Genomic DNA, 230686 nt, shown 5'->3' with positions numbered 1-230686 from the left:
ACCCTAATTACGTTATTTAAACCCTCCGAATTCGTTATTAAATAATCAATATCCCTTAGATCGCCAAACATATTATCAATACTAATATAATTAATTGTGGCCTCAGTTAATGTCCACTCCGTCGTCCTGTACGTGAAACCTAAACCAAGCCTTCGCCTTGTTATATACGGAAAGTGCGCATAGAGTATTCTCGGAACTTTATTCCTACGTAGTTCACGGTCAATACTTAGTAGGTAATCATCGTTATAAATTACGAGTGTTGGATTTAATGAGTTTAGCAGTTTCTTAAGTCTGGAGAGTAATCTTAGGGCAATAATATAGGGTATCTTAGTACTTCTGCTGTACTTGAATAGGTAATGCGTGTATACGTTGTTGCCAAATGATATATTGTGCACAGATACTAGTTCATGTGGGTCAAGGCCTATTGTAGATACTAAATGCACTTCAAACCCATTCTCAGATAAGCACTTAGCCATTGCAGTAACCACATAAGCACCACCACCGTATGCTATATCTGTCCCTCCATTACAGCCGAGTATTACGATTTTATCCATGATCCTCGTATAAACCCTTTACCCTACTGAAGACTATATTAAAGACTTGGGACAACCTCTTATCCGTTGTGTCTATGTACATCAAATCATCGTAATATTTACTAATCATATTAAATAACGCTCTACTAATTACTCGTATCCTGGCGATCCTCCACGGAGGCTCTATCATATCACGCTTAGCAATATAATAGCGCTTCCTTAATACTGAATAATCAGCATCTAAGTAAATTATTAAGTCAACACCGAACATCGGCCTTAAGAATACATACGTTAATGTACTGACCAACCTAAATGATTTACCAGCGCGCCTACTTAGTAGGAACATGTCTGTTAAGAAATCAATTATGAACCTAGTAAGCACGACGTCACAGCCGAAAAGCTGTACGGCAATTACCTTAACAAAGTAGGCAGTTAGAAAGCCGAGAAGTTCTATGAATATCCATAATCCATGTATCCTACTCATTAGGACGCTATCCACCTTACGCATGAGCTTACCCTCAGGCCTATAGTCATACTCAACTCTACCAACCCTCATTAAGAACCTGGCAAGCACATCAACAAATAGGTTCCTGCTTCTAATTTCACCACCAGGTTTAGGAACAGCAACGCATCTACCATAATACTTAGTAAGGTAATACTTGATTAACCTAGCATTAGAGGATTTACCGGCACCTTCAGGTCCGACTAGATATATTAACTTAGGCATTGTTTAGAACGGCGACTTATTATTAACGTCCTCTTGGGTATTCATTATCTAAATAATGCCTAATCATAATGATTTCGGGTCGCTAAAGTTTCTTTCATAATCATCATGAGCTTCCTCTTAAAGGCGTTTCTTGAGAATTTAAGTACATGAGACCTAGTATTAATCAGGATCTCCCTCCACAATACGTCATTATCCAACACATTGCCAATCATAGAGGCTGCCTCGTCAAGGTCCCTATATGCAAATCCATAAACACCCTGTCTCTCCTCAAGTATGTCTAACCAGGGGCCACGGCTCCTATATACCACGGGTACACAGCCTGCGGCCATACCCTCCACTATGGATATGCCGAACCTCTCATTACGTGCCGTATGGAGATAAACCTTAGCCCTACTCAAAAGTTCCAGTTTTTCCTGGAATGATGCGTTAGGCTTAACGATAACATTACTAAGGCCCTTCTCCTTAATTAGCCTGGTAATTCTCCTCATATAGTTCACGTCAGAAACGGCACCAATTATTACGAACTTGACATCCTTAACCCTACTCGCAATCTCGATAAGATCTTCATACCTCTTTTTTGGTGAAAACCTACCAATTGAGATAACGAGCCTTTCCCTCTTCTCATTATTTGAATACTTCATGTACCTCTCCACATCGATAGGTGGATAAAGAACTATTGAGTCGAGCCCCATCACCTTCTTAATTTCTATCTTTGTAAACCTAGAATTAGTTAGTATGAGTCCCAACATGTTATGCTTAGCGAATGATTTGAGAATAGCATTGCGAGGAAATAGGTATGCCTTGTATATGGAAGGCCACGAATACCACATGTTGAATAATAATGGTGAGTGAATGTACGTAATATCAACAAAAGGTATGGGTTTAACGCCACCATTGGTATTTATCAAAATATCAATTTCCCTACGCATGCTATTAAGTCTTAGCATATCAATGAACTCATCATATGCCTTAAATAATGGCGGATTACGAAACAAAATTTCACCATCAATCTTGACATTAACTCCGCTAATCTTCCTATAATACCCCCAGTTATATTCATCTCCTGCTATGTAAATAACCCTGAACCCTAACTCCTTCAATGCTGAGGCTAATTCTAAGGAGAATATCTCAGCCCCTCCACCGCCGTGTCGGCTAAATATTGACTTATGTATTATCCCAACCCTGATCTCCCTATTATTCATCATAACGCAGCCTTTCCTGCAGCCAACCCATATTGTATAAGTAGGTATTAATCCTCAATATTAATAGTAATGGTTTACGCAGAATTAGACTTAACATTCTATCTGCAGCCACTACCCTTATTAACTCATTAATCTCTTTAGCCCTGAGAAACAACGCCGTAAATAAGGCAAATAATAATGTATATGGTATAGCCAGTAGCAGTGATATTTTCGGAGTAAGGAATAATGTGAATGGGTAAATAATGGCGCCAGATAGTAAGCTCGGTACTAATGCACGTAAATTAGATTTAAGGTCAGGAAGAGCTTTATGTACTTTGTATGTTAATATGAGGGAGAGAATATTGCCAAAGTAAGAGCTAAATATGAATGTATATAGGGACCCCCAAACACCGCCAAATTTCATGATCAAAATCACGGCAGCACCTAGAGAAACCGGGGCGTTGATTACACCAAGTAAGCCTATCAATCTCGTGTCACCAACTGCCCATAGAAACGAAGTATTTTGTCCAAAAACTGCGCCAAGCAACGTAACTGATTGCAGCATAAGCATTAGGTAGGCATATTTATAGGTACTCCCGTAAAGAACAGCGGTAAGTTTATTGGCAAAAACAAGAGCACCAATGGAAAAGAATCCGATTATTAATATCGAGTACATTGACCCCTTTATGAAGGACTTATTAATAGTATCTGGATCCTTAGATGCGGTTATGCCGTAAGTTACGCCACCACTAACTGTATTGGCTATTCTATCAAGGATAGCGGCTATGTTAGATGACACATTAAAATTCCCAAGAAGCTCATTATTCGAGTACCTAATCTGCAACGTAGAAATTACGGGAGATACTATCGAACTAACAACAACGTTCGCAATTAACGGCATCATTTTCACTATCACCTCACGTATGCCACGAGATAATCTCTTAGTATCGCGAATTAACTGAATTATTCTTTGCCGTAACTTATAAATAGCTATTGATGCCAATACCGACGCTTCAAGCAAGTACCCAATTATCAAGCCTATTATAACACTAATAGCGCCAAAGCCAAGTATGACAAGTACTATGGCAATCGATACCCTAACGGTGGTTCTGGTTACAATCATAGCATTAGTGACACGGAATAGTCCCAGCGCGCCCACAAGTGCCTCCATCATTAATGCGAGGGAATACGCAAAGAAGTAAAGTGTGACGAAAAGCATGTAATGTATTATATATGGCCTTTTGAATACATAGGCTATATACCTGGATAATAATAGGAATGCCGTGGTCATTATTATTACGAGTGTCGTTCGTAAAAATGCAGCCGATAAGGCAGTATCCCACTCATTCCTAGAACCATACCTAACAATAATGCCGCTGAGACCGAGATCGACAAGGCCAACTAGTGATTGAGGTAGGGCTACCAGTGCATAGACTAGACCATAATAGTTAGGTCCAAGCAGCCTAGCAAGAACAACACTACCAGCAAATGCTACCAATGTTGATGCAATACTGCCGGTAACTCCATAAAATATGCTTGACGCTGCTCTCTTACCTACAATACCCATATCTCAGGAATTCTCGAACTATTACCATTAAGTATTAAGCATTGTGCTTTGATTAATGGCATAACTATAGGTGAATGTCTTATTGCCATAGCCGTAACCAATCAATACGTTTATGGCCGTAATGTTCGTAGGTAAGGTGGAATTGAATAGAATCACCTCATTATTGAAGTAATTCCCTAATGATGACGATTCACCAATTCTAGTGCCAGGGAATAACGCTATCAATATATCATCAGTAGAATTAACACTATAAGTAGCACCAATGGTTGCGTTGCCGATGACGTCATTATTAACATATATAGTGATGTTATATAATGTAACCGTCGTATTCAAACCATTATGGATAGTCAAGACAATAAAGAAGGTACTTATATTCGATATTTCATAAGTAAAGTAGCTGGGGTACATAAACAATGAGTCATAATCATAACCCAAGGGACTCGTATTAGTATTATTAGAATTATTAAGGGTCGTATTCTGACTATTTGTCAAGGTCCCTTGCAATGAGTTAGTCGTGGACGTTGCGTATACATCATTAACGCATGAACACTGAACGGCCTTGTTTAGAAGTTGTTCATACTTACTCTGAAGTTCCTCGTACTGTTGAAATAATAATGTGTAATTTCTCTTAAGGGACGTGTAATTATTATATAATGAATAATACATCAACGGCCAATTAGGATTCCTAACGGTGTTCCCTAGGATACCAAAAACAAAGGACGCTAAAGCAGCGACCAAGGCCATGGCAACGGCTATGAGAAGTACTGTGGCGATGACATTACTAATACCGGTATGCCTCATAAGCCAACCACCACTGGGGTTCCTATGGCTGTGTTTGTTGTATTTACCTGTATCCACCAACCCGCCGGTAACTTAATGCTTATTGTGTCTATGCCGGTACTGCTGTACTGTCTCTGTATGGCTAGGGTTAGTTGTGATTGGCTTGGCCCTATGTATACCTGCACGTTGGCTGGTGTTGACGTTGCGCTTATCGGTATGTCCAATTCGGTGTCGAATGGGTATGGGTTTTGGACTGGGGTTCCGGGCGTAAGGAGTAGTTTCAATATGCCAGGCGGTATTGGGTATAGGTTGCCGTAGTTGTACTGCCCGCCTGTTGCGTATGCTGTGTTCCCGAATATGTAGTTGTTGGGGCTTGCAACGACTATTGGTAACCAAGCTGTGCCGCAGGCGCTTGACATCCCGCTGAACCCGCACATGCATGGGTCCACCTTACCCTCAAGTGGGTATGCGCACTTGGCGTTCAGTATCGTGTTCCCCGTGATTACGTTGTTCACACTTGCGCTGTGTATCCCCAGGTTTATTCCATAGGGCATGTAGTAACCGCTGCAGCCGAGACCCCCTGGCAGGCTCGTGCTCAGTGGTGGGCCCTCTATGTAGTTGTTGGCTATCAACGTGTCGTGTATCGGGCCCCTGAAGTCGAATATACTGCTACTCATTGGTCCTGCCGGCCCGTACATGTATAGCCTGTTGTTAGCCACTACCCCCGTGCAACCATTCACCGTGTACAAACCACCGCACCTGATGCCGAATGGCGTGTTCTTCAGTGTGTTACCGAATATGAACCAGTCCTCGCCTGTGCCGGGGTATGTGTATATGCCGCCGCAATTCTCGCAGTAGTTGTTGATTATGTACCTGCCAATAATCGCAGGGCTGTTGTAGAGCCTGTTGTTCATTATTAACGCGCCTGGGTTTGCAGTAGCCTCGAACCCGGTGGTTATCCCGTTCTCCGCACCGGTTACCTGCTTAATCACGTTGTTGATGACTAGGTCAGTCTCCACCTGGCTGAAGAGGAGTATGGCGTTCCCAGCGGTCTCTATGTAGTTGCCCTCAATCACGTGACCGCCGTGAAGGCTTATGAAGTCTATCGCCGTGTCGCCAGCCCATAGGAGTTTGTTGTTCCTAATCACGACATTAGTGACGGGTATCCACTGCTCCTGCGGTATGTTGTTGTAGCTGATTATTAGGTGGTCGCCAACGCTGTACCTAAATATGTTGTCCTCAATAAGCACGTTCTGGGTGAAGCGTAGGTTAAACTGGGCGTGGCTTAATTCGAGTATGCTCCCACGCAGTACTATGTTCGTGTTGGGCTTACCGAAATTAAATGTGTTGGTTAAGCCTCCCGAGCACCCCGTTGATGGGCATGATGCCCATGGGTATTGGCCCGTGTTCAGTATCGCATTGCCCTTGTAATGCACGTTCTCAATCAGCAAGCCATCCGTGTTAGCCAGGAACATTCCCTGCCCAGGATTGTTGTTTGTGTCGTAGGCTAGTAACGTGAGGTCTCGAACGGTTATGTTGCTGGCGTTATATAGGTCGAAGAAGTACGGCAGGTACTGAACCCTCTGGAACTGAATGATTGTTTTGTCCATTCCAGAGCCCACGAAGGCTATGTTGCCCAACCCCTCAAGCACCAACCCAACACTGTTACTAATCGCTGTGCTGTATATTGACGTAACATAGTACGTACCCGGAGCAATACAAACAACACCACCGGCACTGCCCTTAGTGTTAATTATGTAGTTGATAGCCTCCTGAATACCGGACGTCAACGTCTGACCACCTGGACACGTAAATGAGGAATACGAAGACTTCGCATAATTTGTGTATGTTGACCAACAACCGAGGCTGTTCACAATAGTACCGCTGGAATCAACAATCACAGTGCCATCAGCAGCAACAACCATAGGCTGAGACTGACCGGTGGGGCTCTTCGGCGGCTGAACATGCACGTCGCACTTAGATGGAATTGTCTGCATATTACCTATTGACCTAGGATCAATAATAATATTACTAGGACTATAAGCCCTAACTATCTCAGGTAATGCACCTAGTAAGGCAGTTACTGATCCTGCCATAAACAGTGACTCAAGCAACTTCCTACGCTCAATATTAACCATGGGCACCACCTTTCAGTTTCACAACTATGAAACATTCAGAAACTGAAATAAAAACCCTCTCAACCAAACAAATTGAAAGAGAAACCAAATAAACCTAATGTGAAACCTCACGATAAATTTCCAACACTCTCTTAACATACGAATCAACAGTAAGTCGCTCAACAAACGACCTACCCCTAACACCCATCTCTAACTAAATCCTCATTACCAAGCAAATACCTAACCTTACTAATAAAATCATCAACATCAAAGGGCCTAGCCAAAAGCCCTGCACCAGAATCCTCAATCAACTCCTTAGGACCACCAACACCAAAGGAGACCACAGGCTTACCCATAGCAAAAGACTCAACAACGGTATATGAGTATAACTCAACCCAATTAATAGGCATTATTACCAAGAACGAATTACTAACTATCTTAACCTTCTCCTCATTACTAACAAAACCATGATAAACAATGTTACCATACTTCCTAGAGGCACTTATTATATAGTCCCTAAGGTATCCATCACCCATAACATGAATAGTAATACCACTAAGTCTCCTGGCAATCTCAGGAATGAGGTGGGCACCCTTATCATGAATTTCTCAAGTCGCCCTCAAAACCCCTACTGGTATTTTTTTCCATGAATTCTATAGAATGCGAGACCGTGTGGTTCATGTATTAGTACTTTACCGTAATCTAATGCGAAGGCGTAGGTTATGAAGTCTGGAGCGTCAATTACATGATGCATTATGTACTTTGAAAGCATGATGGCTAATCGATTACGTACAACTATGGCGCTCATACCACTACCGCACTTAAACCCATACATCTTAACTGCCTTAATTCTATCATTAATACTGACGAGCCTTAAGTACTCATTAACCCTATCAATATCAAGGGGCAAGATATCCCCTAGCTCATTAATTGCAATAAGATTATGGTGGTAGTAATCAAGATCATAATTAAACACTTTGAATAATCGTTCTAGTTTGCGGCTATGGAAAATGTCATCATCGTCAAGGAATGCTATTACTTCGCCTTCTGATTCGTTTATTCCTGTTGCTAGGTACTTGCCTACTGGTTCGTCACCTGCCTCGATTATTTTACTCCTATTGCTCTTGACTGCATGATCGACCTCCGGATCCCTGAAGTTCTTCACAACGATTATTTCATAGAGACTTTTGTCCAGGGTTTGATTAATCACGGACTTTACAGCGTACTTAAGGAACTCACGCCTACTATAGGCCGTAACAACAGAAATGAAGGGTCTACCCATTTAATCTCTAGTGAAATTAACGATGAATAGGCGCTTCCCTGTTTGCCTAACGACCTCGTACTTAAACCCACAGTTAATAAACTTATAGATCAATGGCGTTAATGCACCATGTACCTCAATAACGTATTGTCTAGCAAGCCTTAGAGCCTTGCAGGGCACAGTTAATAGTGAGTATTCACAACCCTCACAATCCATCTTAACAACAAAGTCATTACCAATATCCCTACCAATCCTTAACAACTCCTCGGTCGAATCAACGACCCTAACCTCGACATCACCAGGCAACGCACCCGTACCTATGTAACCGAGCCTCAGCCTTAATGTACCATTATAGAACCACCAACCATAATTAAACACCTTAACCCTATCCTCAACACCATTAGCCCTAATCGTTTTAACAAGGCCCTCATAGAAGCGAGAGATAGGTTCATAGGCATAAACTACTCTAGCGCCCCAATTTAAGAAAGCTAATGCTGTATCACCAAGGTAAGCACCAACGTCAATTACAACCTTATTCTTCACGTCAAGCACTAAATAATCATTTTCAAATTCAAAAGTGAATGTTAACAAAATATCAGGTACCTTCCCGTAGATTACCCCATACTTAGTCTTAACGAAGTAGTCATCGCCATCACGCCCAAAATCGATACCGAGATAGAGTAAACTACTGATCAATTTAAAGGTCTTAACGTTATCAATCGTAATTCCACGATAAGTATAGGGAACACCAAGCAGTCTCCTAACGACCTCCCTAAACACGTAATAAGGACCCATGGTTCTTAACGTGAATAATAATCCACGTGCTTTCCTCCCAAGTAACTCGTAAAACTTACTCATACCTCGCCTTTGCGTTTTTCTCAATCTCTAATAACTTACTCCTTACTTCGCTCGGTTCATAATCACTACTTATAGCTTCGATTGCCAGCTTAAGTCCTATGGCATAGGTTTTTGATAATAATGTTTTTCTAAACTTACTATATAAATCAATGACTCCATAATATAGCTTAAGTTTTCTCATGTTTAGTTTAAAGCCATAATAATAAATGCCGTAGGGAAGTAAATGACTTTCCAACGTTGTCATAAATCTCGATATGGGACTTCTAGGTCTTGACAATGAATCTCTCTTTAAATGGTTAACGATGCCGCCGTTGAATAAAGCACTATGTAATCCTTGCCTAACGTAATGTAAGGCAAGCAAGGTCTCATTATGCAACCCTCTCTTCGTGTATCCTGGTAAAGCAAAGCCGTCAATGTATGATCTAGATTTAAGGCTCATATTTACTCCACGAATCTCAATAGATAATACATAACCCCTATTATTAAACCTATAGTCTCTCCATTTACCTTTACACGCAAGCAATCCCATATCATTAACGATAGTGCTGTAATCATTCAATTCCTTCAGTAATGGTTTATGATAACCAATCAACGATCTAGGTAGATACCAGGATTCATAACAATAATTACGACTCGGTATTACAATACCCTGCGCAATTCCTATTTTTTCGTGGTTTTTGTGGAATTTTATGTGCTCCTCGATCCAGGTTTTTGTTGGTGTTGCGTCGTCGTCTGTTGTTAGTGTTATGTCGTAGTCCTTGGCGACCTCATATATCATGTTTAGGGCTTCTTCGAAGTACCCATCGCTTTGTATTTTGACCTCTATGTCGAGTTTGTCCTTGAACTCATCAACAACGTCCAAAGTCCTATCACCAGGACTCGGCTTATAAACAACTAAAACACGAAAGTCCTTGAAGGATTGATTGACTAAGGCTTCTAGGGTCTGACGAATCGTATAGCCGAACCTTGAGTTACTGTATGTTGGTATGCCTATTAATATCTTCATAGTTTTGTTCTGATTATTTTTGTTGGTATTGGTTTTAGTAGTATTGTGTGCAGTATTATTGAGGTTAGTATTGCGTATATCCTCACTAGTCCTGCCGCGATCCATGTCGTGTACTTGATCGGTACGTACTTCCTTGCCTTTCTATACCTAATTATTAGGTAGTGCGGTGTTAGTGGTTCCATCACCGTCCTTATCATCATCTTTAGTACTGATAGTGCGCCTGTGCTTCTTATTAGGACTATTAGTGATGTTCCTAGCTTCCTGTAGTAGCTCATCATTGTTTTTACGTCATAGTAATGCTCATCAAATACGTAGTGCTGGCTTGGGAAGTAGTAAGTATGGTACCCGGCCCTTAGGAATCTAAATGAGAACTCCCCATCCTCAGACGTGGGTAATGGCTTAAAGCCCACCTTAAGGGCCGCATTCCTCCTCACTATTAACCCACCGCTGTGGAATGTTGGCTCTCTCCAGGGACCGTCACTTGCCGTGTCGCCCAGGAAGTAGGCTAGGTCGTAGTTGTTCAGTGGTCCTTGGTACCTAAATAGTGGTATTAACCTGGCGACTACGGCATCGTACCTACCCCTGCTCAATAGTTTCCTTATTCTCTCATACCAACCCCTTGGCAGGTACATGTCAGCGCCAAGGAACATTACGTATTCGCAGTCTGCCATTTTCAACGCCTCATTCCATGCATGTCCAAGCGGTCCTCTTATTATTGCTACCTTTACGTTTTTACGAGTTCCTGCGTATTCCTGCATTACTTTGTATGTGCGGTCTGTTGAGCCGTTGTCAATCATTATTACCTGGATGTCATTATTGCTTGCCTCGTTACTTATTGATTTCAGCAGTGTTGGTAGTCTCTTCTCCTCGTTTAGTGCTACGACTATTATTGATAGTAGGCAGTCGCTAATCATTTTTCGCCACAATATCGATTAATTGTCTCCTTGTCTCGCTTAGTGGGCCGTTGTTGTTGATTACATGTACATTGTTACCCATTGATAGTCTCATCACGGTTAGTAATGCCTTGCTCCTTAGGTTATCGTGTAGTATATCTGGGTTCACAATCCTATAACCCCTATTGATGCTCCTGCTTAGTCTCGTTTTGGTGTTGGCATGTACATATATTGCTATGGGCGTAAGCATGTTCATTAGGGTTAATGATAATTTGTACAGCGCTTTAATTGCCCTATCCCTGTCTAGTTCGTGGTCTTCCATGTATAGTCTTGCATATTCTATGTGGTCTAGGATTATTGTTGGTAGGTAGTCCTCTATTAATACGTTTATGCCCATTAGGTTCATTATCTTTGATGCCGTGGCTATGACTATTGATTGGAGTAGGTCCATTGCTATGAGTAATTTCAGTATTTTAGCCAGCAATTGCGGCTTAGCCATTTCCAAGTAGGTTAATGGATATATTTCCTTCACTTTTTTATCCTTGGTTATTAAAGTTGCCAATGCTTTGGTTATAGCATATGTCAATAGTGCGTATGGTGATTGGGTAATCGCTATTGACGGTTCTTTGATTAGCTCCTTTATCATGTACTTGATTGTCGTTTTCCCACTGGCTATTGGTCCATCAATTACTATGAATCTTCCTCTCATATGAGTACATTGTCCATGCATACCTAAATACTGGGTCCTTAACGATGTCTGCTATGTCGTTTTTATAGTCATAATTATTATCCATGCATAGGTTGCTGAGTAATTTCTTGGATAATATTGATATTAGTGATACATGGAGTTCCATAAGTAGGTGATTGCTTAGGAGTTTAGATACTTCGTACCTAGGCACTCCTCTTAGGTGAAGTATTAGGAGTAGAAATGACACGGCCAATGTACGCTCCGCCAGTTAGGAAGTCGAGTACGTTTCTCATGATTCTTTGTAGGTAATTCGCTATATTTGCTACGTATCTTAACTCGGATACGGATGTTTGTAACAAAAAGCCTATGTGCGTATGGGAAAGCCTTATTTCCCTATATAATGGTTCATCTAGCGGAATATGTAGTGATAGTGCGCCGTTTTTATTGATCTTGCAAACAAGTCGGTATCCTCAGCCCTATTCAAATCCCTATAATTAGTTTTAATGATCGGGTCCTTATTACCAAACCCTGTGCATTCAATATTTAGCTTCTCGCTAATGATAAAATGGCACTTTATTAGCTTGGTCAAGGCGTTTGTATTATATATCCTGTCCAGGTCTATCATGAATATGTATTTACCACGGGCAAGCCTGACGCATAGTGCTCTTCCTAGTCCTCGGGAGCATTTGTATCTGTAAACCCTGAGTGGTATTTTCCTTGACCACTCCAGTAGTTTTTCGTATGTTCCGTCTGTTGAGTAGTTATCGATTATCACCACTTCGTACGGTACTCCTAACTCGTTGAATACGTTGACGACCGATGATAGGCTTGCATCTAATGTTTTTGCTGTTTGGTATGTTGTTCCGCAGATTGTTATGTATGGTTTTTCATTCATTAGTGATTGATTGGTGTTAATATTGCATAGCCCTGCGTTGTCATTAGTGATAAATCGCCATTATTAAGTACGCATTGTGGTACCTGACTCATATACACACCGAGAAATGTATCGTAATTACATGTTGAGAAGTCTTGGAGTATGTATGCTGATGGTATTTTGCCCTGACTACCAAAGGGTAATCCATCCTGTGCGTAAAACGGTGTGCTTTTCGGTATTACTGGGCTTAATTGTTTAGATTCTAGGGGTATATAGTATGGGTGTACCATAGCCATTACATGGAATATTGATGAGTTCTCAATAGGCGCCCAGTCAGGGGAGTATACTCCTAAGAATACGAATATTGCGAATAATAACGTAAATACTACCGCGATAATTCTCGACTTACTTCTAAGGAATATGCTTATCATTGTTGTGGCACCGATTAGAGCTAATAGATACGCTACGGGTAATAGGTACTGACCTGTGGTTAACCCGGCTGTGTAATCTGCATAACCAAATGCCGTGGCTAATATTGAGGATAGCGAGGACGAGAATCCTATGACAAGCCCTAACCAATTCATAGTATTTAATTTATTCATTCTATTAATACCGTAGATTATGATTAATGCAATCAACACCAGTGAGAGGGCTATGGGAAATGCCCATATGTACGAGAAAACCCTAACCTCCGGGCTTGAGTACCCTGGAGCTACCGTAGGTGATATATTGTATAATGCTGTTGTATTTCCACCAACTATCGTGTTTGTGAATAGTTGAAGGGCATTTATTGTTCTATTTACCTTAATTATTATTAAGAACATAGCTATATCAACTCCTACCCAGTATGCGAATTCCATAATCGTGAGTATAGCCAGTGCCTTACCGATTATTGACCTAATCCTTGCCTTCTCATCACGTGGTATCTTAATCATTGGTATTATCAAGTAAGCTATTAATAATAATTCGGTCATAGCTACGGGACCCACTGGATGCGCGAATATTGCGTCTAACGCAAATAATGCATATAATACTGCTGTGCCCATGATGGAGCCTCCGGTGAGCATAATTGCCAGTGACATAAGTGCGGAGGCCGTATACGGTAATGAACTAACCCTAGCTATCAAGAATGAGAGCGGTGGCACAAATATTAGGAAAGTACTCAGTACGGCGCCTCTTAACCTAAATCTTTCAAAAAACGCTATTAGCGAGAGCACGGTAACTACCGCAAATAATGAATCATAAAGCACCGCAAGAGGATCCACTAAGTTTGTGTAGAGGCCTATGGTCACCAGGTTAATCGCATCTGTGGGTATGAAATAATAAAAGCCTCCTTTAATTGCAGTTACTTGATACTCTGTAAGATTTCCTTGCGTATAAAGAGGTTCGTCTTTGAAGTTATACGGGAATGTAGAACCAAAGAAGTGGTTCTTTACGAATACGGAGACTACAGCCGTTAGTAATATCACGGTGGCTCCGTACAGTAAATATGACTTCCTCTGCCCATTGCTCATTATGTATAGGGCCATCAATACCGTATTGATTGTCGCTAATATGAAGTATCCGAAGAATCTATATATCGAGTCTATAGGCACTGCTGCAGATATCGGTATTATTGTTGATATAGCCAGAATCAATAATTCCAATAACTTATTATATTTACTAATTCTCATTAATCCACCATTCGTTGCTGCAGCGCCTCTTCTAAGCGATAGTATTGCTATTATGGCTAAAACTATGAATACTATGGTCAATAATGCAGTCATGTATACAAGGGCCTTCCCAAAGCTTGTAATGTCCATCTTACTCAATAATTTGTCCGCAAACTCCACAATCCTAACCCCTATATACGTCATTTAGTACTCACCAGTAATGTCTAGGTATAGGGCTTAAAGCAGTACTTACTTGGCGCAATATAGTTTACTTACGTACTCTTTAACAACTTCGCTCCAGGTCGGGATCTTAGCCCTAATGCTTGGTGGCTCACTTAATGCCTTAACTAATGTATTTACTGTCTCGGACAGATTGTCTGGGTTAATAACATATGCACCAAAGGCACTGAATACCCTACCCCACGGCCTGGCAATAACCACAGGAAGACCCAGTGCCAACGCCTCTGCGGTTACTATACTAAAGGCCTCATACTTGGATAAGTTTATGAATACCGTGGAATTAGCCAACTCCCTTAAATAATCAACCCTAGGTAAAAAACCAGTATGCATCAATTCGACACCTAACTCCCTAGCTAATCTCTTAATACCACCTATCGCTGGTCCATCACCAATGACCTTAAACCTAATCTTCACACCCAAAAACTCTTGAGCCTTCGCCACAGCCCTAACCGCTAAATCAACCCTCTTATACTCCTCAACCCTACCTGCATAGGTAACAGTGGGCAGGTCGGGATCCTCCCTCTTAACGTCATACACGTCCTCAGAGACACCATTAGGTATGACAACGGAATCAATACCAAAATCCCTAAGCACGAGTAACCTCTCAAATTGAGATACGGTATGTACCCTATTTATCACCCGAAGGATTCGCCTAAGTACAGGCTTGTATAACATCCACATGGCCTTAGTATCGATCCTACTACCCTCCTCATGATGGTGCGGTGTCAAGACAACTCTATCCATATTATTAAAGAACCTGCTTAGAATAACCGCGGTCGGCGTTATTAGGGATCCCACGTTGTGTATATGGATTACGTCTGGGTCGAACTCCCTAACTAACTTGGTGAATTTAATTATGAAATCATGAGTTGGCGCAAAGTACGAGTCCCTAGGCGCTATGCCCACCGCCCTAATCACCCTCAACCTAGGTAACTCTATGTTTGGTGCATTACCGCCATACCTAAGCCCCAGCACGGTAACCTCATGCCCCATAGACACAAGTCTAAGCGATACATTATACAGCACATGAGACAACCCACCAGCGTACGGTGGGTAGGCGTGGCCGACCAGGAGAATCCTCACGGCCTAACCACCCACGACCTCCCTATAAACCCCTAAGGTCCTCTCGGCAACTCTATCCCAAGTAAATCTCATGGCGAACTCCCTACCATTACGTACGAGTCTCCTCGCCAAGTCCTCATTAGTCAGAACCTCAATTAGAGCCTTAGCCATGGCAACGTAGTCACCAGGATTAACGAGCATCGCCTCAACACCATCCCTAGCCAGCTCAGGGAATCCCCTAATCCTAGTAGAAACCACTGGAGTCTCCGCAATCATGGCCTCAAGCATTGTTATTGGGCCGGCCTCGTAATCCGAGGATATTACGAAGACATCGGCAGCCCTATAATGAAGCTCCAACTGATCCCTACTTAACCAACCCATGAACCTAACCCTACCCAGGATCCCCAATCTCCTCGCTAAATCCTCAAGCATCGGCCTTAATGGTCCATTACCGCCAATCCTAACCTCAACCTTATCCAGGATGCCCCACTCATCAAGCATCTTCATTGCGTATAAGAAGACGTCCAGCCTCTTCCTAGCAACGTGTTGTGATGATGTGAATATTAATGGCTTGTCAATACTAAGCATTTTCTTAGCCTCCTCCTTACTAATGCCAAGATACTTGTTGTTAGGATCAACACCATTCATTATCACCCTAACTCTGTGTGAATCAAGGCCGTATTTGCTCACCAACTCATCCTTAACCTGGGGTGATGGTGCTATGATAACCCTACTAGTGGCAATTGACGAGTACTCCATGAAGTAACCAAGGCCCAGGTAAAAACCAAGCCTCTTCCAATCCCTATTAACCTCATGTGTAAATATTGACTTAACCTCGCCATAACTCGTGTCGTGTATCGTAGTAACCTTACTACGAAACCTTATAAGACCACCAACGTAGGGCTCCTGAACGTGAACAACATCGTAATCACCCCTCCTCAGCAGACTATCGACAATCCGGGTTAGCCTAGCGATATCGTACATTATCGCCAATGCTTCACCAAACTTAATATTGGTCCTCTTAATAATGGCGCTTCTAGGTCCTATGAACATAACGCCATCATTAGATCTGGCTGGGTTTCCGAATGAAATAACATCAACGATAACGCCTAACCTTCTTAGAGCCTGGGTTAAGTGGTACGTGTGTGTTGCGACGCCACCAACGGTGTATGGCGGGTACTCCCTACCAACCATTAAAACTCTCATCCTAATAACTCCCTAGCCAACTTGAACACAGATACTTGCTCCTCCTTTGAAACACCGATAACAATGCCAAGAAGTTCGTTCTTGAACTTGGCCACGTAATCCAGGGCCTCCCTTGGTTTCAACAAACCGCTGGCCAGCACACTAAAGGCTATTAACTTACCTGGGTACCTCCTAACGAACTCCTCATATGCCTCCTTAGACGGCGACATTTGAAAGCCAACCCTATTAAACGGCGCACTAAACACGACATAATCCATTACTGAGTACTCCCCCAATGCCTTGTATACCGTAGGTAGGTTCCTAGTCTCAATACCAGGGATGACACCCCTACCCCTAATGTACTCAAGGGCCTCTGCCAAGACCTCGGCAAGTCCATACGGTACTAGCGTATCGACGATTAACTCATGGAGCATCAAAGTCCACGGTTTAGAACCGTAGGCATTTTTAATACGTCCAAGCTCATAATCAATTAACGCCTTCAATCCATTGAGCAAGTCCATACTCACCGCAGCCTTAAAGCCATGATAGATAGCCCTGATGTTAGACGACTTAGTAACATTATCGACAAACTCCTTAACTAAACCCACAGTACCGACCACAGTCGCTTTCCTAACATACTCATAGGCGTATGGAGCAATGGCTGCGATCAGGAATTTTCTCCTATCAACGTGGTTCCTAATGCCGCTGAGTATCGAGAGTGTCGTATCACTCACTGAGAGCATAAAGCCATCAGCACCAGCATCCCTAGAGCCAATTACTAACTTAATTGCGTATCTAAGATCCTTAACGCCACCCCTAAACCTGGCCTCTGACTGGGCTAGGTGCTTAATCCCGTGGAAGGGGTTATCTCCCACTAGTACGTGCATTATGGACCCTCAGGGCCTCGTCTATGAACTCATCAATCAATACTGCGTCATTAAACGTAGCGCCATCAAACCCTTTACCACGCACTACACTCTTAAGGAACTCCTCAACCTCCCTATAATACTCAGGTGCACCGAGCAAGTACTTAACGGGTTCCTCAAGCTCTGCGGCATAGACCTTCTTAATATTGCCACCGTTTTTGATTACGACTTCATAATCATTAGCAATTACTTCACCATCATCAGTAACTATGTCAATGCCAACCTCAGGAACCCTATAACCCTCCTTACACCATGAAGTACTCACAGTAGTATCGATATCGCTGATCAACACCCTCACCGTAACCTCACCACAGGGCGCATCGTTGGTCTTCTCGATATTGACATTATGAATCTCAGCCTTGGTATACCCAAATAACCAGAATAGCAAATCAATAGCGTGACTGGCTAGATCCCTGAGCACGCCGCCCCTAGGTTCGAGTAAGCCCACGGACCTATTCACACCAAGGAAATCCTCTGAATACGCATATGCCCTGATAGCCTTAATACGGGAAACATCAACACTTTGAACCCACTCCCTTAGGTACCTAAAGGTTGGTATGAACCTCTTCTGGAAACCAACGGCATTAACTATGCCCCTTGACGCGGCATCCTTGAGTAATTCCCTCGATTTAGCCCCAGAATCCGTAAGCGTCTTCTCCACGAACAAGCCCTTAATGTCTAGTTTTAAACTCGACTTAGCTAGTGCGTAGTGCGTTGGTATTGGTGTGGTTATGAATACAGCATCTACATCCGTTAGCTCATCAATACTGGTCACAATGCTTACCCTACCGCGAAATAGCCTTCTTAATGCCTTGATTATCTTCTCATCCTTATCCACGATAGTCACAACCTCGCCAAGTCCAGTAGCGTTTACTAACGCACCATGTAGCACTCCCATCTTCCCAAAGCCTATAATCGCGACCCTAACCTTATCCATAGTTATTAACCAGGTCGCTAATTATTGGTATGAAGCGGGAACTGCTCTGTACAAGCCTATCACTTACGATTTTCATAGACTTCTCGGATAAATCATAAATAGTTCCAGGGTCTAGACTCACTGAGCGTTCAATTTTTTCCGTAAATTCATCAATACTGAGAGGATCAAACAGGAAACTCTCCATGGGTGTTCCAGAGAGTATTTCGGGTATACCACCAACCCTAGATGCAATAACTAAATTATGGGTGAACAAACCCTCAAGAAGCGAGTACGGTAGTGGCTCCTCATATATGGATGGATGGACAGTAAACCAGGTCTCACCTAACTTACTTAATAACTCGTCATGACTAATCCTACCAAGCACTTGTATGATGCCATTGAGCCAACTTGGTAACTTAATACCATTTAATATATAATTAGTTACTAAGACCCTTACCTTAACACCATCCCTTAGGGCTTTAATTAACGAACCTATGAGCAATGTAAAGCCCTTCGTCTTTGATGAACCACCCATGAACATAGCCGTAGGTTCATCACTAAACCTCTTCGAATCCCTGCCTATTGATAACGGTGGGTTATAAATAACAACACCCTTACCTCTAAGTTCTGGCATTGTACTCATCACGTAATCCGCTTGTCTCTTCGACACAAATATTAACAGGTCTGCGTACTTTACGGCAAGCTTATTTACGGTATTTATAATCGATAGATAACCAACAATGACGGACTTGAGCATAGAATGCTCGAGTCTCTCATACGTAATGTCAGTCTTAATACCAGGTTCAATGCCGGGAAACTTTGCGGCTGTGTATGTTATTGGTTGATAATCATGCACATGAATAACAACGGGCTTTTTCGGATCTATAGATTTCGCGAGTAACGCTGCAGGATACATGTTCTTAGATGGTATATAGACTAAGTCATGAGCCCTAATAAGCCTGCTCAATAAATCCTTATATTTAGTTAATATTATCCAATCCTTTAACTTAAAACCACTATTATTTAATCCAGGTAGGAATACGTAATTAACCCTACTGAGTAAATCCCTGCTTGGGTTTCTCGTGCCGGAGATCAGGGTGATCTTGAAGTACTTACTCATCTCCCTTAGATAGTACCAAGTGGCTAGTTCGGCTCCTCCACCCTCAGGCCACGTGTACCTACTAACAACCAAAATCCTCATTTATCAAGGCCCTCTATAGATCAATGGTGTATTCAACCACTGGATCCCAAGATGTATTATGTACTTCACATCATTAACAATCCCTAGATACTCTCTGAACCTCCTCACTAACTCCTTGCCAACCAGATAGGCTACGAAAACAACCTTCCTACTCAGTATGTACGTGAGTAATTCCTGAACTATTTCCTTAATCATGTTTATTAATCTCACGGCCCTAACAACCCCTCCCCTCCTCAGAAACATTATTGTTGCATCAAGCAAGGCCCTCTTCAAAGGCTGCATTCTCCACCAAATACCCATCCTAACGGCCTTACGCTTCACGCTAATTAATGGGGAGGGGTTTGTTAGGACCGTCCAGTTTTTAAGATTTGTATTTAAGAATGACCTTACTAATTCAATTACCCTTTCCTGAATTTGAGATCTCATTATTAACTTATTAATATGGATCATGATGAAACACCTACTTATGTAATGATTCAATGGCCTTCCTAAGCCTGTACTCCATCCTTTTTATGTATAACGATAACATAGCCATTCCTAAAAATTGCAGTCCTATTAGAAATAGCATTATTGCGATAAGTCCCTTAAGATAGTACTTAATACCGTAGAATATGTACCAATAACCGACATAGGCACCCAACAAAAGTCCAGGTATTATTAGTAGGGCGCCCATAAAGAAGAGTAGGAACATTGGGTTATACCTCATGGCAAGTCTAATTATATCCCTAAATATGAATAGACCATCCTTAATACCAAGCTTTTTGTCACCCAGTCTCTTCCTATACTCAATGGGTATCTCAGTAATGGTCTTACCAGTACTTACCATATGGGCCGCAATCTCAGCCTCCACACTAAAGCTTTTCATCTCCATAAGAGCATCTCTTAAAGCATCAACCCTAACCAAGTACATACCACTTAAAACATCATGAAGTGAAGAATCAAAGATTAAATTAAAGAAATTCGTAAGTAACCAATTACCAAACCTATAGATCAAGCTCTGATTACCATTACTCATCATCCTAACACCAATAACCTCATCACTATTAGTCTCCAAAGCCGTCTTTAGCAATTCTGGGATATACATGGCAGGGTATGTATAATCACCATCCATTACCAACATGTATGGCGTATCAACATACTTAAGAGCCGTTCTTATCGCATCAGCCTTTCCCTTACCTTCCTGCCTTATGACCTTAACTCCATATTTCATAGCAATATCTACGGTTCTATCGGTACTACCACCATCAACCACCAATATATAATCCCTGGGTACCTTAATCCCAAGAACCTCCTCCAAAACAGGCCCAATGGCCTTCTCCTCATTAAGTGTAGGTATTACCACGGTGAATGCATGCTCAAGATTACGATTCCTCCTACCTTGCTCTACAACATTCACTTCCATAAAGGCACTATAACACTTTCAAGAAGAGATTTCTTTTTAATCTTTTCTATTCAAAGAGAATTAAAGGCTCTATTATTATGCTAAATATTATTTATTTATTGAATCAAAGTAACTAAATATTTTCTTATCAAGCATTGTAATATATATTATTTTTATTAATATATATTTGTATCATTTTCAATTAATTATGCACGTAATCATGATTAAATATTTCCAAAGTAGATACACAGGTACTCTTTTAAAGAAAGAAAAATTTAAATCAGCTTACCTTAGAATAAGCATGACGTTATGGGGAACTCAGCAAATAGTATTGGTAAACTTGATGATGAGATTCTCATGATTATTCATAATAATCCTTGTATAAGTGTTAGCGATTTAATAAGTAATTTATCAAGGAAGTACAATCTGCCAGATTACTTGATTGCATATAAAGTATGGTTATTATGGAAAAAAGGCCTTATTAATTTAAGTGCATTTAATACACAAAGTTCAGCAGCTCAGTACTTATTTAGCATTGAATCACTTTGGTTTTGGATATCTCTGGCAATTACGTATATTGCCTTTGCATCAATATATGTAAATAATCTAGTAATCAACTTCATTAGGTATTTTGTTGGAGCTATATTTATTACATTTGTACTTGGTTACGCAGTTGTTGAGTTCGTATATCCCAAGGGTGATGAAGTTAGTCCTCTAGAGAGGTTCGTGTTATCATTAGGTCTTAGCATTACTATTATCCCTATTGTTGGTGTTATACTTAGTTATATGCCATTTAAGTATACGGTTTACTCGGTATCTGCAGCATTAACGATTCTGGCGTCAATAATGCTTATATTGGCTCTTGCTAGAAAGGCGTCAATATACATGAATATTGGCAAGTGGTGTGAGTCCAATGGTTAGTTACATAAGTATATCCCTCATTTTAGTGGGATTAGTAATAATTACGATAAGTCTGCTAGCCCTTTATTCATCACCCATATTAATAATTGGGATCTCATTAATACCATTAGGTCTTGTACTTATGTGGGATGAGAGTTCGTCTAACGATCCTACTATTGATCTTTATAACTCTTGGGATAATATTGTGTTGATGTTTGAAGAATTGAACATAATTAGACGCGCGGTGTATTTACCCTCTGGCTATATAGAGTCTGGGCAAAGCATGGCATTGGTACCGTTAACTATCGCTGAGGGCGTTAGATTAACAAAACTACCATTGAAGTTAAGCGTTAGGTTAGGAATTTCTGGAGCAGGTATTTTATTGTTTACACCAGGTACTAAGGTGATTAATATGTGTAGGGATGCTGGTGCAATAAGCATCGGCAATCCGCAGACCTCTTTAACATCATGCCTAATAAATCACTTAGCACTTATCAAGAGGGTAAGCCTGCAGGAGACACATGACGGTTTTAGAATCGACATAGCCGGATCGAGATTAAGGCGCATGTATGAAGGAACGATTGTGGAAAAAATACTTGGGTCACCTATTGCAAGTGTTGTGGCTAGTGTGGTGGCCGAAGCCTTAGGTACACCAGTCTATATCGATAGGGAGGAGGTCATGAGTAATAGACGTAGCATATACATAGTAAGGTTGCCTATAGGTGGTGGCTGATGTCTGTAAGGCTTATGGTCCTAACACAATTATTACTGATTATGGTGGTTTTCTCATTCCTTTATTACGTAGGGGTTACTAACGTAAATTACTACTTCTTTGCATATACAATTATTTACATATTAACAGCGATGATTTTTAACCCAACCAATAGACGTGTGAGAATAATAAACGTGTTAGTAATGGGTATATTGATTACGGTCTCTTTGATATTAATATCAATGTACATATATCCAATACTGATGAAGCCACCAACTCAGTACTACGCGTAGGTGCCCACCCATGAGTGTCAAGAAAATCAATATTACAAGCGCTACCGGCTTCGCAATACTCATAATCATGCTTATGTCACTTGTCTTTGTTTCAATCACAATTGTAAAACATTACCTTAATACGATAAATGTATATAATCCAAATAATGTTAAGGTTCACGTAGGTATATCCCAATTACCTACAATATACATCAACATCCTAAATTATATAGCTCAAAATAATTATACTGAAGCCAATGAATTGATGAATTATCTATCTGCATCTCCGCTTCAAAATCTCGAAATAACTAGTTCGATCAGCAACGAGATATCGGCATTAATAACTCAGATCACATTATTAAATGAATTATATACAACGGGCATACAGGAATTAAGGCAGCAGAATGTTAATGAAAGCATGTTAATGTTCAGTCAGACATTAATAATCACTGCACAGTTAGAGAATACACTTAGCTATATACAGAGGGATATGGGAAATTTAATATACTTTTTAACAGTAACAGGTTATTTAAATAGTAGCGGTGATGTATTAAATCCATTAACCGCCAAGTTCTTGCCATCAAACCCACTAAACCTAAACTTAACATACATATTAATATTAAACAAAACCATTAATAAGATATACCTTAAGGTTAATAATACATATAGTAACGCATTAAATAATATTAAGAATATTCAGAGTCGGATTATAATTCTAAATAAATATAATAAAACAACGATTAGTGCATGGTCAGATACGCGTTACGTGATACCCGGTCTAACAGTAGGAGTTTACGGAGTGCTTAAGAATAGCGAAGGTGTGGGTATTGGAAATGCCACATTAACGATATATTACAATAATAGGGGTAGGTATTACCCAATTGCGAACGTGACGACGAATGCCACGGGATATTTCTCGACATACATAACGATACCGCAATTTTATGGAGATAGATTAATCCTACTGATATCGTATGTTCCACAAAATGATAGTGGTTATGCACCAAGTAATCAATATCTTGTATTTAATGTATTATATGCAAACACGGTTATAACAGTATCGTTGAATAATAATGTTATTTGGGGCGAGCCGTTGAATATAAGTGGTTGGGTTAATGGCCCCAGTAATAGGACAATCGAAATCCTAATTGACGGAAAGGTAATATCAACAACCACAAGTGAGGATGGAACATTTAACCTATCAATAAGCACACTGTTTCTAAAGTCCGGTAGTTATGTTATGACGATATATGCGGAACCTAAAGGTGCGTATGCCCCCGCATATCTCAATGAGACTATTTCAGTGATAGCATTACCAGCAACATTGAGCGTAAGTACTAATAAGTATGTGGTTGCTGGCGTCCCATTTAAAATAGTTGGCATAATACCCATGAATAAGTCCTTAGGAGGTCCCTGGAAATTAATCATAACCATCGGTACGGTAGGGGAGATAATAACCACCACTAATAGTGATTTCGATACAGAAATTACATTACCGCTATTAATACAGACAGGTAATTACGTAATAAATGTAACTCTACTACCAAATCCACCATATAGTGGTTATACAACGTTAATTAATGTATTTGTAATAAATCCAATAGAAGTTGCTGCCATAACATTTGTGATAGCCCTAATACCTGCCATGATTGTCGTTAAGTTGCCTAGAGAGAGTAATGAGCCAAAACGAGAAATTGCCATATTACCTCCTGATATTAAACCAATTGTTGAGTTAATTTACGATGTTAAGAGTAAAATAAGGAGTAAGGTAGCACTTTTAGTATATGAGAATTATATCAACACCCTTAACAAGTTAATAAATAAGTACAATGTTACGGTTGATAGGAGTATGACGTTAAGGGAGATCGTGGAAGAACTTAGCCCATTCTTAAATGAAGCTACCTATAAGACATTATTATCTATTAATGACTTTGTTGAGAAGATACTTTATGGTAATTATACGCCTAGTAGCAATGAGGTGGATAGTGTTAATAGGAGTATGAAGATCGTTGGTGATTCCGTATGAAAGCATCAACAGTATTAACATGGTTTTTCCTAATCCTATTAGCTCTGGCATTATTAGTTTTAATTCCACCGTTAATACCTGAGCCTAACCCATACGATGCATACAATATTTATTGGAATGGATATTCAGCAGCAATTTCCTACTGCAACGCCACAGTAAGTTATGGCAATATTCAGAACGCATCTACAGTAATTTTAATACCGATGATAAAGCCAACGCAATACTTTGTATCCCAATTAATGAATTTTACGAGAAGCGGAGGGACTCTCGTTATTTTAGACAACGGGCAATATTTTGGAAACTATATATTGAGCGTTATGAACGTGAGCGCCAGGTTTTCTGGATATATTGTTATAGACCCCATTTTGGACTACGTGAATGAGCACCTGCCCATAGCCCTCATAAGTAGTAAATTCATTAATGTTATTGGTACCCAATACGTGCTTCTTGATAACTCCTCCTATATATTATTACTGGGTAGTGGTGATTACACGGTAATAGCAAAGACAAGCATATTCAGTGTCTCTGGCAATAATAGTGGTCCCTTTCCTGTGGTGGTATTGATACCGTATGGCAACGGTTCCATAATTCTAATATCGGACCCTGCCGTATTTATGAATTCAATTATTAATAAATATGGTAATTCTAACCTGCTTCGCTGGATATGCGGTAAAGGAAGAACAGTATTTCTAGAGAACTTTATTGCTAAGGTTACTCCATTGTCCGTGCTCATGATTTACGGAGATTACGTATATTCAGCATCGCATATAACTGGGGTTAATTATTTATTAGTAGTAGTTCCACTTATTTTAGTTATGATATGGGCAATTGTAAGAGAGATAAAAGGTGGTGCGCATGAGTAGTTATAAGCCTTCTGACGTATTCCCTGTGATTAAAAGGATCATAGACTTCATAAGGCAAATTATCGTTGGCGATCCACAGCCAATATTCGTCATTACTGCAACACTACTTGCTGAAGGTCATGTATTAATAACAGGTCCCATAGGCTCTGGTAAGACAACGCTAGCCAGAAGTGTCGCTAAAGCCATAGGTGGCACGTTTAGTAGGGTTCAAATGAGCAATGAGACATTACCCTCAGATCTACTAGGCTTTGTTGTCTATACTAGGGAAGGCATTGCTAATATTGTTAAGGGCTCCATATTCGCCAACGTGGTTTTGTTGGACGATATAAATAACGCACCACCTCGAACTCTCTCAGCCCTTTTACAAGCAATGCAGGAGGGCAAGGTATCCCTTGATGGAAATGTACTTGAATTGCCTAAGCCACACCTAATAATAGCAACAATGAATACCACAGAGGCTGAGCTAGGTTTTATGCCTGAATTATCCTTAGTATTTCTCGATAGATTTATGAGTAATGTGCAAACGATGTACGTTGGTAAGTACGAGGAAAAGCAGGTTATAAAGAATTCATACATGATAGAAGACATGCTCACTACAAGTAAGCTTGTATCTCCGGTAAGTCTTAGTGAGCTTTTAATGGCTATGAGTGCTGTGCGTGAGGTTTATGTTGATGATGCCATTACCGATTATTTACTAAACCTGGTATATGAGATTAGGAGGGATAATAGGGTCATGGTACCGATTAGTACACGTGGTGTCATAAGCCTATATAGACTTAGCCAGGCCTATGCATTAATTAATGGAAGAAGCTATGTCGTGCCAGACGATATTAAGGCAATGGCTTACCCAGCACTTAGCCATAGAATCGTAATTAAACCTGAATTTAGAGATGTGATTAGACCTGCCGACGTTATAAGGGACGCCATAAATAGGGTTCCAGTTCCGAGGTAATGCTATGATATTACTAATTGCATTAATAATTATTTTTCTCATGGCTTTCTTCATATCTATTGGTTATTTAAGACCGCCCATAATCGTGATGTTATTAATATCCGTGGTTTATATACTAATAATTGCATTAGCTCTAGTGGTCTTTTATTTAATAAATCCATTATATATTTTATCAATCATATTATCTCTACTACAATATGTAATAACACCACCGCTGGGTATATTGTTAGGTTGGAGTATACGTACTTTCGCACAATCCATCAAGCTAGGATTACATTATATCATGGCCAATATGTATTTAATTCGTAAGTTATTACCAATAACGTATGCGATTTATTTAACTTTCTCATCAATGATTAACCCGTTAGTCTTAATGTTTTCCATGTTAGCATTATCTATTGAGTGGTATTTCTACAATAAGGATAAATTTGGTCTTGCTCTCACAATATTTAATGTATTAATAGTACTTATGTTACCTTTCTCCGCGGCCATAGGGTTCTCGGTAATATTAACGGTAATACTTGATAGTGAGTTGATGAGGTATCGTTATAATCCATGGATAATAACTGCATCATTTGCTGCGAGTTCAGCGTTCGCATATATATTAACTGGATTTTATGAGGCCGTAGTATTATTCATACCATTAGTCTATTTTGTGTTTTCAGCTCTCGCATATTGGTTGCTATACTTAATGATTGATTTAAAGATCGATATTAAGGGGTTCCTACGGACGATAGTTGGTAATGAGCTTAATTACGGCATGATTATTACATCGAAACCGAAGGTAAGTGCGATTATTAATATAGATGCACCACGGGGTTTCAAGGTGGAGCCAAAATCTTCGGATTTTAGAGGTCATGCTGAGATCAAGGTTAATGCAACCTTCGAAAGTAGTGGCGTATATAGGCCTAGATTTCTCATTAGATTTGTTGATCCCAGGGGATTCATTAACGTCATTAGAGAGATTTCACACCCATCAATACTCGTGGTGCCTAGGGCCACGTATTTAGTCGGTACTTATCAGAGAATACTAAGTGGTTTTGCAGGTAAGAGGTTAGGTGATGTTGTCGGTATTAAGGAGTACACGCCAGGAGACCCTATTAAGAAGATTCATTGGGCTAAGTCGATTAAGTTCGATAAGTACGTAATTAAGTTATCAAGTAATTTAACGAGTACGGTAATAGTAATAGCGAACACAACTAATTCGAAGATACTTGATAGGCTTAATGAAGCCTTGTTGGTAGTTACGATTCAGCTACTTAATCATGGCGTTATACCAAAATACTTAGTAATCAATGTATTAACGGGTAAGGTAATTAGGATCGATTGGAACGGCAATTACGCAGACCTCGTTACTAAGCTACTAAGTGCTACCAACAGTTTAGGTGTCAATCTTATTGGTAAGAGTTATGGAACAGAATTATTTGCGGGAATAAGAAGGGTCTATCAGGAGGATTTTGTTAAACTATTATCAAAGTTCCATGTCGAGGTCCCGATAATACTTATCGGAGAGAAGAGATTCTTGAACGATATCTATAACGCATTACTGAGGTTGTACGGCTATGGTGGTGTTAAGTCCATATTAATATAAGGTGTGGTAGATGGTCCATCAAAGGCTATGCTTATTTGGGCCAGACGGTTCTGGAAAGAGTACACTCGCCAGGTTATTGGCTAATTACGTGTCCAGGGATAATAATGTGAGGATTTCCTGGATTAGAGGATCGCACATGGCGGCATCACTACTGGCTAGGTTCCTGGCGCTATTCCCAAGTATGAGGGGTGCCGATAATCCTTATTATGGTATTTCAATACCAAGGAATTTAAGACCACTTTGGTGGTTCCTTGAATTCATATCAGTACTACCCAATTGGTTCTTTAGGTTCATAATGCCCAGTTTTTACGAAACCGTGATTGGAGAGAGGGGTCTCCTGGACTTCCTGGTGTGGGTCTGTGTAACCACCGAGCCTGTTTTCCTCAGGACGCTGTGGGGTAGGGCGACGCTGGCGTTGTCGCTTAGGCATTGCAGGAATGTATTCATAATAGCGGATTTAAAGGTCCTAATTAGGCGTAAGGGCCGTGAACCAACCGCAAGGACACTACCGAGGCAGTGGGTCATATATAATGCATTAGCGAGGTACCTAAACCTAAGTAGGGTGGATACGAGCAGTAGCACCCCTATTCAATCATTAATTAAGCTAATAAATGAATTGAATATGGCTAAGCAAAGGCAAAATTAAATACTTGGCGAATTCCTCTCCCTACCGGACTCAAGGAACCAAATACCAAGCCTATTAGCCTCCTCAATTGCTCCAGGCATGGCCCTTAGGCAGTAGATGACCTTAATGATCTTTCCAGGGAACTTGTCGGGCATTGCCTTAACGGCATTATCTATCTTCTCAACAACTCTCCTAACAGTGCTTGGCCCAGCCCTAATCTTAGCCTCACCAACAATCGTCAACTGCCCATTACTACCATAAATATCAAACTCATACTTAGTATTCAAATGCGTAGGCCTAGTCTCCACGGCAATACCCCTCTCCCTAAGGAAATACTGAACAACATCATTAGCCTCCTCCTCAATTGACAACGTCACATGCTCCAAAGTCCTCCTAATACTCCTTATTTCCCTCCATATTTTGTTGTTTTCTTGCCATAGTCTTTCGATGTTTTGGTTAATCCTATTATTTTCCTCCCAGAGTTTTTCTATGTTCTCGTTGATTCTCCTAACCTCCTCCCATAACTTGCCTATGTCAATCCTCATTGCCTCCTGGCCCTCACGTAGAGCCCTTATTTCCTGCCAAATCTTGTTATTCTCCTCCAATAGTTTGTTTTGGTTTTCCCAAAGTTTTTCCTCGTTCTCGGTAAGCCTCTGGACTGCCTCGAGAACCTTGTTCAAAACCTCCATCATCACTGACTGATTCCTAGCCAAAGCCTCCTGACCATCAACAAGCCTCCCAACAGCATCAACCAACTGCCTAAGAGCCGACTGAATATCCGAGATACCCAAAAGCCCAATAACAGCAAGCCTAAAAACCTCATCCTCCCTCAACAAACGCAAAAACTCATCACGAAGAGACATCTCAATTGAAATTATTGTTCCTTATTTATAAGGGTTTGTGGTTTAAATCATGGCCGTACTATGGGAAGCAGTATTTAATAGCTTATTCTCATGACACGATTAGTGAATTGCGTAATTGATCTCGCGTCCCAAATCCTCCTAATTCCCTGCATTAGTGATGGAGCATACTCCCTGTGGCCTAGAACTCTTGTTAGTAGGTTCATTGCCCAGAAACCCAGTGATAACTTATACGGCAATACTAATGATCCGGTGATCGATGATAGTATTATGGATAAGGCTAATTCCATTGCGTTCCTACATCTTAACTGCTCACATAGCTTCACGGAATCATTACTTAACCAAGTCATTATTGTCACAGCATCATTAAGCGTTAAAATACCCTCCTTATAAATGGCGTGCAGTATCGTTAGTACGACCTCAGCATGCCTATCTATTGTATTTACCTCAATCCCATGATACTCACCACGGGTCCTTAACCTAAGGAATTCCTCACCCCTAGCATAGGTGAGGTCGGCCGCTGATGGATGGATGTATAGGTCAACGTTAATGCCATCCTTAACAAGTGTTATTGTGTAGGGCTCATAAAGCAGCAACCTATAACCAAGCCTAGTCAATTTAGCTGCAGCCAACAGCACCTGATCCCTCCTAACGAGCACATCAACATCAGCAGGCACATACACGACTGGTTTAATTAACTTAATGAAGGCATGCTCAATACCATCCAATGCACCCTCTATCTCAGATACCATGTTAATAATCCTCCTTAGACCATCCTCTTGTTTCCACCGCAACTCACCTCGATAATCAACAACCCTAAGGACATGAAGTAACACCTTATTGAGACCAGCTAACCTAATAATGCCTTGGTCAACCTCGATGCGCTCACCATTAATCAATGCCCTAAGCATCATCCTAAATCTCTCAACGTCATTGAGACCTCTTGTGGTAGTTCTCATTCAATCACCAATCCAATACACTGCAATGACTAAGGTCGGTGCTATGCTTTTAAGTTAAACCAATTAATTTAATGCGTGGAACCTAGGGAATTACTCGAAAGCATTAGGAAGGCCCTGGAACCGCTCAATGAGGTGATAATAAATCATCCAATGATTAGGGATGCGGAGGATGGTCGTTTATCTATGAATACCATTAAGGCATTCGTTATGAATCAATGGTATATAGTTAATTACGATCTTAGATCGCTAGCCATAGCCCTAGGCAGGGCTAGAAGCACTGCAGAGCTTGAATTCATGAAGATGCTCCTTGATGGCGATTACAATGCTCTCCATGAATTAATGAAGTTAATGAGAGAGTTGGGGATTGAGATTAAGGACCCATTAATGCTTGATATAATACCGGAAGCCGTGCAGTACACGCATTACCTGGCCTGGCTATCAAACTACGCCAGCATGCCAGAGTTCGTATTGGCAATAATAGTAAACATGCCAGTGTGGGGACAAAACGTAGTTAGGCTCGGCAATGCACTACGTAGTAAGTACGGTATTAGGGAGAGTGGATTCTTCGAAGCCTTTAGAGGACCATTTACAGAGTTAGAGAATAAGGCCCTTGAGGTGATTAGGGGTATTGATGATCAATCAATTATAAGGGCTAAGAACATGGCATATATAATTCAGAATTATGAGAAGATGTTTTGGGATGCCATCTATAGTGTGCGTTAATCTTCATCAAAGTAAAATATTTATATAATCATTAATTCCTTTATTATTTATATAATTAATCCTGGACAAACAGTATTTGCCTCAAGAAAATATAGAAAAAGATGTTCTATAGCTTAAGCCTTAAAAATTGGATTAAGTATAATAATACGTGGATTCAGACCCAATAAACCTGGTCAATAACGCACGGAAAGACCTTCAAACCGTGATAAACCTAGTGAATACCTATGAACGGACTAGGGATGTGGATGTTCTTAATGATATCGTGAAACTAAGCCTATCAATTTATGATAATGCTATAAAGGCTTTCCTAGCTGTTAAGGGTATTAGAGTTAGGGACTTGGATTACTTAGTTCAGGTTGCTCATGACTTCATACCAAGTGAAATAATTAGTAGCGATTTAAGGGACTTTCTAATTAAATGCTCATCAACTGAATGCAGTGCGGATTCCATTGTTACTAGGGTTAGGGATTTGGATCGACTTGTTGATTATGTTCATACCGCATCAACACATAGAGCAGTACATAATGGCCTTTAGCCCTTAATTCCATACTTACTAATCAATTCCTTAATTAAAGCCTCCAAATCCTCCCTCTTAACCATCTTACCCTCAATCTCATCAAGCCTCCTCTCAACATCACCAATCCTAGCCCTCAATGCATCTGCATCGCCATAACTCCCCGGTGGTATCACAAGCGCTGCAAGTATTCTTAGCAACATTGTTGGTATTACCAGGGGTAGTGATGCCGTTAGTGTCATAAACCTAATGAGTGTTTCTGGCCTATTCATCAAGGCCCTTATTAATGCCTCTGGATTCGTCATTAGTAAGTCATTTAATGCCTCAATAAGGACTTCAGGGTTCTCCCTGAACCTCCTAACGTCTTCACTACTCATACATAATACCAGTAATTTATGCATTAATAAATGCTGTGGTTATCAACCACTCAACTGCTGATAATCATTATGCCCAGTCACCAACTCAGCCGTGGCAGGGCTAATGGGTAGTACATAAACATTAACTGCATACTCACCAGTGGACACACCAAAGGTGTAGGTTATTGGGTATGGAGCCCACGATGTGCCATTCCAATAAAGTAACGATAGGTATGCATCCAATTCCCTAAACTTAACACCACCTCCATTGCCTGGACCACCAATCACTAACTCAGTATCCATGGGCCAACCATACGGACCCTCAGCAGGGCTTGTCATTATGTATGCCGTGGCGTTCAGTATTGGTATTAATTCATGCGCAAACCAATTAACCCTGGGACTAAAGGTTTCATTACCCAGCCGTAGTAATGCATAGCCGAAGTTAATAACGACTCCATAGCCCGTGGAGTTGACGGCAATTACTAATACACCAGACATTGGTGTCTCAAAGCACCCGAGAACGCACTTACCCTGCTCATAGATGAAGTTCCTAGATGAACCAATGTAATTAACAACATCCATCTCACCCTGAAACCAATACTGATCATCTATAATAACTAGGGCATCCTGAACCCAATGAATCTCCTCACCATCACCGTACTCAATGATAACATAGGCATTCAACTGAAGTGAGAAGCCAGGTGCAGCTGCTCCAGTGGAGTTCTCAATATTGGCACTGGTTATGTTGAAGAAACCAAGGACCGCATCAGTCGTGATGTTGCCATAACCTGGCCCGTAATACGCGGCAACCCCCATGGCCGTATAATTAAGAACCCTATAAATAACCCCTGTATTACCACAAACAAGCAAACTGTAGTTTCCAGGACCTGGATTAACAACGTAAATACCAGGCACAGAACTAAACCAGGTATAATTACTGGGAGCCCTAGGCCCACCACCCCATCCACGTAATTGATAACCACTAAGCAGGTAAACATACGACCCATTAACAACCTCTAAAAACAGGGATTCATCATTGGTCAAATTGACATTAATAAGACCCCAGGAACCACACGGACCACTTACCGAACCCGTGATTAATGTCGGCATAACTGTAGCATTACCAATCAAATAATTAATCGCGCCCTTAATACTCGTCATCACCAAGTCATTAAACGCCGGGCTTGTTAACATCACAATCGCAATTAATGCAACTATAAGCACCAGGGCAACATCTCCAAGCTTCATTGCTTAAATAACGGTAAAAACCATTAATAAATTAATCTCACCCATTTAAAACCCAAAACTCTTTATCCGAAGAATACCTTATTATAACCCCCTAAGGAATTACTTGTTACTATGATAAACTTCAAGATAATGGGCAACGACATACAGCACCTCTACGTAGAACTAGGACCTAGTGATAGGATATACGCAGAGGGTGGACACTTGATTTGGAAATCCTCAAGCGTTAATATAAAGGCCACAACAGGCAGTGGCTTCATGGCAGGCCTAAAAAGAGCAATCACGGGGGCAAGCTTCTTTGTACTTGAGCTCGAGGGGCCGGGAGCCATTGATATTGCCGGCTTCGCCCCAGGTAAGATTGTGGAGATTGACCTAGGCGGTAATGGCGTCATGGTTGAGCACAGGGCTTTCCTGGCAATGGAACCAACGGTAAATTATGATGTCAAACTCGTCGGCCTAGGTTTTGGATGGTTAGGAGGTGAGGGCCTTCTGATGGCTAGGCTCCAGGGCAATGGTAGAGTATTCCTACATGCCATTGGTGACGCCCTAATGCTTGAGCTTAGGCCTGGGGAGAGTATCGATGTTGAGGCCGGCCATGTACTGGCCTTTGACGAGGGCATGAGAGTCAGCATTAGGCGTGTTGGTGGCTTGAGGACAATGCTCTTCGGCGAAGAGGGTTTGTGGCTAGCCCATATCGAGGGGCCTGGTAAAGCTTGGTTGAGAACATTAAGTAGGCAACAGATGATAATGGGTCTCATGCCAGAGCTCGCTCGAGTCGCTAGGTCAGCGTAGTTAATGAGGGCGTTGAGCTAGGTTAAAAAATCCATGAGTACCTCAATTACGTGATTTATTTAATATGTACGAGCTTGACGATTTAACGAGGTAATTTATTGATACAGTGACTATGAGTAGCGCAATTTAGCAACATATTAATTTACCAGAATGAATATAGTCAATACTGAGAGAATGCGGGACTTAAATCTATTTCCCTGGCAGGAATTTAACATCGAATTCGCAATACTCTTTGGGTCCAGGGTGGGCGGGAGGGTTGTTAAGGGTGATTGGGATATAGCCGTTTGGTTCAACGATATTAATGGTTACGCGGACCTACTGGTATCACTGGCTAGGTTTCTTGATGTTAGGGAGGAATTGATAGACCTCGTACCACTTAATTATAGGCTGCCCTGCCAATTAATAATCGAGATACTCCGCCACAAGCCAATATATGTAAGGGACACCGAGAAATACCTAGAGATCAGGTTCAGGCTTCAAAACCCATGCATCGACTTCTTCATAAGCATGAAAAAGCTGGGCCTCGGCGAGGCGCCATGGCCATTATAGGCAGGTTATTGAGGATCATCGAGGAACGAGAGGCGCTACTCAATAGGTACTCACCCGACGAACTAAGCGACATTAAGCGTACTACTCCGCCGTATACCTACTCCAGACACAGGCCCAAGCCCTCATCGACCTAGCCCAGAGGGTGGCAACGCTCATGGGAATGGAGGTCAGCGGTTACGTGGATACAGGCAAGAAGTTAAGCATGCTCGGCGTGATTAGCCCCGAGGACTTAAGGCTTTTATAAGTCAGTATTGGCCTTCAGGAATATCGTCGTTCATCAATACGCAGTGGTCGACCTCGAAATAACCAGGAGAATAATCGCGAATAGAGAGTACAGGAGAGTCACGGAGCTCGCCAGGAAGATTGCCAGTAGGGTGAACGACCCATAAAATTATTAAGCAGAAAGCTGACTATAGCACATGGGACTGAGCAACTGGTGGTACTACACAGGCACCATAACCAAGGCAATGACAATAGTGGGCATGGCCGCAATAGTAATACTGGCGCTGGTGATTGCCGGGGCGCACTACAGGCCGCTGCAGTCAATACCAAGGGCGCTGGGCTTGGTTCAGACGCAGACTGTCTACGTGCCCATAAACCACACGGTGTACGTGAACCAGACCATCGTTGTGACGAAATACATAAACCAGACAGTGCCAGTATACATAAACAGGACTGTGACTGTTTACGTGAATAAGACCGTGTACGTGCCCATTGGCAATGCGCCGCTTGGTGATGTCCTAGGCACAGGTACGTGCCACCTCTACAGCTTAATCTTCAGCAACGGCACAATCTGGACCCTAGGCTACTGGCTACCACCAAACCAACTCTGGAGCGTTGTTTTGCGGAATAATACCATTTTTGAGTGGGAGGCATCTTCTGGGACTAAGGCTGGTGAGCAATTAATGACCTCAGTCTCATTCTTCATAATGGTGCTAGGGCAGAGCGGATTACTTGGTGAAATTGGAATTCCCATGCTCACTAACGTCCCCAATATACCGCAAGCCAACTGGATATACATGATCTACCTAGGTGATTGGATTGGCTATGGGCCTGTGGTAAGTAACAGCCTATGGATTATAAACAGCTCAATCATCATGGGCTGGCGAGCCACATCACTCGGCCAACCAACCATACCCCTAGCCAATGAGACAATTGAGGTAATACTAATCCCACCACCGCCACCAGGCCAAGCAGTTCCAAGCCTCAAGTACCTAGTATCGCTTTATAGGTTTAGGAGGGATTCACGTACATTCGAGCCCGTAAACTCGATACTCGAGGGCTGCGTATTCGACACACAACTTATAAAGTATACCCGACCCGAGGGAGCCGCACACCAACAGGCTGAGCATACTTTCAAGGGGCCTCTTAGGCTGAGCATCGAGCTTACGCCGAGCCTCCTCAGGGAATTCATGGAAATTGTTAATGCGGGTGCGAACCCAGCCTTCAACACATCCGTAGATACTATGTATGAACCACCATACGCACTAATTACTGGTGGTAACGGCGTAATCGCGTACTGCGACATGACCGTAAGAATCGAGACCGAGAAGGACAAGCCCGGCTCCATAATTCTTTCGAGCGATGATGTTGGTGATATTGTTCGTAAGGTTGGTTATGTAGGCTACATAACATTGAGTGTCCCGATGCCAATACCCCAGGTTAGTATTAGTGTTAAGAGTCTTGCGGATGCTGTGAATAACTTATTGCTGGCTAAACAAGCCCTTGAGAGGCTTGATTACATACAGGTTATTAAGGTTTGTAGGAATGTGATTTACAACGACATTACGGAGGTCAAGAAACAGCAGAGGGTTATTAGGGGTGAGGTTAGGGAATTGATAATGAGGAGGTTTGGAGGCGATACTGGCAAGTTCTATGAAGATATCCTTGAAAAAGTTGAGAAGATGATTAGGAGTGCTGCCGATTACGTGAGTAGGTTCATACATGAGGAGTTGGACCAAGTGCTCATGAACACATCATCAGCCGACGCTGAGTACGCCTACCGCACAACACTCACGATCGTGAAGTACCTAGCGGATTTGGTGGGGGTTGGTTAACCACGATTAAAATCTTCAATTCTTTTTCCTTTCACAGGCATACGTAATAACGCAACTTTCGCCATTCTAAAACCAAAATCTTTTTATCAATCTCTCTATTTACTCCTGTGTCTCTCTCGGACTCTTTGCCGAAGCTTGCGAGACTTGAGGGGCCCTATCAAAATTATTCATATGTTGTAATGTAATTATTTTTCTTATTTCGTGAAAAGAGCATTTTTAAGTAACAAAACAGCAGAAAATCACTAATGATCTTGAGGAATACGAATAGAAAAGTCCACGTTATATCGTGGATTTGGATTGCGATCTATTTATGGTTTGGTTATTTTTTACTGTTGAGCAACCATTTTATTTCTGTCAATTTTTCCAAAGATATCTGGAACAAGCCTTCTCCCTATACTTTTGGACTTAAAGAATATCTTGCTTCTTTAGTTTACATCTCGTTAATTTGCATTTTATTTATAGTAGTGATGGCCAAAGATCTTCAGAAGCTGAGCATAAGTAAGGCATATGAAGAAGGCATTAGCAAACGAGCTCTCTATGGATTCTCCATCTCGTTTGCGAGTTCTGCTCCTCTTTTCATCTTAATAAAAGGTATCCTGTGGCCTTCGAATCTATTCTATATCTTTGTCTTTTCTGTCATTATTAGTATTTGGATTTATTATAAGCTTGAGGAAATGTTTATTGAACCTGAATTTGAGAGGTGGAGTATTGAGGCTTTAAAATTACTTCATGATGCAGAACTTAGGATAAGCCTTCAGCTGGCTTCTATTATTACGTTAGGCGCTTTTGCAGGCATATTAGTCCTGTGGCTAAACGTTCTTTTGCCTTCAATTCCCATAGAGGCGAGGACTAGTAGTTACTCTCTTCTATTTCAAGCAGTCATAGCTTTTATAATTATCCATCTACTGTTTGGTTTATGGATGGCGTATTTCGTGCCTATACTTAGGCGACTAAGTCGGATTAGATTAATAATAAATAAAAAGTGTGCCGAGACGAATTAATAAAAAGCTATCTATAAATCTGCATCTTAATGACTCCCTTTAATAAGTCCCATCCTTCGTTCATTATATAGCGAAATAAACTCCGCTCCAGCTACACTGCTATTGTAATGAACATTAATAAGTGCTTGCTTCCCTCTCGGCCAGCAATAAGGTTAGGAAGGGTGAGAGTGGTAATATAATTTCCATTTGGAGAATTAAGGATGGGCATGAAGCTGCCTTGAGGGTGGCGTCTAGAGTGAAGAATATTGACGCAAAGATACCTGCTAAGAACGTGGTTGCCCGAGCCAGGGTTTACATGTGTAAATCTAGTGGGCAAGAACCTGGGGTGGTTACGATTTAATGGGGCCAACATAAACGTGGATAAACATAGGTGTAGGTATGAGCAGCATGGTGAGATACCGTTAATGCTACGCTTCAGAAACCCGACAGGTAGTAAACGCAACATCAGTGACGTCTATAATGACGTGATTGTTGAGATAACGGTACTGAGAGTTTTGAGGATTAACAACAATATACACCTCAGAATACCAGTACCACAGAAGGTGAGGGTAAGGGCTGCTACCCTATCTGTAAGTGACTTAGATCTAAACAATGCACCATTTCGGAAAGAGCTCGAAGAGTACTTAAGGAGCATTTCACTTAGGCAAACCGTGGGCGCACTTAGAGGTCCTTAAGGATGAGGTTAACTCAGTGTATTGAGGCTAGCGTTAAGGTTTGGGGATCTATGATCGATGAGTCCACAAAATTTCTACGGCTCACTTCATTAACGCCTAAAAATCGGGTATTTTAGGTTTCCTTTTAATTTCACTAGCATTAATCCTCAAAAATAATGCATAATCTTTTTAATATTTAATCCGATAAGTACAAGGAATGAAGAGTCATATCAATCAAAAATGTTGATAAAGATTTTTAAGTAAAGTGTAAAATCATCACCTTAAAATGCCATTTAATAGTAACTTAATTTTCGTGAAGTTGGACGACCTTAAGCGTGCGTTTCTTGAGGGTGTACATAGTGGTCATGCTGTGGTTTATGAGGTTAGTGAGGGCTTATCGACGGAGGATTTGAAGAAGAGGTTAATCAAAGCTAGTGTAATGTATCATTATAGGTATGGGAGGAATGTCTTTGTGTTTGGCGTTAAGGAAGGCACAAAGGTCGACGACCTCGTACCTGGCAGGAGGCTTGGCGAGCATGAGGTTAAGGAGGTTCTAAAGGGGATTCCCTCCAATAACTTGGTGTCAATGATGTCGGCAATGCTTAATTACCAATTAAGTGTGTTATTAACGAGCAAGGGATTCCAATACTCCTACGAAGAGATGCGTCGTGGTAAATACCTATGCGTAAGTAACTATTATGGTAAATTAATTCGTAACCCCGTGAAGGTGTGCCTTAAGGTCAATGTAATCAGGTCACTCATTGATGAGCAGGATCAGTACCTACCAATAGCGCTTAATTACCGAGTGAAGAAAAGTAGACGTTTATCACCAGAGGTTATGAATGAAATTCACGCAGAATTTATGGAGGCATTTCCAAGCTACCTTAACGATTTAAAGATTATTACTCGAGTCCTCAACGACGATATGGTGAGGAATAGGGAGCTTAAGTTCCTAGAAATTGAATATAAGCCACCGGCTATTATTACCTTCCGTTTTAGGGGAAATAGTACTGGTGAGAATGTTACCGACATCTTGAAGCTTGGTCCCTATTTCCTGCCAGGTGAGGAAGAGAAAATAGATGTAGTGTTTGTTTACGAGAATGCGTTAGCCAGCCAGGCAAAGAAGTTAACTAAAGTTCTAGAAGACACGATTAAGGATGGTTTAGGAATAAAGCTTAATATCGATGATGAGCACAAGTTTTCTCACGACAAACCTCTTGGAGACGTAATTAAGTTGGTAAGGGATAGATTCATAAATAGCGGATCATGTCTTTTGGTCCTTAGTAAGGAGAATAGGTTAGGACCCATCTTTATGTCAATAAAGCCCTTAACTTTAAAGAAAAACTTCTATTTCAAATCACAATTCATAACCAATGAAACAATCTCTAAGCTAGATAGCTATGCGGTTAAAGCTAACATAGTTAACTCAATACTCTTCAGGGTTGAGGGCACGCCATACATGCCCGTCCTCAGGGGCAACATTGACGTTTTAGCGAACAATTTATTCGTCGGCATAGCCCTCTCTAAGCCATTAAGGAAGGGCTATACGAAGGGCGGTATCGCCCTTATAGACCCATACTCCGCCAGGATAATAACGCGAGCAATTGTTCTAAAACGAAAAATGCGTAGCGGGAAGTTTGAGGCTTCCGACATGCACGAAATAGTCTCAAATATCAAGGGAGTCCTTAAGGATTATAAGGAGTTATATAACGTTAATGAGTTGGTGATACATATTTCGAAATTCCTCAGTGATGATGAGTACGGCTTATTTTACGAGTATTTACAGGACCTTAACGTTAACGTAAGGTTGCTATCCATTCGTAAGAGGGACGATATTACCCTAGTTCGTGATGGCAGAATGGATTCATTAACCATGATTAAGCGTGGTAAGTCCCACGTGGAGGTTATGTACTGGCCTCATGAAAGGGCGTACCACCCACTCACGATAAGGATCTATGGGGATAATGTTGATAGGGACGTGATGATGAGGCATTTGAGGTTTATTGAACTTCTTCGACACATGTATTACCCAGCATCCTCAAGGTTCATCGTAGAGCCCGCCACAATAAGTTACTCAAGGAGGGTGGCGCGTTTCGCTCCATGGCTCAGTGACAACACATGATAATGAAAGACATCATAGAATTCTGCGATTTTAAATTGCGTGGATTTATCCATAATCCAAAAATCGATGAGGAGAATCCATACGAATACGCAATGTACCTACTGGCATTAAAAGAACTTGATAGAAATAGGTATGAGGAGTACTCCAGGATCCTGTGTAACAAGCTCGATTTTAGATCTATCAATCTGCAAAACCCTGACTATACTTACAGAATTGGGTCATTAATACTACTCAGGATCTGTAGCACGTACTCGCAAAGTGCCGAGAACCTACTTTATGAATACAGGGATGAAGTGATTAGGTTCGTCGAGAGGTTCAGAGACATAGCAGGTGAGGATCAGGTACAGAGGGTTGTGTTGGCTCTGAGGATTGCTTATGGCAATGATGATTATGTGAATAGGCTTGTCCGTGAAATAATCAGTAAGCAATTCATGGGAAGCAAGGCCGATAGGAGGGATTACGTCAATAGATTTAACACCGCACTACTAACGCTGTACTTAATGGAAAAAAATGATGTAAGGCTCGCTAATGAGGTTGCGTTCACAATATGCAATCCAAACGCAATGAACGAACCCCTCGAGTATTACCTCTGCGCAATCGCGCTAAAACAACTAAACGTGTTCTGGTACGAATTTTGGAGAAAAATAAAGAAGGTATGTAAGAAAGTATTATCTAAAGTATTATCTATTGCTTTAAAGTATCTTATTGAGCTTCTCATTAGGTTTATGAAAATATAAACAGTTGTATTAGTGGTCAATCCTTCATCAATTCAATTACGAACCTCATCACCTTACTCAACGCCACCTCAGTCTCGCCAGTCTCGTCTCCGCATGCGTACCTTATCCTCACTGTCCTTGGCTCGTTACTCGTTATTACGTACGTGACCCTGTACCTTGGCTTGGTTAGGTCACTGCTCAACGCCCTTACTCGCCTTATTGCCTTCACGCCTTTGTCCAGGACCTCGATGTAATAATCTCCCTCGCACTCCATGCTTATGACCGCCGCGTATATTGGCTGCATCAGCCTCGAGTACTCTCGGTGTAGTATCACTGCGGCTATGTGGGTGCAGACCTCGCCTCTCCTCCTCAAGCCCCAGCCCGTCTCGAAGCATGAGCATTGGTACCTCCCATCCCTAAGCCTAACGACGTAGTTAGGGTACCTATCCCCAAGCCTCGGATCACCACGCACGACCCACGCATTCTCGGCTACTTGCCTAACAGAGCCGTTTTCGAAACGCCTCAAGGCCCTCCTTATCCACGAGCTTGATTTGCCAGGGAACTTCTCTTTGAGCTTTTCAACCGCCAACTCCTCGACGTCCCTCACCACCCTCATTCCTAACCACCCTGGCCCTTATGATCTGCACCCACGGGTTGTCCTCAAGGCTGATTGAGGACTCACTACCTAATTCAACGGATTTCTCCCTAATTGAGTCCTTAACCACCTCCGTGTTTGCTCGGCTCAGGCACTGCCTGAGCATTTCCTTGACCTCACTCATGGCGAGGTATGCATTGATTAACTGCCGAATAACCTCACCCACAGAGACACCCCTAGAGTCAGCCAGGGCCCTTAGCAATTCATACACGTCCTCCCTAACACGTACAACCCTAAACCTCATCCAGCAATTACTGGTGTTGACTTAAAAGGAGGACGCGTAGCCACGTGGGCAGGAGCCATGTAACGCGAGGGCTATGAAAGGCACAGCCGAAAACACAAACATGTAGCCACGCGTATACACGAAAGCAGCGAGGCTAAGGCGTGAAACATCAAACAGCAAAACAATAGAATCTTGGTTTGTTTTCCCTAGGGTGACCCCAAGCAATGGTTAAGAGGCTTTTCCTCGAGAAACGAGGAAATTCACTCTTTACTCACCGGAAGCTAACTGGACATTGCTCTGCAACCCCTTAGGATTGCTGGTTCTTGCTCACATACTTATAAGGCGTTTACCGCTAACTAGCGATGCTCACGTTGAGTGAGGGCTTGATTAGGAGGAGGGAGGTCTATGTCTACGGTTTTAGGTCACCGACATCGGTGACTGTTGGGCTTGGCTCCATAGCCCTAGTTACCAAGGGCTTGATCCTAATAGTCTCGGCAATACCGAGGTCATTCAACGCCCAGGAGGAACCAATAAGTCTCAATGATACCTTGATTAGGGGTAGGGTTAGGAGGCATTTTTGTTGGGATGGTAACTTCATATGGCCGCCAGAGAACGTGAATGCCCTAACCACGCTTGTTGACTCGGGCTACGCCTTAGTCATTGAGCGTTTGGATAAGCCACCAAACATAATCAGGATTTACCGTAGGCTCGTTAATCAAGGACTGATCAGGGCTGAGACAATACTCAATATCCAAGCAGCTATATCAACAACGCCAACGCTAGTCGGCATAATTGAGGTGAGGGAGCTCGGTAGGGGGAAGCCGTTCTGGAGGTTTCCAAGGCCGTGCTTGGCTGGTCAGTACGTAAATAATGCCTTAAGCAAGCTGGGCGTTAGGGTTGTTTGAATGAGTATTAAGGATGGGTTGAGGCCATTGGAAGACCCCAATGGCCGTAGGACGTGCATCAATGTCGGTAAAGACTACGGGGATTGGGAGGTGGAATTCGACGTCTGCATTGACCTACCTTAAAAGGGTAACCAGTAATTACTGGTGTGCCAAGGAGGAAAGCTGAATCTAGTGAGGTTGGGGAAAACGAGCTCGGCAGGCTTGTTAATTTTGGCTTCAGTAGGCAGACGATTGATAGGCTGGTTAGTGCCGGCGTCAAGTCCCTCAGGCACATCCTACTATTCAACGCCGAGGAGCTTCAGGAACTCCTCGGCTCGCCTGACACTGATTTGCCTAGGAGGTTGATCAACACGGCTAGGGAGTTGCTCGCTGAATCGCCAATGGCTGTCTCGGCTAGGGAGAGGGTTGAGGCGTTGAGTAGGATGCCGGTTTTGAAGACTGGGGTTGATGGCCTCGACAACGCGGTTGGTGGATTACGCTTTGGGGCGAGCCACGAGTTCGCCGGTGAGTTTGGCACGGGCAAGACGATAATGGCCCTCCAAACGGCCATAGCCTCAATAAGCCAATTCGGCTTCAATGTCGTGTACATAGACACCGAGAAGACAATCGACCATTACCTGGACTCGCAATTACTGAGGAGCATGTGCAATAGGTTCGGGGTTGATTATGAGAAAATGATCAGCGACCACCTATACGTCTACAACCCAGCAACGGTTGACGACCTCGAGGACTTCATAAAACTCAAACTCACAGACCTCGTGATAAACAACAACGCCAAGGTCATTGTTGTGGACTCAATAACGGCACTGTACAGAGCACAGTTCCGTGGTAGGGAGAGGCTCGCCGAGAGGCAGCAGCGATTACACTACGTACTGGACTGGCTTAGGCGATTGACAATAAGGCTTGGCGTGTTGGTCATATACACCAATCAAGTAATGACGAGCCCAACGGGGTACATAGAGGTGAAGATGCCGGTTGGTGGGAATGTACTGGCCCACACAGTGAACGCAAGGTGGCTAATGGTTAGGGCGTCGAAGAGCAAGGGTGAGGGGGTGATGAGGGCACTTGACGTGCCTGGCCTACCGCCGGGCTTCGAGGTAAAGTATGTAATAGGCGACGACGGTCTCCACTAACTATAGACTATTTATTAATCACTATTGATTATTTAGCCCCGTTAATGCCTTATTAAGCGTATTGCGTAGAAAGAGTTAGATGGTTCAGGGATCCGGTGAGGCTTTGCCGAGGATCATTGTCAATGACGAGGGCTACCTAGTGGACATAGCCACTGGTCTTGTGCTCAATGACTCCACGCCCATCGAGGGCACTGAGCTGTGGCCGGTAAGGTCGGACCCGAGGGTGGGTAATACTAGTATGCATAGCAGTGTGAAAGTTTCACCCAACCCTAAAATCACTTGGTTAAGGAAGAGGTTTAGTATGGTTGGTGGGGTAAGGGATGAGGCTAGGGAGAGGGCTAGGGAGGTTGAGGAGTTGGTCAATACCGTCATGGAGGTCCTTGAGAACCACGGCATTAAGGTTCATAGGGATCAGGTGAGGGACTTCGTGATTAAAGCCCTAAAGGCCTGGGACGGGAGACCCACTGACTTAGTTAAGGTATTGGATAGGGTCCTGGACGTAAACAGTAATGAGTATCTCGAGGAGAGGAGGCCGATAATTGAGGCGTTGAGTGAGGTCTTTGGGCGCGACTGGTTGGTGAGGCATTACATAGGGCAGGTAATCAAGGAATGGGGTTTGAATGGTGTGGATGAGGTCATAAGTATTGATGAGGTTATGAGGGCTTATGAGGATGTTAGGCTTATGGCTAAGGCGGTTAGGAAGAATTACTACACTAAGACCCTCATTGAGCTAGCCATAGTGAAGCTGCTCCTCATGAGTGATAGTGAGGACTCAGTAAGGAAATTCCTAAGGAGTGAGGGGAGGGAGGAATTACTGAGCAGGTTCATGGAATTAATGAGTAAGGGTCCATAATCATTTTACTTATTAATCATGGAGATCCTAGAACAGTTACGGAATAGTCACGATGAAACCTGAGTATTCCGTTTCATCGTAGATCGCTACCGTGCCCACGTGGACATTTGTAAAGTCCCGTGAAAAATAATCCAAAGATTATTGAAGCCGTGAACCGCGAAATACTGCAAAATGTTCATGAAACCTACGGCGGAGAAGGTAGCCTTTTAAACCCAGTTGACCACTCCTTTTAAATGGTTAGAGGCGTTGCTACTGCTGAGGTTGTTAATGACTTGGGGCTGAGGGTTGTGAGTAAGGGCATGATCAAGCTCTCCGACTTAGTTAGGCAGTACGTGGTGCTTAAGGACCATCCCTGCCCATGTACGCATGGGAGTGAGGAGAGGGCAACCACAGAGCGCCACTTAATTGACTTAGCTAGGCGTGGAGGCACGTTACTGAGACCAGCCCTAGTCGGTAGGGTCTCCAGCATCCCAATAATACTGGCGCCAACGTGCGTCTTCGAGACCGCCCTAACAATGCTCAGTGAGGGTAGGGGTGACGTGCTCGAGAGGGTTCAGGTCGAGGTGTGGGATCTGGGGGACTTCGGCGATAGGCTCTACCTGGCCCAAGCCATAGCCTCATTACTGTGCATTGTATATGAGGGTAGGAAGTACGTAGATATTAAATCCACATTTGTGAGGAGTTACCTAGTGTATAGGGTGATGGAGGTTGCGAGGCAGGGTAGGGCTGTGGCTGAGGAGTTCATCAAGAGACTTGAGGGGCGTGAGGACTTGATGAAGCTCGCCCTCGAGGTAGCGGAGGTCGTGAGACTTAGCGAGAGGATGATTTACAACTACATCGTCGATGCTGTGAGCGATGAGAAATTCATTAACGAGCTTAAGATGTTGATCACAAACATTAAGGGTCCAGTTGACGTCCTAAGGTCACTCAGTGAGGCTGGGGATGTTGGGATATCGATTAAGCTCGCAATAATACAGATCGCAAAGACCCTGGACCTTGATAAGGGGGATATTGAAGACTTGAGGTTGTTGGGTCGCGATGGACTTTATGAGCTTAAGAGGATCGTTAAGGAGTTGGTTGGGAGGGGTAGAGCTGGTGATGCCACGTCACTCATAATGAGACTTAGAAAGCTCATTAATGGGGGTGACGTCCACGGTGCCATGCTCGAGTTAGTTAAGTGGCGTGAGGAGGCGCTCGGGTCGAAATCCACGCTGGGCAATAATGGGCTGGTGATTAAGGATTCAATGGTTAGTCCCTCCAATTCTAATGTGGCATTAACGATAAAGTCTGAGGGGTTTGCTAGGGCTATGGATAATAGTGGGAATTCGATGGGTGAGGGTGCGGTGCTCAATATTGATGCTAGCGATAGGTCGTTTAAGCTTAAGTTTGAGGTTGACTGTAACGACAATACCTGCAGGTTGATTAAGGAGCTCCTTAATGCCCTGAAGAGGAATCACAACGACGTGGAGTTAATGAACACCTTACTAGGCATTGTTAAGGCTTACGAGGTTGATAAGTCAACCATAAAGCTCATCAATGAACTACTGAGGGCCACTGCTTCGAGGGATTTAAGGGATATTTGCGAGCTTATGAATGAATTCATAATCAATACCTACAACAAAATACCCAGAGAGGTTAGAGATGCGATTAGGGATAGTGTTAAGACAATCGACTGCAGTCAGTACCCAACTGCGGATGCCATTAGTGAGTTCCTAAACCGCCTTAATAATAGGCGGCATTAAGGCGTTTGATGGGTGTGCAATTACCATCCCCATTCCTCGGTATCGGCCTCTTCAGCGCCCTGGCCACCGCCGTTCTTGTTCATGGCTTCGTTAAGTACCTGCATGGGCCCACGCCTGACGTTAGGAGGGAGGGGCTTGACGAGGTGGTTGACGTGGTGATTGGCTCCATAATGTTTGGCGCACTTTACTCGATGCTCATTGCCTCGAGTATTGTGCCGGCAATAACCCACGCAATAGCCTCCTCGATACCGATAGGCAATGCCACCAGCCTGGCAAACTACCTACCGCAGATCAACAATGCTCAGTCCATGCTCAGGTGGGGCTACTTGACCGCCCTTAGTTACTTCAACAACGTGACCGGGTACTACTCGGCGTTTTGGGGGACGGTCCTCGGCTTGTCCGCCATACCCGTGACATCGCCCTTCGGGCTCTACCTCCAGCAGTCGACGTGGTACCTGCAGACCATGGTAACGTACACAATAATCAACCTCGGCCTCATATATGCGTTGAACCTGATCGCCCACAACGCCTATTGGCTACTGCCCCTGGGCGTTGGCTTGGTAATCGTTAGGCAGACTAGGCCGATAGGCACATTCATAACCGCGCTACTGGTCATAGTGAGTATTGTGGGCCCGCTATTGAGTGCATACACGGTGGCATCACTAACCAAACCACTGAGCCAATTAGGGGCTTTATTGCCCAGAGGTCAGCCGAGCGTTGAGTACCTAGGTGGCGTGCTTCAACTAATCATTAACCAGGGCTATGAACAAGCCCTAGAAATGCAGACCTTCGATGTGGCTGTGGACATAGCCCTAGCAATGGCTCTGGCAGCGAGCTACGGCCTGTACAGGGTGTTTGATGAGACCATTGTTGATGTACTACCCTTATAAAGCAAGTGAGGCGGTGGATTGATGCTGGGCATGCACATAGTGCTTCAGGCCTCTGTAAACGCTACGGAGGTCATAAATGAGGTTATGAACAGCGTTGTTGGCCCAGCCTTCAACATATTACTAACGATTGGCGGCTTAGCATTCCTTGTGGGTATAGGCGCAATTCTCTACAACCTCTATGAGTACGTAATACACCCAACGAGCTTCGGCAGAAGCGGGGCGTTGAGTGAGGTCTTTGGGCACCATAAGCGCCTGATCGGCGGTGCCTTCGGAACCTGGCTCTCGATATACCTAATCTTCCTAATAGCCGCAATGCTCTCCGGCCAAGCGAACCCAGCCCAGGTCGCCTCAACAGCCGCCTGGCAGGTCCTGGAGGCGATGTTCACGAACCTACTCAACTACGCCAAATTGGCAATGCACATAAACGCTTAATGAGGCACCCTTAAAAACAAAGCCTATCAAAATGGTTAATGAATTCCAGGGGCATATCCTCGGTGGCTACAGCCGTGGTTATGGCTTTAACAATAATCGCAGTAATCACGTTCATAGCCATAAGCATGCCGCTGGCCAGGTCAATAATCGACAAAAACCACTGGGCCGGTGAGGTGGGTGTTTACAGGCCGCCATCACCAATAAACTCCTCAATGGGCATAAATGAGCCAACCCTAGACGGTTACTGCCTAGTCTATACAACCAGCAACGGCTATTACAACCTGACCTACTACTCATGCCCATCGACAATGAACACAACAACCACAGGCCAATAAACGCCTTTTAAGTTAGGGGTCAAATCACTTGATGAGCATTGACGAGTTATTCACTGGGGCAATGGGCTTCGCAATAGCCATGGCAATCGCCGCTGCCGTCATTGGCGGACTGCTCTACGGCTACTACCTATACGTCCAAAACCAGGTATTGGCTAATTACCTTTGGCCCGTCGTCGATGTCGTCCCCTATAAGGGCGGCTACTACATGGCTGTGATAAACACGGGGCACGAGCCATTCTTTGTTAAGGCAATATTCTTCAGTGATGGTAGTCACATAAACGTCGAATCCAAGGCCCTCCACCACAACCAGGCATGGTTCTACCAAGCCAGTAAGTTACCCAGTGTGGTGATGGTCTGCTCCGCAATAAAGCCAACAGTATGCATAATAGCTAAGGCGAGTGGTTGGTCTTTGGTTGTTGATGCCCCGCCTGACTCCGGGTGGGTCAACATCACGCTTATCGTTGACTGCTGGGCCAGTGGCTCGGTCAATTGGGTCGGCATCGGTAATAACAAGGGCGTGAGTGGTTCATTAAGCATTGACCTATCGAACAGTGGTTACTGCGCAGTGGGTGGCTGGGGCATGAGTGATGCCAGGGACGTGTTCACATACGGGCCACTACTCATCGAGATCACATACTCCTACTCAGTACCGCAGATGAGTTGTGGCCTTGAGGTAATCCCGAGCGCCCAGCCAATACTCATTTCCAAGGACACAAGTCCATACAGCGGCACCTGGTCCTTCACATACATGCTGATTGCATCGCCAAGCACAGACCTAACAATACACATCAAATGCACATACACACAGGGCTACTGGTGAGGAAAACCACCCTTATAAACCAGCCAATAGGCACTGTTGATGGGTTCGGGGAGTAGGGCCAGGGCTGGTGAGTTCAGTGTGCTTTGGTTGATAGTGACTCTTGTTGGGATAGTCATGGCCCTGGTCATAATGTACCTCGTATACGGCGGCGTAAATAGGTCGCTAAACACAGCCAACGCACCAATGATAACAGCCACCACATTGAGTGGTAACTTGTTCGTGAACATCAAGGATGCCGGCGTTGGGAGCTTAAGTATTGAGAACGTAATACTGTACGCGGGGACTAGCCAGGCAAGCTGCACCTCAGCCACCTACTACCTGGACGGTGAGCAATTGGGCGGTGGGTTGCCAATAACCCTAAAGCCAGGCCAGACACTCACAATAGTCTACAGCAGTTGCAGCCCAGGCGTTGATGAGGTGACGGGTGTGGCTGTCATAACGAGCTCAGGCACATACACAGCCACGGTTTCGTAAAAACCACTAAAACCAATTAATTCTTTAAAATCAAAAACAACGCACACCCTCACCATTGTTTAATGATTTCCTGTTAAGAATAGAATCGTGGTACCCACGTGCTTTTACCGGCCTTCAGCACCGTGCGAACACCCTCCCATGGTGAGCCCCCTTTTAAGCCCATTGATTGGCTCCCTCTGATGGATGTTAGGGACTTGGTCGCCGACTTAGTGTTTATAGTTAGGTCGCCGGTGGATGGGGTTGAGCCTGCCATCAATGAGAGTGCTAGGCTGAGTGGGGCTTGGTTGAAAATAGCCACGGTATTCAGGGCGCTCAATAATGTCTTGGCACTGCCCAGGGGCTATAGGCGTGAGCTTGTTTCCATAGCGAGCTCCTACTTCATTGCCGGTAGTGACCCATCAATCACCTTCCTAGCATTGGTTAACAAGTACGAGGCCCTGCTCAGGAGGTGGCTTGATTGGTCTAGGGAGGCCTTGACCACGGTGATTGTTGTGGCGATAATGATTGGCGTGGCCTCATTCCTAACAATCCTGGGCTCACCGCCGATGATCTCGCTCATAGGCATTGCATTAGTCCCATTCATTCATTACTACCAGGTTGAGCTCGTTAGGTACGACTACGTTAAACCAACCATTGCCGGCTTGATTGGTGGCTCAACGGCGTACCTCATCGGCCACTACCTAATGGGCCTCGTTGGCTCGAGACTTGTCTTCGCAATAATCATGGGCTCATGCACCGCCTTCGCAATTGCCTACATACCGCAGTTCATTGGGTTCGTGAAAAACTACCTAGGGATGCCCCAGAGGGTTTTGAACTCGTTCGGAGAACTACTCACCCTGGGCAACCCACAGCCGCCGAAGCCATTAACCATTATTGAGAAGGAGCTTAGGCCGCTTTGGGATTACGCCTACGGTGCTGGCGACAGAGAATTCGTGGAGAGGGTCATCATCGTTGTTAACTCACTGATCGACTTCGTCAGGGACTCGGTGAGGGTTGGCCTCATTTATGGGCCTTTCACGGCTGTGGGCTACGTATTCATGCTGTTCACGGCATACGTACTGACCGGCATACACGCAATGGCCATAACTGGAGTGCCAATAACACTGAACCCTCAGTTAATCACCCAAGCCCTGATACCAATGGCGGTAGCCACGTCGATACTGGTCGGAGAGTCAATGCACAGTATTGGCTTGGGCATAAGCCTATTGCCAATACTCCTAATGCCACTGATACCACTGATTTGGTGATCAAAATGCACGTCTCAAGGCCCAAGGTACTGAGCCAAGGGCTCGTGAAGAGCTACACGGTGGAGTTCAGCGGGATAAGGACTGACATTGAGGTCCACCTGATACAGGCTAGTCAGTACGGCGTCCATGACTACGTGGCCTACGTGATTGATGATTTGCCAGAGTGGGTAGTAGCAATGCCGCTTGAGAAGATCGTTGATTGGTTCAGCTCGGGCATGAGGCTCGAGAGGGCAGTGGCTAAGGGCCTTAGGGAGGTTGGTGTAAAGCCAGCTAAGGAAAACGTTGATTTGGGTGTTAGGGTGTTCAACAGGTGGTTCAATTACTACGGGGCACTGACTCCGGTGCTCCTAATGGATGATGTGACTGACGTGTACATAAACAAGGCAGGCACTAGGTTCGGGCTTGGTGGAATCTACATGGAGCACTCAATACTCGGTAGGGTCCAGGTTGTCATTGGTTGGGAGCCGTTTGAGGTTAGGAGGGGGAAGAGGGTGATTAAGACCGTGTTCTTCGACTTCAATGGCTTTGTCGACTACGTAATTCGTAGGGTTGCCCAGAGGACCAGGACAGCAATAACGAGTTATAACCCAGTGGCCAGTGTTGTGGATCCGGAGTTCGGTGTTAGGATATCAATAGAGAGCGAGCCAGTGAGCCCTGGCTCAATCTCGATAAGGGTACTGCCGAGGAGGCCATGGACACTGCCTGACCTGATTAGGCGTGGTATGATTGGTGTTGAGGACACGGCAAGGCTTTGGTTGCTTGCTGACCACAGGGTCCCAATACTCATAATTGGTCCCATGGGGTCTGGCAAGACCAGCCTCCAGAATGCCATTGCCTATATGTTGGTTACTAAGTCCATGGCGTTGATCATGGACGTTGCAGAATTATTCTTACCGCACCACCAGGTCGTCAAGCCAATGCTCGAGAGGGTGGCTTATGCGCGTGGTGTTAGGGGTATTGATAAGGCTGAGCTCGTTAGGCAGGCGCTTAGGAGTGGTGTTGATGTCATAGTCCTAAACGAGGCTAGGTCTAGGGATGAGTTCTCCGCATTGGCAGAGGCCGTGACGCTGGGCCACGGAGCATTGACGACATTCCACGCTGAGGACCTTGAGGCTGCGAAGGTTAGGTTGGCTAACCTGGGCCTCGAAGCCGAGGGCCTACTGAGGCTTTCCGTGGTTGTTGAGGTTGGGATGGCGAGGGAGGTTAGGTATAACGCGGGGACTAATGTTTACGAGGTGGTTGTGAGGAGGTTTGTTAGGAAGATCCATAACACGGAACCATACATCAACGCCCTGGTTAGGGACTACGGCCCCGACTACGTGAGTAGGCAGTTGGAATCGAGAATAGCCTTCCTAACCAAGGCTGTCAGTGCCGATTTGAATCACGAGCAGTTGGCCAACCTGCTCTACGTATTCTACAAGCAGCCTGAGGCTGTGCTTAAGGCAATCGACATCACTACGGAGGTGAGTACTGAGGTTGTTGGTAACGAGGTTAGGCCACTCCCACTGCCTGAGGAGGTCCTGAGGCTTGACACGGAGCTTGGACAGCCTTTTAAGGAAAGCCCTGGTGGTGGTTGATGCTTAGGCCTAGGTTTGTTGCGGCTGCATTCTTCAGTGGTTCGAAGGGTGGTACTGGGAAGAGCACGTTGGCGGCTAACCTGGCCATAACCATGTCCCAAGCCCTAAAATCAAACGTGCTACTCATTGATTTGGGCATTGACTCCTCACAGACAGCCAGTAGGACACTGGGCGTTGTGCCGGAGAGGGCTGGCGCACTGGACTTCCTCATTGGCTCAATAAACGACGCTAACCAACTGGTTAGTAGGTCTACCTACTTACCAACGGTCTTCGTTGTTCCGCCAGGTAACATAAGGTCTTACCAACTGGCGATTAGCGTCAACGAGTCCTTCAACAGGTGGGTCTACCTAATCAACTCATTGGTGATGAGTACGGGTTCGCAGTTCATCATTATCGACCTACCAGCCAACGCCCCAACACCAATCCTGATACCGGCGTTGGTCACATCGCAGATAATTAACGTCATCCTCGACCACGCGAATTACTCAGAGTACGTGCTCAGGGAAATAGACGACACGTACATACAGCCAATGATAACGCAGTTGAGGTATAGGAAGATCGTCAATGTTGTCCTTAACAAGGCGTTGCCTGGGTTGGATGGTGTTGAGGCTAGGGTTAGGGGTTTCGCACACAATGGGGATGTGTTCACAGTCCCAATGAGCCCAATAGCCCAATACTTAATAGCAGCAATGAAGCCGGCAATCCTATTCGAACCAAAAGGCTCACTGGCAAGCTTCAAGAGGGCAATCGAGGCAATCACCAACACCCTAACAAGGCAGGTAAAGGCGTTGTTGACGGGTTCGATAGGCACAGCCTAGGCATCTTCAACCCTGCTCGATTCACCTTTTATGAGTAGGTGAAGTAAAAAAGTCCTGTAAATTAATAACTCTTGATGTCCATGCAATCTACCTCACGTAGGTGGTTGGTTGCGACTGTCTCAATTATTGCTGTTGTTCTAGGTCTCGTTTTTGTTCTTCACGTTGTTAATAAGCTCTCGGTGAGGGTGACCAATGTTAACGGTCAGGAAGGCCCAGTAACAGTCAACACACCAGCACCAGCAAGCATAAACATACCAATCTACGTAGTCGGACCAACAACGCTTGTTCAGAAACTCATCAACGCCGGCATAAACCAATCACTAATCAAGCCAGCAACAATCAACCAACTACCAAACCTACCAAACAACAGCATAATCGTTATTGACTGGTCTGTTCTTGGTCCCAGCATTGTGATTAACGGCTCAAGCAGTAAGTCCGAGGTTAACCTAGCAAGCCCTGTGATTGGCTTACTGGGTACATTATTTAAGCATGGTGACTTAATAATCCTCTACGGAAGCAGGAGCGAGTTGGTGACAATGGAATTCGTACTAACCTACTCATGGGCAAGGGAGTTTAATATTACCATTGCCTTTGGTTCGGAGAAGTATTATCCTGTGCCCGCCTTTATCATGCCCATTAGCAGTAATATGACCGCTATAATGGCATTCGTAAAGCCCGGACACGGTAGATACCTCATAATCAGGCCCATATATGTTGATAATATTACCATGGCGGTAGTTACTTGGCATGAATTAGGTAGTGGCCTAGCCATTTTACCTCAATCATATAGTGGCGATGACGTAAGCCTTGAGAATACAAACCCATGCTGGGCTTATTATGAGTATGGAGTACCAAGTGGTTTCATATTCATATGGGGCGGTAGTCTAGTGACTGGTAATAACCCGACTTGGGGTATTCCGGCCTATACGGATAGTCTCGGCGATGAGTTTTATTACGACTCATGCCTACTAATCTATGACCAAGTCTCCACTGCATATTCACCAGCCAGAATAGCGTCAATAGCCTACGGGATGGTTGCATACTCTCTATCCCAGTCTGGTTACGTGTGGGCGTATGTTTATCAGGAGATTGCTGGTTACGACTTATACTCAAGCTATACCGAGTTCGCGTATGGCCTTAATCCATACGTACCCATTGATTACCCAGTCAACTCCTTTTACGCTAACTCAGGAACAAACATAATACAACCCACGCCAACTTCCCCTTCATTCACAATAAGCCTGCCGCCGAGCGTCTCAATAACGTATCCAAACGTGTGCGTCGGTGTTGATAATACGTATGGTACAACGCCATATCCAGGGAATTACGCGTATAACTTCACATGGATCTTCACACCAGGTACTGGGTGTGTTGGTTCAGATACGCCGGCTACGTACATTTACGGCTTTTCTACCGGTTTACCTGGTTATCCGGCCTTCGTGAGTATACCTGGTTATTCAACGCCTTCATCCTCAGCTCAAATAAGCTTCTTCCTACCGTTTTACGCCGAGGTATCGCTCAAGCCCGAGACAATCACTCCATGGCCACCAATACCCCTATGCATATGGGCTGATGCGTACTGGCTCGTTACACTAACGGCTACAAGCACAAACAGTGTAAGTTTAAGTAACGCAAGCTTTAACGTGCCGGGCAGTAGTGGGCAATACATATCAGGCACATCATCAAACACGTGCGGTTCATAACGCACGACGAAGAAATCATGTCTATTAAAAATAAAATGCCCATTGTCATACTCTTGACCCTGAAATAGTCGATTCTAATCACTACAATTCCCCCTTTTAAATCAATCACTAAACTCCATTGATGAGTCAAAACCCAGTGAGTAACTTCCTTAGGAATTTATTGAATAGGGATGGTCAATCAGCTAATCAGGCTGATCCTAAGCCCGTTGTTGATTCTTTGCCGGTGCCTCCGCAAAGCCCTCAGGGCCAGCCTTTGCCTTTTCCAATGCCTGGCCAGGCGATTCTTGAGGGTGTTTTGGCTGAGATTGATAGGTTGTCTAGTATTGAGAGGTCTATAATAGCGGTTAGGCTGTTAGGTAGTGATGAACCTCTGAGGGGCGTGAAGCCCGAGGATTGGGTTAAGCTGATCGAGGAGCGTGTTGGTAAGGCCTATGCCGAGGCGTTTAGGAGGTGGCTTGGGCTAAGGGGCTGTGGTGAATTGAGATGAGGATTTTCGGTAACAAGGGCTTAAACGGCTTGGAGCGTGAGGTGAAGGAACTGGGCAGGCTAAGGCTCAGAGAAATCAAGGCGAGGCCGGTGAAGAGCAATGGTAGGGAATTAATGAAATTCATTAATTCGTGGTCCTCGAGGTGCGTTGATTCGCTTAGGCCCTACTGCCAACGGGTGTTGGCTAGGCTTGTTAACTACTTCACCCCGGAGTCAATCAATGAATTGCTCAGCGAGGTGTTGGCTCGTGGACTGAGTATCGAGGTGGCGTTGATACTGCTCTCCCAATGCGACTTGATCCACTGCAATGAGCTCTCCGTTAGGGAGTACCTAGAGACTGGTAGGGTGGACATTAATGAGTTAATGACCATACTCAATTCGCAGGGTATTAAGGTAAGCCCGGAGGAGCTTAGGGCGGTCATTAACGGCGAGTATAGGGTTAACCAGGCAAGGAGTAGGCTTTCCTGGCTTCCTAGGTTTATTCGCCACGCCTTTTAAGGCGTTGATTCAATCAAAATGATGCCCAGAATTGATTCGAGGATCTACGCCATTGTCCTTGTTGGGATTGTTATAATGGGCATTGCCTACAACCCACTGATCCTACTCCTAATCCCAGCACTGGCCTATAAAGACCTCAGGGAGTGGCTCATAGAGTCACTCCTAAGCCTGGTATACCCAAACCTAGCCCCTAGGCTTGTCCTTGGCGGTGACTACGTGTTTGATGCTAAGAATAACGTAATGCATGTTTTCTATAAAGCCGAGCCCATATTCGATATTAGCCGATTAACCGGTAGCCAGTACGTTGGTTTGTTTGATGAGTTGGTTAGGAGGTTGGGTTTGGGTGTTGATGAGGCGGTAGCCTTCATTAGGCTCGGCGATGATAGGTACGTAAGGCTAAGTAGGGTTGTAAAGGGCGAGGGTGAGCTGGGTGAATTCAATGCGTGGCTCACCGCCAGGGAGAGCCTACTAAGGCAGTACTTCGTGCTTAAGCCCTTAGGCGGTGATGAGTTGAGGAGGCTCGTCGGGTTCCCAACGAGGCCAGGAAAGCCGAGGCTGATCATCGCGGTGGCGATACTCTTCCTAGCCTCATACATATTCTTCTGGCTCTACGGAGTAACGGTCATTGCGGTACTGGCAGCATTGATGGCCAAGGCCCTGGGCAAATACTCAGTAATTAGGGGCGGCCGACTGGGCATTTTGAACAAGAGGCTCGTCACCTCGAATAAAATATTCACAATGCCGAGTGATGAGGACATTAGGGCCATTGCTTCGGCGATGGCCAACTACTTGAGAAACTACGCCCTAATAATCTCAGGAAATCCCGAGTTCAGGGCCGTCACATCGGCAAAGGTGGCTAGGGAGTACGAGAGGTTTGTGGTTCAGGAGAGGGGTAGGGCATTGTCGGCTGTGAGTAGGTGGCGTGTTGTCCTTGATAGGATAACTCAGAATGCCGAGGAGCCCTTGAGGGTCATGATAGCAAGCGACAAGTCAATACCTGACACAAGCATGGTGATGAAGCCATCAAGGAGCCAAACACACCTGTGGTCTTTGCCCACAATCGATGAGCTTAGCCACGACGTTGCAATAGTCCCAGTATTCCACGGTGGTAGGCTAATCAGCGAGGGATCAAGGGCTAGGGTTAGGCTTGGTAGGGATAGGGAGGGCAATGAACTAATCATTGACCTCGATGCCCTGCCCTCCGGCCACATGCTGATTGTTGGGCCTACGGGCATGGGTAAGACGTGGACAATAAGCACAATGCTGTACAGGCTAATGAACTCCGGGATTAAGGCTTTGATCCTAGATCCACACGGCGAGTACCTAAGGATACCGGGCATTGAGCCGATAGACGTGACCAGGAGGTTCATAAACATATTCGAATTGGACGGCTTGACTGATGTTGAAAGAATGCATAGATTAATTACGGAGTTCTCAATACTGGGCATAGACGGTAGGGCGTTGCTACCGGACCTAAAGGTTATCTACTCAAACGGCCTCTACAGGGACTTCTTTAAGTCTATGGAATACCTAAGGACAGCCACTGATGACGACTCGGTGGCGTTGGCACTGGATAGGTTGATGAGCCACCTGAAGGACGCGGAGATAGTTCCAGTGGAGGAATTATTGAACAACAAGGCACTGCTCCTCGGCTCCGTTAGGGCTTCTCCGGACGTGATGGCTTTCTTGATGGGTACGGTTGCTGACCACGTGTACAGCCACGTGATGAGTAAAGGCATTGGTGAGCAGCTCCAGCAGTTGCTTGTCATTGACGAGGCTTATTACTTATTGAACTCGCCACTGGCTGAGTTGATGATTCGTGGGCTTAGGAAGTTTGGGCTGGGCACGGTGTTCATAACACAGACACTCACTGGGATAAGCAGTGACGTGCTCCAGAACATACCACTGATCATTGCCTTGGGCGGCAACGACGCATACGTAGCATCGATAAGCCAGGCATTGCAACTAACGAGTGAGGACATAAAGTGGCTAACCACGGCACTACCACCACACATGGCAGGACAAACAACAAAAGCCCTAGTCATAACAGGACCAATAAAGAGACTAGGAACAATAGAACTAGAACCAAGCATAAAGTCTTTTATAATATAGCTTAATTTTTTAATGTTGTAATTCATTAATTCATTGAATGCCTAAGAACCTGAGTATAATTTACGGGTTGTTATCCTCGATTGTTAGTGAACGTAGAACCGAGATACTAGTCACATTATTTCAGCTTTCATTAGCGTACTTCATAGCTTATTCTCTATATCATTATTATCATTATTACTTTAATATAATTATTATTATAATTTTATTTGCTGCTGCTATTACGTTAGCATGTATGCATTATAGGTTGGTTACTGAGGTTGGGCGAGTTGATTATGAGCTCATTAGTAAGGCCTTTAGTGAGCTGTTGAACATGAATACGGTGGACGTGAAGGAAGTCATACAACGCGTGATCGATGAGATAGTTAAAGAGCTTTTTGGTAATAATTTAATGAAAAAGATCATAAATATTATGATTTTTGCATTAAGTATTTATATACCATACATATTGATTTTATCACTTCCAATACTATTAATAAGTATGTCTTATCCACAACTGTTTAATTACGTAACTGCTGTACTGGCTGTCTTCATAGTGTCGGCAATATTTAGTATTATAATGATTATTAATGAGATGTCTAAAGGCGAGAGATTGGAGATTGAAATAGCGGGTGGTGTGGCTCAATCAATGTTAACAAACATCCTGAATAGGTCTTTAATGTATAGGGGAATTGCTGAGAGAATGAAGATTAGGAAAAAAGCCGTATACATACTCATGATATTCGCAATCCTTCTGACGCCAATGATAATTAGGTCAGGTGAAACGAAGCAAAGGAACCATCCAATGATAGGATTAGTGATTGAGTATGATGAGAATTCAATTAAAAGTGCGAGTAAGAGGGCATGTATTGACTTAATCCATGATTTAGTTAGGAAGTTGGGGCTGGGAACTATTCTATTAATGGAGGGTGAGCGAATCAAGAAGTTACTAAATGCATTAGGATTTAATCATGAGCAGGTAATCAATGCATGTAAATCCAAGCAATGTGAATATGAAGGCGATAATTTCTCAGAATCCCTTGTGCTGGACTGCCTCGGTGTTACCATAGTTAAGTGCTTCATTAACACTATTATAAACAAATCAGATGGACCTATTAAGGTCAGTGATGGTAAGTTTACTATGGCGTACATGGTTAAGCTACATTTAAATAATGTAAGGGTATCCGAACAATTCGAAAAGTACGAACAAAAAATAAGAGACCATGCATATCGCATCAGGGCTTTGGTTTATGAGGTCCCGTGTAGTGGTGAATTTAATATTTACGTGATCATAACAATAAACAGCACGGAATACAACCTAGCATTGGCTAAAGCGTTGGTCTAAGTAGTTGAGATGTTTTAGGTTAAGCCTTAATCAATTTCTAGGTATTCTACGGGCTGAAAACTATATAAAGCAAGAATCATGTCATGTTTAAATGGGCTTTACTGCTAATGACTTATTTAACCCATTTAATAGTGATTATATTGGTAGGATTAGTGGAGTTAAAGCAAGTGTAAACGCCGTACTTGGCCCACCAGTCTCAGGTAAGTGCTTCCTGATTAAGAGCTACATTGGTAATGCTCTCGAGACCATAATAGGTTTTGAGAACCTTAAGCCAGTCAGCGCCTGCGGGGAGTATGAGGTTGTTGAGGGCGTAACGAAAGAAATTAAGGCTAGTGCTGTCGATAGGCTTGTTAATTTCCTGGTCGATGTATTCCCAAGGGTTAAGGCGTTCATGGAGACTAAGCCTATTGATGCCGCTATTAGTGAGCTTAAGGAGCACGGCTTTAGCGATGTCGAGCTTGAACTATTGCGTAAATACTTCAGTAGTATTAATAGAGTTCCTAGACAATTGATACGTCAATTAATAAAGTTGAAGGTAAACCATGGTTTATTAATTCCCTACAGTATTCCCTGGGACGTTGACGAAAAATATAGTCTAAGCGGTGACGTTAGGGAGGTCGTTGGGCTCATTAAGAATTACTTCAGTAGGGGTATCAAGTGGCTTGGTGTTAATTACATACCGCCAGGCCTTGTTAAGGATGTTGTTGACATCCTAAGAGACCCAGGGAGAGGTCGGGGGGAGGCTGAGGAGTACGTTAAGCGGCAGGCCGATGCCTATTACGAGGCCGTTAAGTTGCTCGTTGGCGAGAGGGATTTCGAGCCCGAGGGATTGGTGGCCCGCGGCTTCATAAACTTCATCAATAAATTCGGGGATAACGGCTTGAAGTACTTGGTGAATGCCGTGCTTAGTGGCCTCGCATCGATTGTGCTGTCCTCCGTAGTTGTTGCCGTGGCGTCAACCCTCATATACCAATTGACGAAGGGGCACGAGAGGAGGAGCCCGTCGGAGCTAATCGAGCTGGGGAATATCTGGCAAGCCCTACACCCATCACTGAGGAGGTTAATAGCTTCGAAGGTGGCGATCCAAGTAGGCATGACGCCGAGGGAGGCCGAGGACGCAATAAACCAACTAACCGGGCTCAAGGAGGAACAACTGAGACAACTAATCGAGGATGTACGGGTTAAGTTAGAGGAGTTAGAGAAGAGGGTTGAGGAGTTAGGGAGGGAAGTCGATTTAATTAAGGATCAGGTCAAGGGACCTAGGATTTATGGATTAAATGATGTGGCTGATGGCTTGCTAAACCCAAACGTTAGGTTGGTCGGTGATGACCTCGGCATAGTCTCCGAGGCCTATGGTAGGGCTGAGGTTAATATTGTCAAGGCCGGGAGGTTCGGTGGGTACCTAGGGCAGCTGGTGGGTAGGCTAAAGGAGGGGCATGCAGTACTCATTGGGCCTAGGGGTGTTGGTAAATCAACACTGGAAATATACACTATTTGGGGCTTGCTCAGGGAGGGTGACTACTACGGTGTTATTAGGGTTGAGGAGCTCACTGATCCAAACGCTAGGCTTATCCTCAAGAACTTCCTGAGGAGGTACTCCAGGGACTTCGCTAATGTATTCGGCAGGTTGTTAATACTCTACGACCCATCACCGCCAGAGGTATACACATCCCCTGAGGTTAGAACCGAGATTAGGCGTGCCATTACGAGGACTGTGGAGCAGTTGGCTAAATTAATAAACGTACTAAATGAACTCAATGCATCATTAATCATCGTGTTACCGAGTGATTTATACCGTGAATTGAGTGCGGAATTGAGAGAGGACGCCAAGGCAGTCATAGAGAGATTCAGGATTGACGTTGATTTGAGGGATGAGGAGTTCTTGAAATCAATAATCAGGGAATACTCGAACTGCAACATCGATGAGGGTGAATTAAGTGTGTTGGTGAGCGAGGTCTCGAAATTCAATGAGGGCTACACGCTCATCGCTAGGCTAATCGGTGAGTGGCTTAGGAGGAATGGGTGTAGGGTTGAGGATGTTAGGGGAATGGTTAATAAGGCCCACGGTGATGCCTTGGCATTCATCGTTAACTGGATCAATCATTACCTGGGCATATTCAATGAGAGGGGTGAGCCGATACCGGACAGGATTAAGGCGCTTGCGGAGGTCCTCGCGATTAGGGAGGCGTTTAAGCCTGGATTAAGCCCTGGCCAGTACATAGCCACGCCTTACCTCATTAAGAGGCTGGTCGATTGGTCATATGAAGTAGGATTGAGCGATGAGTTAGCCAACTGGCTGGCTCTCAGGCACGAAGATTTGATTGAGGATATACTGACGAGGATTACGAAGGCAGTGAGGGGTGAGGAGATCGAGGGTACTGAGTATCTGCGTAATGCGTTAAATCTGTGGAGAAGCTATGGCAAGATTAATACTAAGATTAACAGCGATGAGGAGCACGCCATTGATTACATTATCGAGAAGTACGGCAATAATCTGAGGAGCGAATTTTTAAGTATTAATCAAGATTGTTGGGACGTCATGGTCTTAACGCTCAGCGCGGTATTAATTGATTATCAAATCAATTTCATAATCGATGAGTTAAGGAGTGTTGGCTTATCTTTAGAATCATCTTTAAGTACTGAGGATTACAACCGTATATTACAATACGTGAAGCTTTCGAAAAACCTCCTTGATAATCCTAGGCAGGTCATTGAAGGCTGCGATGCCTTAAAACTACTAATAAGTGAGTCCGTGCAATCCGGTGGCGAGATAGGTTTTGAGGTGCCGCTAATGAGCAAGAAGCTACTGCTGATGCGGCATAATAACCCAATCCTTGAGGCATTACTCGAGAATAGGCGTGGAAGTACGACCGAAATACTAAATAAGATGAGTGTGGAAGACGTAGATTTAGCGGGAAAACTTAATGAGTTAGTAAGGCATAGGGATATGTTTAGTTGGGAGGAAATAAAGGAGATTGCGGGTGTAATACGCTTCATTGAGGGCCTTTACGTAATTGGGCTCGGCATGCTGGTTATATATGCTCAGGAGAGCGCGAGAGGTAGGGGGTGGCTTTAATGGCTGATGAGACAATTAAAATAGGCCCTGAGCAATACCGTAGTATTGTACGTGCAATTAGATACGTGATAGAGTACAAGTACTTAAGCAGTGATAACCTGGTGAATATAATCAATGAAATAATTAAGTACGTACTAGATAGGCGTGATTTACTCAAGCTTAATGATGACATGGTTAAAGCATTTCTCGATGCATGGATAGACGTTTTATCTAAGGTGATTATGAATAGAAGTAGGATCAGCTGTGAGTTAATTCATGAATTAATACAGGCAATCGATAGTAATCTCAATGATACTGTGCTGAAGGACTTAGTTAAGGTCCGTGCATACTCTGAGTTGCTTAAATTTAAATCGGCGATTTACCAGTGTATTAATGAGTACATACAAGACATGAAAGACGTAATAAACCGTGTTGAGGAGATTTGTAATAAAAGCATTGACGCTGGCGATGCGAAGATGCCAGTCATAGATTTCATCGTAGTTAACGTTAAGGATATGGACGAATTAAAAAGTATTGTGAGGAGCTACGAGAAAGACCTTGACCGTATACGTGAATTATGGAACAAATTACTTCCTAGGTACTTAGTAGGGCTTGGCATAATTAATGATGTTGAGGGGGTTAGGAGGTATATTAATCGGGTAAATGAAAGTAATGTCGTGGTTAGGTTGATGCTCAAATTCCTACTGCCGCAGGTTGGTGATGACATAAAGTACACCGGAGAAGAAATACTTAACGTGCTAAGAAACAAGTGGTTAAATCCAGAATACGAGCCTGCATTGAAGAAGGTCTTGGGTCTACAGGTTGATTGCAATAAGGATTGTGAATCAATCAAGGTTAGGGTTGAGGAGTGCCGCCTGGCATGTATGGCTGCTGATGGCGATAAGGACGCTTTTAATAAATTAATCAACATAATTAAAGAAGATTATAAAAATAAATTAGATAGGATTAGGGATAAGAGTTTCAAAACATTGTTTGGGAGAGAGTTGGATCTCATAGAATACCTTGAAGAGAACATTGATATTATTAATCCTAAGGCTGCCGTCCAAGCCTTCTTGGCACAGGAAGGACATGTGCTTTTTGTCCTCGCCTTAAACGCCTTAATACGTGGAGATATGAGAGCTGCTGAAGTCATAGCATTGACTGGTGAGTATGTATTGACGGAGGATCCGATCTCCAGGAGCCTTTTTAGTAAGCTCCGTGAGGCTATTACGAAGAGTAATAATGATGGGATTAAACTGGTCATTGCCAAGCTATTTTACCTATATGTCGACTATTATGAACAGACACCACAAAAATAAATAGACCATCTGCAAGCCCACTTTCCAGGTAAGTATAGAGAGCCCTTATTAACCATGGAGCCAAACCGTTAGATGCTTGGTTTGTTGGGTTATGCGTTGCTTATTGAGGGTTTGGTAGCAATAATCTATGGGTTGGTTAGGGGTGGTTTGGATGTTAGGAGGTTTGTCCTCGCGGGTACAGCCCTTGTCCTCGCCTACTTCCTACCGTCAATCCTCGGGATTATCCCACCCGGCTCACCTACCTACTTAATGCTCTATAGGGAGGTCGAGGGTTTAGTTCGTGATTGGTCGGTCGTTTACTACTCAGTCGCCTATGCCGGTCTTGCCTGGGCTTCTGGCATGACTGTTTTGAATGTCATCGCCCTACTCTCGACCTTTGGGCTGGTCACAGTGCCGCTTCAGTACCTTACTGTTGTTGAGTCCGTGGGTTGGTTCATAGACCCAATCGCTGACTTGATCCTCGCCGTTATGCACATTGCCCAGGTAATGACGGCTGTACTGCACACGATTGCCTATTTGGCTTGGTTCAGCTATGCGGTGGCGCCAATGATCATTGCCGTTGCCGTGCCCTTAATGGTCATGGGTAGGACTAGGGCTTCTGGAGTCGCCCTCTTCGTGCTTACTCTCACAATACTCTTCATAACAACGATTGCGGCTAGGGACGCAATGGTGGCAGCAAGGCTCCAATTGATGAATGAGACTGTGGCGTTCATGAGCTGGCTGACCCATAACGCCCCTAACGCCACTGTCAGGGGCTTCTTAGTCCTAAGCAGCCCATACCCATACCTAGCCAGTGGCTTGCTTTACGGGGTGAACTACACGGTAGTGGGTAAGTCAACAATGCCCACTGAGTACCCGGTCACTCAATTCACGGCATTCACGCAGTCAGTAACGCTGATAAACGCCCTTGGGGTTCCAAGGATTAGCAACGTAACATTCCTATGGTTGGGCATTGACCCAACGTACAACTGCCTATTACTCACCTACATAGGTAATGAGAGCGCCTACGAACCATGCGATTCATGGCATTACCTAAACAGTAATTCGACCTATGCAGAGGTCATTGATTTTGGAGGCCCACCATTCAACGTGGTTACAGCCACAATCAACGGCTCAGCAGTCTACACTGGAGCCTGGGAGTGGCTCGATACACCAAACCAGTACTCGGTTAACTACTCCAACAATACAGTAACAATAAACTTCACGATCGATGTACCACCAATGCACTGCATCAATGTGACGTCACCAAAGACCCACATGGTGCATAAAGTCTGCCAACCAGGCACTGCTGAGGCAATGCTCTGGTTCTTCGCGGGTAATGCCATGATCAACGTGCCAACTAATGTTGGTAACTCGACGAGGTGCCAGTACGCAGTAAGCCCGAGCAGCCTGTACAGGGAAGTAAGTATCGAGGTTGAGGAGAATGCGATTAAAGCCTTAATTGACAAGCTCAATGAGGAGATTGCCATTGGTAGGGGCATCACTGGCCTTGGTAGGAGCCTAAGCCTATCATTGCCGAATCCATACCCATGGGGCTATGCTCAGAAGGAAGCAGCAATAACATGCACCAATTGGCTGAACAGGACTGTGCCGGTCAGCGGCTCAATAGTCATTATCGGCAATATTAACAATCCGTGGTTTGCCTACGCACCCATTGGCTTGTCTCCATCAACATCGTGGGTCATAAACTCCATTGTTGTTGGTAGTGGTGGGTTGCTCAGTGGTTGGGCTCAAATCAACGGCTTGCTCATGGACATTGGCTACTTCGTCCCCAGGTGGCTTGCAGAGAGCGTGGCCATATTCGGCCTGCTTGACGCCGGGCTTTGGCTTGTTGGATTCCCAACTATGCTAGGCCCAGCGTGGGCTGTGCTGGGTAACGTGGTCATGGACCTAAGCCTCATTCTCTACCTGCAGGTGGCTGGTGTTAGGAGGGTTCTCGGTAGGCTCATTAGGAGGGCTAGGTCCTCAGTGGGCTCTAGACTTAGGGGATTTAGGGAGGGTGTTGCGTCGGGCATTCACAGGCATGGGAGGCTCGGCAAAATCGCTAAGCCGCTCATGGCCCTGCACCACAGCTACTCAAGGGCGTCCGCCCTGGTTAGGATGGCCTTTAGGTCTAGGCTCAACAACCCAGCCATTGCCAGGCTTAGCCGATACGCGGCACACCCGTACTCATCACTCCTCGAGGACCTCGAGGCACGCTTTAGGAGTGGGGCTGCTGTTCATAGGGAGTCTGGCAGAAGGGGCTTGGCTAGGATGGCCATGGCCGGTGCATACACGGCTTGGTTCCTTAGGGAGTACCCTAGGGTTAGGGGCATGGGCGAGAGGGGTAGGCTTCATGAGGTGGCTGGTCTGAGGTTTAGGGGTGGCGTTGAGCTCGATAGGAGGGCTTACGCGCATTATGGCGGTAACCCCAGGACTGACTTGCCGACCCACCTGTTGACTAAGTCATTGGTTAGGAGGGTGGGGGTTGAGGACGCCGTTCATGGTGTTGAAGCTGTCCTAAACACGCCGTTGGCATTAATTAGTGGTGCTGCCGCCAGCGACAGCGTTAGGGCCTTGGCTAGACAACTGATTGGGAGGTTTGGGGTTGAGAGGACGAGTAGGGCTTCGGCGAAAATTGTTGCCGCATCAATGGCTCCCTACGTTAGGGAACTCCACAGAAGGGCCTTGGTTAGTATGAGGAGGCTCGGTGAGGCTAAAGAAGTCATCAAGGCCTTGGTTGGGGGTGAGCTCCATAGGCTTGTTGAGCTTAGTCAGTTGATGGGTGTTGATTATGAAAAAGCCAAGGAGCTACTCAACAACGCCTTGAGTGCTAGGGTCAATGCTTTGATGCCTAGGTACCTCGGTGATGGGCGTGTTAGGGATTCCGCTAGGGTTGGGATTAAGCACATCACCGATGTGCTTCATGACTTGAGGGGCAGCGTTGTACTGAGCCACGAAGCGTTGAGACCGTTAATCAACGCCTTCATGGATAATGCGAGGGCTGTTGAGGTAATCAACAACTGGTGGGTTAAACACAGCGAGAGGGTGGGCAAGGCAATCAGCTCAGGGGTCAGTAACGAGGATTTGATGCTGATTAATAGGTTGAGCGTTAGGGAGTTGACCAAGGCGTTGGAGCCGTTTGTTAGGGCGAGGTATAGGGAGGCTCTTGAGGCCAGGGCTAGGGAGTTGGCCACTAAGGAGGCCTTGCCCACAGCCGTTGGTGAGTTCTTAAGGGCCGTAAGATACGGTGATTGGGCTAGGGAGCGGTTGAGGGGCGTCAGGGAGTACAGGGCATTCATGAGGGAGTACGGCAGGCTGCTCAGGGGTGGCTTTGAGGCGTTGGGTGAGGGTAGGTTGTTTAGTGAGGTCTTCCCGAGGATAGCCGAGATAGCCAGGGACGACCTACTCGTTGATTCGGCAATTAAGCTCCACCTGGCCACTACGGCTAGGGAGGGCGTTGTCGAGAGGTTGAGCGGTGGCTCTAGGTCCTCGTTAATTAACCTAATTGATTACTCGGACTCAATCCGTAGGCAACCAATGGTTGCCTTACTCGAGCTCCTCAACAGCCTCGGTGTTGACCTCAATAAGGCCATTGATTGGCAGTCCTACAGTGAGTTGTACGGTAGGCTAGGCATCAAGCCTAGCGAGCTAAGGGCTTTGCTTAGGGCTTTGAGGGCTTTGGTCGAGGATGGGGTGGTTAACGAAGGGGAGGTCGAGAGGAGGGCTAGGGACCTGCTGGTGAAGGCCTCGTCGGCCAAGCCCGATGTAGACGTGTTTAGGGAGTTCCATAGGGACCTGTGGAGGGCTGTGCTGAGGTCGGCGAGGGATGCAAGGCCTGGCGATTTCATAGGCGTTAGGTCAATAGATGATGATAGGCTCAGGGAGTTGTTGGTTAGGTACATGCCTCCGGAGTTGACGATCGAGTTACTGAGCCAAATCAGGGGCTACACGGTTGAGGAGGTAGGCGCGGTACTGAGCAACCTGAGGAGCTACTTGGCAAGCCTCATTGAGGAGTTGAGGGATGAGCTTAGGGGGTTAGAGGCTAGGTTGGGCGATGCGATTGGCAATGGCAGGGTTGGTGAGACCGATGGGTTGGGTAGGGAGGTTGGTGGGTTGAGGAGGAGGTTGATGCTTCACGAGAGGTTGTTGAGTGCGGTTAATAATGCGTTGGGTGCCCTAACGAGCAGTGAGCCCATTGACATAAGGACACAACTACTGAGGCGCTCGGCGAGGTCGATTAGGGAGGCCCTTGATGGGTTGGGCGGTGGTTTCGAGGGCTTGGTTGATGGGTACAGGGCCTCTAACCTACTCGATGCCTTGGCTGTTGTGGACTCAATCATCGAGGGCTTGAGGAGTTACGTAGGCAAGCCGAGCCAGCCTAATTAATAATTAATTTGTTATTATTAATGCTTAGGCTTATTATTGGTAGGCTCGACTACCAGGGGATCAACACTGGCATAACCTTTAGGCTTGGTGGTGTTGAGGCACTAAGTGGCGTGCCCAATGCCAGGTTAAACGCCCTGTCTAGGGCATTGATCAATAGGGTGTTTCATGAGTTGGGTATTAACTGTGACACCACCCACTTGGCGATGCTTAGTGAGGTCTTTGAGGACTGCCAATACGCATTGCCAGCATCGGTGGAGTTCACTAATGGGTACAGCATCGATGACCTTAGGAAGGCTTTGTACTCGGCACCAATACCAACAATCGAGCCTGTGAGCACGGTTGTTGGCTTGGCGTTGGCATCATCACTTAGGGTAAACGCCGAGTTCTACAGTGATTTATGGCCTAGGCTCACTGATGCATTGGCCCAGCTGAAGTCCTTAGGCGTTGAAATCGCAATACACACTAGCGTCTTCGACATTAACAGGGTCTTCGTGTTTGACGAGGTCGTTAGGAGGTTGGTCAGGCTCCCGAGGGTTGATGAGCTTAGGGAGACGACGGAATTCAACAGCAGGGTGGAGGTCATTGGCTCGAGTAGGAGGTTTGTTGAGGTCCCAATTAGGGCCTTCGGCATTGCCGAGCCGAGTGAGGTGAAGTTAAGTGATGATGTTGTTGATGCCATTGAGGTCCTCGTTAGGGACCTAGGCGGTGTGGCTACACTGAAGGCATTGAGTGACATTGCTGGTCAGTTGGCTGTCCTGAGGGCGCTGGGCATGGGCTACATAACCTACAACCCGAGTGACATGACTGTTAGGGCTACTGTGAAGGCACTACGCCTTATAAGGCGTTTGGGCGTTAGCAGTGATGCCCTGGGTGAGGAGGGTAGAGGCGGTGGGTCAAGTAACGAATCAGGCTAGCCAGGCAGATCCCTGTAGGCCCTCGATTAGGGACTTGATCAACGAGCCGGCTGGGCACTTGTTCCACTTCATGACCCTAGACGAAACCCACGCCCTCGTCTTTGGGAGCATTGGGACTGGGAAGACTACGCTTGTCAAGAATGCCCTAATGAGCATACCGTGCGACTACACTGTCATTGTCTTCGACGTCGCTGGGTCGTACGAGGGCTTCACAGACTACCACGCACCATACCCACTAAACCCCCTTGATTACTTAAGCGACCTCGATGCTTTGGATGTCATTGAGGAGGTCCTAACAATGAGGTTTCCCAGATTGCCTTATGCAATGACCCCCGCCATGGAGTACATGTTCATGAGGGCATACAATGAATTAGTTGGCCAAGACGGTGAGGCGTCGATTAGCGGAATCATAAGGCACCTTGAGGAGGCGGTTAAGAGCGGTGCCTTGGCTAGGGAGGATGAGGTGAACTCGGCCAGGGGCCTTGTTAGGAGGCTCTCCTACTTCAACCACTGGTTGTTCGGTAAAACGCACCCAATCATTAATCGATTAATCAATGGCGAGTTGAGGGGTAAATCCGTTGGCATTGACCTTAGTTGGTTCTCGCCGATTCAGAGGTGGTTCTATGTACTGTCATTCCTGGCGGTACTGAACTCAATGCAGGTCAGGAACGTTATCCTCGTCGTCGACGAGGCCCACCTATACTTCAGGCTTGGTGAAAGTACATTAACGACTTCGGTGAGGGTTGGTAGGAACTTCGGCAGGTACTTCGTGCTTATCACCCAAAGCCCGTTCGACATACCGAGGGAGTTCATAAGCATGAACAAACTATTCATCGAATTCCCCATTATGTACTACAGCGCCGAGAATGTGGTGTTTAGGGAGCGTGGTTTTAGGGCTTACTTCGGTAGGAACGAGTTCTACGACCAGGGCAAGAGCCCCACCTCAATAATGCCACCACACTGGGGAAGCCCACTCACGGCAGTGATGCACCTACACATAACGAGCAGGCAGATGCTGGAAACAATGCCGGAGAAGACGCCGCATCTAGAGCTGAGGGTCGAGGTTAATCCGGAAATGAGCCCGAGGCAGAACACAACGACACTGAGGAGATGTGCAGAGGCATTTAATGTGCCCTTGAGGGTGGTGTCTGATTATGGGTTTGAGTGCCCGAAGTATAGGCAGCTCCTCGAGGGTGTCTGGGAATGCATTGGGAGGCCCTAACGTTTTATATCGAGCCTAGGGAATTGATATTTGGCGAAGTGGCAATAATTGGCGCGGTGACTGTCGAGATTGGCGACTGCGATGTTGCAGTCAAGGACCTAAAGCTGGTCAGGGCAAGCATTAAGGATTTGGCTAAGGCTGTTGGGCGGGACATTGCACTGCACACCGCGTACCCCTCTGAGTACCTGGACGTGGCCACATACTTCCTGGGCAGGTATGGCATACCGAGGCTCAGCCTTAGGGTTGTTAATGCGGATCCGAGGGAGGTCCCATTTAGGGCGTTTAATGATGAGGGCTTGCTTAGGAACATCGCCTACCTGCACGGTGTCAAGCATGTAGTGCTGAGCAATAACATACACCTAAACTCGAGGAAGACGTCATACACAGTACACAAAATACTCATGGAGTCAGGCTATAACGCCGACAAGAACCTAGCCAAAAGACACAGAGGATCATTACCATGCAGGGTAAGGCTGGCCTAACAGTCAAACCCACCTTTTAACTTAATTCCCAATAGTTATTAGTGAGGGATGAGCCCCTGAGGTACATCGCCCTGGGCTTGCCGGGGCGAATTCCTTGGGGGTGATTCAATTGGCTGGGCCCCTCCGTAGGCTGGGCGTAGTTATGCGCCTAAGTACCTGGGTAAGGCCTTGCCCATACTGCATAGATTCATTGTTGAGGAGCTTCCGAAGTTTAAGATGAATATTAAGAGCGATAATGGTCTCTATAAGTTCACTGTTAATGCGGTCAGGAGGTACTTGGTTAAGTACTTGCCTGAGAGTGAGGTTGATGGGGCGGTGATAGCCCTGGCCACAGGCCGCCTAACCATTGAGTTGGTTAGGCATGGTTTTGAGGTGGTTAGGCGCCATAGGGGGGTCTACATAGTGAGGAGGGTGGTTGGTGATGGGGAGTGATGAGGAGGAGTTCATGAGGGTTAAGGAGTATGTCGATAGGAGACTTGAGGAGTTTAGGGATGAGTTGCTTGATTTCTTGAGCACAACGAAGTCTAGGGACATGGACAAGGTGAGGAGGGAGTTGATCAAGTTCTTGGTGAGGGAGATCGAGGAGTTAAGGAGTGAGTTGCTCAGTGAGGTTAGGGGTGCCAATGACCTGGGCAGGAGGCTTGATGAGTTGGGTAGGGAGGTTGAGGAGATAAGGCAGTTAGTCGATAAACAGGGCCTTAATGATATCGTCAACAGGGTTAAGCATGAGCTTAACCTGGTAGAGGCTAGGCTTAGGTGGTTCGTTGTTGATAAGGTCAATGAGATTGAGCTTAGGCGTAGGAGGAATGGTGTTAGGAGGGCTATTGTGTTTTTGTTCGGCACGGTAGTCGTAGTGGCCATTGGGTTGGTGGTAGCCATTAAGTTGGCTCCATGGCTTATACCGCTCATAATCATCGCCGTTTACGCACTACTCAGGAGGTGGTGAGTGATGGCTCTGAGGGGTGACCAAGCCGAGGTGGCCAATAAGTTGTTGGCGATGCTTGGGGAGAAGAATGTCGCCGGACTCCAGGCACCGACTGGATGGGGCAAGAGCTTCGTGGCTTCATTCTTGATTAAGCAGTTGGGTGGTAGGTGGCTCTGGGCCTCAAGCCTAATAAACGCCTTGGTTGAGGCTGGCAAGGCGCTTGGGGATTTCGGCATTAGGCACTTCCTGAGCACTGGTAGGGAGAGACTTTGCCTGAAAAATTATAGGCACAGCGACTTCGTTATTCGAAAACCATGCGGCTTCTGCCAATTCAATAGGCCTATCCCTCAATCATTGGTTAAGGCATTAATCAACGCTGTTGATTACGGCGTGGTTAGGGAATTCGCCGAGGAGGGAGGCCTCTGCCCGTACAGCACTCAGGAGACTTTGGTTAGGGAGTTACTTAATGAGTATGGTGACTTGGTCGTCGTTTTGATGAACTACGGTAGGATTAGCAAGCATGCCAAGCGGTTTGATGGTTTAATAATTGATGAGGCGCACAACTTAGCAGTACCCAAATTAGTGAGCCTGCCGAGGAGGGGCTTTGAGCTTTTGTTTGAAAAGCTCGGTGTTGAGGGCGTTGATGTTAAGGATGCAGAGCTCGTTAGGTCACTACTCGGTGAGTTGTTGCTTACCATAGCCATTGATAGTGGGCTCAGTGAATTAGTGAGCCTGGACGACTTGGTGGCATTCATTGAATCGCCAATCACCTACTACGACCCCGACAGCGATGCCCTAATTGGAGTCAAGCTAGAGGGCTTGCCGAGCCTCGAAAACAAGAGGGTCCTGCTGATGTCGGCCACATTACCACCTAGTGTTTTGAGCACAATCCCTGTGATTAGGGTGGAGCCCAGCCAAGTAATCAAGGCTAGGGTTGGCGATGCGGTCATGACAACCGAGAACATCGAGAGGCTCAAGAACGAAGTCGCTAAGCGGTTAAGCGACTTATTGAGTGATGGTTTGCCTACCGTAATCTTCACAACGAGCAGTAAGGAGGTGATTATCGAAAACGTGGTCTACGAGGACGAGTTGAGGAGGGAGGACATCTGCAAAAGAAGTATCGTACTGAGGTTTTTTGGCAAATATGCCGAGGGCGTTAGGCTGAACTGCTATAAGCGTGTCGTATTGCTCACCTTGCCACTCTTACCGCCGAACGTCATGAGGCGCTTGGAGGTTAGGGGCTTGAGGTCGGTTGATTTAATCACAATAAAGGCTGTGCAGGCAGTAGGTAGGTTGTTGCCTAGTAATGAGGCAATAGAGGTAATATTATTTGACAAGAGGTTCAGGAGGTACTGTGGTGTTTTAATGAATTATGGCATTCAATGCGTCGGCAACGGCTGACCGCCCCGCCTAGCCGGGCAGTGGCTGGGCGGGGTGGGATGAAGCCGTGATTGATACGCGGGTCAAGCTGCCCCTTGATGACCGCTAGACACACTGAGCAAACCACCCCACCCAGCCGCCCAATACCCTTAATGGTGCTTAATAAGCCTATCGCCTTCGACGTCTCGAAACCAAGCCCGGGCGGACCACCCCCGCCCAGTCATAAGCCAAGGCTGGTGGGGGTTAATAAAGGCATCGCCTTCGATGCCTCGACGCTTCGGCTGCCTTATTAAGCCTGTGCCTAAAGTAATTGGTGGAGGAGTAATGAGCCCCTGAGCAAACCACCCCGGTATAGCCGGGGCGGATGCTCGGTGGGTGATCCAATGCTGGCCCGTGGGTGGGCATAGGGGGTTTGGCGATGAATAGTTGGAGTGAGAGTGTTAGGCTTGCGAATTTGCTGCTCAGGAGGCTCCGTGACTTTGATGGGCGTGGTGTTAAGGCGTTCTTCACGCGTGGTTGTTATCGCCATGACTTGGTTAGTTGGCGATTTGATGGCAAGGCCATTAGGTGCCTCAGGTCTTGGTACATTAGGGCCTTGGTTAGTGTTGCGTCAGTGCTGCACCCATTGGTCAAGGCATACGGCGTTAAGGCTGTGGAGTCCGTGGTTAATGATTTAGATATAACGAGGATCGACGTTAGGGAGAACCTACTAAGTGATGTTGCTGAGCTCGTTTATGAAGCCGTTCTTAGTCAAGCCAACGGAGCAGTAGGTAATGCCAATAGCGACCTTGTTGTTGCAAGGCTAATTAATAATAGCATTGGGGATTTAATGGCCCAGATCAGTAGGGTTGAGGGCTTGATGAGGAAATGCAGGGATGGCGAGGTGAACCTCGAGGGTGAGGAGCTTGATTGTCAAGATCTGTGGTTGTACGAAGCAGAACTAAGACAGGTACTGAGTGAGCTACAGAGGCTAGCCAAGAAATACAACGTAAGTGCCGAGCCAAGCAAAACGCCTTGGTGGCTATTCAAGACCTAATCAATCAAACACCTACGCCCTTCTCCTCCCACCATCCTCCCTCTCCTCCCCCGCTCCTTTCGCGGTCAAAGAGCCGGTGGCTCCCCTCGTAGGGGGGGGGGCTCCCGGCTCGTGAGGGGGGCTGTGGGGACGATAGACCTCGAGCCCCAGGAATCCGATAGCCGAGGGGTGCCGCCTCGCCGGCGGCGATGTGGACGATAGATCCCAAGCCAAGAAACCGGTGAGGCGGCGGGAGAGGGGTTGGTGGGAGGAGGGGCAATAGCAAGATGTCCAGCAAACCCTAGGAAAAACAGACCAATATGCTTCGGTGAATGGGCAAGAAAGAGAACCTTGTTCTAGGAAAAGCCAGAACAAGCTATTAATGAACAAGCCGAGTAATGTGAAAATAAGTCAGTAAACCCTAGGGATTTGCAGAACAAATGTCTGGCAAGTGCCATGGGGTAATTGATGCAGTAGGTATTTAAGCAAGTGAGGAGAGGTGAGGAATAGCCACCCCATGTCTGGTCACCTACTGAGGGGCCCGCGGTGTGGGGTTCCCCGCACCGGGGCGCCAACCAATCCTTTCCCCTTTCGATTGTTTTTTCCTTCGTTTCTCGGTGGTATGGCCCCGGTGTGGGTTTATCCCCACGCCGTGGGCCCTTCGTGGGGTTGGGCCTGGCCACTCCCGGGTGTCCCTGAAAGGGAGTTGGGGGTTACCCCTGGCTGTGATCGAGTAGGGGGCTACCGGGCTCTGGCTGGGACCCAGCTCCACGAAGTCTCTCAGTAGGTGACCAGACATGGGGTGGAAAACTCGAGGTAAAGTCTCCGATGACCCCGCCTCCCCAGGGGTGGGTGAGGTTAAAAACAACCCATCCTCAACAGCCCCCGGCACTGCTGGGGGTGTCGGGGGCTACGCCCAGGCGGAGTGGGGCCCAGCCAAACCAAGGATATGCTGGGGTATGGAGGTAAAGGACTCGCAAAGGTTAAAGTGCGGTGAGGAAGTTAGCGATCCGAGAATAGTTAATGAGGTAGCGAAGCTAATAAGTGAGTTTATTAGGAGAGTTGAGAGATATAGAAGTGTGTTGTTAAGCGACGAGATTACACCATTTAGTTATGCCATCAGTGCCTTGAGTGATTGGTTAAAAGTCGTGGTTGTTGAGGTTGATACTGTCATTATGGAGCTTAAGGCTGTTGAGCACGAGGTAGGCAAAAATATGCTAAAGCTTGCCGAAGAAGCAAGAGAGAAGTGGTTTAAGATATATAGATCTGAACTAGAGGAGTTGATTGAAAAACTAAGAAAGGGTGAAGCAGTAATAATCATAACGGGAGATCCGTTTAACGAGAGTAGGTCCTTTATAGCGCACTTATACACGAGATACTTAGCGATTGAGATAGAGAGGATCGCTAAATCACCAGACAACATAACGATAGAAATATCGTTGAGTGACTTAGGAGGTATTGACGTAGTTATGCCAAAGCTATTCAGCGATAATATATTAGAAGCAATGAGATACGGCTTGTTATTAACGGATGGAAGTATTGTTAAAGGTTACCCAGCGATGAACACTAACCAATTATGGCAAGTTATCGCTTGGATACTTGTGTGGTCTGGAATAGTTCACATATACATAAATGGCATAAATATTAATAATAACATAAGCATAAAGTGGCATTTAAGGGCAATAAGCCATAGAGACAAGATAAAAAATAAGGATGAGGTTGTGAAGTTAGTTCTTAAGCTTAATAATGATGAATTCTTAATATTCTTGCTCTTCGCGTTACTTGGTGATGGTCACTTTGATATTAAGAATAAAATGATTAAGCTTGACATTGGCGTTTCGAAGTATGAGCTATGGGTTGATATTATCAAGAAAATAAAGAGCTATGGCTTTAAGGAATATGACAGCAGAAATAAAAAGACGTACATAATTTGGACTTATAAGGCCATAGAGTTAACCAGGAAAATGCTTAGTAGCTCAACGATTAAAGCAATGATCGAGAGCTTAAGCATTTTACCAGATGCTGAAAAGCTAAGACGCTTAATAGCGTTGACTAATATAAAGATTAAGCCAAGGGGCAGTTTGTCAATTGAGATCGATAATATAAAGATGAGCATTCATGTAAGAGATGAGGGCTATATTGAAATTAGGATACTTCGTAAAAATTATGAGGATGCTAGAGCAATTCAGGAGAGACTTAATAGCGCGGGTTACAAAGCTAAGTTAAGGAAGAACGGCAAAAGTTTTGAAGTATGCATAGATATCGACGAAATTAAAAAACACCCAGAATTAATTGCTAAGGTTTGTGAGACGTTAAGAAGGATACATGAGGAGACGATAAATGAGAATAACGCTGTGAAGGCTTGGAAAGTAGCTAAGGCAATAATGAGATTAAACTGTAGAAACCCCACCTAAACCCACGGGCCAGCAAGTTCTTTTTAAATAATTTAAATATCCCTCGGTCTTGGTCTATCGGTTTCTAGGCTTAGGGGTGTTGGTTCCCTGCTTATCGCCATAGGTCTTGGACTCTACGTCACTATAATAGGCGGCGCAGCCATGATATCCTCGCAACCATTCTATACCGCCATGGTTAGTGATAAGGGTGTATCATTCATAGTTAATCCAAGTAATTTTGAGACGACTTGGTGCCAGAACGTTGGCATTAGCGTTAATGGCTTTGGTAATGTACTTAGTGCCTACAATAGGCTTGCCGTGTATGTTGCCCAGGCAAATACCATAGTCATAATACTCTATGCATTGCTCTTTGCTGTTATTTATGCCATTAGGTCTGCGTTATCGTGATGCCCATGCTTGGTCTGGCTCTCGTTGTTATGGCCATAGCTGGTTCAATAATGATTAGGGCAATTAATTCCATTGCTAGGGGCAGGGAGTTTAAAATCGATGCTGAAGACCTGGCTTGGTACCTAATAGCCCTGGCCCTTGTCACAAACCTCTTTAATTTAATACCCAGTAATCTTTACTCAATTGGTACGGCATTAATTACAGTGGACAAGCTACTGAATGCGTATAATAATCTAGTAAACTCATTGGGCATTGCTGATGCCGTCTTATCCTTATCAATTAACATTGGTTTACCCATAGCTGAGGCGGCCATATACGTAGCCACGGGGTCAGGGTTAGGTTCGATTATGCTTGTTATAGAGGTTATTGAGCACCTGACTAACTTAGTGATTAATTATGTGGTTCATGTGATTTCCATATTAGTGGTTGTTCTATGGTTCATGAAGTATGCCGTGATCATTGGCGAGGTGCTTGGGCGGTTCATTCCTTACATGGCCTTCTTCCTTGTTATACCCAGGGTTAGGAATGCAGTCATAATACCTACTGTCCTCTACCTAGTCCTGGGTATTGCGCTACCCCTCGGCATAAATACCATGCATTCATTACCAATAATTAGCACCATCAGTGAAACACAGATCGCGCCAAGTGAGTTGGGCTTTATCAATATTGAGGTGCTTGATGAGTTGGGTAGGTCAGTACCGACTGCCCTGTGTATTAATGGTTATGGATTCCCATACAGTGAGGTTGTTGGTTTGCCTAATGGTGCTGGTGTGGTTGCCCTGCCAATGTACATAATGAGGAATCAACCAATACCTTACAGGATTAATTGCCTAATAGCCCTATTCATGAAATTCAGTACAAACTACTTCGTTGTTCCAGGTCTTGGGCTTAATAATGATACTGTGGTTATTAGGTTACCAATGATTGCCGTGCTTAATGATGACTCGTTAGTGGCTTTGTTCAACTACACGTGGAGTGGTGTCGGTAATACTATTATTGGCGTAAATAGTGGTTATGCCGTTATTAATGTAACAACGCCGTGCAATGGAAACCTAACAGTAATGGCATATGCCTCGGGGGTAGCACTAAGGCTAATTAATTCTACAGAAAGTAATTGCTCAATAACATACTCAATAATACAGGGTGTGCCAATTAACATGGTTTCGCAGTTCTGGATTAATAACGTCATTACGAACCATGAACTCTTCTGTCAGGACCTTGAACAAGTACTCAACCCATCAATTGTGCATCAGGGAATCACTGCACCACCGCAGGTTATTAATGCAATTCTCGGTATGGTGAATGAATCATGCAATGGCCCAGGTAATTACACAGTTGTAATCAATGAGTTAAGGAGCGATAGGCTTACCGCCTCGCTCAAATGCCATGGCACTTGCGGTAATGTCAGCATTAGCGCCCTAGTGATTGGTGTTAAGCCGTATGAATTTAATTACTATGCATTGTGGAGTGGTTCCTACATTACCTGGTTCAATGATTCCCTAATGATCATAAGGAATGCCTACCTAAACCCGCTTAACCTAGGCATATTGATTAATTTATTCATAGGCATTACCTATTACTCAGCCCTACTCCTCGGTATTATTGGGTTAGTAGCCATAATCCCAAGGATTAGGTATTGGTCCAGGATCATGAGTGTGGTTAGGATCAAGCTTGGCATTAAGTATGAGGACATTATCGCAGTCACGAGCCCATTAATATCAATGGTGGTTAAAAGCCGTAGGGTTAACAATGAAGGTATTACTAGGAGGTACGCACACTTAAGGTGGGTCTACGAAATCGCTAGGCATAGTCATACGAGTCATTTACTCAGGGTTGGGTATTGGGTGGTTAGGGACTTACCAAAGGTATCCGCAGCACCTCATGTCCTATTACCAACGCTCTATGGCGTATCGCTGGCCAGAGATTACCTAGTGAGAAGAGCATTATTGATTGAACGTGAGACCCTAAGAAACGCGTTAAGAGCTGTAGTGAGTGTTGCCTTATCGCCAAACCTAGTCCTTAGACCCTACTCATTGTTGAATCCCATGCTTCGTTATGGAATTAATGAATTAACTAGGTACATGATCATTAAGACTAGTACTGCGTCAAGGGTTTATGGGGCTTTAAAGAGTTATTTACGTCCAAGCATTGCCCTTTACATAGCACTTAGGTCAGTCACTAAGGGTATTGATGAGAGTGTCATTAATGCCGTAAGTGAGGTCTGGCAATCAATGGATAAGCCACTGGATACTCTAAGAACCATCAGCACTAGGTTGGGTATACTCCGGGTTATCGATAGGGATTTAACCACGTTAATAGTTAGTGAAGCATTGAGGGAATTATTGGTTAGGCATGGTTCCCTGGTTGACGCTAGGGTTTTGATTAACAATGCCGTTGTCAAGCTTGAGGATGTGGCTAAGGTTGATGATTATGCTAATGTTGTTATCAGGGTTAATAATGGTGATGTTACTGTGAAGGCTTGGATAGTTAAGGAATTCCTCAGAATTATTAACTCAATAAGGGACTTAGGGCATTAAAATCAGGGCAGGTCAGTCTCCTCACTAATCAGTACTGCAATGAATCATCACTATTGAATTAACTGCATTAAGGACTCAAAAACACTACTATTCATTTAAAATAACAGATTCATTAAAAATCTCTTTTCAGGAATAGTGTGATTAAGCCTATAACCCATAATTACTCCTCATGTTCAATTATGAATACATCAAAGACAATAGATGAAGCCCTAGTAATAATTGGTAGGGCGAGGATGGGTAAAATACCCTGCAACGAAGCCCTTGATAGGCTGTGGGAAGTACTCGTCAACCTAGACTTCGAATTAAAAACAAGAAACCCCATCAGGCACTGCGCACTATATAATTAATCATTGATTAACGCGGCTAATGAACCAGAGAAATATCGCCAATACGGAGTGGCATCACGTAGTAATGACTATAAAACCGTACTTAAGACCCCGCCTTTTAAGGCAGGAATATATAGTCTTCTAATATTGTTTGTGGGATTGAATATTCAAAAAGCTATATGAAACGACGAATTATGCAAATAAAAAGATCGGCATAAAATCCAAACGTACCGTTGAAGTACCAGCATACGTAGTTTCCTAAACCCAATCCCGGGCGAAAAACTAAAAAACTGTGAAGTAGGAGCTTATCTCGGAGGGCCCGTAGCTTAGCCAGGTAGAGCGCCCTGGGGCGTGTTGCCCCGCGTATGGCTCATAACCGGGAGGTCCCGGGTTCGAATCCCGGCGGGCCCACCAGTTATGATTTTTTGTGCTTTGTTTTGAGCCCGTGGGCTTTTGGCGGAGTCTCTACAATTCAGTTTTTCATTACCTTAGCTATTCTCCATGCTCTTTCGATGCTGTCCTCACTCACTGTCTCCTCGTGCAACCTCATAAGTACTTCGCATACCTTAATGATAAGCTCTGGATGTCTCGTATTTTCATCTTGGCTTATGTAGATCACGAATTGGCTATCTCGCTTACTTAAATTAGCGTTGTAGCCTGCGACTCGAAGCGTCTCCTAAATATTCCTGGCATTCTCGAAGTTCTTACGCCTGACCATGAGTTTCACATTGCCGTTTCGCCTCACGTTAATACACATCCTCATGCCATTCACGGCATCAACCGAAGAGTCACCTCTCGGCTTGATCTCTACGTTTATCAGCGTTATTAGGTGCCTTAATTTCCTAGCATCTGATAGTTAATTCAAATAATCAATCAAGGCCCTAATTATCGAATCGCCGAGCCGCCTCTTGTCTATGTCGACAGCCTTTGCAGTCTTTAAATCATGCTCCTTAAGGTCATGCCTCATTATTCTATTGATAATCTCGCTCCGTAGCTCATATTTCTCGCTACCAATGTTGAGCTCAATCACCCTTCTCTCAGCATCAATGTTACCATCGCCTAAAACCGCGTAATAAGTAAGGCCGGTGGAATCAATTAGGCCCATTGGGATACCCATATACGGAAACGCCGAGACAGCCTCCGGGGAGTGGTTGATGGAGCATGCCAAGCACCAACACTAGGCCCACACCCAACATGGGTAAAGCCAAGCGCACCCAACTTAGATTTTAGACGCTAAGTGGGGTTTGTGCATGCAACCTAGGCAATGCCTCATATGTGAAGAAATTAGTGGTTATTGAGAAAGAATTCATTGATTAAGCCCTAGACTTAATATACGTCTTCAGGATCTCAATCAATTTCTCAATCTCCTCAACTGTATTGTAACCATGTGAAGAAAACCTGACGGTGTCAAGTCTAGGTAATGCTTAATTATTTTGTTCTGGCTTAATCCATGATCAATTATGGATTTTCTTAGGTGCCAGGTTTTAGAGGATTTATTACCCACGGGTTTTCCCTTTGGTTACCTCGTCCTCATCCGTGGAGACCTGGGTATGGGTAAGACACTCCTCGTTAAGTTGCTCGCTAAGAGCGTCCTTAGTAATTATCCACTTGTTTATGTTTCCTTTGATGATAATCCAGAGGCCGTGGTTAACGACCTAAAGGACTTCAGTAATAGGCTCTTCGTAATTGATGGATTCTCACTGGGTGATCAACGCAGGATTAAGACCCCTAACGTCATTGATGCAATTACTGAGTTGGATCCTGGACAGTTAATTAGTAAGGTTAGCCAGGCCGTTTATTCAAGGGGCGCCCGTGGCTTAATAATTGACTCAATTAATGACCTACTCATTAATATTGACCCAAGGGGCTTAATTGCAATGCTTAAGCAGTTGAAATCAACATCAAGACTCTACAACATGGTAACGTTCATAGTTGCTCATGTAACCACGGAGGACATCGACAACCTACTCAATAGTATTGAGTATGTCTTTGATGGCGTTATAGAGATGGAATTCGATGAAAACATGGCGAACCTAGGCATACCGGTCAGGAGGATGAGGGTTAAGAGGATGAAGGGTGTCTCACACTCAATGAATTGGTATTACTTCACTACGGCTAAGGGCACGATAGTCCCCGTGGACATTAACGAAATAAAGAACATGCTAAAGAACACCCTTGAAAGCCTTGGGGTTCAATTACAAGGTGGATGATGACACTGCTTTATCAAAATTCATTTTAGACTTATAGGATATTATTTATTTCTTTTGATGTGGATCGTGTAATTTATATTGGATAGAGAGAAAAGCCTATAAATAAGATATAGAGATAAAAACATAGAGAGGCCAAAACAAATTAAGCTGGCTTATGAGGCGTCAATAGCGTCATTTTTCGGAACTTTTCTAGAGTTCTATGACTTCACATTGTTTGGCTACTTGGCTACGGTAATAGGTCCTCTCTTCTTCCCTAGTAAAAGTATACTGTAACATTGCTTTATTATTTTGCGGTATTCGGTACTGGATTTATCATGAGATCAATCGGTGCACTTTTCTTTGGTTGGCTTGGTGATAGGTGGGGTAGGAGAAATACGTTTATGATCCCTATAATACTTATGGCGCTTGCATCTTTGTTTATGGGTTTATTACCCACGTATCAAGAGGTTGGTGTATTAGCACCTGCATTATTAGTAACCTTGAGGTTATTACAGGGCTTTTCATTAGGTGGTGAGTGGGGTGGTGGTATAACAATGGTTGCTGAGCTCGCGCCAAGGGAGAGACGTGGGTTTTTCGTTGGTATTGTTCAGATGGCTCAAAGCGGTTTATTAACGACTGGTTTATTAACACTCTTTTCCAGCACGATGACAAAACAGGCATTTACAACATATGGCTGGAGGATACTATTTATTTTAGGCGTTATAATAGCATTGATCGGCTTCTATATAAGGGTAAGGCTTACAGAAACACCAGCATTTGATGAAGTTAGGAGACAGAAGAGAACACTTAAGGTTCCTATAGCGCCACTGGTGACGAAGGGGCATTATATATTAATGCTCCTTATGGCACTATTCCTGGCAGGTGTGCCGCTATCCTACACGTACATCGTTTATGGAGCAACTTACTTAACACAATATGTGCATTTCCCATACTCACAGGCAACGTTCATCACATTCATAGCGTCCGCCTTTTATCTAATCCTCACATTACCATTTGCCTATCTGACAGACATAGTTGGAAGAAAGCCTATTGTATTTGCAGGATTAATTGGTGAAGCGATTCTGGTAATACCGTTCTACTTCTTCATAGTACGTTATCCAATCTTTTAATCGTACTTGCATTCTACATAATTGAAGAGACGCTCCATGCTGTGTATAATGGTGCCTATGCGCAGATACTTGCCGAGATATTCCCAACAGTATCAAGGTATACAGGAGTCGCCTTTTCATATAACCTTGGGGTCGCAGTACTTGGCGGCTTTACACCATTCATTGTGACGTACCTCATATCCTCATTACACACGCCGCTTGCACCAATATATTGGCTATTACCTCTCATAGTAATACCAATAATACTAACGGCTGTCCTATACAAGGAGACTAAGGGTATTGAATTGGGGGCGTAAGCATGAGTAAAGGTTCGGCCATTGATTTATTACGATCCCTGATAAGTTTTGATACCGTGAATGACCCTGACAACGGTAAATATCCCGACCCTAGTGTCATTGATTTTGTCGAGGGCGTGTTAAATGGGCTTGATATGAGGACGAGAGTGTTGGTCAGTCGTGGTTACAAGAGTATAGTTGGTGTTATTGGTTCTGGTGAACCGCGAGTTTTATTGCTTGCTCACCTAGACGTCGTACCATTCATACGCAGTGAGTGGAAGTATGACCCACTCAAATTAACGGTTGAGGGTGACCTCGCCTATGGGCGTGGGGCCCTTGATGATAAGGGTAATGTAGCCGCCGTGCTTAAGGCATTAGAGGACCTGGTAAATATAGACAGGGGCACGGTTATCGTCGCATTCACAACTGATGAGGAGGTTGGTGGTGAGAATGGGGCTAGGGTCGTGAGGGATTACCTACTGGGTAATGGTCTTAGGCCGAACTACGTGATTAATGCCGATGGACACTCGATGGTTATCATAAATAGGAGGAGGGCCATATTCAATGCCAGGGTCAGGTCTAGGGTTGAGAAGGCGGTGGTTAACGGGCGTAGGGAGCCCATTAGGTTTCAACTCGATTATAAGGTCACGCCTCCGTACCACGCCGCTTACTTCATAAACGGTGTCGATACACCCAGTCATTGCCCTTTCCCAATACGTATGGCTCAACAATGCATACGTAGTCAGCCTTAGGGGCGGCTTTGTTAAGAGTAATGTCACGCCTACCTGGGTTGAGGCTGACGTGGTTAAGCCCTGCAGTGATTGCCCACAGCAGGAGGTTGATGATGGGCTCACTAGACTCGTTAGGGCTCTACTGCCGTTGACAAGGTTTGTGCCTAGGGTTAAGGCTCAGAGCGTGTTCGATGTCACCGCTGTTCCTAATGTGTATAGGCTTGTTGGTGATTGTCATGAGGTCATCATAAATGTTAGGGCTATGACTAACGATGCCAAGGCCATTGAGGAGGCTATGATCGACGTGTTGAGGGAGGATTTCCAGGGAATCGAGGTTAAGGTTGAAAGTGAGGGCGGTGGGGGTTACCTATACACTCCGCGTGACTCAGGACTCGTTAAAACAGCCAGCGAGGTTCTTAGTGAGCTTGGTCTTGAGGCTAGGGTTATGGAGATGGCTGGTGCGAGCGATGCCAGGTATTTCTCACCACTTGGTATTGAGACTATAGACTTCGGTCCAGTGGGTGGTAATGAGCATGGTCCTAATGAATACGTGAGTATAAAGTCCCTGGAGATCACGAGTAGATTCTACCCATTGTTAGTTAGGCGATTGATTTCTTCGTGATTAAAAAGCGGTTATTTTTGACGCTAATTATTCTTAGGACCTGGATTAGTACAATATGAAGAGGACCACTAGGCCATAAATCGCAATTGCCTCTGCCAGGGCAACGAATACTAGGTAGAGCGCGAACAACTCCCTCCTCTCAACCAAGGCACTTACTGATGCAGCACCAGCAATGCCGATGCCGATGCCGGCACCGAGAGCCGCAAGTCCAAAACCAATACCAGCTGCCAAGGCCCTAGCAGCCTCAACCTGCGCTTGATCAGTAGCTTGTGCATGAACGATCAAAGCCACGAGACTAAGCGCTATCATTGCAATTACCAAGACCCTGATAACCCTCCTACTCACCATCAACGAAACAAGACATAAGACATTATTAAAATTTTATTCCAGAAAAACAATCACGAAACCCACAACATAAAACATAAAACAAACAAAAACTGACCAAGAAAACGCCAGAACAGTCGAACCAGGCCCAAGGCGTTGAACCACAGAGTCAACAGGAACCCCATCTTATGTGTTCGAATTCTGACCGGGACATTATTTGACAGCTTAGTTTCTCCATCACCTTAGCTATACTCTGAACTCTCCTTGTATTTCCCTCACCCAATACTTCCTCGTGCATTCCCCTCAGTAATCCGCATACCTTGGCAGCAAGCTCTGGATGCCTCTTGACCTCGCCCATGTTTATGCGAACCACAAAGACCTCACCATACCTCCTCAACCTGGCGTCATAACCTACCCCTCGTAACCTCTCCCAAATTTTCCTCGCACCCTCGTAGTCTCTACGCACAACCCTAAGCTGGATAGTACCACTACTGTACACATTAATACTCATCCAAACACCATCAACCACCTCAACCATTGAACGACCCAAAGACCTAACCTCCATATCAGCCAACCCAATCAACCGCCTAAGCTTCTCAGCATCAGGCAACTCACTTAGGTTCTCTATTATAGACCTAATCACCGAGTCACCCAGCATTTTACGAGCAACGGCAATAGCCTTCGACTCCCAAACCCTATACGCCTTCCTACGCCCACCATCACCCTCCCTAAATCCATAACCCACCAACCTCTCAATGACCTCACCCCACAACCCACGCTTCGACCCACCCATGGTAAGCCTAATCATCCTCTTCCCAACATCTACATCACCATCACACAATACCGCGAGGAGCAGGAAGCCCATGAAATCCTCATCACCAAGCTCTAGGACTCGCTCAGCAACCTCAGCCTTCCTCTTAAACATACCCCTATAATCAACAGCCCTTAGACGCCAAATAATTCCCACGTCATCCTCATTGAGACTTAAACCTATTATGCCTGCATAGACCTTACCTGGAAACACAAGTGTGAAGGTGACAGCTTGCCAAAGTTGACTTGTGCTCATTATCGGATAACCACCCTCATGGATAGACCCATCTGTTAGTAATAAGCCGTATTGCATAGCCCTTAGCTTTTCATCATCAAGAAGCTTCGGCGTTATAATATGAGTACCCTTAAATCCCGTTAGCGACATGCGTATCGTTGCCCCCTTAGCCCCAGCCACCCTCTCTATCTCAATTGCTAAATGTATCGTATATAAATGCACTATAAACGACTTATTGCTATTAAATGGCTCTCCAGTTATGATTATTGAAATCTCATTACCTCTCAACTTCCTAATTAACTCCTCCAGTTCCAGCCTATGTATTTCCAGCCACCTCTCCCTAGCTTGACTCAGTAACTCGATCATTGTCCTACCGACATTATGCTCTGTCAGCTCAAGTTCCATAATTATTTCATCACTCTTAGCAATCACGATTGCCTTAGACGACCAATTACTTACGGCATTGATAGCAAAATCAAATGGCGTAGTCTCACTGCTTAGTAATACGTTTTTATGCTTCTCGATTCGGTTTAAGAACTCATTGATTAGTTTCATCACCTCACTAACTATCTCTGGGTTATTGACGGTCTCACCACATTCTAATCGCTTCTTACCCCTAACCTTCACACCCCAGCAAATCCTCAAACCATTAAGAGCCATGAAACATCCATAGAACTAACCTCAACAGGACTAATAAGTCACTTACGAGAATAATTATAAATCAAAATGTAAGTAAACAATTAAAAGAATAGTACCGTATAAGCACATGAAAAATTAAAATCTTCTTTTCCCTTCCTTATTCTTATACTTAGAATGAGAATATTGTCCATAAATGAGTTGCAGTATCCTCACTTTAAAGTTGAAATTAATAAATAATGCAAGTCCTTCGCTCTTACTAATTGGCACCGTAACTCGCAGGAAAAGACTTTTAAATCAAAAACATGGTAAACAAAACGCCGGGGTGGCCGAGCACGGTGAAGGCGCGGGCCTGCTAAGTCCGTCCCCGCAAGGGGGCCCGGGTTCAAATCCCGGCCCCGGCACCAGATTCTTTTTTCTCTTTGGCATTTCTGTACAGGCCTGCTTCAAGGAATTTCAATGCGAGCTTAGTATCGTACCTGGTCTCTAAAATGCGCTCTCTCCTATACTCCTCAGTATTTAACCACGGTTTACTCAGTTTCAACTGCTGTGAATCCACAACATCTTACTCAATGAGGGGAATTTGTAGCATTCGTCTTGGCTCAATATTTAAATGCCGTGTAATGCTATCATGGGTGTCTTACCAACGTGAAAATCTAAGAATTGCGTGAGAGCCTCTATGTTGGATAAATAATTTACTAAAAGTACAATACTATTTATTTGTAGATAGTAAGGCAGAGGCGCTTTCGGAGGCGTTGGTATTAACGATGGTTAATAGGCCCTGGGGATTTTTCTTCGTATTTAGATCTGGCTTGCGTTATATTTAATAATGTGTGCACCTTATGTGTTGTGTGTCGCTTAACGTCGATATCGAGTTGTACGTGGTTGATTTGAGGTTTAGGTTTGGGGATTTGTTGTATGAGGGTGTTGTGGATGTTCATGTTAATTCCGTGGGCGACTTAATGCTTAATGCTGTTGATCTTAGGATTAGGTCTGTTGAGGTTGGTGGTAGGTCCGTTGATTATTCCTATGATGGGAAGGTGTTGAGGGTTCGGGGACCGGTTAGTGGTGTTGTTAGGGTTTTGTTTGAGGGTAGGGTTAGCGATAGGTTGTTGGGTATTTATAGGGCTCCGTATGGGGGTGGCTACATAATAACTACGCAGTTTGAGCCCACGGGCGCCAGGTACTTCATACCCTGTGTTGATCACCCGGCCGCCAAGGCTAGGTTTAGGTTTAGGGTCTCGGTTGATGGTGATTATGACGTGATATTCAACACGCCACCGGTCAGGGTTTACTGGGATGGCCCCTGGAAGGTATTTGAGTTTGCGGAGACCCCTAGGATGTCCACATACCTGCTTTACCTGGGTATTGGCAGGTTCTTTGAGTCCAGGGATAGGGTCGGTAGTATTGATGTGATCTTCGCCACGCCAATTAAGGATAGGGTTGAGGATGGTAGGTTCGCGCTTGATGTCGCGAAGGGCGTGCTTGAATTCTACAGTAATTACTTCGGCATACCATACCCACTACCCAAGCTTCATCTGATTCATGTCCCGGAATTTGCGGCTGGCGCTATGGAGAACTGGGGCGCAATAACGTTTAGGGAGACCGCACTGCTCGTGGGTAGGGGCAGTACTGAGTTGACTAGGAGGCGTGTGGCTGAGGTTGTGGCGCATGAGATTGCGCATCAGTGGTTTGGCAACTTGGTCACAATGCGTTGGTGGGATGACCTGTGGCTCAATGAGTCCTTCGCCACATTCATGAGCTACAAGGCAATGGACAAGCTCTTCCCTGATTGGGGTGTCTGGTATAGATTCCTTGCCGATGAGACCACGAGCTCTATGCTCAGGGATTCCTTAATGAGTACCCACCCTGTCCATGTACCCATTAGTAGTGAGGAGGAGGCCTTCGAGATATTTGATGACATTAGCTATGGTAAGGGTGCATCGCTACTTAGGATGCTTGAGAATTACGTTGGCGAGGAGGATTTCAGGAGAGGCCTTAGTAACTACCTTAGGAAGTACTCCTACTCAAACGCCACCGAGGATGACCTATGGAGCAGTATTGAGGAGGTAAGCGGCAAGCCCGTTACTAGGATCATGAAGGCCTGGGTCGATAAGCCGGGCCACCCAGTCATAACAATTGAGGATAGTGGTAAGGAGATAACGCTTAGGCAGTCTAGGTTCGTGCTTGGTGGCAATACGGCCGATACCTGGCCAACACCGATTATCTATAGGCTTAATGGCGTTGTCAATACAATACTCATGGAGCGCGACTCATTAATGCTCAGTGCTTCATCGGCATCCCTGTTCCTCAACGTCAACGGTAGCGGTTATTATAGGGTTAAGTACGGTGATTGGTCTAGGGCTTTAAGCAACGCATCTAATCACTTTGAGAGGTGGAGTGTAATAAATGATGCATATGCCCACCTGCTTCAGGGCTCGATCAAGTTGGACGAGTATTTGGGCTTAGTTAGGTCATTAAGTGATATAGTTAATTACCTACTGACGATTACCATAATCTCCCAATTGGGTACGTTATACTCAATAAAGCCATCAGCAGTTAAGGAGGTATTTACTGAGTATATTAGGGTACAGGGTAGTTTGCTTGAGAAGGTTTCTGGTATGGATGATGTTAGGGAGTTGGTGCTTTCTCGCCGTGCATTGATCGACGAGGATTACGCAAGGTCTATAGTGGGTTTGATTAAGGATTACCAGGGCTTAACCCCTGTCATGAGGCAGGCGGTTGTTAATGCGTATGCCGTGGTTGGTGAAAGGCCGTTTGAGACCCTTAGGGGGCTTTACAGGTCATTAACAACAGATGAGGATAGGACCAAGGTCTTAGCTGCAATGTTAAGTATCACTGATAGGGGTGAGTATCAGAAATCCCTTGATTTCCTGGTATCTGGTGAGGTTAAGAGACAGGATCTCCAATTCTTCACGGTTGGCTCTAGGAATCCGTATGTACGTGACTTGAACCTGAGGTGGTTAATGAGTAATTACAAGCGTTTCATAGAGGCCTATGGAGACCCCGGTGTATTGTCTAGGGTACTTACGTACTCGGTACCGCTTATAGGTATTGGTCAGGAGGATGAGGTGGAGAGGTTCTTAATGGGGTTGAACATATCGGGTATTGAAATGGGTGTTAGGGCGAGTCTTGAGCTTATGAGGGTATACTCGCGCCTATTTCGCAGTATTTAAATCGTAAGGTAGCGAATTTAGGTAGTCAAAATACAATCATACTAACCCTATTGTTTTAATAATTGTTTAATCAATTCTTTAAATAATTATCCAGAATACGGTGCTAGATACTAAAGATAACGTTTAAAAGAAAATGATAATAACAATACTTAGTATGCCATTAATTAATCGATTAACGCCGCCGACCGTCACTATGGTTAACCCTAGGAGGGAGGTATTGGCCGGTGTAACCACATTCTTAACAATGGCATACATATTATTCGTAAACCCCACAATAGTTGGTGGTGGCTTTGAGCTCGCCTTAATGCATGCGTTGGGTACGAATACTTTGAGTGCTCAGTACCAGGCGTTGGTCTATACGATTAAGTTAGGTATTGCTGCTGGAACGGCTATTGCGGCTGCCTTTGGCACGTTGTTCATGGCGTTCTTTGCCAGGTTACCATTTGCGATGGCGCCAGGTATGGGTGAGAATTCCTTCATAGCTTTCTCAGTAATTCCTGCCTTCACGACGGTGCTAATTAACATGGGTATTGCCGGTCCCGAGGCCGCTAAGATAGCCCTCATGACAGCAATAACGGCGGTATTCATTGATGGCCTAATATTCCTATTCACGGCATGGTCAGGGATTAGGGAAAGAATCCTTAAATCAATCTCGTCCAACCTAGCCATAGGCATCAGTGTTGGGATTGGCTTGTTCATAACGTTTATAGGGCTTTCACTCGGAGGCTTTGTGCTACCCGGCAGTGGTACGCCTGTTACCTTTAATACGAAGGCCTTTGTGACTCCATCCTCAATACTTGCATTTATAGGGCTTATACTCGCGATATTCCTATACATAAAGAATGTGCCAGGTGCGTTCTTGATAACGATCATCACAATAACGTTGATAAGCCTCGGGCTAGGCCTAGTTAAGCCGCCGACAACCTTGGTACAATTACCCTTGTTCTCCACATCATTAATACCGAACTTCCCCGATAACATCATGTGGTGGTTCAGATTAGTAAGCTTGGCATTCCCGGTCGCTTTTTCGTTATGGATGATCGAGTTCTTCGATGGCATAGGTACTATTGTGGGTTTATCAAATAGGGCAGGCCTTGTGGATAAGAGCGGTAGACCGATCAATATAGAGAGGGCATTGTACACGGACGCCACGGGCACAATTGTTGGTGCGTTGGCCGGAACCACGACCACGGTTATCTACGTTGAGTCTGCCGCTGGGATTGAGAGCGGTGGAAGGACCGGACTCACATCGCTGGTGACCGGTCTGTTATTCCTGGCATTCCTACCCCTAGGGCCAATAGTGGTTATGGTGCCCGACTGCGCAACGGCACCTGTACTGATCTTAGTAGGTTTAATGTTTGTATCATTAATACCCAAGCTCAACTTCAGCGATTTGACCGAGTCAATACCTGCCTTTGTGGCCATGATAAGCATACCGCTCACTTACAGTATAGCCACTGGTATTGGACTTGCCTTTATAACGTACACGCTCACGAAACTCATCACTGGTAGGTTCCGTGAAATCTCAATAACAACGTTAATAATAACGTTAGTGTTCATCCTATATTTCACGGCTATGATTCCCGCACTTCATGCATGATGTCATAGTGATCATGTGTCGTAACTCAAATGAAGCCAAGCAATAGTAGGGGATATCCTTTAAATAAATATGTTAGGTCTATGTTCATTGATGGGGTCACAGGAATTCATAGACTTACTCAAAAGGTTGAGTGAGGCATTCGGGCCATCAGGCTTTGAGGATGAGGTTAGGGATCTGGTCATTAAGGAGTTGGGGCCTTATGTCGATGATTTAATAGTTGATAAGTGGGGTAATGTAATTGGTGTTCGATACGGCAGGAGAAGGGACCTAAAGGCCATGGTTGCCGCCCACATTGATGAAATTGGCCTATTGATTGATAATATCGATAAGAATGGTTTCCTGAGATTTAGGGCCATTGGTGGTTGGAATGAGGTGACCTTAGTTAGTCAGAGGGTTGTTATTAAGACCGTTGATGGTAGGAAGATTAAGGGTGTAATTGGTAGTAGGCCACCTCACGTTACACCACCTGGTAAGGAGAGAGAGGCCCCTGAGCTTAAGGACTTATTCATAGATATTGGGGCATCAAGTGATGAGGAGGTTAGGAAGTTGGGTATTAAGGTTGGTTCGGTGGCTATCCTTGATAGGGACTTTGAGGTTCTTAATGAGAATGTGGTCACTGGTAAGGCGTTTGACGATAGGGTTGGCGTGGCCGTAATGCTTTGGGCCGCTAGACAGCTGAGGGATAGTGAGGCTACTATCTACTTCGTGGCTACGGTGCAGGAGGAAGTTGGTCTCAGGGGCGCCCAAATTGCGGCTGATAGGGTATATCCAGATTTCGCGATTGCTCTGGATACCACGATTGCGGCTGATGTGCCTGGCGTCACTGAGCGTGAGTTCGTGACTAGGATTGGCAAGGGACCGGCCGTTAAGGTTATGGATGGCGGTAGAGGCAGCGTCTTCATTGCTCACCCAACACTAACGAATTTCCTAATATCGGTTGCTGAGGAGCTGAAGATACCATACCAATTAGAGGTGTTGATTGGTGGTACGACTGATGCATTGGGAATTGCCTTTAGGAGGGATGGTATACCGGCAACTACGATATCAATACCCACCAGGTATGTTCATAGTCCTGTGGAGTTATTAAGTATTGATGATGCAATTAATGCGGCTAAACTACTCAGTGAAGCATTATCGAGAGTTGACGAGAAGCTTGCTCAAAAACTTAGGGAGAAGACTATTAAGGTTGCATCGAAGTAAATTAGATTCATTGCTTTAATAATTGGTTAACAATATTTGTTGTATTATTTATCAATTCCTCAACCCTATCCATGCTTAAGGCCTCGCTATAAATCCTCAACTTAGGCTCGGTGCCACTACCCCTGATTAGGATCCAGGAACCATCGCTAAACACGACCTTAACACCATCAATAGTTATGGGCCTTGGGTTCGGCCCCAATGAACTCAATAACTTAAGTAATTCTTCCTTGTTATCATTTACGAACTTCTTTGAATTCCTCATGTCAAGGTCAACCCTCTTGAAGTATGCCCTGCCATACTTACTCCTAACATTGCTCACTAGGCTTGTTAAGCTACCGTATTCCGAGGCCATGACTACTATTAGGGATGCCGTGTATATACCGTCCTTATCAGGTATGTGCCATGAGTAAACAAGTCCACCACTCTCCTCACCACCCATGTCAGCCTCACCACTCAGTATTGCCCTGGCCACGTACTTAACACCCACTGGTACCTCAACGACCTTAAAACCGTACTTGGCGGCTATATTATCGAGTATGTGCGTCGTAGATACAGTCCTAACAATGCCTCTCTTAATCATTGATGCAGAGGCCAGTCTCTCAACGACTATTGGCAGAATGTCGTTGGCACTTAGGTAACCATGAACCCTGTCAACAAGGGCTATTCTGTCAGAATCACCATCATGTGATATACCAACATCATACTTGCCTGCAGTGACCTCCTGAACAAGCTCAGGAATATTTTGAGGCTCTGGGTTTGGATCCCTACCTCCAAAGTTTGAGTCATAGTTATTGTGTATTTCCATAACATCCATACCGAGCCTTCTCAGGACCTCACTTGTGTAACCAATTGAGGTTGCATAGATGGGGTCTATAATGACCTTGAATCTATTCCTTGGCTTAAACATCTTAGTTACACTTTCATAGACGTAATTAATGTACTCAGGGGCTGGGTCTATTGTGGGTATGGGCCTCAACTCGAGAGTTTTAACGGATCTCGTAATATCACTATACTCATCACTATACAATTTCTCTATTTGGTTTGTATCTTCTTCCTGTACTGGTGATCCTTTGCTTGTTATTACCTTAAAGCCATTATATATTGGTGGGTTGTGGCTAGCCGTGATCTGAATAATGAGATCAAAACCAAAGCGAGAACCAAACCAGGCAGCTGTTGGGGTTGGTGTAGGTTTATTAACAATCACGACGTCCAAGCCATGATTCACGGCCACGCTGGCCGCAACATGCGCGAAGTCCCTTGACTTCCTCCTCGCGTCGAAACTAACAAGGACTCTATGTAATCCATATTTACGTGACCAATAGCGAAATGTTGATTCCGCAAGCACTGCAACCAGGAACTCCGTGAACTCCTCATCAATCACGCCTCTAACGCCATCCGTACCGAAGTGAAATGTAAGTTTATTACCCATTGTCTTACCCTACTAAATCGACCTTTTATTATTTTATCCTCTTAATCGCCGTGAGTAACTGCGCCAATTACATTCATCCATTTATTAATTATCCTAGGCATGCTAAAGACCATTGCCCTCTCCCTAGCCCTAATCCTCATATGATTATTATAACCATGCATCCACAGCCTAACCGCCATATTAACAAAATCACTGGGATTACTTACCAACCATCCAGTCTCATTATTAATTACGGTTTCTCCAGGTCCCTGTCTATTATAGGTGAGGACTGGTGTTCCACAAGCCATGGACTCGATGGGAACATACCCAAAGGGCTCATGCATGAATGGGAATACTGTGAACTTGGCATTGGCGTATAGCTTAGCCAACTCCTCATCACTAACCCTACCCCTATAATCAATGTTTTGATGCTTAACGAACCACCGCGGTAACCAAGGTATCTTGGAACCAAAGGCCACCATTTTAATCCCTGCATTTGCCATTGCCTTAAGTACATCGAATTGAGTCTCCTTACCCACATAGGTCAATACATAGTCCTGAGTAGGGCTGGGCACTGGCTTGAAGAGGTCCGTATCCACTGGAGGATTTATCACACCCCAAACCCTCACTCCCCTTGAAACTACGGAATCCATGGAGTACTTAGAATTAGCAATTACATACTTAGAAAGTGAGAGGGCCTTGTGATAGGTGGAATCAGCAATACGGATCAGGGGTAGCGCAAGGTAGTAACCCAATTTATAATGTGTGGGAAAACCCTTACTTAAGTCCCTGAGTAAGTCACTTACATAACCCTGTGCATAAAATATTGTTGATGGAATGGGTAACTCAAAGGATAAGTTAATCAATGCACAATCATTATCGTAATTAATCAACCCCCTTATGCCATTAACCAACCATATCAAAAGATGCCCAGATTGACCAGAAAACACTAACCTAACGCCTAAATCCCTTACTTTAATACCTACGTATTCAAGATACCTACTCAACTCCTCATTCACGTAGGGCGCAATCACATTAACAGTGAAGCCTGTACTAATGAGCGATTTACCAAGTAAATAGGCGACTCTTATGGGTCCCGTGATGCCATCAATACCATCAGTCACCAATGATATGCATGGCATAATTATAAGTTAACCCCATTATCCATGTACATCCTCGCAAGCCTGAGGTAGGCCTGGTAGTTATTCCTTATGTACTCTCTATCGGCATCCGTGGCTTGCCTAACAACCTTAGCAGGCACACCAACCACAATGCTGTTAGGCGGTACCTTAGTGCCCTGCGTAACCACCGCGCCAGCACCAACAATACTCCCACTACCGATTACCGCACCATTAAGCACTATTGCGCCCATGCCAATTATGACCTCATCCTCAACAGTAGCGCCATGGACTATTGCTCTATGCCCAATCGTTACACCACGACCAATCCTAGCTGGAAAACCAACATCTGTGTGTATTACCGCACCATCCTGGACATTCGAGTTATCGCCAATAACTATGCTATCCTCGTCACCCCTGATAACTGCATGGGGCCAAATACCCACGTTATCCCCAATAATCACATCACCAATCACGTATGCTGTACTAGCTATGAAGACGTTTTTACCAATCCTTGGCACCTTATCCCCAACCTTCACGACAGGCATTACCTAGGTATTAGAAGGCATTATTTAAAGCATTAAGGTATGTATCACATAAAGTAATGTCTCTTAAACACTTAAAAGTCATCGATTTCCCTATTCAACATGCCGAGGATTGACGTACTCAACGCCTTGCTTGGGAAAGGTGGATTCCTGGATGATCATCCACACAGAGGCAAGTATGGAGTGTTCGTTAGAAGTCCATATCCACACGCTAGAATATTAAGTATAGATGCATCTAAAGCAATCAATGAGGGGGCGCTGGTACTTACAGGCAGGGATTTCATGGCTAGAACCATAGGCCTAACGGAGAGAGAGGGTGCAGGTCTTGAGACATTACCACTGGCCGTAGATAAAGCCCGTTATCAGGGAGAGCCGGTGGCGCTGGTTATTGCTGATGATGTGTATAGGGCCATGGACCTCGCCGAACTCGTCGACATACAGTATGAACCATTGAAGTCTGTACGTAATATAGACGATGCGCTCAAGAATGATTCATTGGTCTTTGAGGAATTGGGTACTAATATTGTTCAATCACAGGTAATTGAATACGGGCAAATGCCCAACGGACCAAGGGAGATAGAGCTTAGTCTCTATTGGTCAAGGAGTTCGGGAAACCCCATAGAGACCTTCGCAGCCATAACATATCCGGAGGGTAGTGGTGTCACGATAATATCTAACATACAAGGCGGTAGGGCAATAGTTACTGAGATAGAGAGGTCACTTGGAATACCGATTAAGCACATACCAGTTAGGCACGGAGGTAGCTTTGGATCTAAGTTCTCCCTCATTAGATACTTAATAATCCTGGCATACGCAGCCTATAAGTTCAAGACACCGATTAAGTGGATTGAGACTAGGACGGAGCACTTAATGGCATCTAATTCAAGTGGTCCTGAGAGGAGGTTCAGGATTAAGGCTTACTTCGATGGGGATGGTGTGGTTAAGGGGTTGGACATAAGTATTTGGGAAGATGCTGGAGCCAGTAGAGGGAGTGGGCAAGCCTTTAAGCCGCTTGGTATATTGGCTGGACCTTACAAGATTAGGAACCTAAGATATAACGCCACGGTTGTTGCAACGAACAAGAATCCAGCAGGCGCATTCAGAGGCGCTGGTACGCCGCCACATACCTGGGCTCTGGAGAGGGTTATGGATGCCATAGCAGATGAACTTGGAATTGATAAGGCAGAGGTAAGAAGGAGGAACTTAATTGATTCATTCCCATACGAAGCACCCTACGCATACTACGACTCAGGAAATCCAAGGGGACTCCTTGAACTTGCTCTATCCCGTAACGACATATTCTCACTAATGGATGAGAGTACCGGCGTTGGTATCGCAGTATCGACAGATCCCTCAACACCACAAGGCACCGAGGGTATCAAGTTAAGTATTAAGAATGGGAAGATAATAGTGGGACTTGGATTTGGTGGTGAAGGACAGGGTAATGAACATACCGCGGTTAAACTCGTATCTCAACTCCTTGATGTACCAATGGATTGGGTTACCTACGAGTACTTGCCAAGTGATGAAAGTCCAGAAGCCTTTGGACCAGGTGGTAGTCGTATGGCGGTCTTCACAGCAGGCGCTGTGCTTGGTGCGGTTGAGGAGTTGAAAACTAGACTATACAATAAGGCTGCTAATGTACTTGGTGGTAACATTACGTATGAAAAGGGTTACTTCCGTTCAAGCGATGGCAAGAGAATCAGCATCCTTGAGCTCGGTAATGAGGAGGTTACATTCACATATACAGCAGAGGCGAAGATTGGTAGGTTCATTGCCTATCCATTTGCCTGTGATATTGCTGTCGTTAGGTATGAGGATGGTAGGTTTAAGCCAATTAAGCACGTGGTTTACCTAGATCCGGGTAATGTTATTGATGAGGAGCTCGTTAAAGAACAGATAATAGGTGGTACTGCCATAGGTATTTCACTGGCGCTCTATGAGGCGTATAGATATGATGAAGATGGTAATCTATTAACATTAAGCCTTGGTGATTATGGATTACCAACAGTCATGGACATACCGGAAATAGAGGTTCACATAGTTCCATCACCATCACCAATGACGCCAATGGGCGTTAAGGATTATTGGTGAGGTGTGTGTATTATCATGGGGTGTGGTGCACCTAATACTCTACCTTGGGGGTGATTATGCATTGCCTAGGTTTTGTAGAACTTTGTTCGCGCAGTTTCTGTATGTGCTTGCTGGTGAATATTTAGGTTTGATGTGTGGGTTGTTTGGGTGGTGCCTATGGTTTTGTTGGAGTTGTTCGGGCAATTCTTGATTGTGCTCACTGCTGGTGGTGTGCTTTAGTGCTATGCTTCGATTGGTTCAGCGTTGCCGCATATTTGTTTGCCGTAATTATTGACGAGCCCTAGGATCCACCTTCTGCAGGTCTCGACGTCTGCAGTACGTAGTGTATAAAGCGTTGGTTAGTTAATTTGCCATAACCAACGACTGCCACAAACTGAGCATTACATCGATAATTTCCATGGAACAATGACTTGTCAAGACGTGCATGATCACCCTCACGCCACTGCCCATGATTCCGACGTGGTTCAATCAAAACCGGTGAGCGAACCAAAACTTTCGCTGAACTATATTTAACTTTTTCTGGTAAAATGGGAAGGTTTTTAAAGAGTTCATGCATTTGGTTGTTTAATGTCCTCTGCTCAGGTTAATGTCGAGAAGTTAAGGATTTGTTGGGGTGTTAGGCGTGGCAGGAGACTTGTCTGTGGTGAGCCAGTGACTGATGAGACTGTGATCAAGGAGGTTAAGGAGCTAATCAGTGAGTTGAAGGAAAGGGTTGAGAGGCACAAGAGCAAGCTCGAGAATGTCGCATTCATTGATGAGCTTATTGATTTGTTGGAGAGGTGGCTTGGGGAGCATAAGGGCGATAGGGGTAGGAAGGTGAGGGAGGCGAGGAAGGTCGTTAGGAAGATGATTGGGTTGCTCAAGGAACTCAGAAAGAAGTGGGTCGAAATTTATTGGAGGCAGTTTATGGAGCTCATGGATTTGCTCGAGAAAAGCGCAATAGACATAATCGTGACCGGCGAGAATAACGGCAATAAATCACTCATGATACACTTGTACAACAAGGGCGTGGCTATTGAGGTGAATAAGGTCGCTAAGGGCAGGGGCATCACGATAAATCTAACGCTGTCTGAGCTCGAGGGGGATGACGTCATGGTAGCCAACACATTCAGTGATGAGGAAGCTCTCAAGGCTATCCAACACGGCTGGGAGATGACGGATGGATCGGTCGAACATGGACATCCGAGTATGGTCACGAGCCAGCCATGGCAAGCCGTCCTGTGGCCGCTGTGTTACCCAGGCAGAATCCACATGTACATAAGCGGTATAAATATAAATGGGGATGCCGCTTCAATCACGTGGCGTTTAATCGCCAATGACCATGAGACAAAGCCGAAGGAGGAGGTGGCTGAGGAGGTCAGGAAGCTCAGTACCGAGAGACTTAGTATGTTCTTGGCACCTGCTGTTTGGGGTGATGGCTATATTAATGTTGGTGAGAGGTATTTAAAGCTCGTGGTGGGCCTTGCCAAATATGAGCTGTGGCTTGGCATAATCGAGAGATTGGTTAATGAGTTGGGCTTCACGATAAAAGTGAGGGATTACAAGGTCGAGGTTAAGGTTAATTGGAGCAAGGCCGTCAAGCTGGTTAGGGATTGGTTGGCAATACCCGACATCAGGGAGCTCATCGAGCTTGGCGCAAGCCTTGGCGGAGAGAAGCTGAGGCGAATAATTGAGTTGGCGAACATGGAGGTTAAGGAGTCGGGTAATAAATCAATCATGATTCCTGGAACGAACATAAGCATGACTATTATTGTAAGGGGTGATTGCAAGGTCGAGCTTAGGGCAAGGAGGAAGGATGAAATCGAGACTTTGAGGTTGGTTGAGGAATTGAAAAAAGCTGGTTATGAAACATCATTGCGTGTAGCTAGAAGGTACTACGAGGTTGCGATATTGCATTCGAAAATTCGTGATAAGCCAGAACTCAGGGAGCCGGTTTGCCGAAAACTGGGTGAGTGGCTCAATGAGACAAGTAACGAAAGGAGGAAGAAAAAGATAGCCAAGGCCGTACAAAAACTAAAGTGCTTCGACAACGCCTAGCCCCACCCAAACCCACGGGCCAACAAAACCTCCTCCCTTTTTCTCTTTCCTTACTTAAATTACAAAGAAAAACACGAAGGATGGTGGGCCCGCCGGGACTTGAACCCGGGTCCTACGGGTTAAAAGCCCGTAGGTGTGGCCGCGGCTGCGGTGACCAACGCCGTGGAGGACATACTAAGGAGGAGGGGCAGTAAGGTCAAGATTGACAGGGTGCCCATTGATCCAGCATTACTTACATAAAGTATTTAAATCAAGCATTGATTAAGTCATGGTATGTCCTCAACCACGGTATTCGATATCAAGATTAAGTCAATTCCACGAGATCCACGTAACACACTCATAATGGCATGTCCTGAGCCATCGCTGGCTTCCATAGTGGCCATTGAGTATCTCGTGGAGACACTTAAGATGGAGGAGATTGGTTCAATAAAGCCGAGGGTCCACGTACCCATTGTCACAGTAATTGACGGCGCGGCGAAGCTACCCTATAGGCTCTTTTTTGATAGAGAGCACGCAATTGTGGTAATTAGGCAGCATGTGCCAATCCCACCAACGCTCTATAGGCAGTTTATTGATAAGATCCTGGATTGGGCCGAGGATAATGCCGTAGGTAGGGTTGTGTGCCTAACATCAACATCACTCCTTAGTGAACAGGAGACTGATAATATTTACTTTGTAAGTGAGGAGGGACATGTAGACGAATATAGGCAGTTAGGCTTGATACCACTTCGTGAAGCGACAATAACGGGTATTGAGGCTGTGTTCCTAGACTCTGTACTATCCAGGAACATAAACGGTGTCTTATTACTCGCTGAATCAAAGGTATTAACCGCAATCAATAGGTTGATTGAGAGTGGTAAGTTATCGAGTCATAAGGATGTATTGTCAATACTCAATCAAACAATTGGTACGTATGGACCCGATGTAACCGCAGCTCTCAAATTAATAAAAGCCCTGAGTAAGATCATTGGTTTTGAGATACCCACCGATAAATTGGCCGAGCATGCTGATAAGTACGCATTCCTAATAGACAAAAACCTGGAGGAATATATGAAGCCGCCGAAGGAGGAATTACCAGTGTTTTATTAGGACTTTCATATTAAACTTAATAAGTCCTTGGTATTAAAATACACACCTTACGTAACCACCATCAATTAGTATCATCGAACCATTTATATAAGCAGCCTTATCACTGGCTAGGAAAGCCACTAAATAGCCTATTTCCTCGGGCTTTCCATACCTACCCACCGGTATTTCCTTGCTCCATGACTTAATAACATCATCAACACTAATGCTCCTTGCCCTTGCCTCCTCCTGAGCCAATTGATCTATTCTCTCTGTCATTATGTAGCCCTGCATTATGCCATTAGTCGTTATACCATGAGACCCATACTCAATAGCCAGCGACTTAACAAGACCCGCTAGGCTAAGTCTGACTGTGTTTGAAAGAACAAGGTTTGGTATTGGCTGCCTAAGGGTTAGTGACGTTACGTAGATTAGCCTCCCCCAATTCCTATTGACCATGCTATTAATAACACGCTTGGTAAGCCATACGGCGCTGAGGAGTAATAGCTTGGTTGCGTAATCCCAATCATCATCACTCAATTGGGAGAATGTACCTGGCTTGGGTGGTCCCGCGTTAAAAACCAGGATGTCAATATTACCGAAAGCATTCATAGCCTCCCTAACAAGCCTATCCACATCATCCTTAACGGTTAAATCAGCCCTGACCGCCAACACCTCAGTACCACTCTCCTTAATTATGGCATCCCTAGCCCTAGCAAGCTCATCCTCACGTCTAGCACTAATAATGACCCTAGCACCCTCCTGGGCAAGCACCCTGGCTATTCCAAGTCCAATACCGCGGCTTGACGCAGTTATTAGAGCAACCTTATTCCTTAGGCCTAAATCCATATGAGCACTCAATAATTACCCCCCTTTTTAATATGATCCTAGTATCGTTAGTAAATCATGTAATGCCTAAGGTTTATATTTCTGTGGATTCACGTATTAATGCCAATGAGTTCTCTCGAAATTGATTTACAAAATAGGAGTAAGTATGAGGATATAATAAGGTTAATTAATGAATATGGATCATCAGTGAAGGAGACAATATTTGAGAACTTACCTGATGAATTGATTGTTACATATCAAAGAATACGCGAGGTATACATTCAGGAAACAACGAGGAGTAAGGGAAGGGTTGATATTAACTCATTCATTCAGTTATACGCAAATATACCTAGGGTGGAGGAACTCCTTAGGTATTTATTACTCGCCACAGTATTGTTCATGGGATTCCGAAATCTGAGGAACGAATTAATATATAAAATAATGCTCAGGAATTATAGCGAGATAAGTCGCATCATATCAAATCCCAGCTATTCATTAATTAATGATACCAGCATGAAGATTTTAAGTGATTATGAGAACGAGGGCATTAAGGGTGAGGATGTTCAGGAGGTTAGTAATGCCATTCATAGCTTCATTTATGGATTAAGAAAGTTAACGAGGGCCTATGGAACAACTCTATTAAGGTGGATACCCAAGTTTCGAGACATTAATGACTTCGAGAAGGCACTACCCATGTTTTACCCACCTAGGGCTAATGAAAGGAGAAAGAGGGCCATTAGAACATTCATTAGGTGGGTCTCCCATGAAACAAACTTACCGGTTGCCCTTGGCATTATATCCAGGGGCAGCCATAGGCGCTACACAATGATAGCTGACGTGTATAGTACCATGGTAACAATAAGGAGTGGTGCATTCCTAGTCCTAAACAATGAGCATACTATGAAAATATTAAGTAGAATAATTGCCAATAGAAATAATGGGATTACGATAAAGATTGATGAGGTTAAGGGATTAGTCAGGGCAACTGGTAGATTGAGTAATGATCCAATAACCTATGAAAGAGGTGCATTTAGGATAGGTCATGACTATTGCTCACGACTTAAGTGCAACGAATGCCCCTTAAATAAGGTTTGTATGAAGTTTACCTGGGTGAACATAAAATGAGCATAGGCATACCTGAAGACTTGAGAAGGACTGTTGAAGAAATAACAATGAATAAATTAAGTGGCATTAAGGGTAGGATCGAAACAATAAACTTTGTTGACTCAGTAATTGAGGAACTTAAGAAAAGGGGTATTGCCCTAAACGATGATTTAGAGGCCATGATAAGGCCATACGTAGTTGACATACTATGGTCATTAAGAAAGAAAGGAATGATATCAATAGATGAGGATTTACTGCACTTCACGGTAACAAAATAGAGATCTTAACCAATACTAATAAATTAATCGCGAAATAATCAAATAATGCCCCTTGCATGCATCCACACCGTAAACCCGCCCAGGTAATGGCCTGGGCGGGTCATAATTTACTAAGCTCAGCATTGATATTACCATTATCATCTACATTTATAATGGCATAATAACCGTTGAATAATGGGCCTGGATTAACAATGACCGTACTACCTATCCTATCAACACCACGGGATTCATGCACATGACCGCACAATACGGCTAATGGCTTAACCTCCTCAATCAATTTCCGTACTGATTTACTACCAATATGCGCCCCATTCCATGCCATATCAACATTAGTTCCATAAGGCGGATAATGCGATACAAGTATTAATCTAGACCCTAGATCTTTAATTGTCTCGGTGCCTATTGGATAACCAGCCAGGTATATTGACCCAGTGAGTATTACGCGCCCCTCTATTAAGTACCTCTGAATTCTTGTCCTAATATTTATTGGGTCCATATTCCCCGTAACCACATATACGGGCTTGCCGTAATTACTCAATAAATTGAGTATCTCCGAATCCTCAAAATCACCACTAATGACTATTGCATCGGCATTCTCTGCGATATTGCCTATTGAGTCTATATAATGCATATCACCATGAATATCGGATATATGCAATATTTTAATGCCCATTAATATTATTAAAATTACCTAATCCTAAATAAATTTGTCTGCAAAGGTATTACTTAAAAATCATTATTATATAGTAATCATTATGACAACGGAAACAAGTAAAAATATACCTACTTGACGTAAGTTTGTTGCTGGTATATTGTTTGTAATACCATGGGTACTCTACACGTTACTACCAATATATAACACCATACAGCCTGAGCTTGGTGGCGTTCCGTTCTTCTATTGGTTTCAGACATTATGGTTATTAATATCGGCAATACTCTTTGTAATTGGAGTATTACTCCTTTACCCTGGTAAAAGGTGATGAGTATGGCAAGCCCATTAGTTGGTCCTCTGGGCTGGGGTATATTTCTTGGATTCTTTATAGTGTTCATATTCCTCGGTTTCTATGGCGCTAGATGGCGTAGGGGTGATCTTAACCAACTACATGAATGGGCTTTGGCCGGTCGTAGGTTAGGTACATTCCTTGTCTGGTTCCTTGTCGGTGCTGACCTCTATACGGCCTATACATTCGTTGCAGTACCATCCGGCGTATTTGCCAGTGGTGCTCTTTATTTCTATGCCGTTCCATACGTAGCTACGGTATTTGCACTGGCCGCGGTTACAATGCCAGCACTCTGGAGGTGGAGTAGGCTAAGAAATTATGTTACGGCCGCTGACTTTGTTCAGGATAGGTTCAAGAGCAAGTTACTGGCTGGTTTTATTGCCGCCACTGGAGTTGTTGCTGAATTCCCATACATAGCCCTACAAATAGTTGGTATGCAGGCAGTCCTAACGATAATGCTCCTTGGCATTGTTAAGAACGTTAAGATGGTAAGCGATATAGCATTAACAATTTCCTTCATAATATTAGCAGCCTTCGTATACACCAGCGGACTTAGAGGCGCTACCCTAACAGCCGTTTTTAAGGACGTACTCGTGTTCCTAGGTGTCATAGCAATACTCGTGGCTGTCCCCTTCGTAATTCCCGGCGGCTTTGCAGCAGCTTTTAAGGCCGCAACACTTAAGGCATTACCAACTGGAGTATCCACATTGAAGAGCCCATTCTTCATAACATACACAACACTTTGGATGGGTAGTAGCCTTGCCCTATACCTATACCCACACTCTGTCAATGGTGCCTTAAGTGCCGAGAGCGATAAAAAGCTTGCCATGAGCACCGCCCTACTGCCTATATATGGTATCGCACTGGCATTACTTGCAATGTACGGTATATTAGTATACGGTAGTCCAGAGGCCATGAAAATACTAAGTCTATTCCCAGCATCAGCCAGGGGTAGCTTGGTAATACCGACACTGGCAGTAACTGCATTGCCTGAGTGGCTTGCGGCTTTAGCCCTACTTGGTGTTTTCGTTGGTGGTCTCGTACCCGCCGCAATAATGGCAATGGCTCAGGCGAACCTATTGGTTAGGAACATAATTAAGCCGTTACATCCAAGAATAACGCCACCGGGAGAAACAAGGGCTGCTAAATGGGCATCCGTGATCTTCAAGTTCCTAGCCCTGGGCTTTGTTTTCATCGTTCCAGCAACCTACGCAATATGGCTTCAATTATTGGGTGGCATAATAATCACACAGACTTTACCTGCCGTATTCCTAGGCCTAGTTACGGATAAGCTCGATAAATATTCCCTCATGACTGGTTGGGCTGTTGGGCTAGGACTCGGTATTTACATGTTCATAACGCCTCATAAGCCCTCTGCAATGTCCCCATTATACCCAATAGCTGGGCATCTCGTTTTTATAGCCATTATAGCCCTTGCCGTGAACCTACTGATAGTGCTTATTGGCACTGGCATAGCCATGGCAATTAGACGCAGTGCTTAGTGGAAGCCATTAAATGCATAGGGCAAGAAATGTTTATTTACTCAAAACCGCAATCCTTCATCTCGTGGTCTTAGTAAAGGTTATTGAGAAGTCAGACTTATACATGAAGGCGGTAGTGGACGGGATTACTCCACCGCTAATTAATGCATTACGTAGGGTATTCATTTCCGATGTGCCTGTTTTAGCAATTGATGAGGTAATAATATTGGATAACACCTCGGTCCTCTACGACGAGGTACTTGCACATAGGCTCTCCATGATACCAATAAAGACAGACCTAAAGAAGCTGCCTAAGATTGAGGAATGCGAACAGGAGCTTGTTGATCCAAGTCTATGCCAGGTTAGGTTTGAACTTAATGTGGAAGCTAAGGAACCAGTTGTCGTTTATGGTAGAGATTTAAAGTCCGATGATCCGGAGGTCAGGCCTGTTTATGAGGATGTACCCATCGTTAAGTTAGTACCTGGCCAGAAGATAGTTCTTGAGGCCTACGCAAAGCTTGGTAGGGCTAGGAACCATGCCAAGTGGCAGGCCGGTTTAGCAGCCTATTATTACTATCCTAAGGTAAGTGTTGTTGATAAGGCCAATGATAAATGCATGACATGTACCGAGATATGTAATGGCGCCCTTGAGATTAAGGATGATGGCTCGATAATGATTCATGACGTACTCAAGTGTACATTCAATAAGTGGAAGACCTGCGAACAGGTTTGTTCAGCGTTGAAGGTTGATTGGGATGAGAATAAGTACGTGTTTTGGGTTGAGAGCTTCGGAAACATGCCCGTTGAGGATATGGTTAGGGAGGGCTTTAGGATACTCAAGGGTAAATTCCAGGAACTCGTTAGTGAACTGGAACTTGAATTATCAAGAGGCCAGGCATCGAGCGGTGAATTAACGACTGAGGAGACTGAGAAAGCGACCCAAGTACCGGAGGAGTTTGGTGGAGAGGAGAGCTTTACTGAGGAGTGAAGTATTAGTAATTACGGCTGCGAATTATTTAAAAAGGGTTGTATTGGCGTTATCACGCATGTCGCCAAATCCAACGGGGCCTACTAACGTGGAGCTTCGTATGTTGATTAGATTCCTTAGGCGTGCAGCTAATGAGTATAAGGCCGCAATTTGGGACTACGTGGCTGACCTCCTTGAGAAGCCAACTAGGCATAGAGTTGAAGTTAATATTAGTAAGATTAATAGGCTTGCTAATGATGGTGATGTGATTATTGTACCTGGTAAGGTACTTGGTTATGGAACATTGAATAAGAAGATCACAATAGCTGCTTGGTCCTTTTCCAGAGGCGCAGTTAACGTAATTAAGAGGGTTGGTGCTGAGGCGATTACAATACCTGAGCTTGTTAGGAGGAATAATAAGGGTAGCAATGTTAAGATCATTATTTAGGGTGATTGCCATGAGCAATAAAGTAATAATTATTGATAGGAATCCTCCACAGCTAGATGAGATCGTTATCGATGCTACTAATCACGTTGTTGGTAGGCTCGCGTCAGTGGTGGCTAAGTGGGCGCTTGAGGGTAGGAGGATTATCGTTGTCAATGCCGAGAGAGCTGTCGTTACCGGTGACTTCAACATGGTGCTTAATTGGTATAAGACTAGGATAAGTGAGTGGCTAACGCACTATAACCCTGAGAAGGCTGGTCCAAAGATACCTAGGAAGCCTGATAGGATATTGAGAAGGATCATTAGAGGCATGTTACCAAGAAAGGAACTCAGAGGTAAGCAGGCCTATAAGAGAATTAAGGTTTTCATGGGTGTTCCTCCGCAGTATATGAACGTCGATAAGGTCATTATTAAGGGTGCATTGCTATCTATTAGACCTGGCGCTAAGTACGTGACACTTGAGGAACTCTGGAGCCACATAGAGCCTATACAATATGAAGCTTGGAAGAAGGCTAAGGATGCTTGGGAGGCTAGACTTAAAAGGGCTCAAGGTAAGGGTGATAAGGCATGAGTGAACAGGGTAGCGAGTCTTCAGTATTGCCTAGGTCGATACCGAATGCAACAGCACAGGAGGTTGCAGGGACTAGGGTAGTTATTGCTGTTGGTAAGAAGAAGACGGCTATTGCCAAGGCCGTAATTAAACCTGGCATTGGTAGGGTTAGGGTTAATGGCGTACCAATTGAGATTTGGCCCATTGAGATGGCTAGGATGAGGATGATGGAACCATTATTACTCGCTGGTAAGGAATTAATGAGTAAGGTTGATATTGATGTTAACGTTAGGGGTGGCGGCTTCATGGGACAAGCAACAGCCGTTAGGATGGCTATTGCAAGGGGCTTAGCTGAGTATTTCCAGGATTCTAAGCTTCTTGAGCTCTACATGACTTATGACCCATCGATGATTAAGGGAGACCCAAGAAGAACCGAACCCAAGAAACCAGGTCTAAAACACGCCAGAAGCAAGAGGCAAAAAGCGTATAGATGATTCTTCGTAATATATTCCTCAATCTAGCACAAAAATAATTTAAAGGGGCTCATTGCTGCGTTCCTTAATGATTGTACCCATTAGGTGCTGGACTTGTGGAAGACCACTTGGTCATCTTTGGGAGCCATTTAGACAGAGGGTTCTTAAGGGTGAGAATCCTGAGAAGGTCCTTGATGACTTGGGCGTTACGCGTTATTGCTGCAGAAGGACTTTACTTGCTCATATTGAGTTAATCGATAGGGTTCTTGAGTACTCTAGAATTGAAAGTGAGTAACACATAGTATATACTATATATAGCCCTAACATTGTTACTTTTAACACTCTTAGAGGGTGCTAAGATTTAAATATAGGCTTTCTCGACACGTCATTAATGGAGAGACCCCAACAACCAATGAAAACGTTGCAAAAGCTGGTTGGTAAGCATGTAACAATAAGGCTTAAGAACAATAAAGTCTTGAGAGGCGTTCTTGTGAATTATGACGATTGTATGAACTTGATAATTGATGAGGGTGAGGAGCTTGACCAAAAGGGTGAGAATGTGGTTGTTAAATATGGTAGGTTAGTTATTAGGGGGACACAGGTATTGTATATAACGTCGGAGGAGACTATGGGGTGATGGGCATGGCTAGGACAATAACCATAAATACAATAGATAGGAAACCTGTTTCTGAGCTAAATGTTGAGTTGGTTGAGAGGAAGGGCCTTGGTCATCCAGACTATATTGCTGATGCATCATCTGAGGCCGTGAGTAGGGCCTTATCAAGTTATTACCTGGAGAAGTACGGCGTAATCCTTCACCATAATGTTGATAAGGTGCTTATTGTTGGTGGTCAGGCTAGTCCACGGTTTGGTGGTGGCGATGTTATTCAGCCAATATACATACTTGTGGCTGGTAGGGTAACCACGGAGATTAAGACGACCACTGGTGTTGAGAAGGTCCCCGTTGGTACAATAATAATATCAGCAATTAAGGATTGGATAAGGAATAACCTTAGATTTCTTGATCCGGATAAGCACGTAGTCATTGATTATAGAGTTGGTATGGGTTCCACTGATTTAGTAGGTGTTTATGAGCTTGGCGTTAAGGCAACAAGGATTCCATTGGCTAATGATACATCAATTGGCGTTGGCTTTGCGCCATTAACGGATACGGAGAGACTAGTACTTGAGACTGAGAGGTTACTTAATTCCAGGGAGTTTAAGGCTAAGCTTCCTGAGGTTGGCGAGGACGTGAAGGTTATGGGCCTCAGGATTGGAAAGGATATAAAGTTAACAATAGCCTCAGCAATAATATCATCACTCGTTAAGGATAAGGATCATTACTTAAATGTTAAGGATGAAATTAAGAATAAGGTACTTGACCTAGCCGCGAAGATTACGCCGAATTTAACGGTCGATGTAACGATTAATGCCGCTGATAAACCTGAACATGGAATATTCTATTTAACAGTCACTGGTACCTCGGCGGAGCATGGTGATGATGGAGCCACGGGACGCGGTAATAGAGCTAATGGCTTAATAACACCCATGAGACCAATGACTATGGAGGCTACAGCAGGTAAGAACCCAGTTAGTCACATTGGTAAGCTCTATAACGTACTTGCTAATAAGATTGCTGAGAGAATCCATGGTGAGGTTAAGGGATTGAGAGAAGTCTATGTTTACCTACTAAGCCAGATCGGTAAGCCGATAAACGAACCGTTAGTGGCTAATGTGGAGGTTATTCCAGAACCCGGTATTACATTAAGTGGTGAAATTAGGAATGAGGCTGAGGGAATAGTTAATGAGGAGCTAGATAATATAACGACATTAACGGAGCTAGTGGTTAAGAGCAAGGTATCACTATTCTAATGCACCACTCCTTAAACGTCTATAATCATTAATCATTCTTCTTAAGCGATCCTCATCAAGAGCACTAAGGAATTCCTTACCAAGATTTTCTATTGCATTATTTACCACAGCCCTGTCTATGAACATAACATCACTTAATGACCCATCATAAACCATACCAAGCGGTATTACCCTTAGTCCCCTCTTCCATACGGGCCTTAATACATTTTTATCATTAATGTCAGTCAATACTATGGAATTCACACCAATATTTATCAACTTGTCAATACCCACATTCATTAACTCGCCTATACTCATAACCAGGATGGAATTATGTATTTGAACAATAGAATTAAGATCAAGTCCCTCGGAATACCTTATTAATACGTACTTATTACCTCTAAGATACTCTAGGAAATTGCTCATTAAGTTCCTTATATTATTCTCAAGATCCTTAATTCTAAGCTTATACTTCTCAATATCACCCTCAAGCATGTCAATTCTAGCATATAAAGACCTAACAACTTGGTCCTTCCTAACCTCAATATCATAATTATTAATTAATTCCTCAACCCTCTCCCTAGTTTCATTATATAATTTATTCAGTCTCTCAATCTCGGCATTTAGAACCTTTATAACATTCTCGTACTCATCACGCAACTTATCACATTCACATTCGCATTTCTCAGGACTAACCAACTTAACTTCCTGTTGAGGTTGAACCTCAATCCTTCCGCTAACCTCATCAATTGCCTGCTTTATTGACATACCCTTTATCACAAGCGCCTTTGCATCATCAATAGCCCTCACATACGCCCTCTTAACCTCCTCCTCAACTCTATCAAGCTTCGGCTTTAGTTGAATGAATGATTTATAGGCGGCCGCAAGTGCATCCCTCATGTGTGGATCCTTAACTGTAACTCCCTGCTCACGGGAAATCTTAATGGCAATCTCACTCTTCTCAGCAATGCTTAAGTCCCTGTCTGGGTTATAAAGTACCGCACCGACCATTGCAGCAAGTTTCTTAGCGTAATCAGAGGGCTTGGCGGTGTCCACTGCAATTAGGATGGGTATGCCGTATTGGTAAACAATCTTGAGCACATGTCTCCTGCTTAGGTTCTTACCACTATGTAATGCCAATACATTACCATTCAAATCAAGCACAGCCACACCAGTGACTATGCCTGGATCAATACCAACAATCAACTTCCTATCCTTAACTGCACTGATACTCTCCGCACTCTCCTGTTCCGTTAACTCAACAAACTTTATTGAGTCAGTAGGTACGGACTCAATTATTATCTTAATGTCCATACTCTTACGAGGCCTAACTACGGACCTAACAGCACCCCTATCAGCATACACGATGAATACTACGGATCTCAATCCCTCACTTTCAGGCATTATGAACATGTCATAATCAAGGCCACTACCCTCAAGTTTCTCCTTAATCTCCTTGGCCAGGTACCTAATCCTATGGGCAATATTTCTCTCAAACCTATTCCTACTCATGCCACCTGGTGTTGTTGATACCACAGCCTTAACGACTATCTTAGTCTCAGGTTCATAAACCTTAACAATGGACCCAACACCCATTGTACAAAGTCTCGCCAGGTATTCGGCCGTGGTATCTGGATCAAGTTTCGTGATATTTAACCCAAAGTACTTGTTTACAAGGGATTCCATGGTCTCATCAACATCAGGCCTAACCTTAGTTACTTGGATTAAGTAAACATTGAATGGAAGCCTACCAAGTTTTTTGATGACGGAGGGGCTTAATTCCATTAATTCACCAATATTATCAATGGCTATGGCCTTAGGCCTTACCTTCTTAACAATCTTTATTAAGTCTTGAGGTTCAATAACGCCCCTTTCAATTATTTCACCATTATTGAGTATTGCATATGAGAACTTCCTACCGTTAATGTCAATCCCAATTACAGGGCCTGAACTCAATTCCTCAATAAACATAGTAATTATTTATCAAATTCAGTAATTACCACGCCTTAAATTTGTTTACTCACATTATCCCTAGGTGTCTTCAAATTCCTCCTCCTTCTCGGAACCCATGAGTTCACTCAATCCCTCATTACCAAGCAACTCCTCAAGCGCCTTCTCAAGACTCTCCTCCTTAACCTCCACATTACCAACAACGTAATTATAAACCTCATTAGAATCAATGCCAAGTTTGAACTTCTTCATGAAATACCTAGTTATGTTTATTATGTCCCTACGTAACATATCCAAAGCACCAAGTGCATTCCTTGGAACCCACTGGGGCCAATCAATGATATAAGGATCACCACTATCTAAGTCAATCATTATATTGAATTCGCTTAAGTCTCCATGCACAATACCCACATCAGCAAATAACCTCTTAATATTCTCAATAATACTCCAATACAAATCCTCGGAATCCTCAACATCACCAACCTCAGACAATTGTACACCATTTATATACGACATGACCACAGTATGCCTATTAACCGTTATTGGCCTAGGTACATTAAGCCCAGCATTATAGGCAAGAACCAATGCCTTATACTCAGTATGCGCCGAAAGTCTCGATTCGTAGAGCCAGGTTATGTGCCTCCTATTACCAATCCAAGACCTAAACCTCCTAATCTGCCTAAAGCTCGTCCTACCAAGCCTATGGAACTTAAGCACAACCTTACCATCACCAACGGCATCACCAGCATATACATCGGACTCCTTACCGACACCTATCGGCGTCGGGCTAACCCTCTCGAGAATCCCCCTCTTAGCCAGGGTATGTAGTGCAAGCGAGTCATAACCCATAAAGGTCAACCTATAACCAGTGTAATTACCCCTGTACCTAATCACCATGCCAAGGGCATTAAGCTTCTTAAGGGACCTATCAATCAGCTCCTCAGACTTCTTACTCCAATCAACAATAACCTCAAGAGGAACAAATTCAAACCTCCTATGACCAATCTCAATAACCCTAAGTACCCTTAAATCGAAGGAATCCAATTGATCATACGCATCAACAAGGCTCTTAATACTCAATTAATCACCACATTATTGACTTATTAATATGCCTAATTTAAATCAAACTACCATATGAATTTAGGGAAAAAGCATATTAAATAGTATTGAAATGAATCCACGTGTTTGGTAGTGCACCAAAGCAATTAACACTTAGACAGAGCCTACTTGCCGCCATCAGTACAATGCTTGTTTGGGGCCTTGAGTACTACGACATTATACTCTTCGCATCACTAGCACCAATACTGGAGATGTACTTCTTCCCATCAAAAATCGCCATAATAGGCGCAATAGAGACTTGGGGTGCCTTCGCCACAACATACTTCGTCAGGCCCATTGGCGCAATAATATTTGGTTGGATTGGCGATGTACATGGCAGAAGACTAGCCACTATACTAGACGCAGCACTTGTTGGGTTAGCAACACTCTTCATAGGATTACTACCAACATACGGTACCGCCGGAGTATTAGCGCCAATCCTATTGTACTTAATGAGAATTCTTCAGGGTATTGGACTTGGTGGTGAGGCTGGTGGCGGCGCCACATGGGCACTTGAATTAACTCCTAGGAACATTAGGCCTTACATTAATGGTGTCATGTACTCAGGGCTTTCCTGGGCTGTGTTCCTAACATCATTCGTAACACTAAGCGTAAAGTCAGCAATGCCCCAAACCTTTAGTATCTATGGCTGGAGAATACTCTTCATAACAGGCGCAGTACCAGCCTTAATAGCCCTAATAATTAGACTTTGGGGCTCGGAATCACTTGAATGGATTGAACAGGTTAAGTCTAGGGGTGTTGTTAAGGTACCATTAGGTGTTGTTTTATCTCGCTACTGGGTGCCATTTATAGCATTAATACTGATTAACCTTGGATTAACTATTTATTACTACGGTGGATCAGGTTATTGGGCCTACGTAATGCCGAAATTAATTGCACCAAAGCTCCAATTATCTGCCAATAAGGCCTATACCTGGGCCTTGGTACTTGGTATGTATGGTGGTATAGGGGCAGTGATTGGCGAATTACTCAGTGGATTCTTAATAAGGGTGTTAGGCATCAGGGGATCCTTCATTACGCCATCAGCACTTCTATTAGTGTCGAGTCCATTCATTGCTTATTTAGCATTTACATTGAACCCCTTATCAACATACACGAGCCTATTAATGGGTATCCTATTTGGCCTAACCGCTGCGCCTCAGACGCTTTACTTCACGTCAATATTCCCGACGGAGGTTAGGTGGAGTGCCGTAGCCTTTGGATGGAACTTAAATGCATCAATCGGCCCATTAACCACAATTGCCGTAATACTACTCCTAGAACTAGCGCCAAGTAATCCCATAGCACTTGCCATATATGGCTCAATAATAATGGTTATTGGCGCATTACTAGTGGTTTTAGGATCCCTAATAAGAACTAGGGAGTATTAGTACTACCATTCTTAATGTTTCGTAAGTAGTGCTCAAAGGCTACAAGGGCTAGGTACTGCTCATTAGTTATTGTTAATTCATCATTATACCTACTAACAATTTCAATGGCATCATCGGCGCTTAAACCCCTCCTATACATCAAGTAGGCTGCTATTACAGTTGGTGACCGGCCAATGCCTGCATGACAATGAACAAGGACTGGCTTACCACTCATTATACTCTTATCAATCCAGGTAACGATATTGTAAAGAACATCCTCAGGTGGTGAATAGCCATCTCTTGTTGGTACGTGTAAGTAATCCATGTTAAACTTCCTCAAGGCATTTATATATTCATGAAAATCCCAACCCTCCATAGCGAACTCCCACTCCTCAACAAGTATCACCACGGCCCTAATCCTCATCCTATGCCACATGGCCACTGTATCCTCATCAAGGGGCATTGATGAGCCTGCCAACGCACCTTCAATAACCCAATACGGGAATTTCACCATCGCTTCTCTAATCATCATACATGGCCCTGTCATTTTTAATACTTATCCTTAAGGAATAATCAATTTTACTTAGATGTATGAATGCAATTTATATGAATATATTTAACTGAATATTATTAAATTACCGATAACAACGCACTTATATACTACTCATTAATTGATTACTTTATGACGGTTTTCAGAATACTGAGAGTCGACTTATCAAGGGAGCATTTCACTGAGGAGGTGATAAAGGAGGATCTTCTAAAGAGGTTCCTTGGTGGTAGGGGGTTAGCAGCATACATGGCTCTTAAGGAGATACCAAGGGGTATTGATCCATTAAGTCCAAGCAATAAGTTATTCATATTCTCAGGGCCGTTGAGTGGCATAGCCACAATATCCTCAAGCAGGGTAAATGTAACCACTAGATCACCATTAAATGGCGTTTATACTCACGCAAATGCAGGTGGTAACTTCTCATATTGGCTTAGGAAATCTGGTTATGATGGCTTAATAATTGAGGGTAAGTCGGATGAACCGGTATACCTGGTTATTAAGGATGGTGAACCAAAGCTAAGACCAGCAAAGCACATTTGGGGTAAGTGGACTGGGGCATCTACTAAGATAATACTTGAGGAGAACGGATTTCCACCTGATGAGACAAAGGCAGGTGTTGCAGTGGTTGGACCAGCAGGTGAGAACCTGGTTAAGTTTGCGGGTATTAGGATGAGTGATTATGAGAGGTTCGCGGGCAGGGGCGGCGTTGGCGCTGTGATGGGTAGTAAGCTACTCAAGGGCATATTGGTTTGGGGAACTAGGGACCTAAATAAGGAACTTGTTGATAGGGCTAAGTTCATGAAGGTTAACACGGACATTGTAAAGAGAATAGCGACACATGATACGACAAAGGTCCTTCATAAGTACGGTACAAACGTGTTAATGAACATTGTACAGTCAATAGGTGCACTACCTCACTATAACTTTAGTGGTACTGGGAAGCTTAAGGATGTAACACCAGTTAGTGAGGAGTACATAAAGGATCATTACCCAACGGAGACCCACGGTTGCTACAATTGCCCAATAGCCTGCACACAAATGCCGACAGTTAAGTCGGGACCATTCAAATTTACAGTTACTGAGAAATACGTCAAGCAGGAGTACGAAAATACTTGGGCCCTTGGACCAAATGTTGGCTTGACGGATCCCGAGGCAAATATGAAGTTCCAGAAGCTCGCTAATGAACTCGGTCTCGATACAATAAGCCTAGGCAATACACTATCCATGGCTGTGGAACTAGCCAAAAATGGTAAGTTGAACCTAGATGTTGACTGGGGCGATGCAGGTGCTCTTGAATACCTAATATACAAGATTGCGTATAGGGATGGCATCGGTGACGACTTAGCTGAAGGCGATTATAGACTTGCTGTTAAGTACGGAATGCCACAGCTCTTTGTTGGTTCGAGGGGTCAGGGATTGCCTGCCTATGACCCAAGGGCACTCAAGGGCTTTGCCATAGCCTATTACACAGCTAATAGGGGTGGTGATCACTTGGAGGCATACACACCAACATGGGAGATATTCGGAGTTCCTGAAAAAGTTGATCCATTCTGTGAGACCCAGGAATGTATTGAGAAGCAAGCCAGAATAGTTAAGTGGAACCAGGATATATTTGCCGTTGTCGACTCCACGGTCTTCTGCAAATTCGAGAACCTAATGCCCAATATAGATACCGAGAAGGACTTCGCAGACTTATACAATGCAGCCTTCGGCTGGGATCTAACACCGCAGGATGTGCTCACTATCGGCGAGAGGATATTCAATGTTGAGAGACTACATTGGGTTAGAGAGGGTAAGTGGATTAAGGATGAGTTACCGCCTAGAATGAGGGAACCAATACCAGATGGGCCTGCCAAGGGACACTCAGCAGCTAAGATGTTTGATGAGGGTATAAAGGTGTACTATAAGTTGAGGGGTTGGGTCGATGGCAAGCCTATGAGAGATACGCTGAAGAAATTAGGGCTTGAGGAGTTTGAATACCTCTTATAAGCTTTAATTTAAAATAATCATTGCTGTTTACTTAATTCATTCCTAATCCTCACAGCCTCCCTAAGCACTAAATCCTTTATTTCCTCACCGTCAGCCTTGCCATCAGCCAGAACCTCAATGATCGCTTGATACAGGTTAGTGCTTTGCCAGGTCTCACCAACCTTAATCTTAATACTCTTAATCCTACCATCCTTAAGCGACTCCTTAATTCTCTCTTCAAAGATCCATGGATCAATGCTCGATGGCATGTCAATTCTAGCCCTAATACGCTTAAATGGCGCTAAATTCCTGTGTATTATTAAGGCGTCAAGCATTACGTAATTAGGAATCGTATACTCCCAACCAGCATCACTAACTACCTCAGTGAACATTAGGGTTATGTTCCTAATGATGCCGGTGAAACCATTTGGTAATCCCTCATGTGGGTACATAACCCTTATTATACCATACCTCCAATTAACAATAGTAACCCTATCACCAGGCTTATACCTACCAGTCATTATGATGACAATACCCGCAATGACATTTGATAGGGTCTGCTGCGCCGCGAGACCAACAATAATACCAACCGCAGTGCCTGAGAAAGCCGCTACGGAGAGCCCAAATCTCTCAAAGGTTACTGCCAACGCTATCAGTATTGCAACGATTAGTATGGTATCAAGCACGAACTTAAGTACTGTACCCTTAACACTATCATACTTGCTAATATAATCACTAATCCTCCTCCCTGTGTCCCAAACAAGAACGACACCAATTGTTACAATGATTATAGACCTAACAACACTATCATAGGTCAAAAGAACACTCTTCCAACTAATGGGTATTATGTAAAAAACAATGTTTATGTATAGAACATAAATCAAAACACCAATTATGGCAAGAAGAATCCACTCAAGTAACAACCTAACAACAAGCCTACCAACACTAACAACATTACTACCCATACGTAATGACAAAATAAGGCAATAAATAATAAAGGTTTTCCACAACAAAGGTCAGGGAAGAAAAGCATAAAAACACGAATAAGGATTAACTCGAGGGCCCGTAGCTCAGCCAGGTTGGAGCGCCCGGCTGATATGATATAATAAAATAACGCAGATACCGGGAGGTCCCGGGTTCGAATCCCGGCGGGCCCACCAATTCGTTTTCTATTAATCCCTGGCCGTAATTAAAATAAGTTAAATCATTATTAATAACTTAAGGAATTAACGATATATGGTTTCATCAGAGACGTACGTGCTTTACAAGAGTCACTGCATAAATTATACCTGTTAAAAGAAGTGGCATTTTTAAACTCGAAGCTTTGCCATAAGCAAGCATGTGGACTTCATTCGAAGGATCATTGACCGTAAGTTTCATTAATGGTGAGAAATGCACATCTAAGTTTTTTGAAGGTTCTCTCAAGCTATGTAACTCTGAGCTTTTTCTTAATATATTGAGGTATGATTATGGAAGCATAGTTGAATTATCCGTAAAATCCAAAGGAGTTGATTTAAGTGAGTACCCGGTCTCAATAAGCCTTAATCCTGGTGGACAGCCCCAGGGTCTACTGGCTTTGACTCTCTTAAACCTTGCAGGTCCATTCATGGACAGAGCCTTTAATTACTATAGCTATGTCGCCCAGGGTAAGGCGCCTAGGTCTGAACCACCGCCTGAAAGACCTGAGTACCCAGGTAAGGTTAACTATGTTGGTAAGTGGGAGCACGATCCGGTCAGTTGTTGGGCATATCCGACGTTTCCAGGAGGCCTTAATGAAATACCACCATACACAGTATTTCTATTAGCTAAACTAGGTGATTCATATGAGGCTTATCTAGCATTGTCCTCGGGTCAATTAACGGGATTCATAGGGCCTGGGCTTAGGTTAATAATATTCACTGGTAGACCAAGCCAGGGTATTAAGGGCTGGCCCTTGGTAATAGGCGTCAGTAAGGATCCTTATGAGGCTATTGACAATGCTGTTAAGCTAGCCTCAATTGTGGCTCCCATTAAGCATAGGAAAAGTAAGGCTAAGCCAAAGTTCATGAATGGATTAGGATGGTGTAGCTGGAATGCCTTGTTAACTGATGACTTAAACCATGAAAGTGTCATAAGGATCATTAAAGGACTTATGGATAAGGGAGTGCCTATTAGGTGGATTATAATTGATGATGGATGGCAGGAATTAAGGAATGGATCCCTCAACAACGTTAAACCGGACCCCTCTAAATTCCCCAGGGGTTTTAAGGCCCTTGTAAATGAGTTGAAGGCTCTGGGTATTGAGGATGCTGGGTTGTGGTTCACAATAAACATGTACTGGAGGGGTGTTACTGAGGACTTCCTAAACTCGCTCGGCGTGGAGGGTTATAAGACAGGCGCGGGTTATGTACCCATGCCTAACCTTGATAGTGCGTTTAGGCTTTATGATACTTGGTTCAGGATACTTAAAAGTGAGGGATTTAGTTTTGCTAAGGTTGATAACCAGTGGATTGTTCATAGGCTTTACTGGGGTTTTGCGAATGATGCCGAGGCGTCCAGAGCAGTTGAACTAGCCCTTCAATTGGCTGCTGCCTCAAATGGAATTGACATACTGAACTGCATGGATATGTCCCCTGGAAACTACAGTAATTATGCCTTAAGCAACGTCATGAGAGCTTCACAGGACTACATCCCAATGTGGCGTGCAGATGCTAAGTTGCACACGTTATGGAACGCCTACAATAGCCTACTCTATAACCACTTTGCATACCCAGACTACGATATGTGGATGAGCTATGATCCATCAGCCAGGTTGATGGCTGTAACGAGGATATTCAGTGGAGGTCCGGTCTACATTACTGACCGTGAGCCTGAAAAGACAAACGTTGAATTAATTAAATGGATCACACTCAGTAATGGTGAGGTTGTTAGGGTTAATGAACCTGCACTACCCACTAGGGACATTTTATTTAGGGATCCATATAATGAAGCCGTACTACTTAAACTCGCGTCAGCAGTTAATGGATACCCAGTAATAGCCTTCATGAATATCAACAGAGGTGGTTTAAGGATTAGCGAGGAGTTTAGGCTGAGCAATATGCCCATGGAATTAAGCAGTAAGTACGTATATTATAAAGTTATCAGTGGTGAGTGGGGTATTATTGAGGCTAATGGCTCAGTCAAAGTTGAACTGAACGAACTTGAAGTAGAGATAGTAGTACTGGCACCATTAATTAACGGTAATGCCGTAATAGGTATAATGGAGAAGGCATTACCACCGTACCCATTGGAATTCATTAAGATTGATAGTAAAATTATGGTAAGAACCAAGGATGCAGGTACACTACTATACGTTAGGGATAATACACTAGGTAAAGTTAACGTTAAGGTTGGTAGCATTATTGAGACTTCACAATAAACGCATCAAGTTACTATCACAATCCAACGAATTAAGTACATTGTAATAGACACAACTAACACAAATTGGTGGGCCCGCCGGGACTTGAACATTCCCCGCGGTTAACCGCGACCGGGACCTCCCGCTCGTAAGGCGGACATCCTAACCAGGCTAGACTACGGGCCCAGCTAAGTGTTGGCTTCATGAAGAATTTAAGTTTTTTGTTCATTGCTTATGTCAGAACGTTAGTCCTACTTACTTGCGTATTGTGTCTCCTCATCGTATATGTATACTTGCCCTCTCAATGCAGAGCTACCGCCACTGTGAAGGTTAGGCTGAGTTTATGCAAAAGGGTAGGTGTAATGAGGCCAGGAACTTGAACGTCGTCGCTAATGTGCCTGCTGTAAACATTCTAATCCTGAAGAACTCAAGCCTAAACATGTCTGACCAGGGTGACCAAGTTATAACCCATCAAAACCTATAGTAGGTATTGGAAGGCGCTTGGGCTTAGTGGATTTATCCTGTTTTCATTGAATATAGCTGGTAGTGAGAATATGACGATTGTGTTGATCATGAACGATAGCAGTGTGCTAATGGTAGTATTCGATAGGACAAACCATTTATACTACATCAAGTCATGCTTATGACTTAGAAAATATAAATCACTTACTCCATGCATTTTGGATAATTACAATCCGAAATTAGTATTTAAACTGGAGGTAATATTGAGCATTGTATGGTCAACGTTAAGGTTGGACTAGCGGGTCTTGGTGTGATGGGGTGGAGAATAGCAAAGAATCTCAGGGATGCGGGGTTATTGATTGGGGTATATAACAGGTCCTTCGACAAAGCCCTAAGGTTTAGTAGGGAGTTTGGTGTTGAGGCCTTTAAGGTGCCAAGCGAGCTTGCCAGGGTCTCCGATGTGGTAATCACCATGCTAAGTGATGATGATGCTGTTAGAAATGTTATCGCGGGTAGTGACGGTGTATTAAATGACTTAAGGCCTGGTTCCCTAGTTATAGATATGTCCACGATATCGCCAAGCGTTTCAATAGAACTAGCCAATATTGTTAAGTCTAGGGGTAGTGACATGGTTGATGCGCCGGTGATTGGTACTTCCGTGGCCGTTGAGAGGAAGGAAATAGTGGTGCTTGTTGGCGGTTCTGAAGAGGCATTTAACAGAGCTAAGGATGTCTTGCAATACACTGCTAAGACCATAATCCACGTTGGACCAAACGGCTTCGGACTCTACGCTAAGCTCATAAACAATGCATTGCTCGGTTCCTACGTTGTTGCACTGGCCGAGGTTGTTCAGTTAGGTAAGGCCTTTGGGTTGAGTGACTCCGTCATTCTAGACGTATTGACTAAGTTATCGAGTGCGAGGTCACCGACCTCTGAGTTGAAGGTTCCTAAGATGCTCAGTGGTGATTATTCGGTTCAGTTTGCCCTTAAGCATATGCGTAAGGACCTGGATATCGTTAATAAGGAGGCCTCGGTACGTGGTGTTCCAATACCAATGGCTTCCCTTGCACTTCAGTTTTATAGGATGGCCGAGAGGCTGGGTCTTTCTGAGGAGGATTTCGCAGTCGTTCTGAAGGTATTGACTAAGCAGTAATAGCTTAAAAATCGTTATCGTAATCATCCACTAATGATAATACCATTATTAATATTAATAATCATTGGCACATTAATCACTACTGCCTCGGCACTATCATCATTACTATCCCTCTACTTCGAAATTAGGTTCTGGAGAGATAGGAAGAATACCAATAGACTGATCAATGATAGTAATTATCCCTGGATCACCGTGATAATGCCCGTGAGAGGTCTGGACCAGAATCTTAGGAACAATATCGCCAGTGTCTTAAGCCAGGACTATCCAGGTCGTAGAAACTACATCTTTGTACTCGATAGTGAGGATGATCCAGCATACGGCATTATTAAGGACTTAGTTAAGGAGTTTAATGTTAAGATCTCAGTGTTAATTAATAGGGGTCGCAGTAAGGGTGAGGCGTTGGCCTTTGCCCTAGATCACGTGGCTAGTGATGTTGTGGTCTTCGTTGATAGTGACGTACTTGTTCATAGGCATTGGCTTAGGGACCTAGTTTCATCATTGATTAATGGCTCGGGCGCCGCCACAACGTATAGATTTTACATACCACTTAGGAGACTTAGCCTCGGATCATTATTAAGGGCTAGTTTTAACATGATTGGCATTACGGCAATGCAGAACCCAGTGGCTAGGTTTACCTGGGGTGGCTCTACAGCGGTTTGGAGGAGAATTCTCGATAAGTGGGGTGTTCGTGATTACCTGCCTTACTATCTGAGTGATGATTATGTAATTACGCACTTCGTACATAGGGAGGGCTTGGCCATAGACTTTGTTCCTGAATCCCTCGTCTTATCTCTCGAGGATATAGACATTAGGGAGGCCTTTACCTGGTCCGTTAGGCAATTGTGGTATGTCAGGGTTTATGGGTTTAGGGGGTTCTTGTTATATGCAGTTTCCTACACATTATATGCTATCACACTACCCATTGTCATATCTCTCTCCATCATTAATACGTGGTTTCTCGCCCTTGGGCTTCTACCCTTTATTCTTGGCGTGATCAAGGATTATGTAAGGATAAGTAGTATTAGGGCGCTTGATCAATTCTATGGCATTAATATAACTAGGAGATATTCAATACTGTTGGCGTTAACCTCAATATTGAATGTATACTTCTCCTGGCTTGCAATAATTAAGACTATGTTCACTAAATCGATTAATTGGAGAGGCCGTGTATTCACGGTGATTGATGCAGTAAGGCTGATGAGAGAGAAACCCCTTGGGTGATCTTTGTGGTTAATGTCCGTGAATCCTTTTGGTCCATGGTTAGGAATCCACAGTTATTGATTAATTATTTGAGGGATCTTGGCATTGATATTAATGAACTTTGCAGGGAGAAACCTATTAGGGTGTTTAACTGCCCGCCAGGTGAGGGTGATGACTTTAGGACTAGGTTTTTTGTGGTTTCGTACATATACCTGAAGGTGCTAAATCAGGAGTTAAGGGAGTTAGGGGATTTAAATATTATTGTTGAGGGCATTAATGAATTAATGAGTGATATCCTTACGGATATGAGGCTATATAATGCACCGTCTGAGTTAATGAACGCGGTGGTATTCCTTATACGTGATGTATTACGTTTATATAGTAGGCACTAATTATTGCTTGCTCTCGGTTACCGCATCCTCAAGTCTTTTCAGTAATTCCTCTAGATCATTTATTTCATCGGCATATAACCTAGTCATTACAATATCCCACCTACTCCTTAATTGGCTTAGTAATTCCTTGGCATCCCTTATTCTCTGCTTAGCCTCATCATAGACCTCGTTATTAATCAATGCCTTAGCCTCACTAAGTAGCTCGCTAAGCCTTAATAGGTCCTCGGGCATGTGAACTGTTGCAAAGGAATAATACTCATTTAGCTGATCCTTATTACTAACTAAATACCTCAGTACCTTTATCGTACCTACCCTCAATAATGATGAACTTAACTCAGTTCGCCCAATATCTATCCCATGGAGCATTAGGTATGTGGCCACGTACATGGGCACCTTAACCCTGGTCCTATTACTAATTGGTATGTGCTCCACGTAATTGGCTATTATGGGACTTATGACCTTTGATATATCCTTTATATGATCATAAACGTACTCTGTTATTATCTTATTAACAGCCTGAACATCATCCATTGTAGCCAATGGTTCCATCCTATCAAGATCCATTCTCAACTCCCAACCCTTTACTATTAACGGCTCAGTATCATCAGGACTAACCCACTCCGTGAACACCCTCAGTGGAAATCTATCATAGAGCGCTTGCAATTCCTCCTCATCCGGAATTCTATTGCTTGCTCCAAAGACGGTCCAGGTCTTTACGGGCACTACCTTCTCACCATCATAGACAACTCTCTCATTAAGTATTGATAATAATGTATTTAATATTGCGCTCGATGCATTAAATATCTCATCAAGCAATGCAAACTCACTCTCGACTATTGAATTTGCATATATCCTCTCTACCTTACCATCCAGAAGCTTGGCTATGTTTATTGGCCCGAGAATCTCCTCGAGATCCGTGAATCTCGTCAACTGCCTATAAAACCACTTGGCATTTAGCAACTTAGATAATGCATACACCAGTGTAGTCTTTGCAGTACCTGGTGGACCAACAAGTAGGTAATTTTCCCTTGATAATGTTGCCATTAATGCGCCGAGAACTTCGTTTTCATATTTAAAGAACATATTATTCAATTTCATATAAACGCTCCTAATCCTATCAAAGTAATTCTCACTCACGGCATAAAGTACTAAATACCAGAATTTAAACGTTGCCATAGAATTCCTATCCCTAATACCTAAGAGAATGCATTTAATTATGAGTCTCTTAACCTAATGATGACAAATTTTATGTAAAATTATAAAGCAAACCTAATGGCTGCTCTATCAATGGACTCAAAGATCGTTGGATGCTGATGAGCAAGTAGGGCTATATCCTTAACCCTAGCATTAACAGCAATAGCTAAAGCAATCTCATTAATTAATAATGAGGCTGCCTCGCCATAAATAACACCACCAATAATTCTCTGGCTCTCCCTCTCAATAATCAACTTGACCCAACCCTCCCTAACACCCATTATTTGCGCATACGCATCATCCTCAAGTGGGTATGAAACGGTTACGTAATTAATACCCCTGGCCTTGGCAGTCTCTTCATTTAAACCCACCATTGCAGCCTCAGGTTCTGTGAATATTGTCATTGGTATTGAGTTGAAGTTAATCTCATAAATGGGCTTGCCGTGGAGTATGTTCCATGCAGCGACTACGGATTCCTTAACAGCAGAGTGATAAAGCATGTACTTACCCAAGACATCGCCTGCGGCGTATATGTTTGGCGCCTTAGTCCTCATTGATGACTCAACCTCAACACGCCCCTTCTCAACAATGCCAAGCCTATCCAAGCCCTCGACATACGGTTTCCTACCAACTGCCATTATAACCTCAGAACCAGTAACATAACCCTTACTACCATCCGGTCTCTCGAATTCAACAATCTTCTGACCACTTTCCTTCTTAATACCAACGACCTTAGAGTTAGTGAATATTTCAACTCCCTTAGATCTAAGCTTTTCCTCAATTCTTGATACAATCTCATTATCCCAACCAGCCAGTATTCTAGGTAGCATCTCAACTATTGTGGCCTTAATCCCCATAGAACCAAGGACTGAGGCAACCTCAACTCCTATATAACCACCACCAATAATCAAGACATCACTAGGAATCTTTCTATAATTTGTCTTATAGCCGAATAATTCCTGGCTACCAATCGTTAAATCAGCACCAGGTACTGGTATTTTTATTGGTATTGATCCTGTAGCTATTAATAGCTGCCTTGCCTCAACATCCTTAGTCCAGGAACCATCAATAGCCTTAACCCTAACCCTATTAGCATCAATGACTTCCGCAATGCCCTTCACAAAATCCACATTCTCATGCTCCTTAATCTCCCTAATATGCTGTAGATACCTAATGTACTGAACATGATCCTTATGATCAATAGCATTCTCCCAAAGAACCCTAACAGCATTTATATCCTTATTACCAACACTATTTAGTATGCCCCTTATCTTCTCCATTAGGTAAATCGTCATATAAACAGACTTAGATGGTATACAACCCTCATAAAGACAATTACCGCCTAAATTACCCTTATCATCAACCATCAAAACCTTAAGGCCACCCTTGCTCAATTCAAAGGCACCGTGATAACCACCTCCTCCACCACCTATCACAATAACATCGTACTTACCTAGCCTTGGTTGATCCTCAAACTCCTGATCGGTGGGTGGAAATACTGGGTATTTCCCAAGCACGAATATGACAAAAAAGTTCTGGATTTATTTGTTTTATAGTCAAAAATATGACTTCCTTTTGATAAGTCTTCATCCATGAAACTCATTAAACGCCTCCAAGCTCCCTCAAAGCCACAACAAGATCCTCAGTAAGAATCCCACTATAAGAACCATAGAGGTACAGACCAAGCGCCACTAACGCCGCTATAACGGTGTCCCATGGGAATGGTATTATTGGCGTCTGGAAGACACTGAACGAACCTAGGAATGATAATATAAACGCTGAAAATATAGTTGCCACAACCCACCAACCAGCCCTCACATGCTTCATTGCGATTTCACGATCCTTAGACGTTGATATAACGTACAGCGTTAATCCGACCGTAGCACCAATCATTATTATTACGTAAGTTACGAAATCAATTATATGAGTAGGCTCCAACTTTAGCATTGTGATCGGTGATGAAGCAGGCCAACCAGTTGGTGCAGCAAATGGCACATATATTAAGTAGTAAGTTGATATAACCAACACTACCCAGTATATCAACCCTGAAATTATTGCCGCAATTCTACTCGCTCCATATCTATTAACTGTTGTATACATATAGAATAGTGGCAACCCAGAGAGTATAAGGGCTGTTGCAAACCATAAGTAGTAGAAAGTAGACCAATAAACAATTAGGAAGGCAGCTATCGTGGCTATTGCGCCAATAATCGAGGCTATGGGTAACTTAATTGGCCTATTGGCATTTGGTGCTGTCCTTCTAAGGGTCATTAATGATGGACCGCTTATTATGTATGTGAATACTGTTGTCGTTGTTATGAAAGATGATATTGCAAACCAGCTCGGGAACGGTAACAGGAATAATAATCCAAGTACTAAGGCCGTTATCATAGGCCATAGTGGAACCTTATACCTATTAAGTTTCAGGAATGCTTGTGGTAGGTGACCATCAGCGGCCATGCCGTAAATTGTCCTCGCCGTCGTACCTATGTAAATCCAGCCAGTGCCTGATGGCGAAATTATGGCATCAATGAGAAGTATCACTGCAAAACCCGCGAGTATTGCTATACCACTCGTGGCCATTATCTCATAGAATGGACCACTACTGAGTACTGAGGAGGATAGGGCTTGCCAATTACCTGGACTAACCTTAGCCGCACTCCAATTGACTGCACCAACGAACGATAACTGGAGCATTACGTATATGAGCATTACAATTACATAACCAAGTATCGTACCCCAAACAACATCAGTTGCCTTCCTAGCCTCACCACTATAGTCAATGCCTTGCCTAAAACCTAGGTAGGCATAGGCTATTCCCGTGGTTGGTATTGCCAGAAAAACAGCAGACCAGCCATATGGTATGAACCCACCAGCTAAGCCCGTATAATTAACCGTATGCATTGCCAATGCCATCAATAGAATGAAGGTCAGTGATGGTATTATTAGCTTCCACCAACCAACAGCCGTATTCGTCTTACCCATAACATGAACACCATACCAATTAAGCAGGAAGAAGAACACTACTAAAACGGCAGCCACCAGGGTGCCTAGTGGGGTTAATAAGCCATTAGACATTAGCTGCGGTAAATAGCTTGACATGTAGGTCACAGCAGCTATAGCCTCAGATGGCGCAACAGTTGTTGCGCTTAAGAAGTAGGCCCAACCCATTATGAATGAGGCAAAGCCACCATGTGTATATTGTGGGTACCTAACAATACCACCACTCTTAGGTAACATACCACCGATTTCAGTGTAGGCAAGGGCTATGAAAACCATTAAGAAACCGGCTATTAACCAGGATAGTATGGCTGCAGGCCCTGCCGTGGCCGCTGCACCAAGCGAACCAAATAACCAACCACTACCGATCATTGCACCGATAACTAAAAACGCGATATCCCATTGACTTAAGGCTCTCCTTAACTGCTTATCACTTTGAACAGCTATCTTTTCACCAACCTCAGGCCCAGCCTCAGGTGGATTCGCCATAGAATTACCTCTATCAAGATCTTTTAAAGTATTTTCTCCGTTATAGAATATACAAAAATCATGAAGATCATGAATATTTTTCTATGTATTAATATATAGATAATGGTTATTAGAAATAGAAAAATTAAAAAAGCAAGGAATTATATTAATTAAATCTACTGAAAAATATACTGGTATATAATGCGCCAAATAAACGACAAAAGATATAAATTATCCCAATAATATAACATTTAAATTTAAATATTGTCTATTCTATATTAATTTAAAAGTATATTGAACTTAATTACAAAAATTAAATAAAATAGTCAAATTATCATTACCATTTAATTTATGAAAAATGAATCAAGGAATATACTAGGTTTTTATGAGCTATTTATGCCTATTTATTCTATTGGCAGTCCCTTCTCCCTTACCTGCCTTAGATCCTTTGTTTCGTAGGCTAGGTTTATGGCTATAAAGTATACTATTAGGCTTAGTATTGCGGCTACTACGTAGTCCCATGGATATGGTATTAACGGCGTTGATAATGGACCTAGCGAGCCTATGTATGATACTATTCCCAATAACACATTGTATATTGGCACCCAGAAGGCAGCCCTAATATCTGGGTGCTTAGATCTGAACCATAGGTATAGTAAGCTTATTACTTGAACCAGGGTTATTAATGTCCAGTAAGCCACGAATGAACCAATCATGCCTAGGCTCGCGAACCAATTCAGGTACCAACCAGCAATTAATAGTGATGAGACTGTCCAGTAAACCACCGCGAACACCACTGATGCGGCACGCGTAAGTTTGATCTCCGACCTATACGGACCGAGAAGCAATAGTGGGAATCCAAGCACAACGCCTGCTATTATCGCGTTAACGTAGGACCAACCAGACCAGTAAATAAGCAGTGATGCAACAATGAAACTAAGTGGGTAGAATATGTACCAGGCAGGTGGGTTAAACGGTCTCCTTAGGTCAGGGGCTATCTTCCTAAGGGCGTGATTGGTTATACCAACCTGCAAATAACCATAAACGGTCATTACCGTTGAATAGGACATTATCGCGTACCATGTTGGAAATGGTGCCATGAATGCAATACCTATTACTGTAGCGACCGTGAGAGCTACCCAGGGTGTTTGGAACTTCCTGTGTATTCGTGAGAAGAACTCTGGTATGTAACCAACCCTGGACATACCGTATACATTCCTACCGCTAGTTCCGACATAAACGGCTAATGTTCCTGCTGGGGATACAGCAGCATCAATAAGGAGCAATACAGCAAGACCCATTAGTATTGGTATGCCGGTTGCCATAGCCTCACTGGCGAACGGATGAGCCTGCCAACTACTCGATGCAAGTGCCTGCCAATCACCGATCTTCACACCAGCTGCTTGCCAATTGACGGCTCCAATAAACGCAACCTCAAGTAATATGTAAAGTATTATAGCAGCTATTAACGCGAGTATTGATCCTAACGGCACATCCCTCTGCGGATTCTTACCCTCACCAGCATACTCAAGGCCCTGCCTAAAACCTTCATACGCCCAGACAATGCCTGTGGTAATCATGCCAGCAAAAACAGCTGAGTAGCCGTATGGTGCGAAACCACCTGGTAACTTACCAATTACATAGTTTGGGTGGAAGTATAGGGCGATTAATAGTATTATTGTTAGGCCAGGTATGAGTATTTTCCAGGCCGTTACCACCCTATTAAACCAGCCAAAAATATTAACACCAATTAATTGAATTGCAAAGAAAAGGAGTATTAATGCCGCAGCAACGACTAGACCAAGTGGTGTTAATACGCCTAGTGTTGAATTCCAGAATTGTGGTACGTAGTAACTGGCGTACTCAATGATTGCTACGGCCTCAACACTGACTGTAGTAATGGCGCCCAGCGTGTATGCCCAGGCCAGTAGGTAATTACTAATTGTTCCATGACTGTAATGATTATACCTAGCCAGGGAGCCACTGAATGGAAAGAGACCACCGAGTTCTGCAAAGGGGAATATCATGAATATAAAGAATATACCTGCTATTACCCAAGATAGGAGTGATGCTGGACCCATGGCGCCGGAGGCGCCAAGTGCAGCGAATAACCAACCACTACCAACCATACCTGTGAACGATAACATGAAGTAGTCAGTCATGGTTAAGGCCCTCCTAAGCCTAACCTGGGATTGTGACGAACCCATTATATCCCTATTTACACGTGAAAATAAAAGCTTTATCCCTTTAATGAAAATAAAAATATCATTATACTCACTAAGCATAAATAAATTAAAGTTTAGGAAATAATAACTGCAAAAGAGTAAGGCGACATTATTCTCACAGTCATAAGATTGAACGCAAACTGGTGCCCCGGCCGGGATTTGAACCCGGGTCACGGGCTTTCTTCGCCTAAGCTCGAGAGGCCCGCATACTTGACCGGGCTATACTACCGGGGCTCGTAATCATTAGAAACACGTCGATTTTTAAGCCTTTTGTTATGGCTGTACATTTTCACTTATTGATTTTAGTTCCTGCCTAATTTGACGCATTTGTCTCCTTATTTTTCTTAGTTTTTTCACTGCCTTTGTTATTTCGGTCTTTGTGTATCCTCTTAGTTTTAATTCCTTAATCAACTCAAGCGACCTCAATTCCTGGTTCTTCAATTCTACGTACTTAAGGATTAATCGTCTTCTTTCTAAATCCCTCATCTTCCTATGGTCTATTTGAGGCCCTGTCTCTATGCCTATTAGTCTCCTCTCCATCTCCCTAAGTATATCCTCCTCACCCATTAAATCATTAAGCACTTTCTCATAATTTATTCCTCCCATGTACTTCCCATACTTACGTATTAACTCATCGATCATAATCCATCAACCTCCTAATTACTCCCTGGCCAATGTATTCCTCCTTAACCTCCTTAATATTATCATTAACCTCCTCAAAATCATTAAATATAACATCCTCATTGTCCTCTACAGTCTCTTCATTATTCTCATAAATCAGGTATTTCTTTGGACTTACATACTTATTTAGAGGAATCCCACTCAATCTTACTATCTCCATAAGTGCATCTTTGCTTAATAATCCATTGGTGTAGAGCCTAATTGCTTCTCGGACTATTTTGTATGATCTATCCTGAAGTTTTATTGATAATTCTCTTAACTTAATTGGCCAGTTTAATTGATAATCAAGGGTTTCCTGAGTTAATTCCCTAACTCTTCTCCTGGCCACGGAATTAGTAATACTATGTTATTAATTAGGTTATTAGTTAAGTTAATGATGTAGTGCTGATTAATAGTTTTAAAGCAGTCCCTTCTCACGTAGGAACTCCCTGAATAGGTCTGTCTTTGTTAACATTGCCCAATCCTCCTTTGGCGTGCTCATGTATTTCTGGAACTCAAGCCAAAAGGCCATGTGCATTGGGTCATATCTACTCTTCAACTTAACATGCTTCAATAACGAACTTGAATTTGCATATTCCTTACCGCATACGGGGCAAATGACCATTGTCTTGAACCCTGGAAAGCCTCCTTATTAATTTAGTGGTTAGCCTAATTATTAATGATTCAAGCGGTTAATGAAAATATTTATTAATAATTAATGAGATATACCTTAATTAGTTTTAATATTTTTATTTATTATTAAATATTATTTAAATTTAAAATAATTAGAAAATCTTAATTACCAGGGAAAGAAGGAGCGCCACTATTACTAATCCAAGTAGTGATGTCCAGCTCATCTTTACGGCTTGATCGGGTCTATACCTGCCGTATACGGATCTCGTGAATACCATTATCATCATTACAATGTATGTTTTTATACCAAACCATATTGCATATGATAAGGCTCCAAGAGGCGGTATGTATGGTCCCGCCCAACCATCTAGGAACAATATGACCATTAGTAGGTTTAGTACATATAGTTTTTCATAGCTCATTGTCATCACCAAGCCATACACAATACCACTATACTCTGTGTATGGACCCAGTACTATCTCGGTATCGGCTTCAGGTATTTCGAAGGGGAATCTTGATGTTGCCATGAGTGTGGCTATTAGGAAGGCAAGGAAAGCCAGTGGGTTTGCTATTATGCCTGGCAAGTGTGTTACTTGCCAATTAACAATCTTGAATGGATCTGCCGTTCCATATACTAGAAGAATTGCCACCACTGATAGTATTAGGACCACCTCATAACCAGTGTACAGTAATGCCTCCCTTACGGTGCCTATGTACGTGAACCTATCATTACTAGCCCAACCAATTAGTATTATCCCTATATTGAATAGTGTTATTAGGGCTATGGCTATTAGCACATCATAGCCTGTGTATATGCCGTAAATTCCATTAACGACTCCATTAGATTGAATAGGTCCAATTGGTATAAAAAACACAGGTAATGTGGATAGCATGAATACAATTGCTGGCGCATGGATAAAGTAATTCTTGTCTGCATGCATTGGTACCACAAATTCCTGGAACATATACCTGAATAAGTCAGCGAAGGGCTGGAGAAAACCACCTATGGGCCTTGAAACCTCGAGCGGCCCAATCCTCCATTGAACCTTGGCCGTTAACTTTCTCTCGAACCATATTATATAAATTATAGCTATCAGAACCGAGACTAATCCAGGTGCGAAGAGTAGGTCGAATATTGGTCTCCAGAGTATTAGGTGTACTATGATGTTTATTATGGGTACGTGGTTTAGGAAATTAATTATTGGCCATAGGAATGGTATATTAACCTCAGGCCTTGTCAGTATGTATTGGATTATTGAATAAAGTAACTGAATTGCAGATGAAATTATACCTGATACCCAACTGATTGCCCAGCCAATTATTGATAATATTAACTTCATGCAAGTAACCCAGCATGGTTAAGGACCTCAATTATTTTAAGTTTAACCCGGTCAATGATCCTAACCAAAGAATGAATCCAGGGTTGATTCCCTCCTTTTACCCATAGCCTTCCTAAGCCTCTCTATCGCATTCCTAACCCTCTCCTCATTGAAGTCATGTTCATGCACTAAGAACTCAATTATTCCTCTCTCGTCCGATTGCCTAAATTCTATGGCATAGTTTGGGTTATATGGTGGATTTAGAAAATAGTCACGTATCTTTAGTGGATCCATTGGGAATTGCGCATTCTTTAGTGGTCCCTGAAGTAACTTCTCAAGACTCCCAAACTCCTGAATTAGCTTAAGGGCTCTTTGTGGTCCGATACCAGGCACACCATCTGGATTTAGGTCTGTACCCAGTAGAACAGCTAAATCTATTAGTTGTATTCTATCCTTAAGCTTCAATGCCCTAAGTATCTCATTCAATTCAATTATTTCAGGCCTGATCTCCACATACTCATCCTTATTTGGTAACTTCCTACGCCCAGTTATGGCAAGGTTCCTAACTAGCCTGGGTGCTCCAAATAGTAATGAATCATAATCCTGACTACCAGCGGCCCATGCCTTACCTTCCTTAGCTATAACCGCTGCCTGGGCCTCACCATCAGCCATAGCCTGAACCACGGGTATTCCCATTAATACCAGGAGTTTCTTCGCGTCTTCAACCATATCATCAGTAAGAAATAAGGCCCTTTGTGCGTATTTTCTTGCCTCCTCTCTCTTACCTTCCTCAAGCAATTTAACCCACTTATCCATAGCCTCTTCTCTAACTCTTCTCCTTCTTACAATTTCAAGAGTCTTCTCCTCGGGTGGTTTTCCATCAAATACATATACAGGCCAGATTCTATTCTCAAGGAAGTTTATTGTTCGGTATAGGAGACCACTTAGGTGACTTGTAATTCTTCCCTTAGTATCCATGAGGGGTGTACCATCGGGTTGCCTAATTGATGCGAGGAATTGATAGAGAGCATTATAGGCATCCATCGCAATAATTCTATTTGATAATTGCATGAAATCTACAGCCTTTCTAATACTATCAGGTATCAACTTACCAAGTTCAGTAACGCCCATTTAGGTAACCCAAGTTAAATGGTGAAAGACCCCTTTATCTCTTTTCCCTAGTTTTTACTAATCCTTAACTACCCTTATATGGTATGTCACACCATCCTTCCTAACAATCTTCTGAGTAATTATTAACCTACTGAGCTCAAGCTTCATGAGTGCCATTAAAACCTCCTTCTCCGTAATATCAGGATACCAAGCTCTTAAGGCTTGTATTAAGTCATTAAACCATATGTCATTCTTCTCCCTTATTAAATCCATAATCAATGCCTCGATAGGTACTGGCCTTCTCATAATTACTAAGTCACGGTAATTACTAAAACATAGTTTTAATTTTTATTCTATACGTAAAGTGTCGGAGCCCTTTGTCTCTCACGTGACAATGTCTGTTTCATTCTCTCGTACCAAGCCTCATAGAACTTAATCATTTCAGGTGTTATTGATGGTTTAATCTTCTTCATTGCATCAATGAAATGCTTCATAGAGACTTCCCCAGCACCATTAATCTCCCTCATGGCTAATAAACCGGCTTCCCTAGTGAGTATTTCAATATCCGCACCCGTATACCCCTCTGTCATTTTAGCCAATTCCTCTAGGTCTACGTCCCTTGCCAACGGCATATTCTTGGTATGTATCTTAAGTATTTCGAACCTAGCCCTTAAGTCAGGTGGTGGTACATAGATTATCCTATCAAATCGTCCTGGCCTTAGCAGCGCTGGGTCAACAATGTCAGGTCTATTTGTTGCTGCTATTACAACCACGTTATCAAGCCTCGACACACCATCCATTTCAGCCAGTAATTGAGCCACGATTCTGTCCATTGCAGGTGAATCCTCTGCATAACCTCTTGCTGGTGCTATTGCGTCTATTTCGTCGAAGAATATTACGCATGGTGCTGCCATTCTTGCTTTCTTGAATATTTCCCTGATTGCCCTCTCACTCTCCCCAAACCACTTACTCAGTATTTCTGGACCCCTAACAGCAATAAAATTCGCATTCGACTCCGTAGCCACAGCCTTAGCCAACAAAGTCTTACCAGTACCAGGAGGACCAAACAACAAAATACCCTTAGGCGGCCTAATTCCCATCTTCCTAAACCTCTCAGGGTACTTCAATGGCCATTCAATGGCCTCCTTAAGCTCCTGCTTAACCTCCTCAAGGCCACCAATGTCACTCCACCTAACCTTTGGAATCTCAATGTGGATCTCCCTAAGCGCGCTAGGCACTATCTCCCTCATTGCCTCAAGGAAATCATTCATCGATACCTTAATCTTCTCAAGATCCTTCCTAATCTCCTCATCCTCCTTATTAACATCTAAAATACCCGATTGAAGAGCCTTTCTTAAAGCCCTCATTGCAGCCTCCCTAGCCAATGCAGCAATATCAGCGCCTGTATATCCATAGGTTACTTCAGCAAGCTTCCTTAAATCAACATCCTTAGCAAGGGGCATATTCCTTGTATGCACCTGGAGTATTTCGTACCTACCCTCGGTATCTGGCGGATTAATCCAAATTTCCCTGTCGAATCTTCCTGGTCTTCTTAGTGCTGGGTCTACGGCCTCTGGCCTATTGGTTGCTCCTATTACGATTACCTGGCCTCTCTCCTGCAAACCATCCATTAGAGTCAATAATTGCGCCACTATTCTTTTCTCGACCTCGCCCGTGACCTCCTCTCTCTTTGGTGCTATGGCATCAATCTCATCAATAAAGATAATAGCAGGAGCATTCTTCTTAGCCTCCTCAAAAATCTCCCTCAACTTAGCCTCAGACTCACCATAATATTTCGAAACAATCTCAGGACCATTAATGGCTATGAAATATGCATTAGTCTCAGTGGCAACAGCCTTTGCTAGTAAGGTTTTGCCAGTACCAGGAGGTCCTATGAGAAGAACGCCCTTAGGAGGCTCAATGCCAAGGTACTCAAATATTTCAGGGTGTTTAAGTGGTAACTCCACAAGCTCTCTAATCTTCTCCTTGGCCTCCTTTAAATCGCCAATATCCTCCCAAGTAATCCTTGGTATATTTATATTCTCAACAGGTTTTTCGTAAATCATTAGGTTAGTGTCCTCATCAATAAGGACAGGGGCATCATTGGGTTTAGCCTGCACTACCTGGAATGTTAGTGGTTGACCAAGAACCTGGATCTGCACAAGATCTCCCTCCATCAGTACATAGTCCCTAAGCTTCTGCTTAGTATATTGAACGAAGTTCTGATCAACACTAATCGTCATGTTAACGGGCGCTAACTTAACAATGCTGGCCTTCTTTGCATCAACCTTCTTAACCCTGACCTTCTGGTCAATCTCCACATTGGTGTTCTTTCTAATAATGGCATTCATCCTAATGATACCCTTACCCTCATCCTCGGGAAGTCCGTACCAAACCTTGGCCGCAGTCCTCCTCTTACCCTCAATGAGTAATATCATTCCTGGCTCAATACCGTAATTCCTCATAACCTCAGGGTCAACCCTAACAATGGGCCTCTGGGCATCCCTTTGCTTCGCCTCCTTAACTACCAATTCAATCCATTCATCAGCATGACCACCCTCTATCATATTCTCACCACTTTATTTCTCCGTAGAATTAAAAAACTTATTGCGTTATTAATTTTCGCTTATCATTTATTTTTAGGCAAAATTAGAAACCAAGTCTCGTGAAATACTCAAGTTCGATGCTTCCAATTCCTTCTATCCCACTTAATATGTTCTCAACCTCATCACTTGAGTGCTCTTCTGACTCCTCGGGCATCCTTATGTAGACCCTAATAGCCTTTATCCCAAAGCCTATGTCCTCCTCATCAACCTTATCAACCCTATACTTAGGTTCAAGGGCTTTCTTTATTTCATTTTTCAACTCCTCGTAATTAACATCTGATTTACTTGGAGTAACCCTATAGATCAGGTATACCTCTGCCATAGTAATGACGCGGTAGAATTAAGTATTTATTAACCCTTCTAAGGACGGAACATGAAAATGAAAAAAGGACTTGTAATTGTATTAACGGCCTCCCTAGCCTTCTTCTCGGTTGTACTCGTTAGATTCTCCATACCATCATTGCTACCGTACATGGTTGGAAGAAATGGTATCAATACGGTAATGGGAGGCCTATTAATCTCATTCCTCTGGATAGGCTATACCATTTTTCAAATAATTGGTGGGTTAATGGTCGATAGGTATGGGTATAATGTGGTACTCTATGTATTAATACTTATTGCTGTACTAAATGCCCTTTACCCAATTATCATTACTCAATATTACTTGTTATTACTTGTTCAGTTTGTAATGGGATCGTTATTAGCAATAACTTATGTGGCCCTAATAAGCATAGTACTGTCGAATTATGGTAGGGGTGGACTTGGGGCTGGGATTTATCAAAGCATGTTCTTTTTAGCATCATCAATATCAATAATACTGTCACCATTATTATTCTCGATAAATAAGTATATACCTTTCATTGCGTTTTCAACGCTTGTTGCCTTATCAATAATACCATTAGTTAAGGTCCCAGGAAATAGGAGAATTAATAGCACTATCACTATAGGTCCTGAGAACATGGGTATCCTTGGCATGGGTTTTATTAGATTATCCTCAGGCTTCTCCTATCTAGGTTTCCTAAGTTGGTCAACTTACTACGTTGTGCATGTACTCAATGTTAGCCCATCATTAAGCGGACTCTATGCATTCCTAGCCTCAATAATGGGTTCAGCCGGGGCCATAATCGGTGGGTACTTAGGTGATAGGGCTGGTTATACATGGCCAAGTATTTTATCCTCATTGTCATTGGCGATCATTGTTTCCATAATACCTAGATCATCAGTTATATACCTATTAATGCTATTAATGCTCCTTCTAGGCTTCTTCTATGGTTTTTACGCAGCGCCATCGATTGCCATCTCGAAATTCACAACAAATATCGGCGCAACAAGTGGATTCCTTAATTTCATGAGCCAATTAGGCGGATCAGTATCGCCTTATGTAATAGGCTTTTTACTTCAATATTATAACTTTACGGAGACATTATTGGCCATAGGCATTATATCAATGGTACTAGTGGTTATTGGGGCGATATTACTGTTTAATGATCGTAACTTACTTAATAAGATATACAGGCAATGAATCATTCAATACCTCATAATTTCCTTCAGGTTTTCCGAACCTAATCTCCCTAATTTTATGCATAACCTTTAACTCAAACTCCAGCGACTTGAGTACTTCCGGTGCATATACTATCCCGTTTATAGATTCATTCAAGCTTAAACCAGCCTTATTCTTATATGTCCATATTGCCCTGTTGAACTCCATGAACGGCTCAAGCATTTTTAGGTATTCCTCATTATCAAACCTTGGATCCGGATCGTCAATTAATTGCCTATGTATTGATCCGCCATATAGACTTCTCCATATTTGATCAGTCACGAAAGGCATTATGGGCGCCAATAATTTAAGCACAGTCTTTAATACCCTATATAGTGTATACCAAGCACCCCTCTGTTGCTTCTCCGTGAATAACCCATCCCTATTATAGGCCCTCGACTTAACAGCCTCAAGGTAATGATCAGCAAAGACATGCCACATAAAGTCATACAATATATTCGCCGGTACATAAACATCAAACTCACTATACGCATTTAAGGAGGTCTTAATAACATCATTCAATTTAGCCAGTATCATCAAATCTAACGATGTTAATTCATAGTCATCATTAACCTCTGGAAATGATGACACGAACCTCGCAATGTTCCAAAGCTTGATCGCGAAATCGTGACCAGTCCTAATCAATTGCTCACTATACCTATAATCACTACCCAACTTAGCTGATGCCGCGGCCCAGAACCTAGTTGCATCTGCACCGTATTTTTCCACGGGTGGTATTGGGTCTATTATATTACCCTTGGACTTATGCATTGCCTCACCTCTCTCATCAAGTCCCATGCCGCTTATCCTAACGTACTTAAAGGGCGGTTTGCCGTAGAGTAGGTATGCCCTAACCACCGAGTAGTAAAGCCAGGTCCTAATTATGTCGTAGCCCTGAGGCCTAAGTATACTGTGCGGATAAACCTTCTCAAAGGCTCTGATTTCAGGCTTTGTATAGCCCGTTGCATATATCCAGGATATTGACGAATCAAACCATGTGTCCAGCACCCTATCCTCGCCAACTAACTTACCACTTGGACATTGCTCCTTAACCTCCGGTGGTGGTTCATCCCTCCACGGTCTATAGTACTTACCTGGCTTGGGAACAATAGGCTTTGCATTCCCCTCTTCGTCTATGCAGTACCAAATTGGTATTTCAGTGCCATAATACCTACGCCTTGATATTGGCCAATCGAATTCTAATGACTTTATCCAGTCAATGAGTGTTTGTGCGTATTCTGGTGGTTTAATCACCATTTCATTCTTCACGAGCTTAATTAATTCATCCTTAAACGGAAGTTGCTTCAGGAAGTACTCCTTAGTCACTATTATCTCTATCGGTGTCTTACACCTCCAGCAAATAGGCACTGTATGCCTAAGCGGCTCCCTCTTGACCAATAAACCCACTGCTTGTAAATCCTTAATTATTATCTCCCTTGCATCCCTAACATTCAATCCCTTATACTTACCAGCCAACTCATTCAATGTACCATCAGGATTAACCACAATCTTCATGGGCAATTTCAACTCATTAACAACCATCAAATCCCTGGTATCGCCAAACGTACTTATCATCTCAAGACCAGTACCAAAGTCAGGTTTTACAGATGGGTGTGACACTATGGGAACCTCTTGATTTAACGGTGGAACTATCGCATGAAGGCCCTCCAATCTCTTATACCTATCATCACTTGGGTTGAAGGCCACAGCTACCGTGGCAGGCAATAACTCAGGCCTCGTGGTGGCTATTATTATGTCCTCACTAGTTTCCCTTACTCTAAACTTTACGTAATTTAGATACGTATCTTCATCCTTATACTCAACCTCAGCCTCGGCTAATGCTGTCCTACACCTTGGACACCAAAGAGTTGGTCTACTCGTCTCGTAAATCAAACCCTTATTCCACAGGTTAATGAATGTCTCCTGAGTAACCCTCCTATACTCCTCACTATCCGTTCCGTTTCTCCAGTAGTTAAATGATCCACCCCAACGTCTAAATATCGTTACGAACTCACCCTCATACTCATCAAGGAACCTCTTACATAATTCAAGAAACCTCTCCCTTGGAACCTCGTACATATTTATGCCATAAGTCCTCTCCACCTGAACCTCTACAGGTAACCCATTCCTGTCAGCGTAGAATGGGAATATTACGTTGTAACCCCTCATCCTGAAGAACCTGGCTATCATGTCTATTTGGGCGTAATGAGCTATACCACCAATGTGGGGCCTTCCTGATGGGTATGGCGGTGGCGTATCGATTACTAAGGTTGGTTTCTTCTCATCGATCTTAATGTTAAACAACCCCTCCTCCTCCCACTCCTTAATTAAGTCTATTTCCTTTGAAATATCCCATCTCTTCTCCTGAAGTCTTGGTTTGAACTCCATACCAATAAAGGTCCCAATACACAGCATAAGAGCACCTTTAAAAGATAACTCATTCATGTTGCGCAATAATACGTGAATACCTGTTGAAATTCCTCCACGAATTACATAAGCAAATAAGTTTTTAAGCCATGGTTTTTGGGGGTTGCTTGTGGAGGCATTGTATAGAGACTTTGCAATGGCATTTGAAGGCAAGGATAAAGTACTTGGTGAATTCCTGGTTAAGTTTACGGCAGATAAACCAGGCATACTTGCAGCATTGTCCAACGTCTTTGCAGATCACGGTATAAACATACTAAATATATCCGTAAATAGGACCCAACTACTTCTCCATTTTGTTCTTGATCTCACGAATATGGATACCTCACTAAATGACTTAGAGAAGGAATTGAAAAAGTTCTCCTTCGTTGAGTGGGTCAGGTATAGAATTGTTGAAAAAGAGGCATTCATGGTACCATCAATGATACTACCAACATTTAGGGATAACCAGGTCCTGGCAATTGAACTTGATAAGATCAAGAACTTATTACCAAGCCCTGAATTTAGGAGAATCATTAGGGATTTAGGGATTTACGATGCATCACTCCTACGTAATAGTAACCTAGGTGAACTTATCAAGATAGGGCAATTCAGGGGATTAGGCAAGATAACACTTACAGAAAGAGATGGGGTAATTACCATAAGATCCTGTTCCGAGCTGAGTGGTAAGCACGTAATTGAGGAATTAATGGTTGAATATTACACCGGCTTTTTATCACAAATCCTAAAGAGCAATGTTGAAGCCACAAATAGAAGCTATGAAGATGACTGCGTATCCATAAGTTTCAAAGTTTTAAAATGAGCTAAGTACTTCTCCATCAAACCAGCTTTCCTCATTAATTCACAAACCCTGCACACGTCACCAGACGTTGGCTGACCGCAATACTTGCATTTCCTCAATGGTGTTCTTACCGCCTTATCACTCATGAGTTTAGCCAATGAGTCACCGAATGCCACTAAGGAATACTTGATGTTTGGGTTATCCCTTTCCCAGCGGGCTAGCGTGAACTTAAGTTCATACCTAGGATTACTATACACGAATGGACACTCCAACTCCATTAATGGTATACCATGGTAATGCGCATATATTGCAATTTCCTCCTCCCTAACGAAACGGAGTGGTTTAATCCTGGGTATGAAGCCCTCTCTATCTATCTCCGGCTTAGGTCCAAACCAAGCGAATCTATCTAGGTCATTACTAAGTACATTAAGTAATACGGTTTGTGCCTCATCATCTAGATTATGTCCAGTCGCGATTTTTGTTAGGCCTAATTTGTGACCAATGATATTCATTGCCCTACGCCTTAGTACGCCGTCTATCGTGCACATATGCACATTAATGCCCTTAGACCACAGTCCATGGGCAACATCAGTAGCCGTTACACCAAACAACTCCTTAAATGTATAGACCTTATATGGTATATCATATTCCTCACTTAATTTCTGTACATAATCACTCCTAGCCATTCTATAAAAGCAACTATATGGGTGACCCTCATTAATACTGAATGCCATTAGCTCAACATTCTTCGGTAATTTACCCTGCTTCCTAAACTTACCCAGCAGATACATAAGTGTTAGGCTATCCTTACCACCACTTATTGCAATACCAATCTTGTCGCCCTCATTTATTAATCGATACCTCCTAATTGTCTTGATCACAGTATCCTCAATGGATCTAAACAGGCAATTAAAGCATAATTTCTCACCACTAGATACTCTATAATAATTCGCTGGTCTCCTGCCGCATCTCGTACACATTGGCACATCCATAACTCTATTGACATCGTTTTAACAAACACACTCTTAAATTACTATGCTACTCCTCAGAATAACCGCCCCATCTCCTATAAAGCTCATTCTCAATACCCAATAGATCGAGAACCCTACCAACTATGAAATTCACCATATCATCAATGGTCCTCGGCTTATTATAGAATGCTGGAGCTGCGGGCATTACTATGGCACCTGCTAGAGTAACTAATTCCATGTTCTTAATATGCACTAGATTAAGTGGCGTCTCCCTAATGACTAATATTAACTTCCTCCTCTCCTTTAGCGTTACATCGGCTGCCCTTGAGATTAGATTGTCGGTTATTCCATGAGCTATGGATGCCAAGGTCTTCATTGAGCACGGTATAATCACCATGCCATCATGCTTAAAGGAACCACTGGCTATTGGCGCGCCTAACTCATCCTCACCATAAACCCTATCAGCAAGTCTTGATAAGGACTCCCCATCAAGACCGACCTCATGCTTTATGATGTTAATTGCGGTATTGCTCATGACAAGGTGAATCTCAGTATTGGTTGAGTATTTCCTGACGGTCTCTAGAAACCTTACGCCATAAATCACACCACTTGCCCCAGTTATACCGACGACGATCTTTCTCATCATAGTTAATTATAAGGCGCTAATAAATAACATTATTGCTTAGTTCGATTAATTATATATGTTATATATATTTATATAAAATTATTTTAAAAGAAGTATTTGATCGTCACATTTTAATATTTCTAATGATTTTACTGGAACCATGGTTATCATTACCTACCTGGTAATAATATCAGGTCTTCAACGTTCTGCGTCTTACTCCTTGAATTCTCCCTATACAGCAGGTCCCTTATTGCAATTCTGATTGCCTCACTCCTGCTTGGGAATACGCCTTGCTTTACGAATTCATCCAACTCCTCAAGCATTTGCTTCGGTATGTGCACGCTTATCAGTACCATTTTTTCCTTTGCTTTGGTCTTTGGCATAGAGAACTAGATAATTACAGGATTTATTAAGATTCTCTACCGTGAATTCTGTAAATATTTACAATCGAGGATATTAACATTATTTACAAAGTACTAATTTTACGCTCCTACGTCCTTTATGGACTCAAAAATCGAGCGCCTATAATACCTCTTAGATATATCTGGTGGTACATTCGTGAGTTCATCCTCAGGTAATACACTAATAACATCCCAAGCAATATCAAGAGTCTGCTCAAAGGTCCTCCTCTCATAATAACCCTGGTTAATGAACCTACGCTCAAACTGCTCAGCAAACCTGAGATACCTCCTCTCACGCCAACTTAGGTTAGTCTCACCAACTAGTAACGCTAGGTTCCTAACATCTAATGACCTCGAGTAGGCGGCAATTAATTGATTGGCCACATACTTATGGTCATCCCTCGTCTTACCCTCACCAACCGCATCCTTCATAAGCCTTGATAAACTCATAATAACATCAAATGGCGGGTAAATACCCTTACCCCACAGGGTCCTACTGAGCACTAGCTGTCCCTCGGTTATGTAACCCGTCAGGTCAGGTATTGGGTGCGTTATATCGTCGTGAGGCATCGTCAGTATTGGGAACTGCGTAATACTGCCCTTCTTACCCTTAGCCCTACCTGTTCTCTCGTAAATAGTTGCGAAGTCCGTGTACATGTAGCCTGGATAACCACGTCTGCCAGGTAATTCGCCCTTCGATGATGATAATTCCCTAAGGGCCTCCGCATAATTCGTCATATCTGTCAATATTACTAGCACGTGATAATCCCTATACCACGCCAGGTACTCAGCAATTGTTAATGCGGTTCTTGGTGTTAGTATTCTCTCGGCAATTGGATCACTTGCTAGATTAAGGACCATGACAAGTCTCCTCAACGCACCAGTCCTCCTGAACTCATTCAAGAAGAATAAAGCCTCCTCAGACTTAAGGCCCATTGCGGCGAAGATTATTGCGAACTCCTCCTCATGTCCCCTAACTGTTGCCTGCCTAGCTACCTGGGCAGCTAGCATGTTATGCGGTAATCCCGTGCCACTGAATATAGGTAGCTTTTGACCCCTAACCATTGTGTTTAAACCATCAATAACACTGACGCCAGTTTCTATTGGTTCCTCAGGATATTCCCTTGCATATGGATTTAGCGGTTCACCATTTATGTCTAGGTACTCTTCGGCTGGAGGCAGTGGTAATCCATCCCTTGGTTGTCCCTTACCATCAAGAACCCTACCTAATAAGTCCTCAGTGACAGGCATCCTGAGAGTTCTTCCATAAAACTTCACAGTACTGCCCTTGGCAGGCAAACCGAGTGTACCCGTAAGTACCTGAGCCACTGCATAATCACTACCAACCTCAACGACTTGAACCATCCTAGGCTCTCCATCAGGGCCTATGACCTCGCCAATCTCGTTATAGGCAACTCCCCTGGTCTTCTCAATAACAATTAATGGCCCCTTAACCTCCCTAACCGTGCTATAAGATACAATGCCAGGTACAGACTCTATGATCTTGCTCATCGATTTACAGAGTTTTATAGTGCTTATTAATTTTTATTCTACACGAGCGCACGGACTAAATCAATTTAAGGGTTTCCGCACTATTATGGAGAGCATCAGTGCCAACCCTCAAGGAGGTTATTAAGCCGTTAATCCCTAGGGAGCTTTGGGATAAGGTACCAAGGAGCTTTGACATAATTGGTTCTAGGTCAGGTGCAGTAGCTATCATAGAAATACCACCAGAGCTTGAGAATTATAAGTTCGTGATCGGTGAGACCATAATTAAATTGAATAAGCATGTTAAGGCCGTACTTAGGAGAGTTGGAGCAAGGGAGAGCGAGTTTAGGTTGTATAGGTATGAGGTTTTGGTTCCTGGGCCCACTGAAGTCATTCATAAGGAGAGTAATTACCTAATTAAGGTAGATCCCACGAAGGCTTATTTCTCACCTAGGGATCAAGGCGATAGGGAGGATATCGCTAGGCAGATAATGCCTGGTGAAGTTATTCTATATCCATTTGCTGGTGTTGGGCCATACGCCGTTACTATACTAAAGAGACAATCCCTTGTTAAATTAGTGATTGCGATTGAACTTAATGAGTATGCGTATTACTATATGCTTGATAATATTAAATTAAATAAACTTGAGGGTAAGGTACTGCCCTTGCTTGGAGATGCTGCGAAATTAATGGAGTCATTCTGTGGTGTTGATAGGGTCATACTTACATTGCCATTGGGTGCTCATAAATTCCTGAGGCAGTCATTAACGTGCGTTAGGAACGGTGGTATTGTACATTTCTATCACTTAGGTACTGAGGAGAACCCTTACGGTGATGCGGAGAATCTTGTCAGGAACTATTGCAATGAGTTAGGCTATGAATGCCAGGTCATTAATAGGAGGGTTGTTAGGGATTATGCTCCATATGTGTATAAGGTTAGGCTAGATATTAAAGTTGGTAAGTTTTAGACCTGTGTGATAGGTTTATAAAACTACACGTGTAAATCCATATAATGGAGCAGGGTGAACGCAAAAGAAGACTTTTATTAATGATTGGACCACTCGAGGCTGAGGTTATTGGCATACTTAATGAGCTTAAGGAGGCTACGGCAATGACAATTTGGGAGGAGTTAACTAAGAGGGGTAGAAAAACTGCCTACACAACCGTACTAACGGTATTAAGTAGATTATACACCAGGGGTTTTATTAATAAGCATGAGAAGGTGATTAATAATATTAGGCAATTTGTTTATGAGCTTTCGATACCTTATGACGTAAAAAGCGAGATTATTAAGGAGCATATTGGCTTGATAATTAAGATGTTTGGTAAGGATGCCATTCAGATAATTAGGGACTATTTAAATGAAGTTAGCGGAAAATAAGAGGTTAAAATTAATTTAAGGTCACATGAATCTTGGTACCTCTCCTTGCTCTCCCTGCTGACCCCTCTGTGGCGCAATTCCCCTTTGTTCAATATAGAGCCTCAGTATGTCGGGTATCTCATTCTCATTCTCCATCTTCCTAAGTATATCCACGTATCTACTTGTATGATCTATATCGAGCCTCACAAATTCAATGGCTATATCCCTAAGTCTCTCCTCTAATTCCTTTAGCATGTCTATGGGCATTATTGAGGTTATCATTGGATTATTCAGCCAAGACTCAAAGTCCTTAAGGGTCCTCTCTATGTAATAAAGCATTGCCTGTGAGGAAAGCAGTAGTGATAATCTATCTTGGCTAACTATGTAGTCACCATACTTCTGTAACTCATCCATGAATTTTCTCTGGTCCTTAACCCAATTCTCAAGCCTAGTTATTAGTCCCGCTATATGAGCCCTAATTGCTTGCCTTTTTAGATCCTCGGAACTCATATTCCTTCCTGAGTAAAAACGTAACCCACTCTATTAAACCTTTTGTATTTATTAAGTATTAAAGAATACCAAGTAATATCCCTAGAATAACCATGGTTAGTATGGGTAGTATTATCAAGACCGCAAAATGCTTCTTCCAATCCACCACACCCCTCTCTGCGGCCTTCACCATATCATTAAACGAATCACCAACCAACCTAACACCCTCAACAATAACCGGGTAATACCTAACATGAACCTGCCTTAAGCCATTCAGACACTGCTTAACACTTCTTCTTACATTTCTCATTATTAAATCATGACTGATTGAATCACCAACGACCTTATAACCCCTACTTCTCGTGAACCTAGCAATGCCCGTATATTGATGATTATCTGTTGTTAAGACCTCAACTATATCAAAGTAATTCTTAAACTCATTAATTATTGCATCAGCTAACTCCCTCCTTAAATTATTACCATCAAATATTACCAATAATATCTTATTACCATTTATTTCCAACCCCCATGTTATTAACCCATTATCACCAATCTCAAACTGTATTGGCCCAAACGCATACTTAGGCATATGAGCAAAACACGACTTAATCTCAAGTCTCTGCTCCTCCAACTCCCCAATCTTACTCAACAATGAGACCAATTCATTAATGTCATCCTCATCCCACGTATTATTATCCGAATAATAATTCTGCGCATCAACAAGTATTATATTATCCCAATCAAGCTTTACCTTCCTTTTCAACTCATCATAAACCCTAAGAGGTATATCATCACTAGACTTAACAAGGCGACTAACAATCACAATAGACTTACCGCATAACGGTACATGCGTTATTCTGAAATTACTACTTTGTATTTGGAACGGTATCTTGCCAATACATTCATTATTGACATACTGATCATTCAAGTATTCCTTAACCTTCATGGCAACTGCCCTAACAACCCTACGTACGTCAATTCTCGTTGCTGGATCCAATTCATGACTACCAATACCATGCAGATAAATTACTGAATTCACGTAACGACCTAACTCACTAACAGTGTCACTTATTAAATAACCACCACCAACCTTCGCTATAGGCCCTGCATGCAATTCAGGTATAGTAACTGCATAAATACCTTCATCATTCCTCACCATGAATAAATGCACCTTAGCATCCTTAACAACAGACCGCTTACTCAATTCCCTCTCAAAGGGCTCAGAGTATTCAAAAAGTGCTGTGTATAGGTATGAACTAAATAATTTAAGAATATCAGTACCACCATACGAAACTTCGAACTTAAAAATCACATAATAAATAAATAGAAATGAGAATACATAAAATATAGAATCTAAAGCAGCGTATTTCACAGGGTTTACCGTACCGATTAGGAAATACGAGATTAATTGAATGATTAATATGCCAGGTAAAGTATAAAGTGGATATAGGATATATTTCTTCATTGACTTGCCATTATGCTCAAGACCCCTCAGTACCATTATCATGGCACTTAACGGTAAAACAAATGATAATGCACCAAAACCAACTATGAATTTATGAATCGCCAATGTAATTAGCAGGTCTACTATTGCCGCGAGCGCCGTACTAAATAGCGATAATGTTGTGCCGAAGCCTCTATAGGAATTAGCGAAAACAATTACCCTCAAGGTTATGAGCACTGAAAGAAACATGACACCATAAATAATGAGTGATTTAAAATACGTAATTAACGATTCATGTACATATATACTCATTAAGTAAGGTAGTATGATTATCAACGCCAATAATGAGTACTTCATTGAATCCCCTCCCCTAAACACTATTGTATAGCCATGCTCAAATGACCTACCCCTTCTCACGCAAGCTCAACCTGCACTTTTAGATTATTTAAAGATCACTTATTATGCCCTGTGCTGCACCAATTCAAGGAGCACACCGTTAAGGCTCTTTGGGTGGATAAATACGACAAGGCCCTCAGCACCCTTACTCGGCTTACCAGTAATTACAAGGCCGGCCTCCTGAACCCTCTTAATAAATTCCTCTAGGTCATTAACCTCAAGGGCTATATGATGAATACCTTCGCCCCTACTCTCTAGGAATTTAGCCACCGTTGAATTAGGATTAAGCGGCTCCAGTAACTCAATCCTTGTATTACCAAGCCACACCATCGCAACCTTAACCCCCTGCTCCTCAACAATTACAGGATCACTAACCCTAAGCCCCAACTTCCTAAACTTCTCAATCGTACCATCAAGATCCTTAACCGCAATAGCCACGTGATCAAGCCTCGGCCTCTCCATACCTAGTAATCTCCTTGCCGCCTCCTGCGGTGTTAACTTACCACTAACGACCTCACTCTCCAGATCCTTCCTCTCAATAAGGCTCTTCTCAAGCAAGTCATACGCGTAAAGCCTCATCTCGAGTAATCTTCTACTAATCAAGGACTCGCTTAATCTACCATTATTAATTAACTCCCTAAATCTATCATCAATTAACCTTAATAAATCATCAACACCATATCCATACAATCCAGATACCTTAACAACAATGGGCTTCCATGAATTACCCTTTATTTCCTTCATCATATCAACCATGGCCATTAAGTCCCTATACGTTGACTCAGATACTTGGTTATCGGACTTTGAAACTACGTAAATATCACCAATCTCCATAAGTCCACTCTTAAGTGCTTGAATTTCATCGCCAGAGAGCGGTGGTACTAATACTAGTATTGTGTCCGCTACATACTTAATATCTGTATCTGATTGCCCGGCACCAACAGTCTCAATGAATATGTAGTCCGCACCTGCGTACTCAAGTACATTAACCGCGGCTATTGTCGCATAGTTAAGTCCTCCACGTATTCCCCTCGTAGCCATACTCCTAATGTATATATTCGGCCTTGAGGTAAGCTCCTGCATCCTAATCCTATTACCCATAAATGAACCACCAGTGAACGGACTAGATGGATCTATAGTCAATATTGCAATTCTCTTTTCCTGAGGTATTTTCCTAGCCATTGTATATATCAACGTGCTTTTACCAGAACCTGGTGGTCCCGTTATGCCAATTACATGGCTCCTATGCTGAATACCTAGTGGTACCTCAATACCCTCCTCAGCCAGTGTTATTAGCTTTGCAATTGCAAGTTTATCCCAATTACGCACCCTAATAAGCAACTCATTAATATCAATGCTCATTAGGAAACACCCACAAGCTTCTTTACAATATCAATTATTTCCTTAAGTGAAGTACCTGGGCCATAAACGCCCGCAATACCCATCTTAAGTAATGCCTCCTTATCCTCAGGTGGTATTATACCACCAACAAGCACTGGAATACTCACACCCTTCTCTTTCATAATCCTCATTAACTCACCCACAAGCTCCAGGTGTGAACCAGACAATATACTAATGCCAATTAACTTAGCATCCTCCTGAATAGCGGTTTCAACAACCTGGCTAGGCGTCTGCCTAATACCCGTATAAACAACCTCAAAGCCTGCCTCCGCCAACGCCCTTGCAATTACCTTGGCGCCCCTATCATGACCATCAAGACCAAGCTTGGCAATGATTATTTTAGGCTTAGGCATATGCATCACTAACCGCGTGTCATACCATAAAAATCTTTCCTCAGTAAATACTCGGAGGTTTGTACTCACCCCAGACATCACGTAATACACTTGATACCTCACCGATGGTTGCCTTGGCCCTAACGGCATTCAGTATGTATGGGAATACGTTCTCATCCTCCCTATCAGCCGCCCTCCTCAACTCATTAAGAGCCCTTTCCCAAGCCTCCCTATCGCGGTTCTCCCTAACCTCCCTAACACGCTTGATACTCCTCTCCCTGGATACTGGGTCCACCTTATGAAACTCAATATGAAGCTTCTCCTCCTCCCTAAACATGTTTACACCAATCACGGCTATCTCGCCCTCCTCGACCATCTTTTGATACCTATATGCAGACTCAGCTATAGCCCTCTGTGGGTAACCAATTTCCACGGCTTTCGTCATACCACCAAGCTTATCTGTATAATCAATTATCTTCATGACCTCCTCCTCAATAGTATCAGTGAGCCACTCGATATAATATGAACCACCCAGGGGATCTATTGAATCAATGACTCCACTTTCATAGGCTATCACTTGTTGAACTCTCAATGCTAGTTTCACAGACTTTTCTGTGGGGAGTGATAATGCCTCATCATAGGCATTAACATGAAGCGATTGAGCACCGCCAAGTACGGCAGCTAATGCCTGTATTGTGGTCCTTATGATGTTGACCTCAGGCTGTTGAGCTGTTAGTGCCGCACCTGATGTCTGTACGTGAAACTTCAATTTCATAGACTCGAGCTTCCTAGCACCGAACCTTTCCTTCATAATCCTCGCATAGAGTCTACGGGCAGCCCTGAACTTTGCAATCTCCTCGAAAAGATTTGTTGTTGCCGCGAAGAAGAAGGATAGCCCTGGCGCGAAATCATCAACACTCATCCTCCACCTGTTTATGACCCAATTGGTATACTCAATGGCGTCAGCTAGTGTGAAGGCTAGTTCCTGGACGGCAGTGGCTCCCGCCTCTCTGAAGTGATAACCACTAATACTTATTGGATGCCACTTGGGCAGGTTCTTAGATGTGTAGGCTATTATGTCCGTTGTATATCTCATTGAGTGCAGTGGCGGGTATATGTATAGGTTCCTTGCTATGAACTCCTTGAGTATGTCATTCTGAATAGTACCATCAAGCACTGCCTTATCAATACCCCTACTCTCTGCAACGGTTATATACATGGATAGTATCTCAGCAGCTGTGGCATTTATTGTGAACGAGGTAGTTATTCTGCTAATATCAATATCATCAAAAAGAATTGACATGGAAACAACCTCAGGAACCGAAACACCGACCTTACCAACCTCAGGATACGCAAGCTCATGGTCAGGATCAAGACCTAGCTGAGTTGGCAAATCAAAGGCAACACTTAACCCGGTCTGTCCCTGTGATATGAGAAACTTATACCTCTTATTCGTATCCTCAGGCGACCCAAAGCCTGAGTACTCCCTAAATGTCCAGAGCCTTGACCTATACATACTTGGGTATATACCTCTAGTGAGCGGATACTCTCCAGGAAAGCCTAGTCTATCGAGATAATCATCCTTAACATCAAGTGGTGTATAAAGAGGCTTTATCTCAACGCCAAATGATGTTATGAACTTCCTCCATTCAGGTACCTTTTTAAGAGTTGGTAATAGAAATTCCCTAACCCACTCATCATACTTTTCCTTAATTTTATCCGTATTCTCCATTAATAATTTACAAATAATTATTTACTAATAAATCTGTTCTTATCTCGTGATGTTGCCTAGTAAATAATTCATAGCATCATCAACAGACCTAAACACATGACCACCCATGCAATACATGGCCTGGGCTATTAATTTATCGGCATGGTTCATAACACTAATTACGTTTACTGATGGTGGGTAGTCATCAAGCATTGATGATGCAATTCTACCACACTCCCTCAACTTAACCCTTATGGTATCGAGAGCCTGAAGCTCGGGTGTTGTTGCTATTATCCAACCAAGTGGTCCCTTGAATCCACGGCATAAATCAGCTATCTTTGCCATTAATAAATCCTCAACACTCCTAACCCTACTTAATCGATCATCACTACCCTGCACTAGGTAGGCATTTAATTGCATTGATAATGCCATTACTATTGAGGCTATCTCACCAATAACATTGCCTCCAAAATCAAGTCTAGTACTATTGGCTATATTTGATAATTCATCTAAACAACCCATGAGCATTATTGGAGCTGAGTCCTTACGCACTCTAACTCTCTTGCCAAACAGTGGTATTACACTATAACCACTATCGCCAGGACACTTAATACTATTATCTACCTCTTTACAGTCTGCAAATAACGGTAAACGACAATTATCACTCATTAATATCAATTACACATTATTCATTATATAAATTTAATTCATCAATTAAGGTTAACCTTAGATCCAAGTTGCGAAATCACAAAATCAAGATCTAAACGCCTTAAGGTATCCTTTCTCGGTATACCTCTCTCATCCCAACCCCTCAACTCGTAATACCAACTGAGCATTCTCTGATAACCATCATAATCAAGCTTAGCACCCTTGAGTGGGCCCCTACTCAATGGTCTCTTGAACCACTTGACAGGTGGTGTGTCATACGCCCTATCCCAATGTCCATACTCCCTAACCCAAAACGCCCTGATTAATGTATAAATCCTATTATTTATAGTACTTAGTATATCCATGTTCATGTCCATCCCCGTGGCAGCCTTAAACAACCTAAAGTACCAATCAAGTTCGAGGCCGACCTCGACCCAGGGGAACCTGCAGGTCACTATTGTTTCGAATAGACCACCCCTTATGTTCTGCATTTCCACAAGCTTCTCGACCTTATCCTTGGTATAGTCAAACCTACCCCTCTGAACCTCCCAGGATATTAGCCAGGCATCCTTATGATGAGCACCAATTGGGCTTGTAGAAAATGCTAATGCCATACCTGGCGCTGCGTGACAGTCATAGGCACTTATTTCAAGACCCTTAACATGCATTGCAAATTCAGTGGCTTCCTGACCCAGCTCCATCGACGCTGCCCTAACACCCTTACCAAGTAACCTACCCAGCTCGGTTCTTTGTAGTGCTATATCCATGGCAACATCAACAGCTCTCTTATAATCACCCCACTCAATTCCCTCCTTAAGAAGCCCCTTCTCTGAAGCCTCCATTGCAAAACCTAGGCTTGAACCGAGGCTTATCGTGTCCATACCCATCATATCCGCGATCCTATTTAGGTGCGCCACCTTAGCTAAATCACCAATACCAAGGTTACTACCGAGCATTGCGATATTCTCATAATCCAACTCAGCAGGTTCGTTTTCAGCGTCCTTAACCACGTGCCCGCAAGCCATGACGCATTGCGGACATGATTTAGTCGTGATCTTATTTTTCTCAACAGAAAAACCACCTATTTTTTCATAATCATCAAATTGACCCTCGGAATAATTATACGTGGGCAACACACTAGCTTCTTGAGCCCACTCTACCGTTGATGTGGTTCCTTGCCTCATCCAGAATGGATAACCTGGTTTAGATTTCGTGGCCACTATGGCATCGACGCCAATCTTCCTAAGCATTGGATCTGCAACCTTAATGTCGCCATGGCCCCTCATAACCACTGCCTTCAAGTTTTTACTACCCATAACAGCGCCTATGCCAGGTCTACCACCACTACGTCCCTTCTGGGCAACGATAGTTGCGAATCTCACGAGCCTCTCACCAGCGGGGCCTATGAGAACCATGCCCACGTCACTACCATGAACCTTCTTTAACCTATCCTCAGTGGTAAATGAGTCAAGGCCCCATAAATCATCTGCGTTATTAAAATCAACCCTGAACTCCTCGCCCTTATTCTCAATGTATAGATACGTGGGTTTCTCAGCCCTACCCTCAATTATTATCATATCAAGGTCCGCCCTCCTCATATGAACTGCTAACCATGAACCAATATTACCATCACCATAACCACCCGTTAATGGGCTTTTAGCAGCCACGAGTAACTTACCACTATTGGGTATTGGTAATGCCGTCAATGGCCCCACGGCAAGTATTAACTTATTAAGTGGACTTAATGGGTCGATTCCTGGCGGCAATTCATCCCATAAAGTCTTTATTGCAAAGCCCCTACCACCAATATAGTTCTGTGCAAGGGATGGATCTAGTGATTGAACAACATACCTCCTTCTGGAAAGATCAATCCTTAATATATGCCCACCCCATCCAAACATAACGGTGGTTCAGTGAAAATGCATTAAATAAATCTTTCTTATTATGTCAAAATAAGATAAATAGGGATAATGAGAAAACAATCAATCATTCATAAATTCATTATGTACATAAATAAGCCTATGCCCATTTATCTCAAGAACCTCCACATCAATATCATACAATTCACTTAGTATCTTACTATTAATTATGTCACCTGGAACACCCATAGCCATTATATCCCCGTTCCTTATCGCTATAACCCAGTCGCTAATTAATGCAAGGTCAATATCATGCCCAGTGGCAATCACAGTAATTCCCTTATCATTAACAATCCTTCTTAATGTTAGGATAACCCTATATTTATTACTGAGATCTAGGTTTGATGTCGGTTCATCCAATAATAATAATGACGCCTTTGAAGCCAAAGCCCTTGCTATTAAAACAAGTCTCTTCTGACCAGTACTTAGTTCATCAAATCTCTTACTGGCAATATTATTTATACCCAGGTACTTAAGAACTGCGACCGCATCATCCTTATTTATCCAACCCTCACCATTTCGAGAACTCGTGACAATATCTAGAACTGTTAACGACATTTGCGAGTAAATCTCGGCAGGTGAGTACGAAACGTACTTCGGCAAATCCCTAATGGGAATCTCATCAATACTCTTACCATCAATGTATGCATAACCACCAAAGATTCTTGCGTACTTTATTATAGCCCTAAGCAGGGTTGTTTTCCCAGAGCCATTGGGCCCAAGTATTGTTGTTAGACTCGGCCTTGGTATGTTTAACGTTATTTCCTTAATAATGGGCTCATTATACCCAATCCTAGCATTAACAAATCTAACTATGTAACTACTCATTACGACCACCCCTGAGCAAAAATAGTAATACAGGAACACCAAAGAGACTTGTTATTGCTGTTATTGGCATTACCGTGCCCGTAATCAATACCTTACTAACAACATTCGCGTAAAGCATTATTGTGGAGCCCGAAATCATCGATAATGGTATAACTCTCGAATTATCGGAGCTTGATATTGACAAACGAGTTAAGTGTGGCGTTACAAGGCCTATGAAACCTATAATGCCGGTGAATGATACCGATACGGCAGTCAACAATCCAGTTAATACAATCAATAAGTTCCTAAATGCCTTAGGGTTGGTACCACTGGCTTGCGCAACCTCATCACTTATCATCAGTAGGTTAACCTCACGCGCACTAACCATTATATACGTAAGTACTGGCAGACTTACGCTAATCATAGTAATATCATCACCCCAATTAATGCCGCTCACTGTGCCAAATAGTAAGTAAACTATTGCGGGTAGTGTTGGGATTATTGTTAGTAAGTACGTGTCAAGTATCATGACTATTGACGAGAACATTATTGAAATGGCAATGCCCGCGAGGATGAGCGATAACCAACCACCTCTGCCAAAGGCCACAACGACAATTGTGGCCAGCATAGCGCCTAGGAATGATAGTAATGGCATTAGTATTATTGATGGTGACCCAACCTTAAATAGGACGTTTATTAATAGGCCGAGTAACGCACCTAATAATGCCCCAGAGGCTGTTCCAGTTATGTAAGGTTCGGCAAGAGGGTTCCTAAAAACCGCCTGCATGACAGCGCCTGCCACGGCTAAGTCAGTCCCAACAACTATGCAAGCAAGTATCTCAGGTAGTCTTATATCCATTATTATGACCCTATATGCCTGTGTTGGATCCAGCAATGCCCCTAGTGGTACAATGACCTCACCAATGAAAATATTTAGAATAATACCGATTGATAATAATGGAATAAATAACCAAAGGAATTTTACAATTGGGTTACTGACCGTGGCAATCACCCATCACTTAACGTAATATTTAAGTTGGGCTTAACGTACTGATCAACCCACTGGGCACTAATGTAATGTGGTATGGCCGTTGAGTTAAGACTGAAGGCGCTTGGATGAAGTATCATGGCGAGAAGCAAGGCTCCATAGACTGATAATGGACCCGGCTCCTCAATGAGACTCTCTGCAAAGTTACCAAGTATGTATATATGATCCTCCTTAACAGCATTTGTACTGTTTATTCCAGGTATTGAGAGTATTGCCTGAAGAGTTGCTGTGTAGTTGCCCATGAAATCATCCACAATTATATAGTCAGGATTGACCGCGAGTAATTGGCTTGGACTTACAGTGGGGTACATGCCGTTGAATGGATCATAACCACCGGCTAAATTAATGTAGTAACCAACAAATGACGAGTTACCTGCAACATAGATTGGGTTATACCATGATATGTAGGCTACGGTAACCCTAGGCTCATTCGAGACCTTACTCTCTACGTAATTAATGACATTATTCATATGACTTATCACCTCCTCACCCCTACCTGGAACCCCAAGCGCCTTGGCCATCAGCATTATGTCATTTTCTATGCCAGTCACATTTGTATTGCTCGTACCGCCTATGAATATCACGTTAATGTTAGCCGCGCTCAATGTACTAATGCTCTGCACCAGCTGTGGCTGGAAACCAGCATCTGCACAGAGTAGTGATGGGTGTGCAGTTATTATTGGTTCTATCGGTGGTGATCCATATATTGAATTAATGGTGGTGGCATTACTTGGTATTGTGACATTTAGGTAATTAAGTAGTTGTTCGGAATAAGCATCGATCAGGATAACCCTACTGCCAAAGCCAAGCACATATATTATTTGTGTACAGTCAGGGCTTATGGTACCTACACTACTTGGCTGTGAGTATATTGTGATGTTACGGCCCAAGTAATCAATCACTGTTATTGGATAGTTAACACCAATACTCGACATACCCTGCCTTAACGTATGGACTTGGGTAGCGTAGTACACGGCTATTATTACTACAGCAATAATTATGGCCACCCCTATGATCAACGCCTTTGAAATACCTCTCGACATACGATGATAGGATAAGCATCCTATTTATAAGCATTTTCTACACCCTAAACATTCGTAACACTTAACGTAGAGTTATTGACCAAGGGCTAATCCATCCCCGCGTATGTCGGTGTAGAGTAGTTTCCTGCCATTATCGAGGAATGCCGCTATACTGGCCACGCCGGTCCTGCCTGGATACCTAATTACTTGGTATGGTTCTGTTAGGCCTGTTATTTCGTAACCTTCCTCGATGATTAGTGACTTTCTATCCCACAGGAACCTAGGCGCGTCGATTGCCTCAACAGGACTTAGGCCGTGATCAACCATGTTCGTTATAAATAAAGTATGCTGTTGTGGCCTGAAATGAGCCCCGGAAGTTCCAAGTGCGTATTTTGGTTCTCCATTCCTAGTAATTATTACTGTACTTAATGTATGAAGTGGCCTCTTTCTGGGCATTAATGCGTTCGGCCCATCCATTGAGAAGTCCGAGGCTCTATCATTGAGTGTGATCCCATACTTGGGCTCAGTAACCAACGAACCAAAATGCTGGTATAGGCTTTGGATGGCACTTACGACGTTACCCTCCCTATCCACAACCACGAAATACGTGGTATCGCCAGAACCACTCAATCGCTTGCCAACTCTTGATTTATACGCGGACATCAGGAATCCTGGATCAAGGAGCTTATTAATTGGTATTTCAACAAACCTTGGATCGCCGACATACGAGTCTCTAAGTTCATAGGCAATCCTGTAAATGCCCAGGTAAGTCTCAATCCTATTACGTGACCACGCATCGACATTAACCCTTAACTCCTCAAGAAGCCTCAATATCATTAATGTGGTTATACCCTGGGTATTGGGTGGTGATTCGTAAATAGTCAATCCCTTATAATCAATACTAAGTGGGTCACGCCACTCAGGCTCATATTCCGTTAAATCACTCATCTCCATAACACCACCGGCGGATTGCACATAATTAACAACAGCTTCACCTATTTCTCCTCGATAGAATGCGTCGGGCCCGTACTCCATTATCAACTCAAATGTTTTAATTAATGGCTCTATCCTTATTATATCCCAGGGCTTAGCGTTTATTGGGTATACGGACTTAAAGTCATTGTTTTTAGCAATGTCATTCCTAAGCAATTCTATGGCTTTAGCGAAGCTTGGGCTTGCTGGGAATCCACTCTTTGCCGTCTCAACCACAGGCCTTACAAGGGATTTCCACTCATCAGTTCCAAATCTCTTCCATAATGCATGGAGCCCCGCCAATAGTCCAGGAATCACTGGTGATAATGGCCCTCTTATTGGTATTGAATTCAACCCTCTTTGTAATAATAACTCCCTACTTAGTCTCCTAGGTGCCCAACCACTGGCGTTTATGAAGTAAACCCTCCCCTCCCTGGCTATATACACCATGGCAAAGAAATCCCCACCTAAACCGCCTAAATGAGGCTGCGTAAGAGCCAGTGCTAGTGATGTTGTTATTGCAGCGTCAATGGCATTACCACCGAGACTAAGCACATCAACACCTAACTTACTTGCTAATGGATGCTCAGAGGCCACACCACCTAACTCAGTTATCCAGGGCGGCTTAATTCCGGGTATTATTGGTAATGACATGCACCTAACCGCACTGCTTCACACTTTTAGAGTATTGCGCAAAAAGTAATTAATGCATTAAAGAAATCATTTAATTGGGCTAAGTAGAGTAAGATCCGTTAGGGATAATTATCATGCTGCTTAATTATTCATCATGGACTTACGCTGGGAAACTTCAGGAAGACTTCACAACAAATCTTAAGGCAATAAATGCAATAGCATTATTATTCAATAAGCAACGTATTAAATTGAAAATCACATTATCAACCCTTGAACTAATACTCAACTTACTAGGCTCAAGTAACCCTAGGTTGATGCCGAATGAAGGTGAACGTATCATAATCATTAAAGATACTGAGAAGTCCCTCCTAAGAGATTATAATATTGATAAGTACATATCCCTAAGCAGCATGAGGTATGGGCGTGATCGTACGTACATCATAACCATAAGAACAAAGTCCTCATTAATGACTAAATTAATGGTGTTATGCAATCGTGACTGTGAATACTATGTTGATGAAAAGGTAAATACTGCAAGGAATAATTCAAGCACTTACTTCCAGTTAGTATTAAAGGCAATTTCCATATTAAGTAATGTATTCAGCATTAAGACTCCAAGGGTAGTACTTACCCATAATCCAACTGTTTATGGTAAGATCATGACTATAAATGGTGATGAAGTAATAGCATTATCAATATGGGATTTACTCAGGATAATCAACGCCATTATTGAGGTGAATCCTACGGTAAATAGCATCAGTAATATCATTGATACTGCGGTTCATGAATTCCTTCATTACCTCCTTGATAAGCAATACCTAGTTGCATTAACATTTATGGAGATGATGAAAAGAATTCCCAGTGTGGTTGATGATGGTATTATTCATGAATTAATAGCATGGACATTAACACCACACGTGAGTAGGTACGTGGCCGAGTGCATTAAGTATGGCGTTACAAATAAGGTGAACACTGGCAATGATTTAGTAATTCAATACCCTATTAAAAGGAGACATTTGTTAACTGCCAGGAGGATAATTAATGAATTATTGGAAAGACTTGATGGTAATTGTGGATGAAGCACTAACATAATGGAAAAGCTAATTAAGTCATAATAGGCCTTCGGTAATATATGGGTAAACGCATTGTTATTGTGGGTGGTGGTGCTGCCGGTGCTTCAGCGGCTGCTAGGGCTAGAAGACTTGATCCTGAGGCAGAGATAGTAATGCTTGATAAGGGTTTATACATAAGTCATGCACCCTGTGGAATACCATACTATATTGGCGGCGTTGTTAAGGAGGCCCAAGACCTAGCCATATATACCCCAGAGGAGTTCGCTAAGGAGAGAAAGATAGTGGTTAAGATTAATGCGGAGGTCTATGACATAGATCTGAAGAGTCAGGTGGTGTATGCCAAGGAGGGTAATGATATCACTAAGTATCAATGGGATACGTTAATAATAGCTACTGGTGCTAAGCCAATAACGCTCCCCGTTGAGGGCCATGACCTGAACGGCATATTAACGCTTAGGCTTCCACATGAGGCTCCTAAATTGAGGGAGGAGGTTGAGAAGGCGAGCACTGTTGCCGTGGTTGGTGGCGGTTATATAGGCCTCGAGGTTACTGAGGCACTTAGGAACCTCGGTAAGAAAATACTTCTGTTTGAAATGATGCCTCATGTATTACCGACAACATTTGACGAGGATATGGCTAAACTAATTCGTGATGAACTCACTAGGAATGGCGTTGAGCTTCACCTTAATGAGAAGGTTGTTGGATTTAAAGGCATTAATGGGCATGTGAGCAAGGTAGTCACCGAGAAGGGTGAGTATAATGTCGATAAGGTGATTATGGGTGTTGGCGTTAGGCCAGACGTGGATCTTGCAGTTAAGGCTGGTGTAAAGCTTGGTGAGACGGGGGCTGTTTGGGTTAATGAGTATATGGAGACCTCTGTACCGAATGTTTACGCCGCAGGCGATGTTGCCGAGACCTGGAGCCTAATCACTGGGAAGAGGATGTACATTGCCCTGGCGCCGCCGGCTAATAAGATGGGGCAGGTGGCTGGTGCGAATGCTGTTAAGGGTAGGTTCCTGAAGTTCCCAGGTGTATTAGGCACGGCAGTGACTAAGGTGTTTAGTCTATATGTTGCTAGGACAGGACTAACCGAGAGGCAGGCTAGGGAGGAGGGATTTAAACCGGTGTCAGCGAGTATTAAGGCTAGAACAACTGCTCATTACTATCCAGGTGGTGTGCAGGTTAGTATTAAAATGACAATGGATGAGTCAAGTGGTAGAGTCCTTGGTGTACAGATTATTGGGCCTGATAAGATAGTTGCTGGTTACATAGATATTGCCGCCGCATTAATAGGTAAGGGAGCGGTAATTGACGACTTTTTCTTTGCTGACCTGTCATACTCACCACCGACAGCTCCCATATGGCACCCACTCATCACAGCTGCCAGGGTATTATCTAAAGGTAAGTACTGATTTAGGTGAAGTTGTGAGATTGTAAAATTTAGATTATCCAGTTTCTTCCCTACGTAAATTCTTAACAGTACTCGTAAGGAACGCTATTTCCGAGGGGGCATCCGCCTGTACTAATTCCGTGTCGTCCCTTGGACACCTAAAGTCATACTCATAAACCTCATCAAGTGTGTAGCTCCTGAAGCATGTTGGGCATATGTAGAGTGTTGTTGTGCTTAAGGTATTTATTCTACGCATGAGCTTAGCTGCAACATCATTAATATGTTGAATGAGGAACTTCCTAATGAAGTCCTTATTAATGAACCACTTATACTCATACCTATACTGATCAGTAGACTCGCGGATAAGGCCGACAAGGCCTGCCTTATGCATAACGTGTAATACCCTCCTAATCTCCGTGGCGCTTATGCCCAGTATTAGGGCGAGGGTTTCATCAGGTATTGCCTCATTCCTCTCTATTAATGTACTTAGTATCTTAACGGCTAATTCACCTACCTCCTCATTATCATACTCAAAGGCCATCTTTCTCCTTGCGTATTCAAGGAATAAGGATGTTTCCAAGTCTTCAACCATTAATGATTCATTAACCTAAAGAGTTTTATTCCTTACTACCTTCACGCTTCTTACTAATAATTAAGGGTTCTAATCTACTCCTTATTGCATTCTTTAAATCATCAATACCAATACCGGCCTTAGCGGATATAATTACGTAATTACTGAACTCGCTTTCCACAAGGTTTAGTTTATCGGTAATATCAATGCCGTTGGTTAAATCAATTTTATTAAGAATAGGTAAAACACTAGTCCTAGATATCCCTAGATCATTAAATATCTTTGCTGAACTTACGAATTTTCTAGAGAATTCCTGGTAATCATCACTGACATCCAGCATGAAGAGTATTAAATCCGCATTAAGTACCTCGGCAATTGTTGCGTAAAATGACTCAATGAGTAATGGTGGTATATCATCAATAAACCCTATAGTGTCCGTCAATATTGCATTAACCCCATTGAAGTTTACAAGCCTTGAATAAGTATCCAGTGTTGCGAAGGGTTTACCATCAACATACTTATTCTCCTTAGTCAGTCGATTAAATAATGTTGTCTTGCCAGCGGATGTATAGCCAGTAAGGGCGACTTGTGGTAATCCATAATCCTTCCTCCTAATCACAAGAGACTCTCTCCTTCTCTTGATGGCATTCAATTCTCTCCTAATATGCGCAATACGCCTCATCATATACCTATAATAGGCCTCAATAGCGTACTCACCACCACCATAAAACCCAATCTGCTCACCCATCTTGGCAAGCCTAATGAACTCCCTAACCCTTGGAATCTCAAGCCTAAGCCTAGTTAATTCTATCTGAAGCTTAGCCTCCTTACTACCAGCCCTCCTTCCAAAAATCTCGAGTATTAGCAGTACCCGATCCATCACCCTAGTCCTTAACCTACGCTCAAGGTTAACGTACTGTATTGGGTTTAACTGATGATACGTGATAACCACGTCGGGCTTAAACGAATCAATAAGCGACTCAACCTCGCTTAACTTACCAATGCCTAGGTAATAACGTGTGTCAGGTCTTCTCCTCTGTATTACCGTATTAATAACTTCATAACCACCAGCTTCACTTAGCAATTGAAATTCCCTAATCCTATTCTCCCCAACATCATCAGCAATAAGCAATAAGGCTCTGGCCCTATTACTACTCACTAAGGCATTTTGGCTTGATTCGTTATTTAAAACTATTGCCACAACGACCATTTTAAGTGGTAAATATACTGGCTACCCCGTAATTAAGGAGACTAAAGATGTGAATCCCTACTGTCTCTCTTTATTTTTCTCACGAAGGGTTACCACATCACCTAAGGTTAAAGACTTGCTAACAGGTTTCTGAGTTTCCATGCCTACATCCTCAGCCTCCTTTAATAGGCTGATACCGAGAACCTTCTCAAGCTTTCTAGCGAGTTCAATATCCGGTATTAATTGGCCATCCTCAATCCTCTTTAAAATACTCTCCTTAACCCCAATGACCTTAGCCAATACGTCCCTACTCATACCAAGGCTTTCCCTAGCCTCCCTAATTAACTCAGCATAGTTATCAATAACCTCGTACTTATCAGCATTAATCCTCGGCTTATTAATTCTATACGTAACACCTCTCCTAGACTCATGCCTAACTATAGTCATTGGTTGTTGCGTTACCTGGACCTGTGACAAGCCCTTAATCACCTTAACGCCCTTAACACCTACGTACTTACGGGCGCACCTCTGGCATAGTGTTAATACGGCGCCATCAATTTCCACAATAACGGGTTCACCCTCTATTGGCGCACCGCAAACGTCACATGTTAAGACCATAACCAATCACCTAATTAATATGGGCAGCACTTCTTTAAAAACATATTGGGAAAAGATTAAATATTTCATGCCTAAATGCTTCACGTGTCGATTAGGATTTACAAGGTTGTAGGACGTATGAGGATTGGTATGCAGTGGCAGAAATTTTCGCTGGAGTTGATAGCTACAAAGCCGAGTGAGGCTGTAGAGATAGCGTATAGCGAGTTAGGGAGTAGGCATAAGTTGAAGAGGAGTATGATTAGGATTGAGGATGTTAAGGAGATAAGTAAGGATGAGATTAAACGTAATGATATTTTACAATTATTATCAATGGAATCATTAATTAAGTGGTGAATTGGTCAATGTCTCAACAACCACAGCGAATAGTAATAACGAGGGAGGATATTGAGAGGTTAATTGAGGAGAGAAATTCCCTAGCAGCGCTACTTGATGTTATTAGACAGAACCTCGCATTAATAACACAATCAATAAATGAATTAAGGAGCGCCAAGGACATGCTGACATTATTAAATAAGGGTGAGGTTCAGGATACATATGCTGGAGTTGGTGGAGGTATTTTCATCAGGGCTTCGCCAGCTCAGGGCGAGAAGGTTCTGGTTAGTGTTGGTGCCAATTTCGTAATTGAGATGGATATTCCATACGCTATTAATTACATTGATGAAAGGATTAAGGAGTTTGAAGACTTAAAGTCAAAACTTGATTCTCAATCAGCCGATATAACCAAGAGGATAACGGATATTGATAACTTCCTACTCTATATCAGCGCAGCTGTTAGGCAGCAACAACCTACGCAATAAGGTGTTACTTAATGTTTGATAAGTTGAAAAATGCCTTTAAATCATTCACAAACACAATAGTGAATTCGATAACAACCACGGAATTAAGTGAAGATAAACTTAGTGAAATTCGTGACGAGCTATTCATGCAGCTTGTTGAGTCTGATGTGGCTGTTGATGTCGCTGATGCAATATGTGATGCAATAATTAATTACTTGAGGGGAATTAAGGTGCCTAGGTTTGGTGATAAGGAATCAATGATTAGGAATGGAATTCTTGATGTAATGAATAAGTTATTTAATGATATACCTGATGTAGATTTCATGGGTGAAGTCACGAGAATCCTTCAAAATAAGAAGCCCGTAGTTCTTCTATTCCTGGGTCCTAACGGTTATGGAAAAACAACGACAATAGCTAAGATAACATATCAATTAATGAGAAGGGGTTATACGGCTGTTTGGGCTGCTGCGGATACCTACAGGGCTGGGGCCATTGAGCAATTAGAGGGGCATGCAACCAAGCTTGGTGTTAGGGTTATAAAGCATAGTTATGGTTCAGACCCAGCCGCGGTTGCCTATGACGCCATAAGTCACGCTAAGGTTAGGAGTATTGATTACGTAATGATTGATACGGCAGGTAGGATGCATACTGACATAAACCTAATGAATGAATTAAGTAAGATACAGAGGGTTAGTAGGCCGGACCTGTCAATATTCATAGCCGACGCACTACTCGGCAATGAAGCCCTAGATATCGCTAAATACTACAGTAAGTACGTGAGGATTGATGGCTTAATAGTCACTAAGGTTGATGCGTATCCAAAGGGTGGTGCCATACTGACCTTCCTATACGAACTCAAGAAGCCCATTTACTTCCTGGGCGTTGGGCAAGGATACGATGATCTAAGGCCGTTTAATAAAATGGAATTCTTTAGGCAATTAATCCTATAATTATGGCTAGAAAAGGCTTTATAATACTGGTTATTCACAATCCATGTAATGAGTCACGAAAGTTGGAGTAAGAAAATAGTGAATTGGTTAAGTACAATAGCCTGGATATTCAAGGTTGCCAAGAAGCCCACCAGGAGCAATTACATGATTATTCTTAAGCTAGGCTCATTAATAGTAGCAATTTTGGGGGTTTACTCATTCCTATTTAGTGTTGCCCAGCAGTATTTAACGAGTAGCGCCAACTTTAGCCTGCCATATCCACTTAATCTAATTATTATACTTACAATAATCATAATACTGGCCGTAATGCTTATACTGGTATTACTAAGTACGAGAGGTCTTGGCCGTAAATAAAGGCATTAATCCCTCCTGGCTTAGGACCCAGGTTTACTAACTAAAGTACTTTAAAATCAAGGAAATCAGGATCTAATGAACGAAAAAGATAATAGGTGATTTATGTTGCTAAGTCATCATAAGTACTCATAAACATCCATAAATCCGCAGAACGGCTAGGCAAGTTTTATAACCTATTGGACTTAGGGGAAGTTAATGAGCAATACAGAACAGATGAGCTGTAGGGCTTATGCCCTTAGGGCTGTGGGTAATCAGGAGTATAATGTGGCCTTCATGCTCAAGGCTAGGGCTGAGCATAAGGGCCTTGATAAGGTTAGGATTTCCGCAATAGTTGTTCTACCTACACTTAAGGGATTTGTTTTTGTTGAGGGTTCCATGCCGTATGAAATACAGGATCTGGCTACGGGAATTAAGCATTATAGGGGTATGGTTAGAGGCGTCATGAGTATTGATGAAATAGTGAGCAGTTTGGCGAAGCCTGTGGAGATTAATGTTGGTGATGTTGTTGAGATAATTGTTGAGCCGTTTAAGGGTTATAGGGGTAAGGTCGTGGACATTGATAGACAGAGAGGTCAGGTTTACCTGGAGTTACTTGACTCATCAAGCACAATGCCTATTATCGTGAATATTAAGGGTGTTAGGAAAGTTGAAAGTAAGTAATAATAGCAAAAACGTTAAATACCTACATTAGGCGGGTCCTACGATATGGCGAAGAAAGTAGTTAAGATAGCTATTGCGCCGGGTAAGGCAGGCGGTCCTGCGGTTCAGCAATTAAGCCAGTATGGAGTTGATGTGGGTAAGGTTACTGAGGAGATTAATAAAAAGACGAAGATACTCGCTAATTATGGCATTAATAATGTGTTTGTTGAAATTGAGGTAGACGAAGATACAAAGAACTTTGAAGTAAAGCCAGAACTTCCATCACTCGCTGATTTAATAATGAAGGCCGTTGGTAAGGATACAGGGAGTCACCAAGCAGTTAAGGAGTTAATTGGCGATATAAGTATTGAGAAACTTGCCGAGATAGCCTACATAAAGTGGGAGGAGCTAAGGAGTAAGAATTTCAAGAACGCCCTTAAACAAGTGATAAGTGCCTGCAGGAGCATTGGTATAACAATTAACGGTAAGGACCCGAAACAAACCTTGAAGGAACTAGAAACTGGTTCCTTTGATAATATAATATCTAAATATGAGGAACTACTTAAACAGGAAGGTAGGTTATAACATAGGACCTGGTTAATAAGGCCATAGTGAACATCCTTAAAATTTGCCCAGTAAGTAGGGAAAAATGCTTTAATAAGGGGTTTCTTTTACAGTACGCGATTATGAGCTTCAACCTTGATGCAATGGTGAAGGCAGTTACGGAGGCCAAGGCCAAGGCGAAGAGGAGAAGGTTTGAGCAGACGTATGAATTAATAATTAGGTTTAAGGACTTTGATGTGAAGAACCAGGCCAATAAATTTAACATAACTGTTACATTACCTCACCCGCTACAGGGTAAGGAGCCTAAGGTCTGCGTGATGGCCACGGGCGCAATGGTACTGGCGGCTAAGGAGGCTAAGGCCGACGCAATACTCACCAGGGAGGATATCGAGAAATTAGCAGGTAATAAGAAGGAAATTAGGAAGCTGGCCGCTTCCTATGATTATTTCATAGCCACCCCAGACCTAATGGTATTAATCGGTAGAGTCATGGGGCAAATACTTGGTCCTAGAAATAAAATGCCAGAGGTTGTTCAACCCAATGCTGATATTAAGGCCGTGATTGATAGATTAAAGAGGAGCATTAGGATTAGGGTTAAGGATCAACCACAGGTCATGTGTAAGGTTGGCACCGAGAATATGGATCCAAAGCAGGTTGCTGAGAATATAGCGACCGTAATTGATGAAGTATTAAAGAAGGTTAGACCCGAACAACTAGGCTCTGTAAGTGTTAAACTAACCATGGGACCGCCGATAACCTTTTCCCCGTTATCAACTAAGTAAATGTAGAGACCATCAATACGCATTAATAAGCATCACATAATCCATAATCTCCATCTGAAGAAAAATTAATTAAGTGCATGTTTTGAACGGTTTCTTGCTGATATGGCTTCACAACCAGTGTTTAAGCGTACATACGTTAGGACAAAGCCCTACCCAGAGAAGAAGGTTAGGATCGTTGATGAATTAAAGGAGTTATTTAGTAAGTACGAGACCGTGCTCATAATTGATATTCATGAAACATCAAATAGGGTTTTACAAGAGTATAGGTTCTGGCTTAGGAGGAGGGGTGCCAGGGTTATTAAGGCGAAGAACACACTAGTATTAATAGCACTTAGGCAGTTAATGAATGATGTAAGTGAGGATATTGAGAAGTTATTTACGGGAGAGAACCTACTTATCTTTACCAATGAGAATCCATTCGAAATAGCTAGGTGGATTTGGGGGACTGGCGTTAGGAGAGAGGCAATGCCTGGCGATATTGCACCCTTCGATTTAGTAGCTCCGGCTGGTAATACTAACATGAGCCCAGGACCAATAATGAGCAAGTTCGGTAAGTTGAAGATACCGATTAAGGTTCAGGATGGTAAGATCTGGATTGTTAAGGATACTGTGATTGTTAAGAAGGGTGATAAGATCAATGAGGATGCTGCCGAGATCCTGAAGAAATTGAGTATAAGACCAGTATTCGAGACCTTGAAGATAAAGGCAGTAATATTGAGAGGTAAGTATGTAATTACTGCTGATGAACTGAAATTAGACGCGAGGACCTATAGATCCATGATTGAGGATGCTGTTAAGGGCGCATTTAACCTGGCAGTTAATACGGCGTATCCAACACCTGAGGTACTTAGGATATCAATTACGAAGGCCTACATGGAGGCCATGAACCTAGCCATTAATGCTAGGTACATAACTCCAGAGACCGCTCGGTACATATTGATTAAGGCGGCATCAGAAGCTCATGCATTGGCCTCGATAATAGCCCCGAAGGCTCCTGAGTTAGGTCTTCAAGTTACTCAGCAACCTCAACAAGTGAAGACCGAGACCGAACAAGCAAGGGCCGAGAAAAAGACTGAGGAGAAGAAAGAAACTATTGAGGAAGAGAAGAAGGAGGGCCCAAGTGAGGAGGACATTGCCGCTGGCTTTTCAAATCTATTTGGTTAATTAAAGGCAATTTTCCTGTACATAGGATCTTTAAATTACATAGTATATATAGTATGATATAACTTATTAAGCTGTAAGGTATGAATAGTGCATGGTGCGGGTAATTGAGGTAATGAATAATGTATATCAAATAGACCTCGAACCTGGTGGAATCAGTAATTTAGTCTCGGTCTATGCAATAAACACGGGCAGGGGTGTAGTAGTGTTTGAGGGAGGGCCGGCAGTATCCAGTAATGATCTAAAGAATGCCCTAAGGAGTTTGCCGGGTAACGTGACCCACGCATTTATTACTCATGTTCATATTGATCATTATGGCGGTACTGGCATATTGACTGAATTGAACCCGAACATTGAGGTTTATGTACATCCTAGAGGCTCAAAGGTCTTACCAAATCCAGACATTATTTGGGTACCAGCTAGGGATGCCATGGGATGGCTTGGTGAATTATATGGTAAGCCCCTTGAAATACCGGGTAAGAACGCGAGGGAGACCAAGGATGGTGATAGGACCACCATTGGTGATATTACGGTAGAGGTAATACATACACCAGGTCATGCTAGTCACCACCAATCCTTCGTGGTTGAACCCTGGAACATACTCATTGTTGGTGATGCAGCCGGTATTTATGTTAAGGACCTTGATTATATAATACCAACCACAATGGAACCACTTAGGTTTGACCTATATGTTGACAGTATCAAGAAGCTGATTGCAAGGAATCCAGCATACATAGCCTACACTCATCACTTATTGGTTCCCAATGCCACTGACTTATTAAATAGACATCTTAGGCAGGTGGATATTTGGGGTAGGACTGCTGAGGAGGCCGTTAGAGAGAGGTTAAGCGTTAATGACCTTGAAAGAATGCTCTTGGAAAGGGACCAGGATCTTAAGAGGGTTTATGATAGATTAAGGAATATGAGAGCTCATTATCACTTATTCGGTATGGCCATTGATGGTTTGTATAAGTATTTCCGCGATATTGAGTCAAAGCGCAAGTAGCAAGTTGAATTTATGACAGAAACAAAATATAAAAAGAATCTTATTTTTATTTATCGTTAAGTTATGGAGGAATTGAGGACTAGGTTGTTTGATAGGATGGGATTCTATAGGAGACAATGTCCATATTGTAAGCATTACTTTTGGACACTTGATAAGAAGCAAGAGACTTGTGGTGATCAACCATGCACGCCATACCTATTCATAGGCAACCCACCTGGTAAGTTCAGGCCCGAGTCCATTAGGGATGTTAGAGAGAAGTTCCTAAACTTCTTTGAGAAGCATGGACATGCTAGGATCAAGAGATACCCAGTGGTTGCACGATGGAGAACTGATGTTTACTTAGTTGGTGCATCAATATATGATTTTCAACCATGGGTTACCGAGGGAATAGTCCCACCACCAGCAAACCCACTAACGCTCTCTCAGCCAAGTATTAGGTTTACGGATATTGATAAGGTCGGTCGTAGCGGTAGGCACCTAACGGGCTTTGAGATGATGGCTCACCACGCCTTTAACTATCCCGATAAGTACGTTTATTGGATTGATGAGACTGTTGAGTACGCCCATGAATTCTTCACTAAGGAGATTGGCCTTAGGGATGATGAGATTACGTATAAGGAGAACATTTGGGAGGGTGGTGGTAATGCAGGTGAGTGCCTTGAAATACTTGTTGGCGGCTTGGAGGTGGCTACACTCGTTTTCATGCATTACAGGACTGTTAATGGTAAGTATGTGGAAATGCCCATGAAGATCGTGGATACTGGATATGGACTCGAGAGAATTTACTGGTTGCTCACAGGTAAACCCACAGTTTATGATGCGGTCTTTGGGTCATTCATTGAACAATTAAGGAGTAAACTAGGCCTTCCTAGACCCAGTAATGAGATGCTAATGCATATGGCCACTTACTTTGGTCAGCTTGATCCTGAGGTTACGAGCATTGAGAAGGCCTATGAATATATATCGGGGAAGGTTGGGATGAATATTAACGAAATTAAGAATATACTTAAGGCCCAGGAAACTCTCTACATACTTAGTGACCATGGTAGGACACTATCATGGATGATGGCTGATGGGGCCATACCAAGCAATTCAGGCGTTGGTTATCTAGGCAGGCTATTACTCAGGAGGATGCTGAGGAGTATGTATGTTTCAGGTATTGAAATGCCGCTTACGGAAATCATGAATATGGAACTTGAGTTCCTTAAGGGGGATTATCCCGAGGTTTATGAGGAGAGACAGACAATACTCGAGTTAGTGGATCTTGAGGAGAAGAAATTCAAGGAATTACTTAGGCAGGCGCCGAGTATTATTGATAGGGTCATTAAGGATAGGGAGAGGAAAACTGGAAAGAGGGAATTAACCGTAGATGACTTAATAACACTTTACGATTCCCAAGGGCTACCACCAGAGATTGTGCGTGAAGTTTCATCATCAAAGCTTGGATTAAGCATTAGTGTGCCTGATGACTTTTACTCAAGGCTTGCAGCTAAGTATCAGAGACAGATTGGCGAGGAGAAGCCTAAGGTGGATGTAAATCCTGTGGAGGTTCAGGACCTACCACAAACCAGGGAGTTATTCTATGAGAACATGAGACTCTTCCAATTCAATGCAAAGGTCTTAAGGGTAATCAGGGGTAAGTACGTGGTTTTTGACCAGACAGCCTTTTATCCAGAGGGTGGTGGGCAGGTAGCTGATCACGGCGTTATTAGGCATAGTAGAGGCGAGGCGAGGGTGATTGATGTTCAGAGGGTTGGACCTGTCATTGTGCATGCTATTGAGGGTGAACCACCAATGGATGGTGAAAACATTGAGGGTATTGTTGATGCTACCCGTAGGCTTGACCTAATGAGGATGCATACTGCAACACACATACTACTTCAGAGTATTAGGCGTGTCCTTGGTAGGCATATTTGGCAGGCAGGCGCGGAGAAGAACGTACCCTTCAGTAGGCTTGATGTCACCCATTATAAGCTACCTACGAGGGATGAAATTAAGAAGATTGAGGAATTGGCAAATCAAATGGTTGTTGCTAACTACCCAGTCATTATTAGGTGGTTAAGCAGAACTGATGCGGAATCCAAATTTGGTGTGTATATATATCAAGGAGGCGCTGTTCCTGGGGCCAGGTTAAGGATTGTCCAGGTCGGTACTGATAATGACCCATACGATGTTGAGGCATGTGGTGGTATGCATGTAGGTAATACTGGCGAGATAGGTATGATTAAGATCGTTAAGGTTGAGAAGATTCAGGAGGGCGTCGTTAGGTTCATATTCACTACAGGTAGGCATGCCGTTAATTATGCCGATTCACTTGAGGATTCAATAAATGAGATCTCTGAGTTAATTGGCAAGAGTAGAGAGGAGGTTGTTAAGGGCGTTAAGGAATTGCTTAATGATATGGGCAGGATGGAGAGTAGGATCAAGGTATTAACTAGAAAGGCCATTAAGGGTGATATTGCGGAGGCAATGGGTAAGGAGATCATAGTTAATGGTATTGGTCTCACATATATGGAGTACGAGAATGAGGATAAGAATTACATCCAGGAATTCGCCAAGGAGTACCTAGGTAGTAGGCCTAATACCGTGTTATTGGTAATTAATAGGGTTAATAATGGTACTGAGTACATGATTTACTTAGGCTCCGAAGCAGCCAAGCACGTGAACGCCAAGGACCTAATAGCAAAGCTTAATCCAGGTGTTAATGGCAGGGGTGGTGGATCGGTAACTTACGGGCAGGGATTCACCCAGGGCAGGCCATCAATAGATACGTTTGTAAGTATTATTAAGTCATTGTTGTAAGGATTATAGGCTCTTTCTAGTAATTTTTCCGATCTCGTCCCTAAAACACCATGTACCCTCACCAATATCCAATAAAACAATACCCAACTTACTAACTAATTTATCGCTTAGTAATGCCTCGTCCGCACGCTCACTAATTACTACATGAGCCATGACGCCACCAACCTCCCTATCATTTTCAAGAATCCATACCTGAACTGCATTAGGCACCAGTATTAACCTGGTTACTGAGCCATCGGCTAATACGTAATTTCTAATCTCTGAACCACTAGGTAACTTTGGTAATAAGTCTAGGTCCTCAGCAATACTCCTAGGGATCAGGATCTCTGGTTCCTGGGTTTCATACCCAGTAGTCACTAATGCCTTAGTTACTGTGGTCTTCCCCATCACCGATGATAACTTAATCCTTACCCTAATAGCCATTCATGATTACTACCTAACCCAATTATTATGCCTTTCTTAAGAAGCACTGCGAAATGTTAGTAAGGTTTTTAATTTAATTCAATCATTGATAAGGGATTATGTCGAGCAGTATAAACGTAAATAGGATGCTATTAATAGCCGTCGTAGTACTTGCAGTGGCGCTTATTGGTGTGTTAGTTTACTTCCTTGCACTTAAAACACCAACAAAAACAAATACGCCACAACCCCCAACAAGCTCATCCTCGACATCAACACAAGCATCTTTAATCACAGCAGCGTTTGAGAGAGGCGTTGAGAATTGGCTTGGACTGGTGTGTATTTATAATAAGTATGGTGAGAACGCCACATTAAATGCGCTGAATAATATGTATTCCATAGCGTATAATTACATATATGAGTATGAACAGAACAGTAACACCACCTACCTATTAGTATACCCTATTGCTCAGTACCAATACCTAGCAAGTAATTACGCTGAATGTGCCGTAAGCGAGAGCGACCAGAACCTAGTTAATACGGTCACTGGCGCATTAAACAATATTAATACTATAGCCATAACACTAAACATACCTAGTAATTTATTGGGTACACCATTATTCATAGTCTTTGATAAGGCAAATAATATAACCTACATATTAGCTGGCGCGTCACCTTATGTATTCTATGCAATTAACTATGCAAATGAGGGTAATATAACAGTAATAACCTATCAAGGTCAGGAGCTTGGTTATGGATTTAAAGCCAACTCAACCCAGGTATCCTTCATAGGTGAATTAGCCTCCTCCGGTTTAAGAATTGGTAATTCAAGTGCTAACATTACGATCATCGAACTACTAGATCCACTGTGCCCGTACTGCGCAATCTTCCAGGCAATGTATGGTAGATCCCTCGAAACAATGATCAATAGTGGCTACGTGTACTACGTGATTCAGTACTTCCCAACACACGTACTTGGTTATGGATGCTCATCACCAACAATAGCATCAATGCTAGGTCCATATTGCGGTTAATAATGCCAAAATTGTTTTAAATGTACCTATTGTATTAAAATATCGTGGGTATAAATCCAAGAGAAGTAAAGAAATTACTTAAGCGATTAGGTATTCAGGACTTGAACCTCGAGGAGGTGAATAATGTTACTAAGGTGGTTATTTATCTCGGTGACGGCTCAACAATAGAGATTAATAGGCCAACGGTGGCCAAAATGAAAATACAGGGAATGTCAATATACCAAATACAGGCCAGTGATTCAGAGACTAGGGTGGTGAAACCACAATCAACGATTCCACAGCCAAGGCAATCACTAATAATGCAACAACCACAACAATCCATAACCACAAAGACTCCACAGCATTATGAACCTGGCGAGGATGACATTAAACTCGTCATGGAGGAGACCGGCTGCACAAGAGAGGAGGCGATCAAGGTGTTAAAGGAGACGAATGGCGACATTGCGGAGGCCATAGTTAGGATACAGAGCAACCAAAGGAGGAGCTCAACATGATTGCACTCCCCTCTAGGGAGTTAGAATTAAAATGCCGTAGAAGACACGAACCTAATGAAAAAACACAGAAAATTGCTTTTCAGGCTAGCTCTAATAGTACTCATACTTATAGTTCTCAGTGAAATAACGCTGATCGCAGTTAACTCACAAAACCTAGCCGGTTATGAAGTACCGATTTTCGCAGATGTAAACTCAACATCGAACTACTTACTCCTGGTACTAATGGCAAGGAATGCATTCATTAAAATCTCAATAGTGATAACGAATCCATCAAACACGTCAATAGCCATATATTTACCCAATGAAACCACGATGATTCTAAATCCTGGCGATTCCGCGGAATTAACGAACCTATTTCCACCAAGTGCTTACTTCGCATATTCATGTGAAGAATACACTACTTTACTAGGCGTTAATGGTACTGTAACTATTGGTTACACATACATAAGCGGTAAAACAAATCCGGTAATCATACGCTATGTATACACCCCGACATATGTGCATGATGTGCAAGATATTATTAAGAGCTTATCATGTGCACGTGGTTATTACATTATTATATCAACGAGCAATGGTAAACCAGCCTCATTCATCATAGATATTAAGTACGTGGTGATGTTAGTATGAGCATTGAGGAGGCCAGGGCTAAGTTAATGGCCTTGAGGGATGCATTGATACGTATTGACGGCATAAATAACGTCCTGAACACATTACCAAGGCTCTTGCTTGAGACTTTATTAATCATAGGCGTTGTATTCGGTATTTACATTCTATTTTCCCTCTGGTACTTGGTCGCAATGCCCGTTAGATTAGCGTTCCTCTCGTCAGTTGGCGGCTTACTATCGATAGCATTACTCATTGCAATACCCGCCAATGCTTATTTAAGTATCGAGAGACTAAGCAAGGTCGCAGACCGTTATGACAATTGGCCTGAGTTGATTAATCGAGGTATCTCTGGTATCCTTGAGATACTATCAACACTTGACTTCACGGATATTGAGTATAGGATAAACAGGGCCAGGGCCGGTTACGTACTATTTATAGTCGTTAAATTACTGGCCTTAGCCTTTCTTCTTCTCTTAATTGCCCTATTCGTCATGTTTTGGATCACGGTATTTCTCGGTTATGCCGAACCACCCATGTGGCTTTCTGCAACCATCGTCATAGTCATTACCATCACCATTACATTAGCCCTCGAGTGGGATAGCTTGGTCAATGATGTTAAGAGACTGTGGTCCCTCGGTGGCTTAATTATTGAGCTTAGGTGGCTTTACCATGAGCTCCAGGGAATTCAGACCTGACCTATACGTATTAGCACGGATCATCGAGGCCCTGGTTAATAATGTACCTATGAAGAGGACTAGGTTAGCCACGGCCTGTGGCTTATCGTATGATAAATTAGAAAGATACCTTAATTGGATGATTGAGAAGAACCTTGTTCTCGTTGATGGTGATGGCTTCGTCAGGCTTACAAGGGATGGTGAGAGGTCGTATGAGGAGTTGGTCCTGTGGATTAAGAGGTATGTTGGTTCATTGAGGATTGGCAAGATTTAGGGGCGTAGTGTTTAAATACCCATGCCTCCCCAGTAATTCGACGTCGCTATGCCGCTTAGGCCTGGACGCTGCTATAGGAGGTTGAAGAGGCCATACACGAGGACTGAGTACATAGCCGGTGCTCCATACGTTCAAATACCTAGGTTTGAGCTTGGTAATACTAAGCCTAAGGAGAGGGCTAGGTTTGATTACGTGGTTGAGTTAGTGACTGAGGAGGCAGGTCAGATAAGGGCTAATGCCCTTGAGGCTGCTAGGCAGATGGCGTATAAGTACTTGTCTAAGTACGTCACTGACCCAAACTTCTACCTTAAGATAAATGTTTACCCATTTAATGTAATTAGGGAGAATAAGATGCTTGCTATGGCTGGTGCAGACCGTCTTCAGCAGGGTATGAGGTTGTCCTTTGGTGTTCCATCTGGAAGGGCTGCGAGAATTCTTAAGCCTGGCATGACGATAATACATGTGGAAATTGAGGGTAAGAACCTTGCGCATGCCAAGGAGGCCCTTAGGAGGGCTGCGTCTAAATTACCGTTACCAACCAGGATAGTTATTTTCCCCAAGCAGCCACGGCAGGTTAAGGCCAGTGCATAGTCATAAGCCTTGAGACACAAGGGTTAAAAGGCGCTAATTATCGGTGGATTTAGAGTAGGTGAATTGCTAATATGAGTAATGGCTTGGATGCTAAGCAGCTGTATAAGAGCCGTATTGAGGCGGCTACGGAAATCTGGAGCAAGATAATGAGGAATGAGGTAAGTACTAGGAACCAGCTTGAGGAGTTGGTGTACATTGTTTATAAGCAAAAGGGTATTGAGCCATTTAGGGGTTTAAGTAAGGTTAGAATTTACGATAAGGAAATAGCGACAATATACATAGTTGGCAAGTATGGCCTTGGCATTATGGATGGCGAATTAGCAAATGCGCTTAAAGGTATCTTTAATGTGGAGATAGTGTGTGATGATATATATAACTTCCTTAAGGGAAGAAGTTTCCAGTTAAGTAATGATAATGAGATTGAACAATTGAAAAAGATGCTTGATAATGAAGTACTAGGTCCCAAGATTGAGGAAAGAGGATTTAGGTTGATGAGGTACATATTTACTGGGACTATAATGAGGTTTTTCCCCGAAGATGACCTCATAGGTACATACAAGGCATTAAGTACAGCATTTCCTGACCTAGCAACTACATTTATTAGGTATATTAAGTTCTATGTGGCGTTTAGGGTTGCTGAGGATATTGCATTGGGTAATATTAAGAAGGTTGAGGAGAAAAAGATAATGAAGTACGCACACTGCTTAAGGCTTAATCTAACTAAATGCGCACCGCATGATAAGTTAATTAGGGAAATAGCACTCAGGGTGTATAGAGTGCCCAGGAAGGTCCTTGATAGATTATTCCCGAATGAGGATCAGAGGTCATTCATACCAAAGGCCCAGTAGGGCTTTCCCTTAAAAATCAAACATATTTTATTCCTTAATAACCTTAAATATTGAACTCCAAATACCGCCCTGTTCAACAACCCTCTCATCCACTATCCTAAACCCATACTTATTAACTAACCTCCTCACCAATGACTTCCTAACCGTAATAAGAACAAAACCTGAACCTGCCTTGAGTAATTCACTTAATGACTTAAACAATGAATTGTAGAAATTCGTTATTCCCTCCAATGGCTCCACACGAATTCCAAATGGCGGATTAAACACTGCATGATCACACACATAACTCCTAATGGCTGGTCTTGTGGAATCCATAACCACAAAATCTACTGATGAATCTACGCCAGCCTCCCTAGCATTCATGACTGCACCATTTACATAGCCATAATCAATATCGACACAGAGAAAACTTACATCTCTCCTCATTAATGCGCCCTCAATCACTATTGTACCACTTCCACAGGTTATGTCACATACTCTTGATGAAGGTTCAGGGGCAAGTATCCTAAGCATGGCGTTAGCCAGTATTGGATTTATTGATGCAGGGTGATTAAACCTCCTATATGACCTGCTTTTAAGTGGTTCACGGGTTATTGATAGGCCGAGCACGCACTTGTCCTGGTCAATAATGAGCCTAAGTACGAGGTCTGCATTATCAAGGTTAAAAAACGGCCTAAGGTACCTAGATGCCAGGAACTCTGAAATTCTCTCGCCAAGTAATGCGGCTGCATCTGGACTTTTGAAGTTATGATCCCCTGACCTATCCGCAAGTATACTAATTGTAGTATTTGGAGTAAGGTAGTTGAGGATATCGCTAAAGTTTAATTGCCAAATACAATCTCTTAAACTCTTTATATCCTTACCAACAAACCCCATGCTAAGGACCATTATAACATGCTCAACGGTACTCAACCTCTTCAACTCATTAATCGTTACATCATTAATATTCGCTATTACCTTACCCGTAACATTCGAACCCCCAAAAACCTCGGCATTAAGTACCCTATTGCCAAAGCGTTCTCTGACTTCGTTAATCACAATATCCTCAATACCAGGCACTGTCGTGAATAATACTATCATTTATAAATAATGATGACCTTGTTAAAAAGCTTTTTGTAATTTACAATAAATGCATTATTGCTGGATTAATCGTTATTACCCTAAGCGTCATTAGCAACTGCACTATGCCTGAGACAATAAGCACAATTAATGCTGGTACTGGTATTGTATATAATAATAACTTTATTGAAACAGCTATATACTTAATTAAATGATACTTTGCATAATATTGAATTCTCGGTTTAATACCCATTAATAATTGATAGATTGTAATAACGGTTATTAATGATAATTCTATTGAAATAATATTACCAGCTATTGGACTTACGCCTGATAATGCGGTAAACGTGAAATAACCAATAATGGAACCAATAATTAAAGATACTATGTACTTAAGCACGGAGTAATTACTTAATCTAAACACTAATAATATATAGTTAATTAATTCATTGATACCTAGTTTACTTGTACCGTAAAACCTATTCCTAAATACATACGGTACCTCAACAACACTAAGTGAATCACCGTACCTAGCATGCATTAACGTCAGTAACTCAAGAATCAATTTATACCCAGATGAACCGCTAAGTCGATTAATCACGTCCTCCAGTTTATTTGCATTTACCGCGAAAAACCCACTCACTGGATCTCTAATGTTGCGGGTCCAGGGCATTAACAACCTAGCCATATACGTGGCTCCCTTACTAATGACCAACCTCTTCAATGACCAACCAACAATACCACCACCCCTAACATACCTACTGGCTATTGCCAAATCCATGCCATCCCTAAGCACGGCATTAACAAGGTTTGGAACCACATCAGGCGGATGCTGCAAGTCAGCATCCATAACAACAATAGACCTAGCACCCTTCTCTAGGCACGCCCTCATACCAGCCTTAATAGCGCCACCCAGACCGAGCCTAATGCCCCTCTCGATTAGTTCAGCCCTATTCGTCACCTTGGCGAATTCCGTTACAACGTCTTGAGTACCATCAGTGCTACCGTCATCCACAACCACCACAAACCAATCATAATCAACTAAGTAATTCCTTAGCATTGGCAGTAGTATCCTCAGGTTATCGACCTCGTTTATTGTCGGCAACACAATGCATGTATCCACGTAATACAAGATAAGGCTAAGGAAATAAGTATTACTTTAACAGAGAAGGACTGACTGAGAGGAATTAACGTTAGGCCTAAATAAAATATTTATTAGTTAGTTTAATAATCGATTCATTCCAACACAATAATAATGCGGGTATTGGCGGCCGTGTTAAGGGAATTCAATAAGCCCTTCAGCATTGAGGAGTACGATATTGGTGAACCTGGACCCAATGATGCCGTGGTAAGGGTAAGAGCTGAGGGTATCTGTGGCCGTGACTTAGTTATTTGGAGAGGTGGTTTCAGGAATTTGAAGCCTCCATTAATCCTTGGGCATGAAATATTTGGCGAGCTTAATGGAAAGGCCGTCGGCATATTTGGAGCCATTACCGACGGTACATGTTCATACTGCAGGGCTGGTAAGGAGAATTTATGCGTAAACCTTCAATTCTTCGGTGAAGGTAGGCCGGGTGGTTATGCAGAGGCTGTAATAGCGCCAAAAAACAATGTATTTGAGTTACCGGATAGCGACTACGTTAAGTACGCCGCAGCAGTATGTCCATTGGCGACAGCAATTCACGCAAGTAAGCTGGGTAATGCCGGCCCAGGCACTAGGGTTCTCGTCACAGGAGCTGGAGGTGGCGTCGGCATACACGCTATTCAATATCTTAAGTATCTTGGTGCGTATGTGATTTCGATAACGTCACCAAGTAAGGCGGATTTTGTGGCTAAGTACTCAGACGAAGTTATCACTGATAGGGAATTTTCAAGGAAAGTTAGGGATGTTGATGCTGTTTTGGAGATTGTGGGTGCAGCTACCATAAACGAGAGCCTCAGGGCACTAAGACGTGAAGGTACGTTGGTGCTGATAGGTAATACTGAGGGTGAGGAGATTAGGTTAATGAGGCCTGCGCTTACGGTAATGAGAGAGCACAGAATAATTGGCTCGGCTGCGTATACGAGGAGGGAGGTTCTTGAGGCCGTTGATCTTCTTCATAGAGATGCAGTTAAGCCCGTTTATAAGGTTTATAGATTTAGAGATGTTAATCAGGCGTATAATGATTTGGTGAATCAGAGGATTTTGGGTAGGGCTGTCTTGGTGTTTTAATGGGTAAAAATTAATTAATGATTAATTCTAGCACTTCCCGTGGTTTTGAGGAGGTCCCAATTATTTGTTCCTGGTAATAATGAGCACATGATTAGGAAGGCAGCCCTTGAGTTGAAGCCTGATTCTGTGATTATTGACCTTGAGGATGCGGTGCCAATTGATGGTAAGGAAGCAGCACGTAAGCTAATAAGGGAATTACTTCCGCAACTTGATTGGGATGGTAAGGAGGTCTGCGTCAGGGTCAATGACCCAAAGACACCCTTCTTCTATGCGGACATAGATACTGTGTATAAGATCGACGTTATTAAGTGCATTGTGATTCCAAAGGCTGAGTTTGACCTGGGCTTTGTTTATAAGGCCACGGGTAGGGAAATAGAGCCGCTCATAGAGACTGCTAGGGGATTGCTTAGGGTTGAGGATATTGTTAGGAGTGAGGGCATTACCGCGGTGTCCTATGGGGCAGCTGACTTCGCGCTCTCGGTTGGTGGTGTATTGAAGGCCTATGAACAAAACCAGGTCCTTAAGACAATCATTGTTTCAGCGGCGAGGGCTTATGGCGTCGATCCAATTGATAAGGTGTTCTTTGATATTAAGGATATTGAGGGCTTTAGGAGAGAGAGCATTGAGGCTAAGTCCATGGGATTCATTGGCAAGCAAGTCATTCATCCAAGCCAGATACCCGTGGCTAACGAGGTCTTCTCACCAAGTGAGGAGGAGATTAATTGGGCTAGGAGGGTTGTTGAGGTCTATGAGAGGGCTGCTAAGGAGGGTCGCGGAGCCATAAGCCTTGAGGGCCAATTAGTTGATTATGTACATTATAAATTGGCTAAGAGGATCCTTGACTTTGTGAATCAGACCGGTTAGCAATTGCCTGCTCAAGCTCTGTGAAGAATCGCTCGATTACTATGATACGGGGATCACTCTCGCTGAGCCTTATTATCCTTATTCTACCAAATCTCTTCTCCTCGGCAATGCCAAGCCTCTTAAGCGCCTCTATATGATACTCAATCACTTTATAATTAACGCCTAATTCTCTTGATAGCTTCGTAATATTTATTTCCTTATATTTAATTAGAGTCTTAAGGATCCTTATCCTAACCCTTGAGGAGAAGACGCTTTCTATAAAATCGTCACTCACGTACCCAACTCACCCTCTATTATTTTTCTTAATTCCTCCTCTAGCGTGACCAAGGGCTCCGATGGTATTGATATTAATGTTGTCCTACCCCTCATACCCTTACTAGACGTCCTAGTCTCAACGAAACCCTTCGTGTTTAAGTCCTTTAAGTACTCCCATAATTGTGTGTGCTTTCTCGGTTCTTCACCATACTGTTCACAAAGTACTTGGTACTCATCCTCAGCCAATCCAAAGGGTATGTATGGAGAATTCGGGTTTTTCGTTAAGCTCTTAACAATGGCTAGTAGGAATATTTTCTCATGAAGTGGTAGCATCCTCAATTCATCACTCCTAATGCCCCTGAGAGTATTCTTTATCGCCTCCCTGACATGTTCAGGTAAAATTCTCTCTGATCCTTTCATTTCAGCAAGCTTGGATGCCCTCCATAGTATATCAATGGCGTATCTAGCATCACCCCTATGATCATCCATAGAGTTCTCATCAATGCCCGCCACATCTGCTATCATCTCAAGTATTTCCTCGTCATATGCACCATCTAACAAAGCCTCCTGAGCCCTTGTTAGGAGTATCTCAAATATCTGGTCCTTGGTATATGGTTCGAACTTAATGACCGCATTACCAAGCGCACTCTGTGAGCTTCTATCGAGTTGATCTCTAAAAGTTAAGTCCTGACTTATGAGGATCAAGCCAAATCTATACCTATCACCTCTACTTACGTATTCCTCACCAAGCCTTATTAACGTACCTAGGGCATGAGGACCACTATTATTAACTAGGTGAAACACATCATCAAGTGCAACAATGGCGTAGGCGTCCTTTTCCTTAATCATGTCCAGGAGCATCTTAAGCAATTCCTCGGTTGAGAATCCCCTCTTTGGTATTGCAATGTTTAATTGAACACCAACATCCTTTAGCACCGAACTTAGTGTTCTATTGAGGAAGCAGGACACATGAACATACCTAACCCTATTGCTTGACTTTATTACGTAATTCCCAAACTTCCTACTTGTCACTGTCTTACCACTACCGGGTCTACCAATCAGCACTACCTTAGGGTACATAGATCCTGGCTCCTCAAGAAAACCGCTGAAGTACGTCTCAAGCTGCTTTAGCTGCTCTTCTCTATGAGGCAGTTTACCTGGTATATACTCCGGTGTTAATGCTGCTTCGTTCCTAAAAATCCTTGGCATTTACTATTTCTTTAGTAGAGAGGTAAAAAATAGTTTTTGGTTACTATATAAGTCTTGACCTAGGGTTCACTAAAACTTTCGTTAAACTCTCACAAAGGACCTAGGTCCAGCATAAACACCAAACCAATTGCCCAAGCCCTCGACAATAACTGCACAGTCAGTATTACCCCTATACATTGCGCGAAATCCTAGGCTTCGCAATAAATTAATTATTGCATTCTCACAATCATTATTACTAATAGGTGAACCACGTAATCTACACCTCACAGTATATCCCTCACAATCACTGCTTATGTATTTACGAACTTCATCCGTTACTTCAGTAATCGTGCTATAACTCCCATCAGTAATTATTGGGACTATGGAGGTTAATATATTCTCAGGTATTGGTGCATTAATTAGAAGACTAGCTATGTACTTAGGATCCCTTGTTGTCTCTATTATTAAAACACCTCTGAATTCCGTAGCCCTAACATTCACGTTTCGATCAAAGAAAAATAAGTAATCCCTAATGTCATGCTTAACATGATATTCAAATGATGACTTAACGGTAATTACTACCTTATTCATATTACCGGCGCACTAATTACTTAATCTCATGATACCTACCCCTATTCCTCCCAGCATTAACTAATGCGCATGTAATACCCACAACCACATCCTCAATAGTCTTAAAGGCTGTGAATGCTGAATTATACGGGTTGAAATAACTATGAACCTCACCACTAGGCCCATGCTTCATGGATATGTAATAATAATGATCACTAATTAACAGGTATTTCCAGGTCTTTTCAAGCCCATGAACCTTCATTAAATTGCCTATGGAAGCAACATGGTTAAGCGCAATTCTTTGAAGTTCATTTCCCTGCCATGCGCTGTCGTCCTTCTCAACATCAGCCCATGATATGGCTGATGGAATATCCAGGAAATCAACAGGTTCCTCATTAACCAATGATGATGGATGTGCAAAATCCACATCAGCCCTGTGTGCCTCCTTAGGAAGCCATGTGAGAAAATCAAAGATACCGCTTTCACGCCAATGATGCTCACCGAACGTTTCAAAATCCAAGCCAACCAGGACAAAATCCCCTGGAGTAGCCCTAATCCATGCCATGTATTTATCAGCGGTTAATGGCCATTGATCCCAAGACCTATTACTGAACCTAAAGCCAATATCATCGGATAACCTATAATGCCGTAATAATAGTCTTATTTTCAGGTTAGGTGCGCCATAGACATACGTTGGACTTCTCCAACCAAGTACCCAATCAACACCCTCAGTAAGCACTACCGCTGCACCAGCCCTTTCCATTAATGCACCCCAATCATTCCTATAAAGGAATTCCGTATTCTCAAAGGTAATTGGCACTTGACCGAATAATGACCTGGTTATTTCCACGTGATCCCTCAACTCCTCAAGGAACAAATCCCCACTAATAAATGATGCTAATGAATGATGATAAGGCTCAGCAACCAATTCAATGGTACCCTTCTTCACCAATTCCCTCAGCAGGTCAATAATATCGGGTCTCCACATGAGCAATTGATCAATTAATGCACCGGATATCGATATGGCTGCCTTAAATCCTTCATTACTCAAATCCCTAATTAATTCCAGGGTTGGTACATAGGACTTATCAGCAACCCTATTCAATATTTCCCTATTTACCTCGTCATTGAATATCAGCGAATTTATGATTGACTCATTAACCTCATAATGTCTCAAATCACATAGTTTATTAAGTACGCCATGCCTTAATCTCCTCGGCTGATGCATTTCCAGGAATAGAATTAATTTCTTAACCATAGACATCACTCCTCAAACCACTGATACATACTAACTATTCTCCTTAGATCCTGCTCAATCCTTGACTTAGCATTGCTTAGGAATTTCAGTAAATCGTCAATGTTACCATTACCTAACTTCCTCCTCTCCTTCACAGTATTTAGGAACCTCGATATTAAGTCAAGGTTTATGAATAAATCCATTATTGACTTACCGTAAATTGAACCCTTGGCCTCACCACACGATATTAGAAATTCCTCAGAAGATTTCACCCTATCACCATTCATGAGTCTCATAACCATCCTTACCAAATTATCGCTATAGCTTAGGCTTATACCCACCCTATTTATACTAAGTTTCGTACCAACACCCATGGTTAATACTTGATACCAACTTGACTCTCTATCCATACTTATATCCTCATCAATATTAATACTAGGGCATTTATCTCCATAATTAATAATGTACTCAGAAACCAGCGGGTTCTGTCTCTCCTTAATACTAATTAACACATTATTAGTAACTAATTCATTGAACACTTTCCTTACTAACTCAATCGATGCGCTCACAACGATGCCACCCACACAGTATTAATAAAGCTTTTACTTAGTGATTGGCCCAACGTCTGACCGTCCCTGCCTAAGGCCCATACCCGCCCACTTCGTTAATTCACCCCTAAGCATTAGTATGAGACCTCTCGCGTGCTTCCTAGACCTATCAATTGCTATATCTAATAATTCCCTTTCATTACTTGTTTCATCTTCATGCACCGTCACGTCAATTATTGGTTTATCATACTCGATCTGAAGCATTATGAGGCCCATGGACGCCACTGCGTAGGTAATCTTATCCGTTAAGCTCGGCCCAATCCAACCAAATACCATGACTGCGTCAATACCCTTATTAATCAATTGTTTGGCGGCCCAGGGAGTATTCTTAAAGCCTGGCACTGTTATTCTTTCTATCACTATAGAAGGCTCGTTGTTTCTAAGCTCCTCAATAGCGTATTTAGCCATATCAACCCTGGCGAATGTCGTATCCACAATACCTACCCTCAACGTCATTAACCTTGGTATCTAAAACCACCTTATAACAATTTATGCATGAAGTTAATTTACTTAGTATCTGTACTTACCTCTTCATGTTCAATCTCAATAAACCTATCAATGTTTATCTTATCTATGGACTCGTCTATTGTACCTATTGTGCATGTTGATGAACTATGTCTGTAAAGAACCCTCTCCCTACTACCAATAATCCTAATAACTAATGTACCCTCCCTACCGCACACTGGGCACTTACCAACTGCAACGCTAACCCATGTCCTTCCGTGAGAACGTGCCCAATCAGCAACTCTCCTCAAGTAATTCCTAATGCTCTCCTTATCCAATGTACTTGGTGGTACTAGTTTTTCCTTATTACGATCTTCCTGATTACTTGTGGATTCCACGATCAATTTATTATAAATATCATCAATAACCCTCAACACCTCACCAGGCAGTACGACCTTATCCCCTAAACTACTAAATGGACAAACATCCCTTAACGGACAAACATTACAACTTATGGTCTTAACACTAACCTCCTTATTCTTTAATGACTTAATGACCACGTTAAGTAGTTCCTTACCCCACTCGGGCTTTATTGTTATTGATAGGCCCTCCTCAATATCACCATTTATATTCTTAGATAGATAATGAAGCTGCACATCAGTGTTTAATAATGCAGCGATTAGTAATGCCTCGACAATGTGGGACTTAGCATTGTCCTTAAGCAACATAAGCTTTGGCAGTATTAACGAGTCACCGCACCTAAGTAACCTCGGCAGTTCCAGCGCAATATCCTCAAGCCTAACCACGTGCTTTTCCGTAGCGCAAACAGACAAAACCCTAGGCAAATACTCAGTATATGCTTCATCCATTATACTAACATCCCTTCTCAGAGATAATAATGAGCACTTTGCAATTGATGTTATAAAATGTGAATCCCTAAGCTGCAACCTATTTAGCAAGTAGTTCGCCAGGTCTATTATTTCATCGAGACTCATTAACCAACCACCTTAACTCCAGCCTTTGAAACCTCATGCTTTACGTAATCAAGGTAATTATCAAGCAACTCCTTACCTGGAAGCAAAACTTCATGTGGGTTCTTTGTCCTCATTATACAAATATCCCTAAACCTACATACCTTACACGAAGTTGTCTTGGCAACTAAGGCCCCAATGTCCCCACCCTCCACAGCCTTCACCCAAAGCTTAAAGGCATAAATCACTGGGTAACCAACCTCGGGTATTACCTCAATAGGAACTATGTTACGTAATACACCATCACTAAGCACTAGATAGAGCACGTAGGTGTTTTTATTACCTGCTGCTGAGTAAAAACCTGCCTGGATTAGGTCGTGGAATAGCCTAGCCTTCGTCACCCTACCCATTATAGTCTTAAACTCAAGGTAATAATTACCACAATCGAGGTCTGGTTTACCTCTCATTGTCCAGGCGTTATGCGTATACATAACCTCAACACCCTCAATACATCTATTACCAAGCCTATTCTTAATCTCGACAATTGCCAGGTTATGAATCATCTTACCCAATAGGTGCATAGTTGCATCACCCCAATCAATACTTGGTGTCTTACCCGTTAAGTAATAACTAGGTATTAAGGCACATTGTGTGAATAAACCCACCGGTACATTGCCTGGGCTTATCTTGACCATGGACTCCTTTATCTCATTAAATATTACCTTGCTCAAGCCGACATCCCTATTAATCGCATCAGTAACCTCCTTTACAATATTCGTTAGGGAATATCCCTCCTTTATCAATTTCGTTACTTCCTCAATTAAATTTTTCAATACTTCAGGTTTTTGACTCATGACAATAATGTGGAAAAGACCCTTTAAATTACTAAGCCTACATTAACATGGGTATTACTGTACGAAATTAATTAGACCATTAAATTAGCCCTACGCACAAAATCCTCATACTGACTAAGCAATTCCCTATTTAATGATGGATGAACCTTACTAAGTGCATACTCGAAATCTCTCCTCGTAATTTTAACCCTATTATCACCACTTAACACCCTATCTAAGGCTCTCATCTTAGCCTCCCTGACCAACGCAGCTAAATCAGCACCACTATAACCCTCAGTAACCTCAGCGACCCAATTAATGACCCCCTCCTCGACCTCAGCATTCTTCATGTGTATCCTTATTATTTCACGCCTAGCGTCCTTATTCGGTGGTGGTATGTAAATTACCTTATCGAATCTACCAGGCCTAAGCAACGCCGGGTCAACAAACCAAGGCCTGTTTGTGGCTGCAATTACAATGACATTATTCAACCCCCTTAATCCATCCATCTCAGTTAGCAACTGCGAAATAACGCCAGACCAGACGCCACCTATTGGTGAATCCCTAGGTGGCGCGACAGAGTCTATCTCATCAATGAATATTATGGCAGGTGTATTATCACGTGCCATATTAAATACGTCCTTAACCACTGCAGCAGCTCTCTCAGGCCCAACCCTAGCCAGCTCGGCTCCATTAAGTTCTATGAAATTTGCCTTAAGCATATTGGCTGTTGCTTTTGCGACGAGAGTCTTACCAACACCAGGAGGACCAAAGAGTAGGATACCGTGTATTGGCTCAATACCCAACCTCTCGAGTATGTCCCTCCTCTGCATTGTGGCAACTATATACTTATTGATGACTTCCTTAACCTCCTCAAGATCGCCAACGTCATCCCAAGTAATCTCTGGAATACCGACTTGGGCCTTACCAAAGGTCCTCAACCTACTGTATTGTAGCCTAAAGGCCTCATATTTCTCGAGTAAGTCGTAGGTTAGGCTAGGCTTATACCTATTAATTATCTCCTCTAGCTTTTCCTGGGTTATGGGTTTACCATCCTTAAGCGACTCGAGAACTGCAGTCCTTACCACATTCATTATATCCGCACCAGTAAACCTATCAGACAACTTGGCGAGTTTTGCATAATCAATAGAACCTTGAATGGGCTTATCCCTTAACATAGTCTCAAGCATCTTAGCCCTAGTCTCCTCATTAGGTGGCGGTACATAGATCACTTTATCGAATCTACCAGGCCTAAGCAACGCCGGATCCAATAGGTCTGGTTGATTTGTTGTTCCAATCACTAGGATATTCTCATTACCTTTAGTTATCCCATCCATCTCACTAAGAAGTATGTTTAGTAGTCTTGGCGTTACATCATCGCTTACATACCTAGTCCTAGCCTTGCCTATGGCGTCAAATTCATCGATTATTATCACCGACGGTGCATAATTCTTGGCTATTTTGAAGAGCTCAGCAAGCCTATTCTCACTCTCGCCATAGTATTTACTAAGTAACTCACCTAGGTTCATTATTATTGTTGTCCAACCCAACTTACCGGCTATTGCCCTCGCGAGCATTGTCTTACCAACACCAGGAGGACCAAAGAGCAGTACTCCATGAATCGGCATTAAACCATACTTCTGAGACAATCTACTATCCCTAAGTGGTGTTATTACTGACGTCTCTATTTCGCTCTTAACATCCTCAAGTCCAACCACATTATCCCACTCACTAGCCAGTGACTTTAGCTCATCCTTATTGAGAATTAGTTGATAGCCACGCTCAAGGGCAATTACTGATTGCTTCTCTTCCTCCTCAAACTTAATCTCAACAAGCCTGAAGTGCATTATTGGTGGTAATAGGGCTGTGCTAATTACTAGGGCAGGTAATAAGCCCTGAATTAAAGTGTTAACATCAATGCCTTGATAAAGCCCAAAGTATGGATTCATGTAGAATAGTAGGTATGCCATTAATGCGTAGGCGGACATCGTACCAATCGTTGGCGCAAAGAGCCTAATCACCTTATTATCATGTGACCTTAATCTGCTTGATATTACGTACGCGATGTATGCCGTTAAAGCCATTATCGGTGGCAATACGTAAGTGCTGGTCCAGGTAAATACCCTATCAATTGCTTGAGCAAGTCCGTAAAGCCCCACATTAATGCTGCCCAAAGCACTTACTATTGCATTAGTGGTAAGTGATGATAGGGGGGATACGTATGTACTCACGGGGCCGAACCAGGGAACTACGGTATTATTAGCATTTAGTAGTAATAGTGTTGGTATGTAGATTATGAGGAATGTTATTAATGATTTTAATGGAGTTACTCTCCTCGTAATACCTATCGTGAGGCTTGGTGAGGTCAGTATTAATGGTACTGAAAGTACGTAGAGTGGGATGGGCATTTTAGGTATTATTGAGAATTCCCATGCAAGTATACCAACACCAACACCAAGCCAATCGAAGACCCTTATCATGACGAGGAGAATTAGGATAAGGAGTAGGGTACCTAACGCCGCATATCTATAGACATAGAGTAGGGCAGGTATTAGGAGCATTATCATTATTGCAAAGCCAAGCTTAACATGCCCTGAGTATGCCAATGCCGTGGTTACAGCTATTATTAGCAAGGCAACTGGTAATGGATAAAATGGAAAATCCATTACGAATGCTATTGATGAGACTGCCAGGTAAAGAATTGCTGTGAAAAGCCTGGACATTAATTGCAACGTCCTATTACTAACCACGTTAATTCAAAATAAAAAGCCCTTTAAAAGGAATCGGCTATTCCAGGATACTACTTCGACTCTGCAGCCTTTGTCTCGGTCTTTGTTTCAGGTTTCTCAGGAATGTTTAGCGTGACCTTGACCGTGCCATCACTATACCTGGTAACCTTAACCTCGACCTTCCTTGGTGGGTCCTCAATGCTCCTAGACCAAATATACTCATTAACACTATTATCTATCTTAACCTTCTCAGGGTCAACCTTCATGTGCCTAGCCACGAACTTCCTAATCAACCTAATGGCATACGGAGACCTCTTGGTCCTTGAAACCTCCCTAGTCCTCCTAAGGTTAATTACGTAAACCCTCTCAACCTCAACCTTGGCGCTCTCGCTCATCACGCACGATTAAACTGTGGTCTTAATAAGCATTATTTTTCCTTTAAACCGCCAATAAGCTCAAGCAAGCCGGCCCTAACGTAATCCTCATTCCCAAAGCCAAGGGCGGCCAATAACTCGTATAGGGACTTAACAATTGAGGAAACAACTAGTGGGGTCTTTGCATCACCCGCTGATTTAACGGCGTAGTGCACGTCCTTAGCAGCCAGGGCTAGTGTAAATGAAGGCGGTAATTTAGGCTTAAGAACCCTATCCATGTACTTCTCACTGACTTCCTTAAACACGGTCTTGGTTAATAATGCCCTTAGTGTATCATCATCAACGCCATAAGTCCTCCCAAGTACTACATACTCTCCAAGTAATGCCATGGTACCTATTAGAAATGAATTATAGGCAAGCTTAAGTGCCATTGCTGCCTCGGCAGTTGGTAATCTAATTATGGAACCTAACTTATCAAAAACCTCCTTAGCCCTTTGGTACGTACTTTCAGGACCACCAATCAAGTATATCGCTGTTCCATTCTCAACATCAGCGGGACCACCCACAACAGGTGCGGCCAGTAATCCTTTTCCCATACTCGTAAACCTAATGTTAAATGCTGTAACAGCACCAATACTGTAGGTCCCTGACAACGCAACTATGTCACCGCCAACACCTCTAACTGCGTTTAGTGCCTCATCATCAGAAACAAAAATGAATGTTAATCCCTTGGCCTGTGAAATATCATCTATTGATCTTGCGGGTAAATCCTTTAACCTGTCCTTAGTTCTATTCCATGCATAAACATTAAACCCCTGCTTAGCCAATCTTCTAACGAGCGCACTACCCATCCTGCCTGTTCCAATTACGGTAACGTCCATATTGAGAGAATAATTGATGCTAGAATTAAAGGATTATGGTTAATAGTAATTAATAACTCATTGGCCGCCTTGTTGGGAACCGACACTAACCTTCATTAGTGAGAATATATCGTCCTCCCTAATAACGCTTATGCCAGTCCTTGATGGGAAAATCTCCAATTGAATAACCTTATCAGGGTTCTCAAGCTTGACTTTATTACTTATTTTCGACGCTATTGAATCAATGATTTCCATCCTATCGAGATCAACACCCCTCTTTCTAACCTCAACCTTATAAGTCTCATTGGTACTTAAGTACCTATTTGCTAATTCAATGGCGGCTTTCGCAATATCCTCCATTTTAGTACTCACTGTCCTCATTATTGGTACTACCTTGAGTACAAAGCGTGGTATGTATCGCCCAGTAGTAACGAGATCTTTCAATTTCCTGGTAAATTCCACAGGATCGCCATCTACATACCCCGTTATTAATCCATCAAATCCCGTGAATGATGTCTGGGCAATCCTCATACCAATTAAATCGCCTATGTACCTAAGTTCATCAGCACATCTACCCTCTAGCCTCCTTCCCGTGGATATTACTAAATTGAAATCCACACGAACCCCTACATATACCTACCTTAACCTTTTATAAACCACACCTATTCCGTAAAATTATCACTGAATTATGGAAGATTGATAGATAATAAGGAATATGTAAATTTACCGGTCATAGTACACACATAAAGTTAGTAGGGTAGGTAATGCTTTTTAATAATGCTTTTAAACCATCATGGACCAAATATGAACAGCCTAGTTATGGAAGAGGAAGAATGGGAAGAAGGAGAAGAGGAGGAGGAATGGGAGGAATTTGAGGAAGAGTGGGAAGAGGAATTATAAGATTAATATTAAACCTTCCTTAAAATAGAAATGGCAATTTCTTTAAGCATTTGTGGTATGAACACGTTACATTAATACTCATTTCATTACTAAATCTCGGCATACCTCAATTGATTAAGCACGTAACTCCTAATCTCCTGATCGCTAGGTACTGGCTCAGCGACCTTACCATTATCAACAAATTTCCTAAGTAATGGTGCGGGCTTGGAACCATCCCGACATACCGCTGGTTCCCAATCCCACGGAATAACTTGATCATCAAACGTATCCCCACACCTATAAACCTGCTTAAAACCAGGTAATTTACCACGCTTTGTAATCGGTACCCAACGCCCACTCTTCTCGTCATAAGCCTCCACAATGTCCATACTAATATCAACACTTGGTGGGAAGGCTATTGATGTACCAACACCAAACATGTCGGCAATGTCCCTAAGCTTAATAATTTCATCCTCATCAACACCACCACTAACTAGTATTTTCACATTCTTATAACCAGCCAGGTCTAGGGTCCACCTAACCTCACGAACAATAGCCTCCATATTACCACGCCTACTACTCGGCGTGTCTAACCTAACACCATACAGCCTATTACCGAGTAGTTTAGCAGCTATCATGGACTCCTCACGCTCATCAAGGAATGTATCCGCAAGCACTATCCTAGGAACATCATTAGGCATTACCTTATCAAACCAGACCCAGGCAAGTGTGTGATCACCAGTTGCATGCCTAAACACTATCATTAATGCATGGGGCATTGTACCACTTGGTTTAATACCCAATAACCTAGCCCCCACTACGCCGGCAACACCATCACAACCACCTATGTAAGATGCCCTATCAACCATTGGTTGTATTGCTGGATGAACAACCCTAGCACCAAAGAATATACATGACTTATCACCAGCTAGCTTCTTAATCCTGGCAGCCTTACTGGCTATAGAACTGTAATGTCTGAGTATCCCTAGGAACGTTGTTTCATAAACAGCGAAATCCACGTAATTACCCTCAATAACCATTATTGGCTCATTGGCCTTAAAGAGCGTACCTTCAGGCATTGCGTAGATGGTTATCGGCAATTCCTTAGTGACCGTGAGGCTCACGACTTCCTTTAAACCAGCAAACACGGCCCACTTATAATTCCTCGGTAAATTAACAACATGAAACTCAGCCCTAACCTTAACCTTATCAAGACCCGCCGCTCTAAGTACATCAATGGTTCTCATAAAGTAAATATCAGTTGCATCACCATTAAGTATCTCCTCATCCTTAGCGATATAGAATAACCTATCCATCGTCTCCCTGAGACTAGTGGAATTATAAATTATTAACTGCAAGAATTGCCGCAGACTACGTGAACCCACTAATATACTTATTAATTAAGGTATTTATAAAGTCATCAATGGACCTAAACAATCCCTCATAAACCTTATGAAAACCAACACCAATTATTAAATCCTCCATAAAATCCTTGAAAATATTAATTACGTTATTCACCAAATCATAGACACAATCATTAATACCCATTACTATTATTGACACTTGATCATTACCAACAGGACTAAGAATCTCTAAACCCCTCCTTAACTGCGTTGTACCAACCATATACGTTAATGCACCCAAGCCCGGGTCCCTAAACCTCGACACACCCTGCAAATTATCCCTAAGGCTTAAGTACGCCGAATAAATCATTTGCCATGGACCCAACACCTTCACCGCGGGCACTATGGTGATCAAAGAATTAACACAATCATTGGTTAACGATTTAACCCTAACAAGAAATTCATCATTAATGGGCTTAGTTAGTATAATCGTTGCAAGCCAAATCCTCAACTCACCAATGTCACTGTTAAGCCTAATCACATAACTCATGGCAATTACCCACCATGAATATATGCCAGTATTAAAACCTCATCGCCATCCTTAACCGGTGTATCAAGACCCTTGAGCAACCTTATGTCAATATCATTAACTGCAATATAAATATCAGGCATCAACTCATTCCTCGAAACATCAAATACCCTCTTAAATAATTTCTCATTTATTGACCTAAGTCCATTAATAACATCCCTTACCGTAATAACACCATTAAGCTCAATAAAATCCTTACCAAGAGCCAACGCACTTAAAACACCCACTAATTTAACCCTGACAACCACAGTAGATTCTCGGGACAGGGTTTTTAAGGGCTCCTTACTAATTGAATTAAAAATGCATTGCATAATTTTGCCAATAAGAGAGATTGGAGTCCTGGAGACGTGTATTTACGGTGATAGGATTCGGGAAGTCAAGGTTAGGATTGGAATTGATGGAATTAAGGAGAGCACTAGAGACCCCATTGCAGAGACTATATCAAGATACATAATGGGGTTAGTAGAACCAAAGGAAATAATTAGGTACCTAGAGCTGGGTCCAGGACTTCTTGGACTTGCACAGGTCGCAATGCTATCAATACCAAGAGGCAAGGTAGCGACATACGCCCAATTAGCTAGGCTGTTAAATACAAGCCCCAGAGCCGTTGGCAAATTAGCCAGCGCTAATAAGCTTCCGGTGATTGTTCCTTGCCATAGAGTCATTAAGAGCGATGGCTCATTAGGTGGTTACTCAATTAGTGATTCAAGCATTAAGCTTAGGTTGCTGGAAATGGAGGGTGTACGAGTAGTTAATGGCAAAGTCGCTAAGCAACATAACGTCAGTGATACTGTACTTACAAAGAACTTTAGGGAGCTTCTGAATTACGTATCGCAGAATATGATTATTTAATAACGAAGAGAGTAACTTCATCACCCTCCACAACACCGTATTTTTGTGCAAAGTTATCCCTATTTATTGAGAGCTCCAAAAATCCCTCACTATTTATTAATGCTAATACCTCACCATCACCGGCATAACCATAACTTCTCAGGAACCTAACCCTAAGGTCCGTATTCCTCCTTGGTATGACAATGCGTAATTCATCACCGTACTTAAGACCAAGAACCCCGAGATCACTCTCCCGAATACCCGTGTAGGCATTTCCGAAATGATCAATATAAATAATCATTGAATTAGCAATATTCCTAGAAACTCTATTTGTAATGCCTGGTAGTCTTGCTGGATCAGTAACTCGAGACCCCAGTAATGTTATGTCCAGACCAAGGCTTAAGTAAGCCGCAACTGGTGCAAATATGTCACGTCCATGAAACGTGCTTGACACAACAGGTCTCATGAAATCCCTATTCTCGATAGCCCTAATATCGATGATACCATCATCCTCAGCAGCCATCATTAAAACACCATTGTCCGGCCCAACAAAGTAGTAATTCCTTGTCTTAATGGCGATAGCCCTCCTCGATGTACCAACGCCCGGATCCACAACAACCACGTGTATCGTTCCCTTTGGGAAGTACTTATATGAAGCCCATAGGGTGAATGCTGCCTTATGCACATTGAATTGCGGTATTGAATGCGTTATATCAATTATTACGGCCTCCGGATTTAAACTAAGTATCACACCTTTCATTGATGGTACGAAATACGAATCATAGCCAAAGTCCGTGAGTAATGTTATTACGGGTCTCATTGAAAACCCTAACTCTCATCTTCAATTTAAGCATTTTACCACAGGAAGTAATCCATTGTTAATTGACTAGGCCCAGGGAGGGGTCTAGCCATGATCCCCAGTTCATTTCTCAGGTATTTAGCGAATTTAGTGGCATTACCATAAACGGTATACACAAGCTTAGCTCCACTACTTAGAACGAAATCTATAAGCCCAGGGAAATCAGAGTGGCTACTTAGCGGAATTGCATCTACACCAATTTGATTAAGCCAAACAACCCTAGAACGCTTAGCATACATACCACTTAATGCCACAACCCTGGCTCTTCCATACCTACTTCTCAAGACTTTAGTGAGCCGAGTGACGTCCCTGGGAATCCCCATGATAATTACGGAACCTTTTGGCGGAGAACCACTAATTACCATACCATACCTTAGATCCAAGGCATTATTAATTACCTTAATACTAGGCTCCACATAGAGTGGGTAATCCTTAAGCAATGCCGTGAGTTCTTGACCACGACCAAGCGGTTGACCCATAAGCAACACAACCCCGTCCTTAACACCATCCTCAACAACTGCCCTTAACTCATTATACACCTCATGCCTACTTGGGAACACGTAGTCTGGATCACCATATGTAGCCTCCATAATTAAGATATCAACATCAAGACCCTTAGCACCATCTAGCAGTATTGATGGCTCCACATTAAAATCCCCAGTAATCCCAACCCTAAGATCACCAAAGTCAAGTACGTAGGATAAACTGCCAATTACATGACCCGCGTTAAACGATTCAATTAAAACATTATTAACGGCAAGCTTAGAGCCTGGACTAATCGTGATGTGCCTTAGATTCTCACCATCGCGAGCCCTAATTATGATCGCAGTCTCATTGCTCATAATGATCGGTGATACATTGCGAAGAGTTCTCGGATTAACGTGATCCCTATGACCATGTGTTATTAATACGGCATTAAAGGATCCGCTGGGCTTCCTTAATGGATCAATTATGAATCTATTATTTTCGTATTCAATAACAATCCCATCGTCATAATACGCCCTAAGCCTATTCATTATTACATAAAGTATAGGAGCCAGTATAATAGGTTGTTGTCAAAGGTAGTTAAAAATAAGAAATTCTTTCTACACCTGAATAATGAGAAAACTATTCAATAATTAGTAATGAATGAAGTATTGTAATTACGAAAAAATAAGAATTTTCCACAGGGATTAAAGTGGGTACTGGCTATGTTCGTGTATTTAATTATATCATTAATTAACTCAGCAAATTACGATCGCTACTTCACAAATATAAATGCAATATCTTTATAACCTAAAGAAGAAGTATTTACATTGTATGGTCGAGGGAATCAAGAAGAAAATACTTGATTATCTCACGAGCAATAAGGGTAAGGAATTCACGGCTGAGGAAATTGCCAGGGCTGTTGGTGAGGAGAGAATAAATGTGATTAAGGCACAACTCACGAGGTTAATAAAGGATGGAAAAGTGGTAAAGACCGATGGAAAATATAAGTCTACATAAACTAGTAGGCGGTAAGGAATAAATCATCAAAATTATGAATATACTTTCCCGACATAAATTAGAGTAGGAAATTAAGATGCTTCCCTACCCAAGGTGTTGTCTCTATTATTCCTGGTACATTATTGTTTATGGATAGGATAATTCCTGAGCCATTAACGCCCTTACTAAGTCCCTAATACTTACCATACCCACCGTTTTACCCTCCTCAACAACTGGCAAATGCCTTATATTATTCTCAATCATCTTCATTGCAGCCGATATTACCGACTCTGACGTATTCGCAGTAATTAATTTCTTACTCATTACCTTCATTAACGGTGTGTCAAGACTAATACCCTCAGCCACAACCCTAACCAGGTCTCTTTCCGTAAATATTCCAGTTGGTTTTCCATCCTCATCAATAATAAGGATACTACCGACATTATGCATATACATTTTGGCAACAGCACAGGTTATTGGGTCAGTGGATTTACAGGATATGACTCCATCCCTAATTAATTCCTTGATCCTCATACTGGGTCTACTAGGTATAACTGGGTATAATGAGTTAATAAGTATTTCTCCGAACACTCTTATTAAGTAGGTACTACTTATTCACAGATTACTCAAGAAAACCTATTATTAGGTTGAGAAGAACGTTACATGTGAAAGTACTTAGGATAGACCTTAATGCGAATTCCCTGAGAACTGAGGAAATACCTGCGCAAGGACCAATAACGCTAGGCATTAAGATACATAATGAGGCTAAGTCCTGGAGCCTAGATCCACTTGACCCTAATGTACCGTTTATAATTGGTATGGGCCCCTTTGTTGGTGGTAAAATGCCTGGCTTCCATAGGTTAATAGCCGTATTCAAGAGCCCAATGACAAGGACTCTCCATGTCGCCGCCCTAGGTGGTGCTGCATACAAATTCATGGGATCTGGCATTGATACAATTGTGATAACCGGCAAGTCAAAGAAACCCATAGTTATTTTCGCATCAAGTGACGGGATTGAATTAAGGAATATAGAACCCGTTTTTGAGTATGGGAATTACCACGGCGCCTATGCATTCACTAAGTACCTACTCGATACCTACAGAGACTTCTTCGTTAAGTATAACGCCAGGGCTGTGGTTGTTGGCCCAGCAGCGTTGGGTACCTACAATGGCGCCCTAGTGTCTATTGACGTTAATCCATTAAAGGGCGAGTTTAGGCCGGGAGCTGAGGACTTCGCTGCCAGGGGTGGACCAGGCACCGCTCTTGTCATGGGTCATAACGTGGTTGGCATTGTGGCTGGCGGTACGTATAAGGCAAGATATACCAAGGTTAATGATATGGACTTCATAAATAAGATAATGATTGAGTCCTTCAAGAAGCCCTTTAGGCAGGTTATGGATGAGAAGACCATTAAGTATAGGTTTGACCCAAGTATAGGCACTGGTGGTACATTCGGCGTTAACTACCCACATTACCGTGAGTTACTGCCTCTCTTCGGTTATAAGTCCATATACCTACCCAGGGAGGTGAGGATTCAACACGTCGAAGCAATACTGAGGCTCTTCTGGAAACCCTTTAATGATGAAGTCTTCGTTAAAAGCAAGAGCTGGTACAACTGCGGTGACTTCGGATGCTCAGTCGTTTGTAAGAAGGTTTGGCGTGGTAAGAAGGTAGATTACGAACCATTCCACGCCATGGGCCCATTCATTGGCAATTACATATTTGAGGAAGCCGTACCGCTCGTGGACCTAATAGACCAATACGGCCTGGATGCAATTGAGATGGGGCATGTGGTTGCGTGGGTTTTTGACGCTATTGAACATGGCCTGTTAAGACCTGACGAGACTGGACTTAGTGATAAGCCCGCATTTGATCCAGTGAGGTTTAATCCCGATGTTGACTCGAGAAAGAACGCGAGACTGGCCGGTGAGGTTATTAAGGGCTTTGTTGAGAAGTCCAGTGAGATACTTAAGTTAATTGCCGAGAATGGTGTTAGAGTCGCTGCGAGGAAACTTGACGAGATATTCCATGACAGGGTCTTGAAAATTGGTAAGTCCTTTAGGGACTTAGTGGTTTATGTCGCCTATGGTAATGAGGGCTATATGACCCCGAATTTCTACTGGGCCCCTGGAATGGTTGCACCAATGTACATGCTAGGTAGATATTGGACTAATTACACACCAACATTCATGGGACCTGAGGATTTTGCAAAGTCATCACTTAATAGGGCAATTGCTGAAGCCTTGATTGATGATTCCGGCCTTTGCAGGTTCCATAGGGGCTGGGCTGAACCAGTGCTTGATAGACTGTATATCGAGATTACCGGCATGCAACCCAATAAGGATATCTATAAGGAACTTGCTGAATACTCAATAAGGGCTAATACAGAGCCTAAGCCCTGGGAGGGCGAGAGGGCTAGGGACGTGGTCTCAACAATGGCTAGGGAGGTTGGTTCTAAGGAATGGAGCTTTGAGGATTATGAGGACTACATTAATTGGTGGAGGAGGTTTAAGGAAACCATCGACTCAGGCCTTGGATTAACCCCACTAATCACTGCTTAATAAGGCCGAGCGAAATCAATGAATTCCTAATGAAATCCTTTGTCTTCTCATCAGGGTCTTCGTAAGGCGGTCTTGTTTTGCCGATATCAATACCAACGAGGGACATTGCATACCTATAACCACCACTCAAGCCACCTGCCTTCAACACACTCCTAACCCTTACTATGAACTCCTGGAGTCTCCTCGCCTCCACGTAGTTACCACTTCTCAACTCATTGACAATCCTAACTATCAACTCAGGAAATGGGTTTATCACCAGCGACACGACGCCCACGCCTCCGGCGAGCATTATGTCGTATATCAAGCCATCACTACCAGCCATAACCCTCAACTCAGGATGCGCAGACAGTATTGTATGCAGGCCGATCATATCATGTGAACTATCCTTAAGGTACTCAATGTTTGGGCATTTATCCAGGATTTTAATAACCATTGATGAGTTCAGGGGATTTCCAACGGCTGGCTCGTTATAGAGCATTACGTCGCCGCCGAACTCCCTGGACAACGCACACACATAGTCCAGGATACCCCTCTCACCAAATTGCTGTGGGTATGGCTGTGGTATCGTCAATACATCAATACCGATTTTACCGACCTCCCTGATAACCTCAACAGCCCTCTTAATACTCATTTCAGAAACCAGGAATGACACAGGGACCCTATCACGCACATAACCAACAACCATTCTCAAGAAACCAAGCCTCTCCTCAGTAGTGAAGGCGAAGGCCTCGGCACCAAACCCACCAACGTAGAAACCCTCAACACCACGCCTAAGCAGGAAATCAAGCATCGCACCAACCCTACCCTCATCAATATCACCGCTCGCATTAAGTGGTATGAAAACCTCAGCCACAGCACCCCTAAACTCCATACGGCCAGGAAACACCACAAACCATTATAAGGATTACCACAAAGCAAAGACTTAAAATCAATGAAAAAACAACAAATTGGCCCCGTAGCTCAGCATGGATAGAGCGGCGGCCTGCGGAGCCGTAGGACCCGGACATACACTCAATTGAGTGTACGGGGTAAGTTCAAATCCCGGCGGGGCCGCCAAATTTCTATTCTTTATTAGTTCTAGTTTATCTTGAGACCTATTGCCAGCAATGTTGTTCCTGCTAGGCCTGTTATGGGTGGTAGTCCTGTGATTAATAGGGTTAGTACTGTTAGTATTTCTAGTGGTATTTCTATCCTTATGGGTATGCTTGATTCAAGGCTGCTAATGATTACGGGGATTGAGGGTACCATCGATACTATTAACAGGAATATTCCCAATAGCATTGGTTCTAGCGCACTTATTGCTAGGAGGACTGCGCCCACCTTGATTATGCGTTTTTCAAGGTCATTGCCCAATCTATACAGTGTTTTTGTGAGTAGGTACGTGGCTGGGAAGGTTGTTATGAAGCTCGAGATTGCTAAGGCCAGCGATAGATCCGCCAGTACTGGGTTGGGTACAGGCCATACGAAGTAGAATCCCTTGGCTACGAATATTGTGATAGATAGGTAGTAAATGACCGTTGACGAGACGGCTAGTAACCAGGTAATTACAAGGAGCGTGATGCCTAACTTACCGTGGCTGTACCTCCTATTGATACTGGCCAGTTTGAAGTAACCTGAGGCTTGGTACCATGATGCGACCAGGCCAATGGCATTAGCCAGCATTAGTATGAATAACGTGTTTGGATGCTCTAATATGTAGAATACGGTTGGCATTAATGAGTATAGGGATAGCCAGGCAATAATGAGTGAAATGGCTACGGAGGTTATTGCATAGCCAACCCTAAGCCTTTTAATATAACCATGAAGTTGACCGGTGCTACCCTGCAATTGATGCATTAAATTATCATGTATTCCCTCCTAATAAGAGTTATTACGAGATTGTATGGCCCTTACCCCTTAGTAATTCCATGACTTCCCAGTTTTTCATGGGCCTCGTGCTTATCACTAATTCCCTGATCTCATCGTTACATGCTAGAAAGGCCCTTATCGTGGCCTCCTGCCCAGTCCTCACCACGTATATTGTTGAGCCGTCCTGCGTTACCCTATTTATCACGGCATCATTATTTAGTATGATTAATTCGTTATCGAGGCACTCAGCCTTTATTATTGCCGCGTACACGGTCTTAGCGAGTTCTTCGTATATTCGGCTTATGATAACCGCACCAATATGAGTACACAATCCCCTGCTCGCGCCCCAGGCGCCCATTTGGCAGTCGCAGGTGTATCTACCGTTTAGGAACCTAACGATGTACTGAGGCAGTCTGTCGCCCATTGATGGTTCGCCCTTCACGACCCACGTATCACCACTTAATACTTTGACATCGTTGTTTAGGAATCTCCTGAGTGACCTCCTTATCCAGGACCTTGACTCGCTTGGGTACCTACTCCTTAATTCCTTGATTGCTGCTTTGATTACTTGCTTGTCTATTCCATGCGCATTACTTATTTTGAGTGATTAACTAATGACCTTATCGGTTAGTTTTTACTAATTCTCCTACTGAGCACTGCCTTAACACTACTTATTGCATTCTCAATACCCGAGGAGTCTATGTCATAACCCTTATTCCTCCATATTTTTAGGACCTTGTTTATTGATTCCTCGGCATAGTTAACCTTATCCATAAGAATCCTCAGTGCAATGCCCCTGGCCCTACCCGCACTCATTAGCATTTTCATCATAATCGCCATTGCGGAATCATACGTAGCCCTTAACGCCTTAATCACGAATTCCCTACTTAGCGGCTTCACGAAGTACGCCATGTCCCTATACTCATAGCGTGATAGGGCGCTTAATAAATCACCAAGTATTGATGCATCAGGTAATAGGTATGTGGAGTTGTCAATCCTTGGGCAAAGCATTAACGTAGCGGTCTCCTTAATCATTGAGTAAATGTGAGTTTCATAACCAGGTATGTCAAATGTCCATAGAACTAGGTCCCTATCGTCACCCGTAACCACGAAGTACTGCAGATCCCTCCTCAACTTAATGACTAACGTCTCATGAACATCCCTAACATCATCAATGCCCTTATACCTACCCTCAAAACTCCTTGAGGACCTACCACGCGTGTAACCAGTGACTATGTACATCAATGTTAAAATAATCTAGAGGTTTATAAATTTTACTCTAATAAAAAATAGAAACATCAGCGAAAGTATTGGTGAAGTATCTATTTATTAGTGATGTGTCAAAGCCTGGACTGGAAGAGTGGAGGTAAGATTAGTCTTACCTCCACTCTGCATATCCAAGCCTCGACCTCTGCATGATGGTCAAGGATTTAAGGCAGTTTTCCCTGGCTATACTATATGACTGTGTTGGATATTGGCTTTGGTAATGCTGTTTGGGTTAGGGCTAGGGTTAGGATTTATGAGAGTAGTAGGAGGGTTAGTGATAGGGAGTATAAGGTGATTAATGCCTATATACCGTTGCCAACAACCATTAGGTACTTCGGCTTCAGGAATGGGGCGCCTGTCAAGATATGGTTGTTCAAGGATAATAGGTACATAGCCTATGAGGGAAACATCAGGAGGATACATAAGTCGCAATATGGGGCCAGCCTACCAACAACAGTAATAGAAAACCTAGGCCTGGACAATAAGGATGAAATCGAGGCACTAATATACCTGGAATTATCCGAGAAAGAGGAAGCCGAGGAGACAGATGAAGGCAAGCAGGCTAGTGAATAATTGAACATATTGGATATGCAGAGTGGAGGTAAGATTAGTCTTACCTCCACTCTGCCTACCCAACCCTCAACCCCTAAATAATTCTGTATTCCACGGCATCCTGGGAATTAATGCCATGTAAACAGCCTCCGTATTTAGTACGATCCTGTCTATAAATCTCCTAGTTAATGTGCCAATTAACCCATACTTCCTGCCTATGTTGGGTTCTCCATAATACCTACTAACAACATCATTTAACTCGACCCCTCGCACTACTTCGTTCATGAATTTCCTGGGCACCATAAATCCAGGGCTAAAGCCAAGGGTTACCTTACCACTTCCATCAATTATTGCCGCAATAGTCACATCAACGCCCTCCTCAAAACCCTTAACCCTAATTATCCCTGCCTCAATACCAACACCAAACTCGGCATTCCTCACGATACCAATCGCATACCGAGCCCTCCTAATCGCCCCATTGATAATTTCATCAAGGCCAATGGGTTCGGGGGATAGGTCGCCAGGTGGTTCGATAGAGACCACGTTGGCTCTAAGGCCAGCGATCCTAAATGCTAACTCAGTACCTCTAACCTTATTTGGGTTCCTTGAACCAAGGGCTACGAGTATCACGGCAAGTAAAATAAATCTAGGGGTTATAAGGGTTCTAACACGTGATGATGCTTAGTCGCCTACCGACAGGTGAAGAGTGACTCCAATGCTGAATCGGAACTTCGTAAAATCTTCATAAAAATTCTCAGTGAATTTAATGCGTCATTGCCTCACTCTATGAATACCGTGGTACCCGTGTACTTACTACCCCTCAATAACTCGAACCTCCTTGCCAACTTAACCGCGGCCTCCACAGCCCTCCTCGCATACTCCTCAGCCCTCTCCAGCGCCTGCATCCTATTGGCCCCAGGACCAATTATCCCCATGCCAACAGGCTTCTTATGCTCTACAGAGAGATCCATCAACTTCCTAGCTGCCTGGTGAGCCACAACCTCATCATGCTTAGTCTCACCCTGAATCACGGCACTTATCGCAGCCACAGCATCAACATCATCCCTCCTAAGCAACTCATCAACTATTATGGGCATGTCGTATGTACCAGGCACCTTGGCGACGTATGTAACCTCAGCACCTAAGAATTTCGCATGCTCGATCGCCTTCTGAAGCATTAAGTACGTGACATCATAATTAAACTCCGCAACCACAATCGCAAGCCTAACCCTATCTGCCATACACCATGATTAGGGATAAGTCTAAATTAAAGCTTAATCCCGACACCTAACCTTATCGCTAATCCTCCTGAGTATTGGGTTAACAATTATATATTGATTGCCGACTTTCATTGCGAAGCCATTATCCACGAGCTTTCTAAGAAGCTTCGTAACCTCACTATCACTTATCGGCCTACCTTCCTTCAACTCTAGATACCTCTTAACCTCTGACCAGGTGGCACCCTGCTTAGAACATTGATTAATTTTCGGTTAATCGGCAGCAATTGACTTAAGGACTTGGCGAATTCGTCTGGGAAGTTTCCCTAATTGTTATACAACTCATGCTCTCAAACCTCCTTGCATCGATTACACCCTGACCATGTCCTTTGCAGCGGCCTTAATAAGCGACGTCTTACCAACACGCATAAAGCCAATTACTAAGGTTATCACTCCGTTTAGCGCCGAAAATCTCAATTGCTTAATCTCAGTTTCCCTATCGTATAACTCACTTGGATCCTCGACCGGTCTGTCAAGAAACTACATAGGTATGTAGTTAAAAGCCTTGCCGCCGCTAATAAGCGTTTTTAAAGTCTCAATGCGCATTATCCTTAGTGATTAATTTCTCGAGGTTGTGGATTTGGAGGTACATCAGGGACAAACTTCCTTGGTATTACGAGGTAGCCATTAATAGGAAGCCCGCTAAATATCTAATAGCCGCGCGAGTACCGGTTAATGAGAAGCTGACTGAGCTAAGTGAGGACGAGTTGTGGAGGGAGTTCGATAGGGCCTTGAACGACTTCCTTGAGCTATGGCGCAGGGTCAAGTACAATGAGGTGGATATCAGGAACATGCCCAAGGCGTCACCGTCATTACTAGACTTAACTGCAGAGATCACTAGGAGGATGATTAGGCATTGCGAGTTCTGTGAGTGGCGTTGTAGGGTTGATAGGGTGGGTGGCAAGAGACTTGGTGTGTGTATGCTGGACTCCACGAGTAGAGTCTCCACATACTTCCACCACCTTGGTGAGGAGTTGCCACTTCGTGGCGTAATGGGTTCTGGAACCATATTCTTCACGTCCTGCAATTTCCGATGCGCCTTTTGCCAAAACGCTGATATAAGTAGGGATAGGTTTAATGGCGTTGTGATGAATCCTAGGCAAATAGCTTCGGCAGCGGTTATTCTCAGGCTCGAGGGTGTTCACAACATTAACTGGGTTGGTGGTGAACCAACACCGCACCTGCACAATATTGTTGAGACAATAAGGTTGATTGCAAACCAGGGCATTAAAGTTCTTGAGGGATTAAGCAATGATGAGTACGATGCCGTGCTCTCGGTAAAGGCGGACTTCATACCCTACAATTTCTCCAGGGATTGGGCATCGTATGATAATGAACTTAACGTGCCAATGCTCTGGAATAGCAACTTCTACATGACCGTGGAAACCACAAAATTGCTCAGGGTTTTAATGGACATTTGGCTCCCCGACTTTAAATACGGAAATAATAAGTGTGCCTTTAGGATATCTAGGATTCCAAGGTATTTTGAGGTTGTCTCGAGAAATCATAAGCTTGTCTATGATTGGGGTGAGGACATGATAATTAGGCACCTTGTGATGCCAGGTCATGTAGAGGATGACTCCAAGCCCGTACTTAAGTGGATAGCTGACAACATGCCTGGGGTCTTGGTTAACATAATGGATCAGTACAGGCCTGAGAACGAGACTGACCCAGATTCACCGAGGTTCAACCCTGAATTTAGGGAATTGGCTAGGAGACCGAGTAGAGAGGAGTTGATGGAGGTTTATAGGTACGCAAGGGATTTAGGCCTTAACTTTGAGTTAATTAGTTTTGAGAAGAGGATTGACATTAAGTACCTGGGTGATGAGGATTCACTAATTGAAAGACTCGACAACCTCTAATGAGGTTTAGTCGTGGACTAGGGAATTAAAGCAGGAGTAATTCAGTCTCCTTAAGCGTTCCCCTGACCAGATCCACCTCAAGCCCGAAAATCTCGAGCGCAGTTACGCCAATTACTATCGTATCCTCAGTCTCACCAAATATTACAGGTACAACTCTTTTCTTGCCCATGATCACTAATCCTGCTTCCCCAACGTCATGCTCAACATAGCCACCAAATGCCTTAAACCTCATCCTATCAATGGGCTTTATACCAAGTGACTCAAGTATGTCTTTACGGATCACCGTAAAGATAGCCTCAGTATCTACAATACCATCAACTTCCACGGTCTTCTCCGGCGCTGCTGGGTTGAATATACTAGCCCTAACCTTCACAAATCCCATTAAGATACTCATAACTGCTAAATTAAATAGTTTTAATTATGGAATAATTACGTAAGCACTTAAGTCGGTGCTTATGGCAATTAGTTTTAATCAACGACGCCTTCCTCAGTAATCCTAAACGTAACTTCCCTCTCAGGGTGATATGGCGAGTCAAATATCTTGGCAATCCTAACATTCTCCTTACCCTTCCTCAACCAAACCCTGTACGTAGCTCCATGGGCAATCACATTACCGCCAGCAGGCTTTAGCGGATTCCCAAAGAATACGTCTGGTTGTGCAACCACTTGATTAGTAACGACTACGGCCACGTTGTATATATCGGCAATCCTAAGCAACTGTGCAATGTGGTGATTAAGCTTCTGCTGTCTCTCGGCCAGGTTCTCCCTACCAGGGTACTCACTCCTGAAGTGGGCAACTAATGAGTCAATGACTATCAAGCCTATGTTCTCCTTCTCGATAATCTTCTTACTCTCCTCAATAATCATCATTTGATGATCACTGTTATAAGCCCTGGCATAGAGTATATTCCTAAGAGCCTCCTGTGGGTCCAAACCTCTGTACTTGGCTATCTGCATGATCCTCTCGGGTCTAAACGTATTCTCAGTATCAACATATAGTGCCTTAGCCTTTAAGCCTCCCCTGTCCTCGGGTAATTGAACAATGATGCTCAACTGATGACAAAGCTGCGTCTTACCACTACCGAACTCACCAACTAACTCCGTAATTGCCTTAGTCTCAATACCACCACCAAGTAATTCATCAAGTGCCTTAACGCCAGTACTAATCCTCCTGATGCCCCTCCTCTTTTCGTAAAGTTCGTAGGCAGTTATGAATGGCGTTAAACCAATGAGTTTCTGGGCAGCAGCAATGATTTGTTTAGCCCTATCCTCACTACCAAGTATATCAGCGAGTTCTTTAACGCTTGCGAAGGCCACGTCCCTAGCCGTGTTATAGCCAGCCTCCCTAAGCTTTTGGGCAGTGACTCTACCAACACCCTCAATTTCCTCAACATCAACAACTGGATAACCACCACTAACTGTCGCAGTCACAACAGTACCTCCCTCACCGCTTTCCTCTTCTGTGTCCTCAACCTCCTCGACAGGTTCCTCCTCCTTCTCTTCCTCAACTTCCTGCTCCTGCACTTTCTTCCTCCCCTTTGGCATATTTCTCAATTAAGAATAAATGGTTATTACTTAAAAAACTAAGCAGCCATTAAATAAGGAGCTCACTGAAGACCAGTCCTAAGCCTAAGCCACACACCTAGGCAGGTCTCACGCCAAAGCCTATCAACGTCATCACTCCCACCCTCAACAACACGCCTAAGAAGACTCAATACATCATTGCCATCAGCGACAGGTTTCACGTAGGCTATGTCATCATCATAACCACAGGTAACCTTAAGCAACCTATCAACAGCTTTCTTACCAATGAGTCTCCTGAGTTCATCCCAGGTATAACTGACGTAACCCAACGACCTATAAAGCCTATCGGCAGGTTCATTACCAAACCAAGTGGTTGCAATGTAAACATCAGAATCAGCACAAATCTCCTCAATGGTGCTCATCAAGACCTTACCGATACCCAAGCCCCTACACTCCTCAATAACGGCTATGTAATAAATAACGCACAATCTAATGAGACCAACATTAATACTGTAATAAACAGCGGCACCAACGCTCGAACCATTAACGACGGCCAACGCCACAAAACCAACGCCATAATCAACAACCGCCCTAGCATACCTATAGGCCGAACCAAAGAAATCCCTCAATATCTGCTCGGCAGAACTCATTAACTCCTTACCGTCTATAAATACCGTAATTGAACCGTCACAATTCATAAAAACACCTCCATAAATTCAGTGTTAATTAATAGGATTGAAATAATACAGTTAACTTACACTCTCCTACCACGCCTACCTCCAGGTGGTCTAATGGTGTCTGTTGGTATTGGTGTCACATCCTCAATACGGCCAATAATCAAGCCAGCCCTAGCCAAGGCCCTAATTGCAGCTGCCGCGCCAGGTCCTGGCGTCTTCGGGCCGTAACCACCAGGCGCCTTAACCTTTATGTGTACTGCATTAATGCCTCTACTCATGGCTATTTGGGCGGCCTTGTACGCAGCCATCATTGCAGCGTATGGGCTGGGCTTATCCCTATCGGCCTTAACCACTTGTCCACCGCTAACCCTTGCCACGGTCTCGGCACCAGTTAAATCAGTAATAATTATTATTGTATTATTATAACTTGAGTAAACATATGCAACGCCCCACCTAAGCTTCCTAGCCCCACTAACCTGTGTTGGCTTTATCTCGGGTAACTGTGTCGGTTGTTGTGCTGGTTGCGACTCTTCCTGAACCTCCTCAGTTGTCTTCTCTGTGTTTTTCTCCGACATTCGGTTGATTGACATTTTTACTCATTTTATAAATTTTCTCGCTATCGATTTAATGAATGCTCTTCATACTCTCAATGATGCCCATCATGTGGCTAGTACCAACCCTAAACCTCATCGGGTCAGGTTCCCTCTCGGCCGCCCTCATTAGCTCAAGAACCTGTTGATAAGTCCTTATACCACCAGCAACCTTAATCCCAATCCTCGGGTTATACTTCCTAGATAACTCAGCCATTAATTTGACGTTCTCGATCTGAGCGCCAGTCTTATTACCGAGTTTCTCCGCATAATCCTTCTCCTCAAATCCAGTGCTCGTCTTAATGAAGTCAGCCTTGGATTGCATTACGATCTTGTACAACTCCAGTTTCTCCTCCCTCGTTGTATAGGCATCCTCGACAATTATTTTAATGATTTTACCCTCCCTATGGGCAGTCTCAACCACGGTGTTGATATCATGCTCAACCTCACTCCATAGTCCAGACTTTACGAGACCTATTGGAGCCACAATGTCAAGCTCATCCGCATACTGAGAGTAGCGTTTAATGGCGTCTACCCTAGCCTCAGTGGTGCCTGCGCCAAATGGGAAGTCGACCACGGCAACAACCTTGAAACTATAGCCCTTACGCGCCATGTACTCTCTGGCGTACTTAAGGAATATTGGGTTTATCGTTATTGAGTATGCACCGTACCTAGCCGTATCTTCAATTAAGGCCTCAATCTCCCTCGTTGACCCATAGGACTTTAAGTACGTATTATCTATCAAACCTACTACGTTTACCTCCATACCCAACTAAAGCACGCATGTGATTATTAATGCTTTATCCCCTAACACTTATTAATGATGAATATACCGAGTAATAAGTATGAGTGAACCAACCATTAAATCGGTTAGGGTTTTGACCGTTATGGGGAATTTCGAGTGGCCTATTGTGAAGGTTGAGCTTAGTAATGGACTTGTTGGTTATGGTGAGTGCCATAGGGGTCCAGGTATTAGGGAGATTTTGAGGAGGATTGAGGAGTTGATCAGGGGTAGGGAGGTTAATGTTGAGTACCTGCTAAGGCTCGTTAGAAAGCACATACCGAACTCCGAGTGGGGTGTCGTTAATAATGCAATTAGTGGATTAGAGATGGCACTTTGGGACCTGAAGGGTAAGTTAACGGGCCTTCCGATCTATGAACTGCTTGGTGGTAAGGTTAGGGATAGGGTCGCTGTTTATGCTGATCTGCACGCTGGTGCAGGTATCATTGAGACAGGTGGTAAGAGGTGGGTTGAGCTGGCCAGTACTGAGGTTGCCTACAACGTTGAGAATTACATAAAGAGGGCCAGGGAAGCAATGAGCATGGGGTTTAGGTACATTAAGTTTGATGTTGATGTGCCGGAGAACATGATGGAGACCGAGTTCGACAGAACCTTTGGCATGAGGATTGTTAAGTTCGTTACATCATTCATAGGTGGTGTTAGGGAGGCCATTAAGTACGATGTTGACATAATGATTGATGGGCACTGGGCATTCAGTGTGCCAACAGCCATAGCCATAGCCAGAGAGTTGGCTAAGTACGACGTCTTTTGGTTCGAGGATCCAGTACCACCGGAAAATATTAATGCCATGAGGGAGGTTAAGCTCAAGTCGCCGGTGCCCATAGCCACTGGAGAGAAGCTGTATAGGTTTTCACAGTTTAGGGAATTAATCGAGAAGGGAGCCACGGATATAATACACCCAGACGTGCAGAGACTCGGTGGTTTACTCGAGATGAGGAAGATAGCCTACCTGGCCGAGGAGTATTACGTGCCAGTCGCGATACATAATATTTCAAGCCCAATAGGAACCATGGCTAATGCCCACGTAGCAGTCACAATAGGGGACTTCATAGCCATTGAGTGGCATGCAATTGATCTGCCTTGGTGGCCTGACATGGTTAAGGAAGGCATGATAATTAGGGACGGCTATGTAACACCACCGAAAAAGCCAGGTCTCGGGGTTGATCTAAACGAGAGAATAGCCACAGAGCATGCCAAGGATCCAAGCGAGGTTAAGGAGTTCCTTTAAAATTAATAAGGTGGGTTACGCCCTAGTCCTTAGGTGATGAGTGAGCCTCGAACATTGAATCGATGAAGAGTTACGAACCGGGCTGATTATTACTGAGTCGGTACCATGGTTAGCTTTGGCTTAATAACCTGCTTCATGTAGTCGATTAGATTGGCCTCCTCAAGCGCCTTAAGAACCTCTTCGTCACTGGCTCCCTTCTTAATGTTTATTTTATACTCGGTTGGTTCGATATGCTTAACATTGACCGCCCTCCTCTTAACACCAGTCAGTGACTTAGGTCCTGTGACTATCACGAAGTTCTCATCCTTAATATCCACAATAACGCACTTCCTACCTGCCTCCCTACCAGCGACCTTCACGCAAACCCTGCCAATATCGAAGACCCTAGGCATCAAGCACGGGTAGTGTAAGGCTTTATAAGCATTTCATGTTTCGTGTGTTGGTCTGAATAAATATATAAATTATATATTGACATTTTTTATAAAGTTTTGAGATACAAATTATTATGGAGCTCCGGGAAATTTCTGAGAAGTATAAACGTTACTCGAATGATCTAATGGAAATACTTAGATTAAGGACAAAACCCGTTGGTATTGCATTGGTTGATAAGGACCCCGATGAGTTAGGCATTAATGCATTCCGACCTATCAAGCACTTCCGTAGAAAACTAACCTTTTGCCAAATGTCAGCTGTGGCCAGGTATTATGGAATGGGCATGGCAGCGACCCTTGAGGATATGGCATGTCCCGGCGAAATAATAATCTTTGGTTTTGCTGAACCACCAAGTTATTTTCTCGATGGTAGTCTTAGTTATGGCCTTTACACGAGGACCAAGGAAGCTGGTAGGGCCCTTGATAGTAGTCTACCAAGACTACCTATGGGTAGGTACAAGGCATTATTAACAATGTCCCTTGATAATGTCATTTATGAACCGAAGGGTGAAATACCAAAATGGTGGATGCCGGATAAGGTCATTGTTATTGAGGCTGAATTACCAAAGACTAGCACTGGAAAGATAGATAAGAAGATACTTAGAGATAGGTTTAGGGATGCATTTACGTCAACAGTGTAGGTCAAATCATGTAATTATTATATCATAATGAGAATCTCCTCTCTTTATTCTTACATTATGCTTAATATTACTAATCGCTTCAAATAATCCCCTAATTATTCCCTTGGTCATTGGCATACCAACATCCTCATCAAAGGCTCTGGCTATTGAAATCGTGGTTGTACCCATCATAAACCGTACATTTATTAAAACAATGATACCAAGCGCCGTGAGGATCCTTAGGGAGAAGTAGAGGGCATCCCGAAAATCCCTTATTGAGTTAAGTACATACCTAATTAGTTCCTTGCCATACTCATAACCAAGGCGCTCAAGTAATTCTGGTTCCCTTTCCATGACATAAAATAATAATGCCTTCATGAAATTCTCCTGAACAAAGCCAAGTATTGTGAATGATAAGCCTATTACATTCACCGTATTAATCCCATTAACATTACTAACGGCATTTATTAACTCATCACTAACCTCTCCATCAATCTCAATAAGAACTGCATAGTTATTTCCCACGATATTCTTAATGTTTAGATTACGGGCCTTAATTAAGCCCGTAACATCATTAAGTAATCCAGGTCTATCTCTTGAAATACTCAGTAATAACCAAACCATAGTAATAAAATTAATTAGAGGACTTAAAGATTACTAATTCATAATCGCAGAATAAAGCAATTAGAGAATTATAATGACCTTTGTTTAATACTCCTAAGCTCCCAAATAACCCTTCTCAATATGGGTTCACCAACCTGCCTAAGCACGTCAATACTCGGTGGATTAAGGCAGTGCTTGAATTCACTGGGTGCATTAATCCCTAAATCACCTAGGCACTTAACCATTCTATACCAATTACTTGATCCGTAAATACCACACTTAAGTGCAGCGAGGAGAAACAATAATTCCTTAAGGGACTTACACACCGTGGCCTCATCATCACTATTAAGAAATAGGAACTCCCTCTCATCAATCATCTCCAGCTCATTCTTGATAGCGGAGTCCACATCAATATCCAGGGAATTACCATAAACTAATCGACCCGTCTTTATTATGTAAACGAAGAATAATGAATTACGAGGTTTTCTAAAGACCTGTAAATCCACGTTATCCCCAATCCTAGGAACTTCCCTAGGTATTTCTTCCATGAATACTGCGATGTCAACGTCACCACCACTACAGTCAAGCGATCCACCATACACATATATTGCGTAGGCATTTCTAAACCTATTAATTACCTCGTTAATTATGTCCTCAGGTATGCAATCCACATTAGCATGCATGGGTTAATACTTAATAAATATGGTACTTAATTAATTACAGAAATGCCATTTAGGGCTAAGTACTATGTTTATTGGGCTGACACAGACGCAGCTGGCATTGCTCACTTCACATCATTTCTAAGGCTCATTGAACGTGCAGAGGAGGACTTCTATAGGGAGAATGGTATCCTTCATTATCATGCAATTGCCCCACGTAGAGAACTCTTCATAACATATACGTCACCATTAAAAAGAGGTGATGTTGCCATTGTTGAGTTATGGCTTGATGAAGCAAGAACCAGGGCAATTAGGTATAGGTTTAGGATAATTAATGAGACGACGGGTAAAAACGCTGCTGAAGGCTACCTAGTATTTACCTGCATTAGTAACGAAGGTGGTGAGTTGAGGGCTGTTTCATGCCCTGAGGAACTCGTTAATGCTTGGAAAAGAACCCTTAGCGTGTCTTAGTACTCAATAAACCTAACATCAGTGGATTCACCATTGAACCTAATGGGACCCCTAACAAGCCTTAGTGTGCCCAGCTCAGGATGATTTACCTCAGTCAGTACGTACTTATTCACGTAATTATCCCTAGCCAGATCAGCCATATCATACACAGGACCAGCAGGTATTCCATTACTTAGGAATAGGCTTACCCAGTCATCCCTATCCCTCGTTAGGAACACTTCCTGTAGTACTTTCTCGAGCTCGTCCTGGTTCTTAACCCTGTCGGGATTTGTCCTAAATCTGGGGTCATCAGCCAGCTCAGGCCTACCAATAACCTCACAGAACCTCCTCCAAATCCTATCATTACCAACCGCAAGTATGAACATCTTACCATCCCTGGCCTTAAATCCTTGGTACGGAGCCACAACACTCATGTACTTCGTACCCAATGGCCTTGGAACATCACCCACAAGGAAATAGTAAAGCAGGTGTATGCCCATTATGTATAGGGCTGAGTCTAGCATTGGTACGGTAATCCTAACACCCTTACCATCCCTATCCCTAACCCTAAGTGCCGATAGTATTGCTATTACCGAGAAGAAGCCCGTCACCATGTCGGTTATTGGAACACCAACCTTAACAAAGGTCCCGTCCTCACAACCAGTAACACTCATTAAACCACTCATGCCCTGAATAACAATGTCGAAGGCCGGGTAATCCTCATACTCACTACCCGGCATGAAACCCTTAATGGATACGTAAATAATTCTAGGATTAAGTATGCTCACAGTGTCATAATCAACACCAAGTCTCTCAGCAACACCAGGTCTATAATTCTCAATAAGTACATCAGCGCCTTTAATCATTTCATAAAGTTTGTTTCTATCACTCTCATTCTTTAAGTCAAGCCTAATCACATGCTTATTCCTATTCATAGCCAGGTAATACGTACTGACTCCCTCCCTGATTACATGACCCCATGTCCTAGTCATATCACCCTCAGGGGACTCAACCTTAGTAACATCAGCGCCTAAATCACCAAGTATTGATGTTGCAAAGGGGCCAGCTGCAGAATGCGTTAAATCAATCACCCTAACGCCCTCAAGTGGAAGTCTACCCATACAAGGAAACCAAACTGCACCACTCCTTTTTAGGATTTAGTAGTTTTGGCTATTTGCCAGTAATGATACGTACACTCCTTACTTTATTCCTTACTTTCTTACTGCTATTGCACCTTATTCCACAAATCGCCATAGATGGCTATTATTCTACCTAGCTTATCTTCACTTAACGTATTCTTAAATTAGAAATAGAACACATTTTCGATTACGAAGCAAATTGCACTAAAGTAGGCGCAATCGCGAAATAACTGATTAAAAGAACGAATGATTAATATCAATTACAAAGATCCCAGGTCAATATTGCAATTAATCAATAATTCATTAAGTAATACTTGATCCATGAAGAGCAAACGTAAACCCCTTAAATAATCCATTGAGTAATGAGTTATTAGGGATGCGTGTTGGCTACAGCTCCCTACATAATCAGTGATAACCCCAATGAAATAATTAAACTGGTTAACAATACCTCTAATTATGATGGTGCATTCGCGATTTTTAAAATTCGTGGAAAGGTTTGTTCATTCATCACAAGCCACGCTAGGCATGAAGGTACTAGGCTTAAGAGGGTTAATGAAGCAACCATGGCAGAATACCTAAACACGCTTGGTGCACTACATGATATACTAACAAGCAAGCATAAGAGTACTAACCTGACCTACTTCATGGCGGCGGCTAATGATGGCTCAATAATAAGCTTTAGACTTGAGAAGGATTCTGAAATAACCATAGCACTCGATGGTGAAAACATGTATCATTACGTGAAGGTTCCAGGAATAAGAAGAGCATTGATTAGTAGATCCTTTGGCGCATTCATAACCACAATGCCCGAAGACCATGAATACCCAGTGAATTCCATGAATGAGGATAATATTATGGAACTTCTCAATTACGTGACTAAATCAAGCAAGACATTAATAGCTATAGTGCCGTTTGATGACCCTGTAAGAGATATCATCAATGATATAACTAAGACAATGAATGGAGAATTAATGATGGTGATGCCCGAGGAAATGACGCATGAATTAGCAACACTCACAACATTAAATGCAGTGATGAAGAGCGGAGAAGCATTACCAAGTTTCTCTCTGGTAATTATGAGCGGTAGTGATGGTGGAGTAATATCAATACTACTTGGTGGTTATGGGTTACTGATCCACGTCGGCATAGACAGTAGGAATATCTATTACGTATATGAATCAGGTTCTGATAAATACGCATTGATGAGCAAGGTGATGAATCTATACATACCATACACTACGAGCACCTAAATGATACAAAGACTGATGAAGAGAAACCAATGATTAAGAACGTAAAGGATTCCTAGCAAGCAATAAAGGTATGACAGCATAGGTTTATTAGGGATGACTTGAGTTAATGAGGTGCACTTATTAGTCTACTTCGATGGTGCTTGTGAACCCAAGAACCCAGGCGGTGTTGGAACCTACGGCTTTGCGGTGTATAATGATAATGATACGATTAGTGAGGGATACGGTATTGCTTGTGAACCAGCACTCAATTGTACCAATAACGTTGCTGAGTATACGGGACTCATAAAGGCCCTTGAGTGTTTGTTGTTGCATGATTATGGTGAATCAAGCATTGTTGTGCATGGTGACTCACAACTCGTAATTAAGCAATTGACTGGAATATACAATGTGCGTACCGAACACCTAAAACCCCTGTTTGAGAAAGCTCATGAGCTACTTAGTCACTTTAGAGTAAGACTCGAGTGGATTCCCAGGGAACTTAACTCCAAGGCTGATGAACTAAGTAAGAGAGCCTATATTGAATACCTTGATGAACATCCAGAATTAATTAATAAATTCAAGCCATACCTCGCCACCGAGAAACAACTAAAGCTCCTTAAGGAACTCGGCATTGAACCCTACAAATACATGAGCAAAATGGAAGCATCAAGACTCATAAGGAAACTGCTCAATAAACGAAAAAGATGAAGAAAAGAAAAGAAGCCACAAAGAAACTAACCCAACCATGCATATAAGGCTTATGTAATTGACCACCGTAGTGATCGTAATCAGTATCGGTTATAAACTAGGAACAATTGATTGCAAACTGGGGCCGGGGCCGGGATTTGAACCCGGGTTCACGGGCTCCACAGGCCCGCATGCTTTCCAGACTGCACCACCCCGGCACTTATGTTCCTGCTGCTCATGCTTTTAAGTTTTTGTTCTTAATGTCCTCGTTTGGGCATTTAATTTCATTATTGCCTTTGTTATTCTTGTTCTATTTTCCTTTATACCGATCAACCACTTAATGATGCATCTCGTCAATTTTATGACTATTCTGATGCTGTTTTCTCGTTTTGCTTTTGTAGAATGGTTTAAATACCTAGCCTTGATCATCGTTTGCGGTATGAATGAGGGTATTCAGGAATATGTGGCATTTGCGAACCTAGTATTTATAGTAATGACGGCGATCTACTCATTGGTCTTTCAATTAATATTACTATTTAGCAACTCCCTAATTGCTATTGGTATGAGTACCACTGCATGGCTTGTGCTTACTTATACCTTAATTACTAGACGTGGTCCTTGGGCATTAATTTATGCTAAAGTGCATAGGGCATTGACGGGAGTTCATGTACTCGGTATTACTAATATCGAGAGATCATTGCTTATGCCCTATGTAATTAATTACGCGGTTTACCTGATTCTCTCAATACCTGCTGAGTACCCGTTATTCAATTTGGTTCTGAGATTAATATCCATAATGCCATTGCCTATAATGATTATTGAATTCGCAGTGTTACCTCGATTAGTGATAAATAACAACGTAAAGACTCCTGATTAATGGAATTAATTCAAGGAATTATTTAAAAATTAAGGCATTAATTATTTACATAATTCTCCATATTTCATTATAGACTTTGTCATTAACTCATTAATTAACTTAATAATGCTACTATCCTCACTAATTAATCTCCTTAATGAGTTGTGGGCATTTATCAGCATCCTAATTCCCTCGCATTCCCTTTTCTCATAAGGTCTCTCCCTAATCAATACCCTATATCTGCCTATTGCCCTCTCACCCTCAGAACGCTTACCGATCTTAAATGCAGCAATGCCAAGACTAAGCCACGTGTATGCATAGTTAGGATCCTTATCCAGGGATTTCATGAATAATTCATAAGCCAACTCATACTTACCTAACTTAAATGCGCACCAACCACCCCAAAGTAAGTTCTGTGGATCATCATGCTCAAGGTAAAGTTGTAGTGCTCTTTCGTATGCATTTAAGGAACCCTCCTTATTCCCTATAGCCTCAAGGCATATGGCTAAGCCATGCCATGCACCGGGAATCTCTGGACAATTCAATAAATACTCCCTATAGAGTACCGTACCGTAGGAGTACTCCATCAAGCATATTGCCGCCTCAGAAGCCTCATAAAGAGCCCTACAATACTCCATACTCACACAGATAAAGACCCATGTCTTGTTATTAAGTATTATTTCTATTACCACAGTGAAATTTTGGCGCATTCCTTAAAACTCATGATTAATTAGGAAAATTATCATTAGCCCCGAGGTCCCAGCACGCCGGTTTCCCGCGGCCTTACGGACCGCAGTACTCCCGTGCGCGGCAGGGCGTTTCACTTCCGGGTTCTGATGAGTCCGGGTGGTGCCACCCTGCCTATGGCCGGGTGACCTCGGTTTGGCCAATATGATGGTTATCTCCTGGGTTTTTAAGCTCTTCTTCTTAATCCCCTGGTTCAAAAATGCAGGGGTGGTATTTTGTTTTGGGGATGGGGGTTGCATGTATGTTCTTATTTTCATCCCTTAACACGTGGTTTGGGAGCGTATTAATTTCTGTGGTGTCGGTTACACGTGGTATGTAAAATAATGTATTAATTAAGGGTTCTTGAGCCATTGATTAATGAAGAGGATTGCCATTGTTGGTGCGAGCTTCGCTGGCGCTGAGGTTGCCAATAAACTTGCAAGGAGACTGAGGTGGGAGTTAGCTAGGGGTGATGCGGAGATTAGGGTCTTTGATAAGGATAATGATTTCCTTGTCCAGGCAATGTACCCACTCATAGTATTTAACTCATTAAGTGAGGAGCATGCTAGATGGAGGAAGAGCGAGTTGCTTGATCCCCGTATTAAGTTTTACCACGGTCCTAAGGGTGAGTTAGTAAGTATTGACCTTAGGAATAGGGAATTGGGATTTGCTGACGGGAGTAAGTATAACTATGATTACCTCGTTATTGCCACGGGGGCTGAGTTTGCGCCGCAGGAGGTACCTGGATTAATGAAGGATTATCACACGTTCTTCACGTTGGATGGCGCCCTGGAATTAAGGGAAATACTTTCAAGGTTTAGTAGGGGTACTATTGTGGAGTTATTCGTGGATTTACCCATAAAATGCCCAATAGTCCCCCTAAAGTTCGGGTTATTGCTTGATTCATACCTTAAGGATAGGAATGTTAGGGGTAATGTCAATATAAAGCTCCTTTATCCAATAGATTACCTGCATGCTCAACCCGAGGTTAATAGGCTTGGTAAGATAATGTGCGAACAAAGAAATATTGAGTATATATTTAGGTTCATGGTTTCTGAGGTAAATGCTGAGGAGAAGGTTGTCATTAGCGATAGTGGTGAGAAGATAAAATATGACTTACTAATAACAATACCACCCCACAGGGGTGCCAAGGTATTCAGGGATTCAGGGCTTGGTGATCCACTCGGTTTTCTACCAGGTGATAAAAGCACATTAAGGTACCGAAAGGGCAAGGAATTGTATGAGGAGGTTTACATAATTGGTGATGCAACTGCATTACCCGTGACCAAGGCAGCGTCGGTAGCTCATTACCAGGCGGATGTTATTGCCGAAAACCTGGTCTCCGACATACTTGGGACTGGGCCAAGGAAGATCTATAGGGGTGAGGATATATGCCCAATGCTCACAGACCTGTATACACATGAGGGCAGGGGCAGGGCGTGGCTGCCCTGGTGGAACTACACTGTTAATGAAATGCCGTTCATCACAACAAGGTTTGGGTGGTGGTTCTTGAGGGCTTTTTACATGACACTACCTGCGGTGGTGAGGGGAGGACTATGAGCATAAAGATACCAAGTAGAGTCCTTGAGGAGAGAATAAAGGATGCTGATAAGGATAAGGCGATAATGGACCTAATGGACCAATTAATCATACTACATGAGTCAGGTGCTTTGGATACACTCGTGGATCTAGCCCTCACCCTGAAGGATGTGAGTAGTGTGATTACTGATGACATGTTCGATAACATGGTAGTAATGATACGCGACCTACTCGAAATAATGAATAATATTGTGGGTAACCCAGTTATTAAGGTAATTGCGGATTCAATCAATGATCCAAAGATTGACAGGGCATTAATGGAATTGGAAGATAATGACGTAGGCCTAGCGAAGGTCATAGGCATGCTCAGGGACCCCGACGTACTGCGGGGCGCGTATATACTACTCACATTGATAAAGGCTATAGGCGCAAGATCTAAGGAATACCTTAAGGACCACTCAAGGTAAAATACCATCAAATTACTATCAGAGACACAGGACTAATAATGAATTGGCGGGCCCGCCGGGATTTGAACCCGGGTCCTACGGCTCCGGAGGCCGCCGCTCTACCGGGCTGAGCTACGGGCCCTATTGCAATTACTTTATTCATTTATTTATAAAGTATTTTTCATGCTATCTATTCAACAATGAGTACTAATTTCTCGATAATTATTAGCGTTAGATGGATGTTTTCGTTTATTTAGGCCTAGCCATAAATGGATGCGTAACGAGTGAAGTAATGCCATGTTATTTTTACCGGTCTGCATGAGTTTCATTCCTAAGTGCCTTGTCTCAGGGCAATTACACCTCTGGGGTCCTTAACCCTTACTGCCAGTGTCTCCCATAGGGTGAAGCCGTGAGTCCCATTTTCGGGGCCTAGGTATACCAATGCTGTATCCGTGCCTATGGCTACATCAATGATTGATTGATGAGTTGATAACAATAGTGCTGTATCATCCTTTAACTGAGGAATAATGACCACATCCTTAACCAGTGACTTAATCCTCGTTAGTTCCATGATACCTGTCTTCTCAACAACAGTTAAAAGCTTTGTATACCTGCCAGGGCTCACGAATAATACGTATGGTTCAGGTATGTAATTACTATACAACGCATTGACTGCATTTGAAACCTCAGTAACTGCAGAACTGGGCGTATCCCATGATGTGATGTTCATGGTCTTAATCTTGGGATTACCCAGAATATCACTAAGTATTGCTAAATCCTCCTCATAACCAAGCCTAATAGCAGCTTGGTCAGCAGTTGCTGAATAAACCCTCTCACCCCTAGCCCTGGCATACTCAATTTGTCTCTGTGATATTGAGAATTTCAGGCTCAATTCCTTAAGTGATACCACGGATCTAGTTGTCATTATTGAAGGTCCAATAACCACTTCATCAAGTGGTACGGCATCAAGCCCAGACCCTGCCTCATACGTAGCTAAATACTTCCTGAACCTCCTCACATTGTTAGCAACCTCCTTAACCTTGTCCTGCAAGTACCTAAGCTCCTCAGGGCTTAAATTTGATGATGAAACTACGTCAAGTGGAGGATCACTAGGATTGTTGGCGGTACCCATTCCCTTTTGTTCATTATTAGGATAATTTACTGGCACCTTAATACCCGTTAATTCACTAACCTCGGTTGAACCTGCCTTCAATTGCTCAACCTGCTCTGGATCATATGACTTAAGCAGTGTGAGAAATTCACTGAAGTGAGTCTTCTCTTCCTTGGCGATATCCTCAAAGACCTTCCTTACCTTCTCATCATCGATCAACCTGGCTAATTGTAGGTATAGGTTTATGGCATCAAGCTCAGCCATTATTGCGAGCCTAAGTGAGTCAGCGATCTCGCCCTGCAAGAATTTCTTATCCCTAACAATATCCACTGGATTCTTGGAAAATACCATGTTTCTTAGAACCCATTTAATTATTTAAGTTATACCTAATCCTTATTGCGTTACCACGGTATCATGAGACTAATTCCATACATTAGACAGTATATTGTGTATAATAGCCCTGTCCTTGCATCAATGTCAGGGGCATTTCCTCTGAACGCCCTTATTAACCTCGGTATTAGAAGAGCTGTGAGTAATGTTATTAGTGATGTGTATGGCAGTACCCCCATGAGCATGAGCATTGCATTAATTATATACGCCGTTACTAATGAGCCTAGGTAGATCCCATAACCATGCCTAGACGTTAGTATGGCTAACGTTCTTATTCCAGACGCCCTATCATACTCCCTATCCCTATAATTGTTGGCATATATTATTGCGAACATTATGAAGAGTGGCGGTAATGATACGAGGAAGACCCTTGGTATTAATAAACCACCGGATGCAGCTACGAAGAAACCACCAACTAGTAATGGGCCCCAGGTCAATGCAACTGATAACTCACCAATCCCCCTGTACTTAAGTGTGAATGGTGGACCCGTGTAGGCGTAGAGCAAAAATACACCAACAAGACCAAGTAGAAGTATCCAGAAGCTCTCCATTACCGTTAGGAAAATACCTATGGCTGCACCAGTTACTATTAATGAGAAGCCCAGGGTCTTTACAATGAATGGTTTCACCGTACCCATCACCAACGGTTGATGCCTATAGATTGCCGTGGGTGAGCTTATCGTATCTACACCATGGATGAAGTCGTAGTAGTCATTAAGCACATTGACACTTGCATGAAGCATTAAAGCCCCTACTACAGCTAATACTGAGTATATTATCCTAGGTCCATAATAAAGCCCTAGGTAATATGCATAGCCAATGCCGATTAGTGAGACGGCTACCGTCATTAATAGACTCCATGCCCTAATTAACCCGAGAAATTCGTATTTATTCATTAGTATTTAAATCAATATTAATTAATTTAAATAGATGCTTCTCTATATCTGTCAAAATAACTCAAGGGTTAGTCATGGAACCAGGGGTAAAAACACCATCATTAACTCCAACCATAACACGTGAGCTATTATTGAAGTTACTAGACCCACCTTATCCGCTAATAAACCATCAATCAACCCAATAGCAAATGCACCGGCCATAAGTGCTGGATTCAAAGTTGATATATGGATAAGTGTGTAGTAAATCATTGATACCAACCAGGGCTCACCACGGAAAACACCACCCAAATCCCTCGATAATTCCTGAAGACCACCCCTCCAATAAACCTCCTCCATAAACCCAATAATAACCAGGGCCATAGCCAGGGCATAGGCATTGGTCATACTCCTAATCATGCCGTAGACCAGTACAACGTAGTTGGCGAGACCCATGTACCTAAGTATTGCGTAACCACCTATGAAAATAATGTAAAGTACCCCAGACATAATAAGGCCAAGTACTACGGCTATTACAATGTTCATTCTAAACCACCGAAGCCTATCCCTGAACCAGGCCAGGGATAGTGAACCAAGTAGTAGTGTTGATAGTACCATGCCATAGACAAAGTACCTACTGAACACGTCGAAGGACAAAGGCCACAACACTAGGGGCAGCGCTATGTAAATCACGGTCTTAGCCCTAGTCCCACTCATGAATCATCACCACCTTACCAACCACGCCCCTACTCTCCATCAACTCATGGAGTGCTGGTGTCTCCTTAACCGTGGCTACCCTACTTATGAATGACCTCACACCCTTACTAACCATGAAGTCAATGATCTCCCTAAGGTAGGACTTAGCCGCATTGTGAATACCGATTAATTGTGCATGCCTAAGGTAGAACCTCCTAATATCAATTTGTACAGCGGGTGATTTACCGAGGATTCCAAACGTAATTACCGTACCACCTGGTCTAATAGCGTCAAGCGCCATGGGTAGGGTATCACCAATGGTGTCTATGGCCGTGTCAACACCATACTCAGTCTTCTCGCTAATAACCTTCATCAATTCATCCTTGTCATAACCAACAACTACATCGGCGCCCAGGGACCTCAACACATTAGGTCTCGACGTCACAGCAATAACCCTAGCACTCAATGCCTTAGCCAGTATGGTTAACGCAGTGCCAATACCGCCAGAACCACTTAGTATTAAGACCCAGTCGCCTGGACCAACATTGGCGGTCCTCAGCGCTTTCCAGGAAACGCCATAGGCCAGTGGTAACACGGCCATCTCATTAATACTAAAGCCCTTGGGCGCCTTAATGAGGGCCCTAACTGGAACTCTAACCAGCTCGCCATAGCCGCCCCAAACGTGGAACCCAGGCATGGTCCATGAAGGGCAGTGATCCTCCATACCCACCTTACAGAACCTGCACGAACCGCAGCCCCACACATTACTAACAAGGACTAAATCACCAATCCTAAACTCACCAAGGTCCGTATTAGGCCCAATAGACTCTATGTAACCAACAATGTCCGCGCCAGGCACATGCGGTAACCTAACTGGAATACCTGGGTATCCTCTACGCACGATAGTGTCAATCCTATTCAATGATGTCGCCAGAACCCTAATAACGACCTCTCCAGGTTCTGGCTTAGGATCTGGGAGTTCCATGACCTTAAGTACGCTGGGATCTCCATGCCTATCAAAGCCAACAGCCCTCATACCTGAGTAGGCCCTGTGATTTAGCCAGAGATTTAAAGTACTGAGCGCGTTTCAAGTTTGTTTAATCGTTTTTCTTTTCTATTCCATGATTTCTATCTCTTCTCAACAATTCTACAAAGAATTAATAATGTAATTACTCATAACTTCTCAACAAGCCTTTTATATTTCGTGCGTAGAAAGAGAATACAGTAATGAATAGTGGTAACCAGGTGGAATTACTGCTAATGGCCACGCTGGCCAACGCGCTTGACCTGGCAACAAGTTACGTAGCCTTCTCCCTACTTGATCTCCAGGAGCTTAATTACTACGCAACCGCGATGCACCTCAGTAACTACCTGGCGGCTGCGTTGGCATTTATGGCTTATGAAATCGTGGTTGCAGTTATATACCTAGTGATGCATAGGTTTCCAGTGCTTAGGTGGTTCATGGCCGTGTTCATAACAATGAAGTTAATGGCGGTGGTCGGTAATATAGCCGCGTCAATGGGCTTTTACGGCATTAACAACACGTTGATTGCCATGAATCAATTAATGATTAATGCCCTTAAATATTAGTTAAGAAACTGAATTAGTGAGAAAGCAAGGATTGAAACTAAACAACGCATTAATAAACACAAAGAAGAAGCAAGTACGTGAATTTATCGCCTTAGTTATGTGTATCCTCTACGTTTCTACGTTTGTAGAAAGAGTTTTTCTAGAATAGAAAGTATTAAACCCCATGTCAGTGAGTATTTATTAAGTAGTTGAAAGAAGGCTATGCCGTATGACAACCAAAATGAATAGAAAGGGTATCTCCAACGTAGTAGCGACAATAATACTCATAGCCGTGGCAATAGCACTAGCAGTGGCAGTGGCTGTGTGGGTCTTCGGACTAGCAGGCTCAGCAAGCAAAACAGCAACACTGCAAGTGCAGGCAGTTGGCCTTACTGGTATCTCTAATGGAACCCCTGTTTTGACCCTCCTGATTAGTAACCCATCAAGCAGCGGCATAGGCATTAATGGCTTCACCCTCGGAAGCCTAAGCTGCGTCTTCCCAACTCCAATACAAATACCAGCTGGTGAACAGGGAGCAATGATAAAAATAACATTATCAGGATCCAAGGGCTACTTCACTAGCGCTTCCGTCAATGGTACATCAGCATCATGCAGCGGCAGTCAGGCTGCACAGGTTGGTGTTCAATACAGCGGATACATAACAACCGTGAGCGGACAGACATACCCATTCACAGTAACAGCAAGCTCATAACGCCATTAACGCCTAAAAATACCGTTAAAATATCTTCATTTTTCCTTTCTTTATTTCTCCCTTCCTAATCATGATTTATTCTTTACCCTTACTTAGTATGTTTCTTGCAATGGTTATTAACTCCTCTATGTATGGTAGTCTTCTCAGTACTTCCTCCTTAGGCTTAGTCTCATGGAATTCCTCGACATGTAGGAACGTCCACTTACCCTTAGTTATCGCCTTATTCGTCTCAGGTATCCTGAGTATTACTGCCATTGCCTTTATCACCTCCTCGGCAGCCTTGTAAAGCTTCTCGCTGGCCTGCTAGTGTCACCCTTCTCTATGTATTGTTCCACCTCATTTAGGCAATTTATCGCCACCTCTATCCTCGTCTCGCCCTCATCCGCTGGGTCTAGCTTTAGCTGGTTTATTAGTGCGTCTATGTTGAGTGGTAAGGTTGATTCCCTAGGCAGTAGGATTGATGAGTTGCGCAAGGATGTTGTTGGCAGGCTTGATTACGTAGCTAACCTGCTTCAGTCCCTCAACTCAAATATCGCGGCTACGTATGAGTTGACGTCTAGGGTCATGGCTAAGCTCATGGAACTCTACACACGCCATCAACCAGCCCACGCTACCCAATAAGTCAATCATCTCGCCAAGGACCCCGTTCCACCATTATTACCCTGCATAACTCAGTCCTGAATATTACTAGACCTGGTATTAGGGCTTCCAATATCGATAAGGCAGCAATAAACCTGCCAAGGAATTGGTACTATCAACCGTCTACTCCATTATAATGACCATGGGCTTTTGCGAAAACCTATGTTCAAATCCCAGCACCGATTATCGCACTCTTCATTTCCTTGATTTTTAAAAAGAGAATTTGTCGGCCCGTGGGTTTGGGCGGGGTTAGGTGTTGTCGAGGCACTTTAGGTTCTGCATTGTTTTGGCTATCCTCCCCTTTCTTTTTATATCCTTCTCGTTCTCAAACCACTCATCCAGCTTTCGGCAAACCGGCTCCCTAAGCCTTGTGTTTTCACGAACATTCGCATGTGTTATTAAGACCAAGTGGGCTTCCTCATTACTGAACATTGTTACCTCATAACCAGCCCTCTTAAGCTCCTCATAAATCCTCAATGCTTCACTTTCGTCTTTTCTCCACACCCTAAGCACAACCCTGCAATCACCCCTTACATTAACATTCATTCTAACGCTTGTTCCAGGCACAATAATTGACAAGTTTCCAGGCTCCCTAACTTCCTTTGACGCTAATTCGATTATTCTTCTGAACTTCTCGCCGTCGGGTAAGCCAGCGCCCAACTCAATGAGCTCCTTGACATCCTGCATTTCTAGCCATTCTCTAGCCTATTTGCTAAAGCGAGGATTATGCATATGAAGGAGCCACTGTCATTGATAGGTGTTGAATTGAGAAATAGAGATGGAGAATTAATAGGCACATCAACCACTACCTATTGGATAACGCGGATAGGTAAAACAATTAATGATATTATTAATGAGCTAAGAGGAGCATTCTAATTTATATCTTAGGAGCTTAATACATTATTAATGGAGATACCTCAGGCAGTTTCCGTAATAATCTCAATGCTTAAGCAGCTTGGATTTAGAGTATTTCTAATAGGTGCAAGGGCATTGGCGTTTTACGGCATCGTTAGGGAGACTGGCGATTGGGATTTAACAATAGATAAGCCATTCAGCGTGGAAATTAGAGACCTAATCACGAATAAATTACGAGACCTAGGATACAACGTACAATGGAGAAAATGGGGATTTTATGTCGATATAAATGATGTCCATATTGATATTAATTATATGCCATTAACGCTTGACAAAGAATTTATAGAAAAAGCCAAATTCTTTGGAGATTTACTAATTCCATCTATTGAGGATTTGATAATTCTTAAATTAATGAGCGGTGAAAGAAAGGACATAGAGGATGTAAAGCATTTACTCAGATTACCTAACCTCGATATCCATTACCTCATTAAGCGATCACGGCAGGCTGGTATTGATAAGGATTTATTAAAGATTGCTAAGAGGATTGGTTTGAGGCTGAATGACGAAGCAATTCACATTTAGTGTCCGTTGTATAGTATTTGATAATGTTGGACTACCTAACGAGGTTGCAAAGGCCCTGGGCGCTCAGAACTGCGCATTCACTGGCTGGACCGCATTAGCAATACATGCAAGTAGTAAATTAATGATTCCCTATCACCCTAAATACCTTGAGATAGCTTGCCCAGACCTAAGCAATGCCGTTAATACTGCTAAAGAGCTGGGTCTCCGTATTTGGTTTGGTAAACGCTGGATTACTCTTGGATGGTCTTACGAAAAAACAAAAATTGCCCTTGGCGAAATTAGGTTATTTAAGGAGGAAATCACCGCAGAACGGCACATCTGCGGTTTAGGTGTCTCATTAATTGAAGATGCGATAAACCATATAATTAAGTTCAGGGAGCACATAAGGGACTTGAAACTCCTTAATGAATACTCAAATGGTAAAATTATCATTAACATAACTTCCATTAATAGATAAGTCTCGTCACATACCCAAACCTTCGCCTAGAAAATGATGGAGAGAACACGAATATAAAGTGCTGGTAGTCCTCAAACGAGTCGAATTTATCCTCGAAGACCAGCAAGAAAAAGGAGAGATTTAAAAACATGGTATTCCCGCAAAAACTCACTACCTCACCGACGTCCTACTACGCAGAAACCAATTCAATAAATACGAAGGGATCAAGTGCATTAACTGAATGCCAAAATTAAGCAATTGCATCAACTTCCTAGTCAATGAGGGCGGCCCCACGTAATAGGTGAATCATTACTATGGGCATCCCCGGGGAGATAATACCGAGGCCCGCGGCATATTCCCAAGAAGGATTAGTTTAGCCGAACCAAGGCTCTTTGCCGAACCAGGGTGTCTCGATCTCGTCAAGTCTCCATCTTTGTCTTGTTACGGCTTCTGTTGGGTCTATTGTTACTCCGCTTCTGTAGGCTAGTAGTCCTGTTAGTGCGATCATTCCTCCGTTGTCCCCCGCGTACTCTGGTGGTACTATGCCGAGTTTTGCGTTGAATTCCTTTGCTATCCAGTCCATGATTTCCCTGAGCCTCCTGCTTCTGGCCACGCCGCCTGCCAGAAGTAGCTCCTTCTTTCCGGTTAGTGCTAGTCCTCTCTCTACTACCTCGCCTAGCATTGAGTAGGCTGTCTCGACAAGGCTCAGGCATATATCGGGTAGCGCAATGCCCTTCTTGACGAGCCTCAGGGCTTCTTCGATTAGTCCTGAGAAGGATACGTCCTGCCCCTTGACCGTGTAGGGTAGGGATACGTACCTACTACCCTTCTCAGCGCATTCCTC

General features: G+C 43.2%; 243 protein-coding genes, 8 tRNA genes and 1 rRNA gene (2 of these 252 only partly in view). 129 read left to right on the top strand and 123 right to left on the bottom strand.

The window, feature by feature from the left end:
• The 22 genes from VMUT_RS05500 to VMUT_RS05400 all read right to left on the bottom strand — a co-directional run.
• Positions 1-554, bottom strand: the start of a protein-coding gene (locus VMUT_RS05500; RefSeq protein ID WP_013604430.1) for a glycosyltransferase. Its footprint begins 604 nt before the window's first position; only the first 554 of its 1158 coding nucleotides appear in the window; its start codon is at positions 552-554; the stop codon falls past the left edge of the window.
• The gene (locus tag VMUT_RS05495; protein ID WP_013604429.1) at positions 547-1260 is read right to left on the bottom strand and encodes a nucleoside/nucleotide kinase family protein; all 714 of its coding nucleotides are present in this window, start codon (positions 1258-1260) and stop codon (positions 547-549) included. The genes VMUT_RS05500 and VMUT_RS05495 overlap by 8 nt, the downstream gene beginning before the upstream one ends.
• Positions 1261-1319: 59 nt before the next feature.
• Positions 1320-2462, bottom strand: coding sequence for a glycosyltransferase (locus tag VMUT_RS05490; protein WP_013604428.1), 1143 nt, complete (start codon positions 2460-2462; stop codon positions 1320-1322).
• Entirely contained in the window at positions 2455-4008 is a 1554-nt protein-coding gene (locus VMUT_RS05485; RefSeq protein ID WP_013604427.1) for an oligosaccharide flippase family protein, read from the bottom strand. The genes VMUT_RS05490 and VMUT_RS05485 overlap by 8 nt, the downstream gene beginning before the upstream one ends.
• A gap of 27 nt (positions 4009-4035) precedes the next feature.
• Entirely contained in the window at positions 4036-4866 is an 831-nt protein-coding gene (locus tag VMUT_RS05480) for a type IV pilin domain-containing protein (protein WP_237699725.1), read from the bottom strand.
• Positions 4806-6932, bottom strand: a complete 2127-nt coding sequence (locus VMUT_RS05475) for a hypothetical protein (RefSeq protein ID WP_148224675.1) — start codon at positions 6930-6932, stop codon at positions 4806-4808. Before VMUT_RS05475 ends, VMUT_RS05480 begins: the two co-directional genes overlap by 61 nt.
• Before the next feature lie 170 nt (positions 6933-7102).
• Positions 7103-7510, bottom strand: coding sequence for a glycosyltransferase (locus VMUT_RS05470; protein ID WP_083805475.1), 408 nt, complete (start codon positions 7508-7510; stop codon positions 7103-7105).
• 23 nt (positions 7511-7533) lie between these two features.
• On the bottom strand, positions 7534-8187 hold the full coding sequence (locus VMUT_RS12240) for a glycosyltransferase family 2 protein (protein WP_013604423.1): 654 nt from the start codon (positions 8185-8187) through the stop codon (positions 7534-7536).
• Complete coding sequence (locus tag VMUT_RS05460) at positions 8188-9024, bottom strand: FkbM family methyltransferase (RefSeq protein WP_013604422.1); 837 nt, start codon at positions 9022-9024, stop codon at positions 8188-8190.
• Positions 9017-10030 (bottom strand): glycosyltransferase family A protein, encoded by a 1014-nt coding sequence (locus VMUT_RS05455; RefSeq protein ID WP_013604421.1) that lies wholly within the window; start codon positions 10028-10030, stop codon positions 9017-9019. Before VMUT_RS05455 ends, VMUT_RS05460 begins: the two co-directional genes overlap by 8 nt.
• Entirely contained in the window at positions 10027-10944 is a 918-nt protein-coding gene (locus VMUT_RS05450; protein WP_013604420.1) for a glycosyltransferase family 2 protein, read from the bottom strand. The genes VMUT_RS05455 and VMUT_RS05450 overlap by 4 nt, the downstream gene beginning before the upstream one ends.
• Positions 10937-11632, bottom strand: a complete 696-nt coding sequence (locus VMUT_RS05445; RefSeq protein ID WP_048056896.1) for a hypothetical protein — start codon at positions 11630-11632, stop codon at positions 10937-10939. The genes VMUT_RS05450 and VMUT_RS05445 overlap by 8 nt, the downstream gene beginning before the upstream one ends.
• Positions 11607-11858, bottom strand: a complete 252-nt coding sequence (locus VMUT_RS12645) for a hypothetical protein (protein WP_148224674.1) — start codon at positions 11856-11858, stop codon at positions 11607-11609. The genes VMUT_RS05445 and VMUT_RS12645 overlap by 26 nt, the downstream gene beginning before the upstream one ends.
• A 162-nt stretch (positions 11859-12020) precedes the next feature.
• Positions 12021-12506 (bottom strand): glycosyltransferase family 2 protein, encoded by a 486-nt coding sequence (locus tag VMUT_RS05440; protein ID WP_013604417.1) that lies wholly within the window; start codon positions 12504-12506, stop codon positions 12021-12023.
• Positions 12506-14341: a hypothetical protein gene (locus VMUT_RS05435; RefSeq protein ID WP_048056895.1), complete on the bottom strand. Its 1836-nt coding sequence runs from the start codon at positions 14339-14341 to the stop codon at positions 12506-12508. Before VMUT_RS05435 ends, VMUT_RS05440 begins: the two co-directional genes overlap by 1 nt.
• 45 nt (positions 14342-14386) lie before the next feature.
• The gene (locus VMUT_RS05430) at positions 14387-15460 is read right to left on the bottom strand and encodes a glycosyltransferase family 4 protein (RefSeq protein ID WP_013604416.1); all 1074 of its coding nucleotides are present in this window, start codon (positions 15458-15460) and stop codon (positions 14387-14389) included.
• Between the two features lie 3 nt (positions 15461-15463).
• Positions 15464-16645, bottom strand: coding sequence for a glycosyltransferase family 4 protein (locus VMUT_RS05425; protein WP_048056894.1), 1182 nt, complete (start codon positions 16643-16645; stop codon positions 15464-15466).
• A complete protein-coding gene (locus VMUT_RS05420) occupies positions 16642-17511 on the bottom strand; it encodes a hypothetical protein (protein ID WP_148224673.1) in 870 nt (289 codons plus the stop codon). The genes VMUT_RS05425 and VMUT_RS05420 overlap by 4 nt, the downstream gene beginning before the upstream one ends.
• Positions 17489-18487 carry a Gfo/Idh/MocA family protein gene (locus VMUT_RS05415; RefSeq protein ID WP_013604413.1) on the bottom strand — a complete coding sequence of 333 codons (999 nt, stop codon included), beginning with the start codon at positions 18485-18487 and terminating at the stop codon, positions 17489-17491. Before VMUT_RS05415 ends, VMUT_RS05420 begins: the two co-directional genes overlap by 23 nt.
• Entirely contained in the window at positions 18480-19667 is a 1188-nt protein-coding gene (locus VMUT_RS05410; RefSeq protein WP_013604412.1) for a glycosyltransferase family 4 protein, read from the bottom strand. The genes VMUT_RS05415 and VMUT_RS05410 overlap by 8 nt, the downstream gene beginning before the upstream one ends.
• A 3-nt stretch (positions 19668-19670) precedes the next feature.
• A complete protein-coding gene (locus tag VMUT_RS05405; RefSeq protein WP_158304789.1) occupies positions 19671-20117 on the bottom strand; it encodes a hypothetical protein in 447 nt (148 codons plus the stop codon).
• Between the two features lie 10 nt (positions 20118-20127).
• Positions 20128-21069: a glycosyltransferase family 2 protein gene (locus VMUT_RS05400; protein WP_013604410.1), complete on the bottom strand. Its 942-nt coding sequence runs from the start codon at positions 21067-21069 to the stop codon at positions 20128-20130.
• Positions 21070-21357: 288 nt separating this feature from the next.
• Here VMUT_RS05400 and VMUT_RS12235 point away from each other — a divergent pair, with 288 nt between their 5' ends.
• The 8 genes from VMUT_RS12235 to VMUT_RS05360 are packed head-to-tail and all read left to right on the top strand — an operon-like array spanning position 21358 to position 29010.
• Complete coding sequence (locus VMUT_RS12235) at positions 21358-21969, top strand: DUF8471 domain-containing protein (protein WP_013604409.1); 612 nt, start codon at positions 21358-21360, stop codon at positions 21967-21969.
• The gene (locus VMUT_RS05390) at positions 21962-22681 is read left to right on the top strand and encodes a hypothetical protein (RefSeq protein ID WP_048056893.1); all 720 of its coding nucleotides are present in this window, start codon (positions 21962-21964) and stop codon (positions 22679-22681) included. Before VMUT_RS12235 ends, VMUT_RS05390 begins: the two co-directional genes overlap by 8 nt.
• Positions 22681-22953, top strand: coding sequence for a hypothetical protein (locus VMUT_RS05385; RefSeq protein WP_048056892.1), 273 nt, complete (start codon positions 22681-22683; stop codon positions 22951-22953). The genes VMUT_RS05390 and VMUT_RS05385 overlap by 1 nt, the downstream gene beginning before the upstream one ends.
• 10 nt (positions 22954-22963) lie before the next feature.
• Complete coding sequence (locus VMUT_RS05380) at positions 22964-24958, top strand: hypothetical protein (protein WP_013604406.1); 1995 nt, start codon at positions 22964-22966, stop codon at positions 24956-24958.
• Positions 24955-25821 (top strand): DUF4350 domain-containing protein, encoded by an 867-nt coding sequence (locus VMUT_RS05375; protein ID WP_013604405.1) that lies wholly within the window; start codon positions 24955-24957, stop codon positions 25819-25821. The genes VMUT_RS05380 and VMUT_RS05375 overlap by 4 nt, the downstream gene beginning before the upstream one ends.
• Positions 25814-26773, top strand: a complete 960-nt coding sequence (locus VMUT_RS05370) for an AAA family ATPase (protein WP_013604404.1) — start codon at positions 25814-25816, stop codon at positions 26771-26773. Before VMUT_RS05375 ends, VMUT_RS05370 begins: the two co-directional genes overlap by 8 nt.
• 4 nt (positions 26774-26777) lie before the next feature.
• Positions 26778-28364 (top strand): DUF58 domain-containing protein, encoded by a 1587-nt coding sequence (locus tag VMUT_RS05365; RefSeq protein ID WP_013604403.1) that lies wholly within the window; start codon positions 26778-26780, stop codon positions 28362-28364.
• Between the two features lie 10 nt (positions 28365-28374).
• Positions 28375-29010, top strand: coding sequence for an ATP-binding protein (locus VMUT_RS05360; protein ID WP_013604402.1), 636 nt, complete (start codon positions 28375-28377; stop codon positions 29008-29010).
• On the opposite strand, the gene VMUT_RS05355 is transcribed toward VMUT_RS05360, so the two are convergent.
• Positions 29007-29852 (bottom strand): DUF8196 domain-containing protein, encoded by an 846-nt coding sequence (locus tag VMUT_RS05355; RefSeq protein ID WP_013604401.1) that lies wholly within the window; start codon positions 29850-29852, stop codon positions 29007-29009. The two genes, VMUT_RS05360 and VMUT_RS05355, sit on opposite strands and share 4 nt — an antisense overlap.
• Positions 29853-29926: 74 nt before the next feature.
• On the bottom strand, positions 29927-30808 hold the full coding sequence (locus tag VMUT_RS05350) for a nucleotidyltransferase family protein (RefSeq protein WP_013604400.1): 882 nt from the start codon (positions 30806-30808) through the stop codon (positions 29927-29929).
• Positions 30809-30883: 75 nt separating this feature from the next.
• On the opposite strand from VMUT_RS05350, the gene VMUT_RS05345 reads away from it, so the two are divergent.
• Together VMUT_RS05345 and VMUT_RS05340 are read left to right on the top strand one after the other, a co-directional pair.
• Positions 30884-31531: a thiaminase II/PqqC family protein gene (locus VMUT_RS05345; RefSeq protein ID WP_013604399.1), complete on the top strand. Its 648-nt coding sequence runs from the start codon at positions 30884-30886 to the stop codon at positions 31529-31531.
• 148 nt (positions 31532-31679) lie between these two features.
• Positions 31680-32066: a hypothetical protein gene (locus VMUT_RS05340; RefSeq protein WP_013604398.1), complete on the top strand. Its 387-nt coding sequence runs from the start codon at positions 31680-31682 to the stop codon at positions 32064-32066.
• Here the strand turns inward: VMUT_RS05340 and VMUT_RS05335 are convergent.
• Together VMUT_RS05335 and VMUT_RS05330 are read right to left on the bottom strand one after the other, a co-directional pair.
• Entirely contained in the window at positions 32063-32422 is a 360-nt protein-coding gene (locus VMUT_RS05335) for a hypothetical protein (protein ID WP_148224672.1), read from the bottom strand. The two genes, VMUT_RS05340 and VMUT_RS05335, sit on opposite strands and share 4 nt — an antisense overlap.
• A gap of 42 nt (positions 32423-32464) precedes the next feature.
• Positions 32465-33649 carry a thermopsin family protease gene (locus VMUT_RS05330; RefSeq protein WP_013604396.1) on the bottom strand — a complete coding sequence of 395 codons (1185 nt, stop codon included), beginning with the start codon at positions 33647-33649 and terminating at the stop codon, positions 32465-32467.
• A 111-nt stretch (positions 33650-33760) separates the two neighbouring features.
• Here VMUT_RS05330 and VMUT_RS05325 point away from each other — a divergent pair, with 111 nt between their 5' ends.
• The 10 genes from VMUT_RS05325 (at position 33761) to VMUT_RS05285 (ending at position 41557) form a co-directional block, all read left to right on the top strand.
• Complete coding sequence (locus tag VMUT_RS05325) at positions 33761-34438, top strand: TIGR00266 family protein (RefSeq protein WP_013604395.1); 678 nt, start codon at positions 33761-33763, stop codon at positions 34436-34438.
• Positions 34439-34588: 150 nt separating this feature from the next.
• Complete coding sequence (locus VMUT_RS05320) at positions 34589-34987, top strand: nucleotidyltransferase domain-containing protein (RefSeq protein WP_013604394.1); 399 nt, start codon at positions 34589-34591, stop codon at positions 34985-34987.
• Entirely contained in the window at positions 34975-35121 is a 147-nt protein-coding gene (locus VMUT_RS12790) for a hypothetical protein (RefSeq protein ID WP_158304788.1), read from the top strand. The genes VMUT_RS05320 and VMUT_RS12790 overlap by 13 nt, the downstream gene beginning before the upstream one ends.
• A gap of 117 nt (positions 35122-35238) precedes the next feature.
• Positions 35239-35376 carry a HepT-like ribonuclease domain-containing protein gene (locus VMUT_RS12455; RefSeq protein ID WP_083805474.1) on the top strand — a complete coding sequence of 46 codons (138 nt, stop codon included), beginning with the start codon at positions 35239-35241 and terminating at the stop codon, positions 35374-35376.
• Positions 35377-35406: 30 nt separating this feature from the next.
• Positions 35407-37044, top strand: coding sequence for a hypothetical protein (locus VMUT_RS05310; RefSeq protein ID WP_013604393.1), 1638 nt, complete (start codon positions 35407-35409; stop codon positions 37042-37044).
• 467 nt (positions 37045-37511) lie between these two features.
• A complete protein-coding gene (locus VMUT_RS05305) occupies positions 37512-38045 on the top strand; it encodes a hypothetical protein (RefSeq protein ID WP_148224671.1) in 534 nt (177 codons plus the stop codon).
• 121 nt (positions 38046-38166) lie between these two features.
• Positions 38167-38385, top strand: coding sequence for a hypothetical protein (locus tag VMUT_RS05300; protein WP_048056890.1), 219 nt, complete (start codon positions 38167-38169; stop codon positions 38383-38385).
• A complete protein-coding gene (locus VMUT_RS05295; protein WP_158304787.1) occupies positions 38354-38719 on the top strand; it encodes a hypothetical protein in 366 nt (121 codons plus the stop codon). Before VMUT_RS05300 ends, VMUT_RS05295 begins: the two co-directional genes overlap by 32 nt.
• 265 nt (positions 38720-38984) lie before the next feature.
• Complete coding sequence (locus VMUT_RS05290; protein ID WP_013604390.1) at positions 38985-40820, top strand: argonaute/piwi family protein; 1836 nt, start codon at positions 38985-38987, stop codon at positions 40818-40820.
• Entirely contained in the window at positions 40817-41557 is a 741-nt protein-coding gene (locus VMUT_RS05285) for a hypothetical protein (RefSeq protein WP_013604389.1), read from the top strand. Before VMUT_RS05290 ends, VMUT_RS05285 begins: the two co-directional genes overlap by 4 nt.
• A 16-nt stretch (positions 41558-41573) precedes the next feature.
• Here VMUT_RS05285 and VMUT_RS05280 read toward each other — a convergent pair whose 3' ends face one another.
• Together VMUT_RS05280 and VMUT_RS05275 are read right to left on the bottom strand one after the other, a co-directional pair.
• Positions 41574-42152 (bottom strand): hypothetical protein, encoded by a 579-nt coding sequence (locus VMUT_RS05280; RefSeq protein WP_048056888.1) that lies wholly within the window; start codon positions 42150-42152, stop codon positions 41574-41576.
• The gene (locus VMUT_RS05275; RefSeq protein WP_013604387.1) at positions 42115-42435 is read right to left on the bottom strand and encodes a ribbon-helix-helix protein, CopG family; all 321 of its coding nucleotides are present in this window, start codon (positions 42433-42435) and stop codon (positions 42115-42117) included. Before VMUT_RS05275 ends, VMUT_RS05280 begins: the two co-directional genes overlap by 38 nt.
• 341 nt (positions 42436-42776) lie before the next feature.
• Between VMUT_RS05275 and VMUT_RS05270 the strand changes: the two genes are divergently transcribed.
• From VMUT_RS05270 to VMUT_RS05110, 33 genes are all read left to right on the top strand, one after another.
• On the top strand, positions 42777-43319 hold the full coding sequence (locus VMUT_RS05270) for a hypothetical protein (RefSeq protein ID WP_013604386.1): 543 nt from the start codon (positions 42777-42779) through the stop codon (positions 43317-43319).
• The gene (locus VMUT_RS13200) at positions 43320-43442 is read left to right on the top strand and encodes a hypothetical protein (RefSeq protein WP_013604385.1); all 123 of its coding nucleotides are present in this window, start codon (positions 43320-43322) and stop codon (positions 43440-43442) included.
• Between the two features lie 23 nt (positions 43443-43465).
• Positions 43466-44452, top strand: coding sequence for an ATPase domain-containing protein (locus tag VMUT_RS05265; protein WP_013604384.1), 987 nt, complete (start codon positions 43466-43468; stop codon positions 44450-44452).
• Between the two features lie 79 nt (positions 44453-44531).
• The gene (locus VMUT_RS05260; protein ID WP_013604383.1) at positions 44532-45305 is read left to right on the top strand and encodes a hypothetical protein; all 774 of its coding nucleotides are present in this window, start codon (positions 44532-44534) and stop codon (positions 45303-45305) included.
• 233 nt (positions 45306-45538) lie between these two features.
• Complete coding sequence (locus tag VMUT_RS05255) at positions 45539-47047, top strand: hypothetical protein (protein WP_013604382.1); 1509 nt, start codon at positions 45539-45541, stop codon at positions 47045-47047.
• Between the two features lie 8 nt (positions 47048-47055).
• A complete protein-coding gene (locus VMUT_RS05250; protein ID WP_013604381.1) occupies positions 47056-47937 on the top strand; it encodes a hypothetical protein in 882 nt (293 codons plus the stop codon).
• Positions 47938-47958: 21 nt separating this feature from the next.
• The gene (locus tag VMUT_RS05245) at positions 47959-48369 is read left to right on the top strand and encodes a hypothetical protein (protein ID WP_013604380.1); all 411 of its coding nucleotides are present in this window, start codon (positions 47959-47961) and stop codon (positions 48367-48369) included.
• Positions 48370-48407: 38 nt separating this feature from the next.
• Positions 48408-48704 (top strand): hypothetical protein, encoded by a 297-nt coding sequence (locus VMUT_RS05240; RefSeq protein WP_013604379.1) that lies wholly within the window; start codon positions 48408-48410, stop codon positions 48702-48704.
• A 31-nt stretch (positions 48705-48735) separates the two neighbouring features.
• On the top strand, positions 48736-49524 hold the full coding sequence (locus VMUT_RS05235; RefSeq protein ID WP_013604378.1) for a hypothetical protein: 789 nt from the start codon (positions 48736-48738) through the stop codon (positions 49522-49524).
• Between the two features lie 39 nt (positions 49525-49563).
• Complete coding sequence (locus tag VMUT_RS05230; RefSeq protein WP_013604377.1) at positions 49564-49998, top strand: hypothetical protein; 435 nt, start codon at positions 49564-49566, stop codon at positions 49996-49998.
• 179 nt (positions 49999-50177) lie between these two features.
• On the top strand, positions 50178-51245 hold the full coding sequence (locus VMUT_RS05225) for a hypothetical protein (RefSeq protein WP_013604376.1): 1068 nt from the start codon (positions 50178-50180) through the stop codon (positions 51243-51245).
• Positions 51246-51250: 5 nt separating this feature from the next.
• Positions 51251-52822, top strand: a complete 1572-nt coding sequence (locus tag VMUT_RS05220; RefSeq protein WP_013604375.1) for a type II/IV secretion system ATPase subunit — start codon at positions 51251-51253, stop codon at positions 52820-52822.
• Positions 52822-53640: a ParA family protein gene (locus tag VMUT_RS05215; RefSeq protein WP_013604374.1), complete on the top strand. Its 819-nt coding sequence runs from the start codon at positions 52822-52824 to the stop codon at positions 53638-53640. Before VMUT_RS05220 ends, VMUT_RS05215 begins: the two co-directional genes overlap by 1 nt.
• 74 nt (positions 53641-53714) lie before the next feature.
• Positions 53715-55343, top strand: a complete 1629-nt coding sequence (locus VMUT_RS05210; protein ID WP_048056887.1) for a hypothetical protein — start codon at positions 53715-53717, stop codon at positions 55341-55343.
• Between the two features lie 121 nt (positions 55344-55464).
• Positions 55465-55830 (top strand): hypothetical protein, encoded by a 366-nt coding sequence (locus VMUT_RS05205; RefSeq protein WP_013604372.1) that lies wholly within the window; start codon positions 55465-55467, stop codon positions 55828-55830.
• The gene (locus tag VMUT_RS05200) at positions 55827-56327 is read left to right on the top strand and encodes a hypothetical protein (RefSeq protein WP_013604371.1); all 501 of its coding nucleotides are present in this window, start codon (positions 55827-55829) and stop codon (positions 56325-56327) included. The genes VMUT_RS05205 and VMUT_RS05200 overlap by 4 nt, the downstream gene beginning before the upstream one ends.
• A gap of 21 nt (positions 56328-56348) precedes the next feature.
• Complete coding sequence (locus VMUT_RS05195) at positions 56349-58439, top strand: helicase HerA domain-containing protein (protein WP_148224818.1); 2091 nt, start codon at positions 56349-56351, stop codon at positions 58437-58439.
• 232 nt (positions 58440-58671) lie between these two features.
• Positions 58672-59760 carry a hypothetical protein gene (locus VMUT_RS05190; RefSeq protein ID WP_013604369.1) on the top strand — a complete coding sequence of 363 codons (1089 nt, stop codon included), beginning with the start codon at positions 58672-58674 and terminating at the stop codon, positions 59758-59760.
• Between the two features lie 91 nt (positions 59761-59851).
• The gene (locus tag VMUT_RS05185) at positions 59852-62836 is read left to right on the top strand and encodes a hypothetical protein (RefSeq protein WP_052298508.1); all 2985 of its coding nucleotides are present in this window, start codon (positions 59852-59854) and stop codon (positions 62834-62836) included.
• Positions 62836-64134, top strand: a complete 1299-nt coding sequence (locus VMUT_RS05180) for a hypothetical protein (RefSeq protein WP_148224670.1) — start codon at positions 62836-62838, stop codon at positions 64132-64134. Before VMUT_RS05185 ends, VMUT_RS05180 begins: the two co-directional genes overlap by 1 nt.
• 72 nt (positions 64135-64206) lie before the next feature.
• A complete protein-coding gene (locus VMUT_RS05175) occupies positions 64207-68502 on the top strand; it encodes a magnesium transporter CorA family protein (RefSeq protein ID WP_013604368.1) in 4296 nt (1431 codons plus the stop codon).
• Positions 68503-68522: 20 nt separating this feature from the next.
• Positions 68523-69416, top strand: coding sequence for a hypothetical protein (locus VMUT_RS05170; RefSeq protein WP_048056884.1), 894 nt, complete (start codon positions 68523-68525; stop codon positions 69414-69416).
• Positions 69364-70638: an ATP-binding protein gene (locus VMUT_RS05165; RefSeq protein WP_048056883.1), complete on the top strand. Its 1275-nt coding sequence runs from the start codon at positions 69364-69366 to the stop codon at positions 70636-70638. The genes VMUT_RS05170 and VMUT_RS05165 overlap by 53 nt, the downstream gene beginning before the upstream one ends.
• Positions 70620-71120, top strand: coding sequence for a hypothetical protein (locus tag VMUT_RS05160; RefSeq protein WP_013604365.1), 501 nt, complete (start codon positions 70620-70622; stop codon positions 71118-71120). The genes VMUT_RS05165 and VMUT_RS05160 overlap by 19 nt, the downstream gene beginning before the upstream one ends.
• Before the next feature lie 168 nt (positions 71121-71288).
• Positions 71289-71552: a hypothetical protein gene (locus tag VMUT_RS05155; RefSeq protein WP_013604364.1), complete on the top strand. Its 264-nt coding sequence runs from the start codon at positions 71289-71291 to the stop codon at positions 71550-71552.
• Positions 71542-72066, top strand: coding sequence for a hypothetical protein (locus tag VMUT_RS05150; RefSeq protein WP_013604363.1), 525 nt, complete (start codon positions 71542-71544; stop codon positions 72064-72066). The genes VMUT_RS05155 and VMUT_RS05150 overlap by 11 nt, the downstream gene beginning before the upstream one ends.
• A 3-nt stretch (positions 72067-72069) precedes the next feature.
• Positions 72070-73446 (top strand): DEAD/DEAH box helicase family protein, encoded by a 1377-nt coding sequence (locus tag VMUT_RS05145; RefSeq protein WP_237699723.1) that lies wholly within the window; start codon positions 72070-72072, stop codon positions 73444-73446.
• Positions 73447-73843: 397 nt separating this feature from the next.
• Entirely contained in the window at positions 73844-74461 is a 618-nt protein-coding gene (locus VMUT_RS05140) for a hypothetical protein (protein WP_148224669.1), read from the top strand.
• Between the two features lie 776 nt (positions 74462-75237).
• Complete coding sequence (locus VMUT_RS05130) at positions 75238-76854, top strand: hypothetical protein (RefSeq protein ID WP_237699722.1); 1617 nt, start codon at positions 75238-75240, stop codon at positions 76852-76854.
• A gap of 141 nt (positions 76855-76995) precedes the next feature.
• Positions 76996-77241 carry a hypothetical protein gene (locus tag VMUT_RS05125; RefSeq protein ID WP_013604359.1) on the top strand — a complete coding sequence of 82 codons (246 nt, stop codon included), beginning with the start codon at positions 76996-76998 and terminating at the stop codon, positions 77239-77241.
• The gene (locus VMUT_RS05120) at positions 77241-79778 is read left to right on the top strand and encodes a hypothetical protein (RefSeq protein ID WP_237699721.1); all 2538 of its coding nucleotides are present in this window, start codon (positions 77241-77243) and stop codon (positions 79776-79778) included. Before VMUT_RS05125 ends, VMUT_RS05120 begins: the two co-directional genes overlap by 1 nt.
• Positions 79779-79957: 179 nt before the next feature.
• Positions 79958-80125, top strand: coding sequence for a hypothetical protein (locus VMUT_RS12785; protein ID WP_158304786.1), 168 nt, complete (start codon positions 79958-79960; stop codon positions 80123-80125).
• 294 nt (positions 80126-80419) lie between these two features.
• Positions 80420-80518: transfer RNA gene (locus VMUT_RS05110), tRNA-Ile, on the top strand.
• Positions 80519-80576: 58 nt separating this feature from the next.
• Here the strand turns inward: VMUT_RS05110 and VMUT_RS12780 are convergent.
• Positions 80577-80723, bottom strand: coding sequence for a hypothetical protein (locus tag VMUT_RS12780; RefSeq protein ID WP_158304785.1), 147 nt, complete (start codon positions 80721-80723; stop codon positions 80577-80579).
• A gap of 237 nt (positions 80724-80960) precedes the next feature.
• A complete protein-coding gene (locus VMUT_RS12230) occupies positions 80961-81221 on the bottom strand; it encodes a hypothetical protein (RefSeq protein WP_148224668.1) in 261 nt (86 codons plus the stop codon).
• 343 nt (positions 81222-81564) lie between these two features.
• On the opposite strand from VMUT_RS12230, the gene VMUT_RS05100 reads away from it, so the two are divergent.
• From VMUT_RS05100 to VMUT_RS12210, 5 genes are all read left to right on the top strand, one after another.
• Positions 81565-82314 carry an RAD55 family ATPase gene (locus tag VMUT_RS05100; protein WP_048056881.1) on the top strand — a complete coding sequence of 250 codons (750 nt, stop codon included), beginning with the start codon at positions 81565-81567 and terminating at the stop codon, positions 82312-82314.
• Positions 82315-82589: 275 nt separating this feature from the next.
• Positions 82590-83423, top strand: coding sequence for an MFS transporter (locus VMUT_RS12225; RefSeq protein WP_258167475.1), 834 nt, complete (start codon positions 82590-82592; stop codon positions 83421-83423).
• A 41-nt stretch (positions 83424-83464) separates the two neighbouring features.
• The gene (locus VMUT_RS12220) at positions 83465-83719 is read left to right on the top strand and encodes a hypothetical protein (RefSeq protein ID WP_052298504.1); all 255 of its coding nucleotides are present in this window, start codon (positions 83465-83467) and stop codon (positions 83717-83719) included.
• Between the two features lie 2 nt (positions 83720-83721).
• Positions 83722-84450 carry a M20/M25/M40 family metallo-hydrolase gene (locus tag VMUT_RS12215; protein ID WP_083805473.1) on the top strand — a complete coding sequence of 243 codons (729 nt, stop codon included), beginning with the start codon at positions 83722-83724 and terminating at the stop codon, positions 84448-84450.
• Entirely contained in the window at positions 84380-85051 is a 672-nt protein-coding gene (locus tag VMUT_RS12210; protein ID WP_083805472.1) for a M20/M25/M40 family metallo-hydrolase, read from the top strand. The genes VMUT_RS12215 and VMUT_RS12210 overlap by 71 nt, the downstream gene beginning before the upstream one ends.
• A gap of 45 nt (positions 85052-85096) precedes the next feature.
• Here VMUT_RS12210 and VMUT_RS05085 read toward each other — a convergent pair whose 3' ends face one another.
• A complete protein-coding gene (locus tag VMUT_RS05085; protein ID WP_013604355.1) occupies positions 85097-85399 on the bottom strand; it encodes an ATP synthase subunit C-like protein in 303 nt (100 codons plus the stop codon).
• 145 nt (positions 85400-85544) lie between these two features.
• Complete coding sequence (locus VMUT_RS05080; protein WP_013604354.1) at positions 85545-87080, bottom strand: hypothetical protein; 1536 nt, start codon at positions 87078-87080, stop codon at positions 85545-85547.
• Positions 87081-87375: 295 nt separating this feature from the next.
• Here VMUT_RS05080 and VMUT_RS05075 point away from each other — a divergent pair.
• Positions 87376-87463, top strand: a tRNA-Ser gene (locus tag VMUT_RS05075).
• Here VMUT_RS05075 and VMUT_RS12775 read toward each other — a convergent pair.
• The gene (locus VMUT_RS12775) at positions 87442-87615 is read right to left on the bottom strand and encodes a hypothetical protein (protein WP_158304784.1); all 174 of its coding nucleotides are present in this window, start codon (positions 87613-87615) and stop codon (positions 87442-87444) included. The genes VMUT_RS05075 and VMUT_RS12775 overlap by 22 nt on opposite strands.
• Positions 87616-87907: 292 nt before the next feature.
• Between VMUT_RS12775 and VMUT_RS05070 the strand changes: the two genes are divergently transcribed.
• The 3 genes from VMUT_RS05070 (at position 87908) to VMUT_RS05060 (ending at position 93053) form a co-directional block, all read left to right on the top strand.
• The gene (locus tag VMUT_RS05070; RefSeq protein WP_013604353.1) at positions 87908-90253 is read left to right on the top strand and encodes a M1 family metallopeptidase; all 2346 of its coding nucleotides are present in this window, start codon (positions 87908-87910) and stop codon (positions 90251-90253) included.
• 154 nt (positions 90254-90407) lie between these two features.
• A complete protein-coding gene (locus VMUT_RS05065) occupies positions 90408-91853 on the top strand; it encodes an NCS2 family permease (protein ID WP_048057197.1) in 1446 nt (481 codons plus the stop codon).
• Between the two features lie 90 nt (positions 91854-91943).
• Entirely contained in the window at positions 91944-93053 is a 1110-nt protein-coding gene (locus tag VMUT_RS05060) for a M42 family metallopeptidase (protein ID WP_013604351.1), read from the top strand.
• A gap of 7 nt (positions 93054-93060) precedes the next feature.
• Here the strand turns inward: VMUT_RS05060 and VMUT_RS05055 are convergent, their stop codons facing one another.
• Genes VMUT_RS05055 through VMUT_RS05045 form a run of 3 tightly spaced genes read right to left on the bottom strand, consistent with a single transcriptional unit; the run spans position 93061 to position 96127 of the window.
• Positions 93061-94482 carry a phosphohexomutase domain-containing protein gene (locus VMUT_RS05055; RefSeq protein ID WP_013604350.1) on the bottom strand — a complete coding sequence of 474 codons (1422 nt, stop codon included), beginning with the start codon at positions 94480-94482 and terminating at the stop codon, positions 93061-93063.
• A gap of 41 nt (positions 94483-94523) precedes the next feature.
• Complete coding sequence (locus VMUT_RS05050; RefSeq protein ID WP_013604349.1) at positions 94524-95603, bottom strand: glycosyltransferase family 4 protein; 1080 nt, start codon at positions 95601-95603, stop codon at positions 94524-94526.
• A gap of 2 nt (positions 95604-95605) precedes the next feature.
• On the bottom strand, positions 95606-96127 hold the full coding sequence (locus tag VMUT_RS05045; protein WP_013604348.1) for a gamma carbonic anhydrase family protein: 522 nt from the start codon (positions 96125-96127) through the stop codon (positions 95606-95608).
• Positions 96128-96226: 99 nt separating this feature from the next.
• On the opposite strand from VMUT_RS05045, the gene VMUT_RS05040 reads away from it, so the two are divergent.
• The 4 genes from VMUT_RS05040 (at position 96227) to VMUT_RS05025 (ending at position 101344) form a co-directional block, all read left to right on the top strand.
• Entirely contained in the window at positions 96227-98218 is a 1992-nt protein-coding gene (locus tag VMUT_RS05040; protein WP_013604347.1) for a xanthine dehydrogenase family protein molybdopterin-binding subunit, read from the top strand.
• Positions 98219-98352: 134 nt separating this feature from the next.
• Positions 98353-98502, top strand: a complete 150-nt coding sequence (locus tag VMUT_RS12770) for a hypothetical protein (RefSeq protein ID WP_158304783.1) — start codon at positions 98353-98355, stop codon at positions 98500-98502.
• Between the two features lie 283 nt (positions 98503-98785).
• The gene (locus VMUT_RS05030) at positions 98786-100255 is read left to right on the top strand and encodes a hypothetical protein (protein ID WP_013604346.1); all 1470 of its coding nucleotides are present in this window, start codon (positions 98786-98788) and stop codon (positions 100253-100255) included.
• A gap of 273 nt (positions 100256-100528) precedes the next feature.
• Entirely contained in the window at positions 100529-101344 is an 816-nt protein-coding gene (locus VMUT_RS05025) for a proteasome assembly chaperone family protein (RefSeq protein ID WP_048056878.1), read from the top strand.
• Between the two features lie 33 nt (positions 101345-101377).
• Here the strand turns inward: VMUT_RS05025 and VMUT_RS05020 are convergent, their stop codons facing one another.
• Entirely contained in the window at positions 101378-102169 is a 792-nt protein-coding gene (locus tag VMUT_RS05020; RefSeq protein WP_013604344.1) for an SDR family oxidoreductase, read from the bottom strand.
• 105 nt (positions 102170-102274) lie between these two features.
• On the opposite strand from VMUT_RS05020, the gene VMUT_RS05015 reads away from it, so the two are divergent.
• Positions 102275-103273 (top strand): hypothetical protein, encoded by a 999-nt coding sequence (locus VMUT_RS05015; RefSeq protein ID WP_148224667.1) that lies wholly within the window; start codon positions 102275-102277, stop codon positions 103271-103273.
• Complete coding sequence (locus VMUT_RS05010) at positions 103270-103530, top strand: hypothetical protein (protein ID WP_013604342.1); 261 nt, start codon at positions 103270-103272, stop codon at positions 103528-103530. Before VMUT_RS05015 ends, VMUT_RS05010 begins: the two co-directional genes overlap by 4 nt.
• A 100-nt stretch (positions 103531-103630) precedes the next feature.
• On the opposite strand, the gene VMUT_RS05005 is transcribed toward VMUT_RS05010, so the two are convergent.
• Entirely contained in the window at positions 103631-104203 is a 573-nt protein-coding gene (locus VMUT_RS05005; protein WP_013604341.1) for a metallophosphoesterase family protein, read from the bottom strand.
• A 139-nt stretch (positions 104204-104342) separates the two neighbouring features.
• Here VMUT_RS05005 and VMUT_RS12450 point away from each other — a divergent pair, with 139 nt between their 5' ends.
• The 9 genes from VMUT_RS12450 (at position 104343) to VMUT_RS04965 (ending at position 110319) form a co-directional block, all read left to right on the top strand.
• Complete coding sequence (locus VMUT_RS12450; protein WP_013604340.1) at positions 104343-104510, top strand: DUF3311 domain-containing protein; 168 nt, start codon at positions 104343-104345, stop codon at positions 104508-104510.
• Positions 104510-106033, top strand: a complete 1524-nt coding sequence (locus VMUT_RS05000) for a sodium:solute symporter family protein (protein WP_148224665.1) — start codon at positions 104510-104512, stop codon at positions 106031-106033. Before VMUT_RS12450 ends, VMUT_RS05000 begins: the two co-directional genes overlap by 1 nt.
• Positions 106034-106097: 64 nt before the next feature.
• Positions 106098-107000, top strand: coding sequence for a DNA-directed RNA polymerase subunit D (locus VMUT_RS04995; protein WP_148224664.1), 903 nt, complete (start codon positions 106098-106100; stop codon positions 106998-107000).
• A gap of 58 nt (positions 107001-107058) precedes the next feature.
• Positions 107059-107427 (top strand): 50S ribosomal protein L18e, encoded by a 369-nt coding sequence (locus VMUT_RS04990; RefSeq protein WP_013604337.1) that lies wholly within the window; start codon positions 107059-107061, stop codon positions 107425-107427.
• A gap of 10 nt (positions 107428-107437) precedes the next feature.
• Positions 107438-107995 carry a 50S ribosomal protein L13 gene (locus tag VMUT_RS04985; RefSeq protein ID WP_048057194.1) on the top strand — a complete coding sequence of 186 codons (558 nt, stop codon included), beginning with the start codon at positions 107438-107440 and terminating at the stop codon, positions 107993-107995.
• Complete coding sequence (locus tag VMUT_RS04980; RefSeq protein WP_013604335.1) at positions 107992-108468, top strand: 30S ribosomal protein S9; 477 nt, start codon at positions 107992-107994, stop codon at positions 108466-108468. The genes VMUT_RS04985 and VMUT_RS04980 overlap by 4 nt, the downstream gene beginning before the upstream one ends.
• 67 nt (positions 108469-108535) lie before the next feature.
• Positions 108536-108742, top strand: coding sequence for a DNA-directed RNA polymerase subunit N (locus VMUT_RS04975; RefSeq protein WP_013604334.1), 207 nt, complete (start codon positions 108536-108538; stop codon positions 108740-108742).
• A gap of 96 nt (positions 108743-108838) precedes the next feature.
• The gene (locus VMUT_RS04970; protein WP_013604333.1) at positions 108839-109084 is read left to right on the top strand and encodes a U6 snRNA-associated Sm-like protein LSm6; all 246 of its coding nucleotides are present in this window, start codon (positions 108839-108841) and stop codon (positions 109082-109084) included.
• A complete protein-coding gene (locus tag VMUT_RS04965; protein ID WP_013604332.1) occupies positions 109084-110319 on the top strand; it encodes a methionine adenosyltransferase in 1236 nt (411 codons plus the stop codon). The genes VMUT_RS04970 and VMUT_RS04965 overlap by 1 nt, the downstream gene beginning before the upstream one ends.
• Here the strand turns inward: VMUT_RS04965 and VMUT_RS04960 are convergent.
• Both VMUT_RS04960 and VMUT_RS04955 read right to left on the bottom strand, forming a co-directional pair.
• A complete protein-coding gene (locus tag VMUT_RS04960) occupies positions 110311-112269 on the bottom strand; it encodes a DUF460 domain-containing protein (protein ID WP_013604331.1) in 1959 nt (652 codons plus the stop codon). The two genes, VMUT_RS04965 and VMUT_RS04960, sit on opposite strands and share 9 nt — an antisense overlap.
• 60 nt (positions 112270-112329) lie before the next feature.
• Complete coding sequence (locus tag VMUT_RS04955) at positions 112330-113328, bottom strand: RIO1 family regulatory kinase/ATPase domain-containing protein (RefSeq protein ID WP_013604330.1); 999 nt, start codon at positions 113326-113328, stop codon at positions 112330-112332.
• A gap of 101 nt (positions 113329-113429) precedes the next feature.
• Between VMUT_RS04955 and VMUT_RS04950 the strand changes: the two genes are divergently transcribed.
• Entirely contained in the window at positions 113430-114737 is a 1308-nt protein-coding gene (locus VMUT_RS04950; protein ID WP_013604329.1) for an MFS transporter, read from the top strand.
• Here the strand turns inward: VMUT_RS04950 and VMUT_RS04945 are convergent.
• Complete coding sequence (locus VMUT_RS04945; protein ID WP_013604328.1) at positions 114724-115248, bottom strand: protein-tyrosine phosphatase family protein; 525 nt, start codon at positions 115246-115248, stop codon at positions 114724-114726. The two genes, VMUT_RS04950 and VMUT_RS04945, sit on opposite strands and share 14 nt — an antisense overlap.
• Positions 115249-115398: 150 nt before the next feature.
• Here VMUT_RS04945 and VMUT_RS04940 point away from each other — a divergent pair, with 150 nt between their 5' ends.
• Positions 115399-117255, top strand: coding sequence for an aldehyde ferredoxin oxidoreductase family protein (locus VMUT_RS04940; protein WP_013604327.1), 1857 nt, complete (start codon positions 115399-115401; stop codon positions 117253-117255).
• 17 nt (positions 117256-117272) lie between these two features.
• On the opposite strand, the gene VMUT_RS04935 is transcribed toward VMUT_RS04940, so the two are convergent.
• The gene (locus VMUT_RS04935) at positions 117273-118199 is read right to left on the bottom strand and encodes a mechanosensitive ion channel family protein (protein WP_013604326.1); all 927 of its coding nucleotides are present in this window, start codon (positions 118197-118199) and stop codon (positions 117273-117275) included.
• 94 nt (positions 118200-118293) lie between these two features.
• On the opposite strand from VMUT_RS04935, the gene VMUT_RS04930 reads away from it, so the two are divergent.
• Positions 118294-118394, top strand: a tRNA-Ile gene (locus VMUT_RS04930).
• A 296-nt stretch (positions 118395-118690) separates the two neighbouring features.
• Positions 118691-120631 (top strand): Sip1-related alpha-galactosidase, encoded by a 1941-nt coding sequence (locus tag VMUT_RS04925; protein WP_013604325.1) that lies wholly within the window; start codon positions 118691-118693, stop codon positions 120629-120631.
• A gap of 66 nt (positions 120632-120697) precedes the next feature.
• Here the strand turns inward: VMUT_RS04925 and VMUT_RS04920 are convergent.
• A tRNA-Val gene (locus VMUT_RS04920) sits at positions 120698-120796 on the bottom strand.
• Between the two features lie 550 nt (positions 120797-121346).
• On the opposite strand from VMUT_RS04920, the gene VMUT_RS04915 reads away from it, so the two are divergent.
• From VMUT_RS04915 to VMUT_RS04905, 3 genes are read left to right on the top strand one after another with little or no spacing between them, the layout of a single operon-like run.
• Positions 121347-122225 carry an NAD(P)-dependent oxidoreductase gene (locus tag VMUT_RS04915; protein WP_013604323.1) on the top strand — a complete coding sequence of 293 codons (879 nt, stop codon included), beginning with the start codon at positions 121347-121349 and terminating at the stop codon, positions 122223-122225.
• A gap of 33 nt (positions 122226-122258) precedes the next feature.
• Positions 122259-123446, top strand: coding sequence for a glycosyltransferase family 2 protein (locus VMUT_RS04910; RefSeq protein WP_013604322.1), 1188 nt, complete (start codon positions 122259-122261; stop codon positions 123444-123446).
• Positions 123447-123451: 5 nt separating this feature from the next.
• Entirely contained in the window at positions 123452-123817 is a 366-nt protein-coding gene (locus tag VMUT_RS04905) for a hypothetical protein (protein ID WP_237699720.1), read from the top strand.
• Here VMUT_RS04905 and VMUT_RS04900 read toward each other — a convergent pair whose 3' ends face one another.
• From VMUT_RS04900 to VMUT_RS04840, 13 genes are all read right to left on the bottom strand, one after another.
• Positions 123818-124993 (bottom strand): AAA family ATPase, encoded by a 1176-nt coding sequence (locus VMUT_RS04900; protein ID WP_013604320.1) that lies wholly within the window; start codon positions 124991-124993, stop codon positions 123818-123820.
• Between the two features lie 80 nt (positions 124994-125073).
• Positions 125074-126528, bottom strand: a complete 1455-nt coding sequence (locus tag VMUT_RS04895) for a dihydrolipoyl dehydrogenase (protein WP_013604319.1) — start codon at positions 126526-126528, stop codon at positions 125074-125076.
• Positions 126529-126613: 85 nt separating this feature from the next.
• Positions 126614-128500 carry an APC family permease gene (locus tag VMUT_RS04890; protein WP_013604318.1) on the bottom strand — a complete coding sequence of 629 codons (1887 nt, stop codon included), beginning with the start codon at positions 128498-128500 and terminating at the stop codon, positions 126614-126616.
• 383 nt (positions 128501-128883) lie between these two features.
• Positions 128884-130686, bottom strand: coding sequence for an APC family permease (locus VMUT_RS04885; RefSeq protein ID WP_193387207.1), 1803 nt, complete (start codon positions 130684-130686; stop codon positions 128884-128886).
• A gap of 159 nt (positions 130687-130845) precedes the next feature.
• Positions 130846-130938 (bottom strand) — tRNA-Glu (locus tag VMUT_RS04880).
• Between the two features lie 39 nt (positions 130939-130977).
• Positions 130978-131346, bottom strand: coding sequence for a guided entry of tail-anchored proteins factor 1 (locus tag VMUT_RS04875; RefSeq protein ID WP_013604316.1), 369 nt, complete (start codon positions 131344-131346; stop codon positions 130978-130980).
• Positions 131336-131713 (bottom strand): hypothetical protein, encoded by a 378-nt coding sequence (locus VMUT_RS04870; RefSeq protein ID WP_013604315.1) that lies wholly within the window; start codon positions 131711-131713, stop codon positions 131336-131338. Before VMUT_RS04870 ends, VMUT_RS04875 begins: the two co-directional genes overlap by 11 nt.
• 69 nt (positions 131714-131782) lie before the next feature.
• Positions 131783-131989: a hypothetical protein gene (locus VMUT_RS04865; protein WP_013604314.1), complete on the bottom strand. Its 207-nt coding sequence runs from the start codon at positions 131987-131989 to the stop codon at positions 131783-131785.
• Positions 131990-132149: 160 nt separating this feature from the next.
• Positions 132150-133337 carry an NADH-quinone oxidoreductase subunit NuoH gene (gene nuoH / locus VMUT_RS04860; protein ID WP_013604313.1) on the bottom strand — a complete coding sequence of 396 codons (1188 nt, stop codon included), beginning with the start codon at positions 133335-133337 and terminating at the stop codon, positions 132150-132152.
• A 60-nt stretch (positions 133338-133397) separates the two neighbouring features.
• Complete coding sequence (gene fen, locus VMUT_RS04855; protein ID WP_013604312.1) at positions 133398-134447, bottom strand: flap endonuclease-1; 1050 nt, start codon at positions 134445-134447, stop codon at positions 133398-133400.
• Between the two features lie 57 nt (positions 134448-134504).
• Positions 134505-134732, bottom strand: a complete 228-nt coding sequence (locus VMUT_RS04850) for a hypothetical protein (RefSeq protein ID WP_013604311.1) — start codon at positions 134730-134732, stop codon at positions 134505-134507.
• A gap of 47 nt (positions 134733-134779) precedes the next feature.
• On the bottom strand, positions 134780-136993 hold the full coding sequence (locus VMUT_RS04845; RefSeq protein WP_013604310.1) for a CDC48 family AAA ATPase: 2214 nt from the start codon (positions 136991-136993) through the stop codon (positions 134780-134782).
• An 82-nt stretch (positions 136994-137075) separates the two neighbouring features.
• The gene (locus tag VMUT_RS04840) at positions 137076-137354 is read right to left on the bottom strand and encodes an elongation factor 1-beta (RefSeq protein WP_013604309.1); all 279 of its coding nucleotides are present in this window, start codon (positions 137352-137354) and stop codon (positions 137076-137078) included.
• A gap of 57 nt (positions 137355-137411) precedes the next feature.
• Between VMUT_RS04840 and VMUT_RS04835 the strand changes: the two genes are divergently transcribed.
• Positions 137412-138554 carry an MFS transporter gene (locus VMUT_RS04835; protein ID WP_048056876.1) on the top strand — a complete coding sequence of 381 codons (1143 nt, stop codon included), beginning with the start codon at positions 137412-137414 and terminating at the stop codon, positions 138552-138554.
• Here VMUT_RS04835 and VMUT_RS04830 read toward each other — a convergent pair.
• Positions 138528-140960, bottom strand: coding sequence for a valine--tRNA ligase (locus VMUT_RS04830; RefSeq protein WP_148224813.1), 2433 nt, complete (start codon positions 140958-140960; stop codon positions 138528-138530). The genes VMUT_RS04835 and VMUT_RS04830 overlap by 27 nt on opposite strands.
• A 148-nt stretch (positions 140961-141108) precedes the next feature.
• Between VMUT_RS04830 and VMUT_RS12205 the strand changes: the two genes are divergently transcribed.
• Positions 141109-141798: an ACT domain-containing protein gene (locus VMUT_RS12205; protein ID WP_148224663.1), complete on the top strand. Its 690-nt coding sequence runs from the start codon at positions 141109-141111 to the stop codon at positions 141796-141798.
• On the opposite strand, the gene VMUT_RS04820 is transcribed toward VMUT_RS12205, so the two are convergent.
• The 4 genes from VMUT_RS04820 to VMUT_RS04805 all read right to left on the bottom strand — a co-directional run bounded on the left by VMUT_RS04820 (position 141753) and on the right by VMUT_RS04805 (position 145286).
• Positions 141753-142769: a TIGR00269 family protein gene (locus VMUT_RS04820; protein ID WP_013604306.1), complete on the bottom strand. Its 1017-nt coding sequence runs from the start codon at positions 142767-142769 to the stop codon at positions 141753-141755. The genes VMUT_RS12205 and VMUT_RS04820 overlap by 46 nt on opposite strands.
• 46 nt (positions 142770-142815) lie before the next feature.
• Positions 142816-143394 carry a UbiX family flavin prenyltransferase gene (locus VMUT_RS04815; RefSeq protein WP_013604305.1) on the bottom strand — a complete coding sequence of 193 codons (579 nt, stop codon included), beginning with the start codon at positions 143392-143394 and terminating at the stop codon, positions 142816-142818.
• Between the two features lie 149 nt (positions 143395-143543).
• Positions 143544-143756, bottom strand: coding sequence for a ribbon-helix-helix domain-containing protein (locus VMUT_RS04810; RefSeq protein WP_048056874.1), 213 nt, complete (start codon positions 143754-143756; stop codon positions 143544-143546).
• A gap of 99 nt (positions 143757-143855) precedes the next feature.
• On the bottom strand, positions 143856-145286 hold the full coding sequence (locus tag VMUT_RS04805) for a V-type ATP synthase subunit B (protein WP_013604303.1): 1431 nt from the start codon (positions 145284-145286) through the stop codon (positions 143856-143858).
• A 98-nt stretch (positions 145287-145384) separates the two neighbouring features.
• Here VMUT_RS04805 and VMUT_RS04800 point away from each other — a divergent pair, with 98 nt between their 5' ends.
• Complete coding sequence (locus VMUT_RS04800) at positions 145385-146230, top strand: class I SAM-dependent methyltransferase (protein WP_013604302.1); 846 nt, start codon at positions 145385-145387, stop codon at positions 146228-146230.
• A 44-nt stretch (positions 146231-146274) separates the two neighbouring features.
• Positions 146275-146643, top strand: a complete 369-nt coding sequence (locus tag VMUT_RS04795) for a BlaI/MecI/CopY family transcriptional regulator (protein ID WP_013604301.1) — start codon at positions 146275-146277, stop codon at positions 146641-146643.
• Positions 146644-146664: 21 nt separating this feature from the next.
• On the opposite strand, the gene VMUT_RS04790 is transcribed toward VMUT_RS04795, so the two are convergent.
• The 11 genes from VMUT_RS04790 to VMUT_RS04740 all read right to left on the bottom strand — a co-directional run bounded on the left by VMUT_RS04790 (position 146665) and on the right by VMUT_RS04740 (position 159465).
• Positions 146665-147132, bottom strand: coding sequence for a DUF2153 family protein (locus VMUT_RS04790; protein WP_013604300.1), 468 nt, complete (start codon positions 147130-147132; stop codon positions 146665-146667).
• Positions 147133-147190: 58 nt separating this feature from the next.
• Positions 147191-148972, bottom strand: coding sequence for a DUF2070 family protein (locus tag VMUT_RS04785; protein ID WP_013604299.1), 1782 nt, complete (start codon positions 148970-148972; stop codon positions 147191-147193).
• A gap of 42 nt (positions 148973-149014) precedes the next feature.
• Positions 149015-150313: a methylmalonyl Co-A mutase-associated GTPase MeaB gene (meaB, locus tag VMUT_RS04780; RefSeq protein ID WP_013604298.1), complete on the bottom strand. Its 1299-nt coding sequence runs from the start codon at positions 150311-150313 to the stop codon at positions 149015-149017.
• The gene (locus VMUT_RS04775) at positions 150313-150705 is read right to left on the bottom strand and encodes a cobalamin B12-binding domain-containing protein (protein WP_013604297.1); all 393 of its coding nucleotides are present in this window, start codon (positions 150703-150705) and stop codon (positions 150313-150315) included. The genes meaB and VMUT_RS04775 overlap by 1 nt, the downstream gene beginning before the upstream one ends.
• A gap of 40 nt (positions 150706-150745) precedes the next feature.
• Positions 150746-152416 (bottom strand): acyl-CoA mutase large subunit family protein, encoded by a 1671-nt coding sequence (locus tag VMUT_RS04770; RefSeq protein ID WP_013604296.1) that lies wholly within the window; start codon positions 152414-152416, stop codon positions 150746-150748.
• 39 nt (positions 152417-152455) lie between these two features.
• Complete coding sequence (locus tag VMUT_RS04765) at positions 152456-153064, bottom strand: hypothetical protein (RefSeq protein WP_013604295.1); 609 nt, start codon at positions 153062-153064, stop codon at positions 152456-152458.
• A gap of 41 nt (positions 153065-153105) precedes the next feature.
• The gene (locus VMUT_RS04760) at positions 153106-154944 is read right to left on the bottom strand and encodes an aldehyde ferredoxin oxidoreductase family protein (RefSeq protein ID WP_013604294.1); all 1839 of its coding nucleotides are present in this window, start codon (positions 154942-154944) and stop codon (positions 153106-153108) included.
• A gap of 81 nt (positions 154945-155025) precedes the next feature.
• On the bottom strand, positions 155026-155790 hold the full coding sequence (locus VMUT_RS04755; protein ID WP_048056873.1) for an ABC transporter ATP-binding protein: 765 nt from the start codon (positions 155788-155790) through the stop codon (positions 155026-155028).
• The gene (locus tag VMUT_RS04750) at positions 155783-156781 is read right to left on the bottom strand and encodes a FecCD family ABC transporter permease (protein WP_013604292.1); all 999 of its coding nucleotides are present in this window, start codon (positions 156779-156781) and stop codon (positions 155783-155785) included. Before VMUT_RS04750 ends, VMUT_RS04755 begins: the two co-directional genes overlap by 8 nt.
• Positions 156778-157860: an ABC transporter substrate-binding protein gene (locus VMUT_RS04745; RefSeq protein ID WP_013604291.1), complete on the bottom strand. Its 1083-nt coding sequence runs from the start codon at positions 157858-157860 to the stop codon at positions 156778-156780. The genes VMUT_RS04750 and VMUT_RS04745 overlap by 4 nt, the downstream gene beginning before the upstream one ends.
• A 72-nt stretch (positions 157861-157932) precedes the next feature.
• The gene (locus VMUT_RS04740) at positions 157933-159465 is read right to left on the bottom strand and encodes a gamma-glutamyltransferase family protein (RefSeq protein WP_013604290.1); all 1533 of its coding nucleotides are present in this window, start codon (positions 159463-159465) and stop codon (positions 157933-157935) included.
• 113 nt (positions 159466-159578) lie between these two features.
• Between VMUT_RS04740 and VMUT_RS04735 the strand changes: the two genes are divergently transcribed.
• Positions 159579-160523 carry a hypothetical protein gene (locus VMUT_RS04735; RefSeq protein ID WP_013604289.1) on the top strand — a complete coding sequence of 315 codons (945 nt, stop codon included), beginning with the start codon at positions 159579-159581 and terminating at the stop codon, positions 160521-160523.
• Positions 160524-160576: 53 nt separating this feature from the next.
• Entirely contained in the window at positions 160577-161929 is a 1353-nt protein-coding gene (locus VMUT_RS04730; RefSeq protein ID WP_013604288.1) for an FAD-dependent oxidoreductase, read from the top strand.
• Positions 161930-161962: 33 nt separating this feature from the next.
• Here VMUT_RS04730 and VMUT_RS04725 read toward each other — a convergent pair whose 3' ends face one another.
• The 3 genes from VMUT_RS04725 to VMUT_RS04715 form a co-directional block, all read right to left on the bottom strand.
• Positions 161963-162499, bottom strand: a complete 537-nt coding sequence (locus tag VMUT_RS04725; protein WP_013604287.1) for a transcription factor TFIIE — start codon at positions 162497-162499, stop codon at positions 161963-161965.
• Between the two features lie 25 nt (positions 162500-162524).
• Positions 162525-163637 (bottom strand): GTPase HflX, encoded by a 1113-nt coding sequence (gene hflX, locus VMUT_RS04720; RefSeq protein WP_048057189.1) that lies wholly within the window; start codon positions 163635-163637, stop codon positions 162525-162527.
• A gap of 108 nt (positions 163638-163745) precedes the next feature.
• The gene (locus tag VMUT_RS04715) at positions 163746-164285 is read right to left on the bottom strand and encodes a multiprotein bridging factor aMBF1 (protein WP_013604285.1); all 540 of its coding nucleotides are present in this window, start codon (positions 164283-164285) and stop codon (positions 163746-163748) included.
• Between the two features lie 75 nt (positions 164286-164360).
• Here VMUT_RS04715 and rpl18a point away from each other — a divergent pair, with 75 nt between their 5' ends.
• The 10 genes from rpl18a to alaS all read left to right on the top strand — a co-directional run bounded on the left by rpl18a (position 164361) and on the right by alaS (position 173319).
• Positions 164361-164618 carry a 50S ribosomal protein L18Ae gene (gene rpl18a / locus VMUT_RS04710; protein ID WP_013604284.1) on the top strand — a complete coding sequence of 86 codons (258 nt, stop codon included), beginning with the start codon at positions 164361-164363 and terminating at the stop codon, positions 164616-164618.
• Positions 164619-164626: 8 nt separating this feature from the next.
• A complete protein-coding gene (gene pfdA / locus VMUT_RS04705) occupies positions 164627-165082 on the top strand; it encodes a prefoldin subunit alpha (RefSeq protein WP_048057188.1) in 456 nt (151 codons plus the stop codon).
• Positions 165083-165093: 11 nt separating this feature from the next.
• On the top strand, positions 165094-166011 hold the full coding sequence (ftsY, locus tag VMUT_RS04700) for a signal recognition particle-docking protein FtsY (RefSeq protein ID WP_013604282.1): 918 nt from the start codon (positions 165094-165096) through the stop codon (positions 166009-166011).
• Positions 166012-166059: 48 nt separating this feature from the next.
• Entirely contained in the window at positions 166060-166365 is a 306-nt protein-coding gene (locus VMUT_RS04695; RefSeq protein WP_048056871.1) for a hypothetical protein, read from the top strand.
• Between the two features lie 195 nt (positions 166366-166560).
• Positions 166561-167025 (top strand): transcription elongation factor Spt5, encoded by a 465-nt coding sequence (locus VMUT_RS04690; protein ID WP_052298500.1) that lies wholly within the window; start codon positions 166561-166563, stop codon positions 167023-167025.
• A 45-nt stretch (positions 167026-167070) separates the two neighbouring features.
• A complete protein-coding gene (locus tag VMUT_RS04685; protein WP_013604279.1) occupies positions 167071-167589 on the top strand; it encodes a 50S ribosomal protein L11 in 519 nt (172 codons plus the stop codon).
• 101 nt (positions 167590-167690) lie between these two features.
• Positions 167691-168350 (top strand): 50S ribosomal protein L1, encoded by a 660-nt coding sequence (locus VMUT_RS04680; protein ID WP_013604278.1) that lies wholly within the window; start codon positions 167691-167693, stop codon positions 168348-168350.
• 102 nt (positions 168351-168452) lie between these two features.
• Positions 168453-169514, top strand: a complete 1062-nt coding sequence (locus VMUT_RS04675) for a 50S ribosomal protein L10 (protein ID WP_013604277.1) — start codon at positions 168453-168455, stop codon at positions 169512-169514.
• Positions 169515-169605: 91 nt separating this feature from the next.
• On the top strand, positions 169606-170517 hold the full coding sequence (locus tag VMUT_RS04670; protein WP_013604276.1) for an MBL fold metallo-hydrolase: 912 nt from the start codon (positions 169606-169608) through the stop codon (positions 170515-170517).
• Between the two features lie 63 nt (positions 170518-170580).
• Positions 170581-173319 carry an alanine--tRNA ligase gene (gene alaS / locus VMUT_RS04665; protein WP_013604275.1) on the top strand — a complete coding sequence of 913 codons (2739 nt, stop codon included), beginning with the start codon at positions 170581-170583 and terminating at the stop codon, positions 173317-173319.
• A 3-nt stretch (positions 173320-173322) separates the two neighbouring features.
• Here the strand turns inward: alaS and VMUT_RS04660 are convergent, their stop codons facing one another.
• Positions 173323-173742 carry a pepsin/retropepsin-like aspartic protease family protein gene (locus tag VMUT_RS04660; protein ID WP_013604274.1) on the bottom strand — a complete coding sequence of 140 codons (420 nt, stop codon included), beginning with the start codon at positions 173740-173742 and terminating at the stop codon, positions 173323-173325.
• A gap of 98 nt (positions 173743-173840) precedes the next feature.
• On the opposite strand from VMUT_RS04660, the gene VMUT_RS04655 reads away from it, so the two are divergent.
• The 7 genes from VMUT_RS04655 (at position 173841) to VMUT_RS04625 (ending at position 178239) form a co-directional block, all read left to right on the top strand.
• Positions 173841-174752, top strand: a complete 912-nt coding sequence (locus VMUT_RS04655; protein ID WP_148224662.1) for a thioredoxin domain-containing protein — start codon at positions 173841-173843, stop codon at positions 174750-174752.
• A gap of 44 nt (positions 174753-174796) precedes the next feature.
• Complete coding sequence (locus tag VMUT_RS04650) at positions 174797-175246, top strand: nascent polypeptide-associated complex protein (protein WP_013604272.1); 450 nt, start codon at positions 174797-174799, stop codon at positions 175244-175246.
• Between the two features lie 54 nt (positions 175247-175300).
• Positions 175301-175873, top strand: coding sequence for a hypothetical protein (locus VMUT_RS04645; protein WP_048056870.1), 573 nt, complete (start codon positions 175301-175303; stop codon positions 175871-175873).
• Entirely contained in the window at positions 175870-176547 is a 678-nt protein-coding gene (locus VMUT_RS04640; protein WP_013604270.1) for a hypothetical protein, read from the top strand. The genes VMUT_RS04645 and VMUT_RS04640 overlap by 4 nt, the downstream gene beginning before the upstream one ends.
• On the top strand, positions 176522-176800 hold the full coding sequence (locus VMUT_RS04635; RefSeq protein WP_048056869.1) for a winged helix-turn-helix domain-containing protein: 279 nt from the start codon (positions 176522-176524) through the stop codon (positions 176798-176800). The genes VMUT_RS04640 and VMUT_RS04635 overlap by 26 nt, the downstream gene beginning before the upstream one ends.
• Positions 176801-176848: 48 nt before the next feature.
• Complete coding sequence (locus VMUT_RS04630; protein ID WP_013604268.1) at positions 176849-177391, top strand: 50S ribosomal protein L16; 543 nt, start codon at positions 176849-176851, stop codon at positions 177389-177391.
• A gap of 71 nt (positions 177392-177462) precedes the next feature.
• Entirely contained in the window at positions 177463-178239 is a 777-nt protein-coding gene (locus VMUT_RS04625) for a DUF2192 domain-containing protein (protein WP_013604267.1), read from the top strand.
• 27 nt (positions 178240-178266) lie between these two features.
• Here VMUT_RS04625 and VMUT_RS04620 read toward each other — a convergent pair whose 3' ends face one another.
• Both VMUT_RS04620 and VMUT_RS04615 read right to left on the bottom strand, forming a co-directional pair.
• Positions 178267-179319 carry a methyltransferase gene (locus VMUT_RS04620; protein ID WP_013604266.1) on the bottom strand — a complete coding sequence of 351 codons (1053 nt, stop codon included), beginning with the start codon at positions 179317-179319 and terminating at the stop codon, positions 178267-178269.
• A gap of 40 nt (positions 179320-179359) precedes the next feature.
• Positions 179360-180421, bottom strand: coding sequence for a polyprenol monophosphomannose synthase (locus tag VMUT_RS04615; RefSeq protein WP_158304782.1), 1062 nt, complete (start codon positions 180419-180421; stop codon positions 179360-179362).
• Between the two features lie 132 nt (positions 180422-180553).
• Between VMUT_RS04615 and VMUT_RS04610 the strand changes: the two genes are divergently transcribed.
• Positions 180554-181510, top strand: coding sequence for an alcohol dehydrogenase catalytic domain-containing protein (locus VMUT_RS04610; protein ID WP_013604264.1), 957 nt, complete (start codon positions 180554-180556; stop codon positions 181508-181510).
• 39 nt (positions 181511-181549) lie between these two features.
• The gene (locus VMUT_RS04605) at positions 181550-182374 is read left to right on the top strand and encodes an HpcH/HpaI aldolase/citrate lyase family protein (RefSeq protein ID WP_013604263.1); all 825 of its coding nucleotides are present in this window, start codon (positions 181550-181552) and stop codon (positions 182372-182374) included.
• On the opposite strand, the gene VMUT_RS04600 is transcribed toward VMUT_RS04605, so the two are convergent.
• The 15 genes from VMUT_RS04600 to VMUT_RS04530 form a co-directional block, all read right to left on the bottom strand.
• Positions 182337-182648 (bottom strand): ArsR/SmtB family transcription factor, encoded by a 312-nt coding sequence (locus tag VMUT_RS04600; RefSeq protein ID WP_048056868.1) that lies wholly within the window; start codon positions 182646-182648, stop codon positions 182337-182339. The two genes, VMUT_RS04605 and VMUT_RS04600, sit on opposite strands and share 38 nt — an antisense overlap.
• On the bottom strand, positions 182645-183838 hold the full coding sequence (locus VMUT_RS04595) for an ORC1-type DNA replication protein (protein ID WP_013604262.1): 1194 nt from the start codon (positions 183836-183838) through the stop codon (positions 182645-182647). The genes VMUT_RS04600 and VMUT_RS04595 overlap by 4 nt, the downstream gene beginning before the upstream one ends.
• 81 nt (positions 183839-183919) lie before the next feature.
• Positions 183920-184408: a hypothetical protein gene (locus VMUT_RS04590; protein WP_013604261.1), complete on the bottom strand. Its 489-nt coding sequence runs from the start codon at positions 184406-184408 to the stop codon at positions 183920-183922.
• Between the two features lie 16 nt (positions 184409-184424).
• The gene (locus tag VMUT_RS04585; protein ID WP_237699718.1) at positions 184425-185651 is read right to left on the bottom strand and encodes a glycoside hydrolase family 57 protein; all 1227 of its coding nucleotides are present in this window, start codon (positions 185649-185651) and stop codon (positions 184425-184427) included.
• A complete protein-coding gene (locus tag VMUT_RS04580) occupies positions 185651-186193 on the bottom strand; it encodes a hypothetical protein (RefSeq protein WP_148224659.1) in 543 nt (180 codons plus the stop codon). The genes VMUT_RS04585 and VMUT_RS04580 overlap by 1 nt, the downstream gene beginning before the upstream one ends.
• A 33-nt stretch (positions 186194-186226) precedes the next feature.
• The gene (gene ribC / locus VMUT_RS04575; RefSeq protein ID WP_013604258.1) at positions 186227-186688 is read right to left on the bottom strand and encodes a riboflavin synthase; all 462 of its coding nucleotides are present in this window, start codon (positions 186686-186688) and stop codon (positions 186227-186229) included.
• 50 nt (positions 186689-186738) lie between these two features.
• On the bottom strand, positions 186739-187671 hold the full coding sequence (locus tag VMUT_RS04570; protein ID WP_013604257.1) for a hypothetical protein: 933 nt from the start codon (positions 187669-187671) through the stop codon (positions 186739-186741).
• On the bottom strand, positions 187671-188501 hold the full coding sequence (locus VMUT_RS04565; RefSeq protein ID WP_013604256.1) for a PD-(D/E)XK nuclease family protein: 831 nt from the start codon (positions 188499-188501) through the stop codon (positions 187671-187673). The genes VMUT_RS04570 and VMUT_RS04565 overlap by 1 nt, the downstream gene beginning before the upstream one ends.
• A 71-nt stretch (positions 188502-188572) precedes the next feature.
• Complete coding sequence (locus tag VMUT_RS04560; protein ID WP_013604255.1) at positions 188573-191230, bottom strand: AAA family ATPase; 2658 nt, start codon at positions 191228-191230, stop codon at positions 188573-188575.
• Between the two features lie 50 nt (positions 191231-191280).
• Positions 191281-191604, bottom strand: coding sequence for a 50S ribosomal protein L31e (locus VMUT_RS04555; RefSeq protein WP_048056867.1), 324 nt, complete (start codon positions 191602-191604; stop codon positions 191281-191283).
• Positions 191605-191636: 32 nt separating this feature from the next.
• A complete protein-coding gene (locus tag VMUT_RS04550; RefSeq protein ID WP_013604253.1) occupies positions 191637-192464 on the bottom strand; it encodes an NAD(P)-dependent oxidoreductase in 828 nt (275 codons plus the stop codon).
• 57 nt (positions 192465-192521) lie between these two features.
• Positions 192522-193061 carry a THUMP domain-containing protein gene (locus VMUT_RS04545; protein WP_013604252.1) on the bottom strand — a complete coding sequence of 180 codons (540 nt, stop codon included), beginning with the start codon at positions 193059-193061 and terminating at the stop codon, positions 192522-192524.
• 371 nt (positions 193062-193432) lie between these two features.
• The gene (locus VMUT_RS04540) at positions 193433-194638 is read right to left on the bottom strand and encodes a nicotinate phosphoribosyltransferase (protein ID WP_048056866.1); all 1206 of its coding nucleotides are present in this window, start codon (positions 194636-194638) and stop codon (positions 193433-193435) included.
• Positions 194639-194693: 55 nt separating this feature from the next.
• Entirely contained in the window at positions 194694-195215 is a 522-nt protein-coding gene (locus VMUT_RS04535; protein ID WP_013604250.1) for a hypothetical protein, read from the bottom strand.
• Positions 195216-195220: 5 nt separating this feature from the next.
• Positions 195221-195502, bottom strand: coding sequence for a MoaD/ThiS family protein (locus VMUT_RS04530; RefSeq protein ID WP_013604249.1), 282 nt, complete (start codon positions 195500-195502; stop codon positions 195221-195223).
• Positions 195503-195554: 52 nt separating this feature from the next.
• On the opposite strand from VMUT_RS04530, the gene VMUT_RS12200 reads away from it, so the two are divergent.
• Complete coding sequence (locus VMUT_RS12200) at positions 195555-196106, top strand: methylated-DNA--[protein]-cysteine S-methyltransferase (RefSeq protein ID WP_052298499.1); 552 nt, start codon at positions 195555-195557, stop codon at positions 196104-196106.
• Here the strand turns inward: VMUT_RS12200 and VMUT_RS04520 are convergent.
• Entirely contained in the window at positions 196099-196905 is an 807-nt protein-coding gene (locus VMUT_RS04520) for an SAM hydrolase/SAM-dependent halogenase family protein (protein WP_013604247.1), read from the bottom strand. The two genes, VMUT_RS12200 and VMUT_RS04520, sit on opposite strands and share 8 nt — an antisense overlap.
• Before the next feature lie 35 nt (positions 196906-196940).
• Complete coding sequence (locus VMUT_RS04515; RefSeq protein ID WP_013604246.1) at positions 196941-197960, bottom strand: MBL fold metallo-hydrolase; 1020 nt, start codon at positions 197958-197960, stop codon at positions 196941-196943.
• Between the two features lie 283 nt (positions 197961-198243).
• Here VMUT_RS04515 and VMUT_RS04510 point away from each other — a divergent pair, with 283 nt between their 5' ends.
• Entirely contained in the window at positions 198244-198429 is a 186-nt protein-coding gene (locus tag VMUT_RS04510; RefSeq protein ID WP_013604245.1) for a hypothetical protein, read from the top strand.
• A 126-nt stretch (positions 198430-198555) separates the two neighbouring features.
• On the opposite strand, the gene VMUT_RS04505 is transcribed toward VMUT_RS04510, so the two are convergent.
• Positions 198556-198942, bottom strand: a complete 387-nt coding sequence (locus VMUT_RS04505; protein WP_048057184.1) for a CBS domain-containing protein — start codon at positions 198940-198942, stop codon at positions 198556-198558.
• Between the two features lie 131 nt (positions 198943-199073).
• On the opposite strand from VMUT_RS04505, the gene VMUT_RS04500 reads away from it, so the two are divergent.
• On the top strand, positions 199074-200969 hold the full coding sequence (locus VMUT_RS04500; RefSeq protein ID WP_013604243.1) for an aldehyde ferredoxin oxidoreductase N-terminal domain-containing protein: 1896 nt from the start codon (positions 199074-199076) through the stop codon (positions 200967-200969).
• Here VMUT_RS04500 and VMUT_RS04495 read toward each other — a convergent pair.
• Complete coding sequence (locus tag VMUT_RS04495; protein ID WP_013604242.1) at positions 200959-201840, bottom strand: dihydrodipicolinate synthase family protein; 882 nt, start codon at positions 201838-201840, stop codon at positions 200959-200961. The two genes, VMUT_RS04500 and VMUT_RS04495, sit on opposite strands and share 11 nt — an antisense overlap.
• A 78-nt stretch (positions 201841-201918) precedes the next feature.
• On the opposite strand from VMUT_RS04495, the gene VMUT_RS12640 reads away from it, so the two are divergent.
• Positions 201919-202025, top strand: a tRNA-Arg gene (locus VMUT_RS12640).
• 21 nt (positions 202026-202046) lie between these two features.
• On the opposite strand, the gene VMUT_RS04490 is transcribed toward VMUT_RS12640, so the two are convergent.
• The 3 genes from VMUT_RS04490 to VMUT_RS04480 all read right to left on the bottom strand — a co-directional run bounded on the left by VMUT_RS04490 (position 202047) and on the right by VMUT_RS04480 (position 204059).
• The gene (locus VMUT_RS04490) at positions 202047-202805 is read right to left on the bottom strand and encodes a hypothetical protein (RefSeq protein ID WP_013604241.1); all 759 of its coding nucleotides are present in this window, start codon (positions 202803-202805) and stop codon (positions 202047-202049) included.
• 34 nt (positions 202806-202839) lie between these two features.
• Complete coding sequence (locus VMUT_RS04485) at positions 202840-203259, bottom strand: hypothetical protein (RefSeq protein ID WP_013604240.1); 420 nt, start codon at positions 203257-203259, stop codon at positions 202840-202842.
• 185 nt (positions 203260-203444) lie between these two features.
• A complete protein-coding gene (locus VMUT_RS04480) occupies positions 203445-204059 on the bottom strand; it encodes a hypothetical protein (RefSeq protein WP_013604239.1) in 615 nt (204 codons plus the stop codon).
• Between the two features lie 216 nt (positions 204060-204275).
• Here VMUT_RS04480 and VMUT_RS04475 point away from each other — a divergent pair, with 216 nt between their 5' ends.
• Positions 204276-204656 carry a hypothetical protein gene (locus VMUT_RS04475; protein WP_013604238.1) on the top strand — a complete coding sequence of 127 codons (381 nt, stop codon included), beginning with the start codon at positions 204276-204278 and terminating at the stop codon, positions 204654-204656.
• 66 nt (positions 204657-204722) lie between these two features.
• Here the strand turns inward: VMUT_RS04475 and yjjX are convergent, their stop codons facing one another.
• The 3 genes from yjjX to VMUT_RS12765 form a co-directional block, all read right to left on the bottom strand.
• Positions 204723-205265, bottom strand: a complete 543-nt coding sequence (gene yjjX, locus VMUT_RS04470; RefSeq protein WP_013604237.1) for an inosine/xanthosine triphosphatase — start codon at positions 205263-205265, stop codon at positions 204723-204725.
• Positions 205266-205414: 149 nt separating this feature from the next.
• Positions 205415-205876 carry a 6,7-dimethyl-8-ribityllumazine synthase gene (gene ribH / locus VMUT_RS04465; RefSeq protein WP_013604236.1) on the bottom strand — a complete coding sequence of 154 codons (462 nt, stop codon included), beginning with the start codon at positions 205874-205876 and terminating at the stop codon, positions 205415-205417.
• Positions 205877-205909: 33 nt separating this feature from the next.
• Positions 205910-206119 (bottom strand): hypothetical protein, encoded by a 210-nt coding sequence (locus tag VMUT_RS12765; RefSeq protein ID WP_373419225.1) that lies wholly within the window; start codon positions 206117-206119, stop codon positions 205910-205912.
• 347 nt (positions 206120-206466) lie between these two features.
• Between VMUT_RS12765 and VMUT_RS04460 the strand changes: the two genes are divergently transcribed.
• Positions 206467-207774 carry a radical SAM protein gene (locus VMUT_RS04460; protein ID WP_013604234.1) on the top strand — a complete coding sequence of 436 codons (1308 nt, stop codon included), beginning with the start codon at positions 206467-206469 and terminating at the stop codon, positions 207772-207774.
• A 25-nt stretch (positions 207775-207799) separates the two neighbouring features.
• Here the strand turns inward: VMUT_RS04460 and VMUT_RS04455 are convergent, their stop codons facing one another.
• The 5 genes from VMUT_RS04455 to deoC all read right to left on the bottom strand — a co-directional run bounded on the left by VMUT_RS04455 (position 207800) and on the right by deoC (position 211331).
• Entirely contained in the window at positions 207800-208156 is a 357-nt protein-coding gene (locus tag VMUT_RS04455) for an aspartyl protease (RefSeq protein ID WP_013604233.1), read from the bottom strand.
• Positions 208157-208242: 86 nt separating this feature from the next.
• Positions 208243-209319: a DNA repair and recombination protein RadA gene (gene radA / locus VMUT_RS04450; protein ID WP_013604232.1), complete on the bottom strand. Its 1077-nt coding sequence runs from the start codon at positions 209317-209319 to the stop codon at positions 208243-208245.
• Between the two features lie 62 nt (positions 209320-209381).
• Positions 209382-209996, bottom strand: coding sequence for a GNAT family N-acetyltransferase (locus tag VMUT_RS04445; RefSeq protein ID WP_013604231.1), 615 nt, complete (start codon positions 209994-209996; stop codon positions 209382-209384).
• 56 nt (positions 209997-210052) lie between these two features.
• Positions 210053-210550 carry a 30S ribosomal protein S11 gene (locus tag VMUT_RS04440; RefSeq protein ID WP_013604230.1) on the bottom strand — a complete coding sequence of 166 codons (498 nt, stop codon included), beginning with the start codon at positions 210548-210550 and terminating at the stop codon, positions 210053-210055.
• A 49-nt stretch (positions 210551-210599) separates the two neighbouring features.
• The gene (gene deoC, locus VMUT_RS04435) at positions 210600-211331 is read right to left on the bottom strand and encodes a deoxyribose-phosphate aldolase (RefSeq protein ID WP_013604229.1); all 732 of its coding nucleotides are present in this window, start codon (positions 211329-211331) and stop codon (positions 210600-210602) included.
• Positions 211332-211410: 79 nt separating this feature from the next.
• Here deoC and VMUT_RS04430 point away from each other — a divergent pair, with 79 nt between their 5' ends.
• On the top strand, positions 211411-212595 hold the full coding sequence (locus VMUT_RS04430; RefSeq protein ID WP_013604228.1) for a mandelate racemase/muconate lactonizing enzyme family protein: 1185 nt from the start codon (positions 211411-211413) through the stop codon (positions 212593-212595).
• Positions 212596-212684: 89 nt separating this feature from the next.
• Here the strand turns inward: VMUT_RS04430 and VMUT_RS04425 are convergent, their stop codons facing one another.
• Entirely contained in the window at positions 212685-212987 is a 303-nt protein-coding gene (locus tag VMUT_RS04425) for a 50S ribosomal protein L14e (RefSeq protein ID WP_013604227.1), read from the bottom strand.
• A 113-nt stretch (positions 212988-213100) separates the two neighbouring features.
• On the opposite strand from VMUT_RS04425, the gene VMUT_RS04420 reads away from it, so the two are divergent.
• Positions 213101-213667 (top strand): DUF169 domain-containing protein, encoded by a 567-nt coding sequence (locus VMUT_RS04420; protein ID WP_048056864.1) that lies wholly within the window; start codon positions 213101-213103, stop codon positions 213665-213667.
• 6 nt (positions 213668-213673) lie between these two features.
• On the opposite strand, the gene VMUT_RS04415 is transcribed toward VMUT_RS04420, so the two are convergent.
• Entirely contained in the window at positions 213674-214270 is a 597-nt protein-coding gene (locus VMUT_RS04415) for an ACT domain-containing protein (protein ID WP_013604225.1), read from the bottom strand.
• Positions 214271-214338: 68 nt separating this feature from the next.
• Positions 214339-214920 carry a nucleotidyltransferase domain-containing protein gene (locus VMUT_RS04410; protein WP_237699716.1) on the bottom strand — a complete coding sequence of 194 codons (582 nt, stop codon included), beginning with the start codon at positions 214918-214920 and terminating at the stop codon, positions 214339-214341.
• Positions 214921-214974: 54 nt separating this feature from the next.
• Here VMUT_RS04410 and VMUT_RS04405 point away from each other — a divergent pair, with 54 nt between their 5' ends.
• Positions 214975-215379 (top strand): acyl-CoA thioesterase, encoded by a 405-nt coding sequence (locus VMUT_RS04405; RefSeq protein WP_013604223.1) that lies wholly within the window; start codon positions 214975-214977, stop codon positions 215377-215379.
• On the opposite strand, the gene VMUT_RS04400 is transcribed toward VMUT_RS04405, so the two are convergent.
• Positions 215376-216479, bottom strand: coding sequence for a CaiB/BaiF CoA transferase family protein (locus VMUT_RS04400; RefSeq protein ID WP_013604222.1), 1104 nt, complete (start codon positions 216477-216479; stop codon positions 215376-215378). The genes VMUT_RS04405 and VMUT_RS04400 overlap by 4 nt on opposite strands.
• A 401-nt stretch (positions 216480-216880) precedes the next feature.
• Here VMUT_RS04400 and VMUT_RS04395 point away from each other — a divergent pair, with 401 nt between their 5' ends.
• Both VMUT_RS04395 and rnhA read left to right on the top strand, forming a co-directional pair.
• On the top strand, positions 216881-217747 hold the full coding sequence (locus tag VMUT_RS04395) for a hypothetical protein (protein WP_148224657.1): 867 nt from the start codon (positions 216881-216883) through the stop codon (positions 217745-217747).
• Between the two features lie 111 nt (positions 217748-217858).
• Complete coding sequence (gene rnhA / locus VMUT_RS04390; RefSeq protein WP_013604220.1) at positions 217859-218434, top strand: ribonuclease HI; 576 nt, start codon at positions 217859-217861, stop codon at positions 218432-218434.
• Positions 218435-218553: 119 nt separating this feature from the next.
• On the opposite strand, the gene VMUT_RS04385 is transcribed toward rnhA, so the two are convergent.
• Positions 218554-218631 (bottom strand) — tRNA-His (locus VMUT_RS04385).
• 221 nt (positions 218632-218852) lie between these two features.
• Between VMUT_RS04385 and VMUT_RS04380 the strand changes: the two genes are divergently transcribed.
• On the top strand, positions 218853-219290 hold the full coding sequence (locus VMUT_RS04380; protein ID WP_013604219.1) for a hypothetical protein: 438 nt from the start codon (positions 218853-218855) through the stop codon (positions 219288-219290).
• Between the two features lie 41 nt (positions 219291-219331).
• On the opposite strand, the gene VMUT_RS04375 is transcribed toward VMUT_RS04380, so the two are convergent.
• Both VMUT_RS04375 and rrf read right to left on the bottom strand, forming a co-directional pair.
• Positions 219332-219907, bottom strand: coding sequence for a tetratricopeptide repeat protein (locus VMUT_RS04375; RefSeq protein WP_013604218.1), 576 nt, complete (start codon positions 219905-219907; stop codon positions 219332-219334).
• A 116-nt stretch (positions 219908-220023) separates the two neighbouring features.
• Positions 220024-220144 (bottom strand): 5S ribosomal RNA (rrf, locus tag VMUT_RS04370).
• Positions 220145-220373: 229 nt separating this feature from the next.
• Between rrf and VMUT_RS04365 the strand changes: the two genes are divergently transcribed.
• Together VMUT_RS04365 and VMUT_RS04360 are read left to right on the top strand one after the other, a co-directional pair.
• Complete coding sequence (locus tag VMUT_RS04365; protein ID WP_013604217.1) at positions 220374-221555, top strand: NAD(P)/FAD-dependent oxidoreductase; 1182 nt, start codon at positions 220374-220376, stop codon at positions 221553-221555.
• On the top strand, positions 221552-222001 hold the full coding sequence (locus VMUT_RS04360; RefSeq protein WP_013604216.1) for a helical membrane plugin domain-containing protein: 450 nt from the start codon (positions 221552-221554) through the stop codon (positions 221999-222001). The genes VMUT_RS04365 and VMUT_RS04360 overlap by 4 nt, the downstream gene beginning before the upstream one ends.
• A 44-nt stretch (positions 222002-222045) precedes the next feature.
• On the opposite strand, the gene VMUT_RS04355 is transcribed toward VMUT_RS04360, so the two are convergent.
• The 5 genes from VMUT_RS04355 to VMUT_RS04335 form a co-directional block, all read right to left on the bottom strand.
• Positions 222046-222122 (bottom strand) — tRNA-Arg (locus VMUT_RS04355).
• Positions 222123-222311: 189 nt separating this feature from the next.
• On the bottom strand, positions 222312-223442 hold the full coding sequence (locus tag VMUT_RS04350; RefSeq protein ID WP_013604215.1) for a family 1 encapsulin nanocompartment shell protein: 1131 nt from the start codon (positions 223440-223442) through the stop codon (positions 222312-222314).
• 50 nt (positions 223443-223492) lie between these two features.
• Complete coding sequence (locus tag VMUT_RS04345) at positions 223493-224377, bottom strand: prenyltransferase (protein WP_013604214.1); 885 nt, start codon at positions 224375-224377, stop codon at positions 223493-223495.
• A 72-nt stretch (positions 224378-224449) separates the two neighbouring features.
• Positions 224450-225070, bottom strand: a complete 621-nt coding sequence (locus VMUT_RS04340; protein ID WP_013604213.1) for a CPBP family glutamic-type intramembrane protease — start codon at positions 225068-225070, stop codon at positions 224450-224452.
• Complete coding sequence (locus tag VMUT_RS04335) at positions 225057-226085, bottom strand: alcohol dehydrogenase catalytic domain-containing protein (RefSeq protein ID WP_013604212.1); 1029 nt, start codon at positions 226083-226085, stop codon at positions 225057-225059. The genes VMUT_RS04340 and VMUT_RS04335 overlap by 14 nt, the downstream gene beginning before the upstream one ends.
• Before the next feature lie 191 nt (positions 226086-226276).
• Between VMUT_RS04335 and VMUT_RS04330 the strand changes: the two genes are divergently transcribed.
• Both VMUT_RS04330 and VMUT_RS04325 read left to right on the top strand, forming a co-directional pair.
• On the top strand, positions 226277-226639 hold the full coding sequence (locus VMUT_RS04330; protein WP_013604211.1) for a hypothetical protein: 363 nt from the start codon (positions 226277-226279) through the stop codon (positions 226637-226639).
• 208 nt (positions 226640-226847) lie between these two features.
• Complete coding sequence (locus VMUT_RS04325) at positions 226848-227330, top strand: archaellin/type IV pilin N-terminal domain-containing protein (protein ID WP_148224654.1); 483 nt, start codon at positions 226848-226850, stop codon at positions 227328-227330.
• Between the two features lie 75 nt (positions 227331-227405).
• Here the strand turns inward: VMUT_RS04325 and VMUT_RS04320 are convergent, their stop codons facing one another.
• The gene (locus VMUT_RS04320) at positions 227406-227597 is read right to left on the bottom strand and encodes a hypothetical protein (protein ID WP_013604209.1); all 192 of its coding nucleotides are present in this window, start codon (positions 227595-227597) and stop codon (positions 227406-227408) included.
• A gap of 153 nt (positions 227598-227750) precedes the next feature.
• Between VMUT_RS04320 and VMUT_RS04315 the strand changes: the two genes are divergently transcribed.
• Positions 227751-227951, top strand: a complete 201-nt coding sequence (locus VMUT_RS04315; RefSeq protein WP_013604208.1) for a hypothetical protein — start codon at positions 227751-227753, stop codon at positions 227949-227951.
• Between the two features lie 267 nt (positions 227952-228218).
• Here the strand turns inward: VMUT_RS04315 and VMUT_RS04310 are convergent, their stop codons facing one another.
• Entirely contained in the window at positions 228219-228656 is a 438-nt protein-coding gene (locus tag VMUT_RS04310; RefSeq protein ID WP_013604207.1) for a hypothetical protein, read from the bottom strand.
• 45 nt (positions 228657-228701) lie between these two features.
• On the opposite strand from VMUT_RS04310, the gene VMUT_RS12635 reads away from it, so the two are divergent.
• Genes VMUT_RS12635 through VMUT_RS12195 form a run of 3 tightly spaced genes read left to right on the top strand, consistent with a single transcriptional unit; the run spans position 228702 to position 229863 of the window.
• Entirely contained in the window at positions 228702-228845 is a 144-nt protein-coding gene (locus VMUT_RS12635) for a hypothetical protein (protein ID WP_193387206.1), read from the top strand.
• A 30-nt stretch (positions 228846-228875) separates the two neighbouring features.
• The gene (locus tag VMUT_RS04305; RefSeq protein ID WP_013604206.1) at positions 228876-229406 is read left to right on the top strand and encodes a DUF6036 family nucleotidyltransferase; all 531 of its coding nucleotides are present in this window, start codon (positions 228876-228878) and stop codon (positions 229404-229406) included.
• Positions 229384-229863, top strand: coding sequence for a hypothetical protein (locus VMUT_RS12195; RefSeq protein WP_052298498.1), 480 nt, complete (start codon positions 229384-229386; stop codon positions 229861-229863). Before VMUT_RS04305 ends, VMUT_RS12195 begins: the two co-directional genes overlap by 23 nt.
• A gap of 352 nt (positions 229864-230215) precedes the next feature.
• Here the strand turns inward: VMUT_RS12195 and kae1 are convergent, their stop codons facing one another.
• Positions 230216-230686, bottom strand: partial view of a KEOPS complex N(6)-L-threonylcarbamoyladenine synthase Kae1 gene (kae1, locus tag VMUT_RS04295; RefSeq protein ID WP_013604204.1) — the 3' portion only. Its footprint extends 534 nt past the window's final position; 471 of the gene's 1005 nt are visible here — the last part of the coding sequence; its start codon lies off the right edge, out of view; it ends in the stop codon at positions 230216-230218.

The sequence above is a fragment of the Vulcanisaeta moutnovskia 768-28 genome (assembly GCF_000190315.1).
In the GTDB taxonomy this organism is placed as follows: domain Archaea; phylum Thermoproteota; class Thermoprotei; order Thermoproteales; family Thermocladiaceae; genus Vulcanisaeta; species Vulcanisaeta moutnovskia.
Note: the sequence above shows the minus strand (reverse complement) of the source record. Positions and strands in the feature narration are given on the sequence as shown.

Coding starts and splice junctions, on each gene's coding strand:
- VMUT_RS05290 (WP_013604390.1), top strand. CDS start 38,985: ATGCCATTTAATAGTAACTTAATTTTCGTGAAGTTGGACGACCTTAAG.
- VMUT_RS05485 (WP_013604427.1), bottom strand. CDS start 4,008: ATGGGTATTGTAGGTAAGAGAGCAGCGTCAAGCATATTTTATGGAGTT.
- VMUT_RS05450 (WP_013604420.1), bottom strand. CDS start 10,944: ATGATTAGCGACTGCCTACTATCAATAATAGTCGTAGCACTAAACGAG.
- VMUT_RS04980 (WP_013604335.1), top strand. CDS start 107,992: ATGAGTGAACAGGGTAGCGAGTCTTCAGTATTGCCTAGGTCGATACCG.
- VMUT_RS12200 (WP_052298499.1), top strand. CDS start 195,555: ATGCATTGCATAATTTTGCCAATAAGAGAGATTGGAGTCCTGGAGACG.
- VMUT_RS04640 (WP_013604270.1), top strand. CDS start 175,870: ATGAGCATTGAGGAGGCCAGGGCTAAGTTAATGGCCTTGAGGGATGCA.
- VMUT_RS04590 (WP_013604261.1), bottom strand. CDS start 184,408: ATGAATAAGGTAGTAATTACCGTTAAGTCATCATTTGAATATCATGTT.
- VMUT_RS04935 (WP_013604326.1), bottom strand. CDS start 118,199: ATGGGTAGTAATGTTGTTAGTGTTGGTAGGCTTGTTGTTAGGTTGTTA.
- VMUT_RS04915 (WP_013604323.1), top strand. CDS start 121,347: ATGGTCAACGTTAAGGTTGGACTAGCGGGTCTTGGTGTGATGGGGTGG.
- VMUT_RS04910 (WP_013604322.1), top strand. CDS start 122,259: ATGATAATACCATTATTAATATTAATAATCATTGGCACATTAATCACT.
- VMUT_RS04645 (WP_048056870.1), top strand. CDS start 175,301: ATGAAAAAACACAGAAAATTGCTTTTCAGGCTAGCTCTAATAGTACTC.
- VMUT_RS04405 (WP_013604223.1), top strand. CDS start 214,975: ATGCCATTTAGGGCTAAGTACTATGTTTATTGGGCTGACACAGACGCA.
- VMUT_RS05355 (WP_013604401.1), bottom strand. CDS start 29,852: ATGTCTCTTCGTGATGAGTTTTTGCGTTTGTTGAGGGAGGATGAGGTT.
- VMUT_RS05235 (WP_013604378.1), top strand. CDS start 48,736: ATGAGCATTGACGAGTTATTCACTGGGGCAATGGGCTTCGCAATAGCC.
- VMUT_RS04670 (WP_013604276.1), top strand. CDS start 169,606: ATGGTGCGGGTAATTGAGGTAATGAATAATGTATATCAAATAGACCTC.
- VMUT_RS05400 (WP_013604410.1), bottom strand. CDS start 21,069: ATGGAAGTGAATGTTGTAGAGCAAGGTAGGAGGAATCGTAATCTTGAG.
- VMUT_RS05055 (WP_013604350.1), bottom strand. CDS start 94,482: ATGGGTAATAAACTTACATTTCACTTCGGTACGGATGGCGTTAGAGGC.
- VMUT_RS04715 (WP_013604285.1), bottom strand. CDS start 164,285: ATGGTCTTAACATGTGACGTTTGCGGTGCGCCAATAGAGGGTGAACCC.
- VMUT_RS04690 (WP_052298500.1), top strand. CDS start 166,561: ATGAGCAATACAGAACAGATGAGCTGTAGGGCTTATGCCCTTAGGGCT.
- VMUT_RS04315 (WP_013604208.1), top strand. CDS start 227,751: ATGTTGAGTGGTAAGGTTGATTCCCTAGGCAGTAGGATTGATGAGTTG.
- VMUT_RS04680 (WP_013604278.1), top strand. CDS start 167,691: ATGAGCTTCAACCTTGATGCAATGGTGAAGGCAGTTACGGAGGCCAAG.
- VMUT_RS12215 (WP_083805473.1), top strand. CDS start 83,722: ATGAGTAAAGGTTCGGCCATTGATTTATTACGATCCCTGATAAGTTTT.
- VMUT_RS04730 (WP_013604288.1), top strand. CDS start 160,577: ATGGGTAAACGCATTGTTATTGTGGGTGGTGGTGCTGCCGGTGCTTCA.
- ribC (WP_013604258.1), bottom strand. CDS start 186,688: ATGACGTTGAGGGTAGGTATTGTGGATACGACATTCGCCAGGGTTGAT.
- VMUT_RS05200 (WP_013604371.1), top strand. CDS start 55,827: ATGAGGATTTTCGGTAACAAGGGCTTAAACGGCTTGGAGCGTGAGGTG.
- VMUT_RS12785 (WP_158304786.1), top strand. CDS start 79,958: ATGAATACATCAAAGACAATAGATGAAGCCCTAGTAATAATTGGTAGG.
- VMUT_RS04535 (WP_013604250.1), bottom strand. CDS start 195,215: ATGAGTTATGTGATTAGGCTTAACAGTGACATTGGTGAGTTGAGGATT.
- VMUT_RS05225 (WP_013604376.1), top strand. CDS start 50,178: ATGGATGTTAGGGACTTGGTCGCCGACTTAGTGTTTATAGTTAGGTCG.
- VMUT_RS05440 (WP_013604417.1), bottom strand. CDS start 12,506: ATGAATGAAAAACCATACATAACAATCTGCGGAACAACATACCAAACA.
- VMUT_RS04610 (WP_013604264.1), top strand. CDS start 180,554: ATGCGGGTATTGGCGGCCGTGTTAAGGGAATTCAATAAGCCCTTCAGC.
- VMUT_RS04350 (WP_013604215.1), bottom strand. CDS start 223,442: ATGGTATTTTCCAAGAATCCAGTGGATATTGTTAGGGATAAGAAATTC.
- VMUT_RS05060 (WP_013604351.1), top strand. CDS start 91,944: ATGGGGTCACAGGAATTCATAGACTTACTCAAAAGGTTGAGTGAGGCA.
- VMUT_RS04585 (WP_237699718.1), bottom strand. CDS start 185,651: ATGTCTATGGTTAAGAAATTAATTCTATTCCTGGAAATGCATCAGCCG.
- VMUT_RS04425 (WP_013604227.1), bottom strand. CDS start 212,987: ATGCCTAGGGTCTTCGATATTGGCAGGGTTTGCGTGAAGGTCGCTGGT.
- VMUT_RS05335 (WP_148224672.1), bottom strand. CDS start 32,422: ATGAGTAGTGAAGACGTTAGGAGGTTCAGGGAGAACCCTGAAGTCCTT.
- deoC (WP_013604229.1), bottom strand. CDS start 211,331: ATGGAGGTAAACGTAGTAGGTTTGATAGATAATACGTACTTAAAGTCC.
- VMUT_RS04740 (WP_013604290.1), bottom strand. CDS start 159,465: ATGTCATTACCAATAATACCCGGAATTAAGCCGCCCTGGATAACTGAG.
- VMUT_RS05005 (WP_013604341.1), bottom strand. CDS start 104,203: ATGGGCATTAAAATATTGCATATATCCGATATTCATGGTGATATGCAT.
- VMUT_RS04420 (WP_048056864.1), top strand. CDS start 213,101: ATGGAGCTCCGGGAAATTTCTGAGAAGTATAAACGTTACTCGAATGAT.
- VMUT_RS04515 (WP_013604246.1), bottom strand. CDS start 197,960: ATGAATAGGCTTAGGGCGTATTATGACGATGGGATTGTTATTGAATAC.
- VMUT_RS04480 (WP_013604239.1), bottom strand. CDS start 204,059: ATGTACATAGTCACTGGTTACACGCGTGGTAGGTCCTCAAGGAGTTTT.
- VMUT_RS05015 (WP_148224667.1), top strand. CDS start 102,275: ATGAGTTCTCTCGAAATTGATTTACAAAATAGGAGTAAGTATGAGGAT.
- VMUT_RS04765 (WP_013604295.1), bottom strand. CDS start 153,064: ATGAGTGATAATTGTCGTTTACCGTTATTTGCAGACTGTAAAGAGGTA.
- VMUT_RS05080 (WP_013604354.1), bottom strand. CDS start 87,080: ATGGCTCTTAATGGTTTGAGGATTTGCTGGGGTGTGAAGGTTAGGGGT.
- VMUT_RS04625 (WP_013604267.1), top strand. CDS start 177,463: ATGAGTAATGGCTTGGATGCTAAGCAGCTGTATAAGAGCCGTATTGAG.
- VMUT_RS04655 (WP_148224662.1), top strand. CDS start 173,841: ATGTCGAGCAGTATAAACGTAAATAGGATGCTATTAATAGCCGTCGTA.
- VMUT_RS05490 (WP_013604428.1), bottom strand. CDS start 2,462: ATGAATAATAGGGAGATCAGGGTTGGGATAATACATAAGTCAATATTT.
- VMUT_RS04455 (WP_013604233.1), bottom strand. CDS start 208,156: ATGGGATTTGTGAAGGTTAGGGCTAGTATATTCAACCCAGCAGCGCCG.
- VMUT_RS04495 (WP_013604242.1), bottom strand. CDS start 201,840: ATGGAGTTTAGGGGTGCTGTGGCTGAGGTTTTCATACCACTTAATGCG.
- fen (WP_013604312.1), bottom strand. CDS start 134,447: ATGGGCGTTACTGAACTTGGTAAGTTGATACCTGATAGTATTAGAAAG.
- VMUT_RS04365 (WP_013604217.1), top strand. CDS start 220,374: ATGAAGAGGATTGCCATTGTTGGTGCGAGCTTCGCTGGCGCTGAGGTT.
- VMUT_RS04865 (WP_013604314.1), bottom strand. CDS start 131,989: ATGGTCATTTGCCCCGTATGCGGTAAGGAATATGCAAATTCAAGTTCG.
- VMUT_RS04415 (WP_013604225.1), bottom strand. CDS start 214,270: ATGGTTTGGTTATTACTGAGTATTTCAAGAGATAGACCTGGATTACTT.
- ribH (WP_013604236.1), bottom strand. CDS start 205,876: ATGGCAGATAGGGTTAGGCTTGCGATTGTGGTTGCGGAGTTTAATTAT.
- VMUT_RS04635 (WP_048056869.1), top strand. CDS start 176,522: ATGAGCTCCAGGGAATTCAGACCTGACCTATACGTATTAGCACGGATC.
- VMUT_RS05160 (WP_013604365.1), top strand. CDS start 70,620: ATGCATTGGGAGGCCCTAACGTTTTATATCGAGCCTAGGGAATTGATA.
- VMUT_RS04380 (WP_013604219.1), top strand. CDS start 218,853: ATGAATGAGGGTATTCAGGAATATGTGGCATTTGCGAACCTAGTATTT.
- VMUT_RS05445 (WP_048056896.1), bottom strand. CDS start 11,632: ATGAGAGGAAGATTCATAGTAATTGATGGACCAATAGCCAGTGGGAAA.
- VMUT_RS12790 (WP_158304788.1), top strand. CDS start 34,975: ATGGCCATTATAGGCAGGTTATTGAGGATCATCGAGGAACGAGAGGCG.
- VMUT_RS05130 (WP_237699722.1), top strand. CDS start 75,238: ATGGGGTGGAAAACTCGAGGTAAAGTCTCCGATGACCCCGCCTCCCCA.
- meaB (WP_013604298.1), bottom strand. CDS start 150,313: ATGAGCATTGATATTAATGAGTTGCTTATTAGGGTGCGTAATTGGGAT.
- VMUT_RS05270 (WP_013604386.1), top strand. CDS start 42,777: ATGCTCACGTTGAGTGAGGGCTTGATTAGGAGGAGGGAGGTCTATGTC.
- VMUT_RS05220 (WP_013604375.1), top strand. CDS start 51,251: ATGCACGTCTCAAGGCCCAAGGTACTGAGCCAAGGGCTCGTGAAGAGC.
- VMUT_RS04735 (WP_013604289.1), top strand. CDS start 159,579: ATGCTGCTTAATTATTCATCATGGACTTACGCTGGGAAACTTCAGGAA.
- VMUT_RS05255 (WP_013604382.1), top strand. CDS start 45,539: ATGGTTAGAGGCGTTGCTACTGCTGAGGTTGTTAATGACTTGGGGCTG.
- VMUT_RS05000 (WP_148224665.1), top strand. CDS start 104,510: ATGAGTATGGCAAGCCCATTAGTTGGTCCTCTGGGCTGGGGTATATTT.
- VMUT_RS05050 (WP_013604349.1), bottom strand. CDS start 95,603: ATGCCATGCATATCATTGGTGACTGATGGTATTGATGGCATCACGGGA.
- VMUT_RS04510 (WP_013604245.1), top strand. CDS start 198,244: ATGGTCGAGGGAATCAAGAAGAAAATACTTGATTATCTCACGAGCAAT.
- VMUT_RS05040 (WP_013604347.1), top strand. CDS start 96,227: ATGCCGAGGATTGACGTACTCAACGCCTTGCTTGGGAAAGGTGGATTC.
- VMUT_RS05175 (WP_013604368.1), top strand. CDS start 64,207: ATGCTTGGTTTGTTGGGTTATGCGTTGCTTATTGAGGGTTTGGTAGCA.
- VMUT_RS05350 (WP_013604400.1), bottom strand. CDS start 30,808: ATGAGAACTACCACAAGAGGTCTCAATGACGTTGAGAGATTTAGGATG.
- VMUT_RS05125 (WP_013604359.1), top strand. CDS start 76,996: ATGATATCCTCGCAACCATTCTATACCGCCATGGTTAGTGATAAGGGT.
- VMUT_RS05250 (WP_013604381.1), top strand. CDS start 47,056: ATGGGTGTGCAATTACCATCCCCATTCCTCGGTATCGGCCTCTTCAGC.
- VMUT_RS04945 (WP_013604328.1), bottom strand. CDS start 115,248: ATGATGATTAGAGAAGCGATGGTGAAATTCCCGTATTGGGTTATTGAA.
- VMUT_RS04475 (WP_013604238.1), top strand. CDS start 204,276: ATGACTGTGTTGGATATTGGCTTTGGTAATGCTGTTTGGGTTAGGGCT.
- VMUT_RS04565 (WP_013604256.1), bottom strand. CDS start 188,501: ATGAGTCAAAAACCTGAAGTATTGAAAAATTTAATTGAGGAAGTAACG.
- VMUT_RS05425 (WP_048056894.1), bottom strand. CDS start 16,645: ATGAGAGTTTTAATGGTTGGTAGGGAGTACCCGCCATACACCGTTGGT.
- VMUT_RS04970 (WP_013604333.1), top strand. CDS start 108,839: ATGGAGAGACCCCAACAACCAATGAAAACGTTGCAAAAGCTGGTTGGT.
- VMUT_RS04430 (WP_013604228.1), top strand. CDS start 211,411: ATGAGTGAACCAACCATTAAATCGGTTAGGGTTTTGACCGTTATGGGG.
- VMUT_RS04675 (WP_013604277.1), top strand. CDS start 168,453: ATGGCTTCACAACCAGTGTTTAAGCGTACATACGTTAGGACAAAGCCC.
- VMUT_RS04725 (WP_013604287.1), bottom strand. CDS start 162,499: ATGGTTGAAGACTTGGAAACATCCTTATTCCTTGAATACGCAAGGAGA.
- VMUT_RS05010 (WP_013604342.1), top strand. CDS start 103,270: ATGAGCATAGGCATACCTGAAGACTTGAGAAGGACTGTTGAAGAAATA.
- VMUT_RS05380 (WP_013604406.1), top strand. CDS start 22,964: ATGAGTGTCAAGAAAATCAATATTACAAGCGCTACCGGCTTCGCAATA.
- VMUT_RS04400 (WP_013604222.1), bottom strand. CDS start 216,479: ATGGGTAGACTTCCACTTGAGGGCGTTAGGGTGATTGATTTAACGCAT.
- VMUT_RS05495 (WP_013604429.1), bottom strand. CDS start 1,260: ATGCCTAAGTTAATATATCTAGTCGGACCTGAAGGTGCCGGTAAATCC.
- radA (WP_013604232.1), bottom strand. CDS start 209,319: ATGCCAAAGGGGAGGAAGAAAGTGCAGGAGCAGGAAGTTGAGGAAGAG.
- VMUT_RS04445 (WP_013604231.1), bottom strand. CDS start 209,996: ATGAATTGTGACGGTTCAATTACGGTATTTATAGACGGTAAGGAGTTA.
- VMUT_RS05140 (WP_148224669.1), top strand. CDS start 73,844: ATGAATAGTTGGAGTGAGAGTGTTAGGCTTGCGAATTTGCTGCTCAGG.
- VMUT_RS05320 (WP_013604394.1), top strand. CDS start 34,589: ATGAATATAGTCAATACTGAGAGAATGCGGGACTTAAATCTATTTCCC.
- VMUT_RS04820 (WP_013604306.1), bottom strand. CDS start 142,769: ATGGATGTGCCAATGTGTACGAGATGCGGCAGGAGACCAGCGAATTAT.
- VMUT_RS05365 (WP_013604403.1), top strand. CDS start 26,778: ATGATATTACTAATTGCATTAATAATTATTTTTCTCATGGCTTTCTTC.
- VMUT_RS05460 (WP_013604422.1), bottom strand. CDS start 9,024: ATGAGTAAGTTTTACGAGTTACTTGGGAGGAAAGCACGTGGATTATTA.
- VMUT_RS05455 (WP_013604421.1), bottom strand. CDS start 10,030: ATGAAGATATTAATAGGCATACCAACATACAGTAACTCAAGGTTCGGC.
- VMUT_RS04360 (WP_013604216.1), top strand. CDS start 221,552: ATGAGCATAAAGATACCAAGTAGAGTCCTTGAGGAGAGAATAAAGGAT.
- VMUT_RS05280 (WP_048056888.1), bottom strand. CDS start 42,152: ATGAGGGTGGTGAGGGACGTCGAGGAGTTGGCGGTTGAAAAGCTCAAA.
- VMUT_RS04555 (WP_048056867.1), bottom strand. CDS start 191,604: ATGAGCGAGAGCGCCAAGGTTGAGGTTGAGAGGGTTTACGTAATTAAC.
- VMUT_RS04875 (WP_013604316.1), bottom strand. CDS start 131,346: ATGATCGATGAGTTAATACGTAAGTATGGGAAGTACATGGGAGGAATA.
- VMUT_RS05215 (WP_013604374.1), top strand. CDS start 52,822: ATGCTTAGGCCTAGGTTTGTTGCGGCTGCATTCTTCAGTGGTTCGAAG.
- VMUT_RS05330 (WP_013604396.1), bottom strand. CDS start 33,649: ATGAAGCTTGGAGATGTTGCCCTGGTGCTTATAGTTGCATTAATTGCG.
- VMUT_RS05100 (WP_048056881.1), top strand. CDS start 81,565: ATGGATTTTCTTAGGTGCCAGGTTTTAGAGGATTTATTACCCACGGGT.
- VMUT_RS05305 (WP_148224671.1), top strand. CDS start 37,512: ATGGCCAAAGATCTTCAGAAGCTGAGCATAAGTAAGGCATATGAAGAA.
- VMUT_RS04630 (WP_013604268.1), top strand. CDS start 176,849: ATGCCGCTTAGGCCTGGACGCTGCTATAGGAGGTTGAAGAGGCCATAC.
- VMUT_RS05190 (WP_013604369.1), top strand. CDS start 58,672: ATGCATTATAGGTTGGTTACTGAGGTTGGGCGAGTTGATTATGAGCTC.
- VMUT_RS05210 (WP_048056887.1), top strand. CDS start 53,715: ATGTCCATGCAATCTACCTCACGTAGGTGGTTGGTTGCGACTGTCTCA.
- VMUT_RS05170 (WP_048056884.1), top strand. CDS start 68,523: ATGCTTAGGCTTATTATTGGTAGGCTCGACTACCAGGGGATCAACACT.
- VMUT_RS05275 (WP_013604387.1), bottom strand. CDS start 42,435: ATGAGGTTTAGGGTTGTACGTGTTAGGGAGGACGTGTATGAATTGCTA.
- VMUT_RS05195 (WP_148224818.1), top strand. CDS start 56,349: ATGCCCAGAATTGATTCGAGGATCTACGCCATTGTCCTTGTTGGGATT.
- VMUT_RS05245 (WP_013604380.1), top strand. CDS start 47,959: ATGCTGGGCATGCACATAGTGCTTCAGGCCTCTGTAAACGCTACGGAG.
- VMUT_RS05145 (WP_237699723.1), top strand. CDS start 72,070: ATGGCTCTGAGGGGTGACCAAGCCGAGGTGGCCAATAAGTTGTTGGCG.
- VMUT_RS05240 (WP_013604379.1), top strand. CDS start 48,408: ATGAATTCCAGGGGCATATCCTCGGTGGCTACAGCCGTGGTTATGGCT.
- VMUT_RS04540 (WP_048056866.1), bottom strand. CDS start 194,638: ATGGATAGGTTATTCTATATCGCTAAGGATGAGGAGATACTTAATGGT.
- VMUT_RS04940 (WP_013604327.1), top strand. CDS start 115,399: ATGACGGTTTTCAGAATACTGAGAGTCGACTTATCAAGGGAGCATTTC.
- VMUT_RS04890 (WP_013604318.1), bottom strand. CDS start 128,500: ATGGCGAATCCACCTGAGGCTGGGCCTGAGGTTGGTGAAAAGATAGCT.
- VMUT_RS04965 (WP_013604332.1), top strand. CDS start 109,084: ATGGGCATGGCTAGGACAATAACCATAAATACAATAGATAGGAAACCT.
- VMUT_RS05375 (WP_013604405.1), top strand. CDS start 24,955: ATGAAAGCATCAACAGTATTAACATGGTTTTTCCTAATCCTATTAGCT.
- VMUT_RS04790 (WP_013604300.1), bottom strand. CDS start 147,132: ATGAGTTCCGAGGATCTAAAAAGGCAAGCAATTAGGGCTCATATAGCG.
- VMUT_RS04620 (WP_013604266.1), bottom strand. CDS start 179,319: ATGATAGTATTATTCACGACAGTGCCTGGTATTGAGGATATTGTGATT.
- VMUT_RS04900 (WP_013604320.1), bottom strand. CDS start 124,993: ATGGCAACGTTTAAATTCTGGTATTTAGTACTTTATGCCGTGAGTGAG.
- VMUT_RS05390 (WP_048056893.1), top strand. CDS start 21,962: ATGGTTAGTTACATAAGTATATCCCTCATTTTAGTGGGATTAGTAATA.
- VMUT_RS05185 (WP_052298508.1), top strand. CDS start 59,852: ATGGGCTTTACTGCTAATGACTTATTTAACCCATTTAATAGTGATTAT.
- VMUT_RS04845 (WP_013604310.1), bottom strand. CDS start 136,993: ATGATAGAGGGTGGTCATGCTGATGAATGGATTGAATTGGTAGTTAAG.
- rpl18a (WP_013604284.1), top strand. CDS start 164,361: ATGCTTCACGTGTCGATTAGGATTTACAAGGTTGTAGGACGTATGAGG.
- VMUT_RS12230 (WP_148224668.1), bottom strand. CDS start 81,221: ATGGGTATCCCAATGGGCCTAATTGATTCCACCGGCCTTACTTATTAC.
- VMUT_RS05065 (WP_048057197.1), top strand. CDS start 90,408: ATGCCATTAATTAATCGATTAACGCCGCCGACCGTCACTATGGTTAAC.
- VMUT_RS04795 (WP_013604301.1), top strand. CDS start 146,275: ATGGAGCAGGGTGAACGCAAAAGAAGACTTTTATTAATGATTGGACCA.
- VMUT_RS05360 (WP_013604402.1), top strand. CDS start 28,375: ATGGTCCATCAAAGGCTATGCTTATTTGGGCCAGACGGTTCTGGAAAG.
- nuoH (WP_013604313.1), bottom strand. CDS start 133,337: ATGAAGTTAATATTATCAATAATTGGCTGGGCAATCAGTTGGGTATCA.
- VMUT_RS05310 (WP_013604393.1), top strand. CDS start 35,407: ATGGGACTGAGCAACTGGTGGTACTACACAGGCACCATAACCAAGGCA.
- VMUT_RS04330 (WP_013604211.1), top strand. CDS start 226,277: ATGAATAGTGGTAACCAGGTGGAATTACTGCTAATGGCCACGCTGGCC.
- VMUT_RS05420 (WP_148224673.1), bottom strand. CDS start 17,511: ATGCACGTACTAGTGGGAGATAACCCCTTCCACGGGATTAAGCACCTA.
- VMUT_RS04840 (WP_013604309.1), bottom strand. CDS start 137,354: ATGGCAGAGGTATACCTGATCTATAGGGTTACTCCAAGTAAATCAGAT.
- VMUT_RS05285 (WP_013604389.1), top strand. CDS start 40,817: ATGATAATGAAAGACATCATAGAATTCTGCGATTTTAAATTGCGTGGA.
- VMUT_RS04810 (WP_048056874.1), bottom strand. CDS start 143,756: ATGCCAAAGACCAAAGCAAAGGAAAAAATGGTACTGATAAGCGTGCAC.
- VMUT_RS04770 (WP_013604296.1), bottom strand. CDS start 152,416: ATGGAGAATACGGATAAAATTAAGGAAAAGTATGATGAGTGGGTTAGG.
- VMUT_RS04850 (WP_013604311.1), bottom strand. CDS start 134,732: ATGAGAAGGCCAGTACCTATCGAGGCATTGATTATGGATTTAATAAGG.
- VMUT_RS04805 (WP_013604303.1), bottom strand. CDS start 145,286: ATGAGCAAGATCATAGAGTCTGTACCTGGCATTGTATCTTATAGCACG.
- alaS (WP_013604275.1), top strand. CDS start 170,581: ATGGAGGAATTGAGGACTAGGTTGTTTGATAGGATGGGATTCTATAGG.
- VMUT_RS05410 (WP_013604412.1), bottom strand. CDS start 19,667: ATGAGGATTTTGGTTGTTAGTAGGTACACGTGGCCTGAGGGTGGAGGA.
- VMUT_RS04660 (WP_013604274.1), bottom strand. CDS start 173,742: ATGGCTATTAGGGTAAGGATTAAGTTATCATCGGTGATGGGGAAGACC.
- VMUT_RS12235 (WP_013604409.1), top strand. CDS start 21,358: ATGGGGAACTCAGCAAATAGTATTGGTAAACTTGATGATGAGATTCTC.
- VMUT_RS12240 (WP_013604423.1), bottom strand. CDS start 8,187: ATGGGTAGACCCTTCATTTCTGTTGTTACGGCCTATAGTAGGCGTGAG.
- VMUT_RS05025 (WP_048056878.1), top strand. CDS start 100,529: ATGTCCTCAACCACGGTATTCGATATCAAGATTAAGTCAATTCCACGA.
- VMUT_RS04760 (WP_013604294.1), bottom strand. CDS start 154,944: ATGTTTGGATGGGGTGGGCATATATTAAGGATTGATCTTTCCAGAAGG.
- VMUT_RS04325 (WP_148224654.1), top strand. CDS start 226,848: ATGACAACCAAAATGAATAGAAAGGGTATCTCCAACGTAGTAGCGACA.
- VMUT_RS04550 (WP_013604253.1), bottom strand. CDS start 192,464: ATGGACGTTACCGTAATTGGAACAGGCAGGATGGGTAGTGCGCTCGTT.
- VMUT_RS04990 (WP_013604337.1), top strand. CDS start 107,059: ATGTCGCCAAATCCAACGGGGCCTACTAACGTGGAGCTTCGTATGTTG.
- VMUT_RS04685 (WP_013604279.1), top strand. CDS start 167,071: ATGGCGAAGAAAGTAGTTAAGATAGCTATTGCGCCGGGTAAGGCAGGC.
- VMUT_RS04570 (WP_013604257.1), bottom strand. CDS start 187,671: ATGAGTCTCGATGAAATAATAGACCTGGCGAACTACTTGCTAAATAGG.
- VMUT_RS12635 (WP_193387206.1), top strand. CDS start 228,702: ATGAAGGAGCCACTGTCATTGATAGGTGTTGAATTGAGAAATAGAGAT.
- VMUT_RS04375 (WP_013604218.1), bottom strand. CDS start 219,907: ATGGAGTATTGTAGGGCTCTTTATGAGGCTTCTGAGGCGGCAATATGC.
- VMUT_RS04440 (WP_013604230.1), bottom strand. CDS start 210,550: ATGTCGGAGAAAAACACAGAGAAGACAACTGAGGAGGTTCAGGAAGAG.
- VMUT_RS04815 (WP_013604305.1), bottom strand. CDS start 143,394: ATGATGAGAAAGATCGTCGTCGGTATAACTGGGGCAAGTGGTGTGATT.
- VMUT_RS04775 (WP_013604297.1), bottom strand. CDS start 150,705: ATGCCTAAGCCTAAAATAATCATTGCCAAGCTTGGTCTTGATGGTCAT.
- VMUT_RS05030 (WP_013604346.1), top strand. CDS start 98,786: ATGTCCTCTGCTCAGGTTAATGTCGAGAAGTTAAGGATTTGTTGGGGT.
- VMUT_RS05085 (WP_013604355.1), bottom strand. CDS start 85,399: ATGGTGAGTAGGAGGGTTATCAGGGTCTTGGTAATTGCAATGATAGCG.
- VMUT_RS05205 (WP_013604372.1), top strand. CDS start 55,465: ATGAGTCAAAACCCAGTGAGTAACTTCCTTAGGAATTTATTGAATAGG.
- VMUT_RS04340 (WP_013604213.1), bottom strand. CDS start 225,070: ATGAGTGGGACTAGGGCTAAGACCGTGATTTACATAGCGCTGCCCCTA.
- VMUT_RS05435 (WP_048056895.1), bottom strand. CDS start 14,341: ATGACGTATATAGGGGTTAGGATTGTGGAGTTTGCGGACAAATTATTG.
- VMUT_RS04505 (WP_048057184.1), bottom strand. CDS start 198,942: ATGAGGATCAAGGAATTAATTAGGGATGGAGTCATATCCTGTAAATCC.
- VMUT_RS05370 (WP_013604404.1), top strand. CDS start 25,814: ATGAGTAGTTATAAGCCTTCTGACGTATTCCCTGTGATTAAAAGGATC.
- VMUT_RS05045 (WP_013604348.1), bottom strand. CDS start 96,127: ATGCCTGTCGTGAAGGTTGGGGATAAGGTGCCAAGGATTGGTAAAAAC.
- VMUT_RS13200 (WP_013604385.1), top strand. CDS start 43,320: ATGAGTATTAAGGATGGGTTGAGGCCATTGGAAGACCCCAATGGCCGT.
- VMUT_RS04345 (WP_013604214.1), bottom strand. CDS start 224,377: ATGAATAAATACGAATTTCTCGGGTTAATTAGGGCATGGAGTCTATTA.
- VMUT_RS05120 (WP_237699721.1), top strand. CDS start 77,241: ATGCCCATGCTTGGTCTGGCTCTCGTTGTTATGGCCATAGCTGGTTCA.
- VMUT_RS05260 (WP_013604383.1), top strand. CDS start 44,532: ATGGTTCAGGGATCCGGTGAGGCTTTGCCGAGGATCATTGTCAATGAC.
- VMUT_RS05325 (WP_013604395.1), top strand. CDS start 33,761: ATGATAAACTTCAAGATAATGGGCAACGACATACAGCACCTCTACGTA.
- VMUT_RS04305 (WP_013604206.1), top strand. CDS start 228,876: ATGGAGATACCTCAGGCAGTTTCCGTAATAATCTCAATGCTTAAGCAG.
- VMUT_RS04520 (WP_013604247.1), bottom strand. CDS start 196,905: ATGAGACCCGTAATAACATTACTCACGGACTTTGGCTATGATTCGTAT.
- VMUT_RS04745 (WP_013604291.1), bottom strand. CDS start 157,860: ATGTCGAGAGGTATTTCAAAGGCGTTGATCATAGGGGTGGCCATAATT.
- VMUT_RS04490 (WP_013604241.1), bottom strand. CDS start 202,805: ATGCATCAATTGCAGGGTAGCACCGGTCAACTTCATGGTTATATTAAA.
- VMUT_RS05385 (WP_048056892.1), top strand. CDS start 22,681: ATGTCTGTAAGGCTTATGGTCCTAACACAATTATTACTGATTATGGTG.
- VMUT_RS05020 (WP_013604344.1), bottom strand. CDS start 102,169: ATGGATTTAGGCCTAAGGAATAAGGTTGCTCTAATAACTGCGTCAAGC.
- VMUT_RS04835 (WP_048056876.1), top strand. CDS start 137,412: ATGAAAAAAGGACTTGTAATTGTATTAACGGCCTCCCTAGCCTTCTTC.
- VMUT_RS04335 (WP_013604212.1), bottom strand. CDS start 226,085: ATGAGGGCTGTTGGCTTTGATAGGCATGGAGATCCCAGCGTACTTAAG.
- VMUT_RS05165 (WP_048056883.1), top strand. CDS start 69,364: ATGCCCTGGGTGAGGAGGGTAGAGGCGGTGGGTCAAGTAACGAATCAG.
- VMUT_RS05180 (WP_148224670.1), top strand. CDS start 62,836: ATGGCTGATGAGACAATTAAAATAGGCCCTGAGCAATACCGTAGTATT.
- pfdA (WP_048057188.1), top strand. CDS start 164,627: ATGTCTCAACAACCACAGCGAATAGTAATAACGAGGGAGGATATTGAG.
- VMUT_RS04975 (WP_013604334.1), top strand. CDS start 108,536: ATGATTGTACCCATTAGGTGCTGGACTTGTGGAAGACCACTTGGTCAT.
- VMUT_RS05415 (WP_013604413.1), bottom strand. CDS start 18,487: ATGGATAAGGTTAGGGTCGCGATTATAGGCTTTGGGAAGATGGGAGTG.
- ftsY (WP_013604282.1), top strand. CDS start 165,094: ATGTTTGATAAGTTGAAAAATGCCTTTAAATCATTCACAAACACAATA.
- VMUT_RS04595 (WP_013604262.1), bottom strand. CDS start 183,838: ATGCCAAGGATTTTTAGGAACGAAGCAGCATTAACACCGGAGTATATA.
- VMUT_RS04885 (WP_193387207.1), bottom strand. CDS start 130,686: ATGGGTTCGTCACAATCCCAGGTTAGGCTTAGGAGGGCCTTAACCATG.
- VMUT_RS12195 (WP_052298498.1), top strand. CDS start 229,384: ATGACGAAGCAATTCACATTTAGTGTCCGTTGTATAGTATTTGATAAT.
- VMUT_RS04985 (WP_048057194.1), top strand. CDS start 107,438: ATGAGCAATAAAGTAATAATTATTGATAGGAATCCTCCACAGCTAGAT.
- VMUT_RS05405 (WP_158304789.1), bottom strand. CDS start 20,117: ATGATCCATATTAATAAGTTAATAATGAGATCTCAAATTCAGGAAAGG.
- VMUT_RS04695 (WP_048056871.1), top strand. CDS start 166,060: ATGAGTCACGAAAGTTGGAGTAAGAAAATAGTGAATTGGTTAAGTACA.
- VMUT_RS04830 (WP_148224813.1), bottom strand. CDS start 140,960: ATGGAGTTCAAACCAAGACTTCAGGAGAAGAGATGGGATATTTCAAAG.
- VMUT_RS05230 (WP_013604377.1), top strand. CDS start 49,564: ATGGGTTCGGGGAGTAGGGCCAGGGCTGGTGAGTTCAGTGTGCTTTGG.
- VMUT_RS04310 (WP_013604207.1), bottom strand. CDS start 228,656: ATGCAGGATGTCAAGGAGCTCATTGAGTTGGGCGCTGGCTTACCCGAC.
- VMUT_RS05150 (WP_013604363.1), top strand. CDS start 71,542: ATGGGGAGTGATGAGGAGGAGTTCATGAGGGTTAAGGAGTATGTCGAT.
- VMUT_RS04960 (WP_013604331.1), bottom strand. CDS start 112,269: ATGTTTATTGAGGAATTGAGTTCAGGCCCTGTAATTGGGATTGACATT.
- VMUT_RS04755 (WP_048056873.1), bottom strand. CDS start 155,790: ATGAGTAGTTACATAGTTAGATTTGTTAATGCTAGGATTGGGTATAAT.